Annotated in this window: 226 protein-coding genes, 2 tRNA genes, 2 pseudogenes and 3 riboswitches (1 of these 233 cut by a window edge); of the genes and pseudogenes, 101 read left to right on the plus strand and 129 right to left on the minus strand. The window is 76.8% G+C overall.

Going from position 1 to position 224,608, the window contains the following annotated elements; translation table 11 throughout:
- Positions 1-17: 17 nt before the first annotated feature.
- Positions 18-326: a putative quinol monooxygenase gene (locus WA616_RS11675; protein ID WP_336029955.1), complete on the minus strand. Its 309-nt coding sequence runs from the start codon at positions 324-326 to the stop codon at positions 18-20.
- Between the two features lie 84 nt (positions 327-410).
- On the opposite strand from WA616_RS11675, the gene WA616_RS11680 reads away from it, so the two are divergent.
- A complete protein-coding gene (locus WA616_RS11680; RefSeq protein ID WP_336029957.1) occupies positions 411-1,823 on the plus strand; it encodes an FAD-dependent oxidoreductase in 1,413 nt (470 codons plus the stop codon).
- Here WA616_RS11680 and WA616_RS11685 read toward each other — a convergent pair.
- A complete protein-coding gene (locus WA616_RS11685) occupies positions 1,820-2,890 on the minus strand; it encodes an inositol monophosphatase family protein (protein WP_336029959.1) in 1,071 nt (356 codons plus the stop codon). The two genes, WA616_RS11680 and WA616_RS11685, sit on opposite strands and share 4 nt — an antisense overlap.
- Positions 2,891-2,968: 78 nt before the next feature.
- Here WA616_RS11685 and WA616_RS11690 point away from each other — a divergent pair, with 78 nt between their 5' ends.
- Positions 2,969-3,910, plus strand: a complete 942-nt coding sequence (locus WA616_RS11690) for a glycosyltransferase (RefSeq protein ID WP_336029961.1) — start codon at positions 2,969-2,971, stop codon at positions 3,908-3,910.
- Here the strand turns inward: WA616_RS11690 and ppc are convergent.
- Positions 3,907-6,714, minus strand: a complete 2,808-nt coding sequence (ppc, locus tag WA616_RS11695) for a phosphoenolpyruvate carboxylase (RefSeq protein WP_336029963.1) — start codon at positions 6,712-6,714, stop codon at positions 3,907-3,909. The two genes, WA616_RS11690 and ppc, sit on opposite strands and share 4 nt — an antisense overlap.
- A 57-nt stretch (positions 6,715-6,771) precedes the next feature.
- Here ppc and WA616_RS11700 point away from each other — a divergent pair, with 57 nt between their 5' ends.
- Positions 6,772-7,683, plus strand: coding sequence for an SMP-30/gluconolactonase/LRE family protein (locus WA616_RS11700; protein WP_336029965.1), 912 nt, complete (start codon positions 6,772-6,774; stop codon positions 7,681-7,683).
- Here the strand turns inward: WA616_RS11700 and WA616_RS11705 are convergent.
- The 3 genes from WA616_RS11705 to WA616_RS11715 all read right to left on the minus strand — a co-directional run bounded on the left by WA616_RS11705 (position 7,680) and on the right by WA616_RS11715 (position 10,775).
- On the minus strand, positions 7,680-8,540 hold the full coding sequence (locus WA616_RS11705) for a tetratricopeptide repeat protein (protein WP_073418483.1): 861 nt from the start codon (positions 8,538-8,540) through the stop codon (positions 7,680-7,682). The genes WA616_RS11700 and WA616_RS11705 overlap by 4 nt on opposite strands.
- A 103-nt stretch (positions 8,541-8,643) precedes the next feature.
- The gene (locus WA616_RS11710) at positions 8,644-9,852 is read right to left on the minus strand and encodes an ABC transporter permease (RefSeq protein ID WP_336029967.1); all 1,209 of its coding nucleotides are present in this window, start codon (positions 9,850-9,852) and stop codon (positions 8,644-8,646) included.
- Positions 9,849-10,775, minus strand: a complete 927-nt coding sequence (locus WA616_RS11715) for an ABC transporter ATP-binding protein (RefSeq protein ID WP_336029969.1) — start codon at positions 10,773-10,775, stop codon at positions 9,849-9,851. The genes WA616_RS11710 and WA616_RS11715 overlap by 4 nt, the downstream gene beginning before the upstream one ends.
- 68 nt (positions 10,776-10,843) lie before the next feature.
- Between WA616_RS11715 and WA616_RS11720 the strand changes: the two genes are divergently transcribed.
- Entirely contained in the window at positions 10,844-11,539 is a 696-nt protein-coding gene (locus WA616_RS11720; RefSeq protein ID WP_442902002.1) for a UdgX family uracil-DNA binding protein, read from the plus strand.
- Here WA616_RS11720 and WA616_RS11725 read toward each other — a convergent pair.
- Both WA616_RS11725 and pdxH read right to left on the minus strand, forming a co-directional pair.
- Positions 11,536-12,939 (minus strand): MFS transporter, encoded by a 1,404-nt coding sequence (locus tag WA616_RS11725; protein ID WP_336029973.1) that lies wholly within the window; start codon positions 12,937-12,939, stop codon positions 11,536-11,538. The genes WA616_RS11720 and WA616_RS11725 overlap by 4 nt on opposite strands.
- A complete protein-coding gene (pdxH, locus tag WA616_RS11730; RefSeq protein WP_139252795.1) occupies positions 12,936-13,583 on the minus strand; it encodes a pyridoxamine 5'-phosphate oxidase in 648 nt (215 codons plus the stop codon). Before pdxH ends, WA616_RS11725 begins: the two co-directional genes overlap by 4 nt.
- Positions 13,584-13,745: 162 nt before the next feature.
- Between pdxH and WA616_RS11735 the strand changes: the two genes are divergently transcribed.
- Both WA616_RS11735 and serC read left to right on the plus strand, forming a co-directional pair.
- On the plus strand, positions 13,746-14,876 hold the full coding sequence (locus tag WA616_RS11735) for a citrate synthase 2 (protein ID WP_073418477.1): 1,131 nt from the start codon (positions 13,746-13,748) through the stop codon (positions 14,874-14,876).
- Positions 14,877-14,974: 98 nt separating this feature from the next.
- On the plus strand, positions 14,975-16,090 hold the full coding sequence (gene serC, locus WA616_RS11740; protein ID WP_336029976.1) for a phosphoserine transaminase: 1,116 nt from the start codon (positions 14,975-14,977) through the stop codon (positions 16,088-16,090).
- Between the two features lie 13 nt (positions 16,091-16,103).
- Here the strand turns inward: serC and WA616_RS11745 are convergent, their stop codons facing one another.
- Positions 16,104-17,357, minus strand: coding sequence for an osmoprotectant NAGGN system M42 family peptidase (locus WA616_RS11745; protein WP_083628214.1), 1,254 nt, complete (start codon positions 17,355-17,357; stop codon positions 16,104-16,106).
- A gap of 167 nt (positions 17,358-17,524) precedes the next feature.
- Between WA616_RS11745 and sepH the strand changes: the two genes are divergently transcribed.
- Positions 17,525-18,397: a septation protein SepH gene (sepH, locus tag WA616_RS11750; RefSeq protein ID WP_336029978.1), complete on the plus strand. Its 873-nt coding sequence runs from the start codon at positions 17,525-17,527 to the stop codon at positions 18,395-18,397.
- A 57-nt stretch (positions 18,398-18,454) separates the two neighbouring features.
- A complete protein-coding gene (locus tag WA616_RS11755; protein ID WP_336029979.1) occupies positions 18,455-18,928 on the plus strand; it encodes a general stress protein in 474 nt (157 codons plus the stop codon).
- Between the two features lie 4 nt (positions 18,929-18,932).
- Here WA616_RS11755 and WA616_RS11760 read toward each other — a convergent pair whose 3' ends face one another.
- Positions 18,933-19,733: a TrmH family RNA methyltransferase gene (locus WA616_RS11760; RefSeq protein ID WP_083628212.1), complete on the minus strand. Its 801-nt coding sequence runs from the start codon at positions 19,731-19,733 to the stop codon at positions 18,933-18,935.
- A 50-nt stretch (positions 19,734-19,783) separates the two neighbouring features.
- On the opposite strand from WA616_RS11760, the gene WA616_RS11765 reads away from it, so the two are divergent.
- The 5 genes from WA616_RS11765 (at position 19,784) to WA616_RS11785 (ending at position 23,977) form a co-directional block, all read left to right on the plus strand.
- Positions 19,784-20,737, plus strand: a complete 954-nt coding sequence (locus tag WA616_RS11765; RefSeq protein ID WP_336029984.1) for an NAD(P)/FAD-dependent oxidoreductase — start codon at positions 19,784-19,786, stop codon at positions 20,735-20,737.
- Positions 20,738-21,778 carry an ABC transporter permease gene (locus WA616_RS11770; protein ID WP_336029986.1) on the plus strand — a complete coding sequence of 347 codons (1,041 nt, stop codon included), beginning with the start codon at positions 20,738-20,740 and terminating at the stop codon, positions 21,776-21,778. It abuts the gene before it with no gap.
- Positions 21,779-21,846: 68 nt separating this feature from the next.
- Positions 21,847-22,569, plus strand: coding sequence for an ABC transporter ATP-binding protein (locus WA616_RS11775; RefSeq protein WP_336029988.1), 723 nt, complete (start codon positions 21,847-21,849; stop codon positions 22,567-22,569).
- Positions 22,566-23,342, plus strand: a complete 777-nt coding sequence (locus tag WA616_RS11780; protein ID WP_245794254.1) for an ABC transporter permease — start codon at positions 22,566-22,568, stop codon at positions 23,340-23,342. The genes WA616_RS11775 and WA616_RS11780 overlap by 4 nt, the downstream gene beginning before the upstream one ends.
- Positions 23,258-23,977, plus strand: coding sequence for a TetR/AcrR family transcriptional regulator (locus tag WA616_RS11785; protein WP_336029991.1), 720 nt, complete (start codon positions 23,258-23,260; stop codon positions 23,975-23,977). Before WA616_RS11780 ends, WA616_RS11785 begins: the two co-directional genes overlap by 85 nt.
- Here the strand turns inward: WA616_RS11785 and WA616_RS11790 are convergent.
- Positions 23,974-24,777 (minus strand): thioesterase family protein, encoded by an 804-nt coding sequence (locus WA616_RS11790; protein WP_336029993.1) that lies wholly within the window; start codon positions 24,775-24,777, stop codon positions 23,974-23,976. The two genes, WA616_RS11785 and WA616_RS11790, sit on opposite strands and share 4 nt — an antisense overlap.
- 28 nt (positions 24,778-24,805) lie before the next feature.
- Between WA616_RS11790 and WA616_RS11795 the strand changes: the two genes are divergently transcribed.
- Both WA616_RS11795 and WA616_RS11800 read left to right on the plus strand, forming a co-directional pair.
- Positions 24,806-25,774 carry an aldo/keto reductase gene (locus WA616_RS11795; RefSeq protein ID WP_336029995.1) on the plus strand — a complete coding sequence of 323 codons (969 nt, stop codon included), beginning with the start codon at positions 24,806-24,808 and terminating at the stop codon, positions 25,772-25,774.
- 245 nt (positions 25,775-26,019) lie between these two features.
- Positions 26,020-27,645, plus strand: a complete 1,626-nt coding sequence (locus tag WA616_RS11800; RefSeq protein ID WP_336029996.1) for a peroxidase family protein — start codon at positions 26,020-26,022, stop codon at positions 27,643-27,645.
- 13 nt (positions 27,646-27,658) lie between these two features.
- Here WA616_RS11800 and thpR read toward each other — a convergent pair whose 3' ends face one another.
- From thpR to WA616_RS11825, 5 genes are all read right to left on the minus strand, one after another.
- On the minus strand, positions 27,659-28,216 hold the full coding sequence (gene thpR, locus WA616_RS11805; protein WP_336030487.1) for an RNA 2',3'-cyclic phosphodiesterase: 558 nt from the start codon (positions 28,214-28,216) through the stop codon (positions 27,659-27,661).
- Positions 28,213-28,638 carry a hypothetical protein gene (locus tag WA616_RS11810; protein WP_336029997.1) on the minus strand — a complete coding sequence of 142 codons (426 nt, stop codon included), beginning with the start codon at positions 28,636-28,638 and terminating at the stop codon, positions 28,213-28,215. The genes thpR and WA616_RS11810 overlap by 4 nt, the downstream gene beginning before the upstream one ends.
- A gap of 104 nt (positions 28,639-28,742) precedes the next feature.
- Positions 28,743-30,026: an MFS transporter gene (locus WA616_RS11815; RefSeq protein ID WP_336029999.1), complete on the minus strand. Its 1,284-nt coding sequence runs from the start codon at positions 30,024-30,026 to the stop codon at positions 28,743-28,745.
- On the minus strand, positions 30,023-30,457 hold the full coding sequence (locus WA616_RS11820) for a MarR family winged helix-turn-helix transcriptional regulator (protein ID WP_336030002.1): 435 nt from the start codon (positions 30,455-30,457) through the stop codon (positions 30,023-30,025). The genes WA616_RS11815 and WA616_RS11820 overlap by 4 nt, the downstream gene beginning before the upstream one ends.
- Positions 30,458-30,488: 31 nt before the next feature.
- Complete coding sequence (locus tag WA616_RS11825; protein WP_336030004.1) at positions 30,489-32,033, minus strand: NCS2 family permease; 1,545 nt, start codon at positions 32,031-32,033, stop codon at positions 30,489-30,491.
- 108 nt (positions 32,034-32,141) lie between these two features.
- Here WA616_RS11825 and WA616_RS11830 point away from each other — a divergent pair, with 108 nt between their 5' ends.
- On the plus strand, positions 32,142-32,375 hold the full coding sequence (locus WA616_RS11830; RefSeq protein ID WP_336030006.1) for a DUF2530 domain-containing protein: 234 nt from the start codon (positions 32,142-32,144) through the stop codon (positions 32,373-32,375).
- Positions 32,376-32,381: 6 nt separating this feature from the next.
- On the opposite strand, the gene WA616_RS11835 is transcribed toward WA616_RS11830, so the two are convergent.
- A complete protein-coding gene (locus tag WA616_RS11835) occupies positions 32,382-33,689 on the minus strand; it encodes an ArgE/DapE family deacylase (protein WP_336030008.1) in 1,308 nt (435 codons plus the stop codon).
- A 139-nt stretch (positions 33,690-33,828) separates the two neighbouring features.
- Between WA616_RS11835 and WA616_RS11840 the strand changes: the two genes are divergently transcribed.
- Complete coding sequence (locus WA616_RS11840; RefSeq protein WP_336030010.1) at positions 33,829-34,266, plus strand: Lrp/AsnC family transcriptional regulator; 438 nt, start codon at positions 33,829-33,831, stop codon at positions 34,264-34,266.
- A gap of 33 nt (positions 34,267-34,299) precedes the next feature.
- On the opposite strand, the gene WA616_RS11845 is transcribed toward WA616_RS11840, so the two are convergent.
- Positions 34,300-35,112, minus strand: coding sequence for a DUF3027 domain-containing protein (locus tag WA616_RS11845; protein ID WP_336030012.1), 813 nt, complete (start codon positions 35,110-35,112; stop codon positions 34,300-34,302).
- A gap of 179 nt (positions 35,113-35,291) precedes the next feature.
- Between WA616_RS11845 and WA616_RS11850 the strand changes: the two genes are divergently transcribed.
- A complete protein-coding gene (locus tag WA616_RS11850) occupies positions 35,292-36,848 on the plus strand; it encodes an MFS transporter (protein ID WP_336030014.1) in 1,557 nt (518 codons plus the stop codon).
- Entirely contained in the window at positions 36,845-37,357 is a 513-nt protein-coding gene (locus tag WA616_RS11855) for a DUF2771 family protein (protein WP_073418452.1), read from the plus strand. The genes WA616_RS11850 and WA616_RS11855 overlap by 4 nt, the downstream gene beginning before the upstream one ends.
- Positions 37,358-37,385: 28 nt before the next feature.
- Here the strand turns inward: WA616_RS11855 and WA616_RS24500 are convergent, their stop codons facing one another.
- Positions 37,386-37,781: a cold-shock protein gene (locus tag WA616_RS24500; protein WP_073418450.1), complete on the minus strand. Its 396-nt coding sequence runs from the start codon at positions 37,779-37,781 to the stop codon at positions 37,386-37,388.
- 78 nt (positions 37,782-37,859) lie between these two features.
- Complete coding sequence (locus WA616_RS11865) at positions 37,860-38,453, minus strand: nucleotidyltransferase family protein (protein ID WP_336030018.1); 594 nt, start codon at positions 38,451-38,453, stop codon at positions 37,860-37,862.
- Between the two features lie 72 nt (positions 38,454-38,525).
- Between WA616_RS11865 and WA616_RS11870 the strand changes: the two genes are divergently transcribed.
- Positions 38,526-39,293 carry an endonuclease/exonuclease/phosphatase family protein gene (locus WA616_RS11870; protein ID WP_336030020.1) on the plus strand — a complete coding sequence of 256 codons (768 nt, stop codon included), beginning with the start codon at positions 38,526-38,528 and terminating at the stop codon, positions 39,291-39,293.
- 49 nt (positions 39,294-39,342) lie between these two features.
- Positions 39,343-39,660, plus strand: a complete 318-nt coding sequence (locus tag WA616_RS11875; RefSeq protein ID WP_336030022.1) for a hypothetical protein — start codon at positions 39,343-39,345, stop codon at positions 39,658-39,660.
- Positions 39,661-39,705: 45 nt separating this feature from the next.
- On the opposite strand, the gene WA616_RS11880 is transcribed toward WA616_RS11875, so the two are convergent.
- Both WA616_RS11880 and WA616_RS11885 read right to left on the minus strand, forming a co-directional pair.
- Complete coding sequence (locus WA616_RS11880; RefSeq protein ID WP_073419490.1) at positions 39,706-39,933, minus strand: hypothetical protein; 228 nt, start codon at positions 39,931-39,933, stop codon at positions 39,706-39,708.
- Positions 39,934-40,028: 95 nt separating this feature from the next.
- Positions 40,029-40,559, minus strand: coding sequence for a hypothetical protein (locus tag WA616_RS11885; RefSeq protein WP_336030023.1), 531 nt, complete (start codon positions 40,557-40,559; stop codon positions 40,029-40,031).
- A gap of 58 nt (positions 40,560-40,617) precedes the next feature.
- On the opposite strand from WA616_RS11885, the gene WA616_RS11890 reads away from it, so the two are divergent.
- Both WA616_RS11890 and WA616_RS11895 read left to right on the plus strand, forming a co-directional pair.
- On the plus strand, positions 40,618-42,879 hold the full coding sequence (locus WA616_RS11890; RefSeq protein WP_336030025.1) for a helicase C-terminal domain-containing protein: 2,262 nt from the start codon (positions 40,618-40,620) through the stop codon (positions 42,877-42,879).
- A gap of 41 nt (positions 42,880-42,920) precedes the next feature.
- Entirely contained in the window at positions 42,921-44,606 is a 1,686-nt protein-coding gene (locus WA616_RS11895) for a DNA repair helicase XPB (protein WP_336030028.1), read from the plus strand.
- A 105-nt stretch (positions 44,607-44,711) separates the two neighbouring features.
- On the opposite strand, the gene WA616_RS11900 is transcribed toward WA616_RS11895, so the two are convergent.
- The 3 genes from WA616_RS11900 to WA616_RS11910 form a co-directional block, all read right to left on the minus strand.
- On the minus strand, positions 44,712-45,755 hold the full coding sequence (locus WA616_RS11900) for a nitronate monooxygenase (protein ID WP_336030030.1): 1,044 nt from the start codon (positions 45,753-45,755) through the stop codon (positions 44,712-44,714).
- Between the two features lie 64 nt (positions 45,756-45,819).
- Positions 45,820-46,155, minus strand: coding sequence for a hypothetical protein (locus WA616_RS11905; RefSeq protein WP_336030033.1), 336 nt, complete (start codon positions 46,153-46,155; stop codon positions 45,820-45,822).
- A gap of 64 nt (positions 46,156-46,219) precedes the next feature.
- The gene (locus tag WA616_RS11910) at positions 46,220-48,292 is read right to left on the minus strand and encodes an HNH endonuclease signature motif containing protein (protein ID WP_336030036.1); all 2,073 of its coding nucleotides are present in this window, start codon (positions 48,290-48,292) and stop codon (positions 46,220-46,222) included.
- A gap of 145 nt (positions 48,293-48,437) precedes the next feature.
- Between WA616_RS11910 and WA616_RS11915 the strand changes: the two genes are divergently transcribed.
- The 5 genes from WA616_RS11915 to WA616_RS11935 all read left to right on the plus strand — a co-directional run bounded on the left by WA616_RS11915 (position 48,438) and on the right by WA616_RS11935 (position 54,369).
- Entirely contained in the window at positions 48,438-48,947 is a 510-nt protein-coding gene (locus WA616_RS11915; protein WP_073418440.1) for a 2Fe-2S iron-sulfur cluster-binding protein, read from the plus strand.
- A complete protein-coding gene (locus WA616_RS11920) occupies positions 48,944-49,975 on the plus strand; it encodes an FAD binding domain-containing protein (RefSeq protein ID WP_336030038.1) in 1,032 nt (343 codons plus the stop codon). The genes WA616_RS11915 and WA616_RS11920 overlap by 4 nt, the downstream gene beginning before the upstream one ends.
- A complete protein-coding gene (locus WA616_RS11925) occupies positions 49,972-52,062 on the plus strand; it encodes a xanthine dehydrogenase family protein molybdopterin-binding subunit (protein ID WP_336030039.1) in 2,091 nt (696 codons plus the stop codon). The genes WA616_RS11920 and WA616_RS11925 overlap by 4 nt, the downstream gene beginning before the upstream one ends.
- 14 nt (positions 52,063-52,076) lie before the next feature.
- Positions 52,077-52,403, plus strand: a complete 327-nt coding sequence (locus tag WA616_RS11930) for a hypothetical protein (RefSeq protein WP_336030041.1) — start codon at positions 52,077-52,079, stop codon at positions 52,401-52,403.
- Positions 52,404-52,572: 169 nt separating this feature from the next.
- Complete coding sequence (locus WA616_RS11935; protein ID WP_336030043.1) at positions 52,573-54,369, plus strand: DEAD/DEAH box helicase; 1,797 nt, start codon at positions 52,573-52,575, stop codon at positions 54,367-54,369.
- A gap of 30 nt (positions 54,370-54,399) precedes the next feature.
- Here WA616_RS11935 and WA616_RS11940 read toward each other — a convergent pair whose 3' ends face one another.
- The 3 genes from WA616_RS11940 to WA616_RS11950 form a co-directional block, all read right to left on the minus strand.
- Positions 54,400-57,330 (minus strand): helix-turn-helix transcriptional regulator, encoded by a 2,931-nt coding sequence (locus WA616_RS11940; RefSeq protein WP_336030045.1) that lies wholly within the window; start codon positions 57,328-57,330, stop codon positions 54,400-54,402.
- 71 nt (positions 57,331-57,401) lie between these two features.
- Positions 57,402-57,533, minus strand: coding sequence for a hypothetical protein (locus WA616_RS11945; RefSeq protein WP_336030049.1), 132 nt, complete (start codon positions 57,531-57,533; stop codon positions 57,402-57,404).
- Between the two features lie 148 nt (positions 57,534-57,681).
- Positions 57,682-58,977: an MFS transporter gene (locus tag WA616_RS11950; RefSeq protein WP_336030051.1), complete on the minus strand. Its 1,296-nt coding sequence runs from the start codon at positions 58,975-58,977 to the stop codon at positions 57,682-57,684.
- 84 nt (positions 58,978-59,061) lie between these two features.
- Between WA616_RS11950 and WA616_RS11955 the strand changes: the two genes are divergently transcribed.
- The 3 genes from WA616_RS11955 to WA616_RS11965 all read left to right on the plus strand — a co-directional run bounded on the left by WA616_RS11955 (position 59,062) and on the right by WA616_RS11965 (position 62,546).
- On the plus strand, positions 59,062-60,450 hold the full coding sequence (locus tag WA616_RS11955; RefSeq protein ID WP_336030053.1) for a glucose-6-phosphate dehydrogenase: 1,389 nt from the start codon (positions 59,062-59,064) through the stop codon (positions 60,448-60,450).
- A gap of 210 nt (positions 60,451-60,660) precedes the next feature.
- Positions 60,661-61,932: an ArgE/DapE family deacylase gene (locus WA616_RS11960; RefSeq protein WP_336030054.1), complete on the plus strand. Its 1,272-nt coding sequence runs from the start codon at positions 60,661-60,663 to the stop codon at positions 61,930-61,932.
- Positions 61,929-62,546: an HD domain-containing protein gene (locus WA616_RS11965; protein ID WP_336030056.1), complete on the plus strand. Its 618-nt coding sequence runs from the start codon at positions 61,929-61,931 to the stop codon at positions 62,544-62,546. The genes WA616_RS11960 and WA616_RS11965 overlap by 4 nt, the downstream gene beginning before the upstream one ends.
- On the opposite strand, the gene WA616_RS11970 is transcribed toward WA616_RS11965, so the two are convergent.
- Positions 62,518-62,793 (minus strand): DUF4031 domain-containing protein, encoded by a 276-nt coding sequence (locus tag WA616_RS11970; protein ID WP_336030058.1) that lies wholly within the window; start codon positions 62,791-62,793, stop codon positions 62,518-62,520. The genes WA616_RS11965 and WA616_RS11970 overlap by 29 nt on opposite strands.
- A 35-nt stretch (positions 62,794-62,828) precedes the next feature.
- Between WA616_RS11970 and WA616_RS11975 the strand changes: the two genes are divergently transcribed.
- Complete coding sequence (locus tag WA616_RS11975; protein WP_336030059.1) at positions 62,829-63,824, plus strand: Gfo/Idh/MocA family protein; 996 nt, start codon at positions 62,829-62,831, stop codon at positions 63,822-63,824.
- A 45-nt stretch (positions 63,825-63,869) separates the two neighbouring features.
- Entirely contained in the window at positions 63,870-64,598 is a 729-nt protein-coding gene (locus WA616_RS11980) for a hypothetical protein (RefSeq protein ID WP_336030061.1), read from the plus strand.
- Between the two features lie 2 nt (positions 64,599-64,600).
- Here WA616_RS11980 and WA616_RS11985 read toward each other — a convergent pair whose 3' ends face one another.
- Positions 64,601-65,386 carry a DUF72 domain-containing protein gene (locus tag WA616_RS11985; RefSeq protein ID WP_336030063.1) on the minus strand — a complete coding sequence of 262 codons (786 nt, stop codon included), beginning with the start codon at positions 65,384-65,386 and terminating at the stop codon, positions 64,601-64,603.
- A gap of 24 nt (positions 65,387-65,410) precedes the next feature.
- On the opposite strand from WA616_RS11985, the gene WA616_RS11990 reads away from it, so the two are divergent.
- Entirely contained in the window at positions 65,411-65,824 is a 414-nt protein-coding gene (locus tag WA616_RS11990) for a VOC family protein (protein ID WP_336030066.1), read from the plus strand.
- A 91-nt stretch (positions 65,825-65,915) separates the two neighbouring features.
- On the opposite strand, the gene groL is transcribed toward WA616_RS11990, so the two are convergent.
- From groL to thrC, 4 genes are all read right to left on the minus strand, one after another.
- Entirely contained in the window at positions 65,916-67,544 is a 1,629-nt protein-coding gene (groL, locus tag WA616_RS11995; RefSeq protein ID WP_073418416.1) for a chaperonin GroEL, read from the minus strand.
- A 217-nt stretch (positions 67,545-67,761) separates the two neighbouring features.
- Entirely contained in the window at positions 67,762-67,944 is a 183-nt protein-coding gene (locus tag WA616_RS12000; RefSeq protein WP_336030069.1) for a hypothetical protein, read from the minus strand.
- Positions 67,945-68,025: 81 nt separating this feature from the next.
- On the minus strand, positions 68,026-68,226 hold the full coding sequence (locus tag WA616_RS12005) for a cold-shock protein (RefSeq protein ID WP_073418412.1): 201 nt from the start codon (positions 68,224-68,226) through the stop codon (positions 68,026-68,028).
- Positions 68,227-68,434: 208 nt separating this feature from the next.
- Positions 68,435-69,736: a threonine synthase gene (gene thrC, locus WA616_RS12010; RefSeq protein ID WP_336030070.1), complete on the minus strand. Its 1,302-nt coding sequence runs from the start codon at positions 69,734-69,736 to the stop codon at positions 68,435-68,437.
- 12 nt (positions 69,737-69,748) lie between these two features.
- A riboswitch (SAM riboswitch) is annotated at positions 69,749-69,872 on the minus strand.
- A 59-nt stretch (positions 69,873-69,931) separates the two neighbouring features.
- Between thrC and WA616_RS12015 the strand changes: the two genes are divergently transcribed.
- Positions 69,932-70,753 (plus strand): HAD family hydrolase, encoded by an 822-nt coding sequence (locus WA616_RS12015; RefSeq protein WP_336030073.1) that lies wholly within the window; start codon positions 69,932-69,934, stop codon positions 70,751-70,753.
- On the opposite strand, the gene WA616_RS12020 is transcribed toward WA616_RS12015, so the two are convergent.
- The 6 genes from WA616_RS12020 to WA616_RS12045 form a co-directional block, all read right to left on the minus strand.
- The gene (locus WA616_RS12020) at positions 70,750-71,622 is read right to left on the minus strand and encodes an ABC transporter permease (protein WP_336030076.1); all 873 of its coding nucleotides are present in this window, start codon (positions 71,620-71,622) and stop codon (positions 70,750-70,752) included. The genes WA616_RS12015 and WA616_RS12020 overlap by 4 nt on opposite strands.
- The gene (locus WA616_RS12025) at positions 71,622-74,558 is read right to left on the minus strand and encodes an alpha/beta fold hydrolase (protein ID WP_336030078.1); all 2,937 of its coding nucleotides are present in this window, start codon (positions 74,556-74,558) and stop codon (positions 71,622-71,624) included. The genes WA616_RS12020 and WA616_RS12025 overlap by 1 nt, the downstream gene beginning before the upstream one ends.
- A gap of 68 nt (positions 74,559-74,626) precedes the next feature.
- Positions 74,627-76,378: a LytR C-terminal domain-containing protein gene (locus WA616_RS12030; RefSeq protein ID WP_336030080.1), complete on the minus strand. Its 1,752-nt coding sequence runs from the start codon at positions 76,376-76,378 to the stop codon at positions 74,627-74,629.
- A 65-nt stretch (positions 76,379-76,443) separates the two neighbouring features.
- On the minus strand, positions 76,444-76,776 hold the full coding sequence (locus tag WA616_RS12035; protein ID WP_073418403.1) for a DUF3263 domain-containing protein: 333 nt from the start codon (positions 76,774-76,776) through the stop codon (positions 76,444-76,446).
- 85 nt (positions 76,777-76,861) lie between these two features.
- A complete protein-coding gene (gene rarD / locus WA616_RS12040) occupies positions 76,862-77,779 on the minus strand; it encodes an EamA family transporter RarD (protein ID WP_336030082.1) in 918 nt (305 codons plus the stop codon).
- Positions 77,780-77,802: 23 nt separating this feature from the next.
- Positions 77,803-78,234 (minus strand): CBS domain-containing protein, encoded by a 432-nt coding sequence (locus WA616_RS12045; RefSeq protein ID WP_336030084.1) that lies wholly within the window; start codon positions 78,232-78,234, stop codon positions 77,803-77,805.
- Positions 78,235-78,395: 161 nt separating this feature from the next.
- On the opposite strand from WA616_RS12045, the gene WA616_RS12050 reads away from it, so the two are divergent.
- The gene (locus WA616_RS12050; RefSeq protein WP_336030086.1) at positions 78,396-78,821 is read left to right on the plus strand and encodes a DUF5313 family protein; all 426 of its coding nucleotides are present in this window, start codon (positions 78,396-78,398) and stop codon (positions 78,819-78,821) included.
- On the opposite strand, the gene WA616_RS12055 is transcribed toward WA616_RS12050, so the two are convergent.
- Positions 78,821-78,893 (minus strand) — tRNA-Thr (locus WA616_RS12055). The two genes, WA616_RS12050 and WA616_RS12055, sit on opposite strands and share 1 nt — an antisense overlap.
- 100 nt (positions 78,894-78,993) lie before the next feature.
- On the opposite strand from WA616_RS12055, the gene WA616_RS12060 reads away from it, so the two are divergent.
- The gene (locus WA616_RS12060; RefSeq protein ID WP_336030089.1) at positions 78,994-79,290 is read left to right on the plus strand and encodes a DUF2695 domain-containing protein; all 297 of its coding nucleotides are present in this window, start codon (positions 78,994-78,996) and stop codon (positions 79,288-79,290) included.
- Here the strand turns inward: WA616_RS12060 and WA616_RS12065 are convergent.
- Positions 79,245-79,973, minus strand: coding sequence for a hypothetical protein (locus tag WA616_RS12065; RefSeq protein WP_336030091.1), 729 nt, complete (start codon positions 79,971-79,973; stop codon positions 79,245-79,247). The two genes, WA616_RS12060 and WA616_RS12065, sit on opposite strands and share 46 nt — an antisense overlap.
- Positions 79,974-80,124: 151 nt before the next feature.
- On the opposite strand from WA616_RS12065, the gene WA616_RS12070 reads away from it, so the two are divergent.
- From WA616_RS12070 to WA616_RS12080, 3 genes are all read left to right on the plus strand, one after another.
- On the plus strand, positions 80,125-80,847 hold the full coding sequence (locus WA616_RS12070; RefSeq protein ID WP_336030092.1) for an ABC transporter permease: 723 nt from the start codon (positions 80,125-80,127) through the stop codon (positions 80,845-80,847).
- 161 nt (positions 80,848-81,008) lie between these two features.
- Entirely contained in the window at positions 81,009-82,271 is a 1,263-nt protein-coding gene (locus WA616_RS12075; protein WP_336030093.1) for a S1C family serine protease, read from the plus strand.
- A gap of 49 nt (positions 82,272-82,320) precedes the next feature.
- Positions 82,321-83,592, plus strand: coding sequence for a DUF445 domain-containing protein (locus WA616_RS12080; protein WP_336030095.1), 1,272 nt, complete (start codon positions 82,321-82,323; stop codon positions 83,590-83,592).
- A 3-nt stretch (positions 83,593-83,595) separates the two neighbouring features.
- Here the strand turns inward: WA616_RS12080 and rlmB are convergent, their stop codons facing one another.
- The 5 genes from rlmB to WA616_RS12105 are packed head-to-tail and all read right to left on the minus strand — an operon-like array spanning position 83,596 to position 87,673.
- Positions 83,596-84,570, minus strand: coding sequence for a 23S rRNA (guanosine(2251)-2'-O)-methyltransferase RlmB (gene rlmB, locus WA616_RS12085; RefSeq protein ID WP_442901999.1), 975 nt, complete (start codon positions 84,568-84,570; stop codon positions 83,596-83,598).
- Complete coding sequence (cysS, locus tag WA616_RS12090; RefSeq protein ID WP_336030097.1) at positions 84,552-85,955, minus strand: cysteine--tRNA ligase; 1,404 nt, start codon at positions 85,953-85,955, stop codon at positions 84,552-84,554. The genes rlmB and cysS overlap by 19 nt, the downstream gene beginning before the upstream one ends.
- Positions 85,956-85,980: 25 nt before the next feature.
- Positions 85,981-86,481, minus strand: a complete 501-nt coding sequence (gene ispF, locus WA616_RS12095) for a 2-C-methyl-D-erythritol 2,4-cyclodiphosphate synthase (RefSeq protein WP_336030100.1) — start codon at positions 86,479-86,481, stop codon at positions 85,981-85,983.
- The gene (gene ispD / locus WA616_RS12100) at positions 86,478-87,155 is read right to left on the minus strand and encodes a 2-C-methyl-D-erythritol 4-phosphate cytidylyltransferase (RefSeq protein ID WP_336030101.1); all 678 of its coding nucleotides are present in this window, start codon (positions 87,153-87,155) and stop codon (positions 86,478-86,480) included. The genes ispF and ispD overlap by 4 nt, the downstream gene beginning before the upstream one ends.
- Before the next feature lie 35 nt (positions 87,156-87,190).
- Entirely contained in the window at positions 87,191-87,673 is a 483-nt protein-coding gene (locus WA616_RS12105) for a CarD family transcriptional regulator (RefSeq protein WP_073418385.1), read from the minus strand.
- A gap of 160 nt (positions 87,674-87,833) precedes the next feature.
- On the opposite strand from WA616_RS12105, the gene WA616_RS12110 reads away from it, so the two are divergent.
- Entirely contained in the window at positions 87,834-88,649 is an 816-nt protein-coding gene (locus tag WA616_RS12110) for a UbiA family prenyltransferase (protein WP_336030104.1), read from the plus strand.
- A gap of 17 nt (positions 88,650-88,666) precedes the next feature.
- Here WA616_RS12110 and WA616_RS12115 read toward each other — a convergent pair whose 3' ends face one another.
- The 3 genes from WA616_RS12115 to WA616_RS12125 all read right to left on the minus strand — a co-directional run bounded on the left by WA616_RS12115 (position 88,667) and on the right by WA616_RS12125 (position 91,874).
- Positions 88,667-89,611, minus strand: coding sequence for a hypothetical protein (locus WA616_RS12115; protein ID WP_336030106.1), 945 nt, complete (start codon positions 89,609-89,611; stop codon positions 88,667-88,669).
- Positions 89,608-90,228, minus strand: a complete 621-nt coding sequence (locus WA616_RS12120; protein WP_336030108.1) for an RNA polymerase sigma factor — start codon at positions 90,226-90,228, stop codon at positions 89,608-89,610. The genes WA616_RS12115 and WA616_RS12120 overlap by 4 nt, the downstream gene beginning before the upstream one ends.
- 77 nt (positions 90,229-90,305) lie before the next feature.
- A complete protein-coding gene (locus tag WA616_RS12125; RefSeq protein ID WP_336030110.1) occupies positions 90,306-91,874 on the minus strand; it encodes a cryptochrome/photolyase family protein in 1,569 nt (522 codons plus the stop codon).
- Between the two features lie 107 nt (positions 91,875-91,981).
- On the opposite strand from WA616_RS12125, the gene WA616_RS12130 reads away from it, so the two are divergent.
- From WA616_RS12130 to disA, 3 genes are all read left to right on the plus strand, one after another.
- On the plus strand, positions 91,982-92,698 hold the full coding sequence (locus WA616_RS12130; RefSeq protein WP_336030113.1) for a hypothetical protein: 717 nt from the start codon (positions 91,982-91,984) through the stop codon (positions 92,696-92,698).
- Between the two features lie 52 nt (positions 92,699-92,750).
- On the plus strand, positions 92,751-94,121 hold the full coding sequence (gene radA / locus WA616_RS12135) for a DNA repair protein RadA (RefSeq protein ID WP_073418376.1): 1,371 nt from the start codon (positions 92,751-92,753) through the stop codon (positions 94,119-94,121).
- Positions 94,122-94,229: 108 nt separating this feature from the next.
- A complete protein-coding gene (gene disA, locus WA616_RS12140) occupies positions 94,230-95,318 on the plus strand; it encodes a DNA integrity scanning diadenylate cyclase DisA (protein ID WP_139252791.1) in 1,089 nt (362 codons plus the stop codon).
- Here the strand turns inward: disA and WA616_RS12145 are convergent.
- Positions 95,315-95,998, minus strand: a complete 684-nt coding sequence (locus WA616_RS12145; protein ID WP_336030120.1) for a MucR family transcriptional regulator — start codon at positions 95,996-95,998, stop codon at positions 95,315-95,317. The two genes, disA and WA616_RS12145, sit on opposite strands and share 4 nt — an antisense overlap.
- 99 nt (positions 95,999-96,097) lie before the next feature.
- On the opposite strand from WA616_RS12145, the gene WA616_RS12150 reads away from it, so the two are divergent.
- Positions 96,098-96,973: an A/G-specific adenine glycosylase gene (locus tag WA616_RS12150; RefSeq protein WP_336030122.1), complete on the plus strand. Its 876-nt coding sequence runs from the start codon at positions 96,098-96,100 to the stop codon at positions 96,971-96,973.
- A gap of 179 nt (positions 96,974-97,152) precedes the next feature.
- Here the strand turns inward: WA616_RS12150 and WA616_RS12155 are convergent, their stop codons facing one another.
- From WA616_RS12155 to WA616_RS12195, 9 genes are all read right to left on the minus strand, one after another.
- Complete coding sequence (locus WA616_RS12155) at positions 97,153-99,693, minus strand: ATP-dependent Clp protease ATP-binding subunit (protein ID WP_336030124.1); 2,541 nt, start codon at positions 99,691-99,693, stop codon at positions 97,153-97,155.
- Between the two features lie 372 nt (positions 99,694-100,065).
- Complete coding sequence (locus WA616_RS12160) at positions 100,066-100,422, minus strand: histone-like nucleoid-structuring protein Lsr2 (RefSeq protein ID WP_073418367.1); 357 nt, start codon at positions 100,420-100,422, stop codon at positions 100,066-100,068.
- Between the two features lie 163 nt (positions 100,423-100,585).
- On the minus strand, positions 100,586-102,088 hold the full coding sequence (gene lysS, locus WA616_RS12165; RefSeq protein WP_336030126.1) for a lysine--tRNA ligase: 1,503 nt from the start codon (positions 102,086-102,088) through the stop codon (positions 100,586-100,588).
- A 46-nt stretch (positions 102,089-102,134) separates the two neighbouring features.
- Entirely contained in the window at positions 102,135-102,929 is a 795-nt protein-coding gene (locus WA616_RS12170) for a type III pantothenate kinase (RefSeq protein ID WP_336030128.1), read from the minus strand.
- 1 nt (position 102,930) lies between these two features.
- The gene (gene nadC, locus WA616_RS12175; RefSeq protein WP_336030130.1) at positions 102,931-103,839 is read right to left on the minus strand and encodes a carboxylating nicotinate-nucleotide diphosphorylase; all 909 of its coding nucleotides are present in this window, start codon (positions 103,837-103,839) and stop codon (positions 102,931-102,933) included.
- On the minus strand, positions 103,836-105,518 hold the full coding sequence (locus WA616_RS12180; RefSeq protein ID WP_336030133.1) for an L-aspartate oxidase: 1,683 nt from the start codon (positions 105,516-105,518) through the stop codon (positions 103,836-103,838). Before WA616_RS12180 ends, nadC begins: the two co-directional genes overlap by 4 nt.
- Positions 105,515-105,940, minus strand: coding sequence for an aspartate 1-decarboxylase (gene panD, locus WA616_RS12185; RefSeq protein WP_073418362.1), 426 nt, complete (start codon positions 105,938-105,940; stop codon positions 105,515-105,517). The genes WA616_RS12180 and panD overlap by 4 nt, the downstream gene beginning before the upstream one ends.
- Positions 105,937-106,809, minus strand: a complete 873-nt coding sequence (gene panC / locus WA616_RS12190; RefSeq protein ID WP_336030136.1) for a pantoate--beta-alanine ligase — start codon at positions 106,807-106,809, stop codon at positions 105,937-105,939. The genes panD and panC overlap by 4 nt, the downstream gene beginning before the upstream one ends.
- Positions 106,806-107,750 (minus strand): Rossmann-like and DUF2520 domain-containing protein, encoded by a 945-nt coding sequence (locus tag WA616_RS12195; protein ID WP_336030139.1) that lies wholly within the window; start codon positions 107,748-107,750, stop codon positions 106,806-106,808. Before WA616_RS12195 ends, panC begins: the two co-directional genes overlap by 4 nt.
- Before the next feature lie 318 nt (positions 107,751-108,068).
- On the opposite strand from WA616_RS12195, the gene WA616_RS12200 reads away from it, so the two are divergent.
- Positions 108,069-108,815: an SDR family oxidoreductase gene (locus WA616_RS12200; RefSeq protein WP_336030141.1), complete on the plus strand. Its 747-nt coding sequence runs from the start codon at positions 108,069-108,071 to the stop codon at positions 108,813-108,815.
- A gap of 13 nt (positions 108,816-108,828) precedes the next feature.
- On the opposite strand, the gene WA616_RS12205 is transcribed toward WA616_RS12200, so the two are convergent.
- The 4 genes from WA616_RS12205 to WA616_RS12220 all read right to left on the minus strand — a co-directional run bounded on the left by WA616_RS12205 (position 108,829) and on the right by WA616_RS12220 (position 112,785).
- The gene (locus WA616_RS12205; protein ID WP_336030143.1) at positions 108,829-110,079 is read right to left on the minus strand and encodes a DUF6779 domain-containing protein; all 1,251 of its coding nucleotides are present in this window, start codon (positions 110,077-110,079) and stop codon (positions 108,829-108,831) included.
- A 104-nt stretch (positions 110,080-110,183) separates the two neighbouring features.
- A complete protein-coding gene (locus WA616_RS12210; RefSeq protein WP_336030146.1) occupies positions 110,184-111,197 on the minus strand; it encodes a glycine betaine ABC transporter substrate-binding protein in 1,014 nt (337 codons plus the stop codon).
- A gap of 158 nt (positions 111,198-111,355) precedes the next feature.
- Positions 111,356-112,093 (minus strand): ABC transporter permease, encoded by a 738-nt coding sequence (locus WA616_RS12215; RefSeq protein ID WP_336030149.1) that lies wholly within the window; start codon positions 112,091-112,093, stop codon positions 111,356-111,358.
- Positions 112,090-112,785, minus strand: coding sequence for an ABC transporter permease (locus WA616_RS12220; protein WP_336030152.1), 696 nt, complete (start codon positions 112,783-112,785; stop codon positions 112,090-112,092). The genes WA616_RS12215 and WA616_RS12220 overlap by 4 nt, the downstream gene beginning before the upstream one ends.
- A 39-nt stretch (positions 112,786-112,824) precedes the next feature.
- On the opposite strand from WA616_RS12220, the gene WA616_RS12225 reads away from it, so the two are divergent.
- The gene (locus WA616_RS12225; protein WP_336030154.1) at positions 112,825-114,018 is read left to right on the plus strand and encodes an ABC transporter ATP-binding protein; all 1,194 of its coding nucleotides are present in this window, start codon (positions 112,825-112,827) and stop codon (positions 114,016-114,018) included.
- Between the two features lie 26 nt (positions 114,019-114,044).
- Here WA616_RS12225 and WA616_RS12230 read toward each other — a convergent pair whose 3' ends face one another.
- Positions 114,045-114,710: a GAP family protein gene (locus WA616_RS12230; protein ID WP_336030155.1), complete on the minus strand. Its 666-nt coding sequence runs from the start codon at positions 114,708-114,710 to the stop codon at positions 114,045-114,047.
- 70 nt (positions 114,711-114,780) lie between these two features.
- On the opposite strand from WA616_RS12230, the gene WA616_RS12235 reads away from it, so the two are divergent.
- Positions 114,781-115,326 carry a TetR/AcrR family transcriptional regulator gene (locus WA616_RS12235; protein ID WP_336030156.1) on the plus strand — a complete coding sequence of 182 codons (546 nt, stop codon included), beginning with the start codon at positions 114,781-114,783 and terminating at the stop codon, positions 115,324-115,326.
- A gap of 6 nt (positions 115,327-115,332) precedes the next feature.
- On the opposite strand, the gene WA616_RS12240 is transcribed toward WA616_RS12235, so the two are convergent.
- The 10 genes from WA616_RS12240 to dacB all read right to left on the minus strand — a co-directional run bounded on the left by WA616_RS12240 (position 115,333) and on the right by dacB (position 124,693).
- Positions 115,333-115,830 (minus strand): DUF3180 domain-containing protein, encoded by a 498-nt coding sequence (locus WA616_RS12240; protein ID WP_336030157.1) that lies wholly within the window; start codon positions 115,828-115,830, stop codon positions 115,333-115,335.
- A 5-nt stretch (positions 115,831-115,835) separates the two neighbouring features.
- Entirely contained in the window at positions 115,836-116,339 is a 504-nt protein-coding gene (gene folK, locus WA616_RS12245) for a 2-amino-4-hydroxy-6-hydroxymethyldihydropteridine diphosphokinase (RefSeq protein ID WP_336030160.1), read from the minus strand.
- Positions 116,336-116,725: a dihydroneopterin aldolase gene (gene folB / locus WA616_RS12250; protein ID WP_336030162.1), complete on the minus strand. Its 390-nt coding sequence runs from the start codon at positions 116,723-116,725 to the stop codon at positions 116,336-116,338. Before folB ends, folK begins: the two co-directional genes overlap by 4 nt.
- Positions 116,718-117,581 carry a dihydropteroate synthase gene (folP, locus tag WA616_RS12255; protein WP_336030165.1) on the minus strand — a complete coding sequence of 288 codons (864 nt, stop codon included), beginning with the start codon at positions 117,579-117,581 and terminating at the stop codon, positions 116,718-116,720. Before folP ends, folB begins: the two co-directional genes overlap by 8 nt.
- 10 nt (positions 117,582-117,591) lie before the next feature.
- Positions 117,592-118,209: a GTP cyclohydrolase I FolE gene (gene folE / locus WA616_RS12260; RefSeq protein WP_442902000.1), complete on the minus strand. Its 618-nt coding sequence runs from the start codon at positions 118,207-118,209 to the stop codon at positions 117,592-117,594.
- Positions 118,206-120,254: an ATP-dependent zinc metalloprotease FtsH gene (gene ftsH / locus WA616_RS12265; RefSeq protein WP_336030166.1), complete on the minus strand. Its 2,049-nt coding sequence runs from the start codon at positions 120,252-120,254 to the stop codon at positions 118,206-118,208. The genes folE and ftsH overlap by 4 nt, the downstream gene beginning before the upstream one ends.
- Before the next feature lie 223 nt (positions 120,255-120,477).
- Complete coding sequence (gene hpt / locus WA616_RS12270) at positions 120,478-121,068, minus strand: hypoxanthine phosphoribosyltransferase (protein ID WP_336030167.1); 591 nt, start codon at positions 121,066-121,068, stop codon at positions 120,478-120,480.
- On the minus strand, positions 121,065-122,075 hold the full coding sequence (tilS, locus tag WA616_RS12275) for a tRNA lysidine(34) synthetase TilS (protein WP_336030169.1): 1,011 nt from the start codon (positions 122,073-122,075) through the stop codon (positions 121,065-121,067). Before tilS ends, hpt begins: the two co-directional genes overlap by 4 nt.
- A gap of 10 nt (positions 122,076-122,085) precedes the next feature.
- Positions 122,086-123,168, minus strand: coding sequence for a zinc-dependent metalloprotease (locus tag WA616_RS12280; RefSeq protein WP_336030172.1), 1,083 nt, complete (start codon positions 123,166-123,168; stop codon positions 122,086-122,088).
- Between the two features lie 100 nt (positions 123,169-123,268).
- Positions 123,269-124,693 carry a D-alanyl-D-alanine carboxypeptidase/D-alanyl-D-alanine endopeptidase gene (gene dacB / locus WA616_RS12285; protein WP_336030175.1) on the minus strand — a complete coding sequence of 475 codons (1,425 nt, stop codon included), beginning with the start codon at positions 124,691-124,693 and terminating at the stop codon, positions 123,269-123,271.
- Positions 124,694-124,762: 69 nt separating this feature from the next.
- Between dacB and WA616_RS12290 the strand changes: the two genes are divergently transcribed.
- Positions 124,763-125,254, plus strand: coding sequence for an inorganic diphosphatase (locus WA616_RS12290; protein ID WP_073418345.1), 492 nt, complete (start codon positions 124,763-124,765; stop codon positions 125,252-125,254).
- Positions 125,255-125,405: 151 nt separating this feature from the next.
- Here the strand turns inward: WA616_RS12290 and WA616_RS12295 are convergent, their stop codons facing one another.
- The 6 genes from WA616_RS12295 to tmk form a co-directional block, all read right to left on the minus strand.
- A complete protein-coding gene (locus WA616_RS12295) occupies positions 125,406-126,149 on the minus strand; it encodes an SAM-dependent methyltransferase (protein ID WP_336030177.1) in 744 nt (247 codons plus the stop codon).
- A gap of 31 nt (positions 126,150-126,180) precedes the next feature.
- Positions 126,181-126,828 carry a flagellar brake protein gene (locus WA616_RS12300; protein ID WP_336030179.1) on the minus strand — a complete coding sequence of 216 codons (648 nt, stop codon included), beginning with the start codon at positions 126,826-126,828 and terminating at the stop codon, positions 126,181-126,183.
- A gap of 76 nt (positions 126,829-126,904) precedes the next feature.
- On the minus strand, positions 126,905-127,486 hold the full coding sequence (locus tag WA616_RS12305) for a dihydrofolate reductase family protein (protein ID WP_336030180.1): 582 nt from the start codon (positions 127,484-127,486) through the stop codon (positions 126,905-126,907).
- Between the two features lie 110 nt (positions 127,487-127,596).
- Positions 127,597-127,672, minus strand: a tRNA-Thr gene (locus tag WA616_RS12310).
- A gap of 56 nt (positions 127,673-127,728) precedes the next feature.
- Positions 127,729-128,889 (minus strand): DNA polymerase III subunit delta', encoded by a 1,161-nt coding sequence (locus tag WA616_RS12315; protein ID WP_336030181.1) that lies wholly within the window; start codon positions 128,887-128,889, stop codon positions 127,729-127,731.
- Entirely contained in the window at positions 128,886-129,524 is a 639-nt protein-coding gene (tmk, locus tag WA616_RS12320; RefSeq protein WP_336030183.1) for a dTMP kinase, read from the minus strand. Before tmk ends, WA616_RS12315 begins: the two co-directional genes overlap by 4 nt.
- 145 nt (positions 129,525-129,669) lie before the next feature.
- Here tmk and WA616_RS12325 point away from each other — a divergent pair.
- The 3 genes and pseudogenes from WA616_RS12325 to WA616_RS12335 all read left to right on the plus strand — a co-directional run.
- Positions 129,670-130,428, plus strand: a pseudogene (locus tag WA616_RS12325) (trans-aconitate 2-methyltransferase); the annotation flags it as partial.
- 52 nt (positions 130,429-130,480) lie between these two features.
- Positions 130,481-130,912: a hypothetical protein gene (locus WA616_RS12330; RefSeq protein ID WP_336030186.1), complete on the plus strand. Its 432-nt coding sequence runs from the start codon at positions 130,481-130,483 to the stop codon at positions 130,910-130,912.
- Positions 130,909-131,223, plus strand: coding sequence for a winged helix-turn-helix domain-containing protein (locus WA616_RS12335; protein WP_336030187.1), 315 nt, complete (start codon positions 130,909-130,911; stop codon positions 131,221-131,223). The genes WA616_RS12330 and WA616_RS12335 overlap by 4 nt, the downstream gene beginning before the upstream one ends.
- Here WA616_RS12335 and WA616_RS12340 read toward each other — a convergent pair.
- From WA616_RS12340 to WA616_RS12360, 5 genes are all read right to left on the minus strand, one after another.
- Complete coding sequence (locus WA616_RS12340) at positions 131,210-131,971, minus strand: class I SAM-dependent methyltransferase (RefSeq protein WP_336030189.1); 762 nt, start codon at positions 131,969-131,971, stop codon at positions 131,210-131,212. The two genes, WA616_RS12335 and WA616_RS12340, sit on opposite strands and share 14 nt — an antisense overlap.
- 7 nt (positions 131,972-131,978) lie before the next feature.
- Positions 131,979-134,873 carry a type I DNA topoisomerase gene (gene topA, locus WA616_RS12345; RefSeq protein ID WP_336030191.1) on the minus strand — a complete coding sequence of 965 codons (2,895 nt, stop codon included), beginning with the start codon at positions 134,871-134,873 and terminating at the stop codon, positions 131,979-131,981.
- A 188-nt stretch (positions 134,874-135,061) separates the two neighbouring features.
- Positions 135,062-136,633 (minus strand): alpha/beta hydrolase, encoded by a 1,572-nt coding sequence (locus WA616_RS12350; protein ID WP_336030194.1) that lies wholly within the window; start codon positions 136,631-136,633, stop codon positions 135,062-135,064.
- Complete coding sequence (locus tag WA616_RS12355; protein WP_336030197.1) at positions 136,630-136,950, minus strand: hypothetical protein; 321 nt, start codon at positions 136,948-136,950, stop codon at positions 136,630-136,632. Before WA616_RS12355 ends, WA616_RS12350 begins: the two co-directional genes overlap by 4 nt.
- A gap of 165 nt (positions 136,951-137,115) precedes the next feature.
- Complete coding sequence (locus WA616_RS12360) at positions 137,116-139,374, minus strand: sodium-translocating pyrophosphatase (RefSeq protein ID WP_336030198.1); 2,259 nt, start codon at positions 139,372-139,374, stop codon at positions 137,116-137,118.
- A 202-nt stretch (positions 139,375-139,576) separates the two neighbouring features.
- Here WA616_RS12360 and WA616_RS12365 point away from each other — a divergent pair, with 202 nt between their 5' ends.
- Positions 139,577-142,246: a DEAD/DEAH box helicase gene (locus WA616_RS12365; RefSeq protein ID WP_336030200.1), complete on the plus strand. Its 2,670-nt coding sequence runs from the start codon at positions 139,577-139,579 to the stop codon at positions 142,244-142,246.
- Here WA616_RS12365 and WA616_RS12370 read toward each other — a convergent pair.
- The 4 genes from WA616_RS12370 to WA616_RS12385 all read right to left on the minus strand — a co-directional run bounded on the left by WA616_RS12370 (position 142,243) and on the right by WA616_RS12385 (position 144,808).
- Positions 142,243-143,634, minus strand: a complete 1,392-nt coding sequence (locus tag WA616_RS12370; RefSeq protein ID WP_336030202.1) for a gamma-glutamylcyclotransferase family protein — start codon at positions 143,632-143,634, stop codon at positions 142,243-142,245. The two genes, WA616_RS12365 and WA616_RS12370, sit on opposite strands and share 4 nt — an antisense overlap.
- A gap of 120 nt (positions 143,635-143,754) precedes the next feature.
- Positions 143,755-144,147 carry an Rv3654c family TadE-like protein gene (locus tag WA616_RS12375; RefSeq protein ID WP_336030203.1) on the minus strand — a complete coding sequence of 131 codons (393 nt, stop codon included), beginning with the start codon at positions 144,145-144,147 and terminating at the stop codon, positions 143,755-143,757.
- Positions 144,144-144,479: a TadE family type IV pilus minor pilin gene (locus WA616_RS12380; RefSeq protein ID WP_336030204.1), complete on the minus strand. Its 336-nt coding sequence runs from the start codon at positions 144,477-144,479 to the stop codon at positions 144,144-144,146. Before WA616_RS12380 ends, WA616_RS12375 begins: the two co-directional genes overlap by 4 nt.
- A gap of 26 nt (positions 144,480-144,505) precedes the next feature.
- On the minus strand, positions 144,506-144,808 hold the full coding sequence (locus WA616_RS12385; RefSeq protein WP_336030206.1) for a DUF4244 domain-containing protein: 303 nt from the start codon (positions 144,806-144,808) through the stop codon (positions 144,506-144,508).
- 229 nt (positions 144,809-145,037) lie between these two features.
- On the opposite strand from WA616_RS12385, the gene WA616_RS12390 reads away from it, so the two are divergent.
- The 7 genes from WA616_RS12390 to WA616_RS12420 all read left to right on the plus strand — a co-directional run bounded on the left by WA616_RS12390 (position 145,038) and on the right by WA616_RS12420 (position 152,138).
- A complete protein-coding gene (locus WA616_RS12390; protein ID WP_336030207.1) occupies positions 145,038-146,453 on the plus strand; it encodes a glycosyltransferase in 1,416 nt (471 codons plus the stop codon).
- Positions 146,450-147,652, plus strand: a complete 1,203-nt coding sequence (locus WA616_RS12395; RefSeq protein ID WP_336030208.1) for an exosortase/archaeosortase family protein — start codon at positions 146,450-146,452, stop codon at positions 147,650-147,652. The genes WA616_RS12390 and WA616_RS12395 overlap by 4 nt, the downstream gene beginning before the upstream one ends.
- A complete protein-coding gene (locus WA616_RS12400; protein WP_336030210.1) occupies positions 147,649-148,719 on the plus strand; it encodes an ATP-grasp domain-containing protein in 1,071 nt (356 codons plus the stop codon). The genes WA616_RS12395 and WA616_RS12400 overlap by 4 nt, the downstream gene beginning before the upstream one ends.
- A complete protein-coding gene (gene wecB, locus WA616_RS12405; protein WP_336030212.1) occupies positions 148,716-149,867 on the plus strand; it encodes a non-hydrolyzing UDP-N-acetylglucosamine 2-epimerase in 1,152 nt (383 codons plus the stop codon). Before WA616_RS12400 ends, wecB begins: the two co-directional genes overlap by 4 nt.
- Positions 149,864-150,604, plus strand: coding sequence for an HAD family hydrolase (locus tag WA616_RS12410; protein WP_336030214.1), 741 nt, complete (start codon positions 149,864-149,866; stop codon positions 150,602-150,604). Before wecB ends, WA616_RS12410 begins: the two co-directional genes overlap by 4 nt.
- Positions 150,605-150,721: 117 nt before the next feature.
- Positions 150,722-151,249, plus strand: a complete 528-nt coding sequence (locus WA616_RS12415) for a hypothetical protein (protein WP_336030216.1) — start codon at positions 150,722-150,724, stop codon at positions 151,247-151,249.
- A gap of 130 nt (positions 151,250-151,379) precedes the next feature.
- Positions 151,380-152,138, plus strand: coding sequence for a PIG-L deacetylase family protein (locus WA616_RS12420; RefSeq protein ID WP_336030218.1), 759 nt, complete (start codon positions 151,380-151,382; stop codon positions 152,136-152,138).
- A 4-nt stretch (positions 152,139-152,142) separates the two neighbouring features.
- On the opposite strand, the gene WA616_RS12425 is transcribed toward WA616_RS12420, so the two are convergent.
- Genes WA616_RS12425 through ssd form a run of 4 tightly spaced genes read right to left on the minus strand, consistent with a single transcriptional unit; the run spans position 152,143 to position 155,925 of the window.
- The gene (locus WA616_RS12425) at positions 152,143-152,880 is read right to left on the minus strand and encodes a type II secretion system F family protein (protein WP_336030219.1); all 738 of its coding nucleotides are present in this window, start codon (positions 152,878-152,880) and stop codon (positions 152,143-152,145) included.
- Positions 152,877-153,689 (minus strand): type II secretion system F family protein, encoded by an 813-nt coding sequence (locus tag WA616_RS12430; RefSeq protein WP_336030220.1) that lies wholly within the window; start codon positions 153,687-153,689, stop codon positions 152,877-152,879. Before WA616_RS12430 ends, WA616_RS12425 begins: the two co-directional genes overlap by 4 nt.
- The gene (locus tag WA616_RS12435; protein WP_336030222.1) at positions 153,686-154,828 is read right to left on the minus strand and encodes a TadA family conjugal transfer-associated ATPase; all 1,143 of its coding nucleotides are present in this window, start codon (positions 154,826-154,828) and stop codon (positions 153,686-153,688) included. Before WA616_RS12435 ends, WA616_RS12430 begins: the two co-directional genes overlap by 4 nt.
- Complete coding sequence (gene ssd / locus WA616_RS12440; protein WP_336030224.1) at positions 154,825-155,925, minus strand: septum site-determining protein Ssd; 1,101 nt, start codon at positions 155,923-155,925, stop codon at positions 154,825-154,827. The genes WA616_RS12435 and ssd overlap by 4 nt, the downstream gene beginning before the upstream one ends.
- A gap of 127 nt (positions 155,926-156,052) precedes the next feature.
- Between ssd and WA616_RS12445 the strand changes: the two genes are divergently transcribed.
- Positions 156,053-156,904, plus strand: a complete 852-nt coding sequence (locus tag WA616_RS12445) for an HAD family hydrolase (protein ID WP_336030225.1) — start codon at positions 156,053-156,055, stop codon at positions 156,902-156,904.
- A 2-nt stretch (positions 156,905-156,906) separates the two neighbouring features.
- Here WA616_RS12445 and WA616_RS12450 read toward each other — a convergent pair whose 3' ends face one another.
- Positions 156,907-157,875: an aldo/keto reductase gene (locus WA616_RS12450; protein WP_336030226.1), complete on the minus strand. Its 969-nt coding sequence runs from the start codon at positions 157,873-157,875 to the stop codon at positions 156,907-156,909.
- 42 nt (positions 157,876-157,917) lie between these two features.
- The gene (locus tag WA616_RS12455) at positions 157,918-158,709 is read right to left on the minus strand and encodes an oxidoreductase (protein WP_336030227.1); all 792 of its coding nucleotides are present in this window, start codon (positions 158,707-158,709) and stop codon (positions 157,918-157,920) included.
- A 64-nt stretch (positions 158,710-158,773) separates the two neighbouring features.
- Here WA616_RS12455 and WA616_RS12460 point away from each other — a divergent pair, with 64 nt between their 5' ends.
- The 3 genes from WA616_RS12460 to WA616_RS12470 are packed head-to-tail and all read left to right on the plus strand — an operon-like array spanning position 158,774 to position 160,661.
- The gene (locus WA616_RS12460; RefSeq protein WP_336030228.1) at positions 158,774-159,337 is read left to right on the plus strand and encodes a histidine phosphatase family protein; all 564 of its coding nucleotides are present in this window, start codon (positions 158,774-158,776) and stop codon (positions 159,335-159,337) included.
- Positions 159,334-159,855 carry a bifunctional adenosylcobinamide kinase/adenosylcobinamide-phosphate guanylyltransferase gene (gene cobU / locus WA616_RS12465; RefSeq protein WP_336030230.1) on the plus strand — a complete coding sequence of 174 codons (522 nt, stop codon included), beginning with the start codon at positions 159,334-159,336 and terminating at the stop codon, positions 159,853-159,855. The genes WA616_RS12460 and cobU overlap by 4 nt, the downstream gene beginning before the upstream one ends.
- Positions 159,852-160,661: an adenosylcobinamide-GDP ribazoletransferase gene (locus WA616_RS12470; protein ID WP_336030232.1), complete on the plus strand. Its 810-nt coding sequence runs from the start codon at positions 159,852-159,854 to the stop codon at positions 160,659-160,661. The genes cobU and WA616_RS12470 overlap by 4 nt, the downstream gene beginning before the upstream one ends.
- Positions 160,662-160,732: 71 nt before the next feature.
- On the opposite strand, the gene WA616_RS12475 is transcribed toward WA616_RS12470, so the two are convergent.
- The 4 genes from WA616_RS12475 to WA616_RS12490 all read right to left on the minus strand — a co-directional run bounded on the left by WA616_RS12475 (position 160,733) and on the right by WA616_RS12490 (position 165,917).
- On the minus strand, positions 160,733-160,972 hold the full coding sequence (locus WA616_RS12475) for a hypothetical protein (RefSeq protein WP_336030234.1): 240 nt from the start codon (positions 160,970-160,972) through the stop codon (positions 160,733-160,735).
- An 85-nt stretch (positions 160,973-161,057) separates the two neighbouring features.
- Positions 161,058-164,675, minus strand: coding sequence for a cobaltochelatase subunit CobN (gene cobN, locus WA616_RS12480; RefSeq protein WP_336030236.1), 3,618 nt, complete (start codon positions 164,673-164,675; stop codon positions 161,058-161,060).
- A 52-nt stretch (positions 164,676-164,727) separates the two neighbouring features.
- Positions 164,728-164,795, minus strand: a riboswitch (cobalamin riboswitch).
- Positions 164,796-164,866: 71 nt separating this feature from the next.
- Complete coding sequence (locus WA616_RS12485) at positions 164,867-165,244, minus strand: YunG family protein (protein WP_336030238.1); 378 nt, start codon at positions 165,242-165,244, stop codon at positions 164,867-164,869.
- Between the two features lie 43 nt (positions 165,245-165,287).
- Positions 165,288-165,917 (minus strand): TetR/AcrR family transcriptional regulator, encoded by a 630-nt coding sequence (locus tag WA616_RS12490; protein ID WP_336030240.1) that lies wholly within the window; start codon positions 165,915-165,917, stop codon positions 165,288-165,290.
- 58 nt (positions 165,918-165,975) lie between these two features.
- Between WA616_RS12490 and WA616_RS12495 the strand changes: the two genes are divergently transcribed.
- Together WA616_RS12495 and WA616_RS12500 are read left to right on the plus strand one after the other, a co-directional pair.
- On the plus strand, positions 165,976-166,680 hold the full coding sequence (locus WA616_RS12495; protein WP_336030241.1) for a hemerythrin domain-containing protein: 705 nt from the start codon (positions 165,976-165,978) through the stop codon (positions 166,678-166,680).
- Positions 166,677-167,129, plus strand: coding sequence for a nitroreductase family deazaflavin-dependent oxidoreductase (locus WA616_RS12500; protein WP_336030242.1), 453 nt, complete (start codon positions 166,677-166,679; stop codon positions 167,127-167,129). Before WA616_RS12495 ends, WA616_RS12500 begins: the two co-directional genes overlap by 4 nt.
- A gap of 4 nt (positions 167,130-167,133) precedes the next feature.
- On the opposite strand, the gene WA616_RS12505 is transcribed toward WA616_RS12500, so the two are convergent.
- Together WA616_RS12505 and WA616_RS12510 are read right to left on the minus strand one after the other, a co-directional pair.
- Positions 167,134-168,999, minus strand: coding sequence for an ABC transporter ATP-binding protein (locus tag WA616_RS12505; RefSeq protein ID WP_336030490.1), 1,866 nt, complete (start codon positions 168,997-168,999; stop codon positions 167,134-167,136).
- A gap of 95 nt (positions 169,000-169,094) precedes the next feature.
- Positions 169,095-169,424 (minus strand): tetratricopeptide repeat protein, encoded by a 330-nt coding sequence (locus WA616_RS12510; protein WP_336030243.1) that lies wholly within the window; start codon positions 169,422-169,424, stop codon positions 169,095-169,097.
- Between the two features lie 163 nt (positions 169,425-169,587).
- Between WA616_RS12510 and WA616_RS12515 the strand changes: the two genes are divergently transcribed.
- From WA616_RS12515 to cobG, 3 genes and pseudogenes are all read left to right on the plus strand, one after another.
- Positions 169,588-170,316: a DUF4383 domain-containing protein gene (locus tag WA616_RS12515; RefSeq protein WP_336030245.1), complete on the plus strand. Its 729-nt coding sequence runs from the start codon at positions 169,588-169,590 to the stop codon at positions 170,314-170,316.
- Between the two features lie 57 nt (positions 170,317-170,373).
- Positions 170,374-171,315, plus strand: a pseudogene (locus WA616_RS12520) (pyridoxal-phosphate dependent enzyme).
- A 13-nt stretch (positions 171,316-171,328) separates the two neighbouring features.
- Complete coding sequence (gene cobG, locus WA616_RS12525; RefSeq protein ID WP_336030247.1) at positions 171,329-172,486, plus strand: precorrin-3B synthase; 1,158 nt, start codon at positions 171,329-171,331, stop codon at positions 172,484-172,486.
- 28 nt (positions 172,487-172,514) lie between these two features.
- Here cobG and WA616_RS12530 read toward each other — a convergent pair whose 3' ends face one another.
- Positions 172,515-173,693, minus strand: a complete 1,179-nt coding sequence (locus WA616_RS12530) for a glucose-1-phosphate adenylyltransferase family protein (protein WP_336030249.1) — start codon at positions 173,691-173,693, stop codon at positions 172,515-172,517.
- 44 nt (positions 173,694-173,737) lie between these two features.
- Between WA616_RS12530 and WA616_RS12535 the strand changes: the two genes are divergently transcribed.
- The 3 genes from WA616_RS12535 to WA616_RS12545 are packed head-to-tail and all read left to right on the plus strand — an operon-like array spanning position 173,738 to position 177,116.
- Complete coding sequence (locus tag WA616_RS12535; RefSeq protein ID WP_073418277.1) at positions 173,738-174,358, plus strand: precorrin-8X methylmutase; 621 nt, start codon at positions 173,738-173,740, stop codon at positions 174,356-174,358.
- Positions 174,355-175,851, plus strand: coding sequence for a precorrin-2 C(20)-methyltransferase (locus tag WA616_RS12540; RefSeq protein ID WP_336030251.1), 1,497 nt, complete (start codon positions 174,355-174,357; stop codon positions 175,849-175,851). Before WA616_RS12535 ends, WA616_RS12540 begins: the two co-directional genes overlap by 4 nt.
- A 38-nt stretch (positions 175,852-175,889) precedes the next feature.
- Positions 175,890-177,116, plus strand: a complete 1,227-nt coding sequence (locus tag WA616_RS12545) for an MFS transporter (protein ID WP_336030253.1) — start codon at positions 175,890-175,892, stop codon at positions 177,114-177,116.
- Between the two features lie 66 nt (positions 177,117-177,182).
- On the opposite strand, the gene WA616_RS12550 is transcribed toward WA616_RS12545, so the two are convergent.
- Genes WA616_RS12550 through WA616_RS12570 form a run of 5 tightly spaced genes read right to left on the minus strand, consistent with a single transcriptional unit; the run spans position 177,183 to position 182,827 of the window.
- Positions 177,183-177,800 (minus strand): flavodoxin family protein, encoded by a 618-nt coding sequence (locus WA616_RS12550; RefSeq protein ID WP_336030256.1) that lies wholly within the window; start codon positions 177,798-177,800, stop codon positions 177,183-177,185.
- Between the two features lie 37 nt (positions 177,801-177,837).
- The gene (locus WA616_RS12555; protein WP_336030258.1) at positions 177,838-179,436 is read right to left on the minus strand and encodes a GTPase; all 1,599 of its coding nucleotides are present in this window, start codon (positions 179,434-179,436) and stop codon (positions 177,838-177,840) included.
- Positions 179,433-181,130 (minus strand): ABC transporter, encoded by a 1,698-nt coding sequence (locus WA616_RS12560; protein ID WP_336030260.1) that lies wholly within the window; start codon positions 181,128-181,130, stop codon positions 179,433-179,435. The genes WA616_RS12555 and WA616_RS12560 overlap by 4 nt, the downstream gene beginning before the upstream one ends.
- A 29-nt stretch (positions 181,131-181,159) precedes the next feature.
- Positions 181,160-181,822 (minus strand): HAD hydrolase-like protein, encoded by a 663-nt coding sequence (locus tag WA616_RS12565; protein WP_073418265.1) that lies wholly within the window; start codon positions 181,820-181,822, stop codon positions 181,160-181,162.
- Between the two features lie 21 nt (positions 181,823-181,843).
- Positions 181,844-182,827: a helix-turn-helix transcriptional regulator gene (locus WA616_RS12570; protein WP_336030262.1), complete on the minus strand. Its 984-nt coding sequence runs from the start codon at positions 182,825-182,827 to the stop codon at positions 181,844-181,846.
- 103 nt (positions 182,828-182,930) lie between these two features.
- Here WA616_RS12570 and WA616_RS12575 point away from each other — a divergent pair, with 103 nt between their 5' ends.
- Positions 182,931-183,398 (plus strand): VOC family protein, encoded by a 468-nt coding sequence (locus WA616_RS12575; protein ID WP_336030264.1) that lies wholly within the window; start codon positions 182,931-182,933, stop codon positions 183,396-183,398.
- 50 nt (positions 183,399-183,448) lie between these two features.
- On the opposite strand, the gene WA616_RS12580 is transcribed toward WA616_RS12575, so the two are convergent.
- Genes WA616_RS12580 through WA616_RS12595 form a run of 4 tightly spaced genes read right to left on the minus strand, consistent with a single transcriptional unit; the run spans position 183,449 to position 185,780 of the window.
- Positions 183,449-183,808, minus strand: a complete 360-nt coding sequence (locus tag WA616_RS12580) for a VOC family protein (RefSeq protein ID WP_336030265.1) — start codon at positions 183,806-183,808, stop codon at positions 183,449-183,451.
- Between the two features lie 35 nt (positions 183,809-183,843).
- Positions 183,844-184,482 (minus strand): LysE family translocator, encoded by a 639-nt coding sequence (locus WA616_RS12585; RefSeq protein WP_336030266.1) that lies wholly within the window; start codon positions 184,480-184,482, stop codon positions 183,844-183,846.
- A gap of 42 nt (positions 184,483-184,524) precedes the next feature.
- Positions 184,525-185,007 (minus strand): FBP domain-containing protein, encoded by a 483-nt coding sequence (locus WA616_RS12590; RefSeq protein WP_336030492.1) that lies wholly within the window; start codon positions 185,005-185,007, stop codon positions 184,525-184,527.
- The gene (locus tag WA616_RS12595) at positions 185,004-185,780 is read right to left on the minus strand and encodes a cobalt-precorrin-6A reductase (RefSeq protein WP_336030267.1); all 777 of its coding nucleotides are present in this window, start codon (positions 185,778-185,780) and stop codon (positions 185,004-185,006) included. The genes WA616_RS12590 and WA616_RS12595 overlap by 4 nt, the downstream gene beginning before the upstream one ends.
- 103 nt (positions 185,781-185,883) lie before the next feature.
- Here WA616_RS12595 and WA616_RS12600 point away from each other — a divergent pair, with 103 nt between their 5' ends.
- Complete coding sequence (locus WA616_RS12600; RefSeq protein ID WP_336030268.1) at positions 185,884-186,966, plus strand: cobalt-precorrin-5B (C(1))-methyltransferase; 1,083 nt, start codon at positions 185,884-185,886, stop codon at positions 186,964-186,966.
- Here WA616_RS12600 and cobM read toward each other — a convergent pair.
- The 3 genes from cobM to def are packed head-to-tail and all read right to left on the minus strand — an operon-like array spanning position 186,963 to position 189,477.
- Positions 186,963-187,703 (minus strand): precorrin-4 C(11)-methyltransferase, encoded by a 741-nt coding sequence (cobM, locus tag WA616_RS12605; RefSeq protein ID WP_336030270.1) that lies wholly within the window; start codon positions 187,701-187,703, stop codon positions 186,963-186,965. The two genes, WA616_RS12600 and cobM, sit on opposite strands and share 4 nt — an antisense overlap.
- A complete protein-coding gene (gene cbiE / locus WA616_RS12610) occupies positions 187,700-188,923 on the minus strand; it encodes a precorrin-6y C5,15-methyltransferase (decarboxylating) subunit CbiE (RefSeq protein WP_336030272.1) in 1,224 nt (407 codons plus the stop codon). Before cbiE ends, cobM begins: the two co-directional genes overlap by 4 nt.
- Entirely contained in the window at positions 188,920-189,477 is a 558-nt protein-coding gene (gene def, locus WA616_RS12615) for a peptide deformylase (protein WP_073418249.1), read from the minus strand. Before def ends, cbiE begins: the two co-directional genes overlap by 4 nt.
- A 40-nt stretch (positions 189,478-189,517) precedes the next feature.
- Between def and WA616_RS12620 the strand changes: the two genes are divergently transcribed.
- The 7 genes from WA616_RS12620 (at position 189,518) to WA616_RS12650 (ending at position 196,483) form a co-directional block, all read left to right on the plus strand.
- Complete coding sequence (locus WA616_RS12620) at positions 189,518-190,465, plus strand: cobalamin biosynthesis protein (RefSeq protein ID WP_336030274.1); 948 nt, start codon at positions 189,518-189,520, stop codon at positions 190,463-190,465.
- 262 nt (positions 190,466-190,727) lie between these two features.
- Positions 190,728-192,179, plus strand: a complete 1,452-nt coding sequence (gene yczR, locus WA616_RS12625) for a MocR-like transcription factor YczR (RefSeq protein ID WP_336030275.1) — start codon at positions 190,728-190,730, stop codon at positions 192,177-192,179.
- 169 nt (positions 192,180-192,348) lie between these two features.
- Entirely contained in the window at positions 192,349-193,101 is a 753-nt protein-coding gene (locus tag WA616_RS12630) for an ANTAR domain-containing protein (protein ID WP_336030276.1), read from the plus strand.
- A gap of 123 nt (positions 193,102-193,224) precedes the next feature.
- Entirely contained in the window at positions 193,225-193,884 is a 660-nt protein-coding gene (locus WA616_RS12635) for a lysophospholipid acyltransferase family protein (protein WP_336030277.1), read from the plus strand.
- Entirely contained in the window at positions 193,881-195,389 is a 1,509-nt protein-coding gene (locus WA616_RS12640; protein WP_336030279.1) for a cobyric acid synthase, read from the plus strand. The genes WA616_RS12635 and WA616_RS12640 overlap by 4 nt, the downstream gene beginning before the upstream one ends.
- A gap of 32 nt (positions 195,390-195,421) precedes the next feature.
- Positions 195,422-196,018 (plus strand): MSMEG_1061 family FMN-dependent PPOX-type flavoprotein, encoded by a 597-nt coding sequence (locus WA616_RS12645; RefSeq protein ID WP_336030281.1) that lies wholly within the window; start codon positions 195,422-195,424, stop codon positions 196,016-196,018.
- 39 nt (positions 196,019-196,057) lie between these two features.
- Positions 196,058-196,483 (plus strand): VOC family protein, encoded by a 426-nt coding sequence (locus WA616_RS12650; RefSeq protein WP_073418238.1) that lies wholly within the window; start codon positions 196,058-196,060, stop codon positions 196,481-196,483.
- A 2-nt stretch (positions 196,484-196,485) separates the two neighbouring features.
- Here WA616_RS12650 and WA616_RS12655 read toward each other — a convergent pair whose 3' ends face one another.
- Positions 196,486-196,680 (minus strand): hypothetical protein, encoded by a 195-nt coding sequence (locus WA616_RS12655; RefSeq protein ID WP_336030284.1) that lies wholly within the window; start codon positions 196,678-196,680, stop codon positions 196,486-196,488.
- Between the two features lie 152 nt (positions 196,681-196,832).
- Between WA616_RS12655 and WA616_RS12660 the strand changes: the two genes are divergently transcribed.
- Positions 196,833-197,378 (plus strand): type II toxin-antitoxin system PemK/MazF family toxin, encoded by a 546-nt coding sequence (locus WA616_RS12660; protein ID WP_336030286.1) that lies wholly within the window; start codon positions 196,833-196,835, stop codon positions 197,376-197,378.
- 4 nt (positions 197,379-197,382) lie between these two features.
- Here WA616_RS12660 and WA616_RS12665 read toward each other — a convergent pair whose 3' ends face one another.
- From WA616_RS12665 to WA616_RS12685, 5 genes are all read right to left on the minus strand, one after another.
- Positions 197,383-198,126 carry a maleylpyruvate isomerase family mycothiol-dependent enzyme gene (locus WA616_RS12665; protein ID WP_336030287.1) on the minus strand — a complete coding sequence of 248 codons (744 nt, stop codon included), beginning with the start codon at positions 198,124-198,126 and terminating at the stop codon, positions 197,383-197,385.
- Between the two features lie 106 nt (positions 198,127-198,232).
- Positions 198,233-198,517, minus strand: coding sequence for a hypothetical protein (locus WA616_RS12670; protein WP_336030288.1), 285 nt, complete (start codon positions 198,515-198,517; stop codon positions 198,233-198,235).
- 58 nt (positions 198,518-198,575) lie between these two features.
- Positions 198,576-199,637, minus strand: a complete 1,062-nt coding sequence (locus WA616_RS12675) for an AbrB family transcriptional regulator (protein WP_336030289.1) — start codon at positions 199,635-199,637, stop codon at positions 198,576-198,578.
- A complete protein-coding gene (locus WA616_RS12680; RefSeq protein ID WP_073418230.1) occupies positions 199,634-199,927 on the minus strand; it encodes a transcriptional regulator in 294 nt (97 codons plus the stop codon). The genes WA616_RS12675 and WA616_RS12680 overlap by 4 nt, the downstream gene beginning before the upstream one ends.
- Entirely contained in the window at positions 199,924-200,376 is a 453-nt protein-coding gene (locus WA616_RS12685; RefSeq protein WP_336030291.1) for a hypothetical protein, read from the minus strand. Before WA616_RS12685 ends, WA616_RS12680 begins: the two co-directional genes overlap by 4 nt.
- 104 nt (positions 200,377-200,480) lie before the next feature.
- Positions 200,481-200,564: riboswitch (cobalamin riboswitch) on the plus strand.
- A 61-nt stretch (positions 200,565-200,625) separates the two neighbouring features.
- On the opposite strand from WA616_RS12685, the gene WA616_RS12690 reads away from it, so the two are divergent.
- Genes WA616_RS12690 through WA616_RS12750 form a run of 13 tightly spaced genes read left to right on the plus strand, consistent with a single transcriptional unit; the run spans position 200,626 to position 212,714 of the window.
- On the plus strand, positions 200,626-202,653 hold the full coding sequence (locus tag WA616_RS12690; RefSeq protein WP_336030293.1) for a putative cobaltochelatase: 2,028 nt from the start codon (positions 200,626-200,628) through the stop codon (positions 202,651-202,653).
- On the plus strand, positions 202,653-203,267 hold the full coding sequence (gene cobO, locus WA616_RS12695; protein ID WP_336030294.1) for a cob(I)yrinic acid a,c-diamide adenosyltransferase: 615 nt from the start codon (positions 202,653-202,655) through the stop codon (positions 203,265-203,267). The genes WA616_RS12690 and cobO overlap by 1 nt, the downstream gene beginning before the upstream one ends.
- Positions 203,264-204,655: a cobyrinate a,c-diamide synthase gene (locus tag WA616_RS12700; protein WP_336030295.1), complete on the plus strand. Its 1,392-nt coding sequence runs from the start codon at positions 203,264-203,266 to the stop codon at positions 204,653-204,655. The genes cobO and WA616_RS12700 overlap by 4 nt, the downstream gene beginning before the upstream one ends.
- Positions 204,642-205,334, plus strand: coding sequence for an energy-coupling factor ABC transporter permease (locus tag WA616_RS12705; RefSeq protein ID WP_336030297.1), 693 nt, complete (start codon positions 204,642-204,644; stop codon positions 205,332-205,334). Before WA616_RS12700 ends, WA616_RS12705 begins: the two co-directional genes overlap by 14 nt.
- Positions 205,331-205,639, plus strand: coding sequence for an energy-coupling factor ABC transporter substrate-binding protein (locus WA616_RS12710; protein WP_336030299.1), 309 nt, complete (start codon positions 205,331-205,333; stop codon positions 205,637-205,639). Before WA616_RS12705 ends, WA616_RS12710 begins: the two co-directional genes overlap by 4 nt.
- Positions 205,636-206,373 carry a cobalt ECF transporter T component CbiQ gene (cbiQ, locus tag WA616_RS12715; protein WP_336030300.1) on the plus strand — a complete coding sequence of 246 codons (738 nt, stop codon included), beginning with the start codon at positions 205,636-205,638 and terminating at the stop codon, positions 206,371-206,373. The genes WA616_RS12710 and cbiQ overlap by 4 nt, the downstream gene beginning before the upstream one ends.
- Positions 206,370-207,224, plus strand: coding sequence for an energy-coupling factor ABC transporter ATP-binding protein (locus WA616_RS12720; RefSeq protein WP_336030301.1), 855 nt, complete (start codon positions 206,370-206,372; stop codon positions 207,222-207,224). Before cbiQ ends, WA616_RS12720 begins: the two co-directional genes overlap by 4 nt.
- Positions 207,215-208,642: an Rv2231c family pyridoxal phosphate-dependent protein CobC gene (gene cobC / locus WA616_RS12725; RefSeq protein WP_336030303.1), complete on the plus strand. Its 1,428-nt coding sequence runs from the start codon at positions 207,215-207,217 to the stop codon at positions 208,640-208,642. Before WA616_RS12720 ends, cobC begins: the two co-directional genes overlap by 10 nt.
- Positions 208,643-208,671: 29 nt before the next feature.
- Positions 208,672-209,901, plus strand: coding sequence for a uroporphyrinogen-III C-methyltransferase (gene cobA / locus WA616_RS12730; protein ID WP_336030305.1), 1,230 nt, complete (start codon positions 208,672-208,674; stop codon positions 209,899-209,901).
- Positions 209,898-210,605, plus strand: coding sequence for an SGNH/GDSL hydrolase family protein (locus tag WA616_RS12735; RefSeq protein ID WP_336030306.1), 708 nt, complete (start codon positions 209,898-209,900; stop codon positions 210,603-210,605). Before cobA ends, WA616_RS12735 begins: the two co-directional genes overlap by 4 nt.
- A 59-nt stretch (positions 210,606-210,664) precedes the next feature.
- Positions 210,665-211,597 (plus strand): ABC transporter ATP-binding protein, encoded by a 933-nt coding sequence (locus tag WA616_RS12740; protein WP_336030307.1) that lies wholly within the window; start codon positions 210,665-210,667, stop codon positions 211,595-211,597.
- Entirely contained in the window at positions 211,594-212,448 is an 855-nt protein-coding gene (locus WA616_RS12745) for an ABC transporter permease (RefSeq protein ID WP_336030308.1), read from the plus strand. Before WA616_RS12740 ends, WA616_RS12745 begins: the two co-directional genes overlap by 4 nt.
- A complete protein-coding gene (locus WA616_RS12750) occupies positions 212,445-212,714 on the plus strand; it encodes a helix-turn-helix transcriptional regulator (protein ID WP_073419454.1) in 270 nt (89 codons plus the stop codon). The genes WA616_RS12745 and WA616_RS12750 overlap by 4 nt, the downstream gene beginning before the upstream one ends.
- 3 nt (positions 212,715-212,717) lie before the next feature.
- On the opposite strand, the gene WA616_RS12755 is transcribed toward WA616_RS12750, so the two are convergent.
- The 4 genes from WA616_RS12755 to soxR form a co-directional block, all read right to left on the minus strand.
- The gene (locus WA616_RS12755; protein WP_336030309.1) at positions 212,718-213,395 is read right to left on the minus strand and encodes a class F sortase; all 678 of its coding nucleotides are present in this window, start codon (positions 213,393-213,395) and stop codon (positions 212,718-212,720) included.
- Positions 213,376-214,284: a hypothetical protein gene (locus tag WA616_RS12760; protein ID WP_336030310.1), complete on the minus strand. Its 909-nt coding sequence runs from the start codon at positions 214,282-214,284 to the stop codon at positions 213,376-213,378. Before WA616_RS12760 ends, WA616_RS12755 begins: the two co-directional genes overlap by 20 nt.
- 132 nt (positions 214,285-214,416) lie before the next feature.
- Positions 214,417-215,259 carry a 4,5-DOPA dioxygenase extradiol gene (gene ygiD / locus WA616_RS12765; protein ID WP_336030494.1) on the minus strand — a complete coding sequence of 281 codons (843 nt, stop codon included), beginning with the start codon at positions 215,257-215,259 and terminating at the stop codon, positions 214,417-214,419.
- Between the two features lie 49 nt (positions 215,260-215,308).
- Positions 215,309-215,815: a redox-sensitive transcriptional activator SoxR gene (soxR, locus tag WA616_RS12770; RefSeq protein ID WP_336030311.1), complete on the minus strand. Its 507-nt coding sequence runs from the start codon at positions 215,813-215,815 to the stop codon at positions 215,309-215,311.
- A 46-nt stretch (positions 215,816-215,861) separates the two neighbouring features.
- On the opposite strand from soxR, the gene WA616_RS12775 reads away from it, so the two are divergent.
- Positions 215,862-216,557 (plus strand): SDR family NAD(P)-dependent oxidoreductase, encoded by a 696-nt coding sequence (locus WA616_RS12775; RefSeq protein WP_336030312.1) that lies wholly within the window; start codon positions 215,862-215,864, stop codon positions 216,555-216,557.
- The gene (locus WA616_RS12780; RefSeq protein WP_336030314.1) at positions 216,554-217,600 is read left to right on the plus strand and encodes an S-adenosylmethionine:tRNA ribosyltransferase-isomerase; all 1,047 of its coding nucleotides are present in this window, start codon (positions 216,554-216,556) and stop codon (positions 217,598-217,600) included. Before WA616_RS12775 ends, WA616_RS12780 begins: the two co-directional genes overlap by 4 nt.
- A gap of 3 nt (positions 217,601-217,603) precedes the next feature.
- Here WA616_RS12780 and WA616_RS12785 read toward each other — a convergent pair whose 3' ends face one another.
- Positions 217,604-218,017, minus strand: coding sequence for a VOC family protein (locus WA616_RS12785; RefSeq protein WP_336030315.1), 414 nt, complete (start codon positions 218,015-218,017; stop codon positions 217,604-217,606).
- 81 nt (positions 218,018-218,098) lie between these two features.
- On the opposite strand from WA616_RS12785, the gene WA616_RS12790 reads away from it, so the two are divergent.
- The gene (locus tag WA616_RS12790; protein ID WP_336030316.1) at positions 218,099-218,593 is read left to right on the plus strand and encodes a MarR family winged helix-turn-helix transcriptional regulator; all 495 of its coding nucleotides are present in this window, start codon (positions 218,099-218,101) and stop codon (positions 218,591-218,593) included.
- Between the two features lie 3 nt (positions 218,594-218,596).
- On the opposite strand, the gene WA616_RS12795 is transcribed toward WA616_RS12790, so the two are convergent.
- On the minus strand, positions 218,597-219,301 hold the full coding sequence (locus WA616_RS12795) for a (2Fe-2S)-binding protein (protein WP_336030317.1): 705 nt from the start codon (positions 219,299-219,301) through the stop codon (positions 218,597-218,599).
- 135 nt (positions 219,302-219,436) lie between these two features.
- Here WA616_RS12795 and acs point away from each other — a divergent pair, with 135 nt between their 5' ends.
- The 3 genes from acs to WA616_RS12810 all read left to right on the plus strand — a co-directional run bounded on the left by acs (position 219,437) and on the right by WA616_RS12810 (position 222,980).
- Positions 219,437-221,389: an acetate--CoA ligase gene (acs, locus tag WA616_RS12800; protein ID WP_336030319.1), complete on the plus strand. Its 1,953-nt coding sequence runs from the start codon at positions 219,437-219,439 to the stop codon at positions 221,387-221,389.
- A gap of 134 nt (positions 221,390-221,523) precedes the next feature.
- The gene (locus tag WA616_RS12805) at positions 221,524-222,033 is read left to right on the plus strand and encodes a phage holin family protein (protein ID WP_336030320.1); all 510 of its coding nucleotides are present in this window, start codon (positions 221,524-221,526) and stop codon (positions 222,031-222,033) included.
- Between the two features lie 146 nt (positions 222,034-222,179).
- On the plus strand, positions 222,180-222,980 hold the full coding sequence (locus WA616_RS12810) for an alpha/beta fold hydrolase (protein ID WP_336030321.1): 801 nt from the start codon (positions 222,180-222,182) through the stop codon (positions 222,978-222,980).
- Here the strand turns inward: WA616_RS12810 and WA616_RS12815 are convergent, their stop codons facing one another.
- Both WA616_RS12815 and WA616_RS12820 read right to left on the minus strand, forming a co-directional pair.
- Positions 222,981-224,162 carry a MarP family serine protease gene (locus WA616_RS12815; RefSeq protein ID WP_336030322.1) on the minus strand — a complete coding sequence of 394 codons (1,182 nt, stop codon included), beginning with the start codon at positions 224,160-224,162 and terminating at the stop codon, positions 222,981-222,983.
- Between the two features lie 3 nt (positions 224,163-224,165).
- Positions 224,166-224,608, minus strand: partial view of a cupredoxin domain-containing protein gene (locus WA616_RS12820; RefSeq protein ID WP_336030323.1) — the 3' portion only. Its footprint extends 22 nt past the window's final position; 443 of the gene's 465 nt are visible here — the last part of the coding sequence; its start codon lies beyond the right edge, outside the window; its stop codon occupies positions 224,166-224,168.

Consider the following 224,608-nt stretch of genomic DNA (forward strand, 5'->3'; position numbering starts at 1 on the left):
ACCGGCGGCGGCTCAGGTCAGAGGGCGCCCTTGGCGGGGTCGCCGGCGGGGACGGCGGCGAGCACCGTGACGGCCGGCGGCTCGGTGAGCTTGCCGTCGAGGCGCTTCGAGAGGTCGGTGAGCGCCTCGGCCTTGCCGTGCGTGGCGAGCGCCTCGGGGCTCTCCCACTGCTCCACCATCACCAACTGCCCGCGGCCCTCGTGCAGGGCGTAGCGCTCGCAGCCCGGCTCCTCGTGCACCCGCGGCACCGTCTCGAGCACCGCCTGGCGGACCTCGTCGGCGTGCTCGGGCTTCGGGCTGATGGTGGCGACGACGACGACGGACACGGGCGGTCCCCTCTGCTCTGGTCGGTGGGCTCGCCGGGACGGTGATCTGGCGCACGGCGACCCGGCGGGGCCAGGATGCCAGTCGTGGCCGACGACGGATCCCCTGCCCCGGGCAGCGAGCGGCCGCTGCGGGTGGCGGTGGTCGGCGCCGGTCCCGCCGGCATCTACACCGCCGAGGCGCTCACCCGCCGCGCGCCGGTCCCGGTGACCGTCGACCTGCTCGACCGCCTGCCCACCCCGTTCGGCCTGGTCCGGCACGGCATCGCCCCCGACCACCCGAAGATGCGCGCGATCCGCGACACCCTGCACCGCGCGCTGGACCACCCCGGCGTCCGCTTCGTCGGCAACGTCGAGGTGGGCACCGACATCACGCTGGAGGACCTCCGCCGCCACGTCGACGCCGTCGTCTACACCTACGGGGCCGCGCTGGACCGGCCGCTGGCCGTCGACGGCGAGGACCTGCCCGGCAGCCTCGCCGCCACCGACCTCGTCGCCTGGTACTGCGGCCACCCCGACGCCGACCGGGCCCGCGTGGAGGCCGCGCTGGCCGGCGTCCGGCGCGCGGTGGTGGTCGGCGTCGGCAACGTCGCCCTCGACGTCGCCCGCGTGCTCGCCCGCGCCCCGCAGGAGCTCGAGCCCACCGACATGCCGCAGCACGTGCTCGACGTGCTGGCCGCGACGCCGGTCGAGGAGGTCACCGTGCTCGGCCGCCGCGGCCCGGCCAACGCCAGCTTCACCACGATGGAGCTGCGCGAGCTGGACGGGCTGGACCGGGCCACCGTGCTGGTCGACCCGGCCGACCTCGAGCTGGACCCCGCCGCCGAGGAGCGCCTGGCCGGCGACCGCAACGCCTCCCGCAACCTCGCCGTGCTGCGCGAGTGGGCCGGCCACGAGCCCGCCGACGACCGCGTCCGGCTGCGGCTGCGCTTCTACCGGCGGCCGGTGCGGCTGCTCGGCGCCGACCGGGTCACCGGCGTGGAGGTCGAGCGGACCGCCGTCGACGGCGAGGGCCGCGCGGTGGGCACCGGCGAGCACGAGGTGGTGCCGGCCGACCTCGTCGTCCGCTCGGTCGGCTACCGCGGCGAGGGGCTGCCGGGCCTGCCGGTCGACCCGCGCAGCGGCACCGTCCCGAACGAGGACGGGCGGGTGCTGCGCGACGGCGGCGCGTCGGCCGGCGAGTACGTGGCCGGCTGGATCAAGCGCGGGCCGAGCGGCGTCGTCGGCACCAACAAGCACGACGCGCGGGAGACCGTCGCGTCCCTGCTGGCCGACGCGGACGCCGGCGTCATCGCCCCCGGCGGCGACCGCGACGACCTGGTGCAGACGCTGCGCGCCCGCGGCGCGGAGCCGGTGCTGCTCGAGGACTGGCGGGCCATCGACGCCGCCGAGGTGGCGCTCGGCGCCACCCGCGGCCGCGCCCGCACCACGATGCACGAGCGGGAGGCCCTGCTCGCGGCCGCCCGTGCGGCGGCGCGCGCCGCGGCTCCGACCGCCTAGCTCCCCACCGCGGCGATCAGGTCGCGGGCCCCGGTCTCGGAGGCCGCGGCGACGAACCGGATGAGCGTCTCGGTGTCCGGCGCCAGCCGCAGCGGCCCGCCCTCGGGCGTCAGCGCCACCCCGCCGGCCCCGGCCAGCACGGCCAGGCCCCCCGCAACGTCGTGCACGTGCGTGCCGCTGCGGTCGAGGTCGTGCCAGGCGCCGGCCGAGCCGTCGGCCACCAGGCACAGGTCGACGGCGGTGCAGCCGGTGACCCGCACCCGCCAGGCGGTGGCCGGCACCCGCACCACCCGGCCCGACGGCGCGACGACCGTGCTGCCCTCGCGCACGGACGCCGGCGCCCCGTCCCGCTGCGCGCCGGCGTTGCGGCCACCCGCCCAGCGGCGCCCCGACGACAGGTCGACCACCAGCCCGGCCACCGGCTCGCCGTCGTGCACCAGCGCCGCGGAGAACGCCCACGGCGGCAGGCCCGCGCGGAAGTTGCCGGTGCCGTCGAGCGGGTCGAGCACGATCCACGGCTGGTCGCCGCGCACCGACGGGTCGGGCCGCTCCTCCGACAGCACCGGCACGCCGAGCGGGCGCAGCACCTCCACCGCGGCGTCGTGCGCGGCGTCGTCGGCGGCGATCGACCAGCTGCCGTCGTCCTTGCGGTGGTCGCGGCCGGTGTCGCGGGCCAGCGCCACGGCCACCTCCACCCGGGTGGCGGCCAGGGCGGCGAGGTGGGCGAAGCGCGCGGTCAGCGGGGCGTCCGCCGCGGGCGGCGGCACCTCGAGCACCCGGCCGGTGCCGGCGTCGCGCACCGTCGCGCAGCCCCAGGCGGAGGCGACGGCGAGCAGCGCGGCCCGGTCGGTGACGTGGGTGGACCGGTGGACGACGACCGCCTCGGTGGTGCCCTCGTCGGTCCAGCGGCGGCGCAGGTGCGCGGCGGCGTCGTCGCCGACGAGGAGCCGGGCGCCGGGGTCGAGCAGCTCGGGGGCCAGCGCGGCGGGCGCGACGCCGAGCAGCCGTGCCGCGGCGTGCAGGTCGGCCCCGGACGCCGCGACCCGCATGGTCCCCGTTCCCGTCACGGTCCCCCCGCCTCGCCGTCCGCCCTCCCCGGCAAGGTAGGCCACCGGGCGGGGTAGGGCGCGCAGGTGTCCGCACCCGTGCCCTCGTCCGTGCCCTCGTCCGTGCCCGCCCGCACCGGCCTCGACGACGTCGACCTGGTCCTCCTCGCGCACCGCGAGGACCCCGCCCTGCTCGCCCGCCACCACGCCGCCGTCGCGGCGGCCACCGGCCCGGGCTGGCGCGGGCGCGCGCTGCTGGTGGAGAACGCCCCGTCGCCGGCCACGTCGGCCGCGGCCCGCGCGGAGCTGGCCCGCTACCCGGACGCCGACCGGCGGGTGCTGACCGCGCCGCGCAACCTCGGCTTCGCCCGCGCCATGGACCTCGCGCTCGACGCCTGCCGCGGCCGCTACGTGGCGCTGGTCAACTCCGACGGCGAGCCCGACCCCGGCATGCTGCGCCGGCTCGCCGAGGTGCTCGACGCCGAGCCCCGCGCGGTCTGGGCCGCGCCGGCGGTACACGGCCCCGGCGAGGCCGACGAGCCGCCCGGCCCGCCGTTCCCCGCCGGCGACCTGCCCGGCACCGCGCTGCTCGTCCGGCGCGCGGAGTTCCTCGCCGCCGGCGGCTTCGACCCGGCCTACTTCTTCTACAACGAGGACCGCGACGCCTCCTGGCGGCTGCGCGCGGCCGGGCACCTGCTGCTGCGGGTGCCCGACACCGTCTTCCGGCACGGCAAGGGCGGCCGCAGCGCCCGCGGGGTGTTCCTGCGCGAGTGGCACTACGCCCGCACGACGCAGGTGCTCCTCCCGCAGCACGCGCGGCGGCCGGTGCGGGAGACGGCGGCCTTCCTCGCCCGCCGCCCCCGCGCCGTGCTCGCCCACCTCCGCGACGGCGACCTGCCCGGCGCGGCCGGCATCGCGCTGGCCCTGCTCGAGCTGCCGCGGGGGCTCGCGCTCGCCGCCGCCCGCCGGCGCCGCCCGTGGGACGGCGACCGGCTGGCGGCGTGGGTGGAGCGCGAGCGGCTCCCGGTGACCGCCCTCTAGCCGGAGTTCCGGAGCGCCGTCGCGATCCCGTTGATCGTCAGCTGGATGTTGCGGCGCACCAGCTCGTCGTCGTCGCCGGTCCGGCGGCGGCGCAGCATCTCCACCTGCAGGTGGTGCAGCGGCTCCAGGTAGGGGAACCGGTTGCGGATCGAGCGGGCCAGCGACGGATTGTCGGCCAGCAGGTGGTCGTCGCCGGTGACGGCCAGCAGCACCCGGCAGGTGCGCTCGTGCTCGGCGGTGATCTGGTCGAACACCCGCGCCCGCAGCTCCTCGTCGGGCACCAGCTCGGCGTAGCGGGCGGCGAGGTCGAGGTCGGTCTTGGCCAGCACCATCCCCATGTTCGACAGGATCGTGCGCAGGAACGGCCACCGGCGGTGCAGGTCCTGCAGCCGGGCCAGGCGCTGCGGGTCGCCGTCGATCCACGACTCCAGCGCCGAGCCGGTGCCGTACCAGCCGGGCAGCATGATCCGCGCCTGCGACCAGCTGAACACCCACGGGATCGCGCGCAGGTCGGCGATCCGGTCGCCGGCCTTGCGCGACGGCGGGCGGCTGCCGATGTTGAGCTCGGCCAGCTCGCGGATCGGCGTCGCGGCGCGGAACCACTCCACGAAGCCCGGCGTCTCGTGCACCAGCGCCCGGTAGGCGTCCTGCGCGCGGGCGGCGAGGTCGTCGAGCAGCGCGTAGGCGTCCTCGGCGTCGTCGCCCAGCCCCTCGACGTCGAGCAGCGTGGCCTCCAGGGTGGCGGCCACGAGCGCCTCGAGGTTGCGGCGGGCGAGGTCGGGCTCGCCGTACTTGGCCGCGATGACCTCGCCCTGCTCGGTGATCCGCAGGGCGCCGGCGACCGCGCCGGGCGGCTGCGCCCGGATCGCCTCGTAGCTGGGCCCGCCGCCGCGGCCGACGGTGCCGCCGCGGCCGTGGAACAGCCGCAGCCGGATGCCCTCGCGCCGCGCCACGTCCACCAGCGTCAGCTCGGCCCGGTACAGCGCCCAGTTGGCGGCCAGGTAGCCGCCGTCCTTGTTGCTGTCGGAGTAGCCGAGCATGACCTCCTGCGCGTCGCCGCGGGAGGCGACCAGCGCCCGGTACAGCGGCTGGGCGAGGACGGCGGTCATCGTCTCGCCGGCGCCCTGCAGGTCGGCGATCGTCTCGAACAGCGGCGAGATGCCGACCGGGCAGGTCGGGCCGTCCTCGCCGTCGGGGTCGAGCAGGCCGACCTCCTTGAGCAGGACGGCGACCTCGAGGACGTCGCTCACCGACTCGCACATGCTGATCACGTAGTTCGGGATCGCCCGCGGGCCGAGCTTCTCGACCTGCTCGGCGGCGGCCACCAGCAGGTCGAGCTCGCCGCGCGCGAGGTCGGACAGCTGCGCGCCCGGGCGCACGAGCGGCCGCCGCATGCGCAGCTCGCCGGCCAGCAGCTCCACCCGCGCCGCCTCGTCGAGGGAGGCGTAGTCGGGGCACACCCCGGCCCAGGCGAGCAGCTCGGCGAGGACCTCCTCGTGGACGGAGGAGTTCTGCCGCATGTCCAGGCCGGCGAGGTGGAAGCCGAACACCTCGACGGCGTCGCGCAGCCGGGCCAGCCGGTCGTCGGCCAGCGCGCCGGCGCCGTGGGTGCGCAGCGAGGCGTCGACGACGGCGAGGTCGGCGAGCAGCTCGTCCGGGGAGGTGTACGGCTCGAGCTCCGCGTGCGGCGCGTCGCCGGGCACCCGGCCGAGCACCCGCCGCGCGGTGGCCGCGAGCCGGGCGTGCACGCCGGTCAGCGCCCGCCGGTAGGGCTCGTCGGCGCGGAACGGCGAGTCGTCGCGGGAGGCCTCGGCCAGGTGCGACAGCTCCGCCGTCGGGGTGACCAGCCGGTCGGACATCGACAGCTCGCTGCGCAGCTCGACCAGCTCGTCGAGGTGGTGGGCCAGCGCGGTCTCGGCGTGCCGGGTGCTGGCCCGGCGGACGGCGTCGGCGGTGACGAACGGGTTGCCGTCGCGGTCGCCGCCGATCCAGGAGCCCGGCTGCAGCACCGGCTGCGTGGGCAGCCCGCTGCCGGGCCAGCGCGACCCGAGCTGGCGGCGCAGCTCGGCGTTGATCTCGGGGACCACGCGGAACAGCGACAGGTCGTAGTAGCGCAGCGCCTCGTCGATCTCGTCGGTCAGCCGCAGCCGCGACAGCCGCAGCAGCGCCGTCTGCCAGAGGGTGAGCACCGCCCGCTCCAGCTCGGCCGACCACGCCTGCTCGTCGACCTCGCCGGGTGCCGTCCGGTCGCGCTCGCGGATGAGCTCGGTGACCTGCTTCTGCACCAGCGAGATCGTGCGCCGGCGGACCTCGGTGGGGTGCGCGGTGACCACCGGGACCACCAGCGCCCCGGCGAGCTCGCGGGCGACGGCGTCGGGGTCGAGGCCCGCCCGGTCGAGCGTGGCGAAGGTGGCCGCGAGGCTGCCCGGCTGCGGCGGCGACCCGGCGCGGCGGTGGTGCCGGCGGCGGCGCTCGTGGTGCAGGTCCTCGGCGAGGTTGGCCAGCAGCGAGAAGTGGCTGAAGGCGCGGATGACGTGGTTGGCCGCGCGGACGTCGAGGTCGCCCATGCGGGCGGCGAGGCCCGCGCGGTCGGCCTCGGAGCGGCGCACCGCGAACGCCTGCACGCGCGTGGACTCGACCAGGTCGAGCACGTCGTTGCCGGTCTGCTCGCGGATCACCTCCCCGAGCACGCGGCCGAGCAGGCGGATGTCGTCGCGCAGCGGGGCGTCGTCGGCACGGCCGTCGCCCTCCGGGTCGCGCCCGGGCAGGCGGAGGTCGGCGACGTCGACGGTTGCTTCCGACATGCAGCGCAGTATCCGGGGTCCGTGTGACGCGCCTGTGTCGCGGGCACCTGGCCGCCCGTGCAGACCCTCCGCGCCACGCCCGCCGCCCCCGCTCCCGCCGGTCACGGGGAGGGTCCCGTCTGGGACGCCGACCGCGGCGAGCTGCTCTGGGTCGACATCTCCGCCGGGGTGGTCCGCCGCGGCGCGGTCGGCGAGGACGGCGGCCTGCGCGACGCCGGCTCGTTCCGCGCCGGCGACACCGTCGGGGTGGCCGCGCCCGCGACGGCGGGCGGCTGGGTGGCCGCGGCCGGCGGCGGGTTCACCCACGTGGACGGGGACGGCACCGCCCGGGTGCTGGTCGACCTGGCCCGCGAGGGCGGCAGCGAGGAGGCCGGCGGCACCCGCATGAACGACGGCGCCTGCGACCGGGCGGGCCGCTTCTTCGCCGGCACGATGGCGTTCGACCAGCGGCCGGGCGCGGGCAGCCTCTACCGGCTCGACCTCGACGGGACCGTGGCTCCCGTCCTCGACGGGCTCACCGTCTCCAACGGGCTCGGCTGGTCGCCCGACGGCCGCACCGTCTACCTGTCCGACTCCGGCCCGGGTCTGGTGCACGCCTTCGCCTACGACGCGGACGCCGGCACGTTCTCCGCCGGGCGGGTGCTGCTGGAGACCGGCGGCGTCGACGGCGTGGCCGACGGGCTGACCGTCGACGACGACGGCTGCCTCTGGACGGCGATGTGGGGCGGCGGCCAGGTGCGCCGCTGGTCCCCCGACGGCGACCTGCTGGCCGTCGTCGAGGTCGGCGTCGCGCACACCTCCAGCTGCGCGTTCGCCGGTCCCGGCCGCGACCTGCTGGTCGTCAGCACCGCGCACGGCGAGGAGGACGAGGACGGGGCGGGGCGGCTGTTCACCGTGCGGCCGGGCGTCACCGGCCCGCCGGCCGACCCCTACCGCGGCCCGCTGGCCGGCATCCGCGAGGCGGTCTAGCTCTCCTGGAGCAGCTTGAGCGCGGCCGCGGCGAGCTGGTCGCCGGCGGCGGCGCCGCGCTCGAACTCCTCGGCCGCGCCGGCGATGTCGCCGCGGTCGGCCAGCAGCACGCCGAGGTTGTGGTGGCAGTAGGAGTCACCGGCCTGGATGCCGGCGCGGTACGCCTCCTCGGCGGCCTCGTCGTCGCCCAGCTGCTCGCGGTAGAGGTTGCCCAGCGGCAGCCAGGCCACCTGCTCGCCGAGCTTGGCGCCGCGCTCGAGCACCGAGCGGGCCTCGGCGGCGCGGCCGGTCTGCAGCAGCAGCGCGGCGAGGTCGGCGCGGGCGGCGGCGAAGTGCGCGGCGCCGGCCCGCAGCCGGTCCTCCAGCGCCGGGTCGAGGGTGGCGCACCACTCCCAGCAGGCGGCGACGGCGTCGGCCTCGTCGTCGCCCGCGGCCGCGAGGCCCCGCGCGACCTCGAGCGCCTGCTCGCGCTCCCCCTGCTCCCGCAGCAGGAACGCCAGCTGCAGCCCGCCCTCGGTGTCGCCGGCCGCCGCCGCGCCGCGGTAGGCGGCCATGGCGCCGGCCAGGTCGCCGAGCTGCTCGAGCACCAGCCCGAGGTTGCGCCAGGCGTCGGACTCGCCGCCGGCCAGCGCGACCTCGTAGGCGTCCACGGCCTCCGACCACCGCTCCTGCGCGGCCAGGCTGTTGCCCAGGTCGTAGTAGCCGGTGACGTCGCCGAGCGAGGCCGCGCGGCGGAAGCACCACTCGGCGTCGGTCTGCCGGCCGGCCTCGGCGAGGTCGCAGCCCAGCTCGATGAGCTCGTCGGCGTCCTCGGAGGCCTGCAGCCGCCAGAGGCGCGCGTCCAGGTCCTCCGTCATGGCAGCGATCATGTCCGCCCCGACCTGCGCGCACGCCCTCCGTCGGGGTGAGGTCACCCCAACGTGTCCGGCGCTCCGCCGCGCGGGTGTCCCCCGCCCCGGCTCAGCCCTCGCGGGCCCGCAGCGCCTCCCGCAGCTTGGTCTTCCCGCCGGTGCGCAGCAGGGCGCCGGAGTACACCCGCCCGCCGAGCCGGACCACCAGCGCGATCGCCACGAGCATGAGGACGACGGCCACGCCGACCTCCCACGGCGCCACCTCGCCCGCGGCCTGGCGCACCGGCATGACCATGGGCGACAGACCCGGCACGTAGGAGGTCACCGTCGCCAGCGTGCCGTCGGGGTCGCCCGCCGCCTGGACGGCGACGATGAAGCCCGCGACCAGCACCAGCGACGCCGGGGTGAGCACGCTGCCGAGGTCCTCCTGGCGGCTGACCAGCGAGGCGGCGACGGCGAACAGCGAGGCGAAGAGCGCGTAGCCGAGCACGAACCAGAACAGGAGCCACAGCACCGTGCCGACGAGCTCGCCGGGCAGGTCGACGACGTCGAACGCCAGCGCGCCGGTGATGCCGATGGCCGCGATGACCGCGATCTGCCCGAGGCCGAGCACGCCGAGGCCGAGGATCTTCCCGGCCAGCAGCTGCCACGGCCGCATCGTGGCCAGCAGCAGCTCGACCACCCGGCTGGCCTTCTCCTCGACCACGCCCTGCGCGACGAACTGGGCGAACAGGATCAGCAGGCTGTAGAGCACGACCACGCCGACGACGGCGACCACGGTGCGCTGGGTGTCGGCCGCGGAGTCGCCGTCGAGGGTGGTGACGGTGACCTGCGGCAGGTCGGCGGGGTCGACGCCGGCCTCGCTGAGCACCTGCCCCAGGGAGACGGCGGAGACCGCGCCGGAGACCAGCGCCTCCAGGGTGCTGTCGGGCTCGCGCAGGACGAGCTCGGGCGCGCTGCCGCCGGTGCCGAGGACGGCGGCGTCGACCTCCTCGTCCTCGACGGCGGTGCGCGCGGCGGCGTCGTCGTCGACGTCGACCACCTCGACGTCGAGGTCGAGGGCCTCCGCCTGCGCCTCGAGGGCGGCACCCAGCTGGGCGTCCCCACCGGCGACGCCGACGCGGCGGGTGTCGGACCCGGAGTTGACGACGACCTGGAAGACCAGGACGCCGAGGATCAGCACGACCATCAGCACGGAGCTGGCGATGAACGTCTTGTCGCGGATGCGGGTGGAGATCTCGCGGGCGGCGACGAGCCGGACGAGCTGCCCGCTGGACAGCGGCGAGGTGGGCTGCCCGGTGACCTGCGGCGCGCTCACGCGGCGACCTGCTCGCGGGCGGCCTGCTGCGCCGGGTCGGCGACGGCCTCGCGGAACAGCTCGACGAGCGTGGCCTCCCGCCAGGCGAAGTGGGTGACCCGGCCGGTGCGCAGCGCGGCGGCGAGCACGGCCTGGTCGTCGGTGCCGCCGGCGAGCTCCAGCAGGGTGTCGCCCCGGGACTCCGAGACCACCCGCACGCCCGGGACGCCCGCGGCCCAGCCGGGCGCGGCGTCGGGCACCACGACCCGCAGCACCCGGCCGGCCTCGCGGCGGCGCAGCTCCTCGACGGTGCCGGTGGCGACCATGCGGCCGCGGGCGAGGATGCCGACGGAGTCGCACAGCCGCTCGACGAGGTCGAGCTGGTGGCTGGAGAAGACGACCGGCACGCCGGCGCGGCACTGCTCGAGCAGCGCCTCGGCCAGGGCGTCGACGCCGACCGGGTCGAGGCCGGAGAACGGCTCGTCGAGGATCAGCACCTCGGGCCGGCTGACCAGCGCGGCGGCGAGCTGGACGCGCTGCTGGTTGCCCAGCGACAGCTTCTCCACCGGGTCGTCCCGGCGGTCGCCGAGGCCCAGCCGGCCGGCCCACTCCCCGGCCGCGCGGGCCGCGTCGGCGCCGCCCATGCCGTGCAGCCGGGCGAAGTAGGTGAGCTGCTCGCCGACCCGCATCTTCGGGTAGAGGCCGCGCTCCTCCGGCATGTAGCCGATGCGCCGCCGCATGGCCTCGTCCAGCGGCCGGCCGCGCCAGCGGACCTCGCCGGCCTCGGCCCGGGCCAGGCCCATCGCGATGCGCATCGTCGTCGTCTTGCCGGCCCCGTTGGACCCGCAGAAGCCGAACATCGAGCCGGGGGCGACGGTGAAGCCGACGCCCTCCAGCACGCGGTTGTCCCCGTAGCTCTTGTGGAGCCCGTCGAACTCGAGCACTGCCCCTCCGTCCGCTGGTCCCCCGTGCGCCCCGACGCTATCGGTCCCGCCTCGCGGCCCCCGCTGACCTGGGGTGTCATCGGTCCATGAGCCAGGAGAACGTGCCCGCGAGCCCACCGTCGGGCGTCGGGCTGGAGGGCCTGCGCGGCGCCGCGGCCGGCTGCCGGGCCTGCGAGCTGTGGGAGCCCGCCACCCAGACGGTGTTCGGGGAGGGCCCGGAGACCGCGCGGATCGTGTTCGTCGGCGAGCAGCCCGGCGACCAGGAGGACCGGAAGGGCGAGCCGTTCGTCGGCCCGGCCGGGCGGCTGCTCGACCGCGCGCTGGCCGACGCCGGCATCGAGCGCCGCGACGCCTACGTCACCAACGCCGTCAAGCACTTCCGCTTCACCCCGACCGGCAAGCGGCGCATCCACCAGTCGCCCGGCGCCGAGCACATCCGCGCCTGCCGGCCGTGGCTGGAGGCGGAGTTCGAGGTGCTCAAGCCCGAGGTCGTCGTCTGCCTCGGCGCGACGGCGGCCAAGGCGCTCATCTCGCCGTCGTTCCGGATCACCAAGGAGCGCGGGAAGCTCATGCCGTGGACGCCGCCCGGGGTGGCGGCGGCCGAGGCCGGCGACGACGAGGCCGACGAGGAGGCGCCTGCGCAGACGTGGATGCTGGCGACCGCGCACCCCTCGGCGATCCTGCGCACCCCCGAGGAGGCCCGCGCGGCCGCCTTCGACGCGCTCGTCGCCGACCTGCGGGTGGTGGCCGGCGCGCTGGCCTAGCGGACGGCGCGCGACGCCCGGAAGTGCAGGAACGAGGGCACCGCGAGCGCGACGACGACCATCGCCACCACGGTGACGATCCCGCCGGACACCATCGCGACGCTCACGCCCGCCGCGCTGGCCATCGCGCCGGCCCGCAGGTCGCCCAGCCGCGGCCCGCAGGCCACCACGACGATGAAGACGCCCTGCATGCGGCCGCGCATCTCGTCGGGCGCGGCGGTCTGCAGCATCGACGAGCGCAGCACCGCGCTGACCATGTCGCCGGCTCCCGCCACGGCGAGGCAGAGCACCGCCAGCCACAGCGACGGCGCCAGCCCGAAGCCGACGATCGCCACGCCCCACACGACGATCGCGGCGAGCACCACCGCGCCCTGCCGGTCGACCCGGGACACCCAGCCCGAGGTGAGCCCCATGAGCAGCGCGCCGATGGAGATGCCGGCGAACAGCCAGCCGTAGGCGTTGGCGGACCCGGCGAAGCGGCCCTCGGCCAGCTCGGGGAACACCGCCTGCGGCCAGGCGAAGAACATGGCGATGACGTCGACGACGAACGTCATGAGCAGCACCGGCTGGGTGCGCAGGAAGCCGAAGCCCTCCCCCACCCCGCGCAGCGCGGCGCCCAGCCGCAGCGGCCCGGCCACGCCGGCCGGGGGCAGCGGCGGCAGCCCGCGGATCAGCAGAGCCGCGACCAGCAGCGTGACCGCGTCGACGACGTAGGCGAGGAACAGGTCGCCCAGGCCGATGAGCAGGCCGGCCGCGAGCGGGCCGACGATGACGCCGACCTGCCGCACGGTCATCGCCAGCGCGTTGGCCGCGGCGACGCCCTCCGGGCCGACGAGCGCGGGGATGACGGCGCTGCGGGCGGGCTGGTTGACGGCGGTGAACCCGGACACCGCGGCCACGAGCACCCAGAGCAGCCAGAGGTTCCCGCCGCCGGGCAGCAGCGCCTGGAGCGCCAGCAGCGCGCTGGTCACCGCGGACCCGACGCCGGTGACCAGCATCAGCTTCCGCCGGTCCATGGCGTCGGCGATCGCGCCGCCGAGCAGGCCGAAGACGACCAGCGGCACCAGCGACACGATCGAGGTCACGCCGACCAGCAGCGAGTCGCGGGTGAGCGCGTAGACCTGCACGGGGACGGCGACCAGCGTCATCTGCTGGCCGACCATCGTGGTGGTCAGGCCCCAGAACAGCCGCCGGTAGCCGGGGTTGCGCAGCGGGCTGGTGTCGATCGTCCAGCTCCGCGACGACCGCCGGGCCGGCACCGGCACGGGCTCGGCGACCTTCCCCGGCTCGACCGGGTCGACGGGCAGCTCGTCCCCCGATGGTGACGTGCTGGAACGGCCCTGCTGCAGGGGCCCGCCCCGAGCCTGCGAGGGGTGGGGGGCAGCGGGGTCCTTCGTCATGGAGCGAGCCGCTGGAGCACCCAGCCGCCGCCCTCCTCGTCGTCGCGCACGAAGCGCAGCCGGTCGTGCAGCCGGCCGGGGCCGCCCTGCCAGAACTCGACGTGCTCGGGCACCACCCGGTAGCCGCCCCACGTCGGCGGCCGCGGCACCTTCTCCGTCGTCGTCTCCTCGTCGAGCAGCCGCACGCGGGACTCGAGCTCGTCGCGGGAGTCGACGACCGTCGACTGCACCGAGGCGACGGCGGCCAGCTGCGCCTCGCGCGGGCGGGGGTCCCACAGGTCGTCGGAGGCGGCGTCCCCGATCCGCTCGATGCGGCCGGTCACCCGCACCTGGCGCTGCAGCGCGTGCCAGGGGAAGACCAGCGCGGCGCGCGGGTTGGCCGCGATCTGGGCGCCCTTGGTGGAGGCGTAACTGGTGCCGAAGACGAAGCCGGCCTCGTCGTAGCCCTTGAGCAGCACGATGCGGGCGTCGGGGGCGCCGTCGGCGTCGGCGGTGGCCACCACGACGGCGTTGGGGTCGGGGACCTCGGCGGCGACGACGTCGCGGAACCACCGGTCGAACTGCTCGAGCCAGGTGGGCGCGAGGTCCTCCTCGCGCAGCCCCGGACGGTCGTAGTCCCTGCGCATGCGGGAGAGGTCGGCCACCCCGCCATGCTGACACCGCCCGGGCCGCACGGCTCCGGGCGGCTCCCGCTGGGCGGCAGCCCCGCGTGGAGGGCGGGCGGCTGCTGGGCCTAGTGTCGCGGTGCAGTCGTGCGCCGCGGAACGTGCGGGCACGAGGTCCGCGCGCGCAGAGGAGCATGCGAGATGGCCGACGACTTCGTACCCGGCCTCGAGGGCGTCATCGCCTTCGAGACCACGATCGCCGAGCCCGACAAGGACGGCGGCTCGCTCCGCTACCGCGGGGTCGACATCGAGGACCTGGTCGGCAAGATCACCTTCGGCAACGTCTGGGCGCTGCTGGTCGACGGGAAGTTCGGCCCCGGCCTGCCCCCGGCCGAGCCGTTCCCGATCCCGGTGCACAGCGGCGACGTCCGCGTCGACGTGCAGGCCGCGCTCGCGATGCTCGCCCCGTTCTGGGGCTACCGCCCGCTGCTGGACATCTCCGACGAGGAGGCCCGCGACCAGCTGGCCCGCGCCGCGGTCATGGCGCTGTCCTACGTCGCGCAGTCCGCCCGCGGCATCGGCACGCCGGCCGTGCCGCAGAGCCGCGTCGACGAGGCCAAGACGATCGTCGAGCGCTTCATGGTCCGCTGGCGCGGGGAGCCCGACCCGGCCCACGTCGCCGCCGTCGACGCCTACTGGACGTCGGCCGCCGAGCACGGCATGAACGCCTCCACCTTCACCGCGCGCGTCATCGCCTCCACCGGCGCCGACGTCGCGGCCGCCATGTCCGGCGCGATCGGCGCGATGTCGGGCCCGCTGCACGGCGGCGCCCCCTCCCGCGTGCTGCACATGCTCGACGAGGTCGAGAAGAGCGGCGACGCGGAGAAGTACGTGAAGGACCTGCTGGACCGCAAGGAGCGCCTGATGGGCTTCGGGCACCGGGTCTACCGGGCCGAGGACCCCCGCGCCCGCACGCTGCGCAAGGCCGCCCGGGAGCTCGGCGCCCCGCGCTTCGACGCCGCCCTGGCCCTCGAGCAGGCCGCGCTCAAGGAGCTGCGCGAGCGGCGCCCCGACCGCCCGGTCGAGACCAACGTCGAGTTCTGGGCGGCCATCGTCCTCGACTTCGCCGAGGTCCCGAGCCACATGTTCACCTCGATGTTCACCTGTGCCCGCACCGCCGGCTGGTGCGCGCACATCCTGGAGCAGAAGCAGACCGGCCGCCTCGTGCGCCCGTCGGCCCGCTACGTCGGGCCCGCGGCACGCAAGCCGGAGGAGGTCGAGGGCTTCGACACCATCCAGGTCAAGGCCGTCGACGCCGCCGCGCCCGCCTGACACCAGGCACCACTCCCGGCTGACGACGGCCCGGGTCCGCTGTGTGCGGGCCCGGGCCGTCGCCGTCGGTCCCCCTCCGAGCCCGAGAGGCACCCGGCATGACCATCGAGATCCCCGCCGACCTGCTCCCCGCCGACGGCCGGTTCGGCTGCGGCCCGTCGAAGGTGCGCCCCGAGGCGCTGCAGGCGCTGGCCTCCGACGGCGCCGGGCTCATGGGCACATCCCACCGCCAGGCGCCGGTGAAGGACCTGGTCGCGCAGGTGCGGGAGGGTCTCGGCGAGCTGTTCTCCCTCCCCGAGGGGTACCAGGTCGTGCTCGGCAACGGCGGATCGACGGCGTTCTGGGACGTCGCCACCTTCGGCCTGGTCCGCCGGCGCAGCGCCCACGGCACCTACGGCGAGTTCTCCGCCAAGTTCGCCGCAGCGATCGCCGAGGCGCCGTTCCTGGAGGAGCCGGTGGTGGCGGCGGCGGCGCCCGGCTCGCTCGCCCTGCCGGAGGGGCAGCCCGGCGTCGACGCCTACGGGTGGGCGCACAACGAGACGTCCACGGGCGTCATGGCGCCGGTGGTCCGCCCGGCCGGTGCCGACGACGACGCGCTCGTGCTGGTCGACGCCACCAGCGGCGCCGGCGGCCTGCCGGTCGACGTCTCCCAGGCCGACGTCTACTACTTCGCGCCGCAGAAGTCCTTCGCCTCCGACGGCGGCCTCTGGATCGCGCTGATGAGCCCGGCCGCGCTGGCCCGGGTCGCGGAGATCAAGGCCTCCGGCCGCTGGATCCCCGGCTTCCTCGACCTCGCGACCGCCGTCGACAACAGCGCCAAGGACCAGACCTACAACACCCCGGCCGTGGCCACGCTGTTCCTGCTCGCCGACCAGGTGCGCTGGATGCTGGGCCTGGGCGGCCTCGACGGCGCCGTCGCGCGCAGCCGGGAGTCCTCCGGGCGGCTCTACGGCTGGGCGGAGGCGTCGGCGTACGCCACCCCGTTCGTCGCCGACCCCGCGCACCGCAGCCTCGTCGTCGGCACGGTCGACCTCGACGGGTCCGTCGACGCCGCGGCCGTGGCCAGGACGCTGCGGGCCAACGGCGTCGTCGACGTCGAGCCCTACCGCAAGCTCGGCCGCAACCAGCTGCGGGTCGGCATGTTCCCCGCCGTCGACCCCGACGACGTCAGCGCGCTGACCGCCTGCGTCGACTTCGTCGTCGAGCGGCTCTAGTCGACCGGCAGGGTCACCTGGCCTGCTCGCCGTCGGCGGGCTGCACCGCCGTGCTCGGGAAGTCGCGCAGGTCGCCGGTCGGCGTGCGGTCCCAGCTGCGGAACGTGAGGTCGGTCTGCAGGTAGAGCGCGACCAGCTCCGCGGTGCTGCGGATGCCGTCGAGGTGGGTGCGCTCGTTGCCGTGGCTGCCGTCGATGCCGAAGCCGATCAGCGCGGCGCGGGTGTTGGCGCCGGCCTCCAGCGCGGAGGCGGCGTCGGAGCGGTAGTACTTGTAGACGTCGCGGCGGTGCGGGACGTCGTGCACGCGGCACAGGTCGATGAGGTGCCGGGTGAGGTGGTAGTCGAACGGCCCGGTGGAGTCCTGCATCGCGATGTTGACGCACTGCTCCGAGGACGACTGGCCGGGCGCGACCACCGAGGTGTCGATGCTCACCAGCTCGGCGACGTCGGCGTCGAGGCCGTGGCTGGCCCCGAGGCCCACCTCCTCGGCGATGGTGACCAGCAGGTGCGCGGTGACCGGGACCTCGACGCCGTGGTCGACGATCGCCTTGAAGGCGCCGAGCGCGGCGGCGATGCCGGCCTTGTCGTCGAGGTGCCGGGAGTTGACGAACCCGCCGCTGGTGATCACCGGCTGGGCGTCGATGGCCACGAAGTCGCCGACCTGGATGCCGCGGCGCTCGAGGTCGGCGCGGCTGTGCACCACCTCGTCGACGCGGACCTCGACGAAGTCCCAGCCCACGCCCTGCTCGTCGACCTCGTCGCCGTAGCGGTGCCCGCTGGCCTTGATCGGCAGGATCGTGCCGGTGTGCCAGTAGTCGCCGGAGACGTCGTCGCTGAAGATCGTCACCCGTGCGCCCTCGGCGAAGCGGGCGCTGTGCGTGCCCACCGGGACGATGGCGAGCCGGCCGTTGTCCTTGAGCTGGCTGACCATGCAGCCGATCGTGTCGGCGTGCACGACCACGGTGCGGTCGGCGCCGGGCGCCCGGCTGGGCAGCTCCGCGATCAGCGCGCCGCGGCGGGTCACCTCGAAGTCCAGGCCGAGGGCCCGCAGCTCGCCGCCGATGACCTGCATGACGTGGTCGGTGCGCCCCGACGGGCTCGGGATCGTGAGCAGCTCCATCATCACGCGCTGCACGTAGTCCATGTCGATCGGCAGGCGCTTCTGGCCCGCGTCGACCGGCGAGGGGAGGAAGCGCGCGTCGGGCTCGGCGTCGGGTGCGGACTCGTCGCGGACGAGGCCGGCGTCGTCGCGGGGACCGGTCAGCATGGGAGCCGAGTCTAGGGGCGGCGCGGCGGCCGGACCGGGGGGCGGGGAGGGCCGGGCGGCGCCCGCCACGCCGGACCGCCTGCACCCGCGCGGGCGCTCGCGCGGATAGCCTCGCCCCAGGCCCGGAGTGTCACCGGGTCCGTCCGTGTCGTCCGAGGAGGTCCGCCGTGCGCTCCCTGCGTCTCGTGGGCCTGTCCGAGGACGGCCGCAGCCTCGTGCTCGCCGCCGAGGGCGCCGACGGCACCGACGACGGCGAGCGCTTCGAGCTCCCGGTCGACGACCGGCTACGCGCCGCGGCCCGCGGCGACACCCGCCGGCTGGGCCAGATCGAGGCCGACGGCGGGCTCTCCCCCCGGGTCATCCAGTCCCGCATCCGCGCCGGCGAGACCCCGGAGCAGGTCGCGGCGTCCTCCGGCACCCGGGTCGAGCGGATCATGCGCTTCGCCCACACCGTGCTGCAGGAGCGCTCGCGGCTGGCCGAGCAGGCCCGCGAGGCGCGGGTGCGGCTGTCCGAGGGCATCCCCGGCGCCCCGCTGCAGCAGTTCATGGCCGAGCGGCTGCGGCTGCTCGGCGCCGACCTCGACGCGGTCCGGTGGGACGCCGCGCGCGCCGAGGACGGCACCTGGGTGGTCACCGCCGCCTGGCGCGCCGGCGCCAAGGAGGGCACCACGCTCTGGGTCTACGACGTCCCGGCGCGCACCGTCACCCCGGCCGACCAGGGCACCCGCGACTTCGCCGAGGGCACCCGCCTGGTGCGCGTCGTCCCCGGCGTCCCGGCCGAGCGGCCGATCATGCCGGTGCACCGCAGCGCCGCCGTCCCCGAGCGGACGCCGGCCCCCGCGGCCGAGGAGCCGCCCGCGCCCGTCGCCGCGCCGGCCGCCGAGCGGCGCACCGACGCCGTGCCGCTCACCGACGACGAGATCGCCGAGCACGACACGGTGGTCCTGCGCACCGGCGAGACCGACGGCGAGGACGAGGACCCGCGGGCCCGCGTCCCGGCCTGGGAGGACATCGTCTTCGGGGTCCGCCGCAACCGCTGACCTGCGGCTGTGACCGACCGGACGTGTCCGACCGACCGGCCCGGGTACCCACCGGACATGTCGATGTCGGTGTCCATGCCCCTCGGGGGCGTCCAGGTCGGGTCCTACGACAGCTACCAGCAGGCGCAGGCGGCGGTGGACCACCTGTCCGACGAGAAGTTCCCGGTCGAGAACGTCACGATCATCGGCTCGGACCTCAAGATGGTGGAGCGGGTCACCGGCCGGCTCACCTGGGGCCGCGCGCTCGCGGCCGGCGCGGCCAGCGGCGCCTGGTGGGGTCTGTTCGTCGGCCTGCTGCTGGGGATCTTCGCGCCGAGCGGCACGAGCTGGATCAGCTCGGTGCTCACCGGCCTGCTCATCGGTCTCGTCTTCGGCGCGCTGTTCGCCGCCGTGGGCTACGCCGCCACCCGCGGCCAGCGCGACTTCACCAGCGTCTCGCAGGTGACCGCGAGCCGGTACGACGTCATGTGCGACCCCGCGCGCGCCGAGGACGCCCGCGTGATCCTCGCCCGCTGGTCGCTGCGGAACTGAGCGCCTAGCGCAGCGTCGCGAACGCGACGGCGGCGGCCGCGGCGACGCCGAGGGAGTCCACGCCCGCCCGCATCGGGATCCGCGCGCGCACCCGCGCCGCCGCCTGCGCCTCCGGGGTGAGCCCCGGGCCCTCGGCGCCGAGCAGGACGGCGGTGCGGGGGTGCGCCCGCGGGTCGACGTCGCCGAGGTCGACGGCGTCGGCGGCCGGGGTCAGCGCCACGGTGAGGTAGCCGGCGTCGTGCAGCCGCGCGAGCCCCCCGGGCCAGTCGGGCAGGACGGCGAAGGGCAGCGCGAGCACGTGCCCCATCGACACCCGCACCGACCGGCGGTACAGCGGGTCGGCGCAGCGGGGGTCGAGCAGCAGCCCGTCGACGCCGAGGGCGACCGCCGAGCGGGCGATCGAGCCGAGGTTCTCCGCGTCGTTGAGCGCCTCGAGCACCGCGAGCCGCCGGGGCGCGGCCGGGTCGGGCCCGGCCAGCAGCGCGTCCAGGTCGGCCGGCGGGCGCCGGTCGGCCGAGGCCAGCACCCCGCGGGTGAGCCGGAAGCCGATGAGCTCCGACAGCGCCCACTTGTCCATCTCGTAGGCCGGCACGCCCGGCGGCAGGTCCAGCTCGGCCAGCCGCCCGGGGACGCCGAGCACCGCGCGGACCCGGTACGGCGAGGCCAGCAGCCGCTGCACCGCGGGCACGCCCTCCACGATCACCGGGCCGGTGCCGCGCTCCCGGCCGGCCGGCCGGTCGCCGGCGTGCAGGTCGCGGAAGTCGGCGACCCGCTCGTCGGCGACGTCGGGGATCGGCTCGGCCACGGGGGCATCCTCCCCGAGCGCCGCAGCGGTGCGCCCCGCAGGATCCAGTGGTGCGCAACGAGACCGTCGTCGTCGGAGCCGGCATCGCCGGCGTGGCCTGCGCCCGGGCGCTCGCGGACGCGGGGAGGCCGGTGCGCGTGGTCGACCGCGGGCGCCGGCCCGGCGGCCGGATGGCGTCGCGGACGCTGGAGGGTCGGGCGACCGACCTCGGCGCCAGCTACCTGACCGCCTCCCACGGCTCGCCGTTCGCCGCCGTCGTCGACGGGTGGGTGGACCGCGGGCTCGCCCGGCCGTGGACGGACACGTTCGCCGTGGCCGGGCCCGGCGGGATCCGCGAGACCCGCAGCGGCCCGGTCCGCTACGCCGCCCCCGGCGGGCTGCGCTCGCTCGTCGCCGACCTCGCCGAGGGCCTCGACGTCGCGCAGGAGCACGCCGTCGAGCGGGTGGTGCCGGGCCCGCGGGTCGACGGCGAGGAGGTGCCCGCCGTCGTGCTGGCCCTGCCCGACCCGCAGGCCCGCCGCCTGCTGCCCGCCGACCTCGCGGGCCGGCTCCTCGGGGACGAGGAGGCGCACGGCTGGCAGCCCACCCTCGCCGTCGCGCTCGGCTGGCCCGGGCGGCGCTGGCCGGCCGACCTGCACGGCGCCTTCGTCCACGACGACCCGGTGGTCGAGTGGGTCGCCGACGACGGCGACCGGCGCGGCGACGGCGCCCCGGTGCTGGTCGCCCACACGACGCCGGGCACCGCCGCCGCGCACCTGGACGACCCCGCCCGCGCGGTGCCCGAGGTGACCACGGCGGTGTGCCGGGCGCTGGGCATCGACGCGCCGCCGGCGTGGACGCACGTGCACCGCTGGACGTACGCGAAGCCGACCGCGCCGCGGGAGGAGCCCTACGGCCTGACCGACGGGGTCGGGGCGTGCGGCGACGGCTGGCGGGCGCCGTCGAAGGTGGAGAGCGCCTGGACCTCCGGGCACCTGCTGGGCACCGCGCTGGGCCGGGCCTGAGTGCCGGCCGGACTCGCCCCGCCGCCCGGACCGGCCGACCAGCGCGCCGAGCAGGAGCGCTCCGACGGCTCCGCCGCCAGGGCCGGACTGCGCGGCATCGGCCTCCCGGCGGTCGTGGCCGTGGCCGTGGGCCTGCTGCTCGTCGTCGTCTACCTGGCCGCCTTCCCCGCCGCGGAGCCGCACGACCTCCCCGTCGCCGTCACCGGGCCGGCGGACGTCGTCGACGACGTCCGGGCGGGGGTCGAGGAGTCGCGCCCGGGTGCGCTGGCGCTGACCGGCGTCCCGGACGCCGCGGCCGCCGAGCGGGCGGTGACCTCGGGGGACGTCGTCGCCGCGCTGGTGCTCGACGGCCCGCCGCGGCTGCTCGTGGCCGGGGCGCACGGGCAGCCGGTGACGCAGGACCTCACCGAGGTCCTGGGGCCGGTGGTCGCCGAGCGGGCCGGCGGACAGCCGGCGGTCACCGACGTCGCGCCCCTGGCCGACGGCGACCGGCGGGGCCGGGCGATCGACCACACCGCGTTCGGCGTGGTGCTCGGCGGGTTCCTCTTCGGCATCACCAGCTACCAGGTCGCGCCGAAGCTCCGCCTGCGGCTGCGCCTGCTCAGCGCCGTCCTGTTCGCCGCGGCGGCGGGGCTCCTGGGCGCGCTGCTGTCGGGACCGGTCTTCCCCGCCCTCCCCGCCGGCTTCTGGCCGGTGGCCGGGATCGTCGCCCTCCTGGCGCTGGCCTGCGGGTCCGCGGCCGCGCTCGCGCTGCGACTGCTGGGTGGCGCCGGCACGTTCGTGGCCACCGCGGTCCTGCTCACCCTCGGGGCGGCCACCAGCACCGGCAGCCTCCCGGCGCAGTACCTGCCCGGCTGGCTGGAGCCGCTGGCGTCGGTGCTGCCGCCGGGTGTCGCGGTGCGGGCACTGCGCGGGCTGGCCTACCTCGACGGGGACGGCGTCGGCCGCGCCGTCTGGGTGCTCGGCCTGTGGTGCGTCGTCCCGCTGGTGCTGGTGGCCCTCGCCGACACCGTGCAGAGACGCCGCGCGCGGACCGCTTGACCCCGTCGGCAGAACTCACCTAGCGTTGAGTTCATCAGGCGTTGAGTTCTCGCCCTCGGGAGGCTCCCATGACCGACGCCGTCACCGTCACCGACCTCGTCGTCGACCGCGGGCACCGCCGCGTGCTGCCCGGGCTGTCCTGCGCGGTCCCCGCCGGCCGGGTCACCGGCCTGCTCGGCCCCAGCGGCAGCGGGAAGACGACGCTGCTGCGGGCGCTCGTGGGCGTGCAGCGGATCCGCTCGGGCACGGTCACCGTGCTCGGCGAGCCCGCCGGCTCCCCCGGCCTGCGCTCGCGGGTCGGCTACGTCACCCAGGCGCCGAGCGTCTACCCCGACCTCACCGTCCGGGAGAACGCCCGCCACTTCGCCGCCCTGTACGGCCGGGGCGCCGCGGCGGCCGACGACGCGCTCGCCGCCGTCGGGATGGCCGCCGCCGCCGGGCAGCTGGTGGCCGACCTCTCCGGCGGGCAGCGCGGCCGGGCGTCGCTGGCCTGCGCGCTGGTCGGCGAACCCGAGCTGCTGGTCCTCGACGAGCCCACCGTGGGCCTGGACCCGGTGCTGCGGGTGGAGCTCTGGGACCGGTTCCACGCCCTGGCCGCGGCCGGCACCACGCTGCTGGTCTCCAGCCACGTCATGGACGAGGCCGGCCGCTGCGACCGGCTGCTGCTGCTCCGCGAGGGCGCGCTGCTGGCCGACGTGACCCCCGGGGAGCTGCGCGAGGACGCCGGCACGCCCGACCTCGAGGAGGCCTTCCTGACCCTCGTGCGGCGCGGGGAGCAGGTGGCGGCGTGAGCACCGTGACCGCCGTCCTGAGCCCTCGGCTCACCGCCGCCACCACCGGGCGGGTGCTGCGGCAGCTGCGCCACGACCACCGCACGATCGCGATGATGGTGCTGCTGCCGAGCCTGCTGCTCGGCCTGCTGTACCTGCTCTGGCGGGACGTGCCCGCGCTCCCCGGGCAGCCGACGGTGTTCGACCGGGTCGGGCTGACGATGCTCGGCGTCTTCCCGTTCGTCGTGATGTTCCTGGTGACGAGCATCGCCATGCTGCGCGAACGCACGTCGGGCACGCTCGAGCGGCTGCTGACGACGCCGCTGTCGCGGCTGGACCTGCTGCTGGGCTACGGCACGGCGTTCGGGCTGGCGGCCGCGGTCCAGGCCGCCGTCACGGTCACCGTGGCGACGACGCTGTACGACCTCGACGTCGCCGGGTCGCTGTGGCTGGTGGTGCTCATCGCCGTCGCCGACGCCCTGCTCGGGGTGGCGCTCGGGCTGCTGGCCAGCGCCTTCGCCCGCAGCGAGTTCCAGGCCGTGCAGTTCATGCCGGTCGTCGTCCTGCCGCAGTTCTTCCTCTGCGGGCTGCTGGTGCCCCGCGAGCAGATGGCCGGCTGGCTGCAGGCCGTCAGCGACGTGCTGCCGCTGACCTACGCGGTGGAGGCGCTGCAGGAGGTCGGGCGGTCGTCCACCGGGACCGGCACGATGTGGACCGACGTCGGCGTGGTGGCCGGCGCGGCGGTCCTCGCCCTCGCCCTGGCGGCGGCGACCCTGCGGAGGAGGAGCAGCTGAGCCCAGCGCGGCGCCCGACCGGACGGCGGCCGGGCAACCCCGGCACGCGGGCGGCGGTCCTCGACGCCGCCCGCGCGGCCTTCGCCGAGCGCGGCTTCGACGCGACGTCGATCCGTGCGGTGGCCACCGCGGCCGGCGTCGACCCCGCCCTGGTGCACCACTACTTCGGCACCAAGGACAAGCTCTTCCTCGCCGCGATCGAGGCCCCGGTGGACCCCGGGACCCTCCTCCCCGAGGTGCTCGAGGCCGGCCCCGAGCGGCTCGGCGAGAGCGTCGTCCGCCTGCTGCTGCGGGTCTGGGACGGCCCCGCCCGCCCGGCCGGGCTGGCGCTGGTCCGCTCGGCGGTCGGCAACGAGTGGACCGCGCGGCTGCTGCGGGAGTTCCTCGTCTCGCAGGTGCTGCGCCGGGTGGTCGGCACCCTCGACCTGCCGCCGGCCGAGGCGGAGGCCCGCGGCGCACTGACCGCGTCGCAGCTGATCGGCGTGGTGATGGCCCGCTACGTGCTGCGCGTGGAGCCGCTGGCCTCGGCGCCGGCCGAGGAGCTCGTGGCGGCGGTCGGGCCGACCGTGCAGCGCTACCTCACCGGCGACGTCGCCCTGCCCGGGCCGCGCGACCAGCGGGCCAGGCGGGACTAGCGGGCGACGCGGGCGAGCTGGCGGGCCTGGGCGACCAGCCGGCCGGCCGAGTCCCAGATCCGGCACTCCTCGTCGGACCAGCCGCCGGTCACCTCGGTGGAGCGCGACTCGACCAGGCACCAGCCCGGCGCGGGCAGCGCGCGGACCAGCACCTGCAGCTGCACGGTGGGCGCCCAGCCCGGCCGGCCGACGGCGAAGGCGGTGGGCGGCAGCGCGTCGGCGAACAGCAGGAGGGCCAGCGGGTCGGGGTCGCGGCCGTCGGCCAGCCGGATCCAGGCCCGCAGCAGGCGGGTGTCGGAGGGCCGGCCCACCGTCCAGCCCGCCGTCGCCGGGTCCAGCCGGGTGTCGATCTGCCGGGCCAGCCCCACCGCCGGACCCCCCTCGGCGGTCCGGGTGGCCACGCACGCGTCGGGCCCGGGCACCTCGGGCACCGGGTTGACCGAGTAGTCGCTGGCGTCGCGGCCGAGGGTCGCCGTCGTCACCTGGACGGCGAGCGAGGGCCCGCCCGCGGCGCTGAGCAGCACCGAGGAGTGGGCGAGCGTGCGCCCGGCGGGCCCCGCGGTGACCGTCAGGTCGGCCGGGCCGCCCGGGGTCGCGCGCAGGTAGCTCGCCGACAGCGCCACCGGGTGCGGGTGCGGGCTGTCGAGCAGCGCCGCGCGGGCCACGACGCCGAGCAGGTAGCCGCCGTTGAGGACGCCGGGGTCGACGTCCCAGGCCGGGTCGAGCTCGGCGCGGACGCCGCCGCCCTCGGTGCGGGTGACGGCGGTGGCGCGGTCGAAGGCGGACCCGTTCTGCGGCACGGCCGCCAGGGTGCCAGGGTGCTCGGACGTGGAGTACACGCACCTCGGACGCAGCGGCCTGTCGGTCTCCCGGCTCTGCCTGGGCACGATGAACTTCGGGTGGAAGACCGAGGAGGCCGACTCGCACGCGGTCATGGACCGGGCGCACGAGGCCGGGATCAACTTCTTCGACACCGCCAACGTCTACGGCTTCGAGGCCGGCAAGGGCCGCACCGAGGAGGTGATCGGCACCTGGTTCGCCCAGGGCGCGGGCCGCCGGGAGCGCACCGTGCTGGCCACCAAGGTGTACGGCGGGATGTCCGACTGGCCCAACGACACCTTCCTGTCCGCGCGGAACGTCGTGCGGGCCTGCGACGCGTCGCTGCGCCGCCTGCAGACCGACTGGATCGACCTCTACCAGTTCCACCACGTGGACCTCGCGACGCCGTGGGAGGAGATCTGGCAGGCCTGCGAGACGCTCGTGGCGCAGGGCAAGGTGCTCTACGTCGGCTCGTCGAACCACGCGGCCTGGCAGCTCGCCGCGGCCAACGAGGCCGCCGCCCGACGGCACTTCCTCGGCCTGGTCAGCGAGCAGTCGCACTACAACCTGCTCACCCGGCACGTGGAGCTGGAGGTGCTGCCGGCGGCCCGGCACTACGGCATCGGGGTCATCCCGTGGAGCCCGCTGGCGCAGGGCCTGCTGGCCGGCGTGCTCGGCGAGCAGGAGGGCGCCCGCCGGCAGATGGAGCGCAACCGGGAGCGGATCGAGGTGCACCGCCCCGCGCTGCAGGCGTTCGAGGACGCCTGCCGCGAGTGGGGGCTCGCGCCGGCCGACGTCGCGCTGGCCTGGCTGCTGCACCAGGACGGCGTGACCGCGCCGATCGTCGGGCCGCGCACGATGGCCCAGCTCGAGGGGTCGCTGGGTGCACTCGACGTGACGCTGGAGCAGGCGCAGCTCGACCGGCTCGACGAGGTCTTCCCCGGCTTCAGGGCCGCCCCGATGGAGTACGCGTGGTGAGGCGGTGGACGCCGGGTGACGGCTCCACCACCCAGCGCGACGCGCCGTCGTCCGGCCCCCAGAACTGGGGGTGGGAGACCCCCTCGGCCGTGGATGTGCCGCCCGTCGCAGCGCTGTGACCCTCGCCGGGACGCGAGCGGCCGACGGGGTGCCCGCTCGCCGGGACCGGGGGCGGTGCCGTGCACGATCACGAGGAGCAGGCCGGGTGTCCGTTCAGCGGCGCGGCGGCACCAGGTGCGGCCCGGGTGTCGCGGCGCTCGGTGCTCGCCGGGCTGGCCGCGCTCGCCGTGCTGCCGGTCCTGGGCGGCACGGCGCAGGCCGCACCTGCGGCCCCCGCGCCCGCGCGGCCGGCTGCGGCGCGGCGCCGGGCCCCCCGTGCGTCGCACGCGGTCGGTGACCCGCGCGGCAGCGACGTCGCGGTCCGGAACGGCCGGGGCAGCGAGGCCCGCTTCGGGCTGATGTTCAAGCAGCTGCCGGCCTTCGACCCCCCGGACGCGCTGCTGGCCGGGCTGGCGGTCGCGATGAACGACGGCAAGCGGCCGCTGTCCGACGTCGCGGACTCCGACGTCGCCTTCGACAACCCGGGGATGCCGGCCGGCTACATCTACCTCGGCCAGTTCATCGACCACGACATGACGCTGGACCGGACGCCGCTGACCCTGCAGCAGCAGGACCCCCGGGGGACGGTCAACTACGACTCGCCCCGCTTCGACCTGGCCAGCGTCTACGGCCGCGGGCCGGCCGGCAGTCCCGAGCTCTACGACCCGGCCCGCCCGGGGTACCTGCTGTGCAACGACCACGACGGCGTGCGCGACCTGCCGCGCGACGAGGTCGGCGCGGCCTGGCTCGGCGACCCGCGCAACGACGAGAACCTCGTCGTCGCCCAGCTGCACGCGGTGTTCCTGCGGCTGCACAACCGGCTGCGCGACGCGGGCAGCACCTTCGAGCAGGCCCAGCAGCAGGTCCGCTGGCACTACCAGTGGCTCATCGTCAACGACTACCTGCCGCGCATCGTCGGCCGCGACGTGGTGGACCGCCTGCTGCGCCGCCGCCGCGCCAAGCCGATCGAGTTCCTCGGCCGGTTCTACAAGCCCCGCAACCCGCGCAAGCCCTACATGCCCGTGGAGTTCTCCGGCGCGGCCTACCGCTTCGGGCACAGCATGATCCGCGCCGAGTACGAGGTGCACGACCGGCTCACCGTCCCGATCTTCGGCGCCGACGGCCACCCCGACCTGCGCGGCAACCGGCCGGTCCCCGCGGACCTGTGGATCGACTGGAACTACTTCTTCGAGATCCCCGGCATGAGCACGCCCGACGACCGCAACTCGGCCCGGTTGATCGACACCCAGCTGTCGCTGCCGCTGTCGCGGCTGCCGTCCACCGTCGTCGCGCCGGTCGCCGGGGCCATCGTGTCCCTGGCCGAGCGCAACCTGCTGCGCGGCAAGCGGCTGGGGCTGCCGGCCGGCCAGGACGTCGCCGTCGCCATGGGGCTGACCCCGCTGACCAACGCGCAGCTGGGGCTGACCGACCCGGGCTGGCGGGGCAAGGCGCCGCTGTGGTTCTACGTGCTCAAGGAGGCCGAGCTGCTCGGCGGCACCCGGCTGGGGCCGGTCGGCGGCACGATCGTCGCCGAGGTGGTCCTCGGGCTGATGGCCTGCGACACCTCCTCGTACTTCACGGCGAAGCCGGACCTCGACCCCGGGGCGGGCTACGGCTTCGGCGACTTCCTGCTCTGGGCCGACGCCATCGACCCGCGGGCGACCGAGCAGCCCGAGCAGCCCGAGGAGGAGCTCCCCGAGCCCGACGACGAGGCCGAGCCCGACGCCGAGACCGAGCCGGGGTCGACCGCACCGGTGCCCGCCGCTCCCTGACCGGCGGCCGCGCTCAGCCCACCGGCCACGTGCCGAGGGGGTCGTGGCGGCCCGCGGAGCTGCGCACGAGGGACACCTCGCGCACCGGCCACGACGGGCCCCGGTGGCCGGCCAGCCGGTCGGGCAGGTCGGCGTCGGCCGGACGGCGCGGGTCCCAGCGGCCCAGCGTCAGGTGCGGCCGGAACGGCCGGTCCTCCACCGGCAGCCCGAGGCCCCGGGCGGCGCCGGCCAGCCGCGCGGCCAGGTCGGCGAGCACGCCGACGTCGCCGTCCACCCCGGCCCAGAGCACCTGCGGCCGGCGCCGCGGGCCGAAGCGCCCGGCACCGGCCAGCCGCAGCGTGGCCGGCGGGGTCGGGGCGACGGCGGCCCCGACGGCGGCGGTCAGGCCGGGCAGCAGCTCCGGCGGCACCGCACCGAGGAACAGCAGGGTGAGGTGCCAGCGGGCCGGGTCGCCCCAGCGCGGCGCCCCCGGGGCCCCGCGCAGCGGAGCCAGCGCCTCGGCGAGCGAGGCACGGGCGGCCGCGGGCGGGGCGACGGCGACGAACAGCCGCAGCGGCGCCGGCCCGGTCAGCGCACCACCAGGCCGGCCGCGGCCAGCGCCGTCTCCACCCGCAGCCGCTCCACGTCGCGCGGGAAGCCGGGTGGCAGGCGCCGCAGCGTCGTCGGCACGGCGAACTGGGCGGCCGCCTCCACCAGCACGTCGTCGTAGGCCGCCTGGAAGCCGCGGCGGCGCACCTGCGGCGACCCGGCCGGCACGGCGTCGAGCTGGCGGGCCAGCCGGCGCAGGTCGGCGGCGACCGCCTGCACGGGCCGGTGCACCGGGGTCGGGGGCGCGGTGCCGGCGGCGGCCTCCCGCGCGCGGCGGCGGGCGCGCAGGTCCTGGGTGAACTGGCCGGAGAACAGGCGGAAGAGGAAGCCGAGCGCGGCGAAGGCGCCGACGAGCATCGCGGTGATGCCGGCGAGCTGGAGCAGGGCGGGGACCATCGGGCTCATGCGGCGCGCTCCCGTGGCGACCGGGGGACGGCGGTGGCCGCGACGGTACGTCGGCGGAGTGTCCCCCGCCACGTCACCGGTCGGCGCCCCGCTCAGGGCGCCGGTCAGCGCCCCGGGACGGCCGCCCCGGGCGACCGGCGGGCGCGCAGCAGCGACAACCCGGCCGCCACCCCGGCGACGACGACGACCGCCCCGCCGAGCGACATCCCCCACCGCGCGCCGAGGTGCTCGCTCACCCAGCCGACCAGCGGCGCCCCGAGCGGCGTGCCGCCCATGAAGCAGGTGAAGTACAGCGCCATCACCCGCCCGCGCACCTGCGGGTCGGCGCCGAGCTGGACGAAGCTGTTGTTGGCCACGCTGAACACCAGGGCCGCGGCGCCCGTGGGCACCAGCAGGACGGCGAACGGCCAGAACCCGGAGACCAGCCCGCACACCACGGTGAGCAGCCCGAAGACGACCGCGGACACCACGAGGAACCGCCGCCGCGGACGGGCGCTGCGCCGGGTGGAGACGAACGCGCCGGACAGCGAACCGACCGCGAACAGCGTGGAGAGCAGGCCGAAGCCCTCGGCGCCCAGGTCGAGCACCTCGCGGGCCATCAGCGCGATGGTCACCTGGAAGTTGAAGCCGAAGGTGCCGATGACGAAGGCCAGCACCATGGCCAGCCGCAGGTCGGCGCGGTTCCAGGCGTAGGCGAGGCCCGCGCGCAGCTGCCCGCGGCCGCGGGCCACCGGCGCGCTGCGGTGCAGCTCGTCGGGCCGCATCGCCGACAGCGCGGCGATGGTGGACACGAAGCTGGCGGCGTTGACGAAGAACGCCGGCGCGGTGTCGCCGCCGGCGGCGCCGATGAGCAGGCCGGCCAGCGACGGGCCGACCAGCCGGGCGCCGTTGAAGATCGTCGAGTTGAGCCCGACGGCGTTGGCGAGCAGGCCGGGACCGACCATCTCCGAGACGAACGCCTGGCGCACCGGCGCGTCGACCGCGGCCACCGAGCCGAGGCCCGCGGCGAGGACGAACACGTGCCACAGCGCGATCGCGTCGGTGACCACGAGCGTCGCCAGGCACAGCGCGAGCAGGCCCATGAGCGCCTGGGTGACGACGAGGACGCGGCGCTTGTCGTGGCGGTCGGCCAGGACGCCGCCGAGCAGGCCGAGGACCAGCGTCGGCCCGAACTGCAGCGCGGTCACCAGCCCGAGGGCGACGCCGCTGTCGCCGGAGAGCTGCAGGACCAGCCAGTCCTGGCCGATGCGCTGCATCCACGTCCCGGTCAGGCTGACCAGGTTCGCCGACGCGTAGAGCCGGAAGTTGCGCACCCGCAGGGAGCGGAAGGACCCGTGGCCCGGATCCGCGACCTCCGCGGTGGCGGTCTCAGCAGCCGTGGACGTCACCCACCGGCGAGCTCCTCCATGATCTCGGCGGCCTCGCGCAGGACGGCCCGCTTCTCCGCGGTCAGGCTCTGCAGCCGGCCCGACAGCCACGCCTCGCGCGCCCGGGCCTCCTCGGTGAGCAGCGTCTCGGCGGCGTCGGTGAGGCCGATGACCACCTGCCGGCCGTCGGTCGGGTGCGGGGTCCGGGTGACCAGGCCCCGGCCCTCGAGCGCGACGACGACGCGGGTCATCGACGGCGGCTGCACCCGCTCGTGCGCGGCGAGCTCCCCCGGGCTCATGGGGCCGTGCCGCTTGAGCGTCGACAGCGCGGCCAGGTGGGTGAGCGTGACGGAGGTGTCGACCCGCTGGTTGCGCAGCCGCCGGGAGAACCGCATGACGGCCAGGCGCAGGTCGTGGGCGAGCGCCGCGGTGTCCAGCGTCGACCTCGTCACGGGACCAGCCTACCCGGGTCGTTAGCAGTGCTCAGAACAGTTGCTGGAGCGGCTCCAGCGCGAAGTAGACGAGGAACAGCACCGCGATGACCCACATCAGCGGGTGGACCTCGCGCCGCCGGCCGACCGCCGTCCGCAGCAGCACGTAGCTGATGACGCCGGCGCCGATGCCGTTGGTGATCGAGTAGGTGAACGGCATGAGGGCGATGGTGAGGAAGGCCGGGATGACCAGGCTCATGTCGTCCCACTCGAGGGTGCGGATCTGGCTGATCATCAGCGCGCCCACGATCACCAGCGCGGGGGCGGCGGCCTCCGACGGCACCACCTGCACCAGCGGCGTGAAGAACATCGCCACGAGGAACAGCACGCCGGTGACGACGCTGGCCAGCCCCGTGCGGGCGCCGTCGGCGACACCGGAGGCACTCTCGATGTAGGTCGTGTTCGACGAGACGCTCGCCGCGCCACCGGCCGCGGCGGCGAGCGAGTCGACCAGCAGCACCGGCTGGGAGCCCGGCAGGTTGCGGTTCTCGTCGAGCAGGCGGCCCTCGGCGCCGACCGCGGTGACCGTGCCGACGGTGTCGAAGAAGTCGGCGATCATGATCGAGAAGACGATGAGCAGCGCGGCGACGACGCCGATCCGCTCGAACCCGCCGAACAGCGAGAACTGGCCGATGATCGACAGGTCGGGGGCGCCGACGACGTCGTCGGGCAGCGCGGGCACCTGCAGCGCCCAGCCGCGCGCGTTCTCGGTGCCGTCCTCGGCGAACCGCGGCCCGACGTCGGCCACCGCCTCGACGACGATCGCGAGCACCGTCGCGGCGACGATGCCGATGAGCAGGGCGCCCTTCACCCGGCGCACGACGAGCACCGCGGTGAGCAGCAGGCCGACGACGAACACCAGCAGCGGCCACCCGGCGAGCTGCCCGCCCACGCCGAAGCTGATCAGCGGCGAGCCGGGCCGGATCACGCCGGCGTCGGCCAGGCCGATGATGGTGAGGAAGAAGCCGATGCCGACGGCGATCGCGGTCTTGAGCTGCGGCGGGATCGCCTCGAACACCGCCCGGCGGAACCCGGTGAGCACCAGCACGGTGATGAGCAGGCCCTCGAGCACGACCAGGCCCATGATCTCCGGCCAGGACAGCTGGGTGGCGGCGAAGACGGCGACGATCGCGTTGATGCCGAGCCCCGTGGCCAGCGCGAACGGGTAGCGGCCCACGACGCCCATGACGACGGTCAGCGCGCCGGCGACCAGCGCGGTCACCGCGGCGACCGCACCGAAGGGCAGTGTGGCCCCGGTGACGTCGGCGCCGGACAGGATGATCGGGTTGAGCACCACGATGTAGGCCATCGTGAAGAAGGTGGTCAGCCCGCCGCGCACCTCGCGGCCGACCGTGCTGCGCCGGGCGCTGATGCCGAAGTAGCGGTCCAGCCCGTTGCGCGGCCGCAGCTGCGGGCCGTCGCTGCGGCGCGGGGCCGGCGTGCCGGCGGCGACGTCGGCGGGGGTGTCCCCGGTCGCCGTCCGCGCGGCGGGCCGGGCGGCGGAGGCACCGCGGGAGGGTCGGGACTTCTCGGGCATGCGGGCTCCTGCGTGCTGCTGCGACCGGGCGACGAGCGGCAAGAGCGTGCCACACGCCGCGCCGGCCTCTCCGCAGGATCGCGAGCGGGCGGGCCTAGGGTCGCAGGCGTGCCCGGCCCCCTGAAGCAGGCTCCGCCCCCGCTGCGCGTCGACACCGCCCGCGTCGTCCTGGCCGGGATCGGCCTGTGGGTGGTGGCGCTCGTCGTCGTGCTGCTGCTCGGCGACCGGCTGGACCGGACCTGGACCTGGACCTGCGTGGCGGGGATCGGGCTGCCCTTCCTGGGGCTCGCGATCATGCGCTGGCAGGGTCAGCTGGGCCGCCGCGGGCCCGACGCGGGCTGAGCGCTCCTACGGCCGGCCCGCCAGCAGGCGCACCGTCGCCAGGGCCAGCACGCGGGTGACCGCGGTCAGCTCGGTCAGGTCGACGTGCTCGTCGTAGGAGTGGGCGTGCACGACGTCGCCGGGGCCGTAGTGCAGCGTCGGGACGCCCTCGGCGGCGTAGAGCCGCAGGTCGCTGCCGTAGGGCACGCCCCGCTCCCGCGGCGCGGTGCCGGTCAGGTCGGCCTGGGCCGAGGCCACCACGTCCCGCAGCGGGGCGCCGGCCGGCGTGCGCCCCGGGGCGAACTGCCCGCCGGACCACGTCACCTCGACCGGGTGCGCCCGCAGGAACGGGTGCCCGGCGCAGGCGGCGGCCAGGCGCTCCTCGACGGCGGCGCGCGCGTCGGCGGGGTCCTCGTCCAGGCGCACGCCCAGGCGGCCGGTGGCGGTGAGGGAGTCGGGCACGGTGCTGGCCCAGTCGCCGGCCACGACGGTCCCGATCGAGAGCGTGTGCGCGACGGGGTACTCGGCCATGAGCGGGTCGACGACGGCGTTGCGCTCGGCCTCGAGCTCGCGCAGCACGGCGTCGAGGTACCCGAAGTGCTCCACCGCGCTGTGCCCGGCCCAGCGGGTGCTGCCGTGCGCCGGCTCGCCCGGGACGACCAGCCGGAAGGTGAGCGCGCCACCGGCCGCGGTGGTGAGGGTGCCGCTGGTGGGCTCGGTGATGACGCAGGCGTCCCCGCGGTGCCCGCGTGCCAGCGTCGCGAAGGCGCCCAGGCCGCCGTCCTCCTCGCCGCCGACCAGGTGCAGCGCGAGCCGGCCGGGCAGCCGCACGCCACTGGCCAGCACCGCCTCGGCGACCGCGAGGTCGGCGGCCACCCCGGCCTTCATGTCGCAGGCGCCCCGGCCGTACAGGCGGGGACCGGCCGGCCGGGGCGTCCACGGGTCGCCGCCCCACCGCCGGGGGTCGCCGGGCGGGACCACGTCCACGTGTCCCTGGAGCACAACGGTCGGCCCGTCGCCGGTCCCGGTCGAGGCCACCAGCCCCCACGCCTCGCGCCGCGGCACCTCCGTGCCGGGGAAGCCCGGCCGGGCGGCGAGCGCGTCGACGTCGAGCCGCCAGTGGTCGACGTCCATCCCGGCGCGCGCGGTGCGCTCCGCCAGGCCGGCGAGCAGCTCGGACTCGGCGTCGCTGCCGGTCACGCTGGGCACGCGCACGAGGTCGGCCAGGGTCCGGTGCAGCGCGGCGACGTCGAGGGCGTCGAGGACGGCCTCCTCGACCCGGCTGGTCCCGCCCCGCGGCGCCCCGGTCTCGGGCGCCCACCCCGTCAGCGTCACGTCTCCTCCTCCGCCGGCCGCCACCGTGGCGGGCGACGGGAACGCTAGGGAGCGCGGGCGTCCGGCGGGAGTCCCATCGGCTGCGTCCGACCTACGATCCGTTGCGTCTGCAGGACACCCGACGCAACGGAGGACCGCGGTGGACGAGCTGGACAGGGCGATCGTGCAGCGGCTCGTGCGCGACGCCCGGACCACCTACGGCCGCATCGGAGCGGAGGTGTCGCTGAGCGCCCCGGCGGTGAAGCGGCGCGTCGACCGCCTGCTCCGCAGCGGGGCGATCCGCGGGTTCACCGCCGTGCTCGACCCCGCCGTCCTGGAGTGGTCCGTGGAGGCCTACGTGTGGGTCTACTGCGAGGGGGCGCCGGACCCGGAGGAGGTGCGCCGCCAGCTCGAGGACGTGCCCGAGGTCGTGCAGGCGACGACGATCTCCGGCACCGCCGACGCCGTGCTGCGGCTCCAGGCCCGCGACACCGCCGAGCTCGAGCGCGCCGTGCGCCGGCTGCGGGCGCTGCCCACCGTCGCCCGGACGGAGAGCGCGGTGGTGCTCTCCCGGCTCATCGACCGGCCGCGCAGCTGAGGCCGCGGAGTTGAGGCCGCGCGGCCGCGGTGGTCAGTCGGTGAGGACGTCGAAGTCCGCGGTGTCGTAGCGGGCCGACGTCACGACCTCCGCCGGCTCGCCCGCGGCCAGGGTGGCCTGGCTGTGCGCGCCGCAGCCGTACTCGACGGCGACGACGCGGCCGTCGGCCGGGGAGTACTCGTTGCCGCAGGCGCCGAACAGGCCGCGCAGCGACCCGGCCAGCGGCAGGAAGAAGCCACAGGTACCGCACGGTCCGGGGGCCTGTCGGGCCATCGGGGCGCGCGGGCCGAAGTCGCCGGCCAGCCAGCGGGCGGCGGCGCCGCCGCGGCCCTCGGGCGACAGCACCCGCTCGCGGCCCAGGCCCACCTCGGTGGCCACGGCCTGCGCCTCGGGGTCGGCGGCCGCGTCGTCGTCAGCGGTGTAGGAGGGGACGAGCCGCGGGTCGTCCTCGGTGGCCGGGAGCACGTCGCCGACCGACAGGTCGCCGGGGCGCAGCCGCTCGTGCCAGGGCACCCAGGCCGGCGCCAGCAGCGCGGCGTCGCCGGGCAGCAGCACGACCTCGTCGACGGTGACCTCGCCCGCGCCGGGGACGGCGGCCAGGGTGACGGCCCAGTGCCAGCCGGCGTAGCCGGGCAGCCGGCTGGCGAAGGAGTGGGTGACCACCGCGCCGAGCGCGGCCTCGTCCACGCCCCCGGCCGCGGGGCCGAGCGGCTCGGCGGCCGCGCCGAGGTGCTCGCCGACCAGCGCGGGGTCGCCGGCCGTCTCCTCGGCCGCGGCGCGGGCGGTGTCGACGGCGGCGGTCAGCACGTCACTGCCCGCGGGGGCGGGGTCGGGGTCCGGGCGCACCCGTCCATCGTCCCAGACGCGCCGGGAGGCACCCGCGCGCCGGGCCGGGACCGTGATCACGGTCGCCCCGGACGCCCAGGTCGGTACGGCACCATGGGGGCGTGCCGTCCTCGCGTCCGCCCGGGTCCCGCCGGGGTCCGCTGCGCCGCGCACGGACCGGGCCGCCCGCGTCCGACCGGATGGACACCGCCCCGCTCGACCTCCCCCAGCCGGGACACGGGCCGCCGCCGGGGTACGGCCCGCCGCCGTACGACCCGGGCTACGGCCCGCCGCCGCAGGCTCTGCCCGCCGCACCGCCGACGGTCCCGCAGCCGGAGCCTGCGCCCGCGCCGCGGTCCGCGGCGGAGCCGCGGGTCACCGTCACCCGCGTCGCCGTCGCCCGCAGCCGGGAGCTGACCCGCGCCGGTGTCGCCCGGGTCCGGCGGGCCAGCCGGGCCGACGGCGCCGGGGAGAGCGGGCTGACCCAGCTGCTGTGGGTCAACGCGATGCACATGGCCGGCGACGCGATGATCGCCGTCTCGCTGGCCGGCACCCTCTTCTTCGCCGCGGCGGCCGACGCCCAGCGCGGCAACGTGGCGCTCTACCTGCTGGTGACGATGGCGCCGTTCGCCGTCGTCGCGCCGGTGATCGGCCCGCTGCTGGACCGGCTGCAGCGCGGCCGCCGCTGGGCGCTCGGCGCGGCCTCCTTCGGGCGGGCGCTGCTGGCGCTGGTCATGGCCGCCCACCAGGACGACTGGTGGCTCTACCCCGCGGCCCTCGGCGTGCTCGTGCTGTCCAAGGCGCACAACGTGCTGCGCGCCGCCGTCGTCCCGCGGGTGCTGCCCGGCGCGATGTCGCTGACGTCGGCCAACGCCCGGCTGTCGGTGTTCGGCCTGGTCACCGCGGGCGTCTTCGGCGGGATCGGCGCGGGGCTGGCCTGGGCGTTCGGCTTCCCGCCCCTGCTGTGGGTCACCGCGGTCGTCTTCGCCGTCACCGGCGTCCTGGCCGTCCGGCTGCCCCGGCACGTCGACGTCCCCACCGGCGAGCAGCCCGCCGACGTGCTGAGCACCGGCGAGGTCCCGGTGGCCGGCCGCCGGCGCCGCCCGGTCAACCCGCACGTGGTGCTCGCGCTGCGGGCCAACGCCGCGCTGCGCGGTCTCGGCGGCTTCCTCACGATCTTCTCGGCGTTCCTGGTGCAGGCCACCGTCGAGGGTGGCTGGGAGTCCACGCTGGCGCTCGGCGCGATCGCCGGCGCCGCGGGGGCCGGCAGCGTCCTGGGCACCGGCGTCGGGTCGCGGCTGCACTCCGCCGACCCCGACCGGGTTGTGGTCTGGTCGGCCGGCGTGGCCGCCGCCGTCACCGTGCTCGCGGCGGTCTTCTTCGGCCTCGCGACGGCGGCCGCGGTCGCGGGCGTCTCGGCGGTCGCCAACGCGCTGGGCAAGGTCGCGCTCGACGCGATCATCCAGCGCGAGGTCCCGGAGAGCCTGCGGGCCTCGGCGTTCGCCCGCTCGGAGACGGTGCTGCAGCTGGCCTGGGTGGTCGGCGGCGCCATCGGCATCGCGCTCCCCCCGATCGGCTGGCTCGGGTTCACCGTGGCCGCCGCGCTGCTCGTCCTCGCCGTCGGCCTGGTGCTGTGGACCCCGCGGCGGCGCAGCTGGCGGCCCGTCGACCCCGAGGCACCCACCGTGCCCGGCGCCGGACCGCAGGCCTGGCCCGCGCCCGACGCCCCGACCGTGCCGGAGGCACCCCGCCCGTGAGCTCCTCCCCCCGCGCCGCCGCCCTCGTCCTGGCCGGCGCGCTCCCCGTCGTGCTGGCCGGCTGCGGCGGCCCCTCGGCGTCGGACACCCCGCCCGACGTCACCGTGACCGCCGGGCCGCAGGAGGTCACCGCTCGCCCCACGCAGTACTGCGCCGAGGGCGAGGGCCAGCGCTACAGCGGGGTGACCCCGCCGATCATCGAGGTCTCCCCCGGCACCCCGATCGCGCTGACCGTGCCCGACGACGTGGCCGCCAACGGCTGGAGCGTGCAGGTCTTCGATGAGCGGCTCGAGGAGCGGATCGGCGAGGTCGACGTCGAGGCCGGCACGACCACCTACGAGGGGATCACCAGCTCCGACGTCGTCCCGGCGGCGTTCTACCTCGTCGTCGTCGAGGACCGGCACGGCGAGTGCCTGCTGACCGGCTCGTGGCCGGTCGGCTTCCTGCGCGCCGGCGGCGAGGTGGTCGAGCCGACGCCGACGGCGCCGTCGGCCACCCCCGCCGGCTGAGCCCGCCCGCAGGCCCCCCGTCCGGGCCTCAGGCCTCCAGGTCGCCGGCGACGGCGCGCAGCACCGCCGCGACCTTGCGCGACTCGGCGCGGTCGGGGTGCCGGCCGCGGCGCAGCGAGGTGGAGACGTCGTCGAGCAGCCGGATGAGGTCCTCGATGATCGGGACGAGCTCGTCGGGCTTCTTCCGCTTCGCCTCGGCCACCTTGGCCGCCACCGACGGCAGCGGGTCGAGGACGCGGACCTGCAGCGCCTGGTCACCCCGCCGGCCGGCGACGATGCCGAACTCCACCCGCTGGCCGGGCTTGAGCTCGGCCGTGCCGGAGGGCAGCGCGTCCTTGTGCACGAAGACGTCGGGCCCGTCCTCGCGCGAGAGGAAGCCGAACCCCTTCTCGGGGTTGAACCACTTGACTCTGCCGGTGGGCACGGTGAGATCCCTCGGTCGCTCGCTGGGGTGGTCCGGCACGGGTGCCGGCGTCGGCGGCAGGACTGCCGCGTCCCCAGGTTAGCCGTCCGCCCGGACGCCCCCGCCGTCCGCGAACTCCGCCGGGTCGACGACGCCGAGGCGGCCGAGCAGGTCGAGGAAGACCGAGGCGAAGTCGTTGTCGGCGACCTCCCGGCGCACCGTGGCCCAGTCGACCTGCTCGCGCAGCGCCCGTGCCACGGGCAGCAGGCGGGCGAGGTCGCAGTAGTGCTCGTCGAGGGCCATCAGCTTCGTGGTGAGGATGTCGGTGGCCGCGAGCACGGGCATGTGCACCGACAGCACGGACCGCTCCTCGGAGCGCTCGATGAGGTCGGCCTCGACGGGGTGGCCGCAGGTGCGCCACAGGACGTCGACGAACGAGTTGCCCTGCACGACCTTGGTCAGCCAGTCCTCGGCCGGGTCCTCGACCTCCAGGCCGGCGTCGCGCAGGACCTTGACCGCCCGCTCGGCCTCGTCGGCGGTCACCAGGAAGTCCGCGTCGTGGTCGGGCTCGGGTGCGCCGCGGACCCACGCCGCGTAGCCGCCGCACAGGGCGAAGGGCACGCCGCCCTCCTTGAGGGCCACGGCGGTGCGCTTGAGGAGGTCCCGGATCTCGTCGCGGTCGGAGGGCTGCACGGGGGTGCTGCTACCCGGGGCCGAACTGCTCACGCACGGGTGAACCGGGACCGCCCGGGGCACGGGGAGCGGGTGCGCATCGCGACCTTCAACATCCTGCACGGGCGCTCACCGGAGGACGACCGGGTCGACGTCGACCGGCTCGCCACGGCGGTGAAGGCGCTGGACGCCGACGTCCTGGGCCTGCAGGAGGTCGACCGCGACCAGCCGCGGTCGATGAACGCCGACCTGACCGCCGTGGCCGCCGAGGCGATGGGTGCCGTCGACTCCCAGTTCGTCGCCGCGCTGTCGGGCACCCCCGGCGGGACGTGGATGGCGGCGACCGGCGACGAGCAGCCCGGCGCGGCGAGCTACGGCATCGCGCTGCTCTCGCGCCACCCCGTCGTCTCCTGGCGGGTGGTCCGGCTGCCGGCGCTGCGGGGCCGCGTGCCGGTGTGGTTCCCCGGCGCCCGGGCGCCGAAGCTGGTCAGCGAGGAGCCGCGGGTCGCGGTGGCGGCGGTGGTGGACGGCCCGCACGGTCAGTTCACCGTGGCCTGCACCCACCTGTCGTTCGTGCCGTACTGGAACACGGTGCAGCTGCGCCGTCTCGTGCGGTCGATGCGGGGCACGCGCGAGCCGCTCGTCGTGCTCGGCGACCTCAACATGGAGCCGCCGAAGGCCCGGCGGGTCAGCGGGCTGCGGCCCCTGGCGTCGGGCCCGACGTTCCCGCTGGAGGAGCCGACCCGCCAGCTGGACCACGTGCTGGTGCGCGGCGGGCTGCGGGCGACCGGCCCGGCCGAGGCGGTGCGGCTGCCGCTGTCGGACCACCGCGCGCTCGTGGTCGACGTCGAACCCACCTGATCGGGCAGGCGGTTGGCGTCGTGACAGTGTCCGGTGTCACGATGCGCGCATGGCTGCCGACGTCGGGACCCGCGCGTTCACCCTGGTCGCGTCCGCGGTGCGCGTGGTCGCGTCGCTGGTCGCCGTCGTCATCGTGGTGCACGCGGTCTTCACGTTCTTCGAGGCGAACCCGGCGAACTCGCTGGTGTCGGCCGCGGCGTCGGTGCGCCGCGACCTCGGCTGGTTCACCGTCGACCTGTTCCGGCCGTCGGACCCGAAGACCGGCGAGACGGTCAACGCCGCGCTCGCCGCGCTGGTCTGGGTCGTGGCCGGCAACCTCGTGTCGAGGCTGCTCACCCGGCTGGCGCCGTCGCCGTCCCGGTCCTGACGCGCCCGCGCCGCCGCCGGAGCCGGCGGCGGCGCGGGGAGGGGCTCAGGGGCGCCGGTTCTCCGGCAGCTGCACCCCGGCCCGGTTGGGCTTGTCGGTGGGGTGCGCGTAGCGGATCCGCTCCGGCGGCAGGGGGAAGCTGTGGTCCTCGCCGAACGGGGACAGCGACCCGGCCATCTCACCGAGCAGCTCGGTGACCGGCGGGCCGGCGTTCTCCGACTGTCCCCAGGTCGGCTCGACCAGGTGGGCGTGCTTCTCCTTGCGCTTGGCCATGTCGCCTCCGTGCTCCGGGCGCACCCCGGGGGTGCGCGTCCCCGCCATTCTCCCGTGCGCGGGCTCCTACCCGCAGCAGGTCTCCCCCGACACGGTCAGCGCGGCCGCCGGGCCGTGCGGGCGCCGAAGAGCGTGGGCAGCCCCTCGGCGGCGAGCACCCACTGCCCGCCGCCCACGGGCGCCGCGCGCACCTCCCCGCCGTCGAGGGCCTGCACCTGCCGGGTGCGCCAGACCGAGGTGCTCACCAGCCGCAGCCGCACCGGCTCGTCGTCGGGGTCCCACTCGTCGTAGCCCTCCGGCTCGAAGGCGACGATCGCCGGGCCGGCGATCCGCAGCAGCCCGCGCTGCCACGGGACGGCCGACAGCGCCCGTCGCCAGCGGGTCGCCCGGGCCAGGGCGCCGAGGCCCGCGGCGACCGCGCAGGCGCCGCCGACGGCGAGCGCGACGACGACGAGCCCGGCCAGCGGGACCGGGCGGCCGCGGTCGTCGGCGAGGCTGACCGCGACCGCGCCGAGCAGCACGGCGAGGACGACGGCGATGGCGCCGCCGACGAGCCAGCGCAGCGCGCCGGCCCGGTAGCCCTCGAGGGCGGTCCGGGTGTGCGGGTCGTCGGCGGCCGGTTGCACGACGTCATCGTCGCAGGGCACGGGCGGTGTCCCGGGCGGTGGACGTAACGTGGTCCGGATGCCTGCCGACCGTCCCGCCACGCTGGCCGCGTGGCTGCGCACCCGCAGTGACGCCCAGCTCGCGGCGCTGCTGGCCGCCCGTCCCGACGTGGCGCGCCCCGCGCCGTCGGACGTCGTCGCGCTGGCCAGCCGGCTGGCGGTGCCGGTCTCCGTCGACCGCGCGCTCGACGACCTCGACGCCGCCACCCTCCAGGTGCTCGACGTCGTGCTGCTCGCGCCCACCGACGGGGTGGACGCCGCCGAGGTCGTGGGCGCCCTGCGCGGGCTCCCCGAGGACGTCGTCGCGGACGCGGTCGAGCGGCTCACCACGCGGGCGCTGCTGTGGGGCGACGACGTCCTGCACGCCCCCGACCAGGTGCGGCGCGCCGTCCGCTACCCCGCGGGGCTCGGGCGCCGCGCCGCCGAGCTGCGGGTGACGCTGCCGGCCGACCTGCCCGCCGCCGTCGCCGCGCTGGAGCCGGCCGAGCGGCAGGTGCTCGAGCGCCTGGCCGGCGACCGCCCCGTGGGTCACCTGCCCGAGGCCGGCGGCGGCACCGCGTCGCCGGCGCGGCGGCTGCTGCAGGCCGGGCTGCTGGCCCGCATCGACGCGCTCAACGTGGAGCTGCCGCGCGAGATCGGCCTGCTGCTGCGGGGCACCGAGCCGCTCGGCCCCTCGCGGGTGGAGCCGCGACCGGCGGTGGTCGAGCGCGACCGGGCCGTCGTCGACCGGCAGGCCGCGGGTGCGGCGCTGGAGGCGGTCGGGCGGATCGGCGAGCTGCTGGCGGTGCTCGAGGAGGAGCCGGCCGGGCTGCTGCGCAGCGGCGGGGTCGCCGTCCGCGACCGCAAGCGGCTGGCCAAGGCGCTGACGGTGTCGGAGGCCGACGCCGGCTGGCTGCTGGAGCTGGCCTTCTCGGCCGGGCTGCTCGACGTCGGCGGGCCGCACCGCGACGAGTGGCTGCCCACCCGCGGCTACGACCTCTGGCGGGAGCAGCCGCTGGCCGACCGGTGGGCGACGCTCGCCGCCGGGTGGCTGGCGAGCACCCGGCTGCCGTCGCTGGTGGGGCAGCGCGACGTCGCCGGGAAGGCGGTCAACGCCCTCTCCCCCGACCTCGTGCGGCACACCGCGCCGTCGATCCGCCGCTCGGCGCTGGAGGCGCTCGCCGGGTACCCGCCGGGCCGCGGCCTGGCCCCCGACGACCTGGTGGACCTGCTGCGGTGGCGCACGCCGAGGCGGGGTGACCGGCTGGCCCCGGTGCCGGACATGCTGGCCGAGGCCGCGCGCATCGGCGTCCTGGTGGGCGGGGTGCTGTCCTCGGGCGGGCGCGGGCTGCTGCGCGCCGGCGAGGAGGGCGCGGCCGACGGGATGCAGGGGCTGCTGCCCGAGCCGGTCGACCACGTGCTCGCCCAGCCGGACCTGACGCTGGTGGCGCCCGGGCCGCTGGTGGCCGAGCTCGCCGACACGCTGTCGGTCGTCGCCGACGTCGAGTCCTCGGGCGGGGCCACGGTGTTCCGGGTGTCGGAGGCGTCGGTGCGGCGGGCGCTGGACGCGGGCTGGTCGGCCACCGACCTGCACGAGTTCTTCACCCGCGCCTCGCGCACACCGGTGCCGCAGGCGCTGGACTACCTGGTCGACGACGTCGCCCGGCAGCACGGCCGGCTGCGGGTCGGCTCGATCGAGTGCTACGTGCGCTCCGACGACCACGGCCTGCTCTCCCAGGTCCTCGGCGACCGGCGGACGGCCGACGCCGAGCTGCGCCGCCTGGCGCCCGGCGTGCTGGTCAGCGGGCTGGGCGCCGACGAGGTGCTCACCGTGCTGCGTGCCGCCGGGTACGCCCCGGCCGGGGAGTCGCCGGGCGGCGCGGTGCTCACCCGCCCGCCGGCGCGGCCGCGGGCGGCGGGGCGCCGTCCCGGGCTGCCGGCGGCCGCGGCGGGCCGCCCGCTGACGGCGGCGGAGGCCGACGCCACCGTGCGCGAGATCCGCGCCGGCGACGCCGCCCTCGCCGCCCGGCCCGCGGCGCCGGTCCGGCAGGTCCCGGGCGTGACGACGGCGGGCACGCTGGAGGTGCTCTCCCGCGCGATCCGCGACGGCGTGCCGGTGTGGCTCGGCTACGTCGACGCGCAGGGCAGCGGCAGCCAGCGCGTGGTGCAGCCGGTGTCACTGGCCGGTGGTTTCCTCCAGGGCTGGGACGAGCGCCGGCAGGAGAACCGCACCTTCGCGGTGCACCGGATCACCTCGGTGGCGCTGGTCGAGGAGGAAGCACCGGCCGCCGGCAACGGTTGACCTGACAGACGCCCACCCGCCGAGGAGAGGCCACCCATCCCGTGAACGACGGACCCCTCATCGTCCAGTCGGACAAGACCCTGCTGCTCGAGGTCGACCACCCGCAGGCCCGCGACTGCCGCGCGGCCATCGCGCCGTTCGCCGAGCTCGAGCGCTCGCCCGAGCACGTGCACACCTACCGGGTCACCCCGCTGGCGCTGTGGAACGCCCGCGCCGCGGGGCACGATGCCGAGCAGGTCGTCGACGCGCTGGTGCGCTACTCGCGCTACCCGGTGCCGCACGCGCTGCTGGTCGACGTCGCCGACACGATGGACCGCTTCGGCCGGCTGACGCTGCAGAACGACCCGGTGCACGGGCTGGTGCTCACCACCACCGACCGGGCGGTGCTCGAGGAGGTCGTCCGCTCCAAGCGGGTGGCCCCGATGATCGGCGCGCGGATCGACGCGGACACCGTCGTCGTCCACCCCTCCGAGCGCGGCCGGCTCAAGCAGGCCCTGCTCAAGGTCGGCTGGCCGGCGGAGGACCTGGCGGGCTACGTCGACGGCCAGGCGCACCCGATCGCGCTGGCGCAGGACGGCTGGCACCTGCGCGACTACCAGCAGGAGGCCGTCGAGGGCTTCTGGGCGGGTGGTTCGGGCGTCGTCGTGCTGCCGTGTGGCGCGGGCAAGACGCTGGTCGGGGCCGCGGCGATGGCCCAGGCCGGCGCGACCACGCTGATCCTGGTCACCAACACCGTCTCGGGGCGGCAGTGGAAGCGCGAGCTGATCGCGCGCACCTCGCTCACCGAGGACGAGATCGGCGAGTACTCGGGCGAGCGCAAGGAGATCCGCCCGGTCACCATCGCCACCTACCAGGTGATGACCACCCGCCGGAAGGGCGAGTACCGGCACCTGGACCTGTTCGACGCGCAGGACTGGGGCCTGATCGTCTACGACGAGGTGCACCTGCTGCCCGCGCCGATCTTCCGGCTCACCGCCGACCTGCAGTCCCGCCGCCGGCTCGGCCTCACGGCCACGCTGGTGCGCGAGGACGGGCGCGAGGACGACGTCTTCTCCCTCATCGGGCCCAAGCGCTACGACGCGCCGTGGAAGGACATCGAGTCGCAGGGCTACATCGCCCCGGCCGAGTGCATCGAGGTGCGGGTGGCGCTCGACGACGAGGAGCGGATGACCTACGCGGTCGCCGAGCCCGAGGAGCGCTACCGGATCGCGGCCACCGCCACGTCGAAGCTGCCGGTGATCCGGCGGGTGCTCGAGCGGCACCCCGACGAGCAGAAGCTGGTCATCGGCGCCTACCTCGACCAGCTCGAGAAGCTCGGGCGGGCGCTCGACGCGCCGGTCATCCAGGGCTCCACGACCAACCGGGAGCGGGAGAAGCTGTTCGACGCCTTCCGCCGCGGCGAGGTCAAGACGCTGGTGGTCTCGAAGGTCGCCAACTTCTCGATCGACCTGCCGGAGGCCGCGGTCGCCGTCCAGGTGTCGGGGACGTTCGGCTCGCGGCAGGAGGAGGCGCAGCGCCTCGGGCGGGTGCTCCGCCCCAAGGCCGACGGCCGGCAGGCGCACTTCTACACGGTGGTCAGCCGCGACACCCTCGACGCCGAGTACGCCGCCCACCGGCAGCGGTTCCTCGCCGAGCAGGGCTACGCGTACACGATCGTCGACGCCGCCGACCTGGCCGGCCCGGGCGAGGTCAACGGCCCCGACTGGGTCGACGAGCCCGCCGACTGAAGAAGGACCACCCTTCCCCCCACGCCTCGCAGGCTCGGCGCGGGCCCCTGAAGGGTGGCCGGACCGCGGCCCCCTGGTCCTCGTGACCCGGGGGCCGCGGTCGTCTCAGGTCCGGGTGTGCCGGCGGAGGACGTCGGCGGCGTCGGCGGCGTCGGCGGCGATGCGGCGCACCAGGTCGCCGGCGGGCTCGGCCCGGCACAGCGCGTGGCCCTGCCCGGCCCACAGGTTGACCACCTCGGCGTCGCCCGACGCGCGGGCCGCGGCGCGCAGCGGCGTCGTCAGGTGGTGCACCTCCGGGTAGGCGGCCGGCGCCGCGGCGGAGTGCTCGGTGAGGAAGCGGTTGACCAGGCCGCGGGCGCGCCGGCCGCTGAAGGCGCGGGTGAGCGCGGTGGGCCTGGCGGTGCCGAGTGCGGCGCGGTGCATCGCGCTGGTGCCCGCCTCGGGGCTGAGCAGGAAGGCCGTGCCGAGCTGGGCCGCCTCCGCGCCGGCGACGAGGACCGCGGCGACCCCCGCGCCGTCCATCAGGCCGCCGGCGGCGACGAGCGGGAGGTCGACCGTGTCGCGGACGAGCCGCAGCAGCGTCAGCAGGCCGTACTCCCCCACGCCGTCCTCGTCGGAGGGCCCGCCGCGGTGGCCGCCGGCCTCGATGCCCTGGACGACGAGCGCGTCGGCGCCGGTGTCGCGGGCGTCGGCGGCCTCCTGCGGCGTGGTGACGGTGACCAGGACGGTGGCGCCGGCGTCGTGCAGGGCGGTGACCATGTCGGGGCGGGGCAGGCCGAAGGTGAAGGACACGACCGGGACGCGCTCCTCGACCGCGACGGCGACCTTGGCCTCCCAGGCGTCGTCGTCGTGGACCGGGTCGCCGAGCTCGACGCCGGCCCGGCGGGCGTCCTCCCGCAGCGCGTCGGCGTAGCGGCGGACCGCCTCCGGGTCGCCGAGCGGGCCGGGGACGAAGACGTTGAGCCCGAACCGGCGGCTCGTGAGGGCCCGGGTGGCGCGGACGTCGTCGCGCACCGCGTCCGGCGTCTTGTACCCGGCGGCGAGGGAGCCGAGCCCGCCAGCCTCGCTGACCGCGGCGGCCAGCGCCGGCGTGGACGGCCCGCCGGCCATCGGCGCCTGGACGATCGGGCGGTCGAGCTCCAGCACCACGGCGTCCTCCCCTGAGCGCTCCTCCCGGCACCCTGTCACCGCGGTCCGGGACGCCTCCGGGCGGTCACTGCTCCTCGATCACCCGTTGCACCAGCGCGCTGAATCCGTCGCCGCCGGATCGGCGGTCCTGTTCAGGACCGACCTCCCGCCAGAAGTCGGGCAGGAGGTCCTCCGACCTCGCCTCCCACCGGCGGGGCCTCCGCCGGCCGTCCAGCACCCGGACCGCGGCGGCGACGAGGAGCTCGTCGATCAGGCTGTGCCGGAACCCCCCGGTCAACGGCCTGGCCGCGACGACCATGATCCGCCGATGGACGGCGTCGTCCACGTCGAGCACGGCGCGGGCCAGTTCCGGCTCGTCGCGCAACCACAACTGCTCGGCGATGTCCTCACGACTTGCCACGATCACCTCAGGGATGTCGGCCTGCGACGGCCGCCCATCCAGTCGAGCCGGGTCGTGGGGGCGGTCAGTACGGCGGTGGCTCCGTGCTCGCCGTCAGGCCGCTGGGTGTGGTGACGGTGAGGGTGCCTTCGGGCTGCAGGTCGTGGCGCCAGCCGGGGGCCTGGTGCTTGCCGCGGTGGTGGCCGGTGCAGAAGCCGGTGAGGTTGCCGGCGCTGGTGGGCCCGAGTGGCCAGGGGGTGGCGTGGTCGAGCTCCCCCTTCTTCGGCACGGGGCGGCGGCAGCCGGGGAAGCGGCAGCGGCGGTCGCGGGCGCGGACGTGCCGGTCGAGGGCTGCGCCCGGCCGGTAGCCGCCGCTTGCGCCGGGTGCGTGCAGGCCGGTGCCGGCGCGGGTGGCGCGGCGGAGGCCGGGCAGGTCGGTGAGGGCGAGCAGGGTGCCGGTGAGGGCGTGGGTGACGGCGATCCGCGGCCGGTCAGCGAGGCCGCCACCGGCCGTGCGGTCCAGCAGGTCGCCCAGGTGCAGGCGGGCGCCCTCAGCTGCGGCGGCCAGAGCCGCGATCGCGTCGGCCGCGCCGCTCACCCGGCCCGCGGCGCTCTCTGCCCAGGTCGTCTCGTCGGCGGTGTCGGCGCGCTCGGCGGTGGCCACGAGCTGGCGGGCGCGACCGACCGCCTGCTCAGCAGCCAGCAGCGCAGAGCCGGCGTCGTTCACGGCACGATCGGCGCGCGACCACCACCCGTCGGGCACAGGTGAACGTCGACCGTCCGGCTGTGGACCGGGGTTCGGGGCCCAGAAGTGGTCGGGCTCGTCCGGCCCCGGTGGCGACGAGCCGGGTGGCGGCCAGGGCTCGTCACCGAGGGCAGGGTCGAGGTCGGCGTAGAGCTCGCCGGTGGCGACCCGGCGCTCGATCTCCGCCCACCAGGCGGCGTCAGCCTCCATCTCGGCGATGTGCTGCGCGATCGCGGCGTCGCTCAGGCCGCGCAGCGGGTCCTCGCCCTTGACCAGGCTGACGCCACCGGCCGCGCCGGGAGCTCCAGGGGCCTCGGCCGTGGCGTCCGCGGCGGGGTCCTCGGCCGTGGCGTACGCCGCGGAGCCGTTGATCTCCACGGGCGCAGGTCGCTCACCAGCGGCGGCGGTCTCCGCGGTGTCTTCACCGCCCGGCGTGGGGTCCTCGGCGGCGGCGTCCTCGGCGGGGTCCGCGGCAGCGGCGTCCTCGGCGAGGGTGCCGCGCGCGCCGGTGAGGGCGGCGAGCAGGGCCCGGACCACCTCGGCCGGGACGACCTGGCCGTCGATCTCGCACGGCTGGTCTCCACCCAGCAGCGCCCCGACCGGAGCGACCACGGTGAGGACCACCTGCACCGGTGACAGCCCGTTCGCCCCGGGCCGCAGCACCAGGTCCAGCAGGGCATCGGCCATCTTCTGGCCGCGGGTGCGGCCGTCGTCGGGCAGCGCATCGGCGTACGCGCCAAGGGCGGCCATCAGCGCCGCGGCTTCGGGAGTGGTGAGCAGCGCGGAGACGACCGCCATGCCGTCGCAGCTGTCCGGCCGGCAGGACAGCCCGCGCCGCGTGATCGCCCGCGCCAGGTCGTCGGCAGCGGACCGGGCCTTGCGCTTGAGCACCTCGCGGCGGGCCTTGTCGCGCAGCTGCGCCGGGGTGCACACCGTCCCCCGGCGGGACGTCCAGGCGAGCAGGTCCCGCTCCAGCGCGGCGCGCACCGTGTCGTCGGCGACCGGCGCGACGTGGTCGAGCAGCGCGGTGACGTGCCCGCCGTGCACGGCCCCGGCCTCGAGCGCGTCCAGCGTCGCCGGCAGCCGGTGGACGAGGGTGAGGGAGGTGGTCAAGAGGGACTCGGCGGCGTGAGAGGTGAGCGACAGGGCGATCGAAAGCTCCTGGGTGGCCCACTCGCTCACCGATCGCAGCAGCTCCGGCCGCACAGCCCACCGCTCGGCCGCCATCGCCCCGCGCGCGCCCTGCGGCCGGTCGACCGAGGACGGCCGCGAGAGCGCGAACGCCGCCACCGCTCGGTACCGCAGCGCCGACTGCCGCGACACCTCCAAATCGGCGGCCTGCACCAGCCCCAGCGGACCCCGCGCCCACCCCACCGGCGGCCCGGGCGCCACACCGGTCAGCACGTCGTCCACACCCCGCACCGTACGGGTGACCTCTGACAGAAGACGCAGGTCAGCGGGCAGGAGACGTCACCCGATCGGGTGACACGGCGGAACGAGACGCCGACGTCCGCATCCCCCGGTTACCGCGCGACGGCCAGCGGGCACCGACGAGCCCATGGACGCCGACATCAGGCTCACGGTGGACGGCGAGCTGCACGAGCTCACCGTCGACACCCGCACCACCCTGCTCGACCTCCTCCGCGAGCGGCTGGGCAACACCAGCCCGAAGAAGGGCTGCGACCACGGCCAGTGCGGCGCCTGCACGGTGATCCTCGACGGCGAGCGCGCCCTGCTCTGCCTCGCCCTCGCCGTCGCCCACGACGGCGCGGAGATCACGACGGCGAACGGTCTGGCGCCCGAGGGCGAGCTCCACCCGGTGCAGCAGGCCTTCCTCGACCACGACGCCTTCCAGTGCGGCTACTGCACGCCCGGGCAAGTCTGCTCGGCCGTCGGCCTCCTCAGCGAGGTCGACCGCGGCTGGCCGAGCCACGCCACCGCCGACCTCACGAGCGACCCCGAGCTCAGCGACGCCGAGGTCAGCGAGCGGATGAGCGGCAACCTCTGCCGCTGCGCCGCCTACGCCACCATCACCCCGGCGGTGCAGCAGGCCGGCGGTGCCCGGTGAAGCCGTTCGCCTTCGCCCGCCCCGGCTCCGTCGCCGAGGCCGTCCGGGAGGTCAGCGCCGAGCCCGGCGCCGTCTTCCTCGGCGGCGGCACCAACCTCGTCGACCACCTCAAGCTCGGCGTCGCCCGGCCCGACCTCGTGGTCGACGTCCGCACCCTCACCTCGCGGGAGACCACCGACACCGACGACGGCGGCCTGCTGGTCGGCGCCGCCGTCAGCAACAGCGAGCTCGCCGCCGACCGCCGGGTCCGCGAGCGCTATCCGGTGCTCGCCCAGGCCCTGCTCGCCGGCGCGAACGGCCAGCTGCGCAACCTCGCGACCGTCGGCGGCAACCCGCTGCAGCGCACCCGCTGCGTCTACTTCCAGGACGTCACCACCGCCTGCAACAAGCGCGAGCCCGGCAGCGGCTGTGCGGCGGTCGGCGGATACACCCGCTACCACGCCGTCCTGGGCGTCCCGGCCGCGCTGCCCGACGCCACCGCGGCGGAGACGTGCATCGCCACGCACCCCTCCGACATGGCGGTAGCGCTGGCCGCCCTCGACGCCGTCGTCCACGTCCTCGGCCCGCAGGGCGCGCGCACGCTGCCCTTCCGCGAGCTGCACCGGCTCCCCGGCGACGACCCGAGCCGCGACACCGTCCTCGGGCACGGCGACCTCGTCACCGCCATCGAGCTCCCGCCGCTGCCGATGGCCGCCCGCTCCACCTACCGCAAGGTCCGCGACCGCGCGTCCTACGCCTTCGCGCTCGTCTCGGTCGCCGCCGCGCTCGACCTCGACGGCGACACCGTGCGCGACGTGCGCCTGGCCCTCGGCGGCGTCGCGCACGTGCCCTGGCGGGCGACCCGCGCCGAGGCGGTGCTGCGCGGCGGCCCCGCCACCGAGCGCGCCTTCCGCGCCGCCGCCGAGGCCGAGCTCGCCGCCGCCCAGCCGCAACCGGGCGTCGACGGCGGCAACGGCTTCAAGATCCCGCTGCTGACCCGCACCATCCCCGCCACCCTGCGGGACCTGACCGAGGGAGCGACCTCGTGACCGACCTCCTCGAGCCCTGCGCGATGGGCCGCGACCTGGTCCGCCGCGACGGCGTCCAGAAGGTCCGCGGCACCGCCACCTACGCCTACGAGACGCCGGTCGAGTCGCCGGCGTTCTGCCACCCCGTCCAGGCCACCGTCGCCCGCGGGCGCATCACCGGCATCGACACGGCGGCCGCCGAGGCGCTCGACGGCGTCCTCGCCGTGCTCACGTCCGAGAACGCCGAGCGGCTGGCCTCCACCGACGACGCCGAGCTGGCCGTGCTGCAGTCCCCCGACGTCGCCTTCCGCGGCCAGGTGGTGGGCGTCGTCGTCGCCGAGACGTCCGAGCTCGCCCGACAGGGCGCCGACCTCGTCGTCGTCACGTACGCCGAGCAGGAGCACGACAGTGCGCTCACGGTCGACCATCCCGGCCTCTACGCCCCGGAGAAGGTCAATCCGTCCTACGACACCGACGTCGTCCAGGGCGACGTCGACGCCGAGCTCGCCGCCAGCGCCGTCGTCGTCAGCCGCACCTACGCGACGGCGATGGTGCACAACAACCCGCTCGAGCCGCACGCCTCGACGGCGCTGTGGGACGGCTCCTCGCTCACGCTGTGGGACTCCACCCAGGGCGTGCACCCCGACCGCCAGGCCGTGTGCACCGTGTTCGGGCTGGAGGAGGAGCAGGTCCGGGTCGTGTGCCCCTACGTCGGCGGCGGCTTCGGCTCCAAGGGCACCCCGCACGCCAACGTCGTCCTGGTGACCATGGCCGCCCGCGCGCTGCCCGGCCGCCCGGTGAAGCTCGCCCTGACTCGCCAGCAGATGTTCAGCCTCGCCGGCTACCGGACGCCGACCATCCAGAGGATGCAGCTCGGCGCCGACCGCGACGGCCGCATCCGGGCCCTCACCCTCGACGTCGTCGAGCAGACCTCCCGGATCAAGGAGTTCGCCGAACAGACCGGCGTCCCCGCGCGGATGATGTACACCGCGAACGCCCGGCGGACGACGCACCGGCTGGCCGCCCTCGACGTCCCGGTGCCCTCCTGGTTCCGCGCGCCCGGCGAGTGCCCCGGCATGTTCGGCCCCGAGGTCGCGATGGACGAGCTGGCGCACGAGCTCGGCATCGACCCGATCGAGCTGCGCGTCCGCAACGACCCCGAGCGCGACCCCGAGACCGGCCAGCCGTGGTCGAGCCGGCACCTGGTGGAGTGCCTGCGCGAGGGCGCCGAGCGCTTCGGCTGGGCCGGGCGCGACCCGCGGCCGGGCGTGCGCCGCGAGGGCCGCTGGCTGGTCGGCACCGGCGTCGCGTCGTCGGTCTACCCGACCATGCGCCAGGCGCAGTCGACCGCCGACGTGCGCTTCGAGGACGGCCGCTACGTCGTCGAGATCGGCGCCGCCGACCTCGGCACCGGCGCCTGGACGGTGCTGCCGCAGATCGCCGCGGACGCGCTCGGGGTCGACGTCGACGACGTCGAGGTGCGCATCGGCGACACCCGCTACCCCATCGCCTCGGTGGCCGGCGGCTCGTCGGGCACCAACACGTGGGGCTCGGCGATCGCCGTGGCGGCGCGCGAGTTCCGCGGCAAGTTCGGCTCCGACCCGCGCGACGGCGACGAGGCGTCGGGCCAGGTGGACCAGGCCGACACCGACGACGAGCACGCCACCTACGCGTTCGGCGCCCAGTTCGTCGAGGCGCGGGTCGACGTCGACACCGGCGAGGTGAGGGTGCCGCGGCTGCTCGGCGTCTTCGCCTGCGGGCGCATCCTCAACCCGCGCACCGCCCGCTCCCAGTTCATCGGCGGCATGACCATGGGCCTGTCCATGGCGCTGCACGAGAACAGCGTCTGGGACCCGCGGATCGGGCAGGTGGCCAACCACGACTTCGCCGAGTACCACGTGACGGTCAACGCCGACGTCGGCGACGTGCAGGCGCACTGGCTCGACGAGGAGGACCCCTACGTCAACGTCATGGGCGCCAAGGGCATCGGCGAGATCGGCATCGTCGGGACGGCGGCCGCGGTGTCCAACGCGGTGTGGCACGCCACCGGGGTCCGGGTGCGCGAGCTGCCGGTGACGCTGGACCGGCTGCTGCCGGCGCTCCCCTGAGACATCATCGACCGGTGGCCGCCAGGGACCTGCAGGACCTCGTCCGGCGCCGGCTGTGGGAGCTCGGTGAGACCGTGCACCAGGCCTCCCGCCGCGCCCGCGGCGCGGTGGGGCCGGAGGTGCTCGAGCGGCTCGCGCACACCCGCGGCTGGGCGCTGATCAGCCCGTGGATGGCCGGGCACCTCGCGCGCGCCCTCGACGTGCCGGAGAACCGCGTGCGCCGGGCCGCCGGCCTGCCCGAGGTGGCCGACCCCCGCACCGACGTGCCCACCGGGCCGCACCTGCGGCTGGTGCACGGCGGGGCGTCCCGGCCCGGGACGGGTGAGGCGTCCGAGGCGTGACGGACCGGTCCGGCCGCCGTGTGAGGAGCGCCACGCCGCGACCGCCCCGCTGAGGGAAACCGCAGGTCAGCGGCGTGTGGACCGTCGCGTATACGACGGCCCTGCGGAGGCGCGCGGGAGGTGGCCGGTCGGGCGTGTCTCGCGGACGCCAGGCAGGATGGCTCCTGAGATGGCGAGCGCAGCACGGGCCGGGGCGGTCGCCCCGCAGACGACCAGCCGACCGCTCCGGGTGTGGCAGCAGGCCGCCCTCGAGCGCTACGAGGACTCCTCCCCCAAGGACTTCCTCGTCACCGCGACCCCGGGCGCGGGCAAGACGACCTTCGCCCTGACGCTGGCCGCGCGGCTGCTGCAGCGGCGCGAGGTCGCCCGCGTGATCGTCGTCTGCCCGACCGACCACCTGCGGCTGCAGTGGGCCGACGCCGCCGACCGGCTCGGCATCGTGCTCGACCCCGGCCTGACCAACGCCGTCGGCCCGGTGCGCGCCGGCACCCAGGGCTACGTGACGACGTACGCGCAGGTGGCGGGCAAGCCGATGCTGCACGCGGCGCGCGCCACCGCCGTCAAGACGCTGGTGATCCTCGACGAGGTCCACCACGCCGGTGACGGCCTGTCCTGGGGCGAGGCGATCGAGGAGGCCTACGGCTTCGCCGCCCGCCGCCTGTGCCTGACCGGGACGCCGTTCCGCACCAAGCCCGACGAGCGGATCCCCTTCGTGCGCTACGAGGAGGACGGCTTCGAGGGCGACTCGGCCGACGGCGCCGGGCTGGTCAGCCGCGCGGACTACACCTACGGCTACAAGGAGGCGCTGGCCGACAACGTCGTCCGCCCGGTCGTCTTCGCCGCCTACACCGGCACCGCGCGCTGGCGGAACTCCGCCGGCGAGGTCGTCGCCGCGTCGCTGTCGGAGGCCGGCACCCGCTCCGTGGAGATGGCCGCCTGGCGCACCGCGCTGGACCCCAAGGGCCAGTGGGTGCCGCACGTCATCGCCGCCATGGACGACCGGATCACGCACCTGCGCGAGGAGGGCGGCATGCCCGACGCCGCCGGGTTGATCCTCGCCAGCGACCAGGACGACGCCCGCGCCTACGCCAAGATCGTCCGCCGGGTGACCGGCAAGGCGCCCGAGCTGATCCTCTCCGACGACCCCAAGGCGTCGAAGAAGATCGAGCGGTTCGCCACCGGCTCGGCGCGGATCGCCGTCTGCGTCCGGATGATCTCCGAGGGCGTCGACGTCCCGCGCGCCGCCGTCCTCGCGTGGATGACCTCCTACCGGACGCCGCTGTTCTTCGCCCAGGCCGTCGGCCGCGTCGTCCGGTCGCGGGCGTCGCACGAGACCGCCACCGTGTTCCTCCCCGCCGTCCGGCCGCTGCTCGGCCTGGCCGCGTCGATGGAGAAGGAACGCAACCACGTCATGCCGCCGCCGAAGGCGGCCGACCCGGAGGCGCTGGACCTCGACCCGCTGCCGCCCAAGGAGCGCGAGGCGGTCGGGCTCAAGCAGTGGGAGGCGCTGGAGGCCGACGCCCGCTTCGCGCACGTGCTGCACGGCGGGACGGCGCACACCGGGTCCGACGGCGGCGTCGCCGTGGCGCCCGAGGACGAGGACTTCCTCGGCATCCCGGGCCTGCTCACCGCCGAGCAGACGGCGTCGCTGCTGGCCCGCCGCGACGACGAGCTGCGGCTGCGGATCGCCCAGCGGGTGCACGACGACGACACCGGCGAGCTGCCGCTGGTCGAGGACCACCCCGACGAGGACCTCGCCGATGACGCTGCCGGCCGCTCCTGGCGCGACGCCGCCGAGCTGCGCCGCGAGGTCAACCGGCTGGTCGCCCGCGTGGCGGCGAAGACGTCGCGGCCGCACGGCGTCGTGCACACCGAGCTGCGCAAGTCGGTGCCCGGGCCACCGTCGGCCTCGGCGTCGGTCGAGGTGCTGCGCGCCCGCCGGGAGCGTCTCCGCACCATGCTGTGAGGGCGTGCATCTCCGCGGAGGTGCACACCCTCAGCCGGTCGGCAGCAGGCCCCTCGACGCCGCGACGGCGACCGCCTCCGTGCGGGAGCCGGCGCCGAGCTTGGCCAGGATGTTGCTCACGTGCACGCTGGCGGTCTTCTCGCTGATGTAGAGCTCGCGGCCGATCTGCCGGTTGGTGCGGCCCCGGGCGAGCAGCGCCAGCACCTCGGTCTCGCGCGGGGTGAACACCGCCGCCGCGTCGACCACGCGGCCGGCGCCCGGCAGCTCGAGCCGGGCGCGGCGGGCCAGCGCGGTCACCGCGTCGAGCAGCGGCGCCGCGCCCAGCGAGCGGGCGGTCGCCGCCGCCGCGGTCAGCGGCGCCAGCGCGGCGTCGCGGTCGCCCGCGGCGACCAGCGCCTCGGCCAGCCGCCACCGGCAGCGGGCCTCCTCGTAGACGTGCCCGTAGCCGAACGCCCCGACAGCGGCCGCCCACAGCGCGGGCTCGGCCCGGCCGGCCAGCCGCGCGGCCTCCGCCTCCATCCGCGCCAGCCACGCCGCCGCCTCGACACCGTGCGGCCCCACGGACCGCGCGTGGTCCTCGACCGCCTCCCGGCCCAGCGCGAGCAGCGCCTCCCCCGCCGCCGTCCACTCCGCTCCGGCAGCCGCGTCCCCGGCCAGCCGGGCCGCGGCGACCGCGTCACCCACCGGGGCCAGCGCCGTGGTGACCAGCCGGAGGACGGCGAGCCGCTCGGGCCCCCACAGCCGCCGGAGCGCGGCGTCGGCGTCGGTGGCGGCGCGCACCGCGGTGGCCGGGTCGCCGGTCCACGCGGCGTGGTCGATCTCCGCGCCCGCCGTGGCCAGGAGCAGCAGCACGTGCGCGTCGAGCCGGCCCACCAGCCCGCGCGCCCAGGCGATCCGCTCGGCGGCCACCGGGGCGCCGCGGCCGACCTGCACGAGCAGCCCGGCCGCCCGCACGTGCGCCGCCATCTCCGGCATCCGGGCCAGCCGGTCGGCCAGCGCCAGGCTGCCGTCCCAGTCGCCGCGGACGTAGCGCGACACCACGCCCAGGTGCCGCAGCTCCGCGGCGTAGAACGACCACTCGACGCCGAGCTCGCGCGCCCGCGCCAGCCCGACGTCGCTCCAGCGCAGCGTCTCCTCCGACGCCCCCGCCTCGTAGGCGACGATCGCCAGGTTGAACAGCACCCGCATCTCGACGTCGGGGTCGCCGGACCGGCGGGCGCGCGCCAGCGCCTCCTCCAGCCGCGCGGGCAGTTCGTCGCCGCCGTGCGAGCGGGCCAGCGACACCGCGACGTCGGCCCAGGCGCTGTCCAGGCCCAGAGCGTCGGCCGAGGCCAGCGCCTCCTCGGCGGCGGCGTCGCCCTCCGCGCGGCGGCCCACCTCGTAGCAGGCCCGGGCGTGGGTGGCCGCCGCCCAGGTGCGCGCCAGCGACGGCGGGTCGGCCGGGACCAGCGCCATCGCCGCGGAGGTCTCGCGCACCGCGGCGGCCTGGTCCTCGATGCGGGCCAGCGCCTGCGCCAGCGTGTAGTGCACCTTCGCCCGCATCACCGGGTCGCCGTCGGGCCCGAGCACGTCCTGGGCCGCGCGCAGCAGCGCCACCGCCCGGTGCAGCTCGCCGCTGCGGCGGGCGGCGGCCGAGGTCTGCTTGAGCAGCTCGACCTGGCTGCGCCCCGCGCGGGCGGCGGCGTCGGGGACGGCCGGCCACAGCGCGAGCGCGGCCTCCAGGTGCTGCAGCCGCTCGGCGGGGGCACCGGCGCGCCCGGCCTCGTCCGCGGCCTCCAGCGACGCCACGAGCGCACCGGGCAGGTCGTTGCTCTCCTGCAGGTGGTGGGCGCGCTCGGCCGCGGTGCCCGCGCCGGGGACGGCGGCCAGGTGGGCGGCCACGGCGGCGTGCAGCCGCACCCGCTCGCCGGGCAGCAGGTCGGCCAGCACGGCCTCGCGCAGCAGCGCGTGCCGGAAGCGGTAGGCGCCGTCGGGGTCGACGACGAGCAGGTGCGAGTGCACGGCCTCGGCCAGCGCGCGCTCGAGGTCGCCGTCGGACGGCCCGCCGACGGCGGACAGCAGCTCGTGCCGCACCCGCCGCCCGGCCACCGCGACGCCCCGCAGCACCTGCTGGGCGGCCGGCGACAGCTGCTCCACCCGGGCGAGCAGCACGTCGGTGAGCGCCCACGGCAGCGTCTCGCCCGCGAGGCCCGCGGCCAGCAGCTCCTCGGCGTAGAAGGCGTTGCCCTCGGCGCGGGCCACCACGTCGTCGACCGTGCGGTCGTCCACCCCGGCGGCCAGGCCGCGCACGAGCTCCTCGACGGCGGGGTCGGGCAGGGGGCCGAGGTCGAGCCGCTCGACGCCGGGCAGCCGCACCAGCTCGGCCAGCAGCGGGCGCAGCGGGTGCCGCCGGTGCAGGTCGTCGGAGCGGTAGGAGGCGACGACGGCGACCGGCTCGTCGGCCAGCCGCGCGAGCAGGTAGCGCAGCAGGTCGCGGCTCGACCGGTCGGCCCAGTGCAGGTCCTCCAGCAGCACGAGCACCGGCGCCTGCGCCGCGAGCGAGGCCAGCGCGCCGGCGACCGCCTCGAACAGCTGCAGCCGGCCGTCGTCGACCGGCGGGCGCAGCGCGCGCACCGCGGCGTCGAGGTCGGCGCCGTCGGACTCGGCGGCCCGCGCCCGGGCGGCGAACAGCCCGGCCGCGCCCTCGCCGAGCTCGGCGGCCACGGGGCGCAGCAGGTCGACGAAGGGCAGGTAGGGCAGGCCCACCTCGCCGAGGTCGACGCAGTGCCCGGTGAGCACCCGCAGGCCGCGGCCGGCGGCCCGGGCGGCCAGCTCGTCGAGCAGCCGCGACTTGCCGACGCCGGCGTCGCCGGCCACCAGCACCGCCGAGCCGCGCCCGGCCGCCGCGCGGTCGACGGCGGACTCCAGCGCGGCGACCTCCCGCGCGCGGCCCACCAGGGGTCGGTCCTCCCACCGCGGCACGTCGCCGATCGTGGCACGCGCCGCGGACAGGACGGGCCGGCCCCGGTCGCGGGCCGCCCGCGCGGGGGACGTCAGGCCGCCCGCCGGGTGCGCCGCAGCCGCCAGGGGCCGCGGCGGGTGCGGGTGTTGTGCCCGATCGCCTGCAGGACCTCGCGCCGGTAGGCCAGCTCCGCCTCGAGCCCGGGGTTGGGGTAGATGCTCACGGCCGTCTCCTCGTGTCGTCGTCCCGTGTGGACGACGACCACGGTCGGCCTGAGGCGGGACCCCGGGCATCGGGCGACCGCGCAGTCCCCGGCGCGCGTGGCGGCCTGAGTACGGCCCGAGGGGATCTGAGGCCCCCTCAGACAGGCCTCAGCGCAGCTCGGTGCCGCGCGTCTCCGGCAGCGTGAGGATGCCGAGGAAGGCGACGACGGCGGCCCCGGCGACGTACCAGAAGAACACCGTGGGCATGCCGCGGTCGGAGAGGAACGTGATCAGCAGCGGCGCCGTCCCGCCGAACAGCGCGACGGTCGTGTTGTACCAGGCGCCGATGCCGGTGGCCCGCAGCTCCGTGGGGAACAGCTCGCTCATGATCGCCGGCGCCAGCGAGGCCATCGCCGCGTAGAGGCCGAGCCCGACGCAGAACACGACGACCAGCGAGACCAGGTCGTCGCGGACGAGGTAGGACAGCGGGACGACGAGCACCGCCGTCGCCGCCGACCAGGCGAGCAGCACCGGCTTGCGGCCGACCCGGTCCGACAGCGCGCCGTAGGGGTAGCACAGCGCGATGAACAGCGCGGTGCCGATGGACAGCGCGATGAAGACGTCGTTGCCGTCGGCGTCGCGGAAGTTCACGGCGAACGGGGTCAGCGCGCTGAAGAAGGTGTAGTAGCTCAGCGTCGACAGCAGCGTGAAGGCGCACAGCTGCAGGACCGACCGCGGGTGCTCCCTGATCGTGCGCAGCAGCGGGTTCGTCGTCGCCCGCGCCTTCTCCGCGTTCTCCTCGAAGCTCTCGCTCTCGCTCAGCGAGCGGCGCAGCCACAGGCCGACGAAGCCGAGCAGCCCGCCGACGGCGAACGCGATCCGCCAGCCGTAGGACTCCAGCTGCGCCTGGTCGAGCACGCCGGTGAGCAGCACGCCGAGCAGCGAGGCGAGCAGCAGTGCCGTCCCGGTGGAGATGTAGAAGAACGCCGAGTAGCGGCCGCGCCGCGCGGGCGGGGCGATCTCGGCGAGGTAGGCCGAGGCACCCGACACCTCGCCGCCGAGGCTCAGGCCCTGCGCGATGCGGGCCAGCAGCAGCAGGATCGGCGCGAACCAGCCGACCTGCTCGTAGGTGGGCAGCAGCGCGATCACCAGCGAGCCGCCGGCCATCAGCAGGATGGTCAGCAGCATGCCGGCCTTGCGGCCGCGCAGGTCGGCGAAGCGGCCGATGAGCACCCCGCCCAGCGGCCGGAAGAAGAACGCCAGCGCGTAGGTCGACGTCGTCCCGATCAGCGCCAGCGCCTCGTTCTCCGACGGGAAGAACTGACCGGAGAAGTACACGAGGAAGGTGGCGTACACCGTCCAGTCGAACCACTCGACGGCGTTGCCGATGCTGGCCGACACCAGCGTCCGCACCGGCAGCCTGTGCTGCTCGGCGGTGCCCTGCCTGCTCGCCGTCTGCGCCATGCGCACCGACGCTAGTGAGGGACGGCACACCCGGCAGGTCGAACCCGGCGCGCGCGGCCCCCGGTGCGGGAGAAGGCTGGGGACGTGGCCGACCTCTCCCCCACCGTCTTCGTCCTCTACGGCGCCACCGGCGACCTCGCCGCGCGCATGGTGCTGCCCGCCTTCGACCAGCTGGAGCGGCGCGGGCTGCTCCCCCCGGACTGGCGGCTGGTCGGCAGCGGCCGCGGGGAGCGGTCCGACGACGACTTCCGCGGCATCGTCCGCGACGCCCTGTCCGAGCACGGCGACGGCGAGCCCGCCGACGGCCTGCTCGAGCGGCTGCGCTTCGCCGGCGGCGGCTTCACCCCCGAGGACCCGGGGCAGCTGGTCGACGCCGTCGCCGCGGCCCGCGAGGAGCTCGGCGGCGACGCCCAGCTCGTGCACTACCTCGCCGTCCCGCCGGGCGCCTTCGAGGGCATCACCCGCGGCCTCGACGCCCACGGCCTGGCCGCCGGGGCCCGCGTCGTGTTCGAGAAGCCCTACGGCACCTCCCCCGACGCGTTCCGCGAGCTCGACGAGCTGGTGCACTCGGTCCTCGACGAGGAGCAGGTCTTCCGCATCGACCACTTCCTCGGCAAGGAGGGCACCCAGGACCTGCACGTCCTGCGCTTCGCCAACGGGCTGTTCAGCTCGGTGTGGAGCCGCGAGCACGTGGCCCAGGTGCAGATCGACGTGCCCGAGACCCTCGACGTCGCCGACCGCGCCGAGTTCTACGACGCCACCGGCGCGACGCTCGACATGCTGGTCACCCACCTGTTCCAGGTGGCCGCCGAGGTCGCCATGGAGCCGCCGGTCTCGCTGCGCCCGGCCGACCTGCAGGAGGCGCGGGAGGCGGTGCTGGCCGCGTTCCGGCCGCTGGCCCGGGAGGACGTCGTCCTCGGCCAGTTCGAGGGCTACCGCGACCTCGACGACGTCCCCGACGACAGCCGCACCGACACCTTCGTGGCCGCCCGGCTGTGGGTGGACACCGACCGCTGGCGCGACGTGCCGTTCCTGCTGCGCACCGGCAAGCGCATGGCCGAGGGCCACCAGCGGGTCACGCTGGTCATGAAGCGGCCCGACGGGCCGGCCGGCCCCACGCCCGGCGGCGGCAACACCGTGTCCCTGTCGCTGTCCGGCGCCGGCGAGCTGGACCTGGGCCTGGTGACCAAGCGGCCCGGTCCCGACCTGGAGATGGCGGTCGCCGAGGCGACGCTGGACCTGGGCAAGGTCGACGGCGGCCAGCCGCTGCCGGCCTACGCCTCGCTGATCCACGACGTGCTCGTGGGCGACCGGTCGCTGTTCACCACCGGCGCGGGACTCGAGCAGGCCTGGCGGGCGGTGCGGCCGGTGCTGGAGGACCCGCCGGAGGTGCAGCCCTACGCGCCCGGCTCCTGGGGGCCGGCGGACGCGAAGGGGCTCGCCGACCCGTGCGGGTGGGTGCTGGGGAGCTGAGGTCCGGACCGGGCTCTGGTCGCCTCGCGGCGAGTTGCACAACACGGCTCCAGGCCCCCGGCCGAGGCCGGGGCGGTGGTCCGTGGAGGCGGTATCCAATTGGCACCCGGGGACACAGAATCGCCCGGTCCGGACGATCCCCAGGGTACCCCTCCCCCGGGCGCTGACACACGGGATCCGGGGCACACCCCGCCTGCGAGGATCACCCCCGTGGCCGACCTGACCCCGACCGAGGCCGCCGTGCTCGACGCCGTGGACGAGGCCACCGCCGTCGACCTGCTGTGCCGGCTGGTCGCCGTCCCCTCCGTGGGCGGCAGCGCGGCCGAGTCGGAGGTGCAGCACCTCGTCGCCGCCGAGCTCGACGCGCTCGGCTGCGACGTCGACCGCTGGGCCGTCGACCTCGCCGCCGCGGCGGCCGCGCCGGACGCGCCCGGCCAGGAGGTCGGGCGCGAGGAGGCGTGGGGCGTCGTCGGCACCCTGCCCGGCACCGACGACGGCGACCCCGCCCTGGTGCTGTGCGGGCACACCGACGTCGTCCCGACCGGCGACCGGGCGCTGTGGGACGGCGACCCGTTCACCCCGCGGGTCGTCGGCGGGGAGGTGCTCGGGCGCGGGGCCTGCGACATGAAGGGCGGGGTGGCCGCGTCGCTGGCGGCGCTGGCCGCGGTGCGGGCGGCGGGCGTGCGGCTGCGCCGGCCGGTGGCGCTGCACAGCGTCGTCGGCGAGGAGGACGGCGGCCTCGGCGCGTGGGCGACGCTGGCCCGCGGGCACCGCGGCGACGCCTGCGTCATCCCCGAGCCCACCGACGGCGCCGTGGTCACCGCGGCGGCCGGGGCGCTCACCTTCCGGCTGGAGGTGGCGGGCCTCGCCGCGCACGCCGCGATGCGCGACCGCGGGGTGAGCGCGGTGGAGCTGTTCGCCGAGGTGCACGCCGACCTGCGGGCGTTCGAGGCCGACCGGCAGCGCGACGCCGACCCGCGCTTCGCCGGCGAGCGGTACCCGTACGGGCTCTCGGTCGGCACCGTGCGCGCCGGCGACTGGGCCTCCACCGTCCCCGACCGGCTGGTCGCCGAGGGCCGCTACGGCGTCCGGCTGGGCGAGTCGCCGGCCGCCGCCCGCGCGGCGTTCGAGGCGCGGGTCGCCGGTTTCTGCACCGGGCACCCGTGGCTCGCCGCGCACCCGGTGCGGGTGACGTGGACCGGCGGGGCCTTCGCGCCGGGCGAGCTCCCGCGGGGGGACGCCCTCCTCGCCGACGTGCGCGGTGCGGTGGTCGACGCCGGGGGCCGTGAACCCGCCGAGCGGGCCGTGAACGCCGGCACCGACCTGCGCCTCTACGCCGCCGCCGGCATCCCCGCGCTGCACCTGGGCCCGGGCGACCTGCACCTGGCGCACGGCCCGGCCGAGCGGGTTCCGGTCGCCGAGGTGACGGCGGTGGCGCGCGCGCTCGCACTGCTCACCCTGCGCCGCTGCGGGGTCGCGTGATCGGCCAGGCGGAGTTCGCCGCGCTCGCCGGCGACTCGCCCGCCGCGCGCGACGAGTGGGCGGCCGTCGTGGCCGCGTGGAGCGAGCCGCACCGCCGCTACCACGACCTGCGCCACCTGGCCGCCGTCCTCGGCCTGGTCGGCGAGCTGGGCGCGGCCGCCGCCGACCCGGCCGCCGTCGCGCTGGCCGCCTGGTACCACGACGTCGTCTACGACCCCCGCCGCGGCGACAACGAGCGGGCCAGCGCCGACCGCGCGCGGGCGGGCCTCGCCGGGCTGGTGCCGGAGGCGCGGCTGGCCGAGGTCGAGCGGCTGGTCCTGCTCACCGCCGGGCACGCCGCGGAGCCCGGCGACGCGAACGGCGCGGTGCTCTGCGACGCCGACCTCGCCGTGCTGGCCGGGCCGCCGGAGGCCTACGCCGCCTACGCCTCCGCGGTCCGCGAGGAGTACGGCCACCTGCCCGACGACGTCTTCACCGCCGGGCGCACCGCCGTGCTCGAGTCGCTGCTGGCGCTGCCCGCGCTCTACCGGCTGCCCGCCACCCGGGAGTGGGAGCCGCGGGCGCGGGCCAACCTGGCCGCCGAGCTCACCCTGCTGCGCGGTCGCGCTTCCTGACCCGCAGGCCCGCCGCCGTCAGCCGGGCGAGCAGCTCGCGCGCGCCCACGGGCTGCGCGCCGGCGGCCACCGCGACGTCGTAGAGGTCCTCGGGGACGTCGTAGTGGTCGCCCTGGAAGGCGCGCCGCGGGATGCCGAGCTCGGCGGCGACGAACGCGTGCAGCTCCTCGTGGGACACGTCGCTGACCAGGTGGGACCACCGGCGGCCGCGCCACGGCCAGACGGGACTGTCGATCAGCACGGACACGGGGTGCAGTCTGCCCTCCGGCTACGGTCGTCGCCGTGGGCAACGAGATCCGCTGGGGCGTCGTCGGGCCGGGGCGCATCGCGCAGAGCGTGATGGGCGACTTCGGGCACGTGGAGGGCGCGCGGCCGGTGGCCGTGGCGTCGCGGTCGGCCGACCGGGCGCAGGCGTTCGCGCAGCAGCACGGGCTGGAGCGGGCCCACGGCTCCTACGCCGAGCTGGTGGCCGACCCCGACGTCGACGTCCTCTACCTCGCCACCCCGCACCCGCAGCACCACGCGGTGGCGCTGGCCGCGATCGAGGCCGGCAAGGCGCTGCTGGTGGAGAAGGCGTTCACCGCGACGACGGCCGGCGCGCGGGAGGTGGTCGACGCCGCCCGGGCGAACGGGGTGTTCGTCATGGAGGCGATGTGGACCCGCTTCCAGCCGGCCGTCGTCCGGATGCGGGAGCTGATCGCCGACGGCGCGATCGGCGAGGTGCGCTCGGTGCAGGCCGACCTCGGCGTCGACCGCGCCTACGACCCCGCCGACCGGCTGTTCGCCCTCGAGCTCGGCGGCGGCGCGCTGCTCGACCTCGGCGTCTACGTCGTCTCCTTCGCCCAGATGCTGCTCGGCACGCCCGACCGGGTCACCGCCGCCGGGTCCACGTTCCCCACCGGCGCCGACGCCGAGGCCGCACTGCTGCTGACCTACGACGACGGCCGCAGCGCCACGCTGACCACCTCGCTGCGCTACCCGACCCCGGGGCAGGCGCGGGTGTTCGGCACCGGCGGCTGGATCGACGTCCTCCCCCGCTTCCACCACCCGGCCACGATCGTGCTGCACCGCACCGGCGCCGAGCCGGAGGAGATCACCCTCCCGCCGGACGGCACGGGCTACTCGCACGAGCTGGCCGAGGTGACGCGGTGCCTGCAGGCCGGCCGCACGGAGAGCGACGTCATGCCGCTGGCCGACACCCTGGCCGTGCAGGACGTGCTGGAGCAGGCGGCGCACCAGCTCGGCGTCCACCACCGCGAGGACCCGCACGCCCTCTGAAGCTCGCCGGGTCAAGAGCCGGGGTGTGATGCCGATGACATCGGCATGCTGCTCACCGGGCTCGCCACCGCGCTCGCCAAGCTCACCTCCGCCTCGGCCGTCGCCCAGGCCACGGCGGGGCTCGGCATCGCCGTCGCCGGGGTCACCGGCGCCGGCCTCACCGGCGTCCTCCCCGGCCCGGTCCAGGACGGCGTCGCCGGTGTCCTCGAGTCGGTGACGCCGCTCGACGTGCCCGACTCCGGCGACGGCCGCGCGGCCGCGACGCACGACGACGACGCGGGGGCCGACCCGGCCGCCCCCACGGCGACCACCACGTCGACCACCACGGCGAGCCCCTCGGCCGACCCCTCGGGCTCCCCGGCCACCGGCACGCCCGGCGACGACGGGGCCGACGGGCCGACGGCGGCGCCGACGCGCGCGCCCGCCCCGCCGAACACCGCGGCGCGGCCGACCGGCGCCGGCCCCTCCCCCGCCGGGACCGGCTCGGGCTCGGGCCGGGACCACCCCGAGGACGACCCCACCCCCGGCGCCACGGCGACGGTCTCCGGCTCCGACGACGACGAGCCCGGCCACCACTCCGGCGCCACCCCGTCCGGCAGCTCCGACGACGACTCCGGGCACGACTCGGGGGACGACTCCGGGTCCCACTCGGGCTCCGACGACTCCGGGTCCGACGACTCCGGGTCCGACGACTCCGGGTCCGACGACTCCGGGTCCGACGACTCCGGCGACGACTCGGGCTCGGGATCCGGGCACGGCGGCCGCGACCACTGAGCTCAGGCGGCGGTCCAGGCCCGGCCGCTCGCCTGCTCGGGCGTCGGCACGCGGGTGGGTGTGCGCCCGGCCCGCCGCACGGCGCCGGCCAGGGTGACGGCGTCGACGACGGCGGCCCCGCCCGGATCGTTGTTGAGGTAGACGAACACGTCCTCGTCGTCGGCCCAGGTCGCCGCCAGGCGCTGCGCCCACTCCTCGAGCACCGCCGGCGGGTAGCCCCAGCCCTCTGCACCGGTGTGCAGCCGGAGGTAGCCCCAGCCGGCGGTGCGCCACAGCGGGGTGACCGGCCGCTCGGCGCGGTCGGCCCAGCACAGCGCCGCGCCGTACCGTTCGAGCAGGTCGCGGACCTCGTCGGTCTCCCACGTGGCGTGCCGCGGCTCGACGGCGACGCGGACGCCGGGCGGGAAGCAGGCGAGGCAGTCGCGCAGCAGGCCGGCGTCGGCCTTGAGCGTGGGCGGCAGCTGCAGCAGGACGACGTCGAGCCGGTCGCCGAGGCCCTCGGCGTGCTGCACGAGGCGGGCCACCGGCTCCTCGGGCTCGCGCAGCCGCTTGACGTGGGTGAGGAAGCGGCTGGCCTTGACCGCCCAGCGGTAGTCGGGCGGGGTGCGCTCGCGCCAGGCTGCGAAGGTCTCGCGGGCGGGCAGCCGGTAGAAGGCCGCGTTGCTCTCGACCGTGGCGAAGTGCTGCGCGTGGTGCTCCAGCCACAGCCGCTGCGGCAGGCGCTGCGGGTAGAAGCGGCCGCGCCAGTCGCGGTACTGCCACCCCGAGGTCCCGATCACCACGGCCACGCCGTCGGCCTACCCTCCGCCTCCATGGCCGACGCACCCGCCCGCTTCAAGGACCTCTGCATCGACGCCCGCGACCACCAGGCGCTCGCCGACTGGTGGTGCGCCGCCATGGGCTACGTCCGCCGCGACGAGGTGGCGCCACCCGAGCCGGGCTGGACGCGGCCGCGCGGGTGGCCGGTGCCGATCGTCGACCCGTCGGGCGCCGGGCCGCTGATCTGGGTCAACCCGGTGCCCGAGGGGAAGGTGGTGAAGAACCGCGTGCACCTCGACGTCGTGGGCGACTCGGCGGCGCTGCGGGCCGCCGGCGCCACCGTGGTGCGGCCGTCCGACGAGCGCCCCGGCCACGAGGCGGACGAGGACGCCGGGGAGATCGGCTGGGACGTGCTCGCCGACCCCGAGGGCAACGAGTTCTGCTGCTTCCCGCCCCCGCGGGACTGACGCCCCGGAGACGCCGACAGGGGCGGCCCCGCGCGATGCGGGACCGCCCCTCCCGGGCGTTGCTGGTGTCACACGGTGCAGAGGACGGGACTCAGAAGTCCATGCCACCCATGCCGCCGTCGGCGCCCGGCATGGCCGGGGCGGACTTCTCCGGCTTGTCGGCGATGACGGCCTCGGTGGTGAGGAAGAGCGCCGCGATGGAGGCGGCGTTCTGCAGCGCCGAGCGGGTGACCTTGGCCGGGTCGATGATGCCGGCCGAGACCAGGTCCACGTACTCGCCGGTGGCGGCGTTGAGGCCGTGGCCCACCTCGGAGTTGCGCACCTTCTCCGCCACGACGCCGCCCTCGAGGCCGGCGTTGACGGCGATCTGCTTCAGCGGGGCCTCGAGCGCGACGCGCACGATGTTGGCACCGGTCGCCTCGTCACCCTCGAGCTCGAGCTTGTCGAACGCGACGGCGGTGGCCTGCGCGAGGGCGACGCCACCACCGGCGACGATGCCCTCCTCGACGGCGGCCTTGGCGTTGCGCACCGCGTCCTCGATGCGGTGCTTGCGCTCCTTGAGCTCGACCTCGGTCGCGGCGCCGGCCTTGATGACGGCGACGCCACCGGCCAGCTTGGCCAGGCGCTCCTGCAGCTTCTCGCGGTCGTAGTCGGAGTCCGACTTGTCGATCTCGTTGCGGATCTGGTTGACCCGGCCGGCGATCTGCTCGCTGTCGCCGGCGCCCTCGACGATCGTCGTCTCGTCCTTGGTGACGACGACCTTGCGGGCGCGGCCCAGGAGGGAGACGTCGGCGGTGTCGAGCTTGAGGCCGACCTCCTCGCTGATGACCTGGCCACCGGTGAGGATGGCGATGTCGGTCAGCATGGCCTTGCGGCGGTCGCCGAAGCCGGGAGCCTTGACGGCCAGCGACTTGAAGGTGCCGCGGATCTTGTTCACGACCAGGGTCGCGAGGGCCTCGCCCTCGACGTCCTCGGCGATGATGGCCAGCGGCTTGCCCGACTGCATGACCTTCTCCAGCAGCGGGAGCAGGTCCTTGACCGAGCTGATCTTCGAGTTGACGACGAGCACGTACGGGTCGTCGAGGACGGCCTCCATGCGCTCGGGGTCGGTCACGAAGTAGGGCGAGATGTAGCCCTTGTCGAAGCGCATGCCCTCGGTGAGCTCGAGCTCGAGGCCGAAGGTGTTGCTCTCCTCGACGGTGATGACGCCTTCCTTGCCGACCTTGTCCATCGCCTCGGCGATGAGCTCGCCGATGGCGGGGTCAGCGGCGGAGATCGACGCGGTGGCGGCGATCTGCTCCTTGGTCTCGACGTCCTTGGCGGTCGAGAGGAGGTACTCGGTGACCGAGGCGACGGCCTTCTCGATGCCCTTCTTCAGGGCCATCGGGTTCGCGCCGGCGGCGACGTTGCGCAGACCCTCGCGCACGAGCGCCTGGGCGAGCACGGTGGCGGTGGTGGTGCCGTCACCCGCGACGTCGTCGGTCTTCTTCGCGACCTCCTTGACCAGCTCGGCGCCGATCTTCTCCCAGGGGTCCTCGAGCTCGATCTCCTTGGCGATGCTCACACCGTCGTTGGTGATGGTGGGAGCGCCCCACTTCTTCTCGAGGACGACGTTGCGGCCCTTGGGGCCGAGCGTCACCTTGACGGCGTCGGCGAGGGTGTTCATGCCCCGCTCGAGGCCGCGGCGCGCCTCTTCCTCGAAGGCGATCATCTTGGCCATGTGGTGATGTCCTCCATGCATGGATCGCTGCACGGCCGGGACCGGCGCCCGCGACGGACGACACCGGCGCCGCGGACGCTCCGTCGGTCCGCGCTCCGGTGCCTCACCGTTCCGACCTGATTGGCACTCGGCACTGTCGAGTGCCAACGGGAAGTCTGGCACTCGCACCTGCCGAGTGCAAGAACGGGGGGTGGGCGCCGGCTGTTCCCCCCCGGGGTCAGCCCCTCGGCGGGTCGGCGTGCCAGACCCCCGTCACGGGGTCCCGGCGCTCGACCAGCACCGCGCCGTCCCCGGTGGGCAGCCACACGCGGTTGCGCCCGTCGTCGTACTTCAGCTCCAGCCCCGGCCGGTGCGCCAGCGTCGGCGCGTCCTCCAGGTGGGTGATGCTCCAGCGCGGCACGGCCGCTCCTCTCGTCCTGGCCCCGGGCACGACCGAGGCCCGGCCCCCCGCGGGGGACCGGGCCTCGGGACGGGCGCAGGGTCAGACGGCGCGGACGGCGTCGGCCTGCGGGCCCTTCTCGCCCTGGACGACCTCGAAGGACACGCGCTGGCCCTCGTCGAGGCTCTTGTAGCCGTCCATCTGGATGGCCGAGTAGTGGACGAAGACGTCCTGGCCGCCGTCGACGGCGATGAAGCCGAAGCCCTTCTCGGCGTTGAACCACTTCACGGTGCCCTGTGCCACGTGCGCTCCCACGGTCGTGCGTGCGGACGACCCCCGTGATCCGGGGGCCGGGATCCAGCTCTTCCGCCCGTGATCACGTGCGTGGAACTGACCGCGCGAGACGGTACAACAAGGAGGCCGACGCGGGGAGATCCTCCCCACACGACTCGGCCACGATCGGGTCGGGGATGTCACCCGACCGGATCGGCGCTGTGCAGGACTCTACGCCTCAGGAGATGAGGCCCGCCGACCGGACCGACCGCAGCGAGGGCTCCACCCGGTGGGTGAACCCGACCACCGGCAGCAGCGGGTCGAGGGTCTTGAGCCCCTCCCCGGTGTTGAGGACGACGGTCTCCTTCGAGGGGTCGAGCCGGCCGTCCTCCACCAGCTGCCGGAGCACCGCGACGGTGACGCCGCCGGCGGTCTCGGCGAAGACGCCGGTGGTGCGGGCGAGGTCGCGGATGCCCTCGACGATCTGCTCGTCGCCCACCCGGCCGACCGACCCGCCGGTGCGGCGGATGGCGTCGAGCGCGTACGGGCCGTCGGCGGGGTTGCCGATGTTCAGCGACTTCGCGATGCCGGTGGGCTTGACCGGCTTGACGACGTCCCAGCCGTTGTCGAAGGCGGTGGCGATCGGGTCGCAGCCGGCCGACTGGGCGCCGAAGACGCGCCACTCCGTGTCGGCGACGATCCCCGCCTTCACCAGCTCCCGCCAGGCCTTGTCGACCTTGGTGAGCAGCGAGCCCGACGCCATCGGGATGACGACCTGGGCCGGGATGCGCCAGCCGAGCTGCTCGGCGATCTCGTAGCCCATGGTCTTGGAGCCCTCGGCGTAGTAGGGCCGCACGTTCTGGTTGACGAAGGCGGTGTCCTCGAACTCGTCGGTCTCGGCGAGCTCGCTGGTGAGCCGGTTGACGTCGTCGTAGGAGCCGTCGACGGCGACCAGCGTCTGGCCGTAGACCGCCGACTGCACGACCTTGCCGGGCTCGAGGTCCGAGGGGATGAAGACGAAGGAGGGCAGCCCCACGCGGGCGGCGTGCGCGGCCACCGAGTTCGCCAGGTTGCCGGTCGAGGCGGCGGCGATCTTGCGGTAGCCCAGCCGCTTGGCCGCGGTGGCGGCGAGGCTGACCACCCGGTCCTTGAACGAGTGCGTCGGGTTGGCGGAGTCGTCCTTGACCCACAGGCCGCCGGTGATGCCGAGCTCGGCGGCGAGCCGGTCGGCGCGGACCAGCGGGGTCATGCCCGGGTCGAGCGAGACGCGGTCGGCCGGGTCCTGGCCCACGGGCAGCAGGGCGGCGTAGCGCCAGATGTTCTGCGGGCCGGACTCGATCTGCTCGCGGGTGACGGCGGCCATCAGCTCGGGGTCGTAGTCGACCTCCAGCGGGCCGAAGCACTCCGCGCACGCGTGCTCGGCGATGAGGCCGAAGGTGGCGCCGCAGTTGCGACAGACGAGGCCGCGGGCGGGGCTGGGCGGCACGGGGCCGCCGGCAGCGGAGTCGGCCTGGACAGAACCGGGAGCGGTCAGGGTCATGCGACGACTACCTCCTCATCTTCCCCACGTCGGGCCGTCGAGCCGCGCGGGACGGAATTGGCACCTCTCGCCGCTCGCGCGAGCGCGGTTGCCGGGGCTTCGTCGGGCCGTGTCCCTCTGCCCCTCTGGATGAGTGGAACGCCCCGAGTCTACCCGGGGTCCGGAGGCGGTCCCGGTCCCGGCCATGCTGGGCGTGTGGCTGCGCGCATCGTCTACACCGACCTCGACGGCACGATGGTCGGCCCCCGGGGGTCGTTCTGGCACGCCTCCGACGGCTCCCCCACCGCCGAGCCCGCGGCCGCGCTCCTGGAACTGCACACCGCCGGGGTCGCTCTGGTGATCGTCAGCGGGCGTACCGCCGACCAGGTCACCGAGGCCGGGCGGATCTTCGCCGCCGACGGCGCGATCGCCGAGCTCGGCTCGCTCGTCACGTGGAAGGGCGGCCGGTCGCGCCACCAGCTCACCGGCGCGCTGCCCGACGAGTACGCCGGGCGCACGCCGATGGACGTGCTGGCCGAGCTCGGCGTCGTCGACGCGCTGTGCGCCGCCCACCCGGGCCGGCTGGAGTGGCACGCGCCCTGGCACACCACGCACGAGGGCGACGCGCTGCTGCGCGGCTACGTCGACCCGGTCGCCGTCGACGCCTGGCTCGCCGAGCGGGGCCTGGGCTGGCTGACGCTCAAGGACAACGGCGCCATCCCCGCGACGGCCAAGCTGGACCTCGCGCCCGAGGGGCAGCTGGCCCGGGTCTACCACCTGATGCCGCGCGGCATCTCCAAGGGCGAGGCGATCGCCTGGGACCTCGAGCGGCGCGGCGTCGACCCCGCCGACGCCGTCGCGATCGGCGACAGCGCCAGCGACCTGGAGATGGCGCCCGCCGTCGGCCGGTTGTGGATCACCGCGAACGGCGCCGAGGTCGACGGGATGGACGCGATGCTGGCCGCCGTCCCCAACGTGTCGGTGACCGACGGGGCGATGGGCGTCGGCTGGGCCCAGGCGGTACGGGCCTCGCTCTAGCTCGTGACGTCGCGGCGGGAGAAGGAGCGAAACGCCAGGGCGGTGAAGACCGCGGCGTAGACCAGCGACTGGATGACGCCGCGGAAGAGGTCGGAGGAGTCGACCGGCGTCTGCAGCAGGTCGGTCCAGGCGAACTCCTCCGCCGTGGGGAACCAGTCGCGGATGGCGCCGAGCTGCTCGACCTGGTCGAGGATCGCGAACACGACCATCGTGAACACCGCCCCGCCGACGGCGGCCAGCGGCGCGTCGGTGACCGTGGACAGCCAGAACGCGAGCGCCCCGACGACGAGCAGGTGGACGGCGAGGTAGCCGAGCATCCCGGCCAGCCGGAGCAGGCCCTCGCCCTGCGACAGGGTCACCCCGATCGGCGTCCGGATGTCGTCGAAGCCGAACGCGATCCCGCCGGCCACGACGGCGACCACCGCGAGCGTGAGCAGCGCCGCCACCGACAGCACCAGCGCGGCGATCCACTTCTGCCGGAGCAGCCGCGCCCGCGGAACGGGGGTGGCCAGCGTGTACCGCAGCGACCCCCACTGCGCCTCGCTGGCCACGGTGTCGCCGAAGAACAGCGCGTAGACCACGACGAGGAAGAACGACGTCGTCGCGAACAGCACGAACAGCGTGAAGTTCAGCCCGCTGGAGGTGGCGACGTCGACCAGGTTGATCCGGGTGTTCTCCGCGGCCTCCTCGCTGGCGCCGAGCTGCAGCGCGGCGATGAGCACCAGCGGGAGGGCGACCATCAGCGCGAAGACGCCGATGGTGCGCCGCCGCTTGAACTGCCGGCGCAGCTCCACCGACAGCCGCAGCGTGCGGCCGGGGCGGTAGCCGGCGACCGCCCCGGTGGGCTGGACGTGCTCCGTCGCGGTCATCAGCTCTCCCCCACCAGGGCCAGGAACGCGTCCTCCAGGCGGCGGCGCGGCGTGAACTGGTCGACGGCGACGTCGGCGGCTACGAGCGCCTGCAGCGCCTGCGCCCGCGAGGTCCGCGCGCCCAGGTCGGCGACCAGGCCCTCGTCGGTGCGCTCGACGGCGACCCCGGGCAGCCCGGACAGGACCGCGGCCGCGCGGCCGGCATCGGAGTCGTCGGCGAGCCCGACGAGCACCGCACCCCCGGTGCCGACGATCTCCTCGACCGTCCCCTGCGCGATCTTCTGGCCGCGCGCCATGACCACCACGTGGGTGCAGGTCTGCTCGATCTCGCTGAGCAGGTGGCTGGACACGATGACCGTGCGGCCGGTGGCGGCGTAGGACTGCAGCACCTCGCGCATGGCGTGGATCTGCGGCGGGTCGAGGCCGTTGGTCGGCTCGTCGAGCACCAGCAGGTCGGGCAGGCCGAGCATCGCCTGGGCGATGGCCACCCGCTGGCGCATGCCCTGGCTGTAGCGGCGCACCGGGCGGTCGATCGCGGCGCCGAGACCGGCGACCTCGATCGCCTCCTCCATGTGCGCGTCCGCCGGCGGCCGGCCGGTGGCGGCCCAGTAGAGGGTGAGGTTGTCGCGGCCCGACAGGTGCGGCATCAGGCCGGTGCCCTCGACGAAGGAGCCGAGCCGCGACAGCACCGGCGCCCCGGGGCCGGCGGCGTGGCCGAAGACGCTGATCCGGCCGGCGTTCGGGCGGATGAGGCCCATGAGCATCCGCAGCGACGTCGTCTTGCCCGCGCCGTTGGGCCCGAGCAGGCCGAGCACCTGGCCGCGGCGGACCTCGAAGGAGAGGTCCTTCACCGCCACGAAGCCGTCCTTGTAGGCCTTGGTCACGCCCTCGAAGCGCAGCGGCACGTCCTCGCCGTCGGGCTCGACGGCGGAGGTGACCCGGCGACGGCGGCGGCCCCAGAGGACCGCCGCGGCCCAGCCGAGCAGGCCGAGGAGGACGACGGCGCCGAGCAGCAGCCACCAGCGCGAGGTCCCGCCGTCGGCCTGCGCCTGCCCCTCGACGGTCGGGACGGCGAGCGCGCTGCCGCCGTTGCCCGCGCCGGCCAGCGCGACGGAGTAGACGGCCGCCTCGGCCGGGAGGGCGAACGCCTGGTCGGTGGAGGAGACGACGACGCGCATCGTGTGGCCGGCCTCGAAGCGGTGCACGATGCCCGGCAGGGTCACGGTGACCTCGGTCGGCGCCGTCGGGTCGGCCGACAGCCCGGTCAGCGACAGCGGCGCCACCAGCCCGCCGGGCAGGGTCTGCGCGCCGTCGGGGCCGACGTCGTAGAGCTTGGCGAACAGCGTCGCGGTGCCGCTGGGCGAGGCGACGGCGAGGTCGACGGTGGGGGCGCCGACCACCTCGACGGCCTCGTCGAGCGGCTCGGTGGAGAAGGCGGCGAACTGGCCGGGGATCTCGACGGCGGTGCCGGCCAGCGCGGAGGCGATCGACCCGAGGCCGGGGACCGTGGTGATCGCGGCGGGCGTGCCGCCGGCCGGGGTGACCACCGGCTGCAGCGGGCCGTCGAGCGCGAGGTCGGTGCGCTCGGTCGCGGGGGCGCCGTCGAGGCCCGGGTAGGCGTCGGCGACGACGCTCTGGGTGCCGCCCTGGACGCTGCCCAGCGTGCTGCCCAGGCCGGTCGGCGCGGGGTACTCGAAGCCGGTGCCGGGGTCCTCGCCGCGGGCCGGGTCGTCGCCGTCGCGCAGGTGCCAGGAGAACCAGCCGGCGACCAGGTCGCGCAACTCGGCGGTCTCGCGCTCGGAGGGCTGCGAGTCGTGGCCCCCGGCGTACCAGACGACCTTGACCTCGGTGCCGTTGGCGGCGATCCCGCGGGCGTTGGCGTCGGCCTGGCCGAGGCCGAACAGCGAGTCCTCGGTGCCCTGCACGAGCAGGGTCGGCGCGGTGATCCGGTCGAGGACGGCGGCCGGGCTGCTGCGGTCGAGGACCGCGGCCACCTCGGGCGTGAGCGTGCCGGTGGCGGCGGAGTCCTGGTAGGCGGCGCAGATGTCGGCGCGGAACCGGCCGCAGGTCAGCGCCTGCTCCACCGCCGCGGGGTCGACACCGGCCAGGTCGGGCAGCTGCGGCAGCGACGGGGCGGACGCCGGGGCCGCGCCGCCGGTGTCGGCGGTGGTGTCCCCGGTGGTGCCCTCGTCGTCGCCGGCGTCGCCCGCTCCCCCGCCGCCGAGCGCGTCGAGCAGCCCGCCGGTGGGGACCGAGCCGACGCCGAAGAACAGCCCGGCCCACAGGCGCTTGTAGACGCCGGTGTCCGCGCTCTGCGGGGTGGCGGCGGGCGTCGTGGGCGGCTGCGCGCCGTCGGCCTCGCCGGTCTGCGACGGGAAGAGCGCGGCGGTCAGGGAGTTCCAGGTGATCTGCGGCGCGATCGCGTCGACCCGGTCGTCGTAGGCGGCGCCGAGCAGCGACAGCGCCCCGCCGTACGAGGCGCCGGCGACGCCGACCCGCGGGTCGCCGTCGCCGTCGAGCAGGACGTCGTCGCGCCCGGCCAGCACGTCGAGCAGCGTGGAGAGGTCGGCGACCTCGTAGCGCGGGTCGTCGAGGCCGATCTGGCCGGTGCTCTCGCCGAACCCGCGCGCCGAGTACGTCAGGACGACGAAGCCGCGGCCCGCGAGGTCCTGCGCGTCGTCGGCCACCGACCGCTTGCTGCCGCCGAAGCCGTGCGCCAGGACGACGGCCGGCGCCGGGGCGTCCGCGGTGGCCGAGGCCGGCAGGTACAGCGTGGTGTCGAGCTCGACGGCGTCCGCGCCGGAACCGGAGGGGACGCGGGCGTCCTCGGTGCGGACGTCCTCGGCGGCCGACGCGGTGCCGGGGAGCGAGACGAGGACCGTGCCGGTGACCAGCAGGGCGAGCACGGCACCGAGGGCCGCGCGGGCGGAACGCACGGAGCGGCCAACGGACGGTGTCGCGCCCGGGTTCCGGCGGCGGCCGTGCGGTGGATCGCAGGCGACGGTCAGGACTGCCACTCGCCGGTGACGACGACGACCAGGCCCGGGTCGGCCACGCCGGGGACCTCGAAGAACCGGTCGGCGGGGCCGGTCTGCACCGCCGGGAAGGCGTCCATGAGCTGCAGCGCCGACTGCCGCTGCGTCTCGTCGCCCGCGGTGAAGAAGACCGTGGTGACGGCGACGTCCGGGCCGTCGTAGGAGCCGACGCCGGCCGACGTCCAGCCCTGGGCACCCAGCTGCGCGGCGACGTCGGCGGCCAGGCCGCTGGTGGACGTGGCGTTGAGCACGGTGACCGGGACGCGCACCGGCGTGCTGGGCGCCTGGTCGACCGGCGGCAGCGGCTCGACCGACAGCGGCGGCAGCGCGCCGCTGGGCGGCGCGGTGGGTGCCGGCGGGCTGCTGGTGGCCGGCGGGGTGGTGGAGCCCGCCTCCTGTGCCGCCGGGGAGGTGAAGCTGTAGACGCCGAGCACGACGAGCGCGACCACCACGACGGCGAGCAGCAGGAGCCCCGTGCGGCGCCCACGCGGCGGGGCGTCCTCCCCCTCGGCGGCGCGCAGGGCGGCGCGCGAGACGCCGGCGCGGCGGGCGGCCTTGCGGCGCTCGGCCTCCATCGCCTGGCGCTCGGCCTCGCGGGCCTGCCGCTCGGCGCGCATGGCGGCGCGGTTGCCGACGACGCCGGTGCCGCCGGTGGCCGGGCCGGTCTCGGGGCGCCCGTCCCGGCGCTCGTCCCGGTCGCCGCGTCCCTCGCGGGTGCGGGCGGGCTGCCGGTCGGGGATGGCCTCGGTCAGCGGCGCCGCGGCCCGAGCGCGGGCCGGCTCGCGGTCCGGGATCGCCTCGGTGAGCGGCGCCGCGGCCCGGGCGCGGGCCGGCTCGCGGTCCGGGATCGCCTCGGTGAGCGGCGCCGCGGCCCGGGCCCGGGCGGGCTCCCGGTCCGGGATCGCCGTGGTGGCCGGGGCGGGCGGTGCGGCGGGCTCGGGGGCGCCCGTCGGGCGGGTCCGGTCGCGGTAGGGCGTGGCGCCGGGGCCGGGGGCCACGGCCGGAGCCGCCGCGGTGGCCGGCGCGCCGGGCACAGCCGCCGGGGTCCGGGCTGCCTGGAGCCGGGCCGCGGGGGCCTGGACCGGAGGCCGCTCCGGCCGCTGCCGGTCGGCGGGCCGGCCGCGCGCGGGTGCGTCGGCGGCGGGGCTGGGCACCGCCTGGAACGGCGCCACGGAGGTCTCGGGGGCGGCCGGGCGCGCCGGGGCCTGCGCCTCGGGCTTCGGCGGCGGCGCCGGCAGCCGGACCGCGGTGGGCGGCACGGCGGGCGCCTGGGGGGCGGGCGGCGCCGGCGCGGCGGGCGGCTGCGCGGCCGGCGCCTGGCGGGTCGCCCCGTTCGCCGGCACCGACGGCCGCGCGGCAGGGGTGCGGCCGCGCCCGGCCGGGGGCGCGGCGGGCTGCGGGCGGGCCGGCGGGGCCTGCGCCGGCGCCTGGGCGGTGGTGGGCTGGGCGGGAGCCGCCGGGGGCGCCGCCGCCGGGCGGGGCGGCCGGGCGGACGGCCGGGCCGGGGCGGCCGCGGGCGCTCCCGGGCCGCCGGTCAGGCGGCGCCGGTCGGTCTCGTCGCCGAGCAGCGCGTCGCGGCGCCGGTCGGCGCGGCTGCGCAGCGGGCCGGGCGTGGTGGGGTGGTCGCTCAGGTCCCCGTACCCGGGCGCCAGGGTGTCGGCCCCGAACTCGGGCGCCGGGCGGTCGGCGGGCTGGTCGGTGCGGCGTCGCCCACCGGCCACCGGGGCTGACGGTCGGTCCGGTTGGTCACCACCTGACGCCGCGTGCCTGCCCACGGTGACCAAATCTAGATGGCCGGAGAGCCCTTGCCCAGGAGGGACGGTGAACGACGGGCGCGCCGCGCGGTGCGCAGGCGCCGCAACCGGCGCACCAGCATGGGGTCGGCGGCGAGGGCCGCGGGCCGGTCGACCAGGGCGTTGAGCACCTGGTAGTACCGCGTCGGCGGGACGCCGAACTGCTCGCGGATGGCCGTCTCCTTGGCGCCGGCGCGGCGCCACCACTGCCGTTCGAAGGCCAGCATCTCGTGCTCGCGCCGGGTCAGGCCCGCGGGCTGCGCGGGGACCTCACCGGACGCCGAGCCCCCCGGCGGGGAGACCGCGGGGGCTGGGTCGGGGGTCATGGTCGGATCCGTTCGATCGGGGGGAAGCCGTCACCCACGACGGTAGGCCCGGGTACCGACGTTCCGCGCGGGCTCGCGCGCGGCGTCAGGCGACGGCCGGCACCTGCTCGGCCGCGTCCCGGCGGCCCGCCGCACGCGCGGCGCGGAGGCCGTCGACGGTGAACACGGCCAGCGCCGCCCAGACGATCGCGAAGCCGGCCAGCCGCGCCGGCGGCATGGGCTCGTGGAAGACGAAGACGCCGAGCGCGAGCTGCATCAGCGGCGTCACGTACTGCAGCAGGCCGATCGTCGACAGCGGGATCCGCCGGGCCGCCGCGGCGAACAGCAGCAGCGGCACCGCCGTCGCGATGCCCGAGGCCACGAGCAGCAGCAGGTGGCCCGTGCCCTCGCTGCCCGCCGTCCCCCGGCCGGTGCCGTGCAGGACGCCGAGGAGGACCAGCGCCGGCACGAACGCCACGGCCGTCTCCACGAACAGCCCCGGCGCGGCCTCCACCCGGACCAGCTTCTTCAGCAGCCCGTAGGCGCCGAACGTGGCGGCGAGGGTCAGCGCGATCCACGGCGGGCGGCCGTGGTCGACGGTCAGGACGACGACCGCGACGCCCGCCAGCCCGACCGCCGTCCACTGCAGCGGCCGCAGCCGCTCGGCGAAGACGACGACGCCGAGCAGCACGCTCACCAGCGGGTTGACGAAGTAGCCGAGCGAGGTCTCGACGACGTGGCCGGAGTTGACGCCGTAGACGAACACCAGCCAGTTGGCGGCGATCAGCGCCGAGGCGCCGGCGAGCACCAGCATCGTCCGCGGGTCGGTGACCGCGGCGCGCACCAGCGGCCAGCGGCGCAGCGCCGTCAGCAGCAGGGCGACGAAGACCAGCGACCAGACCACCCGGTGGGCGACGATCTCCACCCCGCCGGCGGGCTCCAGCAGCGGGAAGTACAGGGGGAAGCAGCCCCACAGCAGGTAGGCCGACAGCCCCGCCGCGGTGCCCGCCCGCCGCTCGTCCACGGCGGGCACGCTACGCCCGGGGGTCAGCCCGCCTGGATGTAGTCGACGAGGTGGGCGCGCTCCTCCTCGAGCTCGTCGAGCCGGGCCTTCACGACGTCGCCGATCGAGACGATGCCGAGCAGCCGGCCGTCCTCGACGACGGGGACGTGCCGCACGCGGCGGTCGGTCATGGTGCGGGCCAGGTCGTGCACCGAGGCGCCGGGCGGGCAGGTGTGCACCTCGGCGGTCATGAGCGCCGAGACCGGCCCGTCGAGGACGGCGTCACCGGAGGCGTGCAGCGCGCGCACGACGTCGCGCTCGGACAGGATGCCGGCGACCCGGCCCTCCCCCGGCGACACGACGAGGGCGCCGACGCCGTGGCGGGCCATCAGTGCCAGCGCCTCCCGGACGCCGGCGCCGGGCTCGACGGTGACGACGTCGGGACCCTTGCGGTGGAGCAGGTGGGCGATGCGCACGAGGTCTCCTCCCTCCGGCCGGGCCGCAGTCTGCTCCGCGGCGGACCGGCCGGAGGGCGGCGCGGCGCGGGCCACGCCCGGGACGCGTGTCGGTCACGCGGCGCCGCCGGCCGTGACGCTGCGCAGGCACGCGACCGGCCGGAGGGGCCTACCGTCGTCGCGTGCGCACCATCCGGCACGACGCCGCCCCGGCGTCCCCGACGGCCCTGCAGTGGCTCCGCTACGCCCTCGGCGGCCGGCTGCCCCGCGACCTGTCCGCCTGGGTGCTGTCGGACACCACCCGGCCGGGCTGGGTGCGGCGGCACCTCGCGCGCTCGCTGGTGCAGCTCTCGCCGCTGGTCGCGCTCTGCCTGTTCGTGCCCGTGCCGCTGGTCTACCGGCTGACGGCGGCGCTCGGGGGCGTCCTGGTGGGCCTCATGTACTCGATGGCGTTCATCGTGGAGACCACCGAGCACCGGGTGGCCAAGGCCGGCTACCCGGCGGGCACGGCGGCGCGGATCCGCGAGGAGCGCGCCGAGCGGCGCCGCGACGCCCGGGTGGAGGCCCGCTTCCCGTACCGCGTCGGCGGGGCCGGGAGCTTCGACTGAGCCGACGGGGGGACTCGAACCCCCAACCGCCCGATTACAAGTCGGGTGCGCTACCAGTTGCGCCACGCCGGCGGACCGGGGACTCCGTCCCGGCACCACGAGGATAGGGACACCGCGGGCGCGGCCGCGGCGGACGGGTCGAGTCGGCGCCCGGGCTGCCGATGATCCCGGCGTGGCACCGACCGACGACGGGACCTCCCTCCTGCCGCTGGACCGCACGCAGCTCGACGCGCTGCGCGGGCACGTCGAGGCGCTGCTCGCCGCGTCCGGCTGCGACCAGACCACCCGCGCCACCGACGAGTGGGCGGCCCGGCAGGGCATCGCGCTCGACCGCCTGCACGAGGGCCTCGAGGAGTACGGCGGCTTCTGCGACTGCGAGGTCGTGATGAACGTCGACCCCGGAGTGGTGTTCGAGCCGGCGGGTCAGGCGGCGGCGTCGGTGCCGGCGGCCGGGCCCTCCCGCAGGTAGCCCGCCGGGTCGCTGCCGAGCGCGCCGTCGGCCAGCCACCGGGCGAATCCCTCCGGGTCGCGCCGCTCGAGCTCGTCGAGGACCTCCTCGCGGCGGCGCACGACCGACTGCCGGGTGGCGGGCTCCAGCCGGCCGCCCAGCGCCGTCGAGGTGCTCAGCCACTCCCGCCCCAGCGCCGCGGTCGACAGCGTCGCCACCGGCGGGGAGAACGTCACCGTGGCACGGGCCTCCGCCGGCTGCGCGCCGGCTCCCGGGCGCGGCCCCGCGGCCGGCGCGACACGACCGGACGACGGCGGCGCCGGGACGGCGTTGCGCCGCGGCGGGCGCCCGGCGTGCAGCAGCCACAGCCCGAGCCCGCCGACGGCGAGCACGGCGCCGGCCAGCACGGTGAGCACCGGGCCGCCGAGCGCGGCGGTGCCGGAGAGGAACAGCAGGACGCCGATCGTGGCCACGCCGGTGCGCCAGGCCGCGTCGAGCGGGGTGCGGGCGTCCGCGGGCGCGCCGGACTCGGCGCCCGACTCCCGCGCGACACCGCCGGCGAGGCAGGCGGTGACGACCGCGGCCAGCCCCACCGCCAGCAGCCCGGGCGGTCGCAGGGCGAGCCCGCCGACGACGGCCACCGCCGTCGCGGTGAGGGCGGCGAGCCCCAGGAGCAGGCGGGCGGGCAGTCCGCGGTCGGACACGAGCAGCCTCCAGGAGGGCAGGCCGGGCAGGGGAGCCCGGCCGCTCCCGGGGGACCGGCCGGGCTCCCCTGCTACCCCGCGACGGCCCGGTCGCACACCGTGCACGGGCGTGTCGTGGCGCGCCGCGGCCCGCACGGCAGGATCGCCGCGCGTGGGGACCTCCGTCGTCGAGCCCGGCCTGCCGCTGGCCGCCGTCCTGGTGCTGCTCACCGCGCTGGCCGCGGGCGCCGGGCGGCTGTCGGGACTCGGGCAGGAGCGGCCGGTCGCCGTCGCGGCGCTGCGGGCCACCGTGCAGCTGGCCGCCGTCTCGGCGGTGCTGCTCGCCGTCGTCCGCTCGCTGTGGCTGTCGGCGGCGTTCGTGCTGCTCATGGTCGCCGTCGCGTCCGTGACCGCGGCCGGGCGGGTCACCGGCCTGCAGCTGCGGGCGCCCGGGGCGGCCCGCCGGGTGGCGACGACGGCGCTCGCGGTGGCCGGCGGAGCCGCGCCGGTCGTGGCGCTGGTGCTGGCCAGCGGCACCGTCCCGCTGCGCGGCGAGGCCGTCGTCTCGGTCGCCGGCATCGTGGTCGGCGGGGCGATGACGGCGACGTCGCTGGCCGGACGGCGCCTGCGCGACGAGCTGACCGGCCGCCGCGGCGAGGTCGAGGCCGCCCTCGCCCTCGGCCTGCTCCCCCGCGACGCGCTCCTCGAGGTCGGCCGCGCCTCGGCCGCCACCGCGCTCGTGCCGCCGCTGGACCAGACCCGCACGGTCGGGCTGGTCACCCTCCCCGGCGCCTACGTCGGCGTCCTGCTCGGCGGCGGCAGCCCCGCGGCCGCCGGTGCCGCGCAGCTGCTGGTGCTGGTCGGGCTGCTGGCCGCCCAGGTGATCGCCGTCTAAATCGTCACCGAGCTGGTGGCCCGCGGCCGGGTGCTGCCCGGCCTCCCCCGCTGACCGGCGCCCAGCCACCTCACAGGCGGTCCGCAGGGCGCGACCAGACCGCGCGGCGACAGTCGGTCCCGAGGCGGCGGGGTGCCGCCCCAGGAGGAGGACCGAGGACGATGACCGGACAGCAGCCCCATCCCGACCCGTCGCAGCAGCCCGCGGGCGCGACCCCGGGGTGGACGCCGCCGCCGTCCGGCGGGACCTGGTACCCGCACGGGATGACCGCCACCGCGACGCTGCCCCCGCCGCTCGTGCCCGCGGCCCCGGCCCGCCGGGCCGGGCGGGTGCGGATCGGCGTCGCCGGGCTGCTGGCCGGCGCGCTGATCGGCGGCGGCGCCGGGGCCGGCGTCGTGGCACTGACCGCCGACGGCGCGACCGCGGGCACGAGCCCCGTCGCCGCCCAGTCGGTGGTCATCCAGGACCCGGACAACGCGACCGCCGTCACCGCCGCGGCCGCGAAGGCCTCGCCGAGCGTCGTCACCGTCTACGTGACCGGCGGCTCGGGCTCGGGCAGCGGCTCCGGCGTCGTGCTCACCGACGACGGCTACGTGCTCACCAACAACCACGTGGTGACGCTCGACAGCTCGACCGACTCCGCCACCGTCCAGGTGCGCACCTCCGACGGCACGCTCTACGACGCCACCGTCGTCGGCACCGACCCCACCTCCGACCTCGCGGTGATCCGGCTGCAGGACGCGAGCGGCCTGACCCCGGCCACCTTCGCCGACTCCGACGACGTGCAGGTCGGCGACCTCGCCGTCGCGATCGGCGCCCCGCTCGGCCTGTCCGACACCGTCACCGACGGCATCGTCAGCGCGACCGACCGAGCCGTGGCCACCGGCTCCACCCAGGACGACGCCACCGTCATCGACGCGCTGCAGACCGACGCGGCGATCAACCCGGGCAACTCCGGCGGCGCGCTGGTCGACGCCGCCGGCGAGGTCATCGGCATCAACACCGCGATCGCCTCGGTGGCGTCGGGGGCGCCGGGCTCGTCGTCGCAGAGCGGCAACATCGGCGTCGGCTTCGCCATCCCCGCGAACACCGCGAAGCGCATCGCCGACGAGATCATCGCGACCGGCAGCGCCACCCACGCCGTCCTGGGCGTGAGCGCGCAGACCGCCACCGACGGCAGCGCGAGCAGCGAGGTCGGCACCGGCGCCCAGGTGGTGCAGGTGCAGCCCGGCGGCGCGGCGGCCGACGCGGGCCTGCAGGCCAGCGACGTCGTCACCGCCGTCGGCGACCGGCCGGTGACCAGCTCCACCGAGCTCACCGCCGCGGTGCGCAGCGCCGCCCCCGGCGACGACGTGACCCTCACCGTCCGCCGCGGCGGGGAGACGACGACCGTCGAGGTGACCCTCGGCAGCAGTGCCGGCTGACCTCCCGGCCGCCCCCGGGCACCCTCCCGCGCCGAATAGGCTCGGGAGGGTGTCGTCGTCCGTGCCCCTGACCTCCTCGCTGGACGACCCCGCCCGCGCCGAGGGCCTGCGCCGGATGAAGCGGCTGGCGACCGGCCTGTTCCTGCTCGCCGCCGCGGTGTTCCTCGCCTGCGTGCTGATCGGCGAGGACGCCGGCGCCTGGGTCGGGTACGTCCGCGCGACCGCCGAGGCCTCGATGGTGGGCGCGCTGGCCGACTGGTTCGCCGTCACCGCGCTGTTCCGGCACCCGCTGCGGATCCCCATCCCGCACACGGCGATCATCCCGCGCAAGAAGGACCAGATCGGCGCGAGCCTGGGCACCTTCGTGCAGGAGAACTTCCTGACCCGCGCGGTGGTCGAGGACAAGCTGGCCACCGTCGACGTCCCCGGCCGGCTCGGCGACTTCCTCGCCGCGCCCGGCCGGGCCGAGCGGCTCTCCGGCGACGCGGCCGCCGCCCTCACCGGGCTCACCGACCTGCTCCGCGACGACGACGTGCAGGAGGCCGTCGCCGGGCTGGTCGACCGACGACTGCACGAGACGCCGGCCGCGCCGGTGCTGGCCCGGGTGCTGGAGCTGGTGGTCGAGGGTGACCGGCACCAGGAGGTCCTGTCGGCGGCGCTGCGCTTCCTCGGCCGGTTCCTCGAGGAGAACCGCGTCGTCTTCCGCGCCCAGCTCGGCGACGCCTCCCCGGCGTGGGTACCCGACTGGGTCGATGACCGGGTGTTCGACCGGGTGTTCGCCGCGCTGCAGGGCTTCCTGCACGAGGTCGGCGACGCCCGCGACCACGAGCTGCGGCGGGTCTACGACGCCCGGCTGCGCGCCTACGTGCACGCGCTGCGCACCGACCCCGACACGGCGGCCTCCGTCGAGGCGTTCAAGAAGCAGCTGCTCGAGCACCCGGCGGTGCGCACCTGGTCGTCGTCGCTGTGGACCAACGCCAAGGCGTCGTTCCTCGCCGCCGCCGCCGATCCGGACTCCGAGCTGCGGGCCCGCGTCACCGGCCTGGTCCGCGACGGCGCCCGGCTGCTGCGCACCGACCCTCGGGTGCGCGAGCTGGTGCAGCGGCAGTCGGTGCGGGTGGCCGGCTACCTGGTCGAGCGCTTCGCCGGCGACGTCGCCGACGTCGTCGGCACGACCGTCGCCCGCTGGGACACCGAGGAGACCAGCCGGCGCATCGAGCTCCAGGTGGGCCGCGACCTGCAGTTCATCCGGATCAACGGCACCGTCGTCGGCGGCCTCGCCGGGCTGGTGATCTACACCGTCGCCCAGCTGTTGGGCTGAGCCCTACCGCCGCGCCTGCGCCGCCGCGTACAGCGCGATGCCGGCCGCGACGCTCACGTTGAGCGACTCGGTGTCGCGGGCGATCGGGATGCGCAGGACGACGTCGCAGCGCTCGCGGACCAGCCGCGACAGCCCGGTGCCCTCGGCGCCCACCACGAGCGCGACCGGGTCGGCGAGGCCGTCGTAGTCGCGCAGGTCCGTGTCGCCGTCGCCGGCGAGACCGACGGTCTGCAGGCCGGCGTCCTGGTAGGAGGCCAGCGCGCGGGCGAGGTTGACCGCGCGCGCCACCGGCAGCCGGGCGGCCGCGCCGGCGCTGGTGCGCCAGGCGGAGGCGGTCATGCCCACCGAGCGGCGCTGCGGCACGACGACGCCGTGCGCGGCGAACGCGGCCGCCGAGCGCACGACGGCGCCCAGGTTGCGCGGGTCGGTGATGCCGTCCATGGCGACGACGAGCGGCGGGCGGCCGGAGTCGCGGGCGAGGTCGAGCAGGTCGTCGGGGTGCGCGTAGGAGTACGGCGGCACCTGCAGCCCGATGCCCTGGTGCAGCGCGCCGTTGGACATCCGGTCGAACTCGGCCTTGCCCACCTCGAGCAGCGGCAGGCCGCGGTCGCCGGCCAGCTGCACCGCCTCGGTGATCCGCTCGTCGGTGCGGGTCGACTCCCCCGTGACGACGTAGAGCGCGGTCGCCGGGATCTCCGCCCGCAGCGCCTCCACGACCGGGTTGCGCCCGAGCAGCAGCTCCGGCGCCTCCTCGGCGCGCTGGCGGCTGCGGTCGCGCTCGGCGCGGCGGCGGGCGTCGGCCTGCGCCCGGCGCTGCGCCGGGTGGCCGGTGCGCTGCTCGGCCGGTGGGGTCGCCCCGCGGCCGGCGAGCGACCGGCGGTTCTTGCCACCGGTGCCCGCGGTGGCGGTCTTCTTGCCGGCACCGCTCGTGCGGCCGCGGCGCTGGCTGTTGCCGGCCATCAGCGGGTCAGCTCCCATCGGGGTCCCTGCGGGGTGTCCTCGACCTGCAGGCCGAGGGCGGTGAGCTGGTCGCGCAGCGCGTCGGCCGCCGCGTAGTCCTTGCGGGCGCGGGCGGCCTGCCGCTGCTCCAGCGCCAGCCGGACCAGCCCGTCGGTGACGCCGGCCAGCCGGTCGTCGCCGCCGGACGCGGCCCAGCGGGGGTGCAGCGGGTCCAGCCCCAGCACGTCCAGCATCCCCCGGACCGCGCCGAGGGCGGCGCGCGTCGCGGCGTCGTCGCCGTCGGCGAGGGCGGTGTTGCCCTGCCGCACGGTCTCGTGGACGACGGCGACGGCGGCCGGCGTGCCCAGGTCGTCGTCCATCGCGGCGCGGAACGCCCCGGGCAGCGAGGTCCCGACATCGCCGCCGACCTGCTCGGCGGCGCGCTGCACGAACGACTCGATGCGGCGGTAGGCGGCGCCGGCCTCGGCCAGCGCGGCGTCGGTGAACTCGATCGTCGACCGGTAGTGCGGGGCGACCAGGTAGTAGCGCAGCTCGACCGGGCGGACGCGCTGCACGACCTCGTCGACGAGCGCGGTGTTGCCGAGCGACTTGCTCATCTTCTCGCCGCCGAGGGTGACCCAGCCGTTGTGCATCCAGTAGCGGGCGAAGCCGTCGCCGGCCGCGCGGGACTGGGCCTGCTCGTTCTCGTGGTGCGGGAAGCGCAGGTCGAGCCCGCCCCCGTGGACGTCGAAGTCCGGGCCCAGGTAGCGCCCGGCCATGGCCGAGCACTCCAGGTGCCAGCCGGGGCGGCCGCGGCCCCAGGGCGTCGGCCACGCCGCGGTCTCCGGCTCGCCGGGCTTGTGCGCCTTCCACAGCGCGAAGTCGCGCGGGTCGCGCTTGCGGTCGTCGGTGTCGGTGTCGCCGGCGGGTTCGAGGTCGGCGAGCCGCTGCCGGGTCAGCGCGCCGTACTCCGGGAACGAGCGGACGTCGAAGTAGACGTCGCCGTCGACGGCGTAGGCGTGCCCGCGCTCGATCAGCCGCTCGATGAGCCCGACCATGTCCGGCACGTGGCCGGTGGCGCGGGGTTCGTAGGTGGGCGGCCGCACCCCGAGGACGTCGTAGGCGCGGGTGCACGCGAGCTCGTTCTCGTAGGCCCAGGCCCACCACTCGACGCCGTGCTCGGCGGCCTTGGTGAGGATCTTGTCGTCGATGTCGGTGACGTTGCGGACCAGCGTGACGTCGAGGCCGGAGCCGTGCTCGAGCCAGCTGCGCAGGACGTCGAAGACGAGGGCGGCGCGCACGTGCCCGACGTGCGGCGGGCCCTGGACGGTGAGCCCGCAGACGTACATGGAGGCCTGGCCGGCACGCAGGGGCGTGAAGTCGCGGACCGCGCGGGCGGCCGTGTCGTACAGGCGGAGGCTCACTGCGCGGAGTCTACGGAGCGCTGCGTCAGCGGGGCGCGGAGTCCACGGACCCGATCCGGACGACCAGCGCCGTCGCGAGGGCGGCCCGCCCCTCCCCGCGACCGACCAGCCCGAGCCCGTCGGTGGTGGTGGCCGTGACGCTGACCGGCGCCCCCAGCGCCGCCGACAGCACCGCCTCGGCCTCCGCGCGGCGCGGGCCGAGCTTCGGCGTCGGCGCGACCAGCTGGACGGCGGCGTTGCCGACCTGCCAGCCCGCCGCGGCGAGGGTCTCGCGCACGTGCTCGAGGACGGCGGCGCCGCGGGCCCCGGCCCAGCGCGGGTCGTCGGTGCCGAGCAGGCCGCCGATGTCGCCGAGCCCGGCCGCGGAGAGCACCGCGTCGGTGAGGGCGTGCGCGGCGACGTCGCCGTCGGAGTGCCCGGCGCAGCCGTCCACGCCGGGCCACTCGAGGCCGGCCAGCCAGCAGCGCCTGCCGGGCTCGACGGGGTGCACGTCGACGCCGAGGCCGACGCGGGGCAGCTCGGTCACGACAGCCCCGGGATGCCGGCGACCTGCAGCTCGGCCAGCGCGAGGTCGTGGGCCACGGTGACCTTGGCGGCCCGCTCGTCGCCGGCCACGGTACCCACGGGGACACCGACGGCCCGGACGACGGCGGCGTCGTCGGTGAGCTCGACGCCGTCGGGCAGCTCGCCGTAGGCCTCCTCCAGCACCAGGCGCGAGAAGCCCTGCGGCGTCTGCACGCGGCGCAAGGCGGCCCGCTCGGGGGCGGCGGTGACGGTGCCTGCGGCGTCGACCACCACGGTGGTGTCGACGACCGGGAGCACGGGGACCACGGCGAGGGCGCCGGCGCGTAGCGCGTCGAGCACCCGGGTGACGACGTCGGGCGGGGTCAGCGGCCGGGCGGCGTCGTGCACGAGGACGGCCGTCGCGTCGTCGGGGACCCGGGCGAGGGCGGCGCGGACCGAGGCGGTGCGGGTGGCGCCGCCCTCGACGAGGCGGACCCCGTCCGGCAGCACCGCCGCGAACGCGTCGTGGTCGGCGGCGGGGACGGCGACGACCACCTCGTCGACGCCGCCGTCGAGGAGCGTGGCCACCGCCCAGGCGACCAGCGGCCGGCCGCCGAGCGGCACGAGCGCCTTGGGGCGGTCGGCCCCCAGACGCAGACCACTCCCGGCCGCGGCGACGATGCCGACCGCGGACACGGGAGTGGTCTGGTGGAGCAGAGGTGCGGCGGAGCTCAGCTGGCGAGGACCTCGTCGAGGAGGACCTCGGCCTTGTCCTCGTTGGTGCCCTCGGCGAGGGCGAGCTCGCTCACCAGGATCTGGCGGGCCTTGGACAGCATGCGCTTCTCCCCGGCGGAGAGGCCACGGTCCTTGTCGCGGCGCCACAGGTCGCGGACGACCTCGGCCACCTTGTTCACGTCACCGGAGGCCAGCTTCTCGAGGTTGGCCTTGTAGCGGCGGGACCAGTTGGTCGGCTCCTCGGTGTGCGGGGCCCGCAGGACCTCGAACACGCGGTTGAGCCCGTCCTGACCGACGACGTCGCGGACGCCGACGATCTCTGCGTTGTCGGCCGGCACGCGCACGGTCAGGTCGCCCTGGGCGACCTTCAGCACGAGGTAGGCCTTCTCTTCACCCTTGATCACCCGCGTCTCGATCGCCTCGATGAGCGCGGCACCGTGGTGCGGGTAGACGACGGTCTCGCCGACAGTGAAGCCCATGTGTGTGTGACCCCTTTCGCTGGTTACAGGTTAGCACGGCACACTGACGCCCGGAATGGCCCGACGGCGGATAAGCGCAGGTCAGAGGCCTGATGAACTCCCGGGAAGGGGTTGACAGGGCGTGGTCGGTGTGCGTGCGCGGCCCGTCCGGGGCACCTCCGTGCGCGCCCTCGTCCTCGCCACGCACGCCCCTCCGGCGGCCGCCGTCACCGTCGTCGCGACGCTGCTCGCGGTCGCCGCGGCGCTGCCTGCAGGGCGCGTGGTCCTCGTGGGGCTGGCCGTCCTCGCAGGTCAGGCGTCCATCGGGTGGAGCAACGACTGGCTCGACGCCGACCGCGACCGCGCCGTCGCGCGGGCCGACAAGCCGGTCGTGCAGGGTGCCGTCGACCCCGCCGTGCTGCGCGGGGCGGCCCTCGCGGCCGCCGCGGTGGCCGTGGTCCTGTCGCTGCTGCTCGGACCCGTGCCCGGCGCGCTGCTGCTCGTGCTCGTGGCCAGCGGATGGGCCTACAACGCGGGTCTGAAGCGGACGGTGCTGTCCGGGGTGCCCTACGTGACCGGCTTCGGCGCGCTGCCGGCGGGCGTCGTGGCCGCGGCGCCGGGCTCCCCGGTCGCGCCGTGGTGGCTGCCGGCGGCCGGCGCGGCGCTCGGCGCGGCCGCGCACCTGGCGAACGTGGCCCCCGACATCGCCGACGACCTCGCCACGGGGGTCCGCGGGCTGCCGCACCGGCTCGGCGCACGGCGCTCGGCGGTGGTGGGCGCGCTGCTGCTGGGCGGGGCGTCGCTGGTGCTGGTCCTCGGGCCGGCCGGCCCGCCGGAGTGGTGGGGCTGGGCGGGGCTGGTGCTGGCGCTGCCCGCCGTCGTCGTGGCGGCGCTGGCCGGCACGCCGCGCTTCCGCCGGCTGGCGTTCCCGGCGGTGCTGCTGCTGACCGTCCTCGACGTGGTGCTGCTGGTGCTCGGCGGGGCCGCGCTCACCTGAGCGCGGCCCCGCGGGGGTCACTTCCGGCCGTTCCCGTTGCCGTTACCGCCGGAGTTGCCGTTGCCGTTCCCGTTGCCGTTCCCGTTGCCGTGGCCGGTCCCGGCCGGGGCCGCGGGGGCCGGGGCGGCCTCCTGGGTGGTCACGGTCGGGGCGTCCTGCACCGGCGCGGGGGCCGGGGCGGGCGCGGGCGCCGGGGCGGGCGTGGTGGCGCGGGCGGCCTCGCGGGCGGCCTGGCGGGCGGCGTTGCGCTGGTGGGCCATGTCGCTCACCCGGCTGCCGGTCGCGTAGCCCAGGTGCGAGCCCTCGCTGACCCAGGCGCCGAAGGTCTGGCCGTCGCGCGGGCCGGCGAGCCACTCGGTCTCGCTGACCTCGGGCTCGGTGACCGGCTCGGTGACCTCGGGGGTCGGCTCCGGGGTCGGCTCGGGAGTCACCTCCGGGGTCGGCTCCGGGGTCACCTCGGGAGTGGGTTCCGGAGTCACCTCCGGGGTCGGCTCGGGAGTCACCTCGGGGGTGGGCTCCGGGGTCACCTCGGGCGTCTCGGTGACCTCAGCGGACTCCTCCGAGGCGGTGGCGAACAGGCCGGCGTCCTGGCCGGGCAGCGCGCCGGCGGTGGCGCCCGCGGTGAGGGCGAGGGCGACGACGCCGGTCGCGGCCGCGCACTTGGCGGCGATGCCGGCGGCGGCGAGCTTGGCGGTGAGCGTGGTGAGCAGCATGCGGGGTCTCTTCCGTGAGGCCCGGGCGGGGCGCCCGGTCGTCCGCGTGGACGGTTCCGACTGGTCGGTGAGCAGACCGGTCGCCAGCAGCTCGGCCAGGGCCGCGTTCGGCCGGCCCGGCTCGGTGGCGCAGGCCCGGACCGCGTCGGTGAACGCGGCCAGGGACCGTGCGCCCTCGGGCACGGGACGGCCGGTGAGGCAGGCCTCGAGGGCTGCCTCCGCGGCGCGGTCGTCGGCTGGCGTGGTCATCTCGCCCCCGTCATCGCCGGACGGGCCCGCAGGGGTGCGCGGGGCGCCGTCGTCTCCCCCGCCGGGGTGACCCGGGCCGGGGCCAGCTCCTCCTGCAGCCGGCGCAGGCCGCGCCGCTGCAGCGCCTTCACCGAGCCCACCGAGCGGCCCATCACCGCGGCCACCTGCTCGACGGTCAGGTCGGCGAGCACCCGCAGGAGCAGCACCGACCGCTGGTCGGCCGGGAGCCCCGCGCACAGGCGGTGCACGGTCTCGGTCCCGAGCCGGGCCAGCACGTCGTCCTCCACGTCCCCGCCGGGGAGCGCGGCCAGCGCGTCCGCGCCGTCGTCGGTGACCACCGGGCGGCGGCTGCGCCGCCGGTGCTCGTCGACCAGCCGGCGGTGGGCGATGGTGAACACCCACGACCGCAGGGCCGCCTCGTCGCCGGTGAAGCCGGGCAGGCCGCGGAAGACGGCGAGGAAGGTCTCGCTCGCCGTGTCGTCCGGGTCGGGCGCGCCGTGCAGGCGCAGGTAGCCGGTGACCACCGGGGACAGGTCCCGGTAGAGCACCTCGAACGCCCAGGCCGCCCCCGCGCGCGCGGCCGCGAGGACGTCGTCGAACGCCGGGCCCACCGCCATCCGCACCTCCGTCGCCGTCCCCCGTGCGGGGACGACATCGGCAGGCGGAGGACGGAACTGGACCGTCCGTCACCCGGTCAGGGGGCGGTGGTGCCCCGCGCGGTCTCCTGCTCGACGACGAGCGGCAGGTCCTTGAGCCGGTCCAGCCCCTGCAGCGGACGGCGCATCCGCTGGTTGCCGGCCAGCCGCTCGCGGTTGCGCTCGAGGAACGCCCAGTAGCCCGCCGTGTAGGGGCAGGCGTCCTCGCCCAGCCGCCGCCGCGGGTCGTAGGGGCAGCGGCCGCAGTAGTCGCTCATCCGGTCGATGTAGGCGCCGCCGGCCGCGTAGGGCTTGGTGGCGAGCATCCCGCCGTCGGCGTGCTGGCTCATGCCGACGATGTTGGCCACCATCACCCAGTCGTAGCCGTCGACGAACGTGCGGTGGAACCAGTCGGTCATCTCGCGCGGGTCGATGCCGCGCTGCAGGGCGTAGTTGCCGAGCACCATCAGCCGCGGAATGTGGTGCACCCAGCCGTCGCGGCGCAGGTCGCCCAGGACGCCGGACAGGCACGCGGCGTCGACGGCGGTGTCGTCGAGCTCGGCCATCCAGTCCGGCACCGGCTCCAGCGCCCGCAGCGCGTTGGCGTGCCGGTAGTGGCGGCCGAAGTGCCAGTAGGTGTGCCAGATGTAGTCACGCCACCCCATGAGCTGCCGGATGAACCCCTCGACGGAGTTCAGCGGCAGCGGCTCGCCGTCGGCGGCACGGGCGCGGGCGGTGTCCTCGGCGGCGTGCACGACCTCCAGCGGGTCGAGCAGGCCGAGGTTGATGGCCGGGGACAGCAGTGAGTGGGCCATCCAGCGCTCGTCGGCGAGCATCGCGTCCTCGTGCGGGCCGAAGACGCCCAGCCGCGCGGTGAGGAAGTCGGCCAGCCGGGTCAGCGCCTCCTCCCGGGTGACCGGGAAGCGCCGCGGGCCGTCGTCGCCGACGAAGGACACCGAGCCCTCCGCCTCCCACCGGTCGAGGTCGGCGCGCACCTGCTCGTCGATCTCGTCCTCGGCCGGCCACCACGGCTCGGGCGCCGGCGAGCGGCCGTCGCGCGGGGCGGGCTCGCGGTTCTCGTGGTCGCGGTTCCACTGCCCGCCGAGCGGCTCGGCGCCGTCCATGAGGACGCCGAGACGCCGGCGGGCGTCGCGGTAGAAGTCCTCCATGAGCAGCCGGCGCCGTCCCCGGCCCTCGGCCCAGCGGGCGAACTCGCCCTGGGAGCTGACGAAGCCGCGCGCGGCGAGCACCTCGAGGCCGGGCCGCTGCAGCACGTAGTCGCGGCTGCTCCAGGTCGTGGGCGCGCAGACGCTCAGCGGCTCGTCGTAGCGGTCGAGGGCCTCGGCGTAGGTGGTGACCTGGTGCAGGTCGGCCTGGTCGCCGAGCTCGGCGGCGCGGTGGCGCAGCGCGGAGAGCACCAGGTGCGCCTTCTGCCGGTGGAACCGGCGGCGGGCGAAGACCGCCTTCGACTCGATCAGCAGGACCGGCTGGTCGGGCCGGTCGAGGAAGTGCGGGCCGAGCTGGTCGGCGAACAGCCAGCGCCGCGTGGCCGGCGACCGCTCGGGGAAGTCGGCGAGTGCGGGGTCGTGCTGCTCGGGACCCGGTCCGCCCGTCGCTGGGCGCTCCATCCGCCTCACCTCCCGGCGGACATGGTGGGTGGACCGTTAGGCTCGGCGCGACTCGGGCCATCGACTCTCCGGTGGCCGGCACGTGTTCCCGCTGGAGGTCGACCGCTGTGAACCGCGCGAAGCGCGCCGCCGTTCTGGGTGCCCTCGTGGCCGCCCCGGTCGCCCTCGGCGCCTGCAGCGCCGGGCAGGTCTCGCAGACCGGGACCCAGGACCGCGACAAGGTGGGCCCCCAGGCGCAGGTCGAGGACATCCTGCTGCGGCAGGTCCAGCTCGGCTACCCCGAGGGCGGCGCCTACGAGGAGGGTGACGACGCCACGCTGGTGATGACGATCGTCAACGCCTCCAACGAGGCCGACACGCTCACCGGCATCGAGGGCGAGGGCTTCTCCGGCCTGCGCGTGGCCGCCACCGGGCCGACGCCGTCGCCGTCCTCCCCCGCGGGCGACCAGCCGACCGCCACCCCGACGCCGGGCACCACCGGCGCCACCCCGGGCGCCGTGCCGTCGGCCCCGGCCGCGCCCACGGGCTCGGCGCCCACCGCCAGCTCCCGGGTGGCGCTGGAGATCCCCGCCGACACCTCGCTCTACATCGGCCGCGGCGGCGACTCGACCATCACGCTGCTCGACCTCGAGGAGCCCCTCACCACCGGTCAGTACCTGACCTTGACGCTGACCTTCGAGCAGGCCGGCGAGGTCCAGGTGCAGGCGCTGGTGGCCGAGCCGGACGAGGTCGTCGAGCGCGGCGAGCCGTTCGACTTCCACGAGGGCGAGGGCGGCGGCGAGGGCGAGAACCCGGAGAACGAGGAGGACACGCAGGCCGAGTGAGGCCTGCCGCGTCCTCCCCGGGACTGTCGGTACCGCCACCTAGCGTGGCGGCGTGCCCTCCGGAGTGAAGTCCGCCCGTCCCGCCCACCGCTGCACCGAGTGCGGTTTCTCGTCGGCGAAGTGGATGGGCAAGTGCCCGGAGTGCCAGGCCTGGGGCACCCTCCAGGAGGTCGGCCCGGCGGCGCCCGCGCTGCGGGCGGTCGCCGCGGGCCCGGTCACCGCGCCGGCCCGGCCGATCGCCCAGGTCCAGCTCGACGGCGCCCGCGCGGTGGCCACCGGCATCGCGGAGTTCGACCGCGTGCTCGGCGGCGGCCTGGTGCCCGGTGCCGTGGTGCTGGTCGCGGGCGAGCCCGGCGTCGGCAAGTCCACGCTGCTGCTCGAGGTCGCCCACCGGGTGGCGGAGTCCAACGGGCCCACGCTGGTGGTCTCCGGTGAGGAGTCCGCCGCGCAGGTGCGGCTGCGCGCCGAGCGGATCGGCGCCCTGCACGACCGGCTGTACCTGGCCGCCGAGACGGAGCTGTCGGCGGTGCTCGCGCACGTCGAGCAGGTGGCCCCCTCGCTGCTTGTGCTCGACAGCGTGCAGACCGTCCGCTCCTCCGCGGTCGACGGCACCGACGGCGGCGCCACCCAGGTCCGCTCGGTGGCCACCGCGCTCACCGCCGTGGCCAAGTCCCGCGGGATGACCACGATCCTGGTCGGCCACGTCACCAAGGACGGCGCGATCGCCGGCCCGCGGGCGCTGGAGCACCTGGTCGACGTCGTCGTCTCCTTCGACGGCGAGCGGCACTCCACGCTGCGCCTGGTGCGGGCCACGAAGAACCGGTTCGGCCCGGCCGACGAGATCGGCTGCTTCGAGATCGGCGACGGCGGCGTGGTCGGGGTGCCCGACCCGTCGCACCTGTTCGTGTCGCGGCGCACCGCGTCGGTGCCCGGCAGTTGCGTCACGGTGACCATGGAGGGCAGCCGGCCGCTGCTGGCCGAGGTGCAGGCCCTCGTCGCGCAGAACACCGGCGGCGGCTCGCCCCGGCGCGCGGTCAGCGGGCTGGACTCGCAGCGCGTGGCGATGGTCAACGCCGTCGTCGAGCGGCGCGGCGGGGTCCGGCTGGCCGACGCCGACGTGTTCGCCGCCTCCGTCGGCGGGGTGAAGATCGCCGAGCCGGCGGCCGACCTGGCCCTGGCGCTGGCCATCGCGTCCGCGTCCCGGGACACCCCGCTCCCCGAGGGCCTGATCGCCCTGGGCGAGGTCGGGCTGTCGGGCGAGATCCGGCGGGTCGGCGGCACCGGACGGCGGCTGGCGGAGGCCGCGCGGCAGGGCTACCGGCTGGCGCTCGTGCCGCCCGACGCCGGCCCGGCGCCCAAGGGCCTGCGGCTCATGGAGGTGCCCGACCTCGGCGCGGCCCTGCACAACCTGTTCCCCGGGTGACCGCCGAGCCGGACCGGGGCGGTCCCGTCCCCGCACCCCGCTCCCGACCGGCCGCGACGCGTGCCACGTAGACTCGGCCGCCGAACCGCGTCGACGTCAGGAGCGCCCGTGCCGCCCGCTGTGGACTCCGAGGTCGCCCTCCGCGAACTCCTCGGCCGCATCGCACCGGGGACGGCGCTGCGGGACGGCCTCGAGCGCATCCTGGCCGGCCGCACCGGCGCGCTGATCGTGCTCGGCTACGACCGGGTCGTGGAGTCCATCTGCACCGGCGGGTTCGCCCTCGACGTCGCCCTCTCGGCCACCCGGCTGCGCGAGCTGGCCAAGATGGACGGCGCGGTGATCCTGTCCTCCGACGGGCTGCGCATCGTCCGCGCCGGCGTGCACCTCATGCCCGACCCGACGGTCCCCACCGAGGAGTCGGGCACCCGGCACCGCACCGCCGAGCGGGTCGCGGTGCAGACCGGCTTCCCGGTGATCTCGGTCAGCCAGTCCATGCACATCATCAGCGTCTACGTGGCCGGCCGGCGCTATACGCTCGAGCACCCGACGACGATCCTCGCCCGCGCCAACCAGGCCCTCGCGGCGCTGGAGCGCTACAAGCTGCGCCTCGACGAGGTCGCCAGCACGCTGTCGGCGCTGGAGATCGAGGACCTGGTCACCGTCCGCGACGCCATGAGCGTCAGCCAGCGGCTGGAGATGGTCCGCCGGATCGCCGACGAGATCGAGGGCTTCGTCGTCGAGCTCGGCACCGACGGCCGGCTGCTGGCCCTGCAGCTCGACGAGATGCTCGCCGGCGTCGAGGAGGACCGCGCGCTGCTCGTGCGCGACTACCTGCCCGGCGGCGCCGCCCGGCGGCCGCGCACCATCGAGGACGTCCTCGCCGACCTGCGGACGCTCTCGGCCACCGAGCTGCTCGACCTCTCGGCGGTGTCCCGCTGCTACGGCCTGCCCACCTCGGCCGACGCGCTCGACTCCCCCGTCAGCCCCCGCGGCTACCGCCTGCTGGCGCGCGTGCCGCGGCTGCCGGCGGCGATCATCGACCGGCTGGTGGAGCACTTCGGCGGGCTGCAGAAGCTGCTCGCGGCCACCATCGAGGACCTGCTCGCCGTCGAGGGCGTCGGCGAGGCGCGGGCCCGCGGCATCCGCGAGGGCCTGTCCCGGCTGGCCGAGACCTCGATCCTCGACCGCTACAGCTAACGGATCCGCAGCGGCGCGTCCGGGCTGGTCTTGGCGTCCAGCCGCGCCCGCACCACGTAGTCCCCCGGCGCCACCGGCACCCGCGGGGCGGCGCAGGCCGGCTCGCTCGTCAGGCCGGTCCAGGTCAGCGGGAACACCACCTGCTCGCCGGGCTGCAGCGTGCGGGTGTCGCTGCTGCTGGCGGGCTGGCAGTCGTTGCTCCCCCACAGCCGGGCGCCGGCGCCGTCGACCAGCACCATCTCCTGCAGCTGGGCGTCCAGCGCCCGCGTGCACGGCACGGCGGCGGTGTTGGTGACCACGAGCTCCAGGGACACGGCGGCACCGGAGGGCGCCTCACCGGGGGTGCGCACCTCCAGCGCGATCGAGCCGTCGGCGCACGCCGCACCGGCCTCCTGCGCCGGGGGCGCCGGCGTCTGCGGCGCGGGCGGCGTCGTGCTCGGCGCGGGGGTGGGGGTCTGCACGCCGGCCAGCGACGGGACCACCCGGTCCAGGGCGGGGGGCCCGGCGTCGGGCTCCGGGGTCGTCGGAGAGCCGCCGGCGGCGGCGGAGGTGCCCGAGCCGGTCACCAGCGACACCAGCAGCCAGCCACCGCCCCCGAGGACGGCCAGCAGGAGGGTCAGCACCAGCAGCCGCCGCCGCCAGTAGACGGCGGCCGGCAGGGGTCCGACCGGGTGCAGCACGGGGCCGACGGTAGTGCGCCGCCGCGACCGCCCGGCACAGGGCACGCCGCCGCCGGCGCCGGGCGGTCCGCCGACCACCGCGGGGCACACTGGACCCCCGTGAGCAGCACCGCCGGACTCGGGGACGCCCTGGTCGACTGGTACGACACCGCCGCCCGCGACCTGCCCTGGCGGCAGCCGGGCGTCGACCCGTGGGCGGTGCTGGTCAGCGAGGTCATGCTCCAGCAGACGCCGGTGGCGCGCGTGGCGCCGGTGTGGGCCGACTGGATGGCCCGCTGGCCCACGCCCGCCGACCTGGCCGCCGCCTCCCCCGCGGAGGTCATCCGCGCCTGGGGCAAGCTCGGCTACCCGCGGCGGGCGCTGCGGCTGCGCGAGACCGCCGTCGCGCTCGTGGAGCGGCACGGCGGCGCCGTCCCGGCCGACGTGGCGGCCCTGGAGGCCCTGCCCGGCGTCGGCACCTACACCGCCCGCGCCGTGGCCTGCTTCGGCCACGGGCAGCCCCAGCCGGTCGTGGACACCAACGTGCGGCGGGTGGTGGCCCGCCTGGTGCACGGCCGGGCGGAGGCGGGCACCGCGCGCGCCTCCGACCTGGCCGACGTCGCGGCGCTCGCCCCGGCCGGCCGCGAGCGCGCCTGCCGGTTCTCCGTGGCCGCGATGGAGCTCGGGGCGCTGGTGTGCGTGGCCCGGACGCCGCGCTGCGCGGTCTGCCCGGTGCGGGACCGCTGCGCGTGGCGGCTGGCCGGCAGCCCGGCGCACGACGGCCCGGCCCGCCGGGTGCAGCGGTTCGTCGGCACCGACCGCCAGGTGCGCGGGCGGCTGCTGGACGTCCTGCGGGCCGCCGAGGGCCCCGTGGCGGCGCCCCTGCTCGACGCCGCCTGGGACGACGCCGCGCAGCGCGCCCGCTGTCTGGACTCGCTGCTCGCCGACGGGCTGGTCGAGCAGACCCCCGACGGCCGCTTCGCGCTGCCCGCCTGAGCCGGCCCGTCCTCGCTCCCCGCAACGCATCCTGGCTCACCGCGACGCGACCTGGCTCACCGTCGGCGGTGAGGCAGGACGCAGCACGATCAGGCCACCTGATCCCGGCCATCCCCCGGACGCGGCGAGGGCCGCCCCCCGCGGTGCGGGGGACGGCCCTCGTCGGTGCTGCTAGCTGCTCACTCCTTGGTGAGCGAGGTGGTGCCGCCGCCGTCCTCGTCGTCGCCGACGGTCAGCGCGACCGGCGGGGAGTCGGGGACGTCGATCGGCTTGGCCTCGCCGCGGAAGGTGAACGTCGCGGTCGGGCCCTCGCCCTCGACGTCCACCACGATGATCTGACCGGCGGTCAGCTCGCCGTAGAGGATCTTCTCCGAGAGCGCGTCCTCGATCTCGCGCTGGATGGTCCGGCGCAGCGGCCGGGCGCCCAGCACCGGGTCGAACCCGCGGGCCGCCAGCAGCTTCTTGGCGTCCTGCGTGATCTCCAGCGACATGTCCTTGTTGGCCAGCTGGCCCTCCACCCGGGCCACCATGAGGTCGACGATCTCGATGATCTCGTCCTCGGTGAGCTGGTGGAACACGACGATGTCGTCGATGCGGTTGAGGAACTCCGGCCGGAAGTGCTGCTTGAGCTCCTCGTTGACCTTGAGCTTCATCCGCTCGTAGTTCGACTGGTTGTCGTTGCCGACCTGGAAGCCCAGACCCACGGCCTTGGAGATGTCCCGCGTACCGAGGTTGGTCGTGAGGATCAGGATCGTGTTCTTGAAGTCCACGATCCGGCCCTGACCGTCGGTGAGCCGGCCGTCCTCGAGCACCTGCAGGAGCGTGTTGAACACGTCCGCGTGCGCCTTCTCGATCTCGTCGAAGAGGACGACCGAGAACGGCTTGCGCCGCACCTTCTCGGTCAGCTGGCCACCCTCGTCGTACCCGACGTAGCCGGGAGGGGCACCGACGAGCCGCGACACGGTGAACCGGTCGTGGAACTCGCCCATGTCGATCTGGATGAGGGCGTCGTCCTCGCCGAACAGGAACTGCGCGAGCGCCTTGGCGAGCTCGGTCTTACCGACACCCGAGGGGCCGGCGAAGATGAACGAACCACCCGGACGACGCGGGTCCTTGAGCCCGGCCCGCGTGCGACGGATCGCCTGCGAGACGCTCTTGATGGCCTCTTCCTGGCCGATGATCCGCTTGTGGAGCTCGTCCTCCATGCGGAGCAGACGGGTCGTCTCCTCCTCGGTGAGCTTGAAGACGGGGATGCCGGTCCAGTTGGCCAGCACCTCGGCGATCTGCTCGTCGTCGACCTCGGCGACGACGTCCATGTCGCCGGCCTTCCACGCCTTCTCGCGCTCGGACTTCTCCGACAGGAGGGTCTTCTCCTTGTCGCGCAGCGACGCGGCCTTCTCGAAGTCCTGCGCGTCGATCGCCGACTCCTTCTCGCGGCGGATGCCGGCGATCCGGTCGTCGAACTCGCGCAGGTCCGGGGGCGCGGTCATCCGCTTGATCCGCATCCGGGCGCCGGCCTCGTCGATCAGGTCGATCGCCTTGTCGGGCAGGAAGCGGTCGGAGATGTAGCGGTCGGCCAGCGTCGCGGCGGCGACCAGGGCGCCGTCGGTGATGCTGATCCGGTGGTGGGCCTCGTAGCGGTCCCGCAGGCCCTTGAGGATCTCGATCGTGTGCTGCAGCGTCGGCTCGCCGACCTGGATGGGCTGGAAGCGGCGCTCGAGGGCGGCGTCCTTCTCCAGGTGCTTGCGGTACTCGTCGAGCGTGGTGGCACCGATCGTCTGCAGCTCACCGCGGGCCAGCATCGGCTTGAGGATGCTGGCGGCGTCGATCGCGCCCTCGGCGGCACCGGCACCGACGAGGGTGTGGATCTCGTCGATGAACAGGATGATGTCGCCGCGGGTGCGGATCTCCTTGAGGACCTTCTTCAGGCGCTCCTCGAAGTCACCGCGGTAGCGCGACCCGGCGACCAGCGCGCCGAGGTCGAGCGTGTAGAGCTGCTTGTCCTTGAGCGTCTCGGGGACCTCGCCCTTGACGATCGCCTGGGCCAGGCCCTCGACGACGGCGGTCTTGCCGACGCCGGGCTCGCCGATGAGGACGGGGTTGTTCTTGGTCCGCCGCGAGAGGACCTGCATGACCCGCTCGATCTCCTTGGCGCGCCCGATGACCGGGTCGAGCTTGGAGTCGCGCGCGGCCTGGGTCAGGTTGCGGCCGAACTGGTCGAGCACCAGCGACGTGGAGGGGGTGCCCTCGGAGGGGCCGCCGGCCGCGGCCGGCTCCTTGCCCTGGTAGCCCGACAGCAGCTGGATGACCTGCTGGCGGACGCGGTTGAGGTCGGCACCCAGCTTGACCAGGACCTGCGCGGCGACGCCCTCGCCCTCGCGGATCAGGCCGAGCAGGATGTGCTCGGTGCCGATGTAGTTGTGGCCGAGCTGCAGCGCCTCGCGCAGCGACAGCTCGAGGACCTTCTTGGCACGCGGGGTGAAGGGGATGTGACCGGACGGGGCCTGCTGGCCCTGGCCGATGATCTCCTCGACCTGCTGGCGGACCCCCTCGAGCGAGATGCCGAGGGACTCGAGCGCCTTGGCGGCGACACCCTCACCCTCGTGGATCAGGCCCAGGAGGATGTGCTCGGTGCCGATGTAGTTGTGGTTGAGCATCCGGGCCTCTTCCTGGGCCAGGACGACCACCCGACGGGCTCGGTCGGTGAACCGTTCGAACATCTGCTGCTTCTCCTCTGACCGGCTGGTCCGGCACTGTCCTCCCCGGAGATGGGGAGGAGCACCCGACGTCCGTCGGCGCGCTGGGGCACCGGTCTTTCCACTGTAGTCACGGACCACGCCGTCCCGTCGGCACTCGACCGGGGGTCGGGAGGTGGCTGCCCGGTCCAACCGATGGTGGACGAGCGGTGTTCCGGGAGCGTTACGCCGTCAGCGGACGGCGCGGCGCACCCTGTCGGCCTACCGGCCTCCACCGCGGCCAGGTGCCGGGTCACCCTGCACGGAGCCGAAAGCCGTCGGCCCGCGGGAGGAGACGCTGCGCGCCCCCGCCACGCGGGCCGACCGCCGACCGCGTCGGCGTGCTCAGAGGTCCGACTAGTGCGCGGCCTCGTACGCCTCGACGACGCTGGCCGGGATGCGGCCGCGGTCGCTGACGTCGTGACCGTTCTTGCGGGCCCAGTCGCGGATGGCGCCGGCCTGCTCGCGGTCCATCCGGCCACCGCCGCCCGTGGCGCGGGAACGGCCACCGCCGGAGGCCCGGCCGCCGCTGCCGCGGCCGACCTTGCGGGCCGCCTGCACGTAGCGGGAGAAGGCGTCGCGCATCTCCTTGGCGTTCTTGTCGGAGAGGTCGATCTCGTAGCTCGTGCCGTCGAGGGAGAAACTCACCGTCTCGTCGGCGGGGACGTCCTCGTCGAGGTCGTCACTGAGGATCACCTGCACCTTGCGCGCCATTCGTGTTGCCTTCCTCCTTCTCGGCCCCCGTGGCCGGACAATTGCCGCCGCCCATTGTGGGCGGCGCGGCCATTCCACCACGGAACGGCGCGTCCGCACCAATTCCGGTGCGGCCTGTCGCTCTTTCCGGGGATGAATTCCGGCGGAACGAGAACGGGGTGTTTCAGGAAAGGGGCCGCACGAGAGGGAAGAGGATGGTCTCGCGGATGCCGAGTCCGGTGAGCGTCATCATCAGCCGGTCGATGCCCATGCCCACGCCACCGGTGGGCGGCATGCCGTACTCGAGCGCCTCGAGGAAGTCCTCGTCGAGCACCATCGCCTCGGGGTCGCCGGCGGCGGCGAGCAGCGCCTGCTGGGTGAACCGCTCGCGCTGCACCACCGGGTCGACGAGCTCGGAGTAGCCGGTGCCCCGCTCGATCCCGCCGATGTAGAGGTCCCACTTCTCGGCCAGCCCCGGCGTCGTCCGGTGGGCGCGGGTGAGCGGCGAGGTGTCCACCGGGTAGTCGACGACGAACGTCGGTGCCTGCAGGGAGTCCTGCACCAGCGCCTCGAACAGCTCCTCGACCACCTTGCCGGGCAGCCAGGCCGGGTCGACGCCGACGTCGTGCCGCTCGGCGAGCGCCCGCAGGTGCTCCACCGGCGTCTCCGGAGTGACCTCCTCGCCGACGGCGTCGCTGACGAGCGAGTACAGCGGCACCTGCGGCCACTCCCCCGACAGGTCGACCTCGGTGCCGTCGTGGTGGCGGGCGGTGTGGTCGCCGAACAGCGCGGCGCAGCACTCCTGGACCAGCTCTCGGGTGGTGCGGGCGACGTCGGTGTAGTCGGCCCACGCCTCGTAGTACTCGAGCATCGCGAACTCCGGCGAGTGCGAGCTGTCGGCGCCCTCGTTGCGGAAGTTGCGGTTGATCTCGAAGACCTTCTCCAGGCCGCCGACGATGCAGCGCTTGAGGAACAGCTCCGGGGCGATCCGCAGGTACAGGTCGAGGTCGAAGGCGTTCATGTGCGTGCGGAACGGCCGCGCCGCGGCGCCGCCGTGCACCGTCTGCAGCATCGGCGTCTCGACCTCGAGGAAACCGCGGCCGGTGAGCCCGGTCCGCAGCGCCGCCATCACCTGGGCGCGCTGGCGCACGGTGCGGCGGGCCTCGTCGCGGACGATGAGGTCGACGTAGCGGCGGCGGACCCGCAGCTCCTCGCTCATCGGCTTGTGCGCCACCGGCAGCGGGCGCAGCGCCTTGGCGGCCAGCTGCCAGGAGTCGGCGAACACCGACAGCTCCCCGCGCCGCGAGGTGCCGACCTCGCCCTCGACGAAGACGTGGTCGCCGAGGTCGACGTCGGCCTTCCACGCGTCGAGGGACTCCGTGCCGACCCGGTCGCGGGAGAGCATGACCTGCAGCTCGGCGTCGCCCTCGCGCAGCGTCGCGAAGCACAGCTTGCCGGTGTTGCGGCTGAAGATGACCCGCCCGGTGACGCCCACCCGCTCGCCGGTCATGGTGTCCGGCTCGAGGTCGGGGAAGCGCTCGCGGACCCCGGCCAGCGACGTCGTCCGGGCGACCGTGACCGGGTAGGGGTCGGCGCCGGTCTCGCGCAGCCGGTCGAGCTTGGCCCGGCGCACCCGGAGCTGTTCGGGGAGCTCGTCGTCGACGGGGCCGGGAGGCAGGTCGGTCACGGCGCCCGAGCCTACGGCCGTGCGCCGCGCCACCCCCGGCGTGCTCCTACCGGCGGCCGGCCGCCTGCTGCCGCTCGAAGGCCAGCCGCAGCCCGTGCACGGTGAGGTCGGGCTCCCGCTCGGCGATCGTCCGGCAGCTGTCGGCCACCAGCGGCGCCAGTCCCCCGGTGGCGACGACGACCGGCGCGGCGCCGAACTGCGCCACCAGCTCGGCGGCGATCCGCCCGACCAGCCCGTCGACCAGGCCGGCGAACCCGAGCACGACGCCGGACTGCAGCGCCGCCACGGTGTTCTTGCCGATCGCCTGCGGGGGCACGGTCAGCTCGACCGAGCGCAGCTGGGCGGCCCGCGACGCGAGCGCCTCCAGGCTCACCTCGACGCCGGGGGCGAGCGCGCCGCCGAGGAACTGCCCGTCGGGGCCGACGGCGTCGACGTTGGTGGAGGTGCCGAAGTCGACCACCACGACCGGCCGGCCGCCGCCGTCCGGCGTGCGGCCGAACAGCTCGTGCGCGGCCAGCGCGGTGACCACCCGGTCGGCGCCGACCTCGCGCGGGTTGTCCACGTGCAGCGGGACGCCGGTGCGCACGCCGGGGCCGATGAGCACTACCGGCACCTCGAGGGAGTCCAGCAGCTGCCGGAGCGCCGGGAGCAGTGCCGGCACGGTGGAGCAGGCGGCGACGCCGGTGACCTCCGTGTCGCGCAGCAGCCCGCGCCACAGCATCCGGATCTCGTCGGAGGTGGCCCGCGGGTGCGTCGTCACCCGCCAGCACCCGACCCGGCGGGCGCCGTCGAAGGTGGCCAGCACGGTCTGGCTGTTGCCGACGTCGACGGTGAGCAGCACGTCAGGCCCGCAGGTCGAGCGCGAGGTCGAGGATCGGTGAGGAGTGGGTGAGCGCGCCGACCGACAGGAAGTCGACGCCGGTGCCCGCCACCTCGCGGGCGACGGCGAGGGTGAGCCCGCCGGTGGCCTCGAGCTCCGCGCGGCCGCCGACCAGCGCCACCACCTCGCGCAGCGTCGCGGGCGGCATGTTGTCCAGCAGCAGGAAGTCCGCGCCGGCCTCGACCGCCTCCACCGCCTGCGCGGGGGTGTCCGCCTCCACCTGCACCGGCACCCGCGGCGCGCGCTCGCGCACGGCGGCGACGGCGGCGGCCACGGAGCCCGCGGCGGCGACGTGGTTGTCCTTCACCATCGCGACGTCGTAGAGGCCCATCCGCTTGTTCGACCCGCCGCCGCAGCGCACCGCGTACTTCTCCAGCGGGCGCAGGCCCGGCGTGGTCTTGCGCGTGTCGAGGACGACCGCGCCGGTGCCCTCGACGGCGTCCACCCAGGCGCGGGTGGCGGTGGCGATGCCGCTGGCCCGGCTGGCGATGTTGAGCGCGCTGCGCTCGGCGGCCAGCAGCGCCCGCACCGGACCGCGGACGGTCAGCAGCACGTCGCCGCGGGCCACCCGGTCGCCGTCGGCGGCGCCGGCGGTCAGCATGGCGCCGGGCGCGAGGCGGGCGAACACGCGGGCGGCCACGGGCAGCCCGGCGACGACGCCGCCGGCCCGCGCCACCAGGTCGGCGGTGCCGTACTGCCCCGGGGGGACGGTGGCGGCGCTGGTGACGTCGAGGGCGACGGCGAGGTCAGGGGCGCTCGGGAGCACGGCGCCGCCGGCGAGGTCCTCGGCCAGCGTGCGCTCGACCAGCTCCTCGACCCAGGCCTCCGACAGCCCGGTGCCCTCCAGCGAGCGCGGGTCGGCGCCGGTCACCAGGCCACCCCCACGGGCTCGCCGACCGGGCGGCGGGACAGCCGCAGCCGGCCGTCGTCGTCCAGGCGGACGTCCAGGTGCACGCGCCACTCCTCCTCGCTGCCGGGGTGGTCCTCGCGCCAGTGGCAGCCGCGGGTCTCCTCGCGGGCGGCGGCGGCCGCGGTGAGCGCGCTCGCCACGGTGAGCAGGCCGGTCGCCTCCCAGCTCTCGACGCCGGGTGCGGCGCCGGGACCCTCCACCAGCGACGCCGCGAGCGAGGCGAGCACGCCGGTGGCCTCGGCCAGCCCGTTCCCCGAGCGCAGCGCGGCGACGCGGCCGGACATGGTGTCGGTGACCGTGCGGCGCCCGGCCGGGTCCAGCAGGCCGCCGGTGCCGGGCGCGCCGGCCAGGGCGGGGGCCGACGGCGGCAGCGCGGCGGCGAGGTCGGCGCCGATGCGCGCGGCGAACACCAGCCCCTCCAGCAGCGAGTTCGACGCCAGCCGGTTCGCCCCGTGCACGCCGGTGCAGGCGACCTCGCCGCAGGCGTAGAGGCCGGGGACGGTCGTGCGCCCGGCGAGGTCGGTGGCCAGCCCGCCGGAGGCGTAGTGCGCCGCGGGGGTGACCGGCACGAGGTCGGTGACCGGGTCGATGCCCGCCTGGCGGCAGCGGGCGACGATCGTCGGGAACCGCTCGGCGAGGCCGGGGATGCCGCGCGCGTCGAGCCAGACGTGGTCGACGCCGTCGCGCAGCTGCACGCGGGTGATGCCCTTGGCGACGACGTCGCGCGGGGCGAGCTCGGCCAGCGGGTGCGCCCCGACCATGAACCGCTCGCCGGCGCCGTCGCGCAGCACCGCGCCCTCCCCACGCAGGGCCTCGCTGACCAGCGGCTGCTGCCCGCGGGCGCCGGGGCCGAGGTAGAGCGCGGTCGGGTGGAACTGCACGAACTCCAGGTCGGTGGCGACGGCGCCCGCGCGCAGCCCGAGGGCCACGCCGTCGCCGGTGGACACCGACGGGTTCGTCGTCGCGGCGTAGACCTGCCCCATGCCGCCGGTGGCGAGCACGACCGCGCGGGCGCGCACGGCGCCGACACCGTCCGCGGTGCCCTCCCCCAGCACGTGCAGGGTGACGCCGGCCGCCCGGCCCGAGGCGTCGGTGAGCAGGTCGAGCACCATCGCGTGCTCGACGAGCGTGACGCCGGGGTCGGCCAGGACGGCGGCGTGCAGCGCGCGCTGCACCTCCGAGCCGGTGGCGTCGCCGCCGGCGTGCACGATCCGGTCGGCCGAGTGCCCGCCCTCGCGGGTGAGCAGCAGCCGGCCGCCGGGGTCGCGGTCGAAGGCCGCGCCCCAGGCGATGAGCTGGTGCAGCCGCCCGGGCCCCTCGGTCACCAGCGCCTGCACGGCGGCGGGCTCGCACAGCCCGACGCCGGCCACCTCGGTGTCGCGGGCGTGCGCGCCGGGGCTGTCGGCCGGGTCGAGGACGGCGGCGATGCCGCCCTGCGCCCACCGGGTCGACCCGTCGTCGACGCGCACCTTGGTGACGACGGCGACCGAGAGGCCCGCCGCCCGCGCGTGCAGGGCGACGCACAGCCCGGCGACGCCGGACCCGACGACGCAGACGTCGGCCGACAGCTCCCAGCCCGGCGCCGGGGCGGCCAGGCGGGTGGGCAGGCCGGTGACCGACGGCGTCGTCAGCGAGCTCACCGGACCGGCACGCCCAGGTCGCTGCGCCGCTGGTCGGTCGCGCCGGGCACCGGCGCCGAGGGGTCGCCGCCGAGCTCGACGACGCGGTTGTCGCCGTCGACGTGCACGACCTTGGGTATGTAGCTCTTGGCCTCGGTCTCGTCCATCAGGCCGTAGCTGATGAGGATGACCATGTCGCCGGGGTGCACGAGGTGCGCGGCGGCGCCGTTGATGCCGATGACGCCGCTGCCGCGCTCGCCGGGGATGACGTAGGTCTCCAGCCGCGCGCCGTTGGTGATGTCGACGATCGCGACCTGCTCGCCGGGGATGAGGTCGGCGGCGTCGAGGAGGTCCTCGTCGACCGTGACCGACCCGACGTAGTGCAGGTCGGCCTGGGTCACCGTCGCCCGGTGGATCTTGGACTTGAGCATCGTGCGCATCATCGGGGCTCTCCCAGCAGGACGGCGGTGTTGTCGAGGAGTCGGGTGCTGCCGGCGCGGGCGGCCAGCAGGAGGCGGGCGGGGCCGGCCGCGGGCGCGGGGCCGAGGTCGGGGTCGGTGAGCGCGAGGTAGTCGGCGACGAGCTCCGGCGCGCCGGCGAGCACCGCGCGCGCGGCGGCGAGGACGGCGTCGGCGCCGTCGGGGCCGGCGTCCGCACCGGACCGCAACGCCCTGTTCAACGTCGCGGCCCGGGCCCGCTCTTCCGGGGTCAGGTAGCGGTTGCGGCTGGACAGGGCCATGCCGTCGTCCTCGCGGACGGTGGGGACGCCGACGACCTCCACCGGCAGCGCCAGCTCGCGGACCATGGCCCGCACCAGCGTGAGCTGCTGGTAGTCCTTCTCGCCGAAGAACGCGAGGTCGGGCCGGGCCATGCCGAACAGCTTGGCGACGACGGTGAGCACCCCGGCGAAGTGCCCGGGCCGCACCGCGCCCTCGAGGACCGAGCCCAGCGGGCCGGGGTCGACGGTCACGCCGAGCGCCCCGGGCGGGTAGACCTCCTCGACCGGCGGGTGGAAGACCGCGTCCGCGCGCTCCTCGGTGAGGGCGGCGAGGTCGGCGTCCCAGGTGCGCGGGTAGCGGTCGAGGTCCTCGCCGGGCCCGAACTGGGTCGGGTTGACGAACACCGAGACGACGACGCTGCCGGCGCGCTCGCGGGCGGCGCGGACCAGCGTGCGGTGGCCCTCGTGCAGCGCCCCCATCGTGGGCACCAGGGCGACCGGGCCGGGCAGCCCGGCGACGACCTCGCGCAGCTCGGCGGAGGTCTCGGCGACGGCGGGGCGGGTGCCGGTGCGGGTGCCGGTGATGGTGGTCACCGGGAGCCCGCCGGGTCGGCCGCCTCGTACAGCAGGTCGAGCAGCGGGGCGCCCTCGTGCCGCTTGAGCCGGCCCGCGGCCAGCGCCCGCTCGGTGGTGCGCTGCGCCATGGCCACGTAGGCGGCGACGGAGGCCGGCGCCCGCTCGGTGAGCGTGTGCAGGTGGTCGGCGACCGTGCCGACGTCGCCCCGGCTGACCGGGCCGGTGAGACCGCGGTCGCCGCGGCGCAGGCCGTTGTCGAGCGCCGCGGTGAGCAGCGGGGCGAGCACGCGGGCGGGCGCGTCGACGCCGGCGGCGCGCAGCAGGTCGGCGGCCTCGGCGACGAGGGTGACCAGGTGGTTGGCGCCGGTGACCAGGGCGGCGTGGTACAGCCGCCGGTCCTCCTCGGCGACGAAGAACGGCTCGCCGCCCATCTCGAGCACCAGCGTCTCGGCGACGGGCCGGTGCTCCGGGCGGCTGGTGACGCCGAACGGGGCGCCGGCGAGGCGGTCGGCGTCCTCGGGCGCGCCGGTGAAGGTCATCGCCGGGTGCAGCGCCAGCGGCAGGACGCCGGCCTCCTCCGCGGGCGCGAGGGCGGCGAGGCCGTGCGCGCCGGAGGTGTGGAAGGCCAGCTGGCCGGGCCGCCAGGAGCCGGTGCCGGCGAGGCCGGCGACCAGGCCGGCGAGGATGTCGTCGGGCACGGCGAGGACGACGAGGTCCGCGGCGGCGACGACCTCGTCGGCGGGCAGCAGGGGGACACCGGGCAGCAGCCGGGCGGCGCGCTCGGCGGAGGCGGCGGAGACCCCGGAGGCGGCGACCACGTCGTGGCCGGCGGCGGTGAGGGCGGCGCCCAGGACGGCGCCGACGCGGCCGGCGCCGACGACGCCGACGCGGAGCCGGGCGGGGGCGCTGGCGGCGGGGCGGAGCCCGGCAGCGCGGGAGGTCCTGCGGGCAGCAGGCATCGCGGTCACCTCTCGTTCCAGTCCCTCGCGGGTACCGGACTCGGTGGCCGGTGCGACGTCGTCGTCGCGCCGGGTGTGCGGGGTCGTGCGGGGTGGTGCCGGCGGGGCGTCCGCTGCGACCGGGTGTGTCACGCGGGCGACGCGCCGATGGCGAGTGTGTGACGCCCGGGGGTCCCCTGCAACGCACGGGGCCTGTGGAGTGGGTCACTCCCCCGTCCGGGCGGCCCGGGGTGGCGGGGAACGGCGCGTCGCGCCGCCCCTACGGTGGGCGGCGGCACCGGCGCCGACGCGGTCGCCGGCGGACACGAGGGAGCTGGCGTGCAGACGTTCGAGGGGCGCACCGCACTGGTCACCGGCGGCAGCCGGGGCATCGGGCTGGCGATCGCGCGCAGCCTGGTCGACCGGGGGGCGCGGGTGGTGCTCACCGCCCGCAAGCCCGAGGCGCTGGAGGAGGCGGTGGCGTCGCTCGGCGGGCCGGACGTCGCCGTCGGCGTCCCGGGCAACGCCGGGGACGCGGCGCACCGCGCGGAGGCCGTGCGCACCGCCGTCGAGCGCTTCGGCAGCCTCGACCACCTGGTCGGCAACGTGGGCATCAACCCGGTCTACGGGCCGGTGGTCGACCTCGAGCTCGACGCGTTCCGCAAGATCCTCGACACCAACGTCGTCGGCACGCTCGGGCTGGTGCAGGAGGCCTGGCGGGCGTGGATGGCCGAGCACGGCGGCTCGGTGCTCGTCGTCGCGTCGGTGGCCGGGCTCAAGGCCTCGCCGCAGATCGCCGGCTACGGCGTGAGCAAGGCGGCGCTGATCAACCTGGTCACCCAGCTCGCCGTCGAGCTCGGGCCGACGGTGACCGTCAACGCGGTGGCCCCGGCGGTCGTGAAGACCCGCTTCGCCGGCGCGCTCTACGAGGGGCGCGAGGCCGAGGCCGCCCGCGCCTACCCCGCCGGCCGGCTCGGCGAGCCGGAGGACGTCGGGGAGGCGGCTGCCTACCTGCTGGGCGCCGGCTGGGTCACCGGCCAGACGCTGGTGCTCGACGGCGGCGCGCTGTCCCGCGGGCCCGCCTGACCGGCCGGTACCGCTAGCGGCCGAGGACGCGGGCGAGGACGTCCTCGCCCGCGTCGTCCTCGCGGTAGCGCCGGCGGCGGCCGCCGGGCCGCACGCCGCTCTCGGCGAGGATCTGCGCCAGCCGCGCCGCGCCGGGGTCGTCGCCTCCGGTTACGACTGCGACCGGGGCCGGAGCCGGGGACGGCGCCGGGGCGAGCGCCGGGGCGACGACGGGCGGCACGCCCGGGGCGGCGGTCGCACCGTGGCCGGCCGCGGTGGCGTGCACGGCGGGCCGCTGCACGGTGACCTGCTCGGAGGGAGCCGGCGCCCGGTGCGCGGGCGCCGGCGGGTCGGTGCGCCGGCGGTGCGGCACGCGCTCGGCGGCGGCCGGGAGGGGGACCGGGGGGACGGCGGCCGGCGGCACGGCGGGGCGGTCGTCGAGCATGCCGCGGGCGGCGAGCCACTCGCGGGGCGAGCCGGCGGCCGGGCGGGCCGGCGGCGGCACGGGCACGGCGGGGCGGGACCGGGCCGCGACGGGGGACGGTACGGGGGCCGCGACGGGCTCGGGGCGCGGCTCGGGTCGCGAGGCGGGGGCGGCGACGGTGGCGGGCGCCGGGGCGGCCGGCCAGGCGCCGGTCAGCTCGCGCGCCACGTCGGCCGACCAGGCGGAGGTGGCGGGCTCCAGCGCCTCGCGGCCGGGACCGGTGCGGACCGACTGGGCGTGCATGACGACCCGCTCGACGCGCATCTCCCCCGAGAGCTGCCCGGTGAGCTCCGCCCGCAGCCGCCCGACGTCGGCCCGCAGTCCGGTGAGCTCGGCCAGCTCGCCGCGCAGCTCCCCGGACAGGGCGCCGACGGCGGCGACCTCCTGGCGCAGCGCACCCAGGCCGGACAGGCCCTCGCGCAGGCCGGCGAGCTCCCCGCGCAGCGCGTCGAGCTCGCGGCGCATGGCGTCCTCGGAGTCGCGGCGGACCCGGTCGGTGCGCTCCCGCTCGGCGTCGCGGACCTCGGCGACCTCGCGGCGGTGGGCGGCGCGCAGGTCGGCCTCGCTGCGGGCGGCGGCGCCGTCGTCGTCGGCAGGGCGGGCGGTCGCGAAGGCGGCCAGCAGGCACGCCCAGGCCACGGAGACGACGGCGATCCGCAGGATCGTCGGGTCGTCGCTCAGGAAGACCACGGCGGTGGCGGCGACGGCCGCCAGGCAGCCGAGCGCCAGGCCGGCCGCCCGCCAGGGAGAGGACCCGCCGGCACCGCGACGGGCCGGGCCGTCCTCCCCCGTGGCACGCATGGGCATCAGGGTAACGCTGAGCGAGCCCCCGACTCCGGCACGGATACGTCCCGTGTGGCGGAGCCGAGGGCTCGCTGCGGTGGCGCCGTGAGGCGCCGGGCGGATCAGCCCTGGGCGAGGGCGCCGTCGGAGCTGAACACGAGGCCGATCGAGACCTCGCCCTGCTGGATGGCGGCCTTGGTGAGCGGGCCGCCGGCGTCGAACTCGCGGAACTCGGCGAAGGTGAGGCCGTAGGTCTCCTCGAGGCCGGGCTGGCAGAAGGGCCGGGTCGGGCACTCGGCCGGCCCGCCCAGGACCAGCGAGCCGTCGCCGCAGGCGTCGGCCAGCTCCGACAGCGTCGTCACGCCCAGCTGGTCGGCGAACTCCTGGGTGACCGCGAACGCGTTCTGGTCGGCGGCCTGCGACGGCGTGCCGAAGGTGAGCCCGACCTGGTCGGCCAGCGGCTGGAGCGCGTCGCGGGTGGCCTGGGCGTCGCCGCTGGCGATCGGCGCGGCCTCGGGGCCGTTGACCTGCTTGTTGACCGCCTCGGTGACCGTGGCCAGGTACTCGGGGAAGACCTGCAGGTCGGTGCCGGAGATGAGGGCCGGCAGGTACAGGTCGCGGTTGCCGACCTCGCGCACGGACGCGTCGAAGCCGGCGGCGTCGAGGACCCCGGCGTAGACGTTGGCGAGGATCGTCGACTCGGTGAAGTTGCCGGCGCCGACGACGATCGGGCCGCTGCCCTGCTCGAGGCCGTCGGTCACGCCGCTCTCGGCGACCCAGCCGGCGGCGACGTCCTCGGCGCTCTGCCGCTCGACGTCGACGGCGGCGTTGAGCTCGATGAGCTGGTCGGTGGTCATCGCCGCCGACACCGCGTCCAGCGCCGGCAGCAGGGCCGGGTTGGCCGCCGCGGTGGCCGAGGTGACCGCCGGGACGATGTTGTCGGCGTTCTGCAGCTCCTGGTCGTCCTCGAGGACGACGAGCTGGTCGCCGGCCACGGGGGCGCAGGCGTCGCCGCCGGCGGCCGAGCCGCTGGCACCCGTGGAGCCGCCGGTGCCCGAGGAGCCCGACTCGCCGCAGGCGGCGGTGAGCAGGAGCCCGGCGAGGAGGAGGGGGGCGAGAGCGCGCTGCTTGCGCATGGTTCCGCCTTCTGTGTCCCGTGCGGCGAGCGGCCGCGACGCGTGTCTGGCGGGGGTCCCCGCGGCGCACATGCAACCCCCGGCCGGCGACCGGGGGCAATCGGGGCGCGGATGTGTTGCGCGGTCGTTACACGGCCGCCGTCAGGAGGAGACCTGGCTCACAGAGGGACGCCCGACGCGGTCGGTTCCGGAACGGCGGCGGCGTCCTCCGTCCTCCTGACCTGCAGGAACGGCAGCCGGCGCGGTCCGGGGGTGACGAGCCACGACACGAGCGCGAGCACCGCCTCGGTGAGCAGTGCCAGCCCCGCGACGGCGATGGCGCCGGCGATCATCACGCCGTAGTCCTGCTGGCCGAAGCCGAGGTTGATCAGCCGGCCCAGTCCCCCGCCGCCGACCAGCGCGGCCAGCCCCGCCGTCGCCACGACCTGGACCGTGGCCGTCCGGATGCCGGTCATCACCAGCGGCAGGGCCAGCGGCAGCTCCACCCGGGTGAGCACCTGTCCCCGGCTCATGCCCATGCCGCGGGCGGCCTCGCGGACCTCGGCGTCGACGCCGCGGAACCCGACGAAGGTGTTGGTGAGGATCGGCGGGACGGCGAAGACGGCGAGCGCGATGGTGGTCGCCCGGTTGCCGAAGCCGATCGGGCTGACCGCGAAGAGGGTGAGCAGCGCGAGCGTGGGCACCGCGCGGCTGACGTTGGACAGCCCGACGACCAGGCCGCCGCCGCGGCGGGAGGTGCCCAGCGCCGTGCCGATGGGCAGCGCGACGACCATCGCGGCGAGGACGGCGACCAGCGAGATGGTCAGGTGCTCGACGGCGAGGTCGGCGATGCCGTTGGGCCGGCTCCAGTTGAAGGGGTCGTTGAGGTAGACGACCGCCCGCTCGAAGTCGTTCACGCCCGCGCCGCCCGCGACCAGGGGGTGAGCAGCCGTTCGGCGCCCGCGAGCAGCGCGTCGGCGAGCAGCGCCAGCAGCACGCAGCCGACGGCGCCGGTGACGATCTCGGCCCGGTAGAAGTTCGACGCGAAGCCGCCGGTGATCAGCTGCCCCAGCCCGCCGTGCCCGACGAGGACGCCCACGGTGGTGAGCGCGACGGTCGACACCGTCGCGATCCGCAGGCCGGCCATGATCGCCGGCAGCGCCAGCGGCAGGTCCACCCGCCACAGCGTCTGGGCGCCGGACAGGCCCATGCCGCGGGCGGCCTCCCGCACGTCGGCCGGCACGCCCTGCAGGCCGGCGAGGAAGTTGCGCACGAGGATGACCAGCGAGTAGGCCACCAGGCCGACGAGCACGGTGTTCGACGACAGCCCGGTGAAGGGCACCAGCAGCGCGAACAGCGCCAGCGACGGGATCGTGTAGACGACCGTGGACAGGCCCAGGACCGGCGCGGACAGGTAGCGGCTGCGGCGGGCGACCAGCGCCAGCGGCAGCGCGAGGGCCGCCCCGATCAGGACGGCGAGCACGGTCAGGCGGACGTGCTCGCCGGTGTAGGCGAGGATGCTGTCCCAGTTGTCGGTCACGTAGGACGGGTCGAACCAGGGGTTCGGGGCCTCGTCCACCGCGAGCAGCCCCACCGCGGGGTCGCTCACCGCGTCCAGCAGAGGGCGCGTACCCAGGGAGGTCACCCCGTGGACGCTACTGCCGCGAGCCGCTCGGAGGGCCCCGGCCCGGACGGCACCGCCCAGGAGATCCGCCTCGAGGGCGTCGGCAAGGTCTACGCCGACGGCACGGTCGGTGTGCAGGAGCTCGACCTGACCTTCGCCGCCGGCGAGCTGTCGGTGCTCGTGGGCCCCTCGGGCTGCGGCAAGACGACGACCATGAAGATGATCAACCGGGTCATCGAGCCGACCAGCGGGCGGATCCTGCTCGGCGGCGAGGACGTCACCCGCGTCGACCCCGACCGGCTGCGCCGCCGCATCGGCTACGTCATCCAGAACGTGGGGCTCTTCCCCCACCAGACGGTGCGCGCGAACGTCGCGACGGTGCCGCGGCTGCTCGGGTGGGACAAGCGGCGCACCCGCGACCGCGTGGACGAGCTGCTGGCCACGGTGGGCCTCGACCCCGCCGTCCACGGCGACCGCTACCCCGCCCAGCTCTCCGGCGGGCAGCGCCAGCGGGCGGGGGTGGCGCGGGCGCTGGCCGCCGACCCCGCCGTCCTGCTCATGGACGAGCCGTTCTCCGCCGTCGACCCGGTGGTGCGCGAGCGGCTGCAGACGGAGTTCCTCCGGCTGCAGGAGACGGTGCGCAAGACGATCGTCTTCGTCACCCACGACATCGAGGAGGCCGTCCGCATCGGCGACCGGATCGCGGTGATGAGCACCGGCGGGCGGGTGGAGCAGTTCGCTCCCCCGGCCGACCTGCTCGGCCGCCCGGCCAACGCCTTCGTCGCGGACTTCGTCGGCTCCGACCGGGGCCTCAAGCGGCTCGCGGTCACCGGCATCTCCGTCGACGACCTCGAGCGGCCGCCGGTGGTGCACGTGGCCGACGGCCTGGCCGACGCGCGCGCCTCCATGGCCGCGACGGGCGCGCGCTGGGCGGTCGTCCTCGACGACGACGGGCGGCTGCACGGCTGGCTGTCGGCCGAGCGGGCCACCGGCGCCGGCACGGTGGGCTCGGCGGCGCGCCGGATGGAGGCGTGGGTGCCGGTCGAGGCGACGCTCAAGACGGCGTTCGCCACGATGCTGCAGCACGAGGCCGGCTGGGTCGCGGTGCTCGACGGCGACGTCTTCCTCGGGGTGCTGACCCCGGAGTCGCTGCACGCGGCGCTGCGCCGGTCGGTGGAGGGGACGGTGCCCGAGGTGGCCGGAGCCGCGCGCGCCTAGCCCGGGCGGAGGCGGCGGCCGCGGCCTCAGGCGTACGCGGCGAGCCCCCCGACGGCGACGGCCGAGACGAACAGCAGCGCCGCGCGCGGGACGCTGGCCGCCACCGTGCCGTCGCCGTCCGCCCGGCTGCGCAGCGCCCGCAGGCGGCGACGGACCCGGTCGCCGTGCGCCAGGCCGACGGCGAGCAGCACCAGGCAGGGCAGGCAGTACACGAGCGCGTACCCGGCCAGCAGGAGCAGGGCGGGCCCGGGCGGGACGGCGGAGGCGAGCATCCGCTCGATCGCGACCAGGTAGGGGAAGGCGTTGGGCAGGTCGGCCGCGGTGACCAGCACGCCGGCGGGCGCGGCCGTCCAGATGCCGAACCACCGCGGGAGCCGGACCGGACGCCGCGGCCTCGTCCGCAGGCGCCGCACGGCCGCCACGAGGAGCAGCACCGCGGCGAGGCCCAGCGCGCCGCGGCGGATCCACACCGTCCCGCCGTCGAGGGCGCCGGCCAGCGCGCCGGCTCCCAGGTAGAGGGCGGCGCCGGCCGCCAGCACCGTGGCGTAGGCGCCCGCCACGTAGGCGAGGGCGAGGCGAGCCGGCCGCGCGGCCGGGGACAGCAGGATGACCGCCACCCCGACGATCGTCGCGGGGTTGAGCGAGTCGAGCAGCGCCAGCCCGGCCAGACTCCACAGCAGTTCGCCCGTCACGGCGACCTCCGTCCTCCGTGAGACGATGACGTCTCAGGTGAGACGTTAGCATCTCAGATTGGAGGAGAGCGTGCCCCTGGACGACGGCGCACTCGAACGGGCCGCGGTGCGCGTCCTGGCCCACCGCCCCGACGCGACGATGGAGGAGATCGCCGCGGCGGCCGGGATCAGCCGCGCCACGCTGTTCCGCCGCCACCCCACCCGCGCGGCCCTCGTGGCCGAGCTGTCGCGGCGGGCGGTCCGGTCCTACGCGGAGGCCACCGACCGCGCCGAGCCGGAGCGCGGGCCGGCGCCGGCGGCGCTGCGCCGGCTCGTCTCGGAGCTGACGGCCCTCGGGGCGGAGCAGGGCATCCTGGCGACCCAGCCGCTCGCCGGGTCCGTGGAGGCCGACCTCCTCGCCCGGGCAGCGTCCACCGAGGACCGGATCCGCGCGCTGGTGCGCCGCGGGCAGGAGGCCGGCGAGTTCCGCGCCGACCTGCCGGCCGACTGGGTCCTGGTCGCGCTCACCTGGCTGGTCATCGGCGCCGCCGACGGGCTGCGCACCGGCCGGCTCGCCGCGGCCGACCTGGGCCGGCTGGTCGGGGAGACGGTGCTGGCCGCGGTCGCGCGACCCTGACCCGGATCAGGCGCGGACGCCGCCGGGCGGGTCGTCCTCGTCCGGCGGGACCCGGCAGACCGACTCCAGCCACAGCGCGGCGGCCGTGAGCGCGGCGGCGCAGGCGACGCCCACGACGGCCGTGACCGTGTCGCCGCCGGCCGCCTCCAGCCGGGACACGGCGGGCGCCACGTGCAGCAGGACGCCCGCCCACACGCCGGCGAAGACCGCACCGACGTAGGCGCTGGCCTGGGCGAGCACCGCCAGGCGGGCGACGAGCATCGGCTCGACCGGGCGCACCAGCGGCGCGCCGGGCCCGGGGTCGCTGCCGCGGCGGGCGGCGCGCTGGGCGGCCAGCCGGGTGCGCAGCGTGCGGGCGCCGAGCGCCTCGGCGACGGCGAGCACGGCCAGCGGCACGGGCAGCCACCAGCGCAGCGGCGGCAGGCTGCCGTAGGTGGCGCGCACGACCAGCCACGAGGCCAGCGCCAGCCCGGCCGCGACGACGACCAGGTCGCGGCGGCTCACCGGCCTCAATGGAGGTGCTCCCAGCGCACGACCGCCGCCACGTCGTCGGGCGGCAGCGCGGCGACGAGGTCGGCCACCCTCCCGTGCCCGGGCAGCACCGCCGCGGGGTCCAGCGACAGCCACGGCACCAGCACGAACGCCCGCTCGTGCGCGCGGGGGTGCGGCAGCGTGAGGACGGGGTCGCCGGAGAGCACGGGGCTGCCGTCGTCGGCGGTCACCGTGACGACGTCGACGTCGAGGGTCCGCGCGCCCCAGCGGACCTCGCGGGTGCGCCCGGCGGCCTGCTCCAGCTCGTGCGCCCGGGCCAGCCAGCCGGCGGCGTCGCGGTCGCCGCGCACGAACACGACGGCGTTGAGGTACGGCGGCTGCTCGACCGGCCCCCAGGGCGGCGTCTCGAACAGCGTCGAACGGGCCACCAGCCCGTCGGCCTTGAGCGCGTCGATCGCGGAGCGCAGGGTCCCCGCGCGGTCGCCGAGGTTGGCGCCCAGGGAGAGGACTGCGCGGGTCACGCGCGCTCCCGCCGGATGGTGACGGTGACGTCGTCGAAGGGGACGCCGAGCTCGGCCTGCGGCTTGTGCACGGTGATCTCGACCGCCTGCACCAGCGGGTCGGCGAGGCAGACGTCGGCCAGCCGCGCGCACAGCGTCTCGAGCAGGTCCACCGGCTCGCCGGTGAGCACCGCGTGCAGCCGCTGCGCCAGCTCGGCGTAGTTGACCGTCAGCGCGAGGTCGTCGGTGGCCGCGGCGGGCGCGGTGTCGACCTCGAGGACGGCGTCGACGGAGAACGTCTGCCCGTTCTCGCGCTCGAACCCGTACACGCCGTGGTGGGCGTGCGCGGTCAACCCGCGGACGGCGATGCGGTCGGGGACGCGGTCCGGGGTGCGCTGCTCAGTCACGCCGGGCCTCCTCGCGGGCGCGCTGGACGGCGGCCACGGTGCGCACCGCGTCGGCCGAGGCGGCCGCGTCGTGCACCCGCACACCCCAGGCGCCGGCCTCGGCGGCCAGGACGGTGGTGGCCAGCGTGGCGCCGTCCCGCCCGGCGGCGGGGCGCACGGCACCGTCGGGCCCGGCGAGCAGCCGGCCCAGGAAGGTCTTGCGGGAGGCGCCGACCAGCACCGGCAGGCCGAGGGCGACCACCCGCGGCAGCCCGGCGAGCAGCGCCCAGTTGTGCGCCGCCTGCTTGGCGAACCCGAGGCCGGGGTCGAGGACGAGCTGGGCGGCGTCGACACCGGCCGAAAGCGCGGCGTCGACCCGGGCGGTCAGCTCCGTGCACACCTCCGCGACGACGTCGCCGTACTCGGCGTGGGCGTACATCTCGCGGCTGTGGCCGCGCCAGTGCATGAGCACCCACGGGACGCCGGCGTCGGCGACGAGTGCGGCCATGCCGTCGTCGGCCAGCCCGCCGCTGATGTCGTTGACGAGCACCGCCCCGGCCTCCAGCGCGGCGGCGGCGACCTCGGTGCGGGTGGTGTCGACGCTGACCCGCACCCCGGCCGCGGCGAGTTCGGCGACCACGGGGACGACGCGGCGGCGCTCCTCGGCGGCGTCGACCCGGTCGGCGCCGGGGCGGGTGGACTCCCCGCCCACGTCGACGTAGTCGGCGCCGGCCGCGGCCATCGCCAGCCCGTGCGCGACGGCGGAGTCCCGGTCGGCGAAGCAGCCGCCGTCGGAGAAGGAGTCGGGGGTGACGTTGAGGACGCCCATCACCACGCACCGCCCCGGGTGCAGCAGCCGCGGCGCGGTCCCGGTCACCGGCCGGCGGTCATCGTCCGAGGACGAGGCTCATCGCCTCGGCGCGGGTGGCGGCGTGGTCGCGGAACATGCCGCGCACGGCGGAGGTGACCGTCGTCGACCCGGGCTTGCGGATGCCGCGCATGCCCATGCACAGGTGCTCGGCCTCGATGACCACGATGACGCCGCGCGGCTTGAGGACGTCGGCGAGCGCGTCGGCGATCTGCCGGGTCATCCGCTCCTGCACCTGCGGCCGGCGGGCGTAGACGTCGACCAGCCGGGCGATCTTGGACAGCCCGGTGACCTTGCCGTCCTCGCCGGGGATGTACCCGACGTGCGCGGCGCCGTGGAAGGGCACCAGGTGGTGCTCGCAGGTCGAGTACATCGGGATGTCCTTGACCAGCACCAGCTCGTCGTGGTCCTCGTCGAAGGTGGTCGCGAGGACCTCCGCCGGGTCCTGCCAGAGCCCGGCGAAGGTCTCCGCGTAGGCGCGGGCCACCCGGGCCGGGGTGTCCCGAAGGCCCGGGCGGTCGGGGTCCTCCCCCACCGCGATCAGCAGCTCGCGGACGGCCGCCTCCGCGCGGGCGGCGTCGATCCGGGACGGGTCCGCCCGGACCTCGTCCTCCGGCTCCTCGGGGAGCTCGCTCACCGCGGGGCGGGGGCGCCGACGTCGCCGACCGCGCTGCTGCCGCCCTTCACCAGCCCCACGCCGTTGCCGTTGCCGTTGGCGGCGGTGGCGCCGTGCCCGTTGCCGTTGGACAGGGCGGCCTGCTCGGCGGGGGTGAGCACCGGCGGCTGGTCGGAGGGGGTGCGCTTGCCGAAGCCGTTGTACGGGGCCATCGACGGGCGCTTGACGACCGGCGCGCAGATGCGGGCCATGTCCTCCTTGGAGAGGGTCTCCTTCTCGATCAGCTCGAGGACGAGCTGGTCGAGGACGCCCCGGTACTCCACGAGGATCTCCCACGCCTCGTCGTGGGCGGCCTCGATGAGCGCGCGGATCTCGCCGTCGATGTCGGCGGCCACGGCCTCGGAGTAGTCCGGCCGCGAGCCCATGTCCCGGCCCAGGAAGGGCTCGCCCTCGGTGCTGCCGTACTTCACGGCGCCGAGCTTGGCGCTCATGCCGTACTGGGTGACCATCGCGCGGGCCATGGAGGTGGCCTTCTCGATGTCGTTGCCGGCGCCCGTCGTCGGCTCGTGGAAGACCAGCTCCTCGGCCGCGCGCCCGCCGAGGGCGTAGGCCAGGGTGTCGATCATCTCCGAGCGGGTCTGGGTGTACTTGTCCTCGGTCGGCAGCACCAGCGTGTGCCCGAGCGAGCGGCCGCGCGGCAGGATCGTCACCTTGTGCACCGGGTCCAGGTTGGGCAGTGCGTGCGCCACCAGGGCGTGGCCGCCCTCGTGGTAGGCGGTGACCTTCTTCTCCTTCTCGCTCATCGCCCGCGTCTTGCGCTCGGGACCGGCGATGACGCGGTCGATCGCCTCCTCGAGGGTGGCGTCGGTGATCTGCGTGCCGTTGCCGCGGGCGGTGAGCAGCGCGCCCTCGTTGAGGACGTTGGCGAGGTCGGCGCCGGTGAAGCCGGGGGTGCGGCGGGCGACGGTCGCGAGGTCGACGTCGGGGGCGAGCGGCTTGCCCTTCGCGTGCACCTCGAGGATCTGCTTCCGGCCCTCGAGGTCGGGGCGGTCGACGGCGATCTGCCGGTCGAAGCGGCCCGGGCGCAGCAGCGCCGGGTCGAGGATGTCCGGCCGGTTCGTGGCGGCGATCATGATGACGCCGCCCTTGACGTCGAAGCCGTCCATCTCGACGAGCATCTGGTTGAGCGTCTGCTCGCGCTCGTCGTGCCCGCCGCCCATGCCGGCGCCGCGGTGGCGGCCGACGGCGTCGATCTCGTCGACGAAGATGATCGCCGGCGCGTTGGTCTTGGCCTGCTCGAACAGGTCGCGGACGCGGCTGGCGCCGACACCGACGAACATCTCGACGAAGTCCGAGCCGGAGATCGAGAAGAACGGCACGCCGGCCTCGCCGGCGACCGCGCGGGCGAGCAGCGTCTTGCCGGTGCCGGGCGGGCCGAACAGCAGCACGCCCTTGGGGATCTTCGCGCCGACGGCCTGGAACTTGACCGGGTTGGCCAGGAAGTCCTTGATCTCCTGGAGCTCCTCGATCGCCTCGTCGGCCCCGGCGACGTCGGCGAACGTCGTCTTCGGGGTGTCCTTGGTGATCTGCTTGGCCTTGGACTTGCCGAAGGCCATCACGCCCCGGCCGCCGCCCTGCATGGAGTTGAACAGCCAGAACAGCAGGAGCAGGAGGATCAGGAACGGCAGGAAGCTGATCAGGATGCTCGCGAGGATGCTGTCCTGGGTGACGTTGGTCGTGAAGTCGACGCCGTCGCCGGTGCTCTCCCCGTCGGCGCCGAGGCCGGAGACGAGCGCGAAGACGTCGTCGGAGGCGCCGATCGGGTAGGACGCGCTGATCTGGTCGTTGCCGTCGACCGGGTCGGTCAGGTCGAGGTCGAGCGTCTGTTCCTTGTCGTTGATCGTGACCTGCTCGACGTTGCCCGACTCGATCTGCTCGAGCGCGACCGACGTCCGGACCGGCTCGTAGGCCGAGCCTCCGCTGAACACGGCGGACAGGCCGAGGGCGACCAGGACGACGAGGACGACCCAGAACCACACGGAGCGGAAGATCTTCTTGCGTTCCATACACCGATGCCGGGCGACCGGAGGGCTCCGGCCTGGCCCGTCGACCCTCCTGATCGTCCGGGTGACGCGCCGCGCGACCCGGGCGGGCACCCTGGCGCTCGGTGCAGCGTCGTTGCGACGACGGTACACCGGCCCAGCTGTGTGCCCCCTGTGCGCGAGCTGCGCGGAGGACCCCCGTCCCTCCTCCGGAGGACCCCCTCCGGAGGGCCCCGCCGGGAGGGCCCTACGTCTCGTAGACCTCGGGCTTGAGCGTGCCGATGTAGGGCAGGTCGCGGTAGCGCTCGGCGTAGTCGAGGCCGTAGCCGACGACGAACTCGTTGGGGATGTCGAAGCCGACGTAGCGCACCGGCACCTCGACCTTGATCGCGTCGGGCTTGCGCAGCAGCGCGCAGACCTCGAGTGAGGCGGGCCGGCGGCCGCCGAGGTTCTTGAGCAGCCACGACAGGGTCAGCCCCGAGTCGATGATGTCCTCGAGGACCAGCACGTGGCGGTCGCTGATGTCGCGGTCGAGGTCCTTGAGGATCCGGACGACGCCCGAGGAGCTGGTCGAGCTGCCGTAGGAGGAGACGGCCATGAACTCCATCTGCGTGGGCAGCCGCAGCGCCCGGGCGAAGTCGCTCATGAACAGCACCGCGCCCTTGAGGACGCCGACCAGCAGGACCTCCCGGCCCTCGTAGTCCCGCGCGACCTGCTCGGCCAGCTCGGTGATCTTGGCCTGGATCTGCTCCTCGGAGAGCAGGACGTGGTCGATGTCGGGGCCGTAGCCGTGGTCGGGCCCCAGCGCGGCGGCAGGGGTCGACGCGGTCTCGCTCACGGGGCGCGCTCCTCCGGGTCGGGGGTGGTCCCGGCCCTCCCGCCCGGGGAGCCGGCGGGCCGCAGCACCAGCCTGCCAGACGCCCGGAACGCCTCCGCACCGCCCGGCAGGGCCACCGCCCCCTGCCCGTGCCAGGCCGAGACCAGCGCGTCGACGGCGCCCAGGTGGACCGCCTGCAGGTCGGGGACGCCGGCCTCCCGCAGCCAGCCGCGCAGCACCCGGCGGCGCAGCGCCGCGGGCAGCGCGGCGAGGTCCGCGGCCGGCAGCCCGCCGTCACCGGACACGCGGGCGAGGGAGGCCGCGGCGAGGTCGTCGAGGGCGTCGAGGTCCTCGCGCAGCAGGTCCGCGGTGCGGGCCAGCGCGGGGGCGACGCCGCCGCCGAGCACGTCCTCCAGCAGCGGCAGCACCTCGGCCCGCAGCCGGGCGCGACGGTAGGCCGGGTCGGTGTTCCACGGGTCGTCCCACACCGGCAGCGCCTGCGCCGCGCAGGCCGCCCGCGTCGTCGCCCGGCGGACGCCCAGCAGGGGGCGCCAGAACGGCGGGCGCTCGGCGACCATCCCGGCCACCGAGCGGGGACCCGAGCCCCGGCCCAGGCCGAGCAGCACCGTCTCGGCCTGGTCGTCGAGGGTGTGGCCGAGCGCGATCCGCGCGCCGGACACCGTGGCCTCCCGGGTGAGCGCCGCGTACCGCGCCGAGCGCGCCGCGCCCTCGGGCCCGCCGTCGGTGCCGACGTCGACGGCGACGACGCGCACCGGGTCCAGCCCCAGCCCGCGCAGCAGGTCCGCCGTCGCGGCGGCGCGGCCGGCCGAGCCCGGCTGCAGCCGGTGGTCGACGGTGACCGCGCCGGCGGGCACGCCGGCGCGCGGGGCCTCGAAGGCGACCGCCGCGGCCAGCGCGAGGGAGTCCGCTCCCCCGCTGACCGCCACCAGCACGGGCTGCGCGGAGGCGCGCAGGCCCGGCCGGACGGCGCTGCGGACGTGCGCGACCGCCGGCGGCGGGCCGCTCACCCGCGCCGGCTCAGGCGACGGCCGGGCGGCCGTGCACCCGCTCGACCCAGCGGGCCGGGTCGGTGAGCTCCTCGACCAGCGGCAGGGTCTCCGGGCCGCTCCACACCCGGTTGAACCCGTCCATGCCGACGAGGTCGACGACGCCACCGACGAAGTGCCGCCCGTCGGCGTACTGCTTCATCTTCTGCTCGAGGCCCAGCAGGCGGCGCAGCACGCGGTCGAACGGGCCCCGGCCCTTGCGGCGCTGGGCGAAGCGCTTGCGCAGCGTGCGCACCGAGGGCACGACGTCGGGGCCGACGCCGTCCATGACGAACTCCGCGTGCCCCTCGACCAGGCTCATCACCGCGGTGACCCGGTCGAGGACGGCGCGCTGCTCGGGGTCGCGGACCAGCGCCATCAGGCCCTGGCCGGCCTCGTCGCCGTCCCCGCCGCGGACGGCGTCGGCCAGGCCGCGCACCAGGTCCGACAGGCGGTCGCGCAGGGCGTCGGGGCTGAGGTCGGTGGCGTCGACGAACTCGGCGATCTGGGCCTCGAGGTGGTCGGCGAGCCACGGGAAGGCGGTGAACTGCAGCTGGTGGGTGACCTCGTGCAGGCACACCCACAGGCGGAAGTCGCCGGGGTCGACGCCCAGCCGGCGCTCGGCGTCGACGATGTTGGGCGCCACCAGCAGCAGCCGGCCGCCGGTGCCGAAGATCTCGTACTGGCCGAGCACCCGGGAGGACAGGAAGGCGAGCAGGCCGCCGGCCTGCACGCCGGTGGCGCGCGAGCCGATCGCGGTGGCCAGCGGGCCGGGGCGGCTGTCCTGCCGCTCGGCGAGCGCGGTGACCAGCGGGTCCATGAGCGCGGCCATCCCGGCGGTGTTGGCGTCGATCCAGCCGGGCCGGTCGACGACGGCGACCTCGGGCACCGGCCCGCCCGCGACCGGGTGCAGGCCGGTGAGGCCCTCGACGTGCGCGACGGCGGCCGCGGCGGCCTCGTGCAGCTCCCGGACGACGGCGGCGGCCTCCTCGCGGGTGGTCTCGGGCCCCTGCCCGGACAGCCGGCGGGCCGTGCGACCGGCGAGCTCCCAGTCGACCAGTGCGCTGCTCGTCATCGCCTCACCGTAGGCCTCGCCGAGGTGACGTGCTGGAACGGCCTGGTCCCCGGGACCCGCGGCGTGCGGAGCGCGTCGTGGGGAGGGATCAGGTCCTTCGTCAGCGGCAGCCGCAGGCGGCGAGGGCGGCGGCCATCCCGTCGAGGGCGGCCTCCTCCGGCCCGCCGCCGCCGACGGTGCCGTTGGCCACCAGCGCGTAGGCCAGCAGCCGGCCGTCGGCGGTGACGACGGTGCCGGCCAGCCCGTGCACGCCGAGCAGCGTGCCGGTCTTGCCGCGCACCGCGCCGGGGGCGGTCGCCGGGTCGTCGTCGCCGCGGTCGGCGAGCGTGCCGTCGTAGCCGGCGACGGCCAGGCCGGACACGATCGCCGAGGCGCCCTCGAGGGAGCCGTCGGCGGCACCGGCGACGACGTCGGTGAGCAGGTCGGGGGTGACCAGGTCCAGCCGGGACAGGCCGCTGCCGTCGCGCAGCTCGACGTCGGCGACGTCGAACCCGGCGTCGGACAGGGCGGCGGTGACCGCCTCGGCCGACCCCTCGAAGCTGGCCGGCAGGTCGCGCGCCAGGGCCACCTGGCGGGCGAGGGACTCCGCCAGCAGGTTGTCCGACAGCGACAGCGCCTGCTCGACCAGCCGGGCGACCGGCGCGGAGCGGACCGAGCCCAGCTCCTGCGCGCCCTCGGGGGCCTCGCCCAGCTCCACGGTGGCGCCGGGGACGCCGAGCGCCTCGGCCAGCGCGCGGCCGGCGTCGGTGCCGGGCGCGCCGCTGCGGGTGTTCTCCCCCGGGGTCACGCGGGCGCCGTCGACGGCGGTGGCGGTGACCGGGGACGCGTAGCTCGACGGCGCGTCCTCCGGGCCCCAGCCCTCGGCGGTGAGCGGCCCCTCGAACAGCGAGTTGTCCACGACCACCCGGCCGACCGCGGTGCCGGGCGGCAGGGCGGCGCGCACCTGCGCGGCGAGGTCGGCGACGGTGGCCGCGCCCGGGTAGGTCAGCGAGGGCGTGGTGGTCGACAGCGTCGGGTCGCCGCCGCCGACGAGCACCACCTCGTCCGGCGCAGCGCCGGCGACGACGGTGGTCTCGAGGGTGGCCTCGGGGTCGAGCGTGGTGAGCGCGGCGACGGCGGTGAGCAGCTTGGCGGTGGAGGCCGGCGTCACGGGGTCGCCCGCGCCGTCGTCGAGGAGCACCTCGCCGCTGGCGACGTCGACCACCTCGGCCGACACGCCGCCGGCGAGCGCGGGGGTGGCCAGCAGCGGCGCGAGCGCCTCGGCGAGGGCGGCCGGGTCGGGCACCGGCGCGTCGGAGGCGAGGGACGCGAGCACGGGCGCGGGCTCGCCGAGCTCGGGCAGCTCGGCGGCCGGCAGCGACGGGTCGGCGGCGGCCGGGCCGCCGTCGCGGCCGAGCCAGAGCACGGCTCCGACGGCGAGCGCGGCCACCACGACCAGCGTGACCAGGACCGTCAGCAGGCGTCTGCGCAGCCGCCGGTAGCTCGGCGTGACGGTCGTCGACGAGCTCGGCTCGATGGTGCCCACCCCCTGGGAAGGCCCTCCCGGGCGGACCTGCGCCGGTGGGCCTGACAGCAGTGGTCCACACTATCTGCCGTGCAGTTCGACGTGACGGTAGAGATCCCCAAGGGCCAGCGGAACAAGTACGAGCTGGACCACGCCACCGGGCGCATCCGGCTCGACCGGATGCTGTTCACCTCCACCCGGTACCCGGCCGACTACGGGTACATCGAGAACACCCTGGGGCAGGACGGCGACCCGCTCGACGCCCTGGTGCTCCTGGAGGAGCCCACGTTCCCGGGGTGCCTGATCACCTGCCGGGCGATCGGCATGTTCCGGATGACCGACGAGGCGGGTGGCGACGACAAGGTCCTCACCGTCCCGGCCACCGACCCGCGGATGGCCCACCTCCAGGACATCACCGACGTGTCGGAGTTCGACCGCCTGGAGATCCAGCACTTCTTCGAGACCTACAAGGACCTCGAGCCGGGCAAGTCGGTCGAGGGTGCCGAGTGGGTCGGCCGCGCCGAGGCCGAGGCCGAGATCGAGGCCTCGATCAAGCGGGCCCAGGAGGCCGGGGGCCACTGAGCCGCACTGCCCCGGCCCGGCCGGACCTGCGAGCGCACGACGGACGACGGACGGCGGCGCACCCCGATGCGGGTGCGCCGCCGTCGTCGTCCCGGGCGGTGTCGTCTCAGGCGGTGTCGTCTAGGGCGGTGTCGTCTCAGGCGGTGTCGTCTCAGGAGACGTCGTGCAGCACCGCGGTGAGGAAGCCCAGCTCGCGGCGGTAGCCCTCGAGCCACTGCCGCCGGTGGGTGCGTGCGGCGTCGAGCGCCTCCTCGCGCTCGCCGGCGCCGGCCTCGGTGAGCGCCCACCCGGTGAGCGCCCCGGTCCAGGACCACTCGTACTCGTCCCACTCGGCGGTCGTGCTCAGGTGCGCGTAGCCGGGCTCGAACCCACCGCGGCCGACCTCGGCCAGCAAGCCGGGCAGGTCGGGCAGCTCGCCGGGCTCGGCGCCGAGGCCGGCCAGCGCCCGCTCGCTCGGGCCGGACTCCCAGAAGCCGTCGCCGAACAGCACCCGCCCGCCGGGCCGCAGGTGCCGACGGGCCGCCTCGAGGGCGCCGGCCGTCCCGCCGAAGGCGTGCGCGGCGCCGATGCACAGCACGACGTCGGCCGGTTCGCCGCGCCAGCCGGCGGCGTCGGCCTGCACGAACACGGCGCGGCCGACCATCCCGGCGAGCGCCGCGCGGTCGCGGGCGGCGTCGAGGGCGGGGCCGGAGGTGTCCACGCCGACGCCGGACAGGCCGGGCCGGGCGGCCAGCATCGCCAGCAGCCAGGCGCCGGAGCCGCAGCCGAGGTCGAGGGCGGTGCCGCGGCCGGTCGGCGCCGCCCGCTCCACCAGCCGGGCGAGGGCGTCGTCGGAGACGGGGGCGGCGACGGGGTGCCAGCGGTGGGCGATCGCGCTGAGCCGGGCTCGGTCCACGGGCGCAGTCTGGCGCACCCGCGGGCGGCCGCTAGATCAGGCCGCGCGCGCGGAGGTCCCGCATCTGGGCGAACACCCGGCGGCGGACGTCGTCCTCGTCCCTCTCCTTGAGGCCGATGAAGCGCAGCGAGAGCTCGGGGCGCTTGTCCTCGCGCGGGTGCCGCCGGATGACCTCGGCCTTGGTCGCCAGCGCGCGACCGTCGAGGTCGAGCGACACGTGCACCACCGAGCCGACCTCGAGCGCGCCGCTGCGGTCGGGCTCGCCGTCGAGCAGGCAGTGGATGCCGCCCTCGCTGAGGTCGACGGTGGTGCCGGTGCGGTGCTCCCCGCCGGCGTGGACCGTCACGTCCAGGGTGATCGGCACACGCACCGCGGAGCGGCGCTGGCCGCGCGAGGCCGGGCCGGCGATGCGGACCCGCCAGGTCGGCGCGTCGCCGCCCCGCACGTCGAGCAGCACGGCCGGCACCGACCGCAGCTCCTCGGGTCCGCGCCAGACCAGCTCGAGCACCTCGCCGGGCTCGAGCCGGACGCGGCGCCGGGAGGCGTCCTCGCCGACGCTGATCACCAGCTCCCCGCCGGTGGCCTCCTCGACGAAGCTGGTCAGCACGTCGTCGCGGCTGACCGCCTTGACGTCGAGTACGGCTCTCTCCTCGGGGTGGTCGACTCCGGGCGTGGCCATGGTCGTCCCTCCTGCTGCGACGGGGTCCTCCGGGAAGTGGATCGGCAGGTCGGGCGGGAACTGGAGTCGACGGCGCTCATCCGTGCAGCGCGGGGCGGTAGACGAGCTCCTGGACGCGGCCGTCGAAGGTCGTGCTGGAGACCAGGTCGAGGTCGAAGTCGGCGGCGCCGGCGAACACCGGGTCGGTGCCGGTGCGGCCGGTGATCACGGGGAAGACGGTCACCTGGACGAGGTCGACCAGCCCGGCGGCCATGAGCGCGCGGTTCATCGCCAGGCTGCCGTGGGAGCGCAGCGGCACCGGCGACTCCGCCTTGAGCCGCGCGACGACGTCGACGGCGTCCCCGTGCTCGAGGGTGGCGTCGGGCCAGTCGAGCGGGGCCCGCAGCGTCGTCGACACGACCGTCGTCGGCATGTCCCGCATGCGGGCGTTCAGCGGGTCGAGCGTGCCGGCGGCGCCGTCGGCCGTGAGGAACCGGTGGAACTCCCGCCAGGTGGTGGCGCCCAGGACCAGCCGCTGGTCGGCGCGGTACTGGGCGAGGCGGTGGTCGAGGAACTCCGGCCCCTCCTTGCCCCAGTAGCCGCCCCAGTCGCCGTCCTCGCCGTAGGAGCCGAAGCCGTCGAGGCTGGTGAAGACGTCGAAGGTGTAGGTGGCGGTCACGGTGCCCTCCCGGGTCCGGCGGTCGTGTCCAGGGGCAGACCGGCGGCGGGGGCGGGACTCATCGCGGGAACGGCCGCGGCCCCGTCCTCGGGGAGGACGGGGCCGCGGGGTGGAGCCGCCTGTCGGAATCGAACCGACGACCTTCTCATTACGAGTGAGATGCTCTACCGACTGAGCTAAGGCGGCGGGCGTGCGGGGGACAGCCTACGTCACGGCCTCCCCCGGCCGGTGCGGGCCCGGGGTCAGGCCGCGGGGAGCCGCAGCGCCACGGTGAGCGCCTCGACGGCGACCTGCGGCTTGACGTTCTGCTCCAGCGCGGTGCGGCAGGCGAGGACGGCGTCGATGCGGCGCAGCGCCCCCTCCGCGCCGATCCGGCGGGCCAGCTCCTCGGCGTCGGCCCGGCGGTCGGGGTGGTTGAGCGGCAGCATCTCGCCGGCCGCGGCGTCGAGGACGAGCGCGTCGCGGTAGAGGCCGGCGAGGTCGACCAGCGCGCGGTCGAGGGAGTCGCGGCCGATGCGGGTGGCCCGGCTCTTCTGCCGCTTCTCCAGGTCCTTGAGCACGCCGGCGCCGCGGCTGGCGGCGGCGACGCCCGGCCCGCGCGCGCCCACGCCGATGCTGGCCTTGACCGCCTCGGTCTCGGCGCCGTCGAGGGCGGCGGTGGTGCGGTCGGACTCCTCCTTCGCGGCGCCGACCAGGTCGTCGGCGGCGTTGAGGCAGGCGGCCAGCGAGACCAGCGACAGCGGGATGTCGAGCACGGCCTTGCGGGCCAGCCGCGCGGTCTCGTCGCGCGCGAGGTGCCGGGCCCGGCCGACGTGGCCGCCGGAGGCGCCGGCCGACCAGGCGGCCAACGCGGGGTCGACCCCGTCGCGGCGGACCAGCACGTCGGCGACGGCGTCGACCGGCGGCGTCCGCAGCCCGACCACCCGGCACCGCGAGCGGATGGTGACCGGCACGTCCTCGGGGTGCAGGCTCGGCGCGCAGAGCAGGAAGACCGTGCGCGGCGGCGGCTCCTCGATCATCTTGAGGACGGCGTTGGCGGCCTGCTCGGTCATCCGGTCGGCGTCCTCGACGACGACGACCTGCCAGCGCCCCTGCGACGGCGCGCGGCCGGCGACGCGCACGAGCTCGCGGGCCTCGGTGACGCCGATCGACAGGCCCTCGGGCACGACGGTCTGCACGTCGGCGTGGGTGCCGGCCAGCACGGTGCGGCAGGCGTGGCAGGTGCCGTCACCGCCGTCGGGGCACTGCAGCGCCGCGGCGAACGCGCGGGCGGCGACCGACCGGCCCGACCCCGGCGGGCCGGTGAACAGCCAGGCGTGGGTCATGGCGGTGGGCTGGGCGACGGCGGCCTGCAGCTCGGCGACGACGGCCGGCTGGCCGATGACCTCCGACCAGACGCTCACGCGACCCGCCCCGGGAGCAGCGCGGCGACCCGCTCGCGGACCGCGGCGGCGATCTCCTCGGCGGGGCCGCCCGCGTCGAGGACGAGGTAGCGGTGCGGCTCGGCGCCCGCGAGCGCGCGGAAGGTGGCGCGCACCCGCTCGTGGAAGTCGAGCGACTCGCTCTCGAGGCGGTCGGCGGCGGCGCGGCCGAGCGCGCGGGCGAGGCCGGCCTCGGGCGGCAGGTCGAGCAGCACGGTGAGGTCGGGCACCAGGCCCCCGGTGGCCCACGACGACAGCCGGCGGACCTCCTCGAGCTCCAGCGCGCGGCCGGCCCCCTGGTAGGCCAGCGAGCTGTCGACGTAGCGGTCGGTGAGCACGACCTCGCCGGCGTCCAGCGCGGGCAGCACCACGGTGGCCACGTGGTGGGCGCGGTCGGCGGCGTAGAGCAGCGCCTCGGCGCGCGGGGCGAGCGCGCCGGTGGCCGGGTCGAGCAGCAGCGCGCGGATGCGGGCACCGGGCGGCGTGCCGCCGGGCTCGGAGGTGAGCCGGGCGGGGACCTCGTGCAGGCCGAGCCAGTCGAACAGCAGCCGGGCCTGGGTGGACTTGCCGGTGCCCTCCCCGCCCTCGAAGGCGACGAACAGCCCGCGGCCGGGCACGCGCGGCGAGGCGTCGATCGGGAGCTCCCGGGAGGTGCGAGGGGCGGGTGGGCGGCCGGTCCACGGTACCGGCCGGGGCCGACGTCCCCGGGCCGGCGGCGGCCCTACGGTGCGGGTCGTGGACGCGCGCTGAGACCCCGACACCTACCTGCGGCACGCCGGGGAGCGGGCCCGGCCGTTCGCCGACCTGCTGGCCCGGGTGGACGCCACCGCCCCGCGGGCCGTGGTCGACCTCGGCTGCGGCGAGGGCGCCCTGACCGCCTCGCTGGCCGCGCGCTGGCCGGGGGCGCGGGTGACCGGCGTGGACGCCTCGCCGGAGATGCTGGCCGCGGCCGCCGCGCACGCCGTCGACGGGCGGGTGGCGTTCGAGCGCGGCGACGTGCGGGACTGGCGCCCGGGCGGGCCGGTCGACGTCGTGGTGTCCAACGCGGTGCTGCACTGGGTGCCCGGGCACGCGGCGCTGCTGGGGCGCTGGGCCGGCTGGCTGGCGCCGGGCGGACGGCTGGCCGTGCAGGTGCCGGGCAACCACCGGGCGCCGACCCACCGGCTGCTCGCCGACCTGTGCACCTCGCCGTCGTGGTCCTCCCGGCTCGCGGCGGCCGCTCCCCCGGCGGACCCGGTGCTCGACCCGGCCGGCTACCTCGACGTGCTCACCGGCGCGGGCCTGGCCGCCGACGTCTGGGAGACGACGTACCTGCACGTGCTGCGCGGGCCCGACCCGGTGCTGTCGTGGGTGCGCGGCACGGTGCTGCTGCCGGTGCTCGCCCGGCTCGACGACGAGGCGGCAGCCGACCTGACGGCGGAGTACGCGGCGGCGCTGCGTGCGGCCTACCCGGCCCGTGCGGACGGCACGACCGTGCTGCCCTTCCGCCGCGTCTTCCTGGTCGGCGCCGCAAGTACTTGACCGGATGGAAAGTAGTTGCCACTCTGTCGCGCACCCGACCGAGGAGGCACCCGTGACCGTCCCCACCCCCGAGTCCGCCGCCGCGCTGCTGGCCGAGGCCGACGCCGCCGGGGCCCGCGTCCGGCGGGAGTCCAGCCCCGCCGCGTCGACGTTCCTCGTGACCCTCGGCTGCGCCAGCGCGGGCTTCTTCCTCGCCCAGCCGGTGGCCGACGGCGAGCGGGCGGTGGGCGCGACGGCGGTGGTCTACGCGCTGGCGGTGCTGGGCGCGGCCGCGGCGCTGGTGGCCGGTCGCGGCTCGGTGCGCGCCGGGTTCTCACAGCGCTTCGGGGCGGCCATGGGCGCCTGGGGCGCGGTGCTCGCCGTCGGGCTCGCGGTCGGGACGACGGTGCCGGGGCTCGCGCACGACTGGGCGTGGTGGGCGCCGCTGGCCCTCGCCGTCGCCGCGCCGTGCCTGGCCGGCGCATGGCGGGAGCGGCCGCGGTGACCGAGGCGCACCCCCGGCACGCGCTCGACGAGGTCATCCACGCGCCCGTCCGGTTCTCGGTGATGGCGACGCTGGCCGCGGCGGAGGAGGCGGAGTTCGGCTTCGTCCGCGACGGGGTGCAGGTCAGCGACTCGGTGCTGTCGAAGACGGTGGCCACGCTGGAGCGGGCCGGCTACGTCGAGGTCCGCAAGGGCTACGTGGGCAAGCGGCCGCGCACCTGGCTGCGCCTGTCCGCCGCCGGGCGGGACGCCTTCCGGGCGCACGTGGCGGCGCTGCGGGCGATCGCCGACGGCCCGGTCAGCGCGGGGTGAGCCGGTAGGCGTCGGTGCGGTAGGGCAGGTCGAGGACGTCGCGGCCGGCCGTGTCGGGGTGGCCGGCCAGCAGCCGCCGGATGCCGCCGAGGAACTCCTCGCGCGCCGCGGCGGTCATGGTGGCCGCGTAGCTGCGGGTGCCGATGCCCGCGACCACCTGCTCGGGCGTTCCCCGCTGCACGAGGGACGACCGCGCGGTCGCGACGTCGGCGGGCAGGGCGGCGGCGAAGGTGTCCACCACGCCCTGGTCGGCCTCGTGGCCGCGGGCCTCGGCGGCCAGCGCGGCGCCGAGTGCGGCGACCCACGGGACGGTCTCGTCGCGGGTGTTCCACACGAACCCGACGACGCCGCCGGGCCGCAGCACGCGGCGCAGCTCCGCGGCGGCCGGCCGCGGGTCGAACCAGTGCGCCGCCTGGCCCGCGACGACGGCGTCGACGTCCGCGGCGGGCAGCGGGATCGCCTCCGCGCCGCCGACGTGCGTGGGGACGCCGGGGTGCCGGGCGCGCAGCTCGCCCAGCATCTCCGGTGACGGGTCGACGGCGACCACCTCGTGCCCGGCGGCGAGGAGGGCGTCGGTGAGCAGGCCGGTGCCGGCGCCGAGGTCGAGCACCCGCCGCGGCCGGTCGCCGAGCAGGAAGGCGACGGCGTCGGCCGGGTAGCCCGGGCGCAGCGCCGCGTACTGCGCCGCGACCGACCCGAACGACGTCCGCCGGTGCTGCCAGGCGGCGTGGTCGATCGAGCCGGTCACGGCCGGGTCAGCTCGCGGGCACCGCGTCGGACGCGGCGGCCTTCTTCGCGGTCGTCTTCGTGGCTGTCGTCTTCGTGGCGGTCGTCTTCTTGGCGGTGGTCTTCTTCGCCGCCGCCGTCTTCTTGGCCGCCGTCGTCCCCGTGGCCTTCTTGGCCGCCTTCTTCTTCTTGGTGGCGGCCGGGCGGCTGCGGCGGTCGGCGAGCAGCTCGGCGGCGCGGTCGAGGGAGATGGTCTCGACGTCGTCGCCCTTGCGGAGGCTGGCGTTGGTCTCGCCGTCGGTGACGTAGGGGCCGAAGCGGCCCTCGCGGACGGTGATCTGGCCCTGCGTCACCGGGTCGGCCCCGAGCTCCTTGAGCGGGGCGGCCGCGGCCCGGCGCCCGCGCTGCTTGGGCTGGGCGAAGATCGCCAGCGCCTCGTCGAGGGTGACGGTGAACAGCCGCTGCTCGTTCTCCAGCGAGCGCGAGTCGGTGCCCTTCTTGATGTAGGGCCCGTAGCGGCCGTTGAGCGCCTGGATCTCCTCGCCGTCGGGGGCGGTGCCCACGGTGCGCGGGAGGGTCAGCAGCTGCAGCGCCTGCTCGAGGGTGACCGTCTCCGGCGACATCGAGGAGAACAGGCTCGCCGTCCGCGGGGCGTCCTTGCTGCCCTCGGGGACGACGGTGGTGACGTAGGGGCCGTAGCGGCCGGCCTTCACCACCACCGGCCGGCCGGACTCCGGGTCGGTGCCGAGCTCGCGGTCGCCGGAGGGGGCGGCGAGGAGCTCCGCGACCTTCTCGCTGGTCAGCTCGTCGGGCGCGAGGTCCTCGGGGAGGCTGACCCGGCCGCCCTCCTCGCCGCCGGCCTGCAGGTAGGGGCCGTAGCGGCCGACCCGGACGACGACCGGCTCGCCGTTGGGCCCGGTGGCGCGCAGCGGGATCGAGTTGACGCCGCGGGCGTCGATCTCCTCGAGCTGCTGGCCGATGACGGTCTTGAGCCCGCCGGAGGCAGCGATGCCGCCGGCGTGCCGGCCCTCGCCGCCGAAGTAGAACTCGGTCAGCCAGTCGACCCGGCCCAGCGACCCGCTGGCGATCTCGTCGAGCTCGTTCTCCAGCGACGCGGTGAAGTCGTAGTCGACGAGCGCCGCGAAGTGCTGCTCGAGCAGGTTGACGACGGCGAACGCGACGAACGAGGGCACCAGCGCGGAGCCCTTCTTCCACACGTACCCGCGGTCCTGGATCGTCTGCATGATCGACGCGTAGGTCGACGGGCGGCCGATGCCGAGCTCCTCGAGCCGGGCGACGAGGCTCGGCTCGGTGTAGCGCGACGGCGGGCTGGTGGTGTGGCCCTTGGGCTCGAGCTCGCGGGTGTCGAGCCGCTGGCCGCGCTCCACCCGGGGCAGCCGGCGCTCGGCGTCGTCGCTGCCGTGGTCGTCGTCGCCGCCGGCGCTGCCCTCGTCGCGGGACTCGACGTAGGCGCGCAGGAAGCCGGGGAAGGTGATGGTGCGCCCCGACGCGGTGAACTCGACGCGCTCGTCCGTGGTGCTGGCGCCGGCGAGCCGGATGCTCACGGTCTGGCCCACGGCGTCGGCCATCTGCGAGGCGACCGTGCGCTGCCAGATCAGCTCGTAGAGGCGGAACTCGTCGCGGGCGAGTTGCGCGGCGAGCTGGCCGGGGGTGCGGAAGGAGTCGCCGGCAGGGCGGATCGCCTCGTGGGCCTCCTGCGCGCCTTTGGCCTTCTTGCTGTAGCGGCGGGCCTCGGCCGGCACGTAGGCGTCGCCGTAGAGCTCGCGTGCCTGGGTGCGGGCGGCGTTGATCGCCTCGTTCGACAGGTTCGTCGAGTCGGTCCGCATGTAGGTGATGTGGCCGTTCTCGTACAGCCGCTGCGCCACCCGCATGACCTGCGCCGACGACCACCCGAGCTTGCGGCCGGCCTCCATCTGCAGCGTCGAGGTGGTGAACGGCGCGTAGGGGCGGCGCCGGTAGGGCTTCTCGTCGACGCGGCTGACGGTGACCTGGCGGCCCTCGAGCCGGGCGGCGAGGCCGCGGGCGCCCGCCTCGTCGAGGTGCACGACGTCGCCGGTGACCCGCCCGGTGGCGGGGTCGAAGTCGCGGCCGGTGGCGACGCGGCTGTCGTCGACGCTGACCAGGCGGGCGCGCAGGGTGGTGGGCTCGCCTGCGTCGGCGCCGGCCTTGCCGGGGACGGCGAAGACGCCGTCGAGGGACCAGTAGTCGGCGGCGGTGAACGCCATCCGCTCCCGCTCCCGCTCGACGACGATGCGGGTGGCCACCGACTGCACGCGGCCGGCCGACAGCTTCGGCAGGACCTTCTTCCACAGCACGGGGCTGACCTCGTAGCCGTAGAGCCGGTCGAGGATGCGGCGGGTCTCCTGCGCGTCGACCAGTGCGGTGTCGAGCTCGCGCGGGTTGGCGACGGCGCGGGCGATCGCCTCGGGGGTGATCTCGTGGAACACCATCCGGCGCACCGGCACCCGCGGCTTGAGCGTGTCGACCAGGTGCCAGGCGATGGCCTCGCCCTCGCGGTCCTCGTCCGTCGCGAGGAAGACCTCGGAGGCGTCCTTGACCAGCTGCTTGAGCCGGGTGACCTGCTGCTTGCGGTCGGGGCTCACGACGTAGAGCGGCTCGAAGGAGTTGTCGACGTCGACGCCGAGCCGGGCCCACGGGGCGCCCTTGTGCTCGGCCGGGACGTCGGCGGCGTTGCGCGGCAGGTCGCGGATGTGCCCGACGCTGGCCTCGACGACGTAGCCGTTGCCGAGGTAGCCGGCGATCTTCCCGGCCTTGGTCGGCGACTCCACGATGACCAGCGGACGCCCGCCCCCGTTGGCGGCGGTCCGGCGGCGGGCGGGGGTGCTGGTGCCACCGGCCGTGCGGCCGGCGCTCTCGCCGTTCTTCGCGGTCTTCGTGGGCACGGTGCTCCTGTCGGTGTTGCTCGGTCGTGGCGGCGCGGCGCGGGGTGGTCGGCACCCGCCACGCCCCCTCGGCGGGCCACGGTAGGCCACGCCGACGGAACGCGACCGGCTGGCGACCCCGGGTGGGCGCGCCGCCACCCGGTCCAACGGCGGCGCCGCGCGACTGTTCCCGGGCTCCCCCGGGCCGGTCAGTCGCTCTCCCGCACCCCCGCCACCACCTCGCCCATGGCGGCGAGCGTCGGCCGGTCGGCGTCGTGGTACTCCCAGTGCAGGGTGTCCGGCTCGGTGGGCAGCGGGGTGGCCCCGAACCCCTCGAACCAGGCGTTCTCCCCGAACCACCCGGACCAGGAGATCGGGTCCCACATCGACCACGCCGTGTACACCTCGTCGGCCTCCAGCCCGGAGGCGTGCTCCTCCTCGATGCCGGGGCCGCCCAGCAGCACGACGGCGTCGGCGTCCAGCCGGCCGGGCAGGTCCCCCGCCTCGTCGAGGACCACCGTGCCGTAGCTGTGCGCCAGGACGGTGACCCGCGGGTCGGCCGCCCGCCCGACGCCGGTCGCCGCCCGCGACGCCGCGAGCCCGGCGAGGTCCCCGGCGAGCGCGGCACCGCCCTCGGTCGCCGCCGCGCGCGTGAGGGCGCGCCCGAGACCGGCCCCGACCGGCGGGTTGTAGCCGAGCCACGCGACGGTCGCGACCGTGGCGGCGGGCGCGGCGGCGACGGTGGCCGCGGCGACCGCCTGCGCGTCGTCCCCGAGCTGGCGCAGGTCGCCGTGGACGGTGGTGTTCACCCCGGGGACCAGCACCCCGACGTCCTCCGCGGCGTCCAGGTCCCCGTAGGCGAGAGCGACGCGGTCGAGCGCCGGGTCGTAGACCCACAGCTGCACGGCCTGCCCGTCGGCCTCCTCGGCGGCGATCTCCGCGGCGATGGCCCGCGCGCTCGCCTGCTGCTGCCACGACCCCTCGGCCAGGACGCGGTCCAGCACGACCCGGTTGGCGCGGTCACGTGCCCACGCCGGGAGACCGTCGAGGGCACCCAGGGCAGCCGGGTCGGAGTCCAGCAGCGCGTCCTGCTGCGGACCGGAGAGGCCGGCCCACCAGGAGGCGACCTCGTCCGCCGCCGCGCCGCGCCGCGGGAGCACCGGAGGGGACGTGGCGGCGCCGGTGGCACCCACCGTCGCCGCGAGTCCGGCGAAGTCCGCGGGGCCGGGACCGGTCCCGCCGACCGGGACCAGCGGCTCGGCCGAGGCCGCGGCGGCAGCGGCGGCGCGGGCGGCCGCGGCCATGGCCTCGGCGGCGAGGCCCGCCAGCCACTCGGCGGTGGCCGCGCGCTCCGCGAGCCCGGCGTAGTGGTCCTCCAGCTGCTCGGGCGTCGCGCCGGCGGGCGGCGGGGCGGACGCCGGCGCGACCACCGCCCCGGACGCGTCGAGGGCCATCCCCGAGGCGGCGGCCGCCGCGAGTGCCCGCTCGGCGAGCTCCTGGGCGGTGCGGGCCTCCCGGGCGGTGTCCCGCAGCCGGCCGAGGGCGGCGTCCAGTGCCCCGGTCACGGCGGTCACCACCGTCGACACCTCGCCCAGCGCCAGCCCGGCGACGGAGGCGGCCGGGCCGGACCAGCACTCGGCGCCGGTCAGCGACCGGGCGACCCGGTCGGTGCGGGCACGCCAGGAGGGGAGCCGCTCGGCGACCGCCTCGAGCGTGTAGACGGCACCGGCGAGGAGCGCGGTGTCCCACGCGGCGACGGCCGCGAGGCCGGGCGCGCTCACGACCCTGCGTCCCGGCCGGCCCGGGCGGCGAGCACCCGGTCGGAGAGAGCGGCGTCGGCCAGCCGGTAGGAGCGCACCGCGGCCAGCAACGTCCCCGCGACCGCGCCGGTCCCGGTGGCGAGCCGGTCGACGAGACCCGCCCACGCCCTGCCCGTGGCACCGGCGCTCTCGGACACCTCCCCGGGGGCGGCGACGGCGAGCGAGGCGGCGGTCGACGTGCACAGGTCGACATCCGAGGAGAGCTCGGAGGCGAGCAGCGCCAGCTCCTCGGCGAGTTCCTGGACGGCGTCCAGCTGGATGGCGATGGGTGCGGACACGGCCCCTCCCGGCGTCGGTGCCGGCCTCGGTCGGGACCGGCGCGGCGGACGCTAGGGCGGGGTGCCGGCGCGGCCCGGATCCGGATCCACAGGGCCGCCGCCGTCCACAGGCGATGCCGCGGGCCCCCGCCCGGCCCGGACCGGGCGGAGGCTCGCGGCGTGCGCTCAGGGGACGGTGGTGGTGAGGCTGGTCCCGGTGGGCTGCTCGCTGGCGCCGCCGACCACGACCGAGCGCCGCTTGGACACCACGACCGCGGCGACGACGACGAGCGTCGCGGCCCCCGCGATGAGCAGCCGCACGGTGGTGTTGGCGTCCTCGCCCACCTGCAGGCCGACCACGGCGGGCGCGATGAGCAGCGCCACCAGGTTCATCACCTTGATCAGCGGGTTGATGGCCGGGCCGGCGGTGTCCTTGAACGGGTCGCCCACCGTGTCGCCGATGACCGTGGCCGCGTGCGCCTCGCTCCCCTTCCCGCCGAACGCGCCGTCCTCGACCATCTTCTTGGCGTTGTCCCACGCGCCGCCGGAGTTGGCGAGGAAGACGGCCATGAGGGTGCCCGCCGCGATCGCGCCCACGAGGTAGGCCGCCAGCGGGCCGAAGCCCAGCCCGAACCCGACGGCGACCGGCGAGAGGACGGCGAGCAGGCCGGGGGTGGCGAGCTCGCGCAGCGAGTCCTTGGTGCAGATGTCGACGACGGCGGAGTAGTCGGGCCGCTCGGAGAAGTCCATGATCCCGGGCCGGGTGCGGAACTGCTCGCGCACCTCGAAGACCACGCGCCCGGCCGCCCGGGAGACGGCGTTGATCGCCAGCCCGGAGAAGAGGAAGACGACGGCGGCGCCGATGACCGCGCCGACGACGTTGTCCGGCTCGACGAGGCTGAACGCCTCCCCGAGGTCGACGTCCTCCAGGGCCACGAGGACCTGCTGGTTGTAGGAGCCGAACAGGGCCGTCGCGGCGAGCACCGCGGTGGCGATGGCGATGCCCTTGGTGATGGCCTTGGTGGTGTTGCCGACGGCGTCGAGGTCGGTCAGCACGCGGGCCCCGTCGTCGTCGATGTCCTGCGACATCTCGGCGATGCCCTGGGCGTTGTCGCTGACCGGGCCGAAGGTGTCCATGGAGACGATGACCCCGGCGGTGGTGAGCAGGCCGCAGCCGGCGAGCGCGACGGCGTAGAGGGCCGCGCCGCCGCCGACGAGGAAGGCGCCGTACACCGCGCCGCCGATGAGCAGGGCGGCGTAGACGGCCGACTCCAGGCCGAGCGAGATGCCCGAGAGCACCACGGTCGCCGGGCCGGTGAGCGAGCTGCGGCCGACGTCGCGGACCGGCTTGCGGCTGGTCTCGGTGAAGTAGCCGGTGAGCAGCTGGATCGCCGCTGCCAGCACGATGCCGACGAGGACGGCGACGAAGCCGAGGACCTGGGGGTTGACCACCGAGTCGGGGATGTCGGCGACGCTGGGCAGCACGGTGAAGGCGGCGACGGCGACGAGCACGAGCGAGACCACCGCGGAGGTGAAGAAGCCGCGGTTGATGGGGGCCAGGCCACTGCTGTCGGACCTGCCGGGGTTGCTGGCGAGGATGCCGACGACGGACGCGAGCACGCCGATCGCGGCGACGACCAGGGGGAAGACCATGCCCACCGCGCCGAAGAAGACCTGGCCGAGGATCAGCGCGGCCACCAGCGTGACCGCGTAGGACTCGAAGAGGTCGGCGGCCATGCCGGCGCAGTCGCCGACGTTGTCGCCCACGTTGTCGGCGATCGTGGCGGCGTTGCGCGGGTCGTCCTCGGGGATGCCGGCCTCGACCTTGCCGACGAGGTCGGCGCCGACGTCGGCGGCCTTGGTGAAGATGCCGCCACCGACGCGCATGAACATCGCCAGCAGCGCGCCACCGAAGCCGAAGCCCTCGAGGACCACCGGCGCGGTGTCGTCGAAGAGCAGCAGCGCCAGGGAGGCGCCGAACAGGCCCAGGCCCACGGTGATCATCCCGCAGACGCCGCCGGTGCGGTACGCGATGCGGAAGGCGGGCCGGTAGCCGCCGGTGCGCGCGGCCGCGGCGACGCGGACGTTGCCGCGGGTGGCCAGCGTCATGCCGATGAAGCCGACCGCCGCGGAGAACAGCGCGCCGACGAGGAAGAACACCGCCCGGCCGATCCGGGTGCCCCAGCCGCCCTCGGCGACCGGCAGCACGAGCAGCAGCAGGAAGACGATGACGGCGAAGACGCCGAGCGTCCTGAACTGGCGCCGCAGGTAGGCGCCGGCTCCTTCCTGCACCGCCCGCGCGATGTCGCGCATGCGCGCCGTGCCCTGGTCGGCGGCCATGACGGCGCGGACCAGGGACGCGGCGAAGAGCAGTGCGGCGAGCGAGATGACGAGGGCTGCCGTCACGAGGACGACGTCCCCGCCGGAGAGATGACTGTCCGGCATCGGTACCTCCCAGCGGTGGGCTGCCGCCGGGCGGCCCCGCGTCCCCGGTCGGCGGAGAGCGCGCTCGCGGGCCGAGGCCCGTGGACGCCGCGTCAATGTAACGGAGATCACACTCCACGGGACCTCCTTCTCCGCGCTCGTCCGGTTGCGCTCGGTGGCCGCAGGAGGGCGGGAGGTTGCCCCGGGGTGTGAGAGTGGAGGGGTGACCACGCTCCACCCGGTCCGGCCGGCTGCTCCCCCATCCGGCCGTGAGGGGCTGTCAGGGGGCGAGCTGCCGGAGGGCGGGGAGCATCCCGCCGCCACGGAGTTGCACGGCGCCGCGGCCGGGCACGGGTCGGCACAGCGGGCCGGCACCGTGCCGCCCGGCGCCGAGCTCCTCGAGGACCTGCTCGCCGGCACGCCCGAGGAGGAGCACCCGGTCACCCACGTCCACCACCTGCCGGTGCGCGACCCGAGCACGCTGTCGTGGCCGGAGTGGGTGGACCCGGCGCTGCGCGCCCGCCTGCAGGAGCGGGGCGTCGCGGAGCCCTGGCGGCACCAGGTCGAGGCCGCCCAGCTCGCGCACGACGGCACCTCGGTGGTGGTGGCCACCGGCACCGCGTCGGGCAAGTCCTTGGCCTACCAGCTCCCCGCGCTGACCAGGCTGGCCGAGGACCAGCGGGCCTGCGTGCTCTACCTGGCCCCGACCAAGGCGCTGGCGCGGGACCAGCTCGCCTCCGTGGCCGCGCTCGCCGACCCCTCGGTCCGGCCGGCCGCCTACGACGGCGACACCCCGGCCGAGGAGCGGGACTGGGTCCGCCGGCACTCGCGGTGGATCGTGACCAACCCGGACATGCTGCACCGCGGCGTCCTGCCCGCCCACCAGCGCTGGAGCTCGACGCTGCGCCGGCTGGCCTACGTCGTCATCGACGAGTGCCACGCCTACCGGGGCGTCTTCGGCTCGCACGTCGGCCACGTGCTGCGCCGGCTGCGCCGCATCTGCCGCCGCTACGGCGCGGACCCGGTGTTCGTGCTCGCCTCGGCGACGGTGGCCGAGCCCGCCGTCGCCGCCGCCCGGCTGGTCGGCGGGCCCGTCGTGGCGGTGACCGACGACGGCTCGCCGCGACCCGGCGCGACGTTCGCGCTGTGGGAGCCGCCGCTGACGGAGCGCACCGGCGAGCACGGTGCCCCGCTGCGCCGCTCGGCGGCCGCCGACGCCGCCGGCCTGCTCGCCGACCTCGTCGAGCGCGGCGCCCGGACGCTGGCGTTCGTCCGCTCGCGGCGCAGCGCGGAGTCGGTGGCCGAGCAGGCCCGGCGGCTGCTGCTGGACCGCGGCCGCGGTGACCTGGTGCGCCGGGTCGACTCCTACCGCGGCGGCTACCTGCCCGAGGAGCGCCGGGAGCTGGAGCGGTCACTGTCCTCCGGCGAGCTGCTCGGCGTGGCCACCACCAACGCCCTCGAGCTCGGCATCGACATCGCCGGGCTCGACGCGGTCGTGCTCGCCGGCTACCCCGGCACGCTGGCCTCGCTGTGGCAGCAGGCGGGCCGGGCCGGGCGCGCGCAGCGGGAGTCGCTGGTCGTGTTCGTCGCCCGCGACGACCCGCTGGACCACTACCTGGCCCACCATCCGCGCGCGGTCTTCGGCCGCCCGGTGGAGGCGACCGTGACCGACCCCGCCAACCCCTACGTGCTGGGGCCGCAGCTGTGCAGCGCCGCGGCCGAGCTGCCGCTGACCCCGGAGGACCTGCCCGACTTCGGCGGCCCGGTGGCCGAGGCCCAGTTGGAGGAGCTGGTGGCGGCGGGCTCGCTGCGCCGCCGCCCGGCCGGCTGGTACTGGGCCGGGCGCGGGCGGCCCGACGTCGACATCCGCGGCAGCGGCGGCGAGCCGGTGGCGATCATCGAGTCCGGCACCGGCCGGCTGCTCGGCACCGTCGACGGCGGCGCCGCCCACTCGACGGTGCACGCCGGCGCCCTGTACGTGCACCGCGGGGAGACCTACGTCGTCGACGAGCTGGACCTCGACGACGCCTGCGCGGTCGTGCACGCCGACAGCCCCGAGTGGACCACCGTGGCCCGCGACGTCACCGACCTCGGCATCGTCCGCACCGACCGCACCCGCCGCCTCGGCACGGTCACCGCGCAGACCGGCGTCGTCGACGTCACGAACCAGGTCGTGGCCTACCAGCGGCGGCGGGCGGGCACCGGCGAGGTGCTCGCGGAGTTCCCGCTCGACCTGCCGGCCCGCCAATTGCGCACCCGCGCGGTCTGGCTGACCCTCGACGCCGACGCCGTGGCCCGCGCCGACGTCGACGACCTGGCGCTGCCCGGGTCGCTGCACGCGGCCGAGCACGCCGCGATCGGCATCCTGCCGCTGCTGGCGACCTGCGACCGCTGGGACCTGGGCGGGCTCTCGACGGCGCTGCACCCCGACACCGGGACCGCCACGGTGTTCGTGTACGACGGGCACCCCGGTGGCGCGGGCTTCGCCGAGCGGGGCTTCGCGGCCCTGCGGCGCTGGCTGCGGGCCACCCGGGCGACGGTGGCGAGCTGCGAGTGCGAGAGCGGCTGCCCGTCGTGCGTGCAGTCGCCCAAGTGCGGCAACGGCAACGACCCGCTGGACAAGGCCGGCGCCGTGCGGGTGCTCGACGTCGTGCTCGACGAGCTGGCCGCGGCCGAGGAGTCCGGCGCCGAGCCGGAGGACGAGCCCGCCGACGAGGCGGCGGACGGGCCGGCCGAGCCGACCCCGGCCGGCCCGGTGCGCGGCCTGCTGCGGCGGCCGTCCACCAGCCGGGCGGCGGTTCGCCCGGTGGACGGGGACGGGGAGGCGCCCGCCGCGGACGGCGACACAGCGCCGGACAGCGGCGGTCACGTCGAGGACGACCTGGTCTTCTAGGTCGTAGGCGTTTGCGGCGGGACGCCGTCCTCTCGATCGAGGTCCTCGACGATCGCGCCGTTCAGGTCGGCGGTCCCACCGAAGCCGCCATCCGTGCCGTGGATGCGTGCCGCGGCGTCGCGGACGGACTCGAAGTAGCTCCGGACGATCACCAGATCCCCGGTGCCGAGGCGATCGCGAAAGGCCGCGAGGGCCTCGGGCTTCGGCACGTAGGTGAAGACGCGGGGTGGTCGCGCGGCGTCTCGTTGTGGCCAGGAGACGGCTGGGCTGACGTCGCTGCGGTCGTAGTCCTGCTCGCGGGCATCGAAGTCGGCGAGCTGTCGAGGTCCCACCCGGACGACCACGCCTCGGACGACCGCTCCGTCCATCCGTTCGAGCCCCAGGCTGACGATCCGGCCGGTGAAGACGGGCCGCCCGGCGGTCCGGTGGCGGTATCGCCGGTTCTTCCGCGCCGGGTCGCTGGCGACGTTCCAGCGTCGCTGCCAGCCCTCCAGCGTGGCCATCCTCGCGTCTCGGGGATCGAGCCCGGCGGCGGTCAGGTCCGCATCGCGCATCAGGGAGCCGTAGACGAACACATAGACGTCCTGCGTGCCCTCGAAGTTCGCCCACCCGGCGTCCTCGCCGACCTCCGGGCCGATGTCCTGGAAGATCCCCTCCTCGTCGATCGCCCCTGGACGGAGCGAGTACTCCTGACGGCTCCGGAACTCCTCGTTGGTCGAGGTCATCACTCCCTCGACGATCACCAGCAACCGCGCAGTCCCCCGCCGCGCCGACTGGCCTTGGACGTCGATCGTCGCCGGCGTCACCGGGAGCCCCGGCTCAGCCGTGGTCCGGAGCACGACACGGAACGTCGTGGGCTCGGCCGGGGAGGCGATCGGCCAGACGTGCTCGTCCCCGTGCTGTCCGCGGACGAGGAGCTCGAGTTGCTTGTTCCGGTGCACGGTCGGGCTGTCCGGCGGGGTCCACTTCAGCCACGCCCGTACGCGGACGTCAGCGAGGTCGACGGTCAGCCGGTTGTAGAAGCGCGCAGCGAGCACGAAATAGCCCGTCGGATGGACCTCGAGCGTCAGCTTGCGCCTCCATCGCAATGGGTCGTGCGAGAACAGCTTGAAGACGAAGGCGCCGAGCACGAACACCGGTAGCAGCACGCTGACCAACGCGTTCACGAGGGCCAGCAGGTAGTAGAGGAGCGAACGTCCTCGTTCGGCGAACAGGGAGTCCGGCCCCCACATCGCCTGGAACGCCCGTCGGACGAGGTCGACGAATCCCCCCTGGCCGCCGTCATCGACCAGCAGGACCAGCGAGACGACCAGGGTCCAGCCGAGGACGAGGACCACGTAGATGCCGACGACCTGTGGCAGATCGAGCTTGCTCAGCCAGATGGCCAACGGCACGGATCGTTCCGGCTGACCTGATCGGCGTCGGAACCGCCTCCGGAGACCATTCCGTGCCACGAGCACCCCCCGTCGGACCTCTCCGGCCCGCGGCGGAGCCTAGGTCGCGCGTCGTCACCCTGCTCCCGAGAGGTCGGACATGCGCTCGTGGACCTCCGGCGGCGCGGGGCCCGCGCGGGCGGTTCCCTCGGCCTGCCGGGCGCCCAGCGGGCCGAGGTCGACGGCCACGGTGGCGGTCACCTCGACCACCGCGCCGCCGCCCACCGCGCAGGCGGTGAGCACCGCGCCGTTGTCACGGGCGACCCGGGCGGCGACGTCGCAGGCGGCCGGGTCGCCGGACACCGCCGCCGCGGCCCCGGCGAGGGCCGCGAGGTCGGCCGCGGCGCCGGCGCGGTGCCGGGCCACCGCCGCGGCACCGAGAAGCACCGCGGCCAGCCCGACGAGGGCGAGCACCGCGGCGAGCCCGATCGTCCACACGGTCGCCGACCCGCGCTCCCCCTCCCTCACCCGCCGGCCACCCCGGGCTCGAGCCGGGCGACCGCCGTCGCCTCCACGTCGACGCCGAGGTCGACCGGCCCGAGCGGGGACACCTCGGCCCGGACGGTGACCCGGACCCCGCCGCCGCCGACGGCGACCTCGGTCCGCGCGCCGTCGGGCGCGACGCGGGCGACGAGCGCGCGTACCGCGTCCGGGGCGTCACCGCGGGCGGCGGCGCGGGCCCCCTCGCGGGCGGCGTCCACGCAGCGCAGTTGGGCGCCGACCACCACGACCGCCGCGACCACGGCGGCGAGCACCAGCAGGAGGACCGGCAGCACCACCGCGGTCTCCGCGGTGACCATCCCCGCCTCCCGGTCGCGGCGCCGGGTCAGGACAGCACCTGCAGCGCGGAGGAGACGAGGTCGCCCAGCGCGGTGACCACCGAGCCGCCGGTGACCACGCGGTAGAGGACCGCGGCGAACGCGCAGGCGGCGACGGTGCCCACCGCGTACTCGGCGGTGCTCATGCCGGCCTCCGCCTCCGCCTGCAGCCGCGCCCACCGGGCGGCCAAGCGCCCGCGCGGCGGCGCGGGCAGGCCGGCGCCGTCCGTCGCGGCCACGGTCTCGGGTGCGGTCTCGGGTGCGGTCTCGGGTGCGGTCTCGGGTGCGGCGTCCGGTGCGGCATCGGGCATGGGTTCCTCCTCGGGTCGGCGGCCCCGTGCGCGGGGCGCGCCCGACCCTCGCCCCGCCCGACCCGCCGCGGCGGGCCCACTCCCGACCTGGGGACGGAGCACCGGCCTGTGGACGGCGCGCGCGGCGGTGTCGGCATGGCCGCTTCCACTTCAGGACGACAGCGCGGTTGCCGATCCAGCCATGAGGTGGCGCAGCCGCACCACCGCACCCGGGCCGGGAGGAGGGACCGTGGCGGCACACGGCGCCGACCGCCCCGAGGGCCGCCCGCTGGTCCTCGTCGCCTACCTGCTCGGCCTCGCGGGCGCGATCGCGGCCTTCGGCATCGGCCCCACGCTCGGCGTCGTCGCCGGTGCGCTCAACGTCGTCTTCGGCGTCTACTTCTGCCGGCACCTGGCGTTCGCCGTCGCCGCCGCCCGCTGGGCCGAGCGCGACCTGCTCGCCGCCGACGTCGGTCTGGACAGCTACACGCCGCCGGTCGCCGTCCTCGTCGGCTGCAAGAACGAGGAGCTGGTCGTCGACGGGATGGTCGCGGCGCTGCTGGCCCTCGACTACCCCACCGACCGGCTCACCCTCGTCGTGGTCGACGACGGCTCCGACGACGCGACCGGCGCCAAGCTCGACGCCTGGGCGCTGCGCGACCCGCGGCTGCGCGTGCTGCACCGCGCGCCCGGCTCCGGCGGCGGCAAGTCCGGCGCGTTGAACGAGGCGCTGGCGCTGGTCGACGCGGAGATCGTGCTGGTCTTCGACGCCGACCACGAGCCGGAGCCGACCGCGCTGCGCCGGCTGGTGCGGCACTTCCGCGATCCCTCCGTCGGCGCGGTCATGGGCCGCTGCGTCATCCGCAACGGCCAGGACTCGACGATGGCCAACACCGTCTTCGTCGACTACCTGTCGGGCTACCTCGTCAACGAGTACGGCCGCCAGGCGCTGTTCGAGCTGCCCGCGTACGGCGGCGCCAACTGCGCCGTGCGCGCCTCGACGCTGCGCGCCCTCGGCGGGTGGAACCCCGAGACGGTCACCGAGGACACCGACCTGACCCTGCGGATCCTGCTCATGGGCCAGCGCGTGCGCTACGACGTCTCGGCCATCGACTTCGAGGAGGCGGTGGTCAGCGCCCAGCGCTTCTGGAAGCAGCGCTACCGCTGGGCCCGGGGCCACCAGAAGTGCCTGCGCGACTACTGGCGGCCGCTGATGCGCTCGCCGCACCTGTCGCTGCTGGAGAAGGTCGAGACGACGCTGTTCCTCGGCGTCTACCACGTGCCGGTGCTCAGCGGCCTGGGCCTGCTGCTCACCGTGCTGCGTGCCTTCGGCGTCGGCGACCTGCCGGTCATCGGATTGCTGCCGCTGTCGATGCTGCTGTTCATCGGCCCGCTCGCCGAGCTGTGCGTCGGCCTGCTGGTCGGCCGGGTGGAGCGGCGCTCGGCGTGGCGGCTGCTGGGCTTCCTGCCCGCCTTCGCCCTGTCCATCTGGATCACCTCGCGCGCCTACGTCGACGGCATGCTCGGCCGCCCCTACAGCTGGGTGAAGACCTCCCGCTCGGGCGCCACCTCGACGGTGCTCGCGACGCCGCCGCCGGTCGCCGCCGTCCCCGCGCAGGCGCCGGCCCGGCCCCGCTCGTTCGCGTCCCCCGGGGAGGACCGGTGACCACCGCACCCGCACAGGCCCTCGCGCGGCGCAGGACCCCGCGCGGCACGACGCGGCGGCTGCTGCCCGTCGTCGCCGACCTGGTCCTCGCCGGGCTGATCTGCGTCGTCGGCTTCGCCACGCTGTCGCACCCGCTGCAGGTGCTGGAGGCCGGCGCGGTCGCGACCGTCCTGGAGCTGCTGGACCCCGAGTGGTCCTCGGGCGTGCTGCCCGGCCACGTCCTGCTGTTCCGAGACGACGGCGGGATCATCGACGCGGTCGTCACGGCGTCGTGCTCGTCGGTCCTGTCGGTGCTCGGGCTCGTCGCGCTGACCGCGGTCATCCTGCGCGGTCGCAAGGCGCACGCCCTCGGCGGCCTGCTCGTCGCCGTCGTCGCCGTCGTCGCGCTCAACCACGGTCGGCTGCTGCTGTCGGCGCTCGCCGGGCTGTACTGGGGCGAGGGCGCGCTGGTGCTCTTCCACGACTGGGTGGGCACCGTCTGGAACCTCGTCGCCACCCTCGGCGGCTTCCTCGTCATGGTATGGGTGACGTTGCCCGCCGCCGAGCGCGCCGAGCAGGACGTCGACGGCCGGCACACCGCCCGCCGCCCCGACTCCTGGGCCCGGCCGGGGCTCGGCTACCGGACGCCGGCCGTCGAGGAGGACGACGCGCGCCGCCGCCGCACGACGCTCACCGGGCTCATGCACCGCTACGTGCTGCCGCGCGGGGTGTCGGCCCGGCTGGCCGCCCGCCGGGAGGCCGCGCGGGTCGACTACCGCCTCGGGCACCTGCCGCCCCACCAGCGCATCGAGCGCATCCGCGAGCTCGCCGCCGACGGCCTCGGCGCGCACAGCGCCTCGCTGGTCGCCGTCGCCACCTACGAGCGCGAGCACCTCGTCCTCGACGCGCTCGCGGAGGCGGTCGCCGCCCGCCAGTGGGAGCCGGTCACCGACCACCGGGTGACCGCCCTGCGGCTGTGGGCCCGCGGCTGGCTGCTGGCCCGTCCCGCCCTCGACGGCGCGGCCGCCGACGCCGCCCCGGGCGGCCCGGTGCCCGGGGCGGCCCCGGTCGCCGTCGCCCGCATCCCGGTGCCCCCGCCGGCACCCGCCACGGCTCCCGCGGGCGGCCCGGGCCGCCGGTCGCACGCCGCCGGCACCCAGGCCCCCCGCACCTTCGCCCGCCCGTCCGACCACCCGCACCCCCCGGAGACGCCCCGGTGACCTCGACCCTCCCGACCTCGGCCGCTCCCCCGTCGGCCGGCCGCCGCTCCCCCGGCTCCTCCTCCCCCGCCGTCCTGGTCACCGGGGCGGGCGGGCCGGCCGGGGTGGCGGTCGTCCGGCGGCTGGTGGCCCTCGGCCACCGCGTCGTCGGCGTGGACGCCGACGCGACCGCCGCGGGCGCCGCCCTGGCCACCGTCGGCGCCGTCGTCCCGCGGGCCGACCACGTGCGGTTCGTCGACGCCCTGGTCGCGCTGGCCACCGCCCACGGCGCCGACGCACTCATCGGCACCGTGGCCGAGGAGCTGCCCGCCCTCGCCGCGGGCGCGGGCCGCCTCGCCGCCGCCGGGGTGGCCACCTGGCTGCCCGACCCGGAGGCCGTCGGGGTCTGCAGCGACAAGGCCGCCTTCGCCCGGGCGATGCGCGCCGCCGGCGTGCCGCACCCGGCCACCACCGACACCCCCGCCGGGCTCGCCGCCGTCGGCGGACCGTGGGTCGTCAAGCCGCGCGCCGGACGGGGCAGCCGTGGGGTGCGGCTGCTCGACACCCGCGCCGAGGTGGTCGAGGCGATGCACGGCGACGCCTCGCTCATCGCCCAGTCGCGGCTGACCGGACGCGAGTTCACCGCCGACGCCCTCGTCGACCGCGACGGCGAGCTGGTCACGGTGGTGCCCCGCTGGCGCGACGACACCCGCGCCGGCATCTCGGTCAAGGGCACGACCTTCGACTCCGCCGAGGTCACCGCCGTGGTGGCCGCGGCGCTGGAGGCGGTGCAGCTGACCGGCCCGGCCAACGTGCAGGGCTTCGTCGCCGACGACGGCCGGGCGAGCGTCGTGGAGATCAACCCGCGCTTCTCCGGCGGCCTGCCGCTGACCCTCGCCGCGGGCGCCGACGTCGTCAGCGCCCACCTGGCCGGCATCCGCGACCCGCACGCGCGGCTGCCGCACCTGTGGTTCACCCCCGGCGTCCGGATGAGCCGCTACTTCGCCGAGACGTACACCGCCGACGACGGCAGCCCCGTCGCCGACCCCTGCGAGGCGACGGCGGCGGTCACGGCGGTGCGCGCGTGAGCCGCAGCCGGCACGTCCTCGTCCCGTTCGGCACCCGGCCGGAGGTCGTCAAGCTCGCGCCGGTGGTGACCGCGCTCGTGGCCGCCGGCCACCGGGTCGACGTCGTCGACACCGGCCAGCACACCGACCCCGACCTCTCCACCCGGCTGCAGGAGACCCTCGGGCTGGCGCCCACCTGCCGGTTCACCCTGCCGACCGACGACCCCGCGGCCCGGTACGGCGCCCTGCACGCCGACGCGGCGCGCGCGGTGGCCCGGTTCCGGCCCGACCTCGTGCTGGCCCTGGGCGACACCAACACCGTCCCCGCCTACGCGCTGGCCGCGCGGGGCGCGGGGATCCCGTTCGCGCACCTCGAGGCGGGCCTGCGCAGCCTCAACGCGCGCAGCGTGGAGGAGGTCAACCGCCGGGTGGCGGCGGCCGTCGCCGCGCTGCACCTCGCCCCGACCCGGCGGGCCGCGGCGTTCCTCGCCGCCGAGGACGTCCCCGCCGAGCGGGTGTTCGTGGTCGGCAACCCGGTGGTCGACACGCTGGTGGCCCGCGGCGTGCGCCCGGTGCCGGTCGCGGAGCGGTCCGGGGTGCTGGTGACGGCGCACCGGCCGACCAACGTCGACGACCCAGTGCGGCTCAAGCGCCTGGTCGGCGTGGTGCGCTCGCTGGCCGACGACGTCGGCCCGGTGACCTTCCCGGTACACCCGCGCACGGCGGCCCGGCTGGCGGCGACCGGGCTCGACGCGGAGCTGGAGCACCCGGCGATCTCACTGAGCGGGCCGGTCGGCTACGACGCGCTGCTCGCGGCGCTGGCCTCGGCTCGCCTGGCGGTCACCGACTCCGGGGGCATCCAGGAGGAGGCGGCCTACCTGGGCGTGCCCGTCGTGGTGCTGCGGGGGTCCACGCCGCGGTGGGAGGGCGTGGAGGCCGGCACCACCACCCTGGCGGGCCTGGCCGACGACGGCGCCGCCGACGCGGTCCTGGCGGCTGCCGCGCGGCACACCTCGCCGGAGGGCCAGGCGCGCGCCGCGGCGCTCCCCTGCCCCTACGGCGACGGCACCACCGGTCCGCAGGTCGCGGCGCTGCTCGCCGACGAGGCCACCGACGCGCTTCTGGCGATCACCGAGCCCGACTTCACCGACGGGCGCCTGCCGTGGTGACCGGCGCGCCCGCCTGGGACGGCCCGCCGCCGCTGGCGGTGGTGGTCGACCTCGACGACACGCTCTACCCGCAGGCCGCCTACCTGGCGGGCGCCGCCGAGGCGGTCGGGCGGGCGTCCGCCGCCGCCGGCCTGGACGGCGCCCGGGTGCACGCGGCCCTCGTCCGGGAACTCGCGGCCGGCTCCGACCGCGGCGGCACCATCGACCGAGCGCTGCTCGCCGCCGGCGTCCCGGACGCGGCCCTGCCGGGCCTGGTCCCACCCCTGGTCGCCGCCTTCACGGCGCACGAGCCGGTGGCGCTGGCCCCCTACCCCGGCGCGGCCGCGGCGCTGGCCGCGCTGGCCCGCGGGGTGCCCGTGGGCTGCCTGACCGACGGCAACCCGGCCATCCAGGCGGCCAAGCTCGCAGCGACCGGCCTGCTGCCGCTGCTGGCGGAGGTGCTGGTCACCGACACGCTCGGCGGGCGGGCCGCCCGCAAGCCCGCGCCCGAGGGCCTGCGCGTCCTCGCCGGGCGGCTCGGCGTGCCCGCCGACCGGGTGCTGGTCATCGGCGACCGGCCCGGCAAGGACGTCGCCGTCGCCGCCGCGGTGGGTGCGCGGGCGGTCCGCGTGCGCCAGGGCGAGTACGCGGACGCACCGGACGTGCCGCCGGCGTGGGCGGTCACCGCCGACTTCCCGGCCGCCGCGGCGCTCGCGCTCGGCGTCCTGACCGGCTCCGCGGTGGCCGCCGCGCACTGAGCGCGACCGCCCTCCCTCCTCCGGGGGACCCCCGTCCCGGTGGCGTGGAGACCGGGCGGGCCACTCCCGATCTCCCCCGGGAGGGGCCGAGTGCGCCCCGGTCCGGAAGGGGGCCACATGAGAGGCAACACGGGGCGGCGCGCGTCGCTGGGGACCCGGCTGGCGGTCGTCGCCGGCGTGGGCGCGGCGGCGGTGCTCGCCACGCCGGGCGTGGCGAGCGCCCACTACGGGGAGACGTCGGTCACCTGCGTCATCCCGGCGCAGAACGGCACCTGGACCGCGGTGTTCGGCTACCGCAACGACACCGGGTACACCGGCTCGCTGCCGGTCGGCCGCTACAACGACATGAGCCCGGACCAGTTCGACGGCCGGCAGGTCACGACCTTCGCGCCGGGCAACCACCCGGGCGCGTTCCAGGTCCAGGTGCCCGCGTCGGTGTCCTCGGTGAGCTGGACCGTCCTGGGGACGACGGCCACCGCGAAGAAGGACGGCAGCACCCGCTGCCCCTCGGGCACGCCGCTGCCGGCGGACGGCAACGGCCTGGGCATGGTCATCGCGCTCGCCGCCTCCGGCGCGGTCGCGGGTGGCTCCATGTGGGCGGCGCAGCGCCGCCGGGCGCGGGTCGTCGAGGCACCCGCGGACTGATACATCGCGCACGACCGGTCCTCCCCCCATCGAGGGGGGAGCCGGTCGTCCCGGTGGACCCGGCGGCCGCGGCCGCCGATGGAAGAGCATCGGGCGGGACCACCGCCCCGGCACGGACAGGACGGCGGCGATGGACGGCGCAGGAACGCGGAGCACGGGACGCAGCGTCCTGGCCATCGGGGCGCACCCCGACGACATCGAGCTGGGCTGCGGGGGCGCGCTGCTTGCGCACGTGGCCGCCGGGGACCGGGTGACCATGCTGGTGGTGACCGGCGGCGAGAACGGCCCCGGGGACGACACCCAGGTGACCGGCCGCCGCGCCGAGCAGGAGCGGGCCGCCGCCGCCATGGGCGCCCGGCTGGTGTGGGGCGGGCTGGTCGACTGCCAGGTCGTGGCCGACTCCGCCGCCATCCGCCGCATCGAGGAGGTCCTGGAGGCCACCGCCGCCGACCTCGTCTACGTGCACGCCCCCGACGACAGCCACCAGGACCACCGCGCCGTCGCCGCCGCCACGCTCGGCGCGGCCCGCCGGCTGCCCCGGGTGCTGCACTACCAGAGCCCCTCGACGCTGACCTTCTCCCCGACCGTCTACGTCGACGTCACCGCCCACCTGACCGGCAAGCTGGCCGCGCTCGCCGCACACGCCTCGCAGGTGGAGCGCTCGGCCATGGTGGAGCCCGACGCGATCGTCGCCTCCGCCCGCCACTGGGGCGCGCAGGCCCGCATCGGGTACGCGGAGGCCTTCCAGCCGACCCGCATGGTGCTCGACCTGTCCCCGGCGGGCTCCCCGGTGCCCTCGGCGGTCCCGGCGGCGTGGTCGCTCGCGCCGTCCTTCACCCCGCACGCGGCGTCGTCGTTCGCGGGCTCGGCCGTCGCCCGGACCCGCTGACCGCTCATCCGAACACCTGCCCCGCGATGCCGATGACCATCGGCGCGATGCCGAGGCAGACGAACGCCGGCAGGAAGCAGGCGCCCAGCGGCGCGAGCACCCACACGCCGGCCCGCCGGACCGCGGCCTCGGCGTCGCTGCGCGCGGCCTGACGCGTCTCGGCGGCCAGCACCCGCAGCGCCCCGGCCGCCTGGGTCCCCGACTCCCCGGCCCGCACCAGCACCCGGCCGAGCCCCGCGAGCTCCGCCGGGGTGCCGGCCCAGGCCGCGAGCGGGGCCGCGCCCAGCCGCAGTCGCCCGGCGACGCCGCCGAGCGCCTCGCCCGTGGGGCCGGGCAGCGCCGTGGCCACCGCGGCCAGCGCCGCGCCGACCGGTGCCCCGGCCGCCAGGCACACCGCGAGCAGGTCGCAGGCCACCGGCAGGTCCGCGCCCGTCCCGGCGCCCGTCGCGCCCCCGGCCGCCCGCCGCGGCAGCCGGGCGGCCAGCACGCCGGCGCCGACCCCGAGCAGCACCCCCGGCGCGTCGCCCACCAGCAGCGCCACCGCTGCTCCGGCCGTGACCGGCAGCGCGAGACGCCGCACCACACCCGGCGCCGGACCCGGCACCGGCTCCGCCTCGGGCCGGGCGGGCGGGGTCGCCCGCCGCGAGGCCCCCGCGACGGCCCGCACCCGCGCACCCCGCCGGGCCTCCGCCGACGGCCAGGCCAGCAGCGCCCCCGCGAGCAACACCAGGACCGCGCTCACGCCGCGGCCGCCGGTCCCGCGACCGCCCGCCGGACCAGCCGCGCCGACCAGGCCAGCCCCGCCGTTTCCAGCGCCACCCCGAGGACCAGCAGCACCTGCCCGGCGCCGGTAGTCGTGAGCACGGACCACGGGTCGGCGCCGATGCCGCTGCCCATGGCCAGCGCCAGCAGTGGCAGGCCGGCGAGCAGGGCGGCGCTGGCCCGCGGGCCGGCGGTCACCGACCGCAGCTCCTGGCGCTGCCGGCGGCGGGCCCGCAGGTCGTCCTCCACCGCCGCGACGACGGCCGCCAGGGAGCAGCCGGTCCGCGCGCTGAGCAGCACCGCCGCGGCCACCCGCGCCAGCGCCCGGTCGAGGTCCGTCGCGCCCGGCCCGACCGCCGCCGGGGCCCGCAGCGCCCGGGCGAGCCCGTCGGCCACCCCGGCGTCGGTGCACCCGGCCACGGCCGCCCCGGCCGCGTCCTCGGGCGGGCGCCCGCCGCGCAGCTCCGCGGACAGCGCCGCGAGGGCGTCGGTCAGCCCGTCCAGCCGCTCCTCCGCGGCGCGCCGGTCCCGGGCGCGGGCCAGCCCCCGGACCGCGCCGGCCGCGCCCGCTGCGGCGAGGGCCCCGACCAGCGGCGTCGCGGCGAGGGAGCCGGCCGCCCCGGCGAGCAGCGCGGCGGGCAGCGGCCAGGCGGCGCGCGGCAGCGCGGCCGGGCGAGTAGCCGGGGTACCCCGGGGGCGCACCAGGCGCCGCAGCCGGGAGCGCCGCCGGGTGACCGCGCCGGGCCACAGGAGCAGCGCCCCGGCGGTCAGCAGCAGCGCCGCGCTCACCCGGCCACCCCGCCGTGGAGCAGCGCGGCCAGCCGCTCCGCGCCCGGGCACGGACCGCCGTCGGCCCGCCAGCCGGCGTCGACCGCGATCCAGTCCCCGTCGCGGCGGACGACGCCGATCTCCTCCACCCGCCGGCCGGCCGCGGTGCGCCGCAGGTGCACGACGACCGCGAGCGCGGCCGCGGCCTGGCTGTGCACCGCCCGCCGGTCGAGCCCCGCGGCCACCCCGAGCGCCTCCAGCCGGGCGGGCACCTCCCCGGGCCGGTTGGCGTGCAGGGTGCCGCAGCCGCCGTCGTGGCCGGTGTTGAGGGCGGCGAGCAGGTCGGTGACCTCGGCGCCGCGCACCTCGCCGACGACGAGCCGGTCGGGACGCATCCGCAGGGCCTGGCGGACCAGGTCGCGCAGCGTCACCTGCCCGGCGCCCTCCACGTTGGCCGGCCGGGTGAGCAGCCGGACGACGTGCGGGTGGACCGGCGCGAGCTCCGGCGCGTCCTCGCACAGCACCAGCCGCTCCCCCGCCGGCAGCTCGCCGAGCAGCGCCGCGAGCAGCGTCGTCTTGCCCGAGCCGGTGCCGCCGGTGACGAGGAAGGCCAGCCGCGCCCGCAGCACCGCGCGCAGCAGGCGGGCCGACTCCCCGGGCAGCGTCCCGCGGGCGGCGAGGTCGCCGAGGCCCAGGCTGGCGCGGCGCAGCACCCGCAGCGACAGGCAGGTGCCCCCGCCCGAGACCGGCGGCAGCACCGCGTGCAGGCGGGTGCCGTCGGGAAGCCCGGCGTCGACCCAGGGCGCGGCGTCGTCGAGCCGGCGGCCCGCGCTGGCGGCCAGCCGCACCGCGAGCCGGCGGACGGCGTCCTCGTCGGGGAAGCGGACGGCGGCGCGCTCGAGGCCGCCGCCCCGGTCCACCCACACGTGCGCCGGCCCGTTGACCAGCACGTCGGTGACGCCCGGCTCGCGCAGCAGCGCCTCCAGCGGTCCCGCCCCGGCCAGCTCGGCGACCGCGTCCCGCACGGCGTCGAGCACCTCGGTGTCGCCGAGCAGCCCCGCCTCGTCGCGGACGAGCGCGGCGACGGCGGCGCGGCTGGGCGGTCCCGGCTCCAGCGCCAGCCGCGCGCGGACCCGCTCGACCAGCGGCAGCGCGCTCACGCCGCCCGCTCCGGCGTCGGGAGCCCGCCGAGCAGCCGGCGGGTGACCGCCCCGAGCGGGCTGCGCGGCGACACCGCCGGTGGCACGCCCCGCTCGCCGCGGTCGACGGCGCCGCGGTCGTGGCCGAGCACGGCGAGCACCGGGGCGCCGGTGGCCGCCGCGACCTCCGCCGCCGACAGGCCGCCCGGGACGTCCCGCACCACGACCCCGGCCCTCCGCCACGGGGACGGCTCCGCGGGCGACCCGGCCAGCAGCATGCGGGCGGCGGTGACGGCACGCAGCCGGGCCGGCACGACGAGGACCGCGAGGTCCGCCCCGGCCAGGACGGCGGCGGCCGCGGCGTCGTCGGGGCCGGCCGGGCGGGGCAGGTCGACCACCACCGGCCGGCCGCACGCGCGCGCGGCGTCGACGACCGCGGTCAGCGCCTCGACCGGCACCGGGACCGCGTCCTCCCGGGCGGCGGGGAGCACGGTGACGCCGCCGGCCTCCGGGAGGGCGGCCAGCAGCGCGTCGCCGGCGACCCGGCCGCGCACCCCGGCCAGCGCGGGCCAGCGCAGCCCGTCGACGTCCTCGGCGCCGAGCAGCAGGTCCAGCCCGCCGCCCCACGGATCGGCGTCGACCAGCAGCGCCCCGCCGGCGTCCTCCGCGGCGGTGAGCGCGAGGGCGGTGGCCAGCGTGCTGACGCCCGCGCCGCCGCAGCTGCCGCCCACGACCAGCAGCGGGCCGCGCTCCACCGGCGAGCGCACCGCCTCCGCGGCGCGGGCGGCGAGCCACGCCTCGTCGTCGGGGAGGACGGCGACGCGCTCGGCGCCGAGCTCCACCGCGGCCGCCCAGGCCGGCGCGGTCAAGGGGCCGCCGGCGACCACGACCACGCCGAGCCGGCGCGGCAGCGCCCGGACCGCGGGCGCGCCGAGGACGTCGGCGCCGAGCAGCACCAGCCCGGCCTCGCGGGAGGCGCGTCGCAGCGCCGGGCCGCCGGTGGCGACCTCGGGCTCGGTGCCCGCGGCGGCGAGCACCCGCAGGACGTCGTCGAGGAGGTCCTCGTCGGCGCTGACGACGAGCGGGCGGGACGGGGGCGGGACGGGACGTGGGGGCACGCGCCCGAGCCCAGCGCGGCCGGGCGGCCCGGGACGACCGGAGCCGCGACCTGTGGATGACCCGGACGGGTGTGGACGGCGCGCGGGAGCCCGTCGGCCCCCTGTCGTCCGCTTACAGTCGTGAACTGTGACCCGCGCCGCGGCGTTCTTCGACCTGGACAAGACGGTCATCGCCAAGTCCAGCACCCTGGCCTTCGGCCGCCCCTTCTTTGCGGGCGGGCTGATCAACCGGCGCGCCGTGCTCAAGGGCGCCTACGCGCAGTTCGTCTTCTCCCTCGCCGGCGCCGACGCGCAGCAGATGGAGCGGATGCGCGCCCAGATCACCCGGATGGCCACCGGGTGGGACGTCGCGACGGTGCACGAGATCGTCAGCGAGACCCTGCACGAGATCGTCGACCCGCTGGTCTACGCCGAGGCCGCCGACCTCATCGAGTTCCACCGGGCGGCCGGCCGGGAGATCGTCATCGTCTCCAGCAGCGGCGCGGAGATGGTCGGGCCGATCGGCGAGATGCTCGGCGCCGACCGGGTGGTGGCCACCCGCATGGTGCGGGCCGGCGGCCGCTACACCGGGGAGATCGAGTTCTACGCCTACGGCGAGAACAAGGCCGAGGCGATGCGGCAGGTGGCCGCCGAGAGCGGCTACGACCTCGCCGACTGCTACGCCTACAGCGACTCGGTCACCGACCTGCCGATGCTCGCCGCCGTCGGGCACCCCACGGCCGTCAACCCCGACCGCGCGCTGCGGAAGGTGGCGGCCGAGCGCGGCTGGCCGGTGCTGGAGTTCACCCGGCCGGTCTCGATGCGCAGCCGCTTCGCCGTGCCGCCGGTCCCCGTGGTCACCGGCGCGGCCATGGGCGTCGGCGCCGCGGTGGCGGGGATCGCCTGGTACGCCCGCCGGCGGGCGCTGCGCGTCGTCGAGGGCGCGACGGCCGTCGCCGTCCCGGTCCCGCCCGGACGCCGCCGTCGCCGCGGCGCCTGAGGTCAGACGCCCAGCCGCTCCCGCACGCCGTCGACGAGGGTCCGCGCGCCCGACACCGGGGTGAACGCCCGCGCCGCGGACGTCAGGGCCTCGCGCTCGTCCGCGCGCAGCTCGATCTCGCCGGCCGCCGCGTTCGCCTCCACCTGCTCCACGCTCGACGCCCCGGGGATCACCACGACCTGCGGCAGCGACACCAGCCAGGCCAGGGCGATCGTCCCGGGCCGCACGCCGTGGGCGCCGGCGACCTCGCGCAGCACGTCGAGCAGCGGCTGCACGCGGCGCAGGTTCTCCGTGCCGAAGAGCGGGTTGGCCGCCCGCACGCCGCCGGGCCGGTTGTCGGGTCCGTAACGGCCACCGAGCAGCCCCTGCGCCAGCGGGCTGTAGGCGATGACCACGCGCCCCTCGCGCTCGGCGAAGGGCACGAGGTCGTCGAGCGCGGCGGGCTTCGCCAGCGAGAAGTGCACCTGGTTGCTGATGACCGGCCGGCCGAGCGCGGCGTCGGCGGTCCGCCAGCGGTCGAGGGAGTAGTTGGAGACGCCGACGGCGCCGATCCGGCCCTCGTCGAGCAGCGACCGCAGGCCCGTCATGGTGACGGTGTCGGGGACCAGCGGGTTGGGCTGGTGCACCTGGTACAGCGGCAGCCTCTCCAGCCCGAGCCGCCGGGCGCTGCCGGCCAGCCGGTTGCGCACGACGGGCGCGAAGGGCGCGACGGGGAAGAGCTTGGAGGCGACGACGACGTCGCCGCGCCGGTCGCCCAGCGCCTCGCCGAGGATCCGCTCGCTGCGGCCGAAGCCGTACACCTCGGCGGTGTCGAAGAGCGTGACGCCGAGGTCGAGGGCCCGCCGCACGATCTGTCCCGCCGCACCCGAGGCGTAGCCCTCGCCGTAGCCCCACTCGCGGGAGCCGAACTGCCAGGTGCCCAGACCGATGCGGCCGACCGGGCCCAGGCCGTCGACGTCGAGGGTGCGCATGCCGCCACTGTCCCCCGGCACTGCGGCGGCCGCAGGCGGAGCTCAGCCGCGCAGGATCGCCTCGGCGATCGCCAGGCCCTCCCGGGCGCCGAGCTCGGTGGCCCGACAGCAGTGCACCAGCCACGCGGCGACGCCGTCGGGCCCGCCGGAGGCGTAGCCGGCCACCGCGTCGCGGTGGGCCTGGACGCCGAGCTCGAGGAAGCCGACCTCGGGCACCGACACCGCCTTGGGGTCCAGGCCCCGGCCGATGGTGGTGAGCCGGCCGGCCGCGCGGGCGACCACGCCGTCGGCCGTGCCGAAGGGGGCCAGTGCCGCCAGCTCCCCGTGCACCAGCCCGGCGATCAGCACCGCAGGCACCGTCGACGTGCCGGTGACCAGCTGGAACAGCCCGTTCAACCGCGGTCCCGCGTGCGGGGCGGGCCGGCCGAGCGCAGCACGGTCGGCGAGGTCGGCGGCGGCCAGCACGTGCAGGCGGGCGAGCACCTGCCCGGGCGCCCGGGCCCAGGTGTCGACCATCGCGCCCAGCCCGACCGACACCCGCAGCGACCCCTGCACCACCGGGTCCTCGACCGAGCCCGCGCGCAGCTCGGCCAGCGGCACGTCGACCCCGTCGAGGGCCGCCGAGGCGCGGGCGCCGCGCAGCGCGGACTCGGTGCTCACCTCGGCCGACCGGTTGCGCATCAGCCGGTGCGCCAGCAGCCGGTCGATGCCCGCGCGCGCGGCGTCGGCGGCCTCCCGGACGCCGGGCAGGTCGAGCAGCGGGGCCAGCGGGTCGGGGCCGGCGGCGGCCCGGGGGGCGGGGCGGCCGGCGCCGGGACGGACGGGAATGGTCACCACCCGACGGTACGAGCACCGGCGCGGGCGCCCGCCGCCGCCTGCCCTACGCTCGGCGACCACCATGGCGCGCCCGCTCACCCTCCTCCTCGTCCGCCACGGCCAGAGCGAGTGGAACGCCGCCGGGCTCATGCAGGGCCAGACCGCGCACGTGCCGCTCACCGAGCTCGGGCACCGGCAGGCTGCCGGCGCCGCCCGCGAGCTGGCCGCGCTCCGGCCCGGGGCGATGCTGTCGAGCGACCTGCGCCGCGCCGTGCAGACCGCCGAGCACTGCGCCGCCGCCACGGGCCTGTCCTTCACCACCACCCCCGCGCTGCGCGAGCAGGGCTACGGCGTGCTCGAGGGCCGCCCGTCGCGCGAGCTGTGGGACGTCGTCGACTGGACCGACCCGCACTGGTCGGCCGAGGGCGGGGAGAGCCTCGCGCAGCTGCACGCGCGGGTCGGCGGCCTGCTGGCCGGGCTGACGGCGCGCCCGCCGGCCGACGTCGTCGCGCTGGTGACGCACGGCGACACCATCCGGGCCGCGCAGGCGGTGGCGGCGGGATTCGGCCCCGCGGAGATGCCCGCGGTAACGCCGCACAACGGCACGGTGACGCGCCTCGAGCTGCCGGCGGTGCCGGCCGCGTGAGCAGGGTGCTCGTGCTCGGCGGCTCACGGTCGGGCAAGTCCGCGCACGCCGAGTCGCTGGTGGCCGGCCGGGCCGACGTCGTCTACCTGGCCACCTCCGCGCCCGCGCCGGGCGACGAGGAGTGGGCGCGGCGGGTCGCCGAGCACCGGGCCCGCCGCCCGGCCGGCTGGACGACGCTGGAGACGACCGCGCCGAGCGACCTGCTCCGCGGCGGCACGGTGCTCGTCGACAGCGTGACCACCTGGGTGGCCGCCCTCATGGACGAGACCGGCGTGTGGACCGACGAGCCCGGCGCCCTCGACCGGCTGGCCGGGCGGGTCGACGCGCTAGTGAACGCCTGGGCGATGACGCCGGCGCACGTGGTGGCGGTCAGCGACGAGGTGGGCCTCGGGGTGGTGCCCGAGTCACGCGCCGGCCGACTGTTCCGCGACACCCTCGGCGAGGTCAACCAGCGGCTGGCCGGCACCGCCGACGAGGTGTGGTTCGTCGTCGCCGGGCTGCCGCAGCGGCTGCGGTGACCGCGCCGCCGGAGCAGCCGCCGGAGCGGCCCCCGGGCAGCCGGCCGCGGTGGGCCGGCCCGCTGGAGTCCGCCGCGCTGCTCACCGTGCTGCGGGTGCCCGCGGCGGGGACGACGTCGACGCGCGGCGTGCTGCCGTGGGCGCCGCTGGTCGGGCTGGCGCTCGGCGGGGCCGCGGCCGGTGCGGGGGTGCTCGGCGTGCACCTGGTGTCACCGCTCGCCGGGGCCGTGGCGGCGCTCGCCGTGCTCGCCTGGCTCACCCGGGCGCTGCACCTCGACGGCCTGGCCGACACCGCCGACGGGCTCGGCCCGCTGCGCGGCCGGGAGCGGGCGCTCCAGGTGATGCACCAGGGCGACGTCGGCCCGTTCGGCGTGGTGACGCTCGTCCTCGTGCTGCTGCTGCAGGCGGCGGCCGGCGCGGCGCTGCTCGCGGCGGACGGCGGCTGGGTGGCGCTCTGGGCCGCGGTCGTGGTGGCCCGGCTGGCGATGGCCCGCACGGGCCTGCCCGGCGTCGCGACGGCGGAGGGATCGGCGCTGGGCCGGGCGGTCGCCGGCACGGTCTCGGTGCCGTGGTTCGCCGGCTGGGTCGGACTGGTGCTCGCCGGCGCGGCCGGTGCGGGCTGGGCGGCCGGCGGGACCGGGACCGCGGCGGCGCTGGCCGGCGCGACGGGAGCGGGCCTGCTCGCGGCCGAGGCCGTGCGCGCCCGCGCGACGGCCCGCCTCGGCGGGGTCACCGGCGACGTGATGGGGGCGATGGGCGAGGCGGCGGCGACCGTCGTGCTGCTGGTCGCCGCCGCCGGGTGGTGACGTGCTGGAACGGCCCCGCTGCAGGGTCCCGCCGCGAGCGTGCGAGCGGTGGGGGGCAGCGGGGTCCTTCGTCAGCGCCGGCCGGTCAGCGAGCCGAGCAGGCGGCCCAGCCCGCCCGATGCCGCGGTGGTCGGCGTGCCGCGGCCCATCCGGCGGCTCGGGGTGCCCGTCGCCATGCGGGTGCGGCCCATGCCGCGGCCGGAGGCCATGCCCCGGCCGGTGGTCGCGCGGCCCGCGGCGGCGCGGCCCCCGGCGGCTCCGCGACGAGCCGTGGTCTCAGCAGTGCCCAGGAGTCGGTTGAGGATGCCCATGGGCGTCCGGTACCCGGCCGGGACCGCGGACCGCATCGTTCACGAACCGGTACCGCGCGCCGTCACCCTCCGCGACCGGACCGCCTCAGGCCGGCGCGCCCGACTGGGCCGGGGTCTCGCCGCCCTCGAGGTCGCCCTCCGTGTCGAGGTAGGCCTGCCGCAGCCCGGCCAGCAGCTCCGGGTCCGGCTCGGCCCACATACCGCGGTCGACCGCCTCCAGCAGCCGCTCGGCGATCCCGTGCAGCGCCCAGGGGTTGGACCGCTCCATGAACTCGCGGTTCTCCGGGTCGAGCACGTAGGTCTCGGTGAGCTTCTCGTACATCCAGTCGGCCACCACGCCGGTCGTGGCGTCGTAGCCGAACAGGTAGTCGACGGTCGCGGCCAGCTCGAAGGCGCCCTTGTAGCCGTGCCGGCGCATCGCCGACAGCCACTTCGGGTTGACCACCCGCGCCCGGAACACCCGCGAGGTCTCCTCGGTCAGCGACCGGGTGCGCACCTGCTCGGGCCGGGTCGAGTCGCCGATGTAGGCCGCCGGCGCGCGCCCGGTCAGCGCGCGGACGGTGGCCACCATCCCGCCGTGGTACTGGAAGTAGTCGTCGGAGTCGGCGATGTCGTGCTCGCGGGTGTCGACGTTCTTCGCCGCCACCGCGATCCGCCGGTACGCCGCCTCCATGTCCGGCCGCGCCTGCACGCCGTCGAGGTCGCGGCCGTAGGCGTAGCCGCCCCACACCGCGTAGACCTCGGCGAGGTCGGCGTCGCCGCGCCAGTCGCGGGAGTCGATGAGCGAGAGCAGCCCCGCCCCGTAGGCGCCGGGCTTGGAGCCGAACACCCGCGCGGTGGCCCGCCGCCGGTCGCCGTGCCCGGCGACGTCGGCGTCCACGTGGGCCTTCACGTAGTTCTCGTCGTCGGACTCCGAGCAGAGCCCCGCCACGAGCGTCACGGCGTCGTCGAGCATGGTCACCACGTGCGGGAAGGCGTCCCGGAAGAAGCCCGAGATGCGCACGGTGACGTCGATCCGCGGCCGGCCGAGCTCGGACAGCGGCACCGCCTCCAACGACGTCACCCGCCGCGAGGCGTCGTCCCACACCGGGCGGACGCCCAGCAGCGCCAGCACCTCGGCGACGTCGTCGCCGGAGGTCCGCATCGCCGAGGTCCCCCACACCGACAGCCCGACCGAGCGCGGCCACTCCCCCGTGTCGGCGCGGTAGCGCTCGAGCAGCGAGTCGGCCATCGCCTGGCCCGTCTCCCACGCCAGCCGCGAGGGCACCGCGCGCGGGTCGACCGAGTAGAAGTTCCGCCCGGTCGGGAGCACGTTGACCAGCCCGCGCAGCGGCGAGCCCGACGGCCCGGCCGGCACGTACCCGCCGTCGAGGGCGTGCAGCGTGGCGTCGAGCTCGTCGGTGGTCCGCTCCAGCCGCGGCACCACCTCGTCGACGGCGAACCGCAGCACCGCCGCGACGCCCTCGTCCTCGCGCCCGAGCACCTCGCGCACCACCGGGCCGACGGCGCCGATCGTCCAGCCGGCGTCCTCCATGCCCGCGACGAGCGCCTCGGCCTGCGCCTCCACGGCGTCGGTGGCCGCGCGTCCGGCGGTGCCGTCCTCGGTCAGCCCCAGCGTCTCGCGCAGCCCGGGCAGCGCCACCGCGCCGCCCCAGATCTGCCGCGCCCGCAGCATCGCCAGCACCAGGTCCACCCGGTCGGAGCCCGACGGCGGGACGCCGAGGACGTGCAGGCCGTCGCGGATCTGCGAGTCCTTGATCTCGCAGAGCCAGCCGTCGACGTGCAGGATCATCTCGTCGAAGTGGTCGTCCTCCGGCCGCTCGGCCAGCCCCAGGTCGTGGTCGAGCCTGGCGGCCTGCAGCAGCGTCCAGATCTGCGCTCGGACGGCGGGCAGCTTCGCCGGGTCCATCGCCGCCACGTTGGCGTGCTCGTCGAGCAGTTGCTCCAGCCGGGCGATGTCGCCGTAGGAGTCGGCGCGGGCCATCGGCGGCACCATGTGGTCCACCAGCGTGGCGTGCGCGCGGCGCTTGGCCTGCGAACCCTCGCCCGGGTCGTTGACCAGGAACGGGTAGACCAGCGGCAGGTCGCCGATCGCGGCGTCGGGCCCGCAGGAGGCCGACAGCCCGACCGTCTTGCCCGGCAGCCACTCCATGTTGCCGTGCTTGCCGACGTGGACCAGCGCGTGCGCGCCGAACTCCGACCGCAGCCACCAGTAGGCGGCCAGGTAGTGGTGCGAGGGCGGCAGGTCGGGGTCGTGGTAGATCGCGATCGGGTTCTCGCCGAAGCCGCGCGGCGGCTGCACCATCACGACGACGTTGCCGGCGCGCAGCGCCGCGAAGACGATGTCGCCGCCGTCCACGAACAGCGAGCCGGGCGCCTCGCCCCAGTGCTCGACCATCGCGTCGCGGAGGTCCTGCGGCAGCGTGTCGAAGAAGCGCCGGTACTCCGCGGCCGGGATGCGCACCGGGTTGCCCGACAGCTGCTCCTCGGTCAGCCAGTCGGCGTCCTGCCCGCCCGCGGCGATCAGGGCGTGGAACAGCGCGTCGCCGTCCAGGTCGGCGACGCCGGGCAGCGCGCCGGGCCCGTCGAACGGGCCGATGTCGTAGCCCTGCCCCTGCATGGCGGCCAGCAGCCGCACCACCGACGCCGGGGTGTCCAGACCGACGGCGTTGCCGATCCGCGCGTGCTTGGTCGGGTAGGCCGACAGCATCAGCACGACCCGGCGCTCGGCCGGCGGCGTGTGCCGCAGCCGGGCGTGCGCCACCGCGGTGCCGGCCACCCGCGCCGCCCGCTCGGGGTCGGCGACGTAGTGCGTCAGGCCGTCGGCGTCGGTCTCCTTGAAGGAGAACGGCACGCTGATCAGCCGGCCGTCGAACTCGGGGATGGCGACCTGGTTGCCGACGTCGAGCGGCGAGAGGCCGTCGTCGTCGGCCAGCCACTCCGCGCGCGGGCGGGTGAGGCACAGCCCCTGGACGACGGGCACGTCGAGCGCGGCGAGCTGGCCGACGTCCCAGGCGCCGTCGTCGCCGCCGGCCTGCGCGGTGGCCGGGCGGGAGCCGCCGGCGGCGAGCACCGTGACGACGAGCGCGTCGGCGGTGCGCAGCACGTCGAGCAGGTCGGCCGGGACGCTGCGCAGCGAGCTGACGAACACCGGCAGCGCCTGCCCGCCGGCGTCCTCGACCGCGGAGCACAGCGCCTCGACGAACGCGGTGTTCCCGGCCAGGTGGTGGGCCCGGTAGTAGAGGACGGCGATCCGCGGGCCGTCCCCGCGGCGCGCCGGCCGCTCGAGCACGCCCCAGTCCGGCGCCACCGACGGCGGCTCGAAGCCCTCGCCGGTGAGCAGCACGGTGTCGGAGAGGAACCGGTGCAGCTGCACGAGGTTGTCCGGCCCGCCCTGCGCCAGGTAGCCGTGCGCCTCGGTGGCCACGCCCATCGGGACGGTGGACAGCTCCATCAGCTCGGCGTCGGGCACCTGCTCCCCGCCGAGGACGACGACCGGCGCGGGCCCGGCGAGCAGGGGCGCGAGCATCTCCTCGTACTGCCGCCGCACGCCGAGGATCCGGACGACGACGAGCTCCGCCCCCTCGGTCAGCACCGCGATCCCGTCGGCGCCGAGCCGGACGGGGTTGCCCAGCCGCCAGTCGGCGCCACTGGCGCGGGCGGAGAGCAGGTCGGTGTCGCTGGTGGAGAGCAGGACGAACACGCCGCTTCCTCACTCGGGGTCCGCGCCCCGGGTCGTCGGGCACGGCAGCCGGAGTGTCTGGCTCCCCCGGTCGCCCGGGGTCACAGTGGCGGGACCGCGCCGGGTTTCCACCGGCTTCCTGCACGCACTGCCGTGATCAGGCGACGGTACCGCCCGGCCGCCGGGCGCCCGGCACTTCCAGCCGGGCACGTCTAGCGGAGCCGGGTCAGCACCGCCGCCCGCAGCCGCAGGTACTGGTCGGCCGCGTAGCCGGGCAGCCCGGGGGGCCGGGCGACGACGCGTGGCGCCTGCACCGTCTCGGTGGGTGCGAACTGCTCGAGCGTGAGGTCGACCTCCCGGCCGTCGGGCAGCCGGTTCCACCAGTGCACGCCCTGCCGGGAGCCGTCGGGGTGCAGCACCTCGGCCAGCAGCAGGTCCCCGCCGAACAGGTGGTGCAGCAGCAGGGCGGTGGGGCCGCACTGCCCGCGCGCGGGGTCGCCCGGCGTCCAGTCGGCCACGTCGGCCGGGTCGCAGGTCTCCCGGCACCAGGCGGCGCGGACGGCGGCGGTCACCTCGTCGAGCGTGGGCACGGGCGGCACCCTGCCAGCCGGGGACGACGCGGGGACGACGCGCTCAGCGCAGCAGCAGGCGCTCGACCGCGCCGGGCAGCCAGTCGGCGTAGCGCTGCGGCGGCCAGCCACAGCCGCGGATCAGCCGGGACTGCGTCGCCGGGGAGAAGACCGACCAGAAGACGTCGACGGCGGACTCCAGGTCGAGGTCGTCGCGCAGGTCGTCGGCGAACGCCCGCACGAGCACGGTCATGTCGGCGCGGCGGCGCCGCTCGTACTCGGCGTAGGGCCCGGCGACCTCCGGGTCGGCGGCGGCCGCCGCGGCGAAGGCGTCCTGCATCGCGAGCGTGCCGGCCGCGCTCTGCGACGCCAGCCGGTGCAGGGCGGCGAGCCGGCCGGCCCGGTCGGGCGCGGCGAGCAGGTCGGCGAAGGGCCCGAGCTCGCGGACGGCGCGCTCCTCGTCGGAGCCGACCAGCGCCCGGTCGACGCAGGCGAGCAGCAGCGCGGCCTTCCCGCCCTGGGCGAAGACCGTGGGCACCGAGACGCCGGCCGCCTCGGCGACCTCCCGCATGGTCGTGGCCGCGTAGCCCCGTTCGAGGAAGCAGCGGGTGGCCGCCTCCAGCACCTGGACGCGCGTGCGCCGGGCCTGCTCCTGGCGCAGATCGGAGCGGTAGATCCTCTTGCTCTCCGTCACCGGTCCACCATACCGTGCCGCTGTTCATCTGACCGGCACTCAACCGAAAGGACCACCGGTGACCACCACCACGCACCCCGTGCAGATCCGCCTCGAGGGCCAGGCCGCCGCCCCCGACGGCCCCATCGACCTCGTGGGCATGTTCGTCATGCACCGCGGCTTCCGGCGCGACCTCGAGGCGTTCGCCGCCGTCGTCCCCGCCGTCCCGGTGGCCGACCGGGCCCGCTGGCGCCGGCTGTCCCGCCGCTTCGCCCGGTTCGCGCGCTACCTGCACGCCCACCACTCCGGCGAGGACGCCGGACTGTGGCCGCTGCTCGCCGAGCGCGGCGCCGACCCGGCCGTCCTCGACGCGCTGGAGGCCGAGCACGCGGGCATCGACCCGGCGCTGGCCGCCGTCGCCGCGGGCCTGCGGGAGCTGGCCGCCGGCCGCGGGGACGCCGCCACCCGCGCGGAGCTGGCCGCGCAGGCCGTGGCGCTGCGGGACGGGCTGGCCGCCCACCTCGCCCACGAGGAGAGCGACGGCATGGAGCAGGTGCAGCGGCACCTCACGCCGGAGGACTGGGAGCGGCTCGAGCGCGAGGTGTTCTCGAAGGAGTACCGCCCGCACGAGATGCTCGGCGCGCTGGGCTGGACGGTGTCGGCCATCCCCGACGACGTCGTCGGCCGCCTGCCCGTGCCGCACCCGGCGATGCTCGCCGTCGCCCGGTTCCTCGGCCGCCGCGCCGCCCGCGCCGACGCCCGCGCGTTCGGGACCGCCCGGTGACCGCTCCCCTCTCCCGCGCCGACCGGGCGGCCACCGTGCTGTCCCGCCACGTCGCCGCGCTGCACACCGCGCTGCTGCGCCGCACCGGCGGGCGGCTGGGCAACCGGTTCCGCGGCGGCGACGTCGTCCTGGTGACCTGCCGCGGCCGGGTGTCGGGGCAGCCGCGCTCGACGCCGCTGCTGCACGTGCGCGACGGGGCGGACGTCGTCGTCGCCGCGTCCAACGGCGGCATCGACGCCGAGCCCCAGTGGTGGCGCAACCTGCGGGCCGACCCGCGCGGGGAGGTCGAGGTCCGCGGCCGGCGGTGGGCGGTCACCGCGAGCGAGGTCGACGACGCCGACCGGCCCCGGCTGTGGGCGGCCCTGAGCGCCCGCTTCGACGGGTACGACGGCTACCAGGCGAGGGTGTCGCGCCGGATCGCCGTGGTGCGGCTGTCCCCCGCGGACTGAGCGGTCAGGCGGGCACCGGCTGCCCGAACTGGGTGCGGTACAGCTCGGCGTAGCGGCCGCCGAGGGCGAGCAGCTCCTCGTGCCGGCCGCGCTCGACCACCCGGCCGTGCTCGAGCACGAGGATCTGGTCGGCGGCGCGGACGGTGGACAGGCGGTGGGCGATGACGATCGCCGTCCGCCCGTCCAGCGCCTCGTCGAGCGCCTCCTGGACGGCGGCCTCGCTGGTGGCGTCGAGGTGCGCGGTGGCCTCGTCGAGCAGCACCACCCGCGGGCGGGCGAGCAGCAGCCGGGCGATGGTCAGCCGCTGCCGCTCGCCGCCGGAGAAGCGGTAGCCGCGCTCGCCGACGACGGTGTCCAGGCCCTCGGGCAGCGCCCGCACCAGGTCCCCGAGCCGCGCCCGGTCGAGCGCGTCGAGGAGCTCCGCGTCGGTCGCGCCGGGGGCGGCGAGCCGCAGGTTGTCCCGCAGCGACTCGTGGAACAGGTGGCCGTCCTGGGTGACCAGGCCGATGGTGGCGCGGATCGAGTCGGCGGTCAGGTCGCGCACGTCGACCCCGCCGAGCCGCACGGCGCCGGCGTCGACGTCGTAGAGGCGCGGCAGCAGTGCGGCGATCGTGGACTTGCCGGCGCCGGAGGAGCCGACGATCGCCAGCACCTCGCCCGGCCGCACGGTGAACGAGACGTCGTGCAGCACGTCGGTCCCGCCGCGGCCGTCGAGCCGGGCGACGTCCTCCAGCGAGGCCAGCGAGACGCGGTCGGCGGCCGGGTAGGCGAAGGTGACGCCGTCGAACTCCACCGCGACCGGCCCGTCGGGGACGGCGACGGCGCCGGGCCGCTCGCGCACCAGCGGGACCAGGTCGAGGACCTCGAAGACCCGCTCGAAGCTCACCAGCGCCGAGGCGACGTCGACCCGCGCGCTCGCCAGGGCGGTCAGCGGCGCGTAGAGCCGGGTGAGCAGCAGGGCCAGCGCGACGACGGCGCCCGGGTCGAGGTCGCCGCGCAGCGCCGAGGCGCCCCCGACGCCGTAGACCAGGGCGAGCGCCAGCGCCGACACCAGCGTCAGCGCGCTGATGAACGCCCACTGCACCATCGCCGTCCGGACGCCGACGTCGCGCACCGCCCGCGCCCGCGCGGCGAACCGCGCCGACTCCGCCGAGGGACGGCCGTAGAGCTTGACCAGCGTGGCGCCGGGCGCGGAGAAGCGCTCCGTCGTCTGGCCGGTCATCGCCGCGTTGGCCTCGGCGGCCACCCGTCGCAGGTCGGCCAGCTGCGCGCCGATCCGGCGCGCGGGCAGCAGGAACACCGGCAGCAGGAGCAGCGCCAGGACCGTCACCTGCCACGACAGCGTGAGCATGGCGACGAGCGCGAGCAGCAGCGTGACGGTGTTGCTGACGATCCCGGACAGGGTGTCGCTGAAGGCGCGCTGGGCCCCGAGGACGTCGTTGTCGAGCCGGGACACCAGCGCGCCGGTGCGCGTGCGGGTGAAGAAGGCCACCGGCATCCGCTGCACGTGGTCGAACACGGCGGTGCGCAGGTCGAGGATCAGCCCCTCGCCGAGCGTGGCCGACAGCCACCGGCCGAGCAGGCCCAGCGCCGTCCCCGCCAGGGCGAGGACGGCGATGAGCAGGGCCAGCCGGACGACGGTGCCGGTCTCGCCGCCGTCGACGATCGCGTCGACCACCCGCCCGGCCAGCAGCGGCGTGGCGACGGCGAGCACCGCCTCGACGACGCCGACGGCCACGTAGGCGGTGATCCGCGCGCGGTGCGGGCGGGCGTGGGTCAGCACCCGCCGCAGCGTCGCCCGGCTGATCGCCCGCCGGTCGGACCGCGCGTGGGAGGCCCGCGAGAGCGCCGACCACGCCGTCATCTCCATGCTCACGCGGCGACGCTAGGACCTCAGGTCGACTTCAGGTCAACCTCTCTCCCGGGTCCAGCAAGGACGGTCGGCCGCCGGTCCGGCGAGAACGGTCAGGCGGCGCCCAGGGCGTCGGCCATGCGGTGGTGCGGCACGGCCTCGTCGCCGCGGCTCTGGCGCTCGAGCGTGCGGGCCAGCGCGCGGCGGGCCCACCCGTTGGCAGGCGCCAGCGCGACGAGCCGGCGCAGCGCGTCCTCGGAGCGCTGCAGCTGCGCCGAGCCGAAGTAGCTGCGCGCCAGGAGCTCCAGCGCCGCCTCGTTGCCCGGCTCGGCCGCCACGAGCGGCTCGAGGATCCGCGCGGCCTCGACCGGCTGCCCCATGGAGAAGAACAGGTCGGCGCGCAGGTAGTCGGAGTGCAGGTCGGTCTCGAACGGCTGGGTCACGCCCGCGGAACGGCGCGGGGCCCTCCGGTCTTCCCGCGGTGCTCCCGGCGGCGACACGCCCGGCGGACAAACGGACGAGGAAGGACGGAACCAACTGCATCCGGACACCACCGAGTTGGGAACAACCGGTGTCAGCAGACCTCCGTCCCGAGGGAGCACGACCATGGCCCTGTCGCTGCACCGCCACCGGACCGCCGACCGCGCACCGGCGGCCACCCGCCCGCAGACCCCACCGCGCGAGCCGGGGGGAGCGGGGAACCGCGTCCTCGTGGTCCACCGCACCGGCGCGTTCGTCGTCGCCGGGGTCATCGCCCTGTTCGGCGTCCTCGGGCTCGCCAACGGCCTGGACTTCTTCTCCACCGACGGCGAGCGCGTCCTGGGGCTGTCCTCCAACGGCCTGCTGTCGACGATCTCGCTGGTCACCGCCGCGGTGCTGGTCTTCTCCGCCTTCCGCAGCCCGCGCACCGCCTCCACGGTGATGATCGTCATCGGCGCGCTGTTCCTGGTGTCGGCGCTGGCGAACCTGGCCGTGCTCAACACCGAGCTGAACTTCCTGGCGTTCGGCCTGAGCAACGTCGGCTTCTCCGTCGTCGCGGGCCTCGTGCTGCTGTTCGTGGGCACCTACGGCCGGGTCAGCGGCCACCTGCCCCCCGACAGCCCCTACGCCCGCGAGCGCGACGACGAGGTGCCGCCGGTCTCGGCCGACGAGTACCCCTCGACGCCGGCCGAGTTCGCCGCCGAGCGGGCCATGCGCGAGGCCGAGGTCGCCGTCGTCCAGCACGTGGCCTCCTCCGAGCAGCGCCGCCGCGTCGACGCGATGAGCAAGGTGCAGACCCGCAAGGAGCGCCGCGAGGTCTGGATGTCCTTCGACCGCGCCCGCCGCGACGCCTGATCCCGCGAGGCCTGATCCCGCGAGGCCCGATCCCGCGGGGACCGGCACGATCCCCGCGTGACGGTCCCCCTCTCCGCCTGGCCCACCCCGCTGCACCCGGCGCCGCGGCTGTCCGCGGCGCTGGGTCTCGCGCCCGGCGACCTCGTCGTCAAGCGCGACGACCTGACCGACCTCGGCGGCGGCAACAAGGTGCGCAAGCTCGAGCACCTCGCCGCCGAGGCGGTCGCCGCCGGCGCGACCGTCCTGGTCACCTCGGGCGGCGTCCAGAGCAACCACGCCCGGATGACCGCCGCGGCCGCGGCGAGGCTCGGCCTGCGCGCCGTGCTGGTGCTGGGCGGTGAGCCGTCGGCGCAGCGCCCGGGCAACCTCGCTCTCGACGCCGCGCTCGGCGCCCGCGTCGTCCTGGTGCCGGACCCGGCCGCCGTCGAGGAGCGGGTCGCGGCGGTGGCCGCGGAGCTGCGGGCCGTCTGCGAGGTGCCCGCCGTCCTGCCGCTCGGGGGCTCGTCGGCCACCGGCGCCCGCGGCTACCTCGCCTGCGCCGCCGAGCTCGAGGAGTAGGCGCCCGGCGCCCGGCACGTGGTGGTGGCCGTCGGGTCGGGCGGCACGATGGCCGGCCTGGTCGCCGGGCTCGGCGCCGACCGGGTGCTCGGCGTGGACACCGGCGCCGTGCCCGACCCCGCCGAGCGGGTGGCCGGCCTGGTGACGGCGATCGGCGGGTCCGCGGAGGGGCTGCGGCTGCGCCGGGACCAGGTGGGCGACGGCTACGGCGCCCGCACCGACGCCGCCGTCACGGCGCTGCGCACCGCCGCCCGCACCGAGGGCCTGCTGCTCGACCCCGTCTACACCGCCAAGGCGCTGGCCGGGCTCGCCGCTGCGGTGGCCGACGACTCGATCCGCCCCGGGGAGCGCACGGTGTTCGTGCACACCGGCGGGCTGCCGGGGCTGTTCGGGCACCCGGTCGCCGCCGAGCTGGCCGGTGGGGTGGTCCCGCCGTCGTAGCCTCGCTGGCGCGATGTCCACCCCCACGACGACCCCCCGCGCCCGCGCCGACGCCTGCCCCGGCGCCCTCCAGACGCATACGGCGGCCGACGGCGAGCTCGCCCGCGTGCGCGTCCCCGGCGGCCTGCTGACCGCGGCGCAGCTGCGCGCCCTGGCCGCCGCCGCCCGCGACCTGGGCACCGGCGCGCTGGAGATGACCAGCCGCGGCAACCTGCAGCTGCGCGGCCTGGCGCCGGCCGGCGTCCCCCGGCTGGGCGAGGCCCTCGCCGCCGCGGGCCTGCTGCCGAGCGAGACGCACGAGCGGGTGCGCAACGTGCTGGCCAGCGTGCTCACCGGGCGCGCCGGCGGGCTGCTCGACGCCCGGCCGTGGGTGGCCGCCCTCGACGAGGGGCTGCGCGCCGACCCCGCCCTCGCCGCGCTGCCCGGCCGGTACCTCGCCACCCTCGACGACGGCCGCGGCGACGTCAGCGGCCTGGGTGGCGACGTCGGCCTGCTGGCGCTGCCCGGCGGCGACGTCGCCCTTCTGCTCGACGGCGCCGACAGCGGCCTGCGCGCCGGCCCGGACGACGCCGTCGGCCTGCTGCTCGACGCCACCCGCGCGTTCCTCGCCGAGCGCGCGGCGCAGGGCGGCACCGCGTGGCGGCTGGCCGAGCTCGACGACGGCCCGGCGCGGGTGGCCGCGCGGCTGCCCGGGCCGCGGGTCGCGCCGGCCGCCGTCCCCGCCGCGCCGGAGAGCGGGCCGGTCGGCGCGGAGACCCAGCCCGACGGGCGCACCGCGCTGGTCGGCGCGGTGCCGCTGGGCCTGCTGTCGGCGGCGCAGGCGGAGCTGCTCTCGTCGCTGACCGGCGAGGTGCAGCTGACGCCGTGGCGCAGCGTCGTCGTCCCCGACCTCGCGGAGGACCGGGTGGACGACGCCGCCGTCGACCTGTTCCGCACCGGGATGGTCTTCGACGCCGAGAGCCCGTGGGCGCGGGTGACCGCCTGCGCCGGCCGGCCCGGCTGCGCGCGGTCGCTGGCCGACGTGCGCGCCGACGCCGCGGCCGCGGTCGCCGCCGGGACGGTGCCCGGCGACGTCCGCGTGCACTGGGCGGGCTGCGAGCGGCGCTGCGGCCGCCCGCGCGGCGAGGTGCTCGACGTCGTCGCGACCCCGGAGGGATACCGCGTCGGCTGAGGGCCGACAGCGCTCCGCAGGCCCCCTCTCAGTCCTCGTCCGGATCGGGGTAGCGGGCGCCCGCCGGGACCTCCGCGCCCTCGGGCACCTCGACGCGGCGCCCGACGAGCGTGATGTCGCCGTCGCCGCCGACCGTGGCGCCGCGGCCCACCACGACGCCGTCGTCGACCACCGACCGCGTCACCGTGGCACCCGCGCGCACCCGCGCGCCGGGCAGCAGCACCGAGTCGACGACGGTCGCGCCGGCCTCCACCACCACGCCCGGCGAGAGCACCGAGCCGCGCACGTCGCCCGAGACCCGGGTGCCGCCGGACAGCAGGCTGTTCTCCAGCTGGCCGTCGGCGAGCACGCGCGCGGCGCTGTGCCGCCCGCCGCGGGTGTGGACCGGCCAGCGCGGGGCGTCGAGGTCGAGCGGCGGCTCGTCGGACAGGAACTCCTGGTGGGCCGACCAGTACGAGTCCACCGTGCCGACGTCGCGCCAGTAGCCGCCCAGCGGGTACGCCCGCGCGCCGCCGTCGCGGGTCTGCGCGGGCAGCAGGTGGGTGCCGAGGTCCTCCAGCCCCTCCTCGCCGACCTCCGACTGCAGCTGCTCGAGCCGGTCGAGCGTGGGCCCGGGGTCGAAGACGAAGACCTCGTTGGTGGCGGTGGTGGTGGCCGGCTCGTCGGGCTTGTAGGCGTAGCCGGTCACGCGCTCGCCGTCGACCTCGACGATCCCGTAGCGCGGGGCGTCGTCGGCCTCGACCTCGGTGGTCACCATCGTCACCTCGGCTCCGGACTGCAGGTGGGTCTCGGCGACCTCGCGGTAGTCCAGCCGGTAGACGGCGTCGGCGCTGACGACGACGAGCGCCTCGGGCGCGAACTGGCGGACCAGGTCGGCCTGCCGCCACAGCGAGTTCGCCGTCCCGGTGTTCCAGCCGCCGCGCTCGGTGCCCTGGAACGGCGGGAGGGTCATGAGCCCGCCGGTGGTGCGGTCGAGGTCCCAGGGCCGGCCGTTGGCGAGGTGGTCGGCCAGCGAGGCCGGGTGCTGCTGGATGGACACCCACACGTCGGGGATGCCGGAGTGCTCGCAGTTGCTGAGCGGGAAGTCGATGAGCCGGTAGACCCCGGCGAACGGGACGGCGGGCTTGGCGCGGTGCTCGGTGAGCAGCTGCAGCCGGCCGCCGGCGCCACCGGCGAGGACGAGGACGAGCAGGCGGGGGAGGGCCATGCGCCCGCGCTACCCGTTCCGGCCGGGACGTAGCCTCCTGCCCGATGTACGAGTACGAGAAGGACGGCGCCGAGATCTACCGGCAGTCGTTCGCGACCATCCGCGCCGAGGCCGACCTCGCCGGCCTGCCCGAGGACCTCGCCCGGGTGGTCGTGCGCATGATCCACGCCTGCGGCCAGGTCGACCTCGTGGCCGACGTGCTCGCCAGCGACGGCGTGGTGGCCGGCGCCCGCGCGGCGCTCGACGCCGGCGCGCCGGTGCTGTGCGACGCGCAGATGGTGGCCTCCGGCGTCACCCGTCGCCGGCTGCCGAAGGACAACGACGTCGTCTGCACGCTGAACGACCCGCGGGTCCCGGCGCTGGCGGCCGACCTCGGCACCACCCGCACCGCGGCCGCGCTGGAGCTGTGGCGCGACCGGCTCGACGGCGCCGTCGTGGCCATCGGCAACGCCCCCACCGCCCTGTTCCACCTGCTCGAGATGGTCGCCGCGGGCGCGCCCCGCCCGGCCGCCGTGCTCGGCGTCCCGGTCGGCTTCATCGGCGCGGCGGAGTCCAAGGAGGCGCTGGCCGCCTCCGACCTGCCCTTCCTCGTCGTCCGCGGCCGGCGCGGCGGCAGCGCCATGACCGCCGCGGCGGTCAACGCGATCGCGAGCGACGTCGAGTGAGCGGGCGCCTGTACGGCGTCGGGCTCGGCCCCGGCGACCCGGAGCTGGTCACCGTCAAGGCGGCCCGGCTGATCGGCGCGGCCGACGTCGTCGCGTTCCACGCCGCCCGGCACGGCCGCTCGGTGGCCCGCTCGCTCGCCGAGCCGTACCTGCGCGCGGGCCAGGTCGAGGAGCTGCTGGTCTACCCGGTGACCACCGAGGGCACCGACCACCCCGGCGGTTACCAGGGCGCGATCGACGAGTTCTACGAGGCCGCCGCCGCCCGGCTGGCCGCGCACCTCGACGCCGGCCGCGACGTCGTCGTGCTCGCCGAGGGCGACCCGTTCTTCTACGGGTCCTACATGCACATGCACAAGCGGCTCGCGCACCGGTACCCGACCGAGGTGGTGCCCGGCGTGACCAGCGTCAGCGGCGCCGCCGCCGTCGTCGGGCGGCCGCTGGTCGAGCGCGACGAGGTGCTCACCGTGCTGCCCGGCACGCTGCCCGCCGACGAGCTGGCCGAGTGGCTGGCCACCACCGACTCCGCCGCGGTGATGAAGCTCGGCCGCACGTTCGGCCAGGTCCGCGAGGCGTTCGAGGCCGCGGGCGTGCTCGACCGGGCGCTCTACGTGGAGCGGGCCACCACCGACCGGCAGCGCACCCTGCCGCTGGCCGACGTCGACCCGGAGACGGTCCCCTACTTCTCCCTGGCCCTGCTGCCCTCGCCGCTCACCGGGCCGGGCAACGCCCCCGCCCGGGTGGACGAGGAGGCCGTCCGCGCCGGCGAGGTCGTCGTGGTGGGCCTGGGCCCGGGCGCGCGCGGGTGGACGACGCCGGAGGCCGCCGACGCGGTGGCCGCGGCCGACGACCTGGTCGGCTACGGCCCCTACCTGGACCGCGTGCCGGCCAACCCGCGGCAGGTGCGGCACGCCAGCGACAACCGGGTGGAGGCGCAGCGGGCCGCGCACGCGCTCGAGCTGGCCCGTGCCGGCCGCCGGGTGGCGGTGGTCTCCAGCGGCGACCCGGGGGTGTTCGCGATGGCCGCCGCGGTGCTGGAGGTGGCTTCGCAGCCCGAGCACGCCGGCGTCCGCGTGCGCGTGCTGCCCGGCCTGACCGCCGCGCAGGCGGTGGCCTCGCGCGTGGGGGCGCCGCTGGGCCACGACTTCGCCGTCATCAGCCTCTCGGACGTCCTCAAGCCCCTCGACGTCGTCCTCGACCGGCTGCGCGCGGCCGCCGCGGCCGACCTGGTGATCGCGGTCTACAACCCGCGGTCGAAGGCGCGCCCCGACCAGCTCGGCAAGGCCCGCGAGACGCTGCTCGAGGTGCGCGACCCGGAGACCGTGGTGGTCGTCGGCCGCGACGTCGGCGGGCCGGAGGAGCGGGTCACCGTGACGACGCTCGGCGAGCTCGACCCGGAGACGGTCGACATGCGCTGCCTGGTGATCGTCGGGTCGTCGCAGACGCGGGTGACACCGTCCGGGCAGGTCTTCACCTCGCGCCGCTACCCCGGCTGACGGGAATGCCGGGCGGGTCGATGGCCTTGGCAACCGTCGTGCCCCGACTCCCCCGCTCCGCCGCCTTCTGGTCGGTGGCCGGGCTGCTCGTGGTGGTGCTGGCCGCCTCGGGCGTCCCGTCACCGCTGTACCGGGTCTACCAGGAGGAGTTCGGCTTCGGCGCCGGGCTGCTGACGCTGGTGTTCGGCATCTACGCGTTCGCGCTGCTGGGCGCGCTGCTCGTCGTCGGCAGCCTCTCCGACCACGTGGGACGGCGGCCGGTGCTCGCCGCCGGGCTGCTGCTGCAGGCCGTCGCGATGGCGGTGTTCCTCGCCGCCGACGGCGTGGGGTGGCTGCTGGTGGCGCGCACGCTGCAGGGGCTGTCCACCGGGGCGCTGACCGGCGCGCTCGGCGCGACCCTGCTGGACCTGCAGCGGCCCTCGGCGCGGCCGCTGGGCGCCCTGCTCAACAGCGTCTCCCCCGGCCTCGGGCTGGCGCTGGGCGCGATGGGCGCGGGGCTCGCCATCGAGGGCCTGGCCGAGCCGACGCCGTGGGTGTTCGGGGTGCTGACCGTGGTCTTCCTGCTCGGCGCGGGCCTGGCCCGGCTGCTGCCGGAGACCTCGCCGCGGGTGCCCGGCGCGCTGGCCTCGCTGCGGCCGCGCGTGGAGGTGCCGCGCCCGCAGCGCCGGGCCTTCGCGGTCGCGGTGCCCTGCCTGGTGGCGCTGTGGGCGATGGGCGGGCTGGTGCTCTCCCTCGGCCCGTCGCTGACCGCCGGCGTCTTCGGCGCGAGCGGCCACCTCGCCGGCAGCCTGCTCATCCTCTGCATGCAGGGCGCGGCCGCGGTCGGCGGCGTGCTGGCCCGCGACCTCGCGCCGCGCCGGGCGATGGGCGGGGGCTGCCTGGTGTTCGCCGTCGCGGTCGGCGGCCTGCTCGTCGCGCTGGCCACCGGCGCGCTGTGGCTGTTCTTCGTCGCGTCGGGCCTCGCCGGCCTCGGCTTCGGCGCCGCGTTCCTCGGTGCGGTGGCCACGGTGACCGCGGGCGTCGCGCCCGGTTCCCGCGCGGGCCTGCTGTCGAGCGTCTTCGTCGTCGGCTACCTGGCCTTCAGCATCCCGGCGATCGTCGCGGGGATCGTGTCCGGCTCGGTGGGCCTGCGGGCGACCGCGGAGGTCTACGGCGCCGTCGTCATCGTGCTGGCGCTGGGCGCCGCGTTCGGGCTGCGGATCTCGCACCGCCGCGCGCCCGCCGCGACCCCCGCCGACGAGCCGTCGGAGCCGCTGGCCGCCTGACGCCGGGGCGACGGTGTGCGCGGACGTGCAGTCCCGTGCACGAGAGGTGCACGTCCGCGCACGCTGTCAGCGCCCCGGGTAGGGCTGCGCCTTCAGCGCCCGCGCCAGGTGGGCGGCGTTCTCCGCGAGCGTCCTCGTCGTCGACGCGACCGCCTCGGGGGTCTCCTCGAGGTCGTTGTAGTCGCGGCTGCCCATCGCCTCGTCGTTCCAGTAGACGGCGCCCTGGGCCGGGATCGTGAAGCCGATGTCGTTGAGGCCCTGGAACAGGTCCGCGGTGATCTTGTGGGCGCCATCCTCGTTGCCCACCACGCACGCCACCGCGACCTTGCCGGTGACCAGCGGCCGGCCCGAGTCGTCGGTCTCCGACAGCTCGCCGTCGAGGCGCTCGAGCACCCGCTGGGCGACGCTGCTCATGTGGCCGACCCAGGTCGGCGTCGAGACCACCAGGACGTCGGCGGCCATCATCCGCTCGCGGATGGCGGGCCAGGCGTCGCCCTCCCCCATGTCCACCTCCACGCCGGGCTTCACGTCGTGGTCGACGACCCGGACGACGTCGGAGGTGAAGCCGTGCTCCCCGAGCGCGTCGAGGACCTGGCGGGCCATGAGCTCGCTGGACGACGGGGCGGGGGACGGCTTGAGGCTGCAGATCAGGGCCAGGGCACGGGGGGACGCGGACTCGGTCATGCTCCCCACCTGCCCAGACGCGGGCAGGTGTCACACATCAGGATCGTGCGCGACCGACCGCGGCGCAGAACCGCTCGTGCTCGGCGCGGGTCTCGGCCAGCGGTGCCAGCACCTCTTCGTCGGCCACTTCGGCCACCCGGGCGGTGAGCCGGCGCCGTGCCGTGCGCGCCCGCCTGCGGGCACCCGCGGCCACCAGCGGCCGGCACACCAGCGCCAGCAGCAGCCCGGCGAGCAGGCCGAGACCCAGCAGCAGCGTGGGCAGCGGGATGCCCTGCACCCGGGGCAGCGGGACGACGTCGTCGAGTTGCAGCAGCCCCAGGACGACGAGGCCGACCAGCCAGAGCGCGCCGGCCAGCGCGACGAGCGCGAGCAGCCACTGCAGGCCGCCCACCCCGCGCTGCCACAGCGGCACCCGGTCGGAACCGAGGTCCGTGCCGGCGACGGCGCGGTCGAGCCGGTCGGGCAGCCGCCCGCCGGTGTCGTCGGAGGTGCGGCGCAGCTCGTCGCGCCAGGCCGGGGGCAGCCCGCGGCCGGCGTCGTCGCGGGCCTGCCGGAGGGCGGCGTCCATGCCGGCCCGCTGCACCGCGCCGGCCTGCGGCAGCGACGTCCGGGCCCGCTCGTCGCCGAGGTGCAGCCGGTCGAGCGGGTCGGCGCGCAGCTTGCGGGTCCACCGCAGCAGCGGCCAGCCGGTGTGCGCGGTCCCGCTGCGCCGGGCCGACCGCTCGACGGCGGCCACCACGGCCGGCACGCCCGCGGCGTCGGCCAGCGCGCCCGTGAGTTCCTCGCGGGCCGCCCGGCCCGGCCCGCGGTCGCGCCCGGCGTCGGGGGTGCAGTGCGCGGCGAGCGCGCCCGCGGCCGCCCGCGCGTCGGCGGTGAGGCGGTCGGTGGCCGCCTTCCGCGCCGACACCCGGCGGGCGAGCTCCGCGCGCAGTTGGGGCAGCCCCAGGCCGCTCGGCGCGGCCGTGGGGAGCACCGGCACCCCGGCGAGGCCCTCCTCGTCGAGCAGCCGGCGCAGGTCGGCCAGGCAGGCGGCCGCGGCCGCCTCGTCGAGCCGGTCGACCTGGTTGAGCACCACCAGCAGCACGCCGGAGTGCCCGGCCAGCGGCGCGAGGTAGCGGGTGTGCACGGCGTCGTCGGCGTACTTCTGCGGGTCGAGCACCCACACGAGGACGTCGACGAGCTGCACCAGCCGGTCGACCTCCAGGCGGTTCTCCAGCCGCACGCTGTCGTGGTCGGGCAGGTCGAGCAGCACCATGCCGTCCAGCGCCGGGTCGGGGTCGGCCACGCGGTGCCGCCGCGGGACCTCCAGCCAGTCGAGCAGCCGGTCCGCGCCGTGCGCGTCGGAGGAGGGCTCCCCCCACACGCTGGCGTGCGCGACGCCGGTGGTCGGCCGCCGCACGCCCGGGGTGCTCACCTGCGCCCCGGACAGCGCGTTGAACAGCGTGGACTTGCCGCTGCCGGTGGCCCCGGCCAGGGCGACGACGGTGGCGTCGCCCAGCGCCTCGCGGGCCCCGGCCTTCGCCAGCAGTGCCCGCGCGGTGCCCACCTCCGGCACCTCCAGCCGCCCCTCGGCGACCTCGACCGCCTCGCGCAGCGCCGCCAGCCGGTCGGGCAGCGCCAGCTCGCGCGCCCTCACGCCGTCCTCCGCGCGGCGGCCAGCGCGGCGACGGCGGCGCGCAGCCGCTCTGCCGCGTCCGGGGCGCCGGACACCGGCGCCAGCAGCTCGTCGAAGCGGTCCTGCTCGCCGCGCAGCAGCCGGTCGGCGCGGGCGTCGAGGTCCTCGCGGGCGCGGGCGGCCAGCTCCCGCACCGCGGCGTCGCCGAACACCGCCTCGAGCACCCGCTGCCCGACCGCCGTCGTCCCGCCGGCGATGGCCAGCTCGGCGCCCGACAGCCCCGCCGTCGAGGCGAAGACGGCGACCATGACCACCGCGCCGGCGCCGTTGATCCCCCAGGACAGCAGCCGCGCCTGCGAGCGCTTGCCCGCGCCCTGCTCCCGAACCAGCTCCAGCACGTACCCCTGCCAGTCGCGGACCTCCTCGGCGGCGGCCGGCGCGAGGTCCGGCGAGGCCGACCCCAGCGCCTCCTCGTGGCCGGCCACCAGCGCCCCGCCGCCGGGCAGCGAACGCCACGCGGTGACGGTGCGCTCGGCGGCCCGGTCGGCCTCCGCCCGCAGCAGCGTCTCGACGCCGGACTCCAGCGCGCCCGACAGCGAGTCCGCCGTCGACGGCCGGCCGGTGAGCGCGGCGCCCAGCCGGTCGCGCAGCCGGCCCACCCGGTTCTGCAGCGAGCGCATCCACTCGCCGGTGCCCACGAAGTCCTGCCAGCGGGCCAGCACCTCGCCGCGCAGCAGGCTGCCGTTGCCCACACCCTCCCCCACCGCGTCGCGCGCGCCGTCGTAGGCGGCGTCGGCGGCGTCGGCCAGCGCCGCGGCGGCCCCGGCCTGCTCGTCGACGCCGGCGGCGACCGCGGCCACCCGCCCGTCGAGGCTCTCCAGGGCGCCGGCCAGCGTCTGCCGGACGACGGCGGCGCGCTGCTCCTGGTCGGCGGCCAGCCCGCGCAGCCAGTCGCGCAGCGGCGCCACCTGGTCCTCGGGCAGGAACCCGTCGCGTAGCGGCCGCTCCTCCACCACGAACAGCCGCGCCGTCCCGAGCCCGCCGCGCTGCAGCATCCCGGCGAGGTCGGCGGCCACCTCGGTCACCGCCTCCGGCGGCGTGCGGTCCAGGACGACGGCCAGCGCGGTGCCCCGCTCCTGCGCCGTGCGCAGCAGGTCCCACGGGACGGCGTCGGCGTAGCGGGCCGCCGTCGTCACGAACACCCACAGGTCGGCGGCGGACAGCAGCTGGCCGGCGAGGTCGCGGTTGGCCTCCACCACCGAGTCGACGTCGGGCGCGTCGATGAGCGCCAGCCCGGCGGGCAGCGCGTCGCTCGGCACCAGCCGGATCCCGCCGCTGACGTCGCCCTCGCCGGTGGTGCGCGGCAGCCCGGGCAGCACGCGGTCGCCGGAGAACGCCGCGACGTCGGCCGGTGAGCAGACCAGCACGGGGGCGCGGGTGGTCGGGCGCAGCACGCCGGGGACGGTCACCCGGGCGCCGAGCACGCTGTTGACCAGCGTGGACTTGCCCGCGCCGGTGGACCCGCCGACGACGGCGAGCAGTGGCGCGTCGAGGTCGCGCAGCCGCGGCAGCAGGTAGTCGTCGACCTGGTCGACCACCGCCCGCGCCGTGCGCGCCGTCGTCTCCCGGCCCGGCGTGGCCAGCTCCAGGGGCGCGGCGGCGACCGCGTCGCGCACCTCCTGGAGCGCGTCGGTCAGCAGTACGGGTCCGGTCACGTCCGATACGTAGCCCGGCGGGGGGCCGGCTACCCGTCGAGGGCGGCCAGCGCGGCCGGGACGTCCCCCGGGAGGGCGGCGACGGCGGCCGCGCCCGCGGCGGTCAGCTCCGCCGGGCCGCCCGGTCCCCACCCGGCGCCCACGCACGGCAGCCCGTGCGCGGCCGCGCCGAGGACGTCGTGCTCGCGGTCGCCGACCAGCGCCACGGGACGGGCGGCGGGATGGGCGGCCAGCGCCGCGGCGACCACCTGGTCCTTGTGCCGGACCGCGCCGTCGAGGGTGGCGCCGTGCACGCTCGCGAACGCGCGCAGCAGCCCGACGTGCGACAGCACCCGGACGGCGAAGGGCTGCGGCTTGCTGGTGGCGACGGCGAGCACCGCGCCGCCCGCGCGCAGGTCGCGCAGCAGGCCCGGGACGCCGTCGTACACCGCGACGTCGAGCAGCGCGCCGGCCGAGTAGTGCGCCCGGTACGCCGTCACGGCGCGGTCGACGTCGGCGCCGCGCAGGCCGAACACCGTGGCGAAGCCGTCCTGCAGCGGCGGGCCGACCATCGCGCGCAGTTGCGCGGGCGTCGGCTCCGGAAGGCCCAGCCCCGCGGCCGCGACCCGGACCGAGTCCCAGATGCCGGGCGTGGAGTCGACGAGGGTGCCGTCGAGGTCGAACAGGACGAGCGGGGTCGCGGCGGGCTGCACCCCGGGATGGTCCCCCGCGGCTCACCCGCCCGCGGCGCGGGCCGCGCGGGCGGCCAGGGTGGCGAAGGCGTCGCGCAGTTCCGGCGGGCCGACCACCTCGACGTCGGCGTCGAACCGCGCGAGCGACGCGGCGAGACCCGTCCACGACCACGAGCCCAGGCGCACCCGGCAGCGGTCCTCCCCGGCCGGCTCGACCGTGCCGTCGCCCACGAACGGGACGACCTCGGCGGCCGGGAGGTCCAGCAGCACCTCGCCGCGGCACGCCCAGGCGTCGGGCCCGGCGGAGCCCCTGAGGCGGGCCGACAGCCACGCGCCGGCGTCGCCGCCGGGGACCTCCCGGGGCACGAACCGGGGCCCGTTCGGCGTGCGCAGGCGGATGCGGTCGGCGCGGAACGCCCGCCAGTCGCCGCGGCCGGGATCCCAGGCGACGAGGTACCAGCGGCCGGCGCGCGCGACCAGGGCGTGCGGCTGCACCTGACGGGGCGGGCGCGGCTGGTCGTCGGGGGTCCCACCGGGGGTGGCATGGTCGAAGCGGAGCTCCTCCCGGGCGCGGACGGCGGCGCTGATCGCCAGGAGGACCTGGGGGTCGGCGGGCGCGTCGGCGCGGGCGACGACCGTCGCCTCGAAGCCCTCCACCCGGCCGCGCAGCCGCGCGGGCAGCACCTGCCCGAGCGTGGCCAGCGCCCGGACCGCTGCCTCCCCGACCGCGGCCCCGCTGACGACGGCGGCCCGCAGCGCCACGGCCAGCGCGACCGCCTGCTCGTCGTCGAACAGCAGGGGCGGCAGCCGCGACCCGGCGTCGAGCCGGTAGCCGCCGTCGGGCCCGCGGACCGCCCGCACGGGGTAGCCGAGCTCCCGCAGCCGGTCGACGTCGCGGCGCAGGGTGCGCTCGCTGACCCCCAGCCGCTCGCGCAGCACCGGTCCGGGCCAGTCGCGGCGCGCCTGCAGGAGCGACAGCAGGGCGAGCAGGCGCCCGGAGGCGGCGGGGGCGGAGGTCGTCGGCACGCCGTCCATCCTGCCCGCAGAACCGGCCGCTCCCTGACCTGTACCGCCGACAGAGTAGTGCACGTCGCCGGAGACGCCGGCGGCACCGAGACCAGGAGCACCCGTGACCGTGCAGACAGTCGCCCACCTCAACTTCTCCGGCCAGGCCCGCGCGGCGCTGGACTTCTACGCGTCCGTGTTCGGCGGTCAGGTCGTCGCCGTCACCTACGGCGACGCCGGCATGCCGCGGGACCTGCCCGGCGCGGACCTCCTCGTCTTCGGCCAGGTCGTGGGCGCGGACGGCTTCTCCGTCATGGCCTACGACGTCCCGGGCCGGCAGCCGGCCGCGCCGGGGACCGCGGCCCCCCGCGCGCGGCGGGAGAACGGCACGACGCTCACCGACGAGCCCTTCTTCCTCTCCGTCCGCGGCGGGACGGTCGAGGAGGTGCAGGCGCTGTGGGACCGGCTGGTCGTCGGCGCCGCCGTGGTCGAGGCCTACGGCCCGTCGGCGTGGGCGCCGGCGTCGGGCATGCTCACCGACCGGTTCGGCGTCACCTGGATCCTCGACGTGGCCGCCCCGTACGCCGGCTGACCGTCCCCGGGGCGGCCGGCCGCGGAACCGGCCGCCCGCCCGGGAAGGGCTCAGGAGGTGGCCCACACGCCCAGCACGTTGCCCGCCGGGTCCGCGAAGGTGAACCGCCGCCCGCCGGGGAAGGCGTAGGGGCCCTCCACGACCCGGCCGCCGGCGCGGGTCACGGCCTCGGCGGAGGCGTCGAGGTCGGCCGAGAACAGCAGCACCAGCGGGCCGCCGGGGGCGGTCCCGTCGGCCAGCCGCAGGCCGCCGACCTCGGTGTCGCCCTCCCCGCGGATGCCCGAGTACGCCGGGCCGTAGGAGGTGGTCCGCCAGCCGAACGCCTCGCCGTAGAAGCGCTCGGCGGCGGCCAGGTCGGTCACGGGGAGCTCGACGTAGTCGATGGCGTGGTGCCGCTGCGTGCCGGTCATGGCGGCAGCCTGCCCGGCGGTGCCGACAGGACCGGTCAGCGGCTCGAGACGGCGACGCGCAGCCCCAGCGCCACGAGCACCGTGCCGCTCACGCCCTCGAGCCAGGTGCGCACCCGCGGCCGCCGGAACCACGCCCCGGCCCGCGCGACCCCGGCCGCCAGCGACAGGTACAGGACGGTCTCCAGCGCCACCTGCACCAGCGCCAGCAGCGCCGTGGTGGCGAACAGCGGCCGGTCGGCGGGGACGAACTGCGGGTAGAAGGCGACCATGAAGACGGCCGCCTTCGGGTTGGCCAGCTGCACCAGCACGCCCTCGCCGAACGCGGCCCACCCGCCGCGGCGCGGCCCCGGGGCGGCACCGGCCGCCGCCCGGCCCGCTCGGTGCTCCCGCCAGGCCGCGCGCAGCGCCTGCACCCCGAGCCAGACCAGGACGACGGCGCCGACGCCCTTGAGCACCCAGAACGCGGCCTCGGAGGCGGCCACGAGGCCCGCGACCCCGGCCGCGGCCAGCAGCGCCCAGGCGTAGAGGCCGGCCTCCAGGCCGAGGACCGTCGGGACGGCGGCGCGGAACCCGCCGACCGCGGCGCGGCGCAGGATCAGCGCCACCGCCGGCCCCGGGGACGCGGCGATCAGCAGGACGGCCAGCAGGAACGCCGGCTCCGCGATCGACTCCACGCCGCGGATGGTGGCACCGGCCGGGGCCGGCGCTCGACCGCTTTACCGGAGCACGGCGGCGAGGAACTCCTCCACCCGGGAGCGCAGCTCGGCGGCGAGCTCCTCGCCCACCTCGACCGGGTCGCGCTCGCGCAGCCACGGCGGGATGTCGCTGCGGACGCGGGCGGCGCAGCCCAGGTCGGCGCAGACGTAGGTGCCCACGGTGTTGCCGTTGCGGCCGGCCTCCCCGGCGCGGCGGGCGGTGAACAGCGAGACGGCGTCGCCGGGCTGCGTCGAGCGGCACAGCAGGCACATGACCGTCCGGCGGGCCGACATCCGCGACTCCGCGGCGCGCAGCGCGATGCCCACCGGCCGGCCCTCCCGCTGGACGACGAGGTAGCCGCGCAGCGGCGCCTTCGGGTCGCGCCAGCCGAGCACGTCGAGGGTGTCCCACGGCAGGTCGCCGAGGTCGCGCGGCAGCGTGGCGGAGTTCGCCTCGCCCTTCGAGCAGTTCACGAAGGAGCGCCGCACCTGCTGCTCGGTCATCGGTTCCACGAGGGACCATCCTGCGTTCCGGCACCGGCCGGTCTCAACGCATTTACCCACCCCGCCGCCTCCTCGACGGTGGCCGCCACCGCCACGCCCCGGGGCAGCGGCGGGCGGCGGACCAGCACCACGGGCAGCCCGAGCCGGCGCGCCGCGGCCAGCTTGGCCTCGGTCATCGACCCGCCGGAGTCCTTGGTGACGACGACGTCGACGCCGTGCTCCCGCATGAGTGCCGTCTCCTCGTCCTCGGTGAACGGGCCGCGCGCCAGCAGCAGCACCGCGCCGGCCGGCAGCGGCTCGCCGGGCGGGTCGACGGCGCGCACGAGCACCCGGCCGGGCAGCGCCGCGAAGGCGCCGACGCCCTGCCGCCCGGTGGTGAGGAACACGGTGCCGGCGCCGGAGACCGCCGCGGCGGCGTCGGCCAGCGAGTCGACGTACGTCCAGCGGTCCCCCGGTCCCGGCGTCCAGCCCGGGCGCTGCAGCCGGAGCAGCGGGGTGCCGGAGCGGGCCGCGGCGGCCGCCGCGGAGGCGGTGATGCGGGCGGCGAACGGGTGGGTGGCGTCGACGACGGCGCGCGGCCGGTGGGTGGCCAGCCAGTCGGCCAGCCCGTCGGCGCCGCCGAACCCGCCCACCCGCACGTCGCCCTCGGGCAGCACCGGGTCGGCCACCCGCCCGGCGAGGCTGGACAGGACGTCGACGCCGCCGGCCACCAGCGCCGCGGCCAGCCGCCGGGCCTCCCCCGTGCCGCCGAGCACCAGCACCTGCCCGCTCACGATGCCTTCCCGCTCCCGCGGGGCGCTCCGCTCCTCGCTCGTTCCTCGCTGCGATGCTCACGCCCCTGTCCGCTCATGCTGCCCGCCCGGGGATCATGGGGCGGTGAGCAGGGACGGCGCCTCCGGGCTGCGGCACGGCTGGACCACCGGCGCGTGCGCGACGGCGGCCACCACCGCGGCCTACACCGCGCTGCTCACCGGCGAGTTCCCCGACCCGGTGACCATCGACCTGCCGGGCGGCCGGCACCCGGCCTTCGCGCTGGCCCGCGAGTCGCTGGAGCCCGGGGCGGCCACCGCCGGGATCGTCAAGGACGCCGGCGACGACCCCGACGTCACCCACGGCGCGCTGGTGAGCGTGCGGGTGACCCACGGCGAGCCGGGCAGCGGGGTGGTGTTCCGGGCCGGCGAGGGCGTGGGCACGGTGACCAAGCCCGGGCTGCCGCTGGCGGTCGGCGAGCCCGCGATCAACCCGATGCCGCGGCAGTTCATGGGCGAGCACGTCGCGGCGGTGGCGGCGCGGCACGGCGGCAGCGGCGACGTCGTCGTCGAGGTGTCCATCGAGAACGGCGCGGAGCTCGCGCGGAGGACGTGGAACCCGCGGCTGGGCATCCTCGGCGGGCTGTCGGTGCTCGGCACGACCGGCGTCGTCGTCCCGTACTCCTGCTCCTCGTGGATCGACTCGATCCGCCGCGGCATCGACGTCGCCCGGGCCGCCGGGCGGGAGCACGTGGCCGGGTGCACCGGCTCCACCAGCGAGAGGACGGTGCAGGAGCTCCACGGCCTGCCCGAGGACGCGCTGCTCGACATGGGCGACTTCGCGGGCGCCGTGCTCAAGTACCTGCGCCGCCACCCGGTGCCGCGGCTGACCGTGGCCGGCGGCATCGGGAAGCTGGCCAAGCTCGCCGACGGCCACCTCGACCTGCACTCCGGCCGCTCGCAGGTGTCCTTCGACTCCCTCGCCGCGCGGGTGGCCGCCGCGGGCGGCTCGCCGCAGCTGGTCGCGGGCGTGCGCGGGGCGAACACCGCGCTCGACGCGCTGCGGCAGTGCCAGGCTGCCGGGCTGCCGCTGGGCGACCTGGTGGCCGCCGGCGCCCGGGAGACGGCACTGGGGGTGCTGCGCGGGGCGCCCGTCGCGGTCGACGTCGTGGTGATCGACCGTGCGGGCGCGGTGGTCGGGCGCGGCTAGCGGCATCTCGTCGTCGAGTAGAGGTGGCTGTCGGGGAACTCCCCCGCGGTGAGCACCGGGCCGACGACGACGACCGCCGTCCGCCGGACCCCCGCCGCCTCGACCTGCGCGGCGATGTCGGCGAGCGTGCCGCGCAGCACGAGCTCGTCGTCGCGGCTGGCCCGGGCGACGACGGCGACCGGGCCGTCGGCCCCGTAGTGCTCCGCCAGCAGCGGCGCGAGCTCGGCCATCCGCTGCACGGCCAGGTGCAGCACGAGCGTGGCGCCGGTGGCGGCGTAGGCGGCGAGCTCCTCCCCCGGCGGCATCGGCGTCGAGCGGGCACTGGTGCGGGTGAGGACGACGGTCTGCCCGACGCCGGGCACGGTCAGCTCCCGTTTGAGCGACGCGGCCGCGGCGGCGAAGGCGGGCACGCCGGGGACGACGTCGTAGGGGACGCCCGCGGCGTCGAGCCGGCGCATCTGCTCGGCCATGGCGCTGTAGACCGACGGGTCACCGGAGTGCAGCCGGGCGACGTCGTGGCCGGCCTCGTGCGCGGCGACCAGCTCGGCGGTGATCCGGTCGAGGTCCAGGTCGGCGGTGTCGACCAGCCGGGCGCCGGGCGGGGCGGAGTCGAGCAGCTCGCGGGGCACCAGCGCGCCGGCGTAGAGGCACACGGGGGCGCGCGCGATGATCCGCGCCGCCCGGAGGGTGACCAGGTCGGCCGCGCCGGGCCCCGCCCCGATGAAGAAGACCGTCACCAGCGGGTCACCGACCAGATCGTCACGGGCATCGCCGGCTTCCAGCCGGTGAACGAGCCGACCGGCTCGGCGCGCGAGACCTCCACGCGCACCAGGTCGCCGCCGACCTTCGCGTGCCACTGCGCGAGCACCGCCTCGCTCTCCACCGTGACGGCGTTGGCCACCATCCGCCCGCCCGGCGGGAGCGCGTCCCAGCACGTCTCCACCAGCAGCGGCGTCGTCAGCCCGCCGCCGATGAACACCGCGTCGGGCGCACCGAGCCGGGTGAGCACCTCCGGCGCGTGGCCGTGCACCACCCGCAGGTAGGGGACGCCGAGGCGCGCGGCGTTGCGCGCGATCCGCTCGGCGCGCTCCTCGGAGGCCTCGACGGCGACCGCGCGGGAGGTGGGGTGCGCGCGCATCCACTCGATGCCGATCGACCCCGACCCGGCGCCGACGTCCCACAGCAGCTGCCCGGGCACCGCGGCCAGCCGCGACAGCGTCACCGCGCGCACCTCGGCCCGGGTGAGCTGCCCGTCGGACTCGTAGGCGCCGTCGGGCAGGCCGGGCGTGGTGGGCAGCGGCATGGTGCCGCGGTCGGCCCGGCACTCGACGGCGGTGACGACGAGCGCCGGCGCCGGCTGCGACCAGGTGGCCGCGGTGCCGGTGCGCACCTCCTCGTCGGGGCCGCCGAGCCCGCCGAGCACCGTGACCAGGCTCTGCCCGTAGCCGCGGCCGGCCAGCAGCGCGGCCACCTGCGCGGGCGTCTCGCCGTCGGACCCGAGCACCAGCAGCCGCCGCCCGGGCTGCACGTGCGGGTGCAGCAGCTCCAGCGGCCGCCCGACCAGGCTGACCACCTCGGTGTCCTCCACCGCCCAGCCCAGCCGGGCGCAGGCCAGCGACACGGACGACGGCGCCGGCAGGACCCGCACCCGCTCGGCGCCGAGAAGCCGGGTCAGCGTGGTGCCGATGCCCGAGAGCATCGGGTCGCCGCTGGCCAGCACGACGACCGCCCGGCCGGCGTGCTCCTCGACCAGCCCGGGCAGCGCCTCGGTGAGCGGCGAGGGCCAGGGCACCCGCTCGGCGGCGACCTCCTCCGGCACCAGGTCCAGCTGCCGGGCGCTGCCGAGCAGCACCTCGGCGCGCTCGACCTCCGCACGGGAGGTGGGGGCGAGCCCGTCCCAGCCGTCGGCGCCGATGCCGACGACGACGACCGGCGCGGTGGGCACGGTCTCGCTCACGCCGGCAGCTCCCCCTCGGGCCCGGCCGCCTCGGCCAGCAGCCGCTCGCGCAGGTCCTCGGGCAGCCGGTCGACGTAGACGACGCCGTCGAGGTGGTCGACCTCGTGCTGCAGGCACCGCGCGGCCATGCCGGTGGCCTCGATGGTGACCGGCTTCCCCTTCACGTCGACGCCGTCGACCCGGGCGCGGAAGGCGCGGGCGAGCTCGGCGTAGGGGCCGGGCACCGACAGACAGCCCTCCTCGGTGACCTCCTCGGCCGGCTCGCCGTCGGCCGGGGGCAGGACCGTGAGCTCCGGGTTGACCACGTACCCGACGACGTCCTCGCCCGCGGCGTCCGGGCAGTCGATCACGAAGACCCGCGCGTCGACGCCGATCTGGTTGGCCGCCAGGCCCACGCCGTCGGCCTCGCGCATCGAGGCGAACATGTCGAGCACGAGCCGGCGCAGCCGCTCGTCGAACCCGGTGACCGGGACGGTCGGGCGGTGCAGCACCTCGTTGCTGCCGTAGGTGACGATCGGCCGGGCGACGCCGTCGTAACGGCCGGGCAGGCGCATGGCCGCGATCCTAGGAAGCGGCCTGGGCAGGATGGTCGCCGTGCCGCTCCGCAGAGACGTCCCCACCGCCGCCGGCCTGGCACTCGGCGCGGCCGCGGACCTGCTGCTGGCCGACCCGGCCCGGCGGCACCCGGTGGCCGGGTTCGGCTCGCTCGCCGCGGCGCTGGAGCGGCGGGTGTGGCGCGACGCGCGGCCGGCGGGCGCCGCCCACGCGCTGGTGCTGGTCGCCGGCGCCGCGGGCCTGGGCGCGGCGGCCGACCGGGCCACGGCCGGGCGGCCGGTGCTGCGCACCGCGGCGGTCGCCGCCACCACGTGGACGGTGCTCGGCGGCACGTCGCTCGGCCGGGCGGCGGCCGCGATGGCCGGCGCCCTGGAGGCCGGCGACCTGCCCGGGGCCCGGGCGCTGCTGCCCGCGCTGGCCGGCCGCGACCCCGCGTCCCTCGACACCGGTGAGCTGGCTCGCGCCACCGTGGAGTCGGTCGCGGAGAACACCTCCGACGCCGCCGTCGCGCCGCTGGTGTGGGGCGCGCTGGCGGGCCTGCCCGGGCTGCTCGGCTACCGCGCGGTCAACACCCTCGACGCGATGGTCGGCCACCGCTCGCCGCGGTACGCCCGCTTCGGCTGGGCCGCCGCGCGGGCCGACGACGTCGCCAACTGGCTGCCCGCCCGGCTCACCGCCGCGCTCACCGTGGCCGTGGCCCCGCTCGCCGGCGGGTCGCCGCGGGAGGCGCTGCGCACCTGGTGGCGCGACGGCGCCGCCCACCCCAGCCCGAACGCCGGCCGCTGCGAGGCCGCGGCGGCCGGCGCCCTGGGACTGCGGCTGGGCGGGCGCAACGTCTACGGCAGCCGGGTCGAGGACCGGCCGGTGCTCGGCGACGGCCGCGCGCCGGAGAGCAGCGACGTCGGCCGGGCGGTGCGCCTGTCGCGGGCGGTGTGGCTGGCCGCGGCGGCCCTCGCGGTGGCCAGCAGGGCCGCCCGGCGCGGCTGAGGCCGGGTCAGCGGCCCGCGCCCGTGCAGGGCGCCGCGCGCCCCGGACGTCACCGGGAAGCCCGCCGGGTCGAGGCGGGGGTGGCTGCGCGGCGGGTCGGCGGGACCGCGGCCGCCGCGCACGGCGACGACGAGCGTGGTCACCGACAGGGCGCCGAGCGCCAGCAGGAACAGCAGCAGGAGGACTGCACTCGAGGTCATGGGGAGGACAGTGGCACCGTTCTCACTGGACCGGAGCGGTCCAATCCGGCATGGTGGCCTGCATGCCACCGGGGATCGAGCAGTCCACTCCCGCCGAGCTGGCGGGTCTCGTCGGCCCGCTGACCGACCTGCCCGGCCCGCGCTACGCCGGGCTGGCGCGCCGGGTCCGCGAGCTGGTGGCGCTCGGGCAGCTGCCGCCGGGTACCCGCCTGCCGGCCGAGCGCGACCTCGCCGCGGCGCTGGGCGTGAGCCGGGTGACCGTCGCCTCGGCCTACCGGCTGCTGCGCGAGGAGGGCGCGGTGAGCACGCGGCACGGCGCGGGCACCGTCGTCGAGACGCCGCCCGTCGACGCCGTGTGGTCCGCGCCGACGACGGACCCGGAGGTGCTCGACCTCGCCCACGCCGCCCCCGAGGCGGCGCCGCAGCTGGTGCCCGCCTACGAGCGCGCGCTCGCCCGGCTGCCGGGAGTGGTCGCCGGGCACGGCTACGCGCCGAGCGGCCTGCCCGAGCTGCGCGCCGCCATCGCCGACCGGTACACGGCCCGCGGCCTGCCCACCGACCCCGACCAGGTGGTGGTCACCGCCGGCACCGGCGACGCCACCGCGCTCGTCGTGGAGGTGATGCTGCAGCCGGGTGACCGCGTGCTCGTCGAGCACCCCACCTACCCCGGCGCGGTCCAGCTGGTCACCGCCGCCGGGGGGCGGTGCGTGCCGGTCGCGGTCGACGCCGGCGACCCCGACGCCGTCGTCGGCGCGGCGCACCTGGCCACCCGGCAGAGCAGCCCGCGGCTGGCCTTCCTCATGCCCGACTTCTCCAACCCCAGCGGCGCGCGGCTGTCGGCCGCCGGCCGCCGGCGGCTGGCCGCCACGCTCTGGCAGCAGGGCGTGCTCGCCATCGTCGACGAGGTCACCGCCGAGCTGTGGCTCGACGACGACGCCGGCCCGCTGCCGCCCTACGCCGCCGGGCTGCCCGACGCCGCGACGGTGACCGTCGGTGGCCTGTCGAAGTCGGTGTGGGGCGGGCTGCGCATCGGCTGGCTGCGCACCGACGCCGCGCTGGCCGCCTCCCTCGGCGCCGCGCTGGGCCGCCGGCAGCTGTCGGTCGGCCCGCTCGACCAGCTCGCCGCCGCCGCGCTGGTGCGCGACCTCGACCCGGTGCTGGCCGGGCGCCGGCAGCTGCTGCGGGAGCGCCGCGAGGTGCTGCTCGCCGAGGCCGCCGCGCGGCTGCCGCACTGGACCGTCCCGCGCCCGTCCGGCGGGCTGTCGGCGTGGAGCACGCTGCCGCCGGGCCGCAGCTCCGCCGCCCTCGCGGCCGCCGCGGCCCCGCTCGGCCTGCTCCTCGCCGAGGGGCGCGCCTTCGGCACCGGCACCGCCTTCGACGACCACCTGCGGCTGCCGTTCACGCTGCCGCCGGCCCGGCTGCGCACCGCCGTCGCCACCCTCGCCGCCGTCGACTCCGCCCTGGCCGGGGGGCCGGTCGCGCGCCATCCGGCGCGGCCCGTCACGGTGGTGTGAGGCGAAACGGACGCGCCCGTCCGGTGCGGGTGCGCGCCGTGCACACCGGGTCTACCGTCCGGGGTGTCCCGAGCGGCCGGGACTCGTCCCGGCTCTTCCGCAGGTGGTCGAACAAGCGGCTGCGCGGCGCTCTCCCCGGCCGACGCCGGGGTGCCCGACGGAGTTGGTCATGACCTCGACACAGCCTCGCCCTGTCCGGACCCACCCCCGTCCCCCGCGGACGGCCGCACCGCCGCTGCCCCGCCCGCCGGCGCCCTCCCCCCTGGTCTCCCGCCGCACCCGGGTCGCCGCGCGCTGGCGCTACGACCGCGCCACCGGCGAGTGGCAGTGGTCGGAGGAGATGTGCGTCCTCCACGGGTTGCCGCCCTCCGGCGCCACGCCGAGCACCGAGGTGCTCGTGGCCGCCCAGCACCCCGACGACCGTCCCCGCACCATCGACGCGCTGTCCGCGGCGGTCACCGCCGGCCAGGCGTTCTGCCTGTCCGTGCGGCTGCGGCTGCCCGGGACCGTCGAGCGCACCGTGGTGCTGCTCGGCGAGCCACGCCTCGACGGCGAGGGGCGGGTGGCCGGCGTCGAGGGCCTCGTCGTCGACAACCCCGCCGTGGGCGCCGGCGCCCCCGGCCCCGCGGCCGTGGACCGGGTGCTGGAGCTCGAGACCGAGCTGGCCCAGCTGCGCACCGCGATGACCAGCCGGGCGCCCATCGAGCAGGCCAAGGGCGTGCTGATGCTGCTCACCGGCTGCGGAGAGCAGCCTGCCTTCGACCTGCTGGCGCACATCTCCAGCCACGTGCACCGCAAGGTCCGCGACGTCGCGCTGGACCTGGTCGCCTCGGCGTCGGGCGGCCGCCCGCTGTCCCCGCAGGTGCGCGAGATCCTGCGCGACGCCTGCCCGCCGGGCGCCGCCGGTCACCCGGGCGGCTAGGACCGCGCCGGCCCGTTCCTCCCCCGACGCACCCTCCCCTGCCGCGGTCGCCTCCCCCGCGGCAGGGGAGGATGCCCCGGGTCCCGGTGGCCGGTGCCGGGACGCCACGAGGGAGGGGGCGGCGTGTTCTACCTCGTCGCGCGGTTCGTGCTCAAGCCGCTGTTCTGGCTGCTGTTCCGGCCGCGCGTGAGCGGCCGGGCCCACGTCCCGGACGACGGGCCGTTCATCATCGCGAGCAATCACCTGTCCTTCATCGACAGCATCGCCATCCCGCTGGCGTCCCCGCGGCGGGTGCACTACCTGGCCAAGGCCGAGTACTTCACCCGCTCCGGGCCCGGCGGCTGGCTCACCCGCACCCTGTTCACGGCGCTGGGGGCCATGCCGGTCGAGCGGGAGACCTCCCGCGCGGCGCAGGAGGCCCTCGACACCGCGCTCGGCGTGCTGCGCCGCGGCGAGGGCTTCGGCATCTACCCGGAGGGCACCCGCTCGCGCGACGGCCGCCTGGCACGCGGGAAGACCGGCGTCGCCTGGCTGGCGCTGACCGCCGACTGCCGCGTCGTCCCGGTGGCCGTCGCCGGGACCGACCGCGTGCAGCCGGTCGACTCCCGCTGGCCGCGCCCGCACCGGGTGTCGATCACCTTCGGGGCGGCGCTCGAGTTCCCCGAGCACCGCGGTCAGGCCGCCAAGGGCCGCCCGCGCCGCGAGGTCACCGACCGGATCATGGAGGCGATCGCCGACCTGTCCGGGCAGGAGAAGGCCGGCTGGGGGCAGCCGGCCGCATGAGCGGGGCCCTGCTCGTCGCCGGGACGACGTCGGACGCCGGCAAGTCGGTGGTCACGGCGGGCATCTGCCGCTGGCTGGCCCGCCAGGGCGTGCGCGTCGCGCCCTTCAAGGCGCAGAACATGAGCAACAACTCCATGGTCACCGCCGACGGCGCGGAGATCGGCCGGGCACAGGTCATGCAGGCGCAGGCCGCCGGGGTGGAGCCCGAGGCCGCGATGAACCCGGTGCTGCTCAAGCCCGGCGGCGACGACGCCAGCCAGGTCGTCGTCCTGGGCCGGCCGGTGGCCGAGGTGACCGCGCTGTCCTACCGGCCGATGAAGGCCGCGCTGCTCGAGCAGGTACTGGCCAGCCTCGCCGACCTGCGGTCGCGCTTCGACGTCGTGGTGTGCGAGGGCGCGGGGTCCCCCACCGAGATCAACCTGCGCGCCGACGACATCGCGAACATGGGCCTGGCCACCGCGGCCGGCCTGCCCGTCGTCGTGGTCGGCGACATCGACCGCGGCGGGGTGTTCCCCGCGCTGTACGGCACGGTCGCGCTCATGCCGCCCGCCGACCAGCGGCTGGTGGCCGGCTTCCTCGTGAACAAGTTCCGCGGCGACGTGCGCCTCCTGCGCCCCGGGCTCGACCGGCTGACCGCGCTCACCGGCCGGCCGACGCTCGGCGTGCTGCCGTGGCTGCCCGGCGCCGCCCTCGACGTCGAGGACTCCCTCGGCGTGCCCACCGGCGTCTCCTCGGCCGGGCCGCCGCACGGCGAGGAGGTGCTGCGCGTCTCGGTGGCCCGGCTGCCGCGGCTGTCGAACTTCACCGACCTCGACGCGCTGGCCGCCGAGCCGGGCGTGCTGGTCCGCTACGTCACCCGGCCCGAGGAGCTCGCCGACGCCGACCTGGTCGTGCTGCCCGGCACCCGGGCGACCGTGTCCGACCTGGCGTGGCTGCGCGCCACCGGACTGGCCGAGGCGGTCGGCCGCCGCGCCGCGGAGGGCCGGCCGGTGCTCGGCATCTGCGGCGGGCACCAGATGCTCGCCCGCACGATCACCGACGACGTCGAGTCGCGGGCGGGCACCGTGGCCGGGCTGGGGCTGCTGCCGGCCGACGTCGCCTTCGCGCGGGAGAAGACGCTGGGTCGCCCGTCCGGCGAGGCGCTGGGCCACCCGGTGCGCGGCTACGAGATCCACCACGGCGTCGTCACCTACGCGGACGGGGCCGAGCCCTTCCTCGACGGCGGCCGGGCCGGCGCGGTGTGGGGCACCACCTGGCACGGCGCGCTGGAGAACGACGGGTTCCGCCGCGCCTTCCTGGCCGAGGTGGCGCGGGCGGCGGGCCGGCGGTTCGTGCCGGCCCCGGACACCTCGTTCGCCGCGGTCCGCGAGCAGCGGCTCGACGCCCTCGGCGACCTGGTCGCCGAGCACGCCGACACCGCGGCGCTGTGGCGACTGCTCGAGGAGGGCCCGCCCGACGGCCTGCCGCTGCTCCCGCCGGGCGGCTCGTCCGGGGCGGCGGGGTAGGACGGCCTCGCCTCCCGGGCTACCGTCGGACCGTGCAGCCCGACCCGGTCCTGGCCTCCTACCGCCCGCCCTCGCAGCTGGTGCTGGACAAGGAGATCGACCACCTCGACGTCCACTGCCGGGCCCTCGTGGGCCTGTCGCCGTTCCTCACCCTGGCGACGGCGGACGCCGACGGGTTCCCCGAGGTGTCCCCCCGGGGCGGCGACCCGGGCTTCGTCAAGGTGCTCGACGAGCACCGCCTCGTGCTGCCCGACCGGCAGGGCAACAACCGGCTCGACAGCCTGCGCAAGGTCGCCGGGAACCCCAGGGTGGCGCTGCTGTTCTTCGTGCCGGGTCTCGAGGAGACGCTCAAGGTGTTCGGCACCGCCGAGCTGCTGCCGCCGGACGCGCTCGGCGTCGACCTGACCGAGTTCGGCCGGGCCCCGCGCTCGGTCATGGTGGTGACCGTCCAGCGGGCCTACCTGCACTGCGCGAAGGCGGTCATGCGCTCGGGGCTGTGGGACCCGGCGAGCCGGATCGACCGCGCCGCCCTCCCCCCGTTCGGCGTGATGATCCGCGACCACTGCGGTCTGGAGACGCCGCTGCCCGACGACGCCGTCATCCGGGCCGACCTCGCGCTGGAGCTCTGAGCGCCCGGTCCTGTCGGGGCGTCCTGCCAGGCTGCGGCCATGGCGACCGACTTCCAGGTGACGATCGACGCGACCGAGCCGCACGCGCTGGCCGACTGGTGGGCCGAGGCCCTCGGCTGGTCGGTGGAGGCCCAGGACGAGTCCCTCATCCGCGGCACGGTGGCGGCCGGGCACGCGTCGGAGGCCGACACGACCACCCACCGCGGCAGGCTCGTCTGGGCGGTGGGCGCGGCCATCACCTCGCCCGACCCCGGCCGGCCGCGGGTGCTGTTCCAGCGCGTGCCGGAGGCCAAGACGGTCAAGAACCGCGTCCACCTCGACGTCCGCGTGGGCGACGAGCGCCGCGAGGCCGAGGTGGCCCGCCTGCTGGGCATGGGCGCCACCGAGCTGTGGCGGTCCTCGCAGGGCCCGTTCACGTGGGCCACGCTCGCCGACCCGGAGGGCAACGAGTTCTGCGTGGCCTGAGGTCAGGCGGAGAGGTCGCGCGCCAGGCGGCGGGACACCACGGTGCGCTCGGCGATCCGGCGCACCCGGTTGCGGCGGCGCGTGCGCCCGCCGGCGAGGTAGCGCGCGTCCTCCACCAGCTGGAACGCGGCGAGCACGCTGGCACGCGGCTCGCGTACGAGTGAGACGGTCGCGACGACGGGCTGGGCCGAGGTCATGGGAGCCCCCTCTCCCGGGGAGCGATGGCTGCGCGCCCCGTGACGCAATGGTGCCCAGGAACCACGCTCCGGAACCAGAACTGGCCCGAATTGGTACCGGTGTGACGGACGGGACAGCTGTGACGGCGTCGGGGGTCTCCTACGGTGCCTCCATGGCCCGCCCGAGCCGCCTCGTCGACACCGTCCTCTCGCTCCTCCGCGCCGCCACCGCCACGCCGGCCCGCGCGGCCCGCGCCGCCCGCCCGGGCCGCCGCCGGGCCCCCTCGCAGCCGGCGTCCCGCCCGGCCCCGCGCGGGCCGGGCGCGACGCCCGGGGCCGTCGACACGCATTACCGGCCCCGCGCCGACGGGCACCCCGACCCCGGCGAGGTCGTGTGGGCCTGGGTGCCCTACGACGAGGGCGACGGCCGCGGCAAGGACCGGCCGGTGCTCGTGGTCGGCCGCCGCGGCGCGGAGCTGGTCGGGCTGATGCTCACCAGCAAGGACCACGACCGCGACGCCGCCGACGAGGCCCGGCACGGGCGCACCTGGATGGACGTCGGCAGCGGCGGCTGGGACCGGCAGGGCCGCCCGAGCGAGGTGCGCCTGGACCGGCTGCTGGTCCTCGACCCCGGGACCGTGCGCCGCGAGGGCGCCGCGCTGGACCGGGCGGTGTTCGACCGGGTCGTGGCCGCGGCCCGCCGGACCCAGGGCTGGTGACCCGCTAGAAGGGGACCTGCTGCGCGAGCAGTCCGGCGCCGGTGCCGCGGCCGGACAGCACCCGGCAGAACTCCACGGCATCGCACTCGACGTCCTCACCGCCCGCCCCTGCGGACCACGTGCCGCCCGCCGGGCCGGTGAGCCGCAGCCGGAACGGGCGCCCGTGCCGCTGCGCCCACTCCCGCACGACGTCGGCGACCAGGACGCCGTCGTGCTCCGGCGTGAGGACGGGCTCGCGGCCGGTGGCGCGGGCGACGTCGGCCCGGTGCATCCAGGTGTCGCGGGTGAGGACGACGTCGAGCAGGTACCCGAGCGACCACCACTCCCGACGGCCGCCCACTCCCTGCGCCTCGGGCAGCGGCAGCCGGCCGACGACCCGGGCGAGCCGGCGCCGGCCGCGGGCGGCCCGCGGTCCGACGTCGGCGAGGGCGGCCACCAGCTCCGGCACAGGGAGGTGCGCCTGCTCGCGGACCTGCAGCGCGGTCAGGGAGTCGACGCCGCCGCCCGCGCGGGCCGCGGCCGCGTTCTGGCGCACGAACTGCCCGGGCGAGGCGACCATCCGGGCCATCCCGAGGACGTGCCCCGCCATGGCCCGCACGTCCCAGCCGGGGCAGTCGGTCGGCCGCGCCCACTCGCCGGGCCCGAGGCCGGCGACCAGGTCGGCGAAGCGGCCGTACTCCGTGGCGGCCAGGCGCACCGCCGCGTCCCGGTCCAGGACGGCGGTGCGGCCCACGGCGAGCGAGGTCATGACGGCTCCCTCCGCCGGCGCGGGCGGTCGGGAGCGCGGGCCCGCACCGTGCAGGGGATGGTCGTCCCGGCGGGCAGCGGGGACAAGGGGTCCCGGGCCCGGCCGCTCAGTCGGCGCGCGCGGAGTCCCGCCGGTCCTGGGGCGCGCGCTGGCGCAGGTAGTAGACGCCGGCCTGGCCGGGCAGCGGCTGGAGGTCGTAGCGGGAGACGACCTTCGGGCCGTCGTGCAGGTGCACGTGCGTGACCGTCGGCAGCGGGTCGCCGTGGCGCGCGGCGCGGATCTCCACCCGGCCGTCGAGCGGGCCGCCCACGAACAGCAGGACGGCGTCCTCGGACGGGGCTGCGGTGGGGTCGACGTCGGTCAGCTCGGGCTCCTCCCTCGGCGCGGTCACCCGGACCAGGGTAGGCGGCCCGCGCCCCGCCTCCGGCCCTGCGCCCGGTCCGCCGCGCTCAGGTCCGCCGCAGCCGCCGGGCCACGAGCGGGGCGGCGAGCAGCATCACGAACAGCCGCAGCACCTGGACGGCGAGCACGAAGGTGGCGTCGGCGCCGGTCCCGGTGGCCGTGGCGAGGACGGCGTAGAGCCCGCCGGGCGTCGTCGCGAGGTAGCCGTCGAGCCGGCTGACCCCGGTGGACGCCGCCAGCACCTCGCCGAGGCCCGCGCAGGCGACCACCAGCCCGACGATGATCGCCAGCGCGAGCGGCAGGGCCCGCCCGACCGTGCGCAGGCTCGCCACGGTGAAGCGCAGCCCCACCTGCAGACCGATGAGCAGGAACGCCGCCGCCTCGACCGCCGCCGGCACGTCGGCGCCGCCGGAGAGCCCGGACAGGTCGGCCGCGGCGGCCAGCAGCAGCGGGCCCAGCAGCGCCGGCACCGGCAGCCGCACGAGGCGGGCGAGCGGGTAGCCGGCCAGGGCACAGGCGGCGGTGAACAGCAGCCCGGCCGGCCAGCCCGGGCCGTCCGGCGTCGCGGCGGTGGTCCCGGCCCCCGGGTCGGCGCCGTAGACCGCCGTGGCCACCACGGGCATGAGCACGACGATCAGCAGCACCCGCAGGTACTGCAGGACCGCCACCATCCGGTCGTCGGCGCCGAGGTCGCGGGCCATCGCGGTGATGCCCGACGCCCCGCCAGCGATCATCGCGAAGGCTCCGGTCACCGGGCTGATCCCCGGCTGCAGCCGCAGCAGCAGGCCGGCGCCGACCGTCAGCAGCAGCGTGGCGAGGGTGACCAGCAGGACCGGCACCGCGTCCTCGCCGATCGCGGCGAGGGTGTCGAGGTCGACCAGCGCGCCGATGGAGACCCCGACGACGGCCTGGGCCGCCATCGTCCCCGCGCGGGGGACGTCGAGCGCCCGGCGCCCGGCCAGCCCGCGGACCAGGCCGGCCAGCAGCCCGCCGAACAGTGCGGGCGACGGGACGCCGGCGAGGTCGAGCAGGACCGCGGCGCCGGCCGCCCCGGCGACGACCAGCGCGCCGTCGGCGAGCCGCCGGGGGTCGGGGCGGGCGGCCCTCACAGGCCGGCGATGCGGCGCAGCTCGGCGACGTGCGCGTCGAAGGCCCGGCGTCCCTCGCGGGTGAGCGACAGGCTGGTGCGCTGCCGGCTGGCGACGGTCGTCTTGCTCACCGCCACGTAGCCGGCCTCCTCGAGCTGCTTGACGTGCTTGGACAGCACCGAGTCGCTCACGCCCACGCGGTCGCGCACGGTGGCGAACTCCATCGTGTCGACGACGGCGAGCAGGCCGCAGATCTGCAGGCGCGGCGGCGGGTGGATGACCGCGTCGAAGTGCGGCGCGACGGCCGTCACAGCCCGCCCCCGCTGCGGAGCTCGGCGGCCCAGCGGCGGCCGTAGACGCGGCTGAGCAGGCCGGCGGCGAGACCGAGCACCGCGCCCGCCGGGACCATGACCCAGTGCTGGTCGAAGCCGACCGCCAGCACGAACGCCGGGACCAGGACGACGAGGACGAAGGCGCCCCAGGCGGCCATGACGCGCGGCGGGGTGTCCAGCCAGAGCCCCGTGCGGCGCCGGTAGGTGGAGACCAGCGCGCCGAGCCCCGCGCCGAAGAGCAGCAGCGCCGGGAAGGTCACCCAGAGGGAGTCGAGGGCGTAGGAGGCGAGGAAGCCGAACAGCAGCAGCCCGAGGGCGACGTCGTACCACCAGGGCTGCACGACCCGGTCGGCGAGCGCCGCCCGGTCGGAGCGCAGGGCGGCGAGCTGCGCGGCGGCGGTCTCGCGGTCGATGGCGTCGTTTTCCATGCCGGAAAGTGTGGACTGTCTCTTTCCGTTCCGTCAAGTCACCGCCCGGCCTGCCGCGCCGGAGTGTCGCGTGGTTCCATGACCGGGCCACAGCGACGGCAGTGGAGGAAGCCCGGTGCGACTCCGGCGCGGTCCCGCCACTGTGACCCGGACGCCTCGCCCGAGGCGCCCCGGGGAGTCAGGAACTCCCGCCGCCGCCTCCTGCCACCTCCGGGCGTGGACACCCGGGGAGAGGACCCGTGCACCCGCATGACGTATCCCTTCGGTGCCGTCGTCGGCATGGACGACATGCGGCTGGCCCTGCTGCTCAACGCCGTCTCCCCCGCCATCGGCGGCGTGCTGGTGCGCGGGGAGAAGGGCACGGCCAAGTCGACGACGGTGCGCGCGCTGGCCGCCGTCCTCCCGCCGGTCGCCGTCGTGCCCGGCTGCCGCTTCGCCTGCGACCCGGCCGCGCCCGACCCCGCCTGCCCCGACGGCCCGCACGAGCCCGGCGCGCCCGCACAGACCCGGCCCGCGCGGCTGGTCGAGCTGCCGGTCGGCGCGTCGGAGGACCGCGTCGTCGGCTCGCTGGACCTCGAGCGGGCGCTCACCGAGGGCGTGAAGGCCTTCGAGCCGGGGCTCCTCGCCGCCGCGCACCGCGGCGTCCTCTACGTCGACGAGGTCAACCTGCTGCACGACCACCTCGTCGACCTGCTGCTCGACGCCGCCGCGCTCGGCACCGCCTACGTGGAGCGCGAGGGCGTCTCGGTGCGGCACGCGGCCCGGTTCCTGCTGGTCGGGACGATGAATCCCGAGGAGGGCGAGCTGCGCCCGCAGCTGCTCGACCGGTTCGGCCTGACCGTCGAGGTGGCCGCGCCGCGCGACCCGGCGGTGCGCGCCGAGGTGGTCCGCCGGCGGTTCGCGTACGACGCCGACCCGGCCGGCTTCGCCGCGGCGTGGGCCGGCGAGGAGGCCGCGCTGGCGGAGCGGATCGCCGGCGCCCGGGCGCGGCTGCCGCACGTCGTCCTCTCCGACGCCGCCCTGCAGCAGGTCACCGCCGTGTGCGCCGCCTTCGACGTCGACGGGCTGCGCGCCGACCTGGTCACCGCCCGCGCCGCCGTCGCGCACGCCGCCTGGGCCGGCCGCGACGAGGTGACCGAGGACGACGTCCGGGTGGCCGCCCGCCTCGCCCTCCCCCACCGCCGGCGGCGCAACCCCTTCGACGCGCCGGGCCTCGACGACGACACGCTCGACCAGGCGCTCGAGGACTCCCGCCCCGAGCCCGGGCCCGACGAGGACCCGCCGCCGCCGCCGGACGGCCCCGACGACGACGGCGGCGGCGCGCCCCCGCCCCGGGACGACACCCCGCGCGCGGACGGCGACCCCTCCCCGGCGGAGGAAGGCCGATCGCGCGACGACGGCCCTCCCGACGAGGGTGAGGGACGCGGTGGAGCGCCGGCGGGCGAGCGGGCCGCGGTCGCGCCGTCGGACCCGTTCCGCGCGCGCCGGCTCGAGGTGCCCGGCGTGGGCGCCGGCGCGGCCGGGCGGCGGTCGAAGGCGCGCGCCGAGCGCGGACGGGTCGTGGGCTCCGTGCGCCCGAACGGCCCGGTGACCCGGCTGCACCTGGTCGGCACCGTGCTCGCCGCCGCGCCGCACCAGACCGCGCGCGGCCGCACCGGCCCCGGGCTGCGGGTGGCCCGCGAGGACCTGCGCCAGGCCACGCTCGAGGGCCGCGAGGGCAACCTCGTGCTGTTCGTCGTCGACGCCAGCGGGTCGATGGGCTCGCGGGCGCGGATGGGCGCGGTCAAGGGCGCGGTGCTGTCGCTGCTGCTCGACGCCTACCAGCGCCGCGACAAGGTCGGCCTGGTCACCTTCCGCGGCGCCGACGCCGGCCTCGCGCTGCCGCCCACCTGGTCGGTCGAGGCCGCGGCGGCCCGGCTGCGCGAGCTGCCCACCGGCGGGCGCACCCCGCTGGCCGCCGGCCTGCTGCGCGCCGCGGACACGCTCCGCGTGGAGCGGGTGCGCGACCCGCAGCGCCGGCCTCTGCTGGTCGTCGTCACCGACGGCCGCGCCACCGGGCCGCGCGGCACCGACGCCCTCGGCGCCGCGCACGCGGCCGCGCAGCGGCTGGCCGCCGACGGCACCGCCGCGGTGGTCGTCGACTGCGAGTCCGGGCCGGTCCGCCTGGGCCTGGCCGGCGTGCTGGGCGCGCACCTGGGCGCGCAGACGCTGCGGCTGGAGGAGCTCGCGGCCGAGTCGCTCGCCGCCACCGTCCGCTCCGTGCGAGAGGCCGCCTGATGCCGCAGGGACAGGTCACCGTCGTCCCGCAGGACGGGCTGACGACGCGGCAGCGCCGCAACCGGCCGCTGCTCGCCGTCCACACCGGGTCGATGAAGGGCAAGTCGACCGCCGCGTTCGGCATGGCGATGCGTGCGTGGAACCAGGGCTGGCCGATCGCGGTCTACCAGTTCGTCAAGAGCGCCAAGTGGAAGGTCGGCGAGGAGAACGCCCTCACCGCGCTCGGCCGGCTGCACGAGCAGACCGGCGAGGGCGGGCCGGTGGTCTGGCACAAGATGGGCTCGGGCTGGAGCTGGTCGCGCCGGCAGGGCACCGAGGTCGACCACGCCGCCGACGCCGCCGAGGGCTGGGCGCAGATCAAGCGCGACCTCGCCGCGGAGGCGCACCGCTTCTACGTCCTCGACGAGTTCACCTACCCGCTGAAGTGGGGCTGGGTGGACGTCGACGACGTCGTCGAGACGCTCGTGCACCGCCCGGGCACCCAGCACGTCGTCGTCACCGGGCGGGACGCGCCGCCCGCGCTGGTCGAGGCGGCCGACCTCGTCGTGGAGATGACGAAGGTGAAGCACCCGATGGACGCGGGCCAGAAGGGCCAGCGGGGGATCGAGTGGTGAACCCGCCGCGCCTGGTGGTCGCCGCCCCGTCGAGCAACGCGGGCAAGACGTCGGTGACCACGGGGCTGGTCGCGGCGCTCACCGCCCGCGGGCTCACCGTCTCGCCGCACAAGGTCGGCCCCGACTACATCGACCCCGGCTACGCCGGCCTGGCCGCCGGGCGCCCGGGCCGCAACCTCGACCCGTGGCTGGTCGGCGAGGAGCGGATCGCGCCGCTGTTCCTGCACGGCGCCCGCGGGGCCGACGTCGCCGTCGTCGAGGGGGTCATGGGCCTGTTCGACGGCGCCACGCACCCGCAGGTGGAGCCGGGCTTCGCCTCGACGGCGCACGTCGCGGGCCTGCTGCGCGCGCCGGTCGTGCTCGTCGTGGACGCCTCGTCGCAGGCGCGCAGCGTCGCGGCGCTGGTGCACGGGTTCGCCACCTTCGACCCCTCGGTGCGCATCGGCGGCGTGGTGCTCAACCGGGTCGGCAGCGACCGGCACGAGGCGATCCTGCGCGAGGCGCTCGGCGCCGCCGGCGTGCCCGTGCTCGGCGCGCTGCGGCGGATGGAGTCGCTGGCCACGCCGTCGCGGCACCTGGGCCTGGTGCCCGCGGCGGAGCGCTCGGCCGAGGCGCTGGCCACCGTGCGGCGCCTCGGCGAGGTGGTGGCCGCCGGGGTCGACCTCGAGGCCGTGCTGCGGCTGGCCCGCACCGCTCCCCCGCTGGCCGCGACGCCGTGGGACCCCGCCGCCGAGGTCACCCCCGTGGCCGGGCGGCCGCGGATCGCCGTCGCCGGCGGGCCCGCGTTCACCTTCGGCTACGCCGAGGACACCGAACTGCTCACCGCGGCCGGCGCCGAGGTGGTGACGGTCGACCCGCTGCGCGACGAGGCACTGCCCGAGCGCACCGCCGGGCTCGTCGTCGGCGGCGGCTTCCCCGAGGTCTACGCCGACGCGCTGTCGGCCAACGAGACCCTGCGGGCCGACGTCGCCGCGCTCGCCGCCCGCGGCGGGCCGATCGCCGCCGAGTGCGCCGGGCTGCTGTACCTGTCCCGCGAGCTCGACGGCGCGCCGATGTGCGGCGTCCTCGACGTCACCACGTCCATGACGCCGCGGCTGACGCTGGGCTACCGCGCCGCGGTGGCGGTCACCGACAGCGTGCTGGCCCCGGCCAGCACGCGGGTGCGCGGCCACGAGTTCCACCGCACCGCCGCCACCCCGCCCGCGGGGACGACGCCGGCCTGGCAGTGGTCGGCGGCCGGGCCCGAGGGGTTCGTCGCGGGCTCGGTGCACGCCTCCTACCTGCACCTCAACCGCGCCGGCAGCCCCCGGTTGACCGAGCGCCTCGTCACCGCCTGCGCCGCCGCGGCCGCGCGCGCCGACCGATCGGAGTCGCATGCACATCGCTGAGGGCTTCCTCCCGGCTCCGCACGCGATCGGCTGGACGGTCGCCGCCGCCCCCTTCGTCGTCCACGGCGCGCGCGCGGTGGTCAGGGAGGTGCGCGAGCGCCCGGAGTCCACCCTGCTGCTCGGCGCGGCCGGGGCGTTCACGTTCGTGCTCAGCGCGATCAAGCTGCCCTCGGTCACCGGCAGCTCCAGCCACCCGACGGGCACCGGGGCCGGGGCGGTGCTGTTCCGGCCGCCGGTGATGGCGCTGCTCGGCACGGTGGTCCTGCTGTTCCAGGCGCTGCTGCTCGCGCACGGCGGGCTGACGACGCTGGGCGCCAACGCGTTCGCCTTCGCCGTCGTCGGGCCGTGGGCCGGGTACGGCGCCTACCGGCTGGCCCGGTCGCTGGGCGCGGGCCTGCTGCCGGGCGTCTTCGTCGCCCTCGCGCTCGCCGACCTCGCCACCTACGTCACGACGTCGCTGCAGCTGGCGCTGGCCTTCCCCGACGCCGCCGGCGGGTTCGCCGGCGCGGCGGTCAAGTTCCTCGGCGTCTTCGCCGTCACCCAGGTGCCGCTGGCGGTCGCCGAGGGCCTGCTCGGCGTCCTGCTGTTCCGGGTGCTCACGGTCAACGCCCGCCCGGAGCTCGAGCGGCTCGGCCTGCTCCGCCCCGCTCCCCTCTCGACGACGGAGGAGGTCCGATGACCCGCCGCCGCGTCGTCACCGCGCTGCTCGTGCTCGCGGTGGTGGCCCTGTTCGCGCTGCCGCTGGTGCTCGACGGCGGTACCTCCGAGTACGCCGGCACCGACAGCCTGGCCACCGCGACGATCGAGGAGTCCGGCTACACGCCGTGGTTCGAGTCCGTGTTCAGCCCGTCGTCGAGCGAGGTCGAGTCCGGCCTGTTCGCGCTGCAGGCCGCGCTCGGCGGCGGCGTGCTCGGCTACGTCCTCGGGCGGCTGCGCGGCCGCCGGCAGGCCCGGGAGGCGAACCCGCCCGTCGAGGCGCCGTGACGGGCCTGGCCGTCGACGACGCCGCCTGGGCCAGCGCCTGGCGCACCCGCTCGCCGCTGGACAAGCTCGCCCTGTCCGCCGGGCTCGTCGTCTGCGCGCTCGTGCTGCCGGTGTGGCCCGGCGGCGTGCTCGTGGCGCTGGCCGCCGTCGCGCTGGCGCTGGGCCCCGCCCGCGTGCCGGCCCGCACGTTCGGGCGGGCGGTGCGCTGGCCGCTGGCCTTCGTCGCCGTCGGCGCGGTCACCGCCGTCGTGTCCGTCGACGGCGGCGGCCTGGGCTGGGCGCCCGACGCCGCCGCCCGCGCCGGCGAGCTGGTCGGGCACTCGGTCGCCGGCGGCGCGGCGGTGCTCCTGCTCGCCACCACCACGCCGATGAGCGACCTGCTGCCGGCGCTCACGAGGCTGCGCGTCCCGGCGGCCGTCGTCGAGGTCGCGTCGGTGACCTACCGGCTGCTGTTCGTGCTGCTGGAGAGCCTGCGCACCATCCGCGAGGCGCAGACCGCCCGGATGGGGCACGCCGGCTGGCGGCGGTCGCTGCGCTCGTCGGGGGCGCTGGCCGCCGCGGTGCTCACCCGCTCCTGGGACCGCGCCCGCCGCCTGCAGGAGGGCCTCGCCGGCCGCGGGATGGAGACCGGCCTGCGCGTGCTGCCCGAGGCCCGCCCCTCCTCGCCGGCGTTCCTCGCCGCGACCGGCGCGGGCCTCGCCGCCCTCGTCGCCGTCGGGGTCCTCGGCGCATGAGCCACCGCAGCCTGACCGCCGACGGGCTCGTCGTCGGCTACGAACGCGGTCGGCGGGTGCTCGACGGCGCCTCGCTGTCGATCCCCGCCGGGCGGCGGCTGGCGGTGCTGGGCGCGAACGGGTCGGGCAAGACGACGCTGCTGCGCTGCCTGTCCGGGGCGCTGCGCCCCGACGCCGGCGCGGTCGCCGTCGACGGCGCGCTGCTGCGGCACACCCGCGGCGGGCTGCGCGCGCACCGGCAGGAGGTGCAGCTGGTCCTGCAGGACCCCGACGACCAGCTGTTCAGCGCCTCGGTCGCCCAGGACGTCTCCTTCGGCCCGCTCAACCTCGGCCTGACCGACGACGAGGTGCGCACCCGGGTGGCCGAGGCGCTGGAGCTGCTCGCCGTCGACGGCCTGGCCGCCCGGCCCACCCACCAGCTGTCCTACGGCGAGCGCAAGCGCGTCGCGATCGCCGGCGCCGTCGCCATGCGCCCCTGCGTGCTGCTGCTCGACGAGCCGACGGCCGGCCTCGACCCCTCCGCCGTCGCCGAGGCGCTGGCCGCGCTGACCCGGCTGCAGGCGTCCGGGTCGACGGTCGTCATGAGCACCCACGACGTCGACCTGGCGCTCGCCTGGGCCGACGAGGTGGCCGTCGTCGTCGACCGGCGGGTGGTGCAGGGCGACCCCGCCGCCCTCCTCGCCGACGACGACCTGCTCGCCCGCGCGCGGCTGGGCCGGCCGTGGGCGCTGACCGTGGGCACCCGCCTGCGCGCGCTCGGCCTGCTCCCCGACGACGCGCCGCTCCCCCGCGACGCCGCCGCGCTGCTCGCCGCGCTCCCCGACCGCCCGGGTGTCTCCCCGTGGACGTGACCGTCGGCGTCGGCGCGGTCGCGGGGGTGTCGGCCGACGAGGTGCTCGCCGCCGTCGACGCCGCGCTGCCGGCCGGCGCCCGGGTGGCCGCGCTGGCCACCCTCGACACGCGCGCCGCCGAGCCGGGCCTGGCCGCCGCCGCGGCCGCCCGCGGCTGGCCGCTGACCGGGCACCCGGCCGCGCGGCTCGCCGCCGTGCCCGTCCCGACGCCGTCCGCCCGGGTCGCGGCCGCGGTGGGGACGGCGTCGGTGGCCGAGGCGGCGGCGCTGCTCGGCGGCGACCTGCTGGTGGTGCCCAAGACCGCGCACGGCCGGGTCACCGTCGCGGTCGCGGCCTCCCCCGACCTCCACCACCACGGCGACCTCGACCTCGCGCCCGGCCTCACCGACCTCGCCGTCAACGTCCGCGCCGGCAGCCCGCCGCCGTGGCTGCGCGAGGTGCTGCGGCGGGCGCTGGACGACGTCGCCGCCTATCCCGACCTGCGCCCGGCCCGCGCCGCGGCCGCCGCCGCGCACGGCCGCGACCCCGCCGAGGTGCTGCCAACCGCCGGCGCCGCCGAGGCGTTCGTGCTGCTCGCGCGGGCGCTGCGGCCCCGCCGCGCCGTCGTGGTGCACCCGTCGTTCACCGAGCCCGAGGCGGCCCTGCGCGCGGCCGGGCACCCCGTCGAGCGGCTGCTGCTGGACCCGCCGGCGCACCGGCTGGACCCGGCGGCGGTCCCCGCGGACGCCGACCTCGTCGTCCTCGGCAACCCGACCAACCCGACGTCGGTGCTGCACCCGGCGGACGACGTCGCCGCGCTCGCCCGCCCCGGCCGCGTGCTGCTGGTCGACGAGGCGTTCGCCGACACCGTGCCCGGCGAGCCGGAGTCGCTCGCGGCCCGCACCGACCTGCCCGGGCTGGTCGTGGTCCGCAGCCTGACCAAGACGTGGGGGCTGGCCGGGCTGCGCGTGGGCTACGCGCTCGGCCCGCGGGACCTGGTCGCCGCGATGGCCGACGCGCAGCCGCACTGGCCGCTGTCGACGCCGGCGATCGCCGCGCTGGCCGCCTGCACCACCCCGGCCGCGCGGGCCGAGGCCGACGCGGCCGCCCGCGAGCTCGCCGCGCACCGGGCCGCGCTGCTGGCCGCGCTCCCGCCCGGGCTCGTGGTCGCCGAGCCCCGCTCCTCGTTCGTCCTGCTGCGCGTGCCCGGCGGCGAGCGGGTGCGCGCCGCGCTGCGCGGGCGCGGCTGGGCGGTGCGCCGCGGGGACACCTTCCCCGGCCTGTCCCCCGACCACCTGCGGGTGGCCGTGCGCGACCCGGGGACCTCGCGTGCGTTCGCCGCGGACCTCGCTGCGATCCTTGACGACGCCGAGCAGTCCCTGGTCCCGATGCCGACGACGACGTCGCAGCAGGCCGCCGTCCCGGAGGAGCACCGCTGAGCGCCACGCCCGTCGACCCCGCGAGCGGGGTGGTCTACCCCGTCGGCCTGCGCCTGCTCGACCGCCGCGTCGTCGTGGTCGGCGGCGGCTCGGTCGCCCACCGCCGGGTGGCCGGGCTGCTCGAGGCCCGCGCCCGGGTGACCGTCGTCAGCCCCGAGGTCACCCCGGCGCTCGAGGCGCTGGTGGAGCCGGGCTCGCTGACCTGGGTGCGCCGCCGCTACGAGCCCGGCGACCTCGACGGCGCCTGGTACGCCGTGGCCGCCACCGACGACCCCGCCGTCAACGCCGCGGTGGCCGAGGAGGCCGAGCGGCTGCGGGTGTTCTGCGCCCGTGCCGACGACCGGTCGGCCTCCAGCGTGTGGACCCCGGCGGTCGGCCGGCAGGGCGACCTCGTGGTCGGCGTGCACGGCGGCGGCGACCCGCAGCGCGCGGTCGGCGTGCGCGACGCCGTCGTCGCCGGCCTGACCGACGGCAGCATCCGTGACCGCGCCGCCCGCGAGCCCGAGGGCGGGCGCACCGGCAGCGTCGTCCTCGTCGGCGGCGGTCCGGGCGACCCCGGGCTGGTCACCGTGCGGGGGCAGCAGGCGGTCGCCCAGGCCGACGTCGTCCTCGCCGACCACCTCGCGCCGCAGGGGCTGCTCGCCTCGCTGCCCCCGGAGGTCGAGGTCATCGACGCCTCGAAGCTGCCCCGCGGCCGGTCGATGGCGCAGGAGCAGATCAACGCGCTGCTCGTGGAGCACGCGCTGGCCGGCAAGCGGGTGGTGCGGCTCAAGGGCGGCGACCCGTTCGTCTTCGGCCGCGGCATGGAGGAGCTCGAGGCCTGCGTCGCCGCGGGCGTGCCGGTGGAGGTCGTGCCCGGCGTGACCAGCGCGATCGGCGTCCCGGGCCTCGCCGGCATCCCGGTCACCCACCGCGGGCTGACCCACGAGTTCGTCGTCGTGTCCGGGCACGTGCCGCCGGGGCACCCGCAGTCGCTGGTCGACTGGTCGGCGCTGGGCCGGCTGCGCGGCACGGTCGTGGTGCTGATGGGCGTCGACACCGCGCCGGCGATCGCCGCGGCGCTCGTCGAGCACGGCCGCGCGCCCGGCACGCCGGTCGCCGTGGTCGCCGACGGCTCGACGCCCACCCAGCGCGTCGTGCGCACGACGCTGGCCGGCCTCGCGCGGACCCTCGCCGACGAGGGCATCCGCCCGCCGGCGGTGTGGGTGGTCGGCGACGTGGTCGGTCTGGCTCCGCGGCTGGACCAGCCTCCGGCGTGAGGGCGGCTGCGTTCGCGCTCGCCCCGCTCCTGCTCGCGCAGGGCGCCGGGGTGCGGCGGCGGACGCCGGTGCTCCCGGAGGCGGCGGGCCCCCGCGCGGGCAGCGTCCCCGGGGACGGGCCGCCGCTCACCGCCGCGGTGCTCGGCGAGTCCACCGCCGCGGGGGTCGGGGTGGCCCGGCAAGAGGACGCGCTGGCCGGCCGGTTCGCCGCGGCGCTGGCCGCGGCGAGCGGGCGGGAGGTGCGCTGGCGGCTGTCGGCCCGCACCGGCACGACGGCGGCGCAGGCCACGCCGCGGCTGGTGCCGGGGCTCGCCGGGCCGCCGGCCGACGTCGTCCTGGTGGCGCTCGGCGTCAACGACACGCTGCGGCTGCGCTCGCCCGCCGCCTGGCTGCGCGACGTCACCGCCCTGCTCGACGCGCTCGCCCCGCTCACCGCGCCCGGCGGGGTCACCGTGCTCGCCGGGCTGCCCGACCTCGGCCGCTTCCCCACCCTGCCGCAGCCGCTGCGCGGCGTCCTCGCCCGGCAGGCCCGCGACCTCGACGCCGCGCTGGCCGGGCTGGCGCGGCCCGGGGTCCGGCACGCGCCGGCGCCGCCGCTGGACGGGCCGGGCCTGTTCGCCGACGACGGCTTCCACCCCGGCGCGGCCGCCTGCCGGCTGTGGGCCGACGCGCTCGCGCGGGTCGCGCTCGCCGCGCCGTCGTAGCGTTGCCACTGCGGATGTAGCAGTCCTACTATCTCGCCACCGACAGATCGGAGGCGACGATGCCCCGTCCCGACAGTCCCGACGACCCGGTGGTCGACGTCCGCGGCCTGCGGATGGCCTACGGCACGAACGAGGTGCTGACCGGCGTCGACCTCACCGTCTCCGCGGGCGAGGTGGTCTGCCTGCTCGGCCCGAACGGCGCCGGCAAGACCACGACGATCGAGATCCTGGAGGGCTTCCGCGCCCCCTCCGCGGGCACCGTCCGGGTGCTCGGCGAGGACCCGATGCGGGCCGGCGACGCCTGGCGGGCCCGGGTGGGGGTGGTGCTGCAGTCCTGGCGCGACCACGCCCGCTGGACCCCGCGCCGCCTGCTCACCCAGCTCGGCGACTACTACGCGCCGTACTCCACGCCCGAGCGCCCGCGGCCCTACGAGGTCGGCTGGCTGCTGGACACCGTCGGGCTCACCGAGCACGCCGACCGCAAGATCGTCGGGCTCTCCGGCGGCCAGCGGCGCCGGCTCGACGTCGCGGTGGGCATCATCGGCCGCCCCGAGCTGCTGTTCCTCGACGAGCCGACGGCGGGCTTCGACCCGCAGGCCCGCCGCGACTTTCACGACCTCGTGCACCGGCTGTCCGACCTCGAGGGCACCACGATCCTGCTGACCACGCACGACCTCGCCGAGGCGGAGAAGCTGGCCGACCGGATCCTCATCCTGGCCGGCGGCCGGATCGTCGCCGACGGCAGCGCCGACGAGCTGGGCCGCCAGGTCGCCGGCAGGTCGGAGGTGCGCTGGGCCTGCGGCGCCGAGCACTTCGTGCACCCGACCGACGACGTCGTCGCCTTCGTCCGCCGCCTGTTCGAGCAGCACGGCGGGGAGCTCACCGACCTCGAGGTGCGTCGAGCGAGCCTCGAGGACACCTACCTGGCCATGGTGCAGCGGTTCGAGTCCGGCGCCCGGACCGAGCCGGTGCTCGAGGAGGTCGTGCGATGAACCCGACCCGGCACGCGATCGGCCTGGGCCTGCGCCGCGGCTGGACGGAGTTCCTGCAGAGCGTGCGCAGCCCGCAGGACCAGGGCTTCTACCTGTTCACGGCGGTCGGCACGGTGCTGCTGCTGTGGTTCAACCGGGACAACGAGATCGGCGACTCGGGGATCTTCTACCCGACCTACGCACTGCCGAGCATCCTCGGCGCCCTGGTGGCCTTCGGCGTGGTCATCGGCCCCGCGTTCGCCCTGGCGATGGAGCGCGAGGACGGCACGCTGCTGCGGCACAAGGCGCTGCCGCACGGCATGCAGGGCTACGTGACCGGGCAGCTCACCTACCACTCGCTGAGCCTGCTGCCCTCGCTGCTGACCATCCTCGTGCCGAGCCTGCTGCTGTTCGACGGGCTCATGTCCGGCGGGGCCGCCGGCTGGCTGACCGTGGCGTGGGTCGTCGTCCTGGGCCTGCTGGCCACGCTGCCGCTCGGCATGGTGCTCGGCTCGGTCGTGCCCGGCACGCAGAAGGTGGGCACCTGGGGGATGCTGCCGGTCCTCACGCTGACCGCGATCTCGGGGATCTTCTTCCCGCTGCAGGCGCTGTGGGGCTGGGTGCAGGGCCTCGCGCAGGTCTTCCCCGTCTACTGGATCGGCCTGGGCCTGCGGTCGGCCTTCCTCCCCGACGCGGCGGTGACCCTCGAGGTGGGCGACTCCTGGCGCACCGGGCTCACGGTGCTGGTGCTCGCCGCCTGGGCCGTGGCCGGCGCGCTGGTCACCCCGCGGGTGCTGCGCCGGATGGCCCGCCGGCAGTCCGGCTCCACGGTCGAGGCGGCCCGCGAGGCGTCTCTGCAGTGGGTGCGGTGAGCGGCGACCGCGACGCGGTCTACAACCGGATCGCCCTCCTGCGCGCCGAGCAGGGGGTGACCCGGCGCGACCTGGCCGACGCGCTCGGCGTGCACTACCAGACGGTCGGCTACCTGGAGCGCGGCGAGTACAACCCCAGCCTGCACCTGGCGCTGCGCATCGCGGAGTTCTTCGGGCTGCCGGTGGAGGTCGTCTTCTCCACCCGGCCGTTCCCGCGGATCAGCGACGCCGCCCGCCCGGCCGATCCCCCCGCCGCGGCCGGCTGACGCTCAGACGACGTCGGCGAAGACGACGGTGTTGTCCTCGCTGGCGCCGGCCTCCTCGTCGTACTCCCCGCCGCAGGTGACCAGCGCGAGGTCGGCGCCCTCCGGGTGGCCGTTGAGCGCCTCGGCCAGCGCGGGCGTGGCCTTGTCCAGGCCGGTCACCGGCTCGCCGAGGACCCGCAACCGGAGCACCGCGCCGCCGGCGTCGACGAGCACCACCTCGTCGCCGGCGGACAGCCCGGGCAGCGGGTCGAAGACGGCGCCGCCGTCCGCCCCGGCGTGACCGAGGAGGACGGCCATCCGCCCGGAGCCGGGCGCGGGCCCGTCGGACCACCACGACGTCGTCCGCATCGACGCCGGCACGCCGTAGCCGTCGACGGCCTCCCCGGTGAAGGGGTTCTCGTACCGCACGGTGCCGCGGGTCTCGACGGCGGTGTCGACGCCGATGGCCGGGATGGCGATGCGCGCCGGGACGACGGGCCCGTCGGCCGGGGCGCCCGCGGCGGGGAGGGCGGGCACCTCCCCGGTCGCCGGGACGGCCGGGAGGGAGACCGCCGGCGGCGCGGCGGCGTCGGCCGCCGGGCGTCCGGTCCAGACGAACACCCCGGCCCCGGCGAGCAGGACGACGAGGAAGGCCAGCAGCGGCAGCCGCTGGCCGGAGAGCTCACGGGCGACGGACCGCACGGGACCGCACCCGGGAGACGGCGGCGCCGGTGGCGCCGGCGACCAGCACGCCGCCGCCGAGCAGCGCGAGCGGCACGCCACCGGCGTCGTCGGACCGGGGGGCCGCGACGGTCCCCACGGCCCCGTCGCCGCCGGTCGGCGCGTAGCCCAGGTACCGCACGGGGTGCTCGCCCGCCGGCGTCGCGGCGGGCGCGGCCGGTGGCGGCGCCTCGTGCGCCGGCTCCGGCGCGGGTGTCCCGGGAGCGGCCGGCAGCGTGGGCAGGCAGGCCTGGAAGGCGGCGAGCAGCTCCTCGACGTCGGTGGCCACCTGCCCGGCGGCGGGGCCGAGGGGAGCCGGGTCGAGCGCCGGCGGCTGCCCGGACGCGAGCCCGGTCAGCGCGCCCTGCAGCCCCGCGACCAGGTCCTGCACCGCCGCCGCCGGGTCCTGCGACAGCACCCCGTCCAGCAGGCCCCGGACGCCGTCGGCCACACCCTGGACGCAGTGCTCCGGCACGCCGAGGGGGGTGAGCGCGGACTGCAGGCCGGACACGAGCTCCTGCGGGAGCGGCGGCACCGGGCCCTCCTCCGCGGGGGCCGGTCCGGCGGGCGGCTGCTCGCCGGCGCCGGCGCCGGCGCCGGGCAGCGGCAGCGGCAGGGCGTCGGCGCCGGGGGCCGGCGGCGGGGCGGCGTCGTCCCCGCCCTGCCCGTCCCCGCCCTGCTCCTCCCCGCCCTGGCCGGTGACCGCCTGCTCGAGCGTGGTCACGACCTCCTCGAGCGGCGCCGGCGCGTCGCCCGGTGCGGCCGCGGCCACGCCGGGCACCCCGACGACCGCGGCGGCCAGACCGGTGACGAGCAGCGCCCGGCGGCCGCGCGGCCTGCGGGTCGGGGAGCGGTGCGAGGACGGCGACAACGGGACCCCCAGGGGATGTCAGGACAGGAGCGGCGTTCCTGTCCCGGGGGAACGACCGTGACAGCGATCGGTGACGGACCCCTCCGTCCTCCCGGTCCGCCGTACCACTCCGTAGCTGACCGGTGACCCCGCTCAGATGTTGGCGGCGTCCGGCGGCGGCGCGTCCGGCAGCGGCGCGGCGACGCCGGTGCCCCCGGCCGGGGTCGCGGGCATGCCGACCGTGTAGCTGGTCATCGACAGCGAGCCGTACGCGTAGCCGTCGACGAGGACGTCCGCCGTCGTGCCCGTGGCCGCCGCGATGCCCGCCAGGTACAGCAGCGGCAGGAAGTGGTCGGGCGTGGGGACGGCGAGGTCGAAGTCGCGGTGCCCGTCGAGCCGGGTCACCGACGCGGGGTCGGTGAGCAGGCACTCGCGGGCGGCGTCGTCGAAGCGCCGGGCCCAGTCGAAGCCGGCGTCGGGCATGGCCCGGCTGACCCCGCCGAGGTTGTGCACGACGTTGCCGCTGCCGACGACCAGCACGCCGTCCTCGCGCAGCGGCGCGAGCGCGGCACCCAGCTGGAAGTGGTGGTCGGCGCCCTTGAGCGCGTTGATCGACAGCTGCGCCACCGGGACGTCGGCGTCGGGGAAGGCGTGCCGCAGCACCGACCAGGCGCCGTGGTCGATGCCCCAGCTGTCCACGTCGGCGCCCACCCAGGTGGGGGCGACGACGTCGGCCACCTGCTCCTGCAGCTCGGGCAGGCCGGGCGCCGGGTACTCGACGTCGAAGAGCTCCGGCGGGAAGCCGAAGAAGTCGTGGATGGTGCGCGGCCGCGGCATCGCGGTCACCGCCGTGGCGTGCACGTACCAGTGCGCCGACACGACGAGGACGGCGCGCGGGCGCGGGACGGCGCGGCCGAGCGCCGCCCAGGCCTCGGTGTAGCGGTTGCGCTCGAGCGCGTTCATCGGGTTGCCGTGGCCGATGAAGGCAGCGGGCATGACGGTCACTCGGTTCTCCCCCTCCGTCGTCGGCGCGCTCCCGACCGGATCATCGCCTCCCCGGCTCCGGAGCGCGAGGGGCGGCGAGGACGGCGGCCCGCCCGGCCGGGGGCAGCCGGCGCAGCAGCGGGGACAGCCGGCGGGCGCCCGGGCCCTCGCGGCCGGCGACGTCGCCGGGGTTGGACAGCGCGCAGGAGGCGAGCGACAGGCAGCCGCAGCCGATGCACGACGTCAGCCCGTCGCGCAGCTGCTCGAGGGCGGCGATCTGCCTGTCGAGCCGGTCGCGCCAGTCGCGCGAGAGCCGCTCCCAGTCGCGGGCCGACGGGGTGCGCCCGCCGGGCAGCGAGGCCAGCGCGGCGCGGATCTCCGGGAGCGACAGCCCGACGTTCTGGGCCGCGCGGACGAAGGCCAGGCGGCGCAGCACCGAGCGCGGGTAGCGGCGCGCGCCGCCCGGCGCCCGCTCGGCGGTGATCAGGCCCTCGGCCTCGTAGTGGCGCAGCGCCGAGTGGGCCAGGCCCGAGCGGGCGGCCACCTCCCCGATCGCGAGCAGCTCCACGGCACCCCCTTGACCTGAAGTCGACTTCAGGTCCGAGCGTAGCCCCATGACACCCACCGCCCTGGTCACCGGCGCCTCCCGCGGGCTCGGCCTGGCCCTCACCGCCGCCCTGACGCGCCGCGGCACGCGCGTCGTCGTCGACGCCCGCGACGCCGCCCGGCTCGCCGCCGCCGTCGGCGCCCTCCCCCACCGCGACCTGGTGACCGCGCTGCCCGGCGACGTCACCGACCCCGCCCACCGCGCCGCCCTCGCCCGCGCCGCCGGCGACCGGCTCGACCTGCTGGTGCTCAACGCCTCCGCCCTCGGCCCGGCACCGCTGCCGCGCCTGGCCGACCTCCCGCCCGCCGCGTTCGAGGAGGTGCTGCGGGTGAACGCCGTCGCGCCGCTCGCCCTCGTGCAGGCCGCGCTGCCGGCCCTCGAGCGCGCCGGCGGCACCGTCGTGTCGGTGAGCAGCGACGCCGCCGTCGAGGCCTACGAGGGCTGGGGCGGCTACGGCGCGAGCAAGGCCGCACTGGACCTGCTCACCGCCGTCCTCGCCGTCGAGCACCCCGGCCTGCGCGTGCTCGCCGTCGACCCCGGCGACATGGCCACCGACATGCACGCCGCCGCCGACCCGGACGCCGACCCCGCCGGCCTGGCCGACCCGGCCGACGTCGCGGCCGCGCTGCTGGACCTGCTGGACGGCGACGTCGCGGGCCCGCGGGTGCGGCTGGCCGACCTGACGCCGGCGGCGCGGCCGTGACCGCCGCGCAGGCGTCGGTCCCCGTGGGGGCGGTGCCGATGGGCTCGGTGGCCACCGGGCCGCCGGAGCGCCGCGGCCTGGCCCGCGACGGCGTGCGGCTCCTGGCCGTCCGCCCGGGCAGCCTCACCTCCGCCCGCTTCCGCGACCTGCCCGACCTGCTGGAGCCCGGCGACCTGCTGGTCGTGAACACCTCCGCGACGCTGCCCGCCCGGCTGACCGCCCGCCGCGCCGACGGCTCCCCCGCACCGCTGCACGTGTCGACGGCGCTCGACGACGGCTCGTGGGTGGTCGAGGTGCGCCGCCCGGACGACGACGGCCCCGAAACGCGGCTGGAGCCCGGCACCGCGCTCGACCTGCCCGGCGGGGTGCGCCTGGTGCTGCGCGCGGGCTTCCCCGACCCGGGGACGCCCGGGCGGCTGTGGCGTGCGCGCGCGACCCCCGCGGTGGCGGTGCCCGCGTACCTGGCGCGGCACGGCGAGCCGGTGCGTTACGGGTACCTGACGGCGCCGGTGGCCCTCGCCGACGTCCGCAACGTCTACGCCACCCAGCCCGGCAGCGCGGAGAACGCCAGCGCCGGGCGCCCGTTCACCGACCGGCTGCTCGTCCGGCTGATGGCCCGCGGCGTCCCGGTGGTCCCGCTGGTGCTGCACGCCGGCGTCTCCAGCCCGGAGGTCCACGAGCCGCCGGCACCCGAGCGCTACCGCGTCCCGGAGGTCACCGCCCGGCTGGTGACGGCGACGCGGGACGCCGGGCGGCGGGTGGTCGCCGTCGGCACCACGGCCACCCGGGCGCTGGAGACCGTCACCGGCGAGGACGGCGTGACCCGCCCCGGCGAGGGCTGGACCGACCTCGTCCTCGGCCCGGAGCGGCCGGCGCGCGCGGTGACCGGCCTGCTCACCGGGCTGCACGCGCCGGAGGCGAGCCACCTGCAGCTGCTGCGGTCGGTGGCCGGCGGGGACCTGGTGGCCCGCGCCTACCGCGCCGCGGCCGAGGGCGGGTACCTGTGGCACGATTTCGGCGACTCCATGCTGTTTCTGCCCTGAGCCTCAGGCGGGCAGGTGGCAGACGGCCTCCAGGTTGATGCCGTGCGGGTCGTCGACGAAGCCGCCGTAGTAGTCGTCGTGGTACTCGGGACGCACGGCGGGCGCCTCGCGCTCCCGGGCCCCCGCCGCCAGCGCCGCCTCGTGGAAGACCCGCACCTCCTCACGGGTGTCGACGGTGAAGGCAAGGTGCATGTTCGTGCCGACCGTCCCCTCGTCGACGAGCCAGAAGTACGGCTTGCGGTCCGGCCAGCCGTAGCCGGTCATCGCCGGCCGCGTCCCGTCCGGGTCGGCGGGGATCACCAGCATCTTGGTGATGCCGATCGAGGCCAGCACCGGGTCGTAGAAGGCCACCGCCGCGGCGAGGTCGGGGACGGCGATGTTGAGGTGGTCGATGCGGGAACCGGAGCGGTCGATCACGGGATCCTCCTGGTGGTTGCGCTGTCCGGGATGACTCTCCGCTGGAGTATCTTCACCGTCAAGGCATCGAGGGGAGGCGCCGTGCCCGAGGAGCGGGACCCCGGGGAGCACCGCGAGCGGCTGCTCCTCGGGCTGCGCGCCTTCGCGGGCGCCTACGCCGAGCTGACGCGGAGCTTCGCCGGGTGGCTGGGGCTGCACGCCACCGACGCGCGCGCCCTCGTCGAGATCCTCACGGCCGAGGACGGCGGCGTCCCGCTGTCCCCCGCGCGGCTGGCCGAGCGGCTGGGCCTGTCGTCCGGGGCGACGGCGACCCTCCTCAACCGCCTCGAGGACGCGGGGTACGTGGTGCGGTCCCGGGAGCACGCCGACCGCCGGGTGGTCACCGTCCGGGCGCACGCGACGATCGCCCCGGCGGCGCGCGACTACTTCACGCCGCTGGCCCGCCGGCTCGACGCGATGCTGGCCGGGTACCGCGACGAGGACCTGGCCCGCAGCGGCGACCTGCTGGCGGACCTCGAGACCACGATGGCCGCGGTGCTCGCCGACGCCGCGGCCCGCCCTCCCCGGGAGGCCTGACCGTCACCAGAGGCCGGCGGCGTCCTCCAGCAGCAGGCGGCGGTGCTCCGGGGCCCGGGCCGGGCAGGCGGTGCACATCGGCTGCCCGGGCAGCCGGACCAGCAGGCAGCAGGAGGCCCGCCGCACGAACCGGGTGCCGCCGACGTCGGTGTACCGCGGCGCGGGCATCGGGTGCCCGACGGCGGCGGCGACGGGCGCGGCCAGCGCGGTCACCGCCGCGACGTCGCCCAGCGCCCGACCGAGCGCGAGCAGCCGGCCGGCCAGCGAGTCGGTGGCCACCGCCCACAGCGGCCGCTCCCGCATCCCGCCCGCCTCGGCCACCGCCGCGACCGCGGCCGCGAGCGCCGCCCGGAGCTCCCCGGCGGGGTCGTCCCCGGCCGGCGCCGACGACACCCCGCCCAGCAGCACGCCCCCGACCTCGTACAGCGTCGTGTCGGCCAACCGCGCCGACAGCGGGCGCCCGGTGGCCAGGCCCGCGGCCACCGGCGTCAGCAGCACCGCCGACGCCGAGTACCACCACACCGTGGCGAGGGCCCGCCGGTCGGCGCTGCGGTGCCGGGCGCCCAGCGCGGCCACCCGCTCCGCCGTCCACCCGGGGTCGGCCAGCAGGGCCGCCGGGACCCGGCGCGCGGAGGGCGGCGCGAGCAGACCGAGGCCGGCCGCGCCGGGCACCCGGGCCGCCACCACCGCCTGCGGTCCGCCGTCCACCGGGCCAGTGTCCGCGAGACCGCCGCAGCCCGGCCGCACAGGGCCGCGCCGCGCGGTCCCGGGGGCCCTACGGTGTGTGCTGGCACACGCCGCCCTCCCGGCGGCGGACCAGACCCGAGACGGAGGGAGCCCCACGTGAGCGAGTCGACCGGGCCGGAGGGCCGCCGCTTCCCGGCGCCGCAGCAGCTGGCCGCCGCCGCGAACGTCGGCCCGGACGTGTACGCCGAGGCCGACCGCGACCGCCTGGCCTTCTGGGAGACCCAGGCGCGCCGGCTGAGCTGGGCGCAGGAGTGGGACGAGGTGCTCGACTGGAGCAAGCCGCCGTTCGCCAAGTGGTTCGTCGGCGGGAAGCTCAACGTCGCCTACAACTGCCTCGACCGGCACGTGGAGGCCGGCCACGGCGACCAGGTGGCCTACCACTGGGAGGGCGAGCCCGGCGACACCCGCACGCTCACCTACGCCCAGCTCACCGAGGACGTCTGCCGGGCCGCGAACGCGCTGCTCGAGCTCGGCGTGCAGGCCGGTGACCGCGTCGCCATCTACATGCCGATGATCCCCGAGACGGTCGTCGCGATGCTGGCCTGCGCCCGCATCGGCGCCGTCCACATGGTCGTCTTCGGCGGCTTCTCCGCCGACGCGCTGGCCAGCCGGCTCGACGACGCCGGCGCCGTCCTCGTCATCACCGCCGACGGCGGCTACCGCCGCGGCGCGCCGAGCGCGCTCAAGCCCGCCGTCGACGACGCCGTCGGCCGCAGCCCCGGCGTCCGCAACGTGCTGGTGGTGAAGCGGACCGAGCAGGACGTCGAGTGGACCGAGGGCCGCGACCTGTGGTGGCACGACGTCGTCGACCGGCAGTCGCCGCAGCACACGCCCGAGGCGTTCGACGCCGAGCACCCGCTCTACATCATGTACACCTCGGGCACGACGGCGAAGCCGAAGGGGATCCTGCACACCTCCGGCGGCTACCTCACCCAGGTCGCGTTCACCCACTGGGCGACGTTCGACCTCAAGCCCGACACCGACGTCTACTGGACCGCGGCCGACGTCGGCTGGGTCACCGGCCACAGCTACATCGTCTACGGGCCGCTGGCCAACCGGGCGACGTCGGTGATGTACGAGGGGACGCCGGAGACGCCGCACCGCGGCCGCTGGTTCGAGCTCATCCAGAAGTACGGCGTGACGATCCTCTACACCGCCCCGACGGTGATCCGGACGTTCATGAAGTGGGGCGAGGACATCCCCGCCGGCTTCGACCTGACCTCGCTGCGCCTGCTCGGCTCGGTGGGCGAGCCGATCAACCCCGAGGCGTGGCTCTGGTACCACCAGAACATCGGCGGCGGCCGCTGCCCGATCATGGACACCTGGTGGCAGACCGAGACCGGCGCGCACATGATCACCCCGCTGCCCGGCGTCACCGACCTCGTCCCGGGCTCCGCGCAGCACCCGTTCCCGGGCATCTCCGCGAAGGTCGTCGACGACGAGGGCAACGAGCTCGGCGACGACTCGACCGGCCTGCTGGTGCTCACCGAGCCGTGGCCGTCGATGCTGCGCACCATCTGGGGCGACGACGACCGCTACGTCGACACCTACTGGTCGCGGTTCGGGACGAACGTCTACTTCGCCGGCGACGGCGCCAAGAAGGACGCCGACGGCAACATCTGGCTGCTCGGCCGGGTCGACGACGTCATGAACGTCTCGGGGCACCGCATCTCGACCACCGAGGTCGAGTCCTCGCTGGTGGGCCACCCGACCGTGGCCGAGGCCGCCGTCGTCGGGGCGTCGGACCCGACGACCGGGCAGGGCATCGTCGCCTTCGTGATCCTGCGCGGGTCGGCCGAGGACTCCGGCGAGGACCTCGTGCAGACGCTGCGCAACCACGTCGCCCGGGACATCGGCCCGATCGCCAAGCCGCGGCAGATCATGGTCGTGCAGGAGCTGCCCAAGACCCGGTCCGGGAAGATCATGCGGCGCCTGCTGCGCGACGTCGCGGAGAACCGCGAGCTCGGTGACGTCACCACGCTCACCGACTCCTCGGTCATGAACCTGATCAAGGAGAAGCTCCCCGCGAGCAGCGGCTCCGACGACTGATCGGGGCACCTGACGCCCCGGCCTCCCCGCACGATCAGGGGAGGCCGGGGCGCGCGTCCGGCGATCATGGGGGACGATCACCCGCAGGCCGTCGCGAGCGGCCGCCCGCCGAGCCCGACCAGGGAGGAGCCCCCGTGGCCCACAGCGCGTCGTCCACCCAGCCCGCCGGGCGGCATGCCGGCTCCGCCGCCGACGACCCCTCGGTGGGCGCGCTCGTGCAGAGCGCCATGGCCGACGTCTCCACGCTGATCCGCGCGGAGATCGAGCTGGCGAAGTCGGAGATCGGACGCTCGGCGAAGAAGGCCGGCGTGAGCGTCGGGCTGTTCGCCGCCGCCGGCGTGCTCCTGGCCTTCGCCGGGATCTACCTGTTCGTCACCATCGCCGAGTTCCTGACCTGGCTGGGCCTGCCCCGCTGGGTGTCCTACCTGATCGTCACCGTCGGGCTGCTGCTCGTCGCCGGGGTGGCCGCGCTCATCGGGCTGCGGATGCTCAAGAAGATCGACAAGCCGGAGCGGACGATGGAGTCGCTGCGCGAGCTGCCCGACGTCATGCACCGCGAGGCGCCCGGCGCCCGCCGCCGCGCGCTGCCGACGGTCAGCAACGGGCGCGTCGAGCGGCGCTCCCCCGACACCTACCTGGTCTGAGCGCGGCCGGCGGGAGGCCGGGCGGCGTCCCGGCCGACGAGCGGCCCGACGCCACCAGCGTCCTGCTGCCGGGCCCCTGGCTGCACCGCGACGCCTCGGCCAACGGCGTCCGGCTGCACCTCGCCGAGGCGGGGTCCGGCCCGCTGGTGCTGCTGCTGCACGGGTTCCCGCAGTTCTGGTGGACCTGGCGGGCGCAGCTGCCCGTCCTGGCCGACGCCGGCTTCCGTGCCGTCGCCCCCGACCTGCGCGGCTACGGCGCCAGCGACAAGCCGCCGCGCGGCTACGACCTGCCCACCGCGGCCGGCGACGTCGCGGCGCTGGTGCGCGCGCTCGGCGAGAAGGACGCCGTCGTCGTCGGCCACGACTGGGGCGGGCTCGTGGCCTGGACGATGGCCGCGCTGCACCCGCGGATGGTGCGCCGGCTCGTCGTCGTCTCGATGGCCCACCCGCGGCTGCTGCGGGCGGGCCTGCGTGACCGCGCCCAGCGGCGGGCGCTGCGGCACGTGCTCGGCTTCCAGTTGCCGCGGCTGCCCGAGCGGCGGCTCACCCGCGCCGACGACGACCCGGTGGCGGAGTTCCTGCGCAACTGGGCGGGGCCGGAGTGGACGCACACCGCCGACTTCGCCGAGGCCGTCGAGCGCTACCGCTCGGCGGCGCGCATCCCGCAGGCGGCCTACGGGTCGATGGAGTACTTCCGCTGGGCCGGCCGCTCCCAGGTGCGCCCCGACGGTCTGCGCTACGCCCGCCGGATGGCCGCGCCGGTGACCGCGCCGACGCTGCAGCTGCACGGGTCGGCCGACCCGCTGGTGCTGCCGGGCACCGCGCGCGGCTCGGGCCGGTACGTGGCCGGCGCCTACGAGTGGCGGGAGCTGCCGGGCATCGGCCACTTCCCGCCCGAGGAGGCGGCGGCCGACGTCACCCGCGCGGTCCGCGACTGGGCGCGCTAGTCACTCGCAGGGGCCGGTGTCGGCGGCCGCGGTGGCCGCCGCACCCGCCGTCGCGGCCGGGGCGACCTGCTGCGCGGTGAGCGCGTAGCCGGTGGTCGGGTCGTCGATCGCCGAGGCGAACACGACGCCGATGACCTGGCCGGCCGGGTCGAACAGCGGGCCGCCGGAGTTGCCCGAGCGCACGTCGCCGAACAGCGCGTAGACGTCGCGCTGCACCGTCCGGGTGTCGCGGAAGTCGGGCCCGCTGATCGGGCCCTGGTCGCGCACCCGGGCGGCGCCGACGAACAGCGGGCCGCCGCCGGGGTAGCCCATGATGATCGCGTCGTCGCCGGTGTCGGAGACGCCCGCGGCGAAGGCCAGCGGCACCTGCGGCAGGTCGGGGACGGCGAGCACGGCGACGTCGACCTCCTCGTCGACGTACACCGGGGTCGCCTCGTACTCCTCGCCCTCCGCCTCGACCACCGGGTCGCTGACGCCGGCGAGCACGTGGGCGTTGGTCATCACCCGGCCCGGCGCGTAGACGAAGCCCGACCCGTCGATCTGCCGCGAGCACGACGGCGCGATGCCGCTGATCTTCACGACCGAGCCGCTGACCTGGCCGACCACCGGGCTGCCGGCCAGCGCCGGGTCGGGCGCGTCGACCTCGCGGGCCTGGGTCGGGGTGAGCGGGTCGAGCACGTCGGGCAGCCCGCGCCGGTCGATGGCCTCGCGCAGCGAGTCGTAGACCGAGCGCACGCTGTCGGGCACCGCCCGGTCCACGGCCTGCACCAGCGCCGACTGGCGCACCTGCCCGGCCACCTGGGGGAACGGCGCGGTGGCCAGCGGGCTGGCCACCATCCACGCGACCAGCAGCACGGCGACCGCCGAGACGACGGCGCCGGCCACCGAGTCGAGCACCTCGGCCGGCTCCCAGGTGACCCGCTGCCGCACGGCCCGGCCGACCGCGCCCGCCAGCACCTGCCCGAGCAGCGCCCCGGCGAGCACCACGACCAGCGCGGCGAACACGCGGGTGACCGGCGTGCTGTCGAGCCGGTCGGCCACCGGGCCGGAGAGCTGGGCGCCGAGCACCGCGCCGCCGAGGAACCCGAGGAACGACGTCGCCGAGACCACGAGCCCCTGGCGGAACCCGGAGAAGGCGAAGACCAGGGCGAGGGCGATGAGGAGCAGGTCGACCAGCGACATGGCTCAGCCGCGCACGGTCATGACGCCGACCTGGCCGAGCTGCACGTGGAAGCTGCACTCGAAGGGGTGCTCGCCGGGCGCGGCGACCTCGAACTCGATCGTCTCGGTGGCCCCCGCCGCGAGCAGCGGGATCTCCTCGGCGATCTCCTCGGGGCCTCGGCCGGGCGTGAAGCGGAAGTTGTGCGTGGCCTGGGTGGCGGTGCTCTCGACGGTCAGCCGCACCCGCCCCGGCGCCACGGTGAAGCTGTCGGGCACGAAGACGTAGTCGTCCGGCGTCTGGATGGTGACCTCCTGGACGCCGTCCTCGGCGACGGTCACCTGCCCGAGCGAGGCGTCCGGGGTCGACGACGGCGCGGCGGTGCCGCCGTCGCCGGAACCGCAGGCGGCCAGCACACCGGCCGCGAGCACCGCACCGGCCAGCGCCGCGGGGGCGCGGCGCGTCCAGA

Source organism: Geodermatophilus sp. FMUSA9-8, assembly GCF_037034165.1.
Lineage (GTDB): Bacteria > Actinomycetota > Actinomycetes > Mycobacteriales > Geodermatophilaceae > Geodermatophilus > Geodermatophilus nigrescens.

What these genes read in the sequence shown, in the direction of transcription:
- ppc (WP_336029963.1), bottom strand. Translation starts at nt 6,714, where the DNA reads ATGTCGGAAGCAACCGTCGACGTCGCCGACCTCCGCCTGCCCGGGCGC.
- WA616_RS11705 (WP_073418483.1), bottom strand. Translation starts at nt 8,540, where the DNA reads ATGACGGAGGACCTGGACGCGCGCCTCTGGCGGCTGCAGGCCTCCGAG.
- WA616_RS11725 (WP_336029973.1), bottom strand. Translation starts at nt 12,939, where the DNA reads ATGACGAAGGACCCCGCTGCCCCCCACCCCTCGCAGGCTCGGGGCGGG.
- WA616_RS11735 (WP_073418477.1), top strand. Translation starts at nt 13,746, where the DNA reads ATGGCCGACGACTTCGTACCCGGCCTCGAGGGCGTCATCGCCTTCGAG.
- serC (WP_336029976.1), top strand. Translation starts at nt 14,975, where the DNA reads ATGACCATCGAGATCCCCGCCGACCTGCTCCCCGCCGACGGCCGGTTC.
- WA616_RS11745 (WP_083628214.1), bottom strand. Translation starts at nt 17,357, where the DNA reads ATGCTGACCGGTCCCCGCGACGACGCCGGCCTCGTCCGCGACGAGTCC.
- WA616_RS11755 (WP_336029979.1), top strand. Translation starts at nt 18,455, where the DNA reads ATGTCGATGTCGGTGTCCATGCCCCTCGGGGGCGTCCAGGTCGGGTCC.
- WA616_RS11775 (WP_336029988.1), top strand. Translation starts at nt 21,847, where the DNA reads ATGACCGACGCCGTCACCGTCACCGACCTCGTCGTCGACCGCGGGCAC.
- WA616_RS11810 (WP_336029997.1), bottom strand. Translation starts at nt 28,638, where the DNA reads ATGAGCCCGATGGTCCCCGCCCTGCTCCAGCTCGCCGGCATCACCGCG.
- WA616_RS11825 (WP_336030004.1), bottom strand. Translation starts at nt 32,033, where the DNA reads ATGCCCGAGAAGTCCCGACCCTCCCGCGGTGCCTCCGCCGCCCGGCCC.
- WA616_RS11850 (WP_336030014.1), top strand. Translation starts at nt 35,292, where the DNA reads ATGGACACCGCCCCGCTCGACCTCCCCCAGCCGGGACACGGGCCGCCG.
- WA616_RS11875 (WP_336030022.1), top strand. Translation starts at nt 39,343, where the DNA reads ATGGCTGCCGACGTCGGGACCCGCGCGTTCACCCTGGTCGCGTCCGCG.
- WA616_RS11880 (WP_073419490.1), bottom strand. Translation starts at nt 39,933, where the DNA reads ATGGCCAAGCGCAAGGAGAAGCACGCCCACCTGGTCGAGCCGACCTGG.
- WA616_RS11890 (WP_336030025.1), top strand. Translation starts at nt 40,618, where the DNA reads ATGCCTGCCGACCGTCCCGCCACGCTGGCCGCGTGGCTGCGCACCCGC.
- WA616_RS11915 (WP_073418440.1), top strand. Translation starts at nt 48,438, where the DNA reads ATGGACGCCGACATCAGGCTCACGGTGGACGGCGAGCTGCACGAGCTC.
- WA616_RS11935 (WP_336030043.1), top strand. Translation starts at nt 52,573, where the DNA reads ATGGCGAGCGCAGCACGGGCCGGGGCGGTCGCCCCGCAGACGACCAGC.
- WA616_RS11950 (WP_336030051.1), bottom strand. Translation starts at nt 58,977, where the DNA reads ATGGCGCAGACGGCGAGCAGGCAGGGCACCGCCGAGCAGCACAGGCTG.
- WA616_RS11980 (WP_336030061.1), top strand. Translation starts at nt 63,870, where the DNA reads ATGCTGCTCACCGGGCTCGCCACCGCGCTCGCCAAGCTCACCTCCGCC.
- WA616_RS11990 (WP_336030066.1), top strand. Translation starts at nt 65,411, where the DNA reads ATGGCCGACGCACCCGCCCGCTTCAAGGACCTCTGCATCGACGCCCGC.
- groL (WP_073418416.1), bottom strand. Translation starts at nt 67,544, where the DNA reads ATGGCCAAGATGATCGCCTTCGAGGAAGAGGCGCGCCGCGGCCTCGAG.
- thrC (WP_336030070.1), bottom strand. Translation starts at nt 69,736, where the DNA reads ATGACCCTGACCGCTCCCGGTTCTGTCCAGGCCGACTCCGCTGCCGGC.
- WA616_RS12020 (WP_336030076.1), bottom strand. Translation starts at nt 71,622, where the DNA reads ATGACCGCGACGGAGCACGTCCAGCCCACCGGGGCGGTCGCCGGCTAC.
- WA616_RS12035 (WP_073418403.1), bottom strand. Translation starts at nt 76,776, where the DNA reads ATGACCCCCGACCCAGCCCCCGCGGTCTCCCCGCCGGGGGGCTCGGCG.
- WA616_RS12075 (WP_336030093.1), top strand. Translation starts at nt 81,009, where the DNA reads ATGACCGGACAGCAGCCCCATCCCGACCCGTCGCAGCAGCCCGCGGGC.
- rlmB (WP_442901999.1), bottom strand. Translation starts at nt 84,570, where the DNA reads ATGGGAGCTGACCCGCTGATGGCCGGCAACAGCCAGCGCCGCGGCCGC.
- WA616_RS12105 (WP_073418385.1), bottom strand. Translation starts at nt 87,673, where the DNA reads ATGGGCTTCACTGTCGGCGAGACCGTCGTCTACCCGCACCACGGTGCC.
- WA616_RS12115 (WP_336030106.1), bottom strand. Translation starts at nt 89,611, where the DNA reads ATGACCACGCCAGCCGACGACCGCGCCGCGGAGGCAGCCCTCGAGGCC.
- WA616_RS12120 (WP_336030108.1), bottom strand. Translation starts at nt 90,228, where the DNA reads ATGGCGGTGGGCCCGGCGTTCGACGACGTCCTCGCGGCCGCGCGCGCG.
- WA616_RS12125 (WP_336030110.1), bottom strand. Translation starts at nt 91,874, where the DNA reads ATGGAGCGCCCAGCGACGGGCGGACCGGGTCCCGAGCAGCACGACCCC.
- WA616_RS12155 (WP_336030124.1), bottom strand. Translation starts at nt 99,693, where the DNA reads ATGTTCGAACGGTTCACCGACCGAGCCCGTCGGGTGGTCGTCCTGGCC.
- WA616_RS12160 (WP_073418367.1), bottom strand. Translation starts at nt 100,422, where the DNA reads ATGGCGCGCAAGGTGCAGGTGATCCTCAGTGACGACCTCGACGAGGAC.
- panD (WP_073418362.1), bottom strand. Translation starts at nt 105,940, where the DNA reads ATGATGCGCACGATGCTCAAGTCCAAGATCCACCGGGCGACGGTGACC.
- WA616_RS12195 (WP_336030139.1), bottom strand. Translation starts at nt 107,750, where the DNA reads ATGCCTGCTGCCCGCAGGACCTCCCGCGCTGCCGGGCTCCGCCCCGCC.
- WA616_RS12205 (WP_336030143.1), bottom strand. Translation starts at nt 110,079, where the DNA reads ATGCGTGCCACGGGGGAGGACGGCCCGGCCCGTCGCGGTGCCGGCGGG.
- WA616_RS12210 (WP_336030146.1), bottom strand. Translation starts at nt 111,197, where the DNA reads ATGCGCAAGCAGCGCGCTCTCGCCCCCCTCCTCCTCGCCGGGCTCCTG.
- ftsH (WP_336030166.1), bottom strand. Translation starts at nt 120,254, where the DNA reads ATGGAACGCAAGAAGATCTTCCGCTCCGTGTGGTTCTGGGTCGTCCTC.
- WA616_RS12280 (WP_336030172.1), bottom strand. Translation starts at nt 123,168, where the DNA reads ATGACGAGCAGCGCACTGGTCGACTGGGAGCTCGCCGGTCGCACGGCC.
- WA616_RS12300 (WP_336030179.1), bottom strand. Translation starts at nt 126,828, where the DNA reads ATGGCCACGCCCGGAGTCGACCACCCCGAGGAGAGAGCCGTACTCGAC.
- WA616_RS12360 (WP_336030198.1), bottom strand. Translation starts at nt 139,374, where the DNA reads ATGCCGGACAGTCATCTCTCCGGCGGGGACGTCGTCCTCGTGACGGCA.
- WA616_RS12380 (WP_336030204.1), bottom strand. Translation starts at nt 144,479, where the DNA reads ATGGTCACCGCGGAGACCGCGGTGGTGCTGCCGGTCCTCCTGCTGGTG.
- WA616_RS12385 (WP_336030206.1), bottom strand. Translation starts at nt 144,808, where the DNA reads ATGCCCGATGCCGCACCGGACGCCGCACCCGAGACCGCACCCGAGACC.
- WA616_RS12415 (WP_336030216.1), top strand. Translation starts at nt 150,722, where the DNA reads ATGAGAGGCAACACGGGGCGGCGCGCGTCGCTGGGGACCCGGCTGGCG.
- WA616_RS12420 (WP_336030218.1), top strand. Translation starts at nt 151,380, where the DNA reads ATGGACGGCGCAGGAACGCGGAGCACGGGACGCAGCGTCCTGGCCATC.
- WA616_RS12450 (WP_336030226.1), bottom strand. Translation starts at nt 157,875, where the DNA reads ATGCGCACCCTCGACGTCGACGGCCTGGGCCCGGTCGGCCGCATCGGT.
- WA616_RS12460 (WP_336030228.1), top strand. Translation starts at nt 158,774, where the DNA reads ATGGCGCGCCCGCTCACCCTCCTCCTCGTCCGCCACGGCCAGAGCGAG.
- WA616_RS12475 (WP_336030234.1), bottom strand. Translation starts at nt 160,972, where the DNA reads ATGGGCATCCTCAACCGACTCCTGGGCACTGCTGAGACCACGGCTCGT.
- WA616_RS12505 (WP_336030490.1), bottom strand. Translation starts at nt 168,999, where the DNA reads ATGGAGATGACGGCGTGGTCGGCGCTCTCGCGGGCCTCCCACGCGCGG.
- WA616_RS12515 (WP_336030245.1), top strand. Translation starts at nt 169,588, where the DNA reads ATGGCCCTGTCGCTGCACCGCCACCGGACCGCCGACCGCGCACCGGCG.
- cobG (WP_336030247.1), top strand. Translation starts at nt 171,329, where the DNA reads ATGTCCACCCCCACGACGACCCCCCGCGCCCGCGCCGACGCCTGCCCC.
- WA616_RS12530 (WP_336030249.1), bottom strand. Translation starts at nt 173,693, where the DNA reads ATGGCCCTCCCCCGCCTGCTCGTCCTCGTCCTCGCCGGTGGCGCCGGC.
- WA616_RS12535 (WP_073418277.1), top strand. Translation starts at nt 173,738, where the DNA reads ATGTACGAGTACGAGAAGGACGGCGCCGAGATCTACCGGCAGTCGTTC.
- WA616_RS12550 (WP_336030256.1), bottom strand. Translation starts at nt 177,800, where the DNA reads ATGACCGAGTCCGCGTCCCCCCGTGCCCTGGCCCTGATCTGCAGCCTC.
- WA616_RS12580 (WP_336030265.1), bottom strand. Translation starts at nt 183,808, where the DNA reads ATGACCGGCACGCAGCGGCACCACGCCATCGACTACGTCGAGCTCCCC.
- WA616_RS12590 (WP_336030492.1), bottom strand. Translation starts at nt 185,007, where the DNA reads ATGACCGAGCAGCAGGTGCGGCGCTCCTTCGTGAACTGCTCGAAGGGC.
- def (WP_073418249.1), bottom strand. Translation starts at nt 189,477, where the DNA reads ATGCGCCTGCCCGGCCGTTACGACGGCGTCGCCCGGCCGATCGTCACC.
- yczR (WP_336030275.1), top strand. Translation starts at nt 190,728, where the DNA reads ATGCCACCGGGGATCGAGCAGTCCACTCCCGCCGAGCTGGCGGGTCTC.
- WA616_RS12630 (WP_336030276.1), top strand. Translation starts at nt 192,349, where the DNA reads ATGACCTCGACACAGCCTCGCCCTGTCCGGACCCACCCCCGTCCCCCG.
- WA616_RS12640 (WP_336030279.1), top strand. Translation starts at nt 193,881, where the DNA reads ATGAGCGGGGCCCTGCTCGTCGCCGGGACGACGTCGGACGCCGGCAAG.
- WA616_RS12650 (WP_073418238.1), top strand. Translation starts at nt 196,058, where the DNA reads ATGGCGACCGACTTCCAGGTGACGATCGACGCGACCGAGCCGCACGCG.
- WA616_RS12655 (WP_336030284.1), bottom strand. Translation starts at nt 196,680, where the DNA reads ATGACCTCGGCCCAGCCCGTCGTCGCGACCGTCTCACTCGTACGCGAG.
- WA616_RS12660 (WP_336030286.1), top strand. Translation starts at nt 196,833, where the DNA reads ATGGCCCGCCCGAGCCGCCTCGTCGACACCGTCCTCTCGCTCCTCCGC.
- WA616_RS12665 (WP_336030287.1), bottom strand. Translation starts at nt 198,126, where the DNA reads ATGACCTCGCTCGCCGTGGGCCGCACCGCCGTCCTGGACCGGGACGCG.
- WA616_RS12685 (WP_336030291.1), bottom strand. Translation starts at nt 200,376, where the DNA reads ATGGAAAACGACGCCATCGACCGCGAGACCGCCGCCGCGCAGCTCGCC.
- WA616_RS12690 (WP_336030293.1), top strand. Translation starts at nt 200,626, where the DNA reads ATGACGTATCCCTTCGGTGCCGTCGTCGGCATGGACGACATGCGGCTG.
- cobO (WP_336030294.1), top strand. Translation starts at nt 202,653, where the DNA reads ATGCCGCAGGGACAGGTCACCGTCGTCCCGCAGGACGGGCTGACGACG.
- WA616_RS12705 (WP_336030297.1), top strand. Translation starts at nt 204,642, where the DNA reads ATGCACATCGCTGAGGGCTTCCTCCCGGCTCCGCACGCGATCGGCTGG.
- WA616_RS12710 (WP_336030299.1), top strand. Translation starts at nt 205,331, where the DNA reads ATGACCCGCCGCCGCGTCGTCACCGCGCTGCTCGTGCTCGCGGTGGTG.
- WA616_RS12720 (WP_336030301.1), top strand. Translation starts at nt 206,370, where the DNA reads ATGAGCCACCGCAGCCTGACCGCCGACGGGCTCGTCGTCGGCTACGAA.
- WA616_RS12740 (WP_336030307.1), top strand. Translation starts at nt 210,665, where the DNA reads ATGCCCCGTCCCGACAGTCCCGACGACCCGGTGGTCGACGTCCGCGGC.
- WA616_RS12745 (WP_336030308.1), top strand. Translation starts at nt 211,594, where the DNA reads ATGAACCCGACCCGGCACGCGATCGGCCTGGGCCTGCGCCGCGGCTGG.
- ygiD (WP_336030494.1), bottom strand. Translation starts at nt 215,259, where the DNA reads ATGCCCGCTGCCTTCATCGGCCACGGCAACCCGATGAACGCGCTCGAG.
- WA616_RS12775 (WP_336030312.1), top strand. Translation starts at nt 215,862, where the DNA reads ATGACACCCACCGCCCTGGTCACCGGCGCCTCCCGCGGGCTCGGCCTG.
- WA616_RS12815 (WP_336030322.1), bottom strand. Translation starts at nt 224,162, where the DNA reads ATGTCGCTGGTCGACCTGCTCCTCATCGCCCTCGCCCTGGTCTTCGCC.